Below are 222,223 nucleotides of genomic sequence, written 5' to 3' on the forward strand. Positions count from 1 at the left end.
CCGGGGCAGGGCACGGCGTTCGGCATCGAGGTGCCATGCGCGATCGCACAGGTGCGCATCGCGTTGCCCGAAGCCGACACACGCGTGCGGCTGCCCGGAACCAACGTGCTGATCCTCGACAACGAGCCGGTCGCGCTCGCCGCGCTGCAGCGGCTGCTCGAAGGTTGGGGCTGCCGCGTCACCGCCGCGCGCAGCCGCGCCGATGCGATCGCTGCGCTGTCGGTGTCCCCTGCGGACGTATGGCTGTTCGATTACCACCTCGACAACGACGACACCGGCGTCGAGGTGCATCGCGCGCTCTCCACATCGTTTGGCCCCCGGCCGGCCGTCATCCTCAGCGCCGACCACACCGCGGACGTGCGGCGGACTGTGCATGAGGCAGGATTGCCGCTGCTGATGAAGCCGCTCAAGCCGCTTGCGCTCAAGTCTGTGCTGGACCGCGTGCTTGCGGCGCGGTCGGTGCCCGCGTCGCCGGCTGCTGAAACGGGCGTGGAGCTGGGCGAAGCCTGAGCGGAACGCTGGCGCGGCTGCACTGTGAGTTTCCTGCGCTGTGCTGCCAGCGCCCATCGGAAAAGCGCGTTTTGCACGAAGTGATGCCGCGCCGATTGCAGTCATTCGCGTCCGCGCCCACTCGGCTGCGGTGCAGCCTCAGGTTTCGATCTGTCGCGCGGGATCGCTGAGTTCGAGTTCGCGCAGTACTACGCCGGCCTGTGTGCGATTGCGCACGCCGAGCCGCTCGAAGATCGCGGTCAGATGCGCCTTCACCGTGCGCTCCTGCACGTCGAGCCGGTCGGCGATCTGCTTGTTGAGCAGCCCCTCGGCGACCAGCACGAGCACGCGGAACTGCTGCGGCGACAGGCTCGCGAGACGCGCGGCGAGGTCGGCATCGTGTGCGGATGACTGCGCACGCGAGACCGAGCTGCGCAGGCTCGCCGGCAGCCATTGTTCGCAGGCCAGCACGGTGCGGATCGCCTCGCGCAGCTCATCGAGGCCGGAGCTTTTTGGCAGGTAGCCTGCCGCGCCGTGGTCGAGCGCGCGGCGCACCACCCGCGGATCGTCGTTCGCCGACACCACCACGACCGCAACGCCCGGGTACTGCGCGCGGATCGCAGCCAGCCCGGCAAGCCCGTGGTTGCCGGGCATGTGCAGGTCCAGCAGCACGAGGTCCACGTCGGGCTCCGCGTCCAGCACGCCCAGCACACCATCGAGCGAATCGGCCTCGCGCACCTGCAGATCGGCCACGGCATCGGCCGCTGCGCCGCGCAGTGCAGCCCGGAACAACGGATGGTCGTCGGCGATGAGGAGGGTGGGCATGGCGCGGTCAAATGCGTTGGAAGGAGATGCAAAAGCGGGTCGCGCGTTGTGGGTCTCACGAGCGCGGGTCGATTGGATGGAATCAGCGGGACACGCCGTGAATCCATCCCTGGAGGCTCCTCGCCGGCGTCCATGCCGGCGAGGGTCCCGCTGCTCCCATCCGCCCGACCCGCCTGAGCATGTGCTGCAGCCGGAGTGAAACGTGGCGCTCTGTTTCAGGTCGCGGAAGTGATGGGCGCGCCGGTCGGCATGGCCCGGCAGGACCATCGGCGACATGGATGTCGCCGATGAGCCTCCATGGATGGATTCAAGGCGTGTCCTGCTGGGCCATGCCGACCGGCGCGCTCGCGGAAAGCCACCCGGTCACCATTGAAGGCATTACTGCACCGTCCACCCACCATCAACGTCGATCGTATGCCCGGTGATGTTGCGCGCCGCCGGCGACATCAGAAACGCGGTAATGCCGGCGAGTTCCTCAAACGTGATGAACACGCCCTTCGGCATCGGCTTGAGCATCACCTGGCTGACGACTTCCGATTCCGGAATGCCGCGCGTGCGCGCCTGGTCCGCGATCTGCTTGTCGACGAGCGGGGTCTTCACGTAGGTCGGGCAGATCGTGTTGACCGTGATGTCGGTGTCCGACGTTTCGAGCGCGATCACCTTCGAAAAGCCGAGCAGGCCGTGCTTCGCGGCGACGTACGCGCTCTTGTACGGGCTTGCGACCAGCGAGTGGATCGAGCCGATATTGACGATGCGTCCGAACCCGCGCTCGCGCATGCCCGGCAGCAGCGCACGCGTCAGCCGCGCCACGCCCACCAGCATCACCTGCACGAGGAACTCCCATTTCGCAATCGGAAATTCCTCGAGCGGAGCGACGTGCTGCAGGCCGGCGTTGTTGACCAGTACGTCGACCGGGCGCGACACCGCAGCCAGCGCGGCCGCGACGCTGTCGTCGGACGTGACATCGAGTGCGAGTGCTTCGGCCGAGCCGCCGTCCCTGCGGATCTGCGCAGCGACCGACTCGGCCGCGTCCAACCCGAGGTCGGTGACGACGACGTGGTGCCCGGCGCGGGACAGCTCGGTCGCGATGCCGGCGCCGATGCCGCTGCCGGCACCGGTGATGAGGATGCAGCGTTGGGTCATGTGGGGCCTCCGTGGGCCAAGCCTACCAAGCCCTCATAACGTCGGCGTGGTACGAAAGTACGATGCCGCGCAGTGGCCGCCTTGCTACGGTCGCTGCATGGACTCCCGATCCCTTCCGCGCGCGACCGCCCTGGGCCTGTTCGCGCTGCTCGTCTCCGCCTGCGCCGTGACCGCCACGCGCCCGGGCGCCCCGATGTCTGCAAATGGAGTTGGCGTGTTCGACCCGGTACGCATCACCGAACATCGCAACGGCGACGACCTGCTGACTGGCGGCCTCGGGCTGGACGGCTTGCGTGCGATGACGCCACCCGCATTCGCCGACGCATCCGCGCCGACCCCGGCCGAGCTACGACGTCGCGCGCTCTGGAGCAACTGGCGCGGCATTGCCGACCTGTCGCCCGCAGGCGGATACGGCTCGCTCTACGGCAGCGTCGCAACCGTGCCGGGCCGCGAGTACCAGGCGTTCGCGACGCTCCCCGGCGCGCGGCACCCGCATCGCGTGCTGCTGCAGGCGCCCGATGGGTTCGACGCGAACAGGCGCTGCCTTGTGGTGGCGGCGTCGTCGGGTTCGCGCGGGATCTACGGTGCGATTTCGGTCGCCGGCGCTTGGGGCCTGCCCAAGGGTTGCGCGGTGGCCTACACCGACAAGGCCGCGGGCACCGACTACTTCGACCTCGCTGCGCGCGAGGGCGCGCGGTTGGATGGCACGCGTGGCGGCCCGGGCGAAACGCTTGCGTTCGAGCCCGACACCACGGCCGCTTCCGGTGTCGCGTTCAAGCATGCGCACTCACGTGACAACCCGGAGGCCGACTGGGGCCGCCACGTCAGGCAGGCCGCGGAGTTCGGGCTGCAGGCACTCGCGCAGGCCTATCCGCAGCAGGCGCCCTTCACGTTCGAGAACACCCGGGTCATCGCGGTCGGTATCTCGAATGGCGGCGGCGCTGTCCTGCGCGCGGCCGAGCTCGAAGGCGATTGGTTGGATGCGGTCGTGGCCGGCGAGCCGAACGTCTATGCGAATGCGGGCGGTGCGCGAACGCTGTACGACTTCGGCACCGAAGCCGCGCTGCTGATGCCATGCGCACTGTCGCATCTCGGGCTGCCCGCGTTGCCGGACATCGCGCAGCGCTGCGAGGCGGCTGCAAATGCCGGGCTTATCGAGGGGAATGATCTCCCGTCGTGGCAACGGTCCGCGTACGACAAGCTGCGCGCGCAGGGCTGGACCGATGACGCGTTACGAGGTGGCGCAGCCAGCGTCGGCTTCGGCCTGTGGCGTGCGGTCGCGGCAGCGTATGCCTCGGCCTACGGCCGCTTCGGGGTCGACGAACACCCCTGCGGCTATCGCTACGAAGTTCTCGGCACGGACGGCCCGCGCGCGGCAACACCGGCCGAGCGCGCCGCGTGGTGGAGCGATGGCAGCGGCATCCCGCCGGGCGGCGGGATCGCACTGGCCGAACCGCCCGGCGCGGCTTCGCCGATCGATGGCTTGGTATGCCTGCGTCAGCTGTGGACGGCCGACACGCCTGCCGCAATGCGCGTTCGCGAAGGCGTGGCCGCAACCGAGGCAGGGCTGCCACGCGCGGGCCTGCCGGTCATCGTGGTGCACGGCGTCGACGACGGGCTGATCCCGGCCGCGTTCACCAGCACTCCGTATGTCGCCAAGGCGCAGGCCGCCGGTCGCGACGTGCGCTACTGGCAGGTGCGCAACGCGCAGCACTTCGACGCGTTCCTCGGTCTGCCGCAGTTCGCGGAGCGCTACGTGCCGCTGCTGCCGTACGTTTACCACGCGCTCGACCACGCCTGGGCGGTGATCGAAGGGGAGGTGCTGCCGGCCGATGCGGTGATCGATACGAAGCCGCGTGCGAAAGAAGCAGCGCTCGGGCCGGAGAATCTCGCGCTACCGCGCTGAGGGGTTGTCGAGGCGGCGCGTGGTTCGGGAAGCGGCTCGTAATTCGTCCCGAAGCGGCCCGGTTCGGGCGCCGTACGAGGCCGGACAAAGCGGACGTCGCGCCAGCGGCAATAGCGCCGTATGAAATAGGCCGGCTGTAGCAGCCGCGCTCAGAGCGCAGCGTGCGCCGTAAACGAAAAACCCCGCCGAAGCGGGGTTTTGCTGGAATGGTGTTGGTGGAGCGGAGGGGGATCGAACCCCTGACCTTCGCGATGCGAACGCGACGCTCTCCCAGCTGAGCTACCGCCCCACGCGCGGTCCAAGTCTAGCGGCGTCGGATGATCGACGCTAGCCCTGGCGGTTGAGCAGCGGGCCAAGTACGGGCTCGAGTATGGTACGGCGCCAGCCGGCCAGTGCGTCCGGCCAGACGCCGTCGTCGAGCAGGCTCTCCAGCCAGCGTCGCGACGCGAGCAGCCCGTCAGGCAGGCCGAGTTCGCTGCCGCGTGCGGCAACCGCATCCTGCAGCTTGCGCAGGCGTTGCTTGTCACGTGCGTCCGCGGCTACGAACGGGGCGTCCGCTTCGTCGGCGACGGGAGTGGTGAGCGCCTGCCAGATCGCATCGCCGAGCTTGCGCGGTGCCTTGGGGTGCGATTCAAGCTGCTGCTGCAGGGCGGCGCGATCGGCCGGCGGTGTGCGTGCGAGTGCGACCGCGAGCTCGTTGTCGAGAATCCAGGTGCGCGGGCGGTCGGTCTCGCGAGCGTAGACGTCGCGCCAGCGCAGCAGCCGTGCAAGGCGCACCTGCGCATCGCGGTCGAGGAACTGCGCGCTGCGCATCGACAGGTGCGGCCAGCGCTCCGGTGCCTCGTTGCGCGCGTTGTGCACCGTGCGCGCGGCGTCTTCCTCGAGCCAGCCCCGCCGCCCGAGCTGCGCCAGCATCCCTTCGAGCGCGTCGTGCATTTCGAACAGGTGGCGCACGTCATCCGCCGCGTACTCGAGCTGGGCCGGTGACAGCGGCCTGCGCAGCCAGTCCGACCGCGTCTCGCCTTTCGCGAGCGTCACGCCGGTCAGTTGCTCTACAAGCTTCTGGTAGCCCAGGCCATTGCCGATACCGGCCAGCGCTGCTGCGAGCTGGGTGTCGAACAGCGGCTCGGGCAACACGCCGCAGGCCTGCTTGAACGTCACCAGATCCTCGCTGGGGCTGTGCATCACTTTGAGGATCGCCGTGTCCTCGAGCATCGGCGCGAGCGCTTCGGTCATGCCGGGCACGAGCGGGTCGACGAGCAGGATCGCAACCGTTCCGTCGGGTCGTTCGAACGAGATTTGCACCAGCGCGAGCTGCGGCCAGTAGGTGCGCTCGCGGATGAACTCGGTGTCCAGTCCGATCCGGGCAGGGCGCGCCGCAAGATGGTCCTTCAGCGCGGCGGGGTCGTTGATCCAGATCGGCACGGGCAGGAATGCTTGGGCGATGATGCGGAGGCGGGCGACAATAGCCTACTTTCCGTGCTCCCGCCGACACGGGCCGGCCGTCCAGGAGGATGTTTGCGCGCCATCGTTCTCGCAGTGTTCGCAGTGCTCGGCCTGGTGGCCGGTTGCTCGCGTGGGCCGGACCCGGAAGCGGATCCGAAGTCGCCCGCGCCGGCGACGGCTGCGCCTGCGCCGGCCGCACCCGCCGAGTCCGAAGAGCGTGCACCGTCGCGTCCGTGGGCAGCGCCCGATGTCGAAGTAACCGCGGACAACGCAGGCCAGCTACGCAAGCAGGCGATGGCGGCGCTGGAGGAGGGGCGGCTGTTCGAGGATGCCGGTTCGGCCGTGCCGATTTTCCTTGCGCTGCGCGAGTCCGCCCCTGACGACAAAGCGGTGACAGGCGCGCTGGAAAAGGCGCTTGCGGCGTTGATCGAGCGTGGCGAAGCCGCGCTGGCTGGAATCGACGAAGACCCAGAGTCGCTGGAGCGCGCCCGCGAAATAGCGGCGGTCGCGCGACAAATCGCCCCGGAGGATGCCCGGGTCGTCAAGCTTTCAGAGGGTGTGGCGCGTGCCGAGGCCGCGTTGAAGGCGAACCTCGCCGGCGAGCGCGAACTCGAAGCGGGCCGCATCGGCGAGGACGGGGGCGGCGCGATTGCGGCGTTCCGCGAAGCGCTGGAGGCCCGCGAAGGTGATGCACGCGCACTGCAGGGGCTCGCGGCGGCCGAGAGCGCGCTGATCCGCCGCGCCGAAGCGGCAGCCGATGCGGACGATTACGCGACTGCCGAGCGGTGGCTGGGTCTGGCGGAGAAGGTGCGACCGGATTTCGCGACCGTCGAGGATGCGCGGGCACGGCTGGCGGCGCTGCGTGCCGCGCGGATTCGCGCGCTGCGCGACCAGGGCATCGCCGCGCTCGCCACCGAGGACGGCATCGATGTCGCGCGCAAGCACCTCGCCGCGCTGCTGCGCATCGCGCCGGTTGGCGACGAGGCCACGGCCGAGCTGCGCGACCGGATCAATCTTGCGGTGCACTACGGGTTGTTCCGCCCGGGGCAGGTGTTCACCGATGCGCTGGTCAGCAGCGGCGGCCGTGGTCCGCAGATGGTCGTGGTGCCGCACGGGGCATTTCGCATGGGCTCGCCAGCCGGCGAACCTGGCGGAACCGACGCCGAGCGGCCGGTGCGCCCAGTGCGCTTCGACCGTGGTTTCGCGATGTCGCGTACCGAAGTGACCGTCGGCGAGTTCCGTCGCTTCGTCAACGCGACCGGCCACCAGACGCGTGCCGAGCGGCGCGGCTATTCGATCGCCTACGACGAGCGCGCCGGCAACCTGGTGCGACGCAGCGGCGTCGACTGGCAGTCCGATTACGCGGGCCGGCGTGCGTCCGACGACCTGCCCGTCGTGCACGTCAGCGCAAAGGACGCGACCGCATACGCGGAATGGCTGTCCGCGCAGACCGGGCACGAGTACCGGTTGCCCAGCGAAGCCGAGTTCGAATACGCGCTGCGCGCAGGAAGCACCGGTGTTTTTCCGTGGGGCGACGGTGCGCCGCCGCCGAGGTCCGGCAACTACACCGGCGCGCTCGACGAGTCGCCGAGTGGGCGAGGGTGGCGCAATGCGTTCGCCGGCTATGGGGACGATGCCTGGGGGCCGGCCGCGGTCGGCCGCTACGTCCCGAATCGATATGGCCTTCACGATATGGCCGGCAATGTCGCCGAGTGGGTCGCGGACTGCTGGCATGACAGCTACCGACGCGCGCCGCGCGGTGGCGAGGCCTGGTTCAACCCCGGTTGCCGCATGCGCGTCGTGCGAGGCGGCTCCTGGGCCAGCTCGCCGGCGCAGACGCGCTCGGCCTGGCGGCAGGCCAGCGAGGCCGACACCACGAACGCGCGTATCGGCTTCCGTGTGGTGCGCGAAATCTGACGTCAGGCGGGCGTGATCGATCGAACTCGCCGCAGCTGGAGGAGCGGTGGATGAGGGTTGATCCGATGAGGGGCGCGCGCCGCGCCGGACGCCGCGGCCCGGGGCTGGGCGGCCGGGGGGTTGGCGGGATCCGCTGGTGGGTGCTGTTGCTGTTTGCCGGCTACGCGGCCTGGAACTGGTTTGGCAGTGCCGAGACCGACCCCTACACCGGCGAAACCGCGCACTACGGTGCAAGCCCGACCGAAGAAGTGCAGCTGGGCGCGCAGGCCTACCAGCAGGTGCTCAGCGATGCGAGTGCGCAGGGTGCGTTGCTGCCCGCCGATGCGCAGGTGAGCCGACAGGTGCGGGAGATCGCGGAGCGGCTGATCGCGAAGGTGCCCGAGGTCACCGCCGATCTGGCCGCGATGAACCAGCAGCAGGCGCCGACGACCTACGAGAACTTCGAATGGGACGCGGCGGTGATCCAGTCCGACGACGCGAATGCGTTCGTGCTGCCCGGCGGCAAGATCGCCGTGTACACGGGGCTGCTGCCGGTCGCCGAAAACCAGGACGCGCTGGCCGCGATTCTGGGTCATGAAATCGCCCATGCACTGCTGCGCCACGGGTCGCAGCGGATGGCGCAGCAGAAGCTGGTGCAGATGGGTCAGCTTGCGGCCGGCATGGCGTTTGGTGGGATGGATCCGGGCCAGCAGCAGGCGGTCATGGCTGCGCTCGGCGCTGGCGCGCAGTACGGGTTCATTCTTCCGTACGGGCGCAACCACGAGACCCAGGCGGACCGGATCGGGCTGATGCTGGCCGCGGCCGCCTGCTTCGACCCGCGCGAAGCCGTGCCGCTGTGGGCGCGCATGTCGCAGCTCGGCGGCGGCGAGCGCCCGCCGGAGTTCGCATCGACGCATCCGGACCCTGCGAACCGGCAGGAAACACTGCGTGCGCTGATGCCGCAGGCGATGGAGTTCTACCGCAAGTACTGCCCGGACCGGCCACCGCTCAGCTGAGTGCGTGATGAGGTCGGCGGCCGATGAAGTGATCTGTCGCGGCGGTGCGGCTGCGGCGCGGGCGCTGTTGATCGGGCACTCCGGCGTACGCGCGCGGCTGGGCTGATCATGTGTCCGGTCGACCTGCGCGACCCCGCCGGCGGCACCGCGAGCCGCGGCCCGTCGTTCCTCTACATCGCGCCCTGTGCATACGAGGATCTGCTCAAGCTCGGCTTCTCACGTGATCCGCTCGAGCGCTTGCGCTCGCTGCACCCCAGGTTCCACGAGGTGTTCGACCTCGACCGCACGATGCTGGTCGGCACCGAAACCGTGCGCGACGCCCGCGCGCTGGAGCTCAAGCTGCGCCGCCGCCTGGTCGAATACAACGCGCCGGCGCCGTTGGTGATGCGCGCCGAGGCCGGCGGCGGCACGGAGTGGTATCGCGGTGCTTACGGTGTGCTCGAAGACGCGGTGGCCGGCTTCGCAACCGAGGGCTATCCGGTGCACCGGTCGGCAGGTGCCTGGATGCGCCACGCGCTGGAGCAACGCGCACCGCTGCTGTACTCGTGGACACAGTCAAGGCTTTCGGTGGATGAGCTCGATGGCACGGGCAGCGAGCCCGTCGCGCGTCGCGTCGTGCTCGACACGCTCGACAGCTTTGCCGCGCTGGGAATCGACCTCGAGCCCTGGCTGTCGCCTGATGTGATGGCGTGGTACCGCAGGCTCGGTCGCTAGCGATTTGCGGCGTCACCAGCACCGTTCGGCGCACGGGCTGGCGGTGATCAGCGCTTCTTCGTGCTGGCGGGCTTTTTCGCTGGTGGGCGCGCAGCGGGTTTCGATGCGACCTTTGCTGCGCTTTTCCGTGTGGGCTTGCGAGTCGGCGGCGCTGCAACGCGCTTGGAAGCCGCCTTCCGCATGGCGCCGGTCTTCGACACCGCTGCTGCCCGGCCTGTCTTCTTCGCGGCGACTTTTCTCGCGGCTGATTTGCGCGAGGCGGGAGCGGCCTTGGCGCCTGTGTTCGCGCTTGCCCGTTTTGCGGCGGTTTTCCTCGTGACCGTCTTCTCGGCGGCTGCCTTCCTCACAACCATCTTCTTCACGATCGCCTTCTTTACCACCGTTTTCCTAGCCGCCGTCTTCTTAGTGGCTGCTTTCTTGGTGGCGGTCTTCGTGCCAACAGTCTTCTTTGTGGCTGGCTTGCTGCCCGCGCGGGTAGCCGCCGGCGTGGCTGTCTTCGTCGCCGCAGGCCGTTGTGTTTCCGCAGGCTCGCGGTCGTCCACGGCGCCGCTCCCAGCCGCAGGCCTCAGCCTGACCCAGGTCGGTGCGTGGTCACTCGGGCTCGGCCGGTCACGCACCCACCGGTCCACGTCGGCGTCGATCAGGCGCGACGCCAGCCCGTTGCCCAGCAGCAGGTGATCGATGCGCAGGCCGGCATTTCGTGGCCAGTGGTCGCGGAAATAGTCCCAGAACGTGTAGATGCGCTCGTCCGGATGGGCGGCGCGGAGCGCGTCGATCCAGCCCTGCGCGAGCAATCGCGAATAGCAGTCGCGGCTTTCGGGTTGCAGCAACGCATCCTTGCGCCATGAGCGCGGGTTGTAGATGTCCTCGTCGGTGGGCACGACGTTGAAGTCGCCCGCGAGCACCACCGGCTCGCCACTGGCCAGCAGGTGCGATGCGTGTTCGATCAGTCGCTCGAACCAGGCGAGCTTGTAATCGAACTTCGGGCCCGGCTGCGGATTGCCGTTCGGCAGGTAGAGGCAGCCGACGACGAGCCCGTGCACCTCGGCTTCCAGGTAACGGCTCTGTTCGTCGCCCTCGTCGCCGGGCAGGCCGCGCCGGCGCTCGACGGGCTGCGCGCCGCGCGCGAGGATCGCCACACCGTTCCACGAACGCTGCCCATGCCAGAGCGCGCCATAGCCCGCGTCGTGGATGTCCTCGACGGGGAAGGCCTCGTCGGCGGCTTTGAGTTCCTGTAGACAGGCGACGTCGGGTTGTTCGCGGGCCAGCCATTCGAGCAGGGCCGGCAGGCGCGGCCGGATACCGTTGACGTTGTAGGTGGCAACCTTGAGCGCGGCGGGATCTGGCACGGCAGCGACTCGCGTGAGGTGCGGCCATGCTGTGGCAGCGATTGTCCATGGACGGTGAGCGGTCCCCGCGCGCTCAATCGTGTAGCTCATCCATGGCGAGTAGCGAACGGTTCAGCTAGACGGCCCGGATGGCGACGCAAACGGCGCGGCTGAGCGTGCATCGTTCCATCCTTCGACCCTAGTGCTCACATGCGCTTGACCTTGGGCGACTAGCATCGTGCTCTGATCTGGTTGGTAACGGCGCATGCAACCCACCGCAGGGCCCAGCTCTCGTGAATCCCGGTCGTGGGTGTCGGCATCGCGCGGAACAAGCGAGTTTCTCCGTCTGCGCAACGTCGTGGACGCGCTCGTTCGCACGGCCGAGCACTCCGGAACGACCGCTTCGCTGCTGGATGAAGCACTCAATACCGTAATGGACCTGACCCGTGCCACCGGCGCGGTCGTCCTGCTGAGCGAGGCAGGCAAGGGCCTTGCGGTCGCGTCGGTCAAGGGGCAGATGACGCAGGTCGATCGCTCCGCGTTCAACGCGGGCCAGACGCTTGCGCGTGCATGCCTCGAGTCGCACTCGGTGCTGCACAGCGACGCCACGCATGACGAGCCACGCATCCACGGCCCGGCCTGCCATCGGGCCAAGCTGCGCTCGCTGATCGCCACGCCTTTGCGTTACGGCGACGACGTGCTCGGCGTGCTCGAGGTGTGCTCGAGCGTCACGCACGCGTTCGACACCATCGATGCGCAGGCGGTGTCGCTGCTGGGCAATACGATGGGCGGCGCGCTCGGGCGGCAGATGGCGCTGGACGACAATGCGCGGCTGCTCGCGCGTCTCGAGGAGGCGCTGCACGTCACGCAGGCGACGGCCCGTCGTTACAAGGACGCGGCGCTGTATGACGCGCTGACCGGCCTGCCGAACCGTGCGTTCTTCGAGAGCCAGCTCAAGGAGGCCTGTCGTACGCACGAAGGCCACAGCAATCGCTTTGCAGTGATGTTCATCGACCTTGACGGGTTCAAGCCGATCAACGACACACATGGCCATGCGACCGGCGACGCGGTTCTGCGCGAAGTCGGCAGCGTGCTGCAGGAATGCGTGCGCGATACCGACCTGGTCGGACGACTGGGTGGTGACGAATTCGTACTGCTGCTCTCGCCGTTGCGCGATGCGCAGAACGACGTGCAGCTGATCGCGGCGGCCATCAAGCAGTCACTTGAAAAGCCGCGCGTGATCGACGGCATCACGTTCGAGATCCGCGGCAGTATCGGCTGGGTCGTGCATGACGGCCACGACGCGCAGAGCATGCTGGCTGCGGCCGACGCGGCGATGTACCGCAACAAGAAAGCCGGGCGCAGCTAGCCCGGCGCGTCATTGGGGAAGCTGGCCGGCAACGTCGTGCCGGCTCAGTGACGCTGGGAGCGCTCCTGCGACATTCGGGCGCGCACGTTGCCTTCCACGCTGCGCCCCATCGCCATCGGCGCATGCAGATTGCCGCGCGTGACCGGCGCCGGGGGCGCGTCCTCCATCTGGATACGATGGGTGACCTCGCCCGTGACGGCCTCGGTAAGCCAGGGCGCCAGTTGCTGACCGAGCGACGCCGCCTGCGCGGGCAGGCCGACATTCACCTCGTCGCGTGGCGACTCGATGGTGCGAATGACGGCGCCCACGACCTCCTGCGCGTCGGTGATCGGATACGGCTGCAGCGTGTGCCCGGTGTAGTTCGCGGCGTGCTCGTAGAACGTCGTGTCCGCCGCCATGGGCAGGATCGCGCAGACGTGGATGCCGTCTTCGCGATGCGCGCGAAGCTCCTGCCGCAGCGAGGCACACAGGCCGACGATGCCGTACTTGCTCGCGCAATACGACGAGAAGTAGGGGGCCGGTGTGTGGCCCAGCATCGAAGCCATGTTGATCAGCGTGCCGAAGCGTTGGCTGCGGAAGCGGCCGAGCGCGACATGGCTGCCCGCGAGTGTGCCGGCGAGATTCGTCTGCAGCACCTGCAGATGGTCTTCGAGCGGGATCTCGTCGAAGCGGCCGAGTGCGGCCACGCCCGCGTTGTTGATCCACACGTCGATGCGGTTGAAGCGGGCGACCGCCGCGCGCGCGAGTTTTTCGACGTCGTCGGGGTTGCTGACGTCGGTATGCACCGCCATCGCGTTTCCGCACTGCTCGGCCAGCGCGTCGAGCAGGTCCTCGCGACGCGCCGCGAGCACGAGGTTGGCGCCGCGCCTGGCGAGCTCCAGCGCGATGCCCCGCCCGAAGCCGCTCGAGGCGCCGGTAATGACGACGGTCTGGCCTTTCATTGCGCACTCTCCATCGATGGCAGGCGTGCCCTGCCGGTCGCAGAGCGCGTCGATGCTGTGCCTGCCGCCGTTTGGCGGCGGTGAATCCTCTTGCCATCCGGCCACGACCTCGTGTTCACCCGCACTTGCCTATCAGTGCAGTCTCGCCGCGCGGCCAGACGCCCCGGTTCCACCCTCCAGGAGGTTTTCCGATGAAGACGAAACTGCTCGCGCTTGGCGTGACAGCCTCGCTGCTCATGGCAGCGGGTTGCAACCGCGACGCGGCCGACGCCGAGGTCGCCAGCGCCGGCCCTACCGTGGTCACCACTCCGAACGAGGCGGCCTCGCAGGCGCCTGAGGCGATGCCGCAGACGATGGCGCAGACGCCTGCCAACACGACGGCCGGGACCGGCATGCCCGATGCGCCCGCAACGGGCAACACCCTCGTCATAAGCGCGACGCCGGGGCCGAACGGAGGCACCTACCTCGCCGACAGCGCAGGCCAGGCGGTCTACACCCTCGAAGGAGATCGGGACGGCAGCAAGTGCACTGGCGCCTGCCTGAGCGTGTGGCCGCCGCTGCTGGTCGGCGAAACCCAGCCGACTGCCGGTCCGAACATCGATCCGTCGAAGGTAGCCAGCATCAAACGGCCGGATGGTTCGATGCAGGTGACCTTCAACAACCGTCCGCTCTACCGCTACGCGGCGGACCAGGGGCAGGGGCGCACGTCAGGGCATGACGTCAAGGACCAGACCGGTCACTGGTATCTGCTGACGGCTCAGGGCGAAAAATACAGCGGCGATGCCGCTGCAAAGGCCGGTGCGCCCGCGGCAGGGCAGGGCGGCTGAGTCCGCCCATCGCCCGGGTGTGATTGGTGGTGGCCCGCGCGTCGGGCCGCCGCCTCAGGGGCGGGCGATGGTAACGACCTGACGGCCAGATACCTGTTCCACCGTGCGGCTCGTGAACTGCCGGGTGCGACCGCGCTGTTCCTCTCCCTGTTCGAAGCGAACCGTCTCCGGAATGACGATCCGGAAATCAAGGCTGGCGCTCGCTTGGCGGGGCCCGGTTTCGGCGGCGCTGGTCGTGCTTGCCAGCACGGACGGAGCACTGATCGCGAGCAGCGTTGCAGCCAGCGCAGTCAGGCCTGCGCGGACGCGCCGGGCGTTCCCTGCGGGTGCGGAGGGGCTACCTGAAGCCCGTGCCATGGCAGCCGTGTGGTTCATTCGCCTCGCCTCTGCCGTTGCCGTGATGTACAGACTCCGGATAAAGGCAATATGCATCCGTGCGTAAGCACGCAATTTTGTTTACGTTAATTGGCCGTTTTATTTACGAAATCGGCGATAACGCCGGATTGTCGACTTTGCCTGCTCTCCGTCCCAATGGCCGTCAAAGCGCGGCGTCGGGCCTATGGCGCTGCGCCGGAAAGCAGGCGCTCGGGCGTGGCAGCAGCCTGGCTTGGCGACGGCAGCGCGCGCCGATCCAAGGCGGCAATGCGGACCGCGGACTCAGCCGCCCGCGGCACGGCCCGGCTTCTGGCCGGCGTCGCCTTCTGCCGAGGGGCCCTGCACGACGGTCTCGCCGATCGTCGGCCGCGCCGCATCCCGGCCCACCTCCCTCGCGATCGAGGCAAGCGTGCCTGCGGCAATCAGCGAAAGCGACGCCGCGTGCTCGGCCATCGCAAGGCTGTCACCTGCACGCAGCATCGGCACCTGCGTGCCGGCCACACGTTCGATATGCGCGTCGACCCCAGTGTCGAATGCGGAGTCCACCTCCGGATCCACGTCGCGGATGTAGATCGCCGCGATGCGGTCACCGAAGCGCTGAGCGGCTTCCGCGTAGAGCTCGGCGTCGGCCTGGCCCGAATCGCCAAGCAATACCCAGCGCAACTGCGGGAAGCGCTCGATCAGCTGGCTGGCGCGCTCCAGCTTGTGTCCGTGCCCCGGCGTCTTGATGAACTTGCCGGTGTCCAGACCCAGGTCGCGCAGGAAGATCGGTCCCGCCGGGATCGCGTTGAGCTCCATGAAATCCTCGAGCAGGTCGTAGAGGTTCCATGGCGAACTCGACACGTAGAAGATCGGGGTGCGCGTGGCGCCGTCCGGCCCCGCCTGCAGCGCCTGGTAGAACCGGGCGACGCCCGCCAGCGGCTTGCGGGTGCGCGCGTTGTGCAGGAACGTCAGCTGCGCTGCGGTTTTCCAGTCGGTGACGCCGCTGTGCAGCACGGTGTCGTCGATGTCGGAGATCACTCCGATGCCCGGCCCGTCAGCTACCTGCAGCACCGGCTGCGGTGTCGTCAGCGTGCCGTCGGTAAGCGAGACGACCGCGTTTTCCCACAGCTCGTCACTGGGCGTCGCCCCGGTTTCGAACGTTGCGGTGTAATAACCCTCGCTGTCGCTGCGCACGTCGAGCTGCGCGCCGCGGAACTGCAGGCGCAGTGGCACATCGGGGACCTCGTCGCTCTCGAAGCGCCGGTACGTGTTGAGCAGGTTGTCCCACCACTTGTCGTCATCGCCGGGGCCGCCAAGCGGCTTTTCCGACATCACGCGCCCGAACAGCTCCACACCGCGCGAATCCGCGAAGCCGCGGTAGGCGGCGATGTGCTTCGGCCGGTTGCGGCCCAGGCGGCGGTTGATGCGGCGCCATGCGGAGTCGACGTGGTCGTCGACGTCGATCGCGATGTTCTGAAGGTGGCCTCGCAGTTGCGTGGGCCAGCGGCTTGAGGTCGGCTTGGAGTCCATGCGTCCATCGGCGGTGGCGATGGGCCGATCGTCCCAGTGGGGCCGCGAACATGATGTCGTGATCGGGCTGCTCCGCGCCGCCGGCGGCAAATCCGGGTCCTCGATGCGAGCGCTCCGGTCGCGCTTGGGAGCGCCGGCACGCGCGGTCGGACAGACCAAGCATGGCCCACAATGTCGGCCTCGAACCACGCAACGCCGCATGGCCGCTCCGCGCAAGATCCTGCATGTCGACATGGACGCGTTCTACGCGTCGGTCGAGCAGCGCGACGATCCCTCGTTGCGCGGCCGGCCCGTCGTGGTCGCGTGGCGCGGTGCGCGCTCGGTGGTCTGCGCAGCCAGCTACGAGGCGCGCCGCTACGGCGTGCGCTCGGCCATGCCGGCCGTGCGCGCCGAGCGCCTGTGCCCGGATGCCGTATTCGTGCCGCCCGACTTCGGGCGCTACAAGCAGGTATCCAGGCAGATCCGCGAAATCTTTGCGCGGCATACCGACCTGATCGAACCGCTGTCGCTCGACGAGGCCTACCTGGACGTGACCACGACCAAGACCGGACTGCCGAGTGCGACCGAAACCGCTGCGGCGATCCGTGCCGCCATTCGCGAGGAAACGCAGCTCACCGCGTCGGCCGGTATCGCGCCGAACAAGTTCCTCGCGAAGATCGCCTCGGACTGGCGCAAGCCCGACGGGCAGTACGTTATCCGCCCGGAAAAGGTCGGGGCGTTCCTCGTGCCGCTGCCGGTCGGTCGCCTGCCCGGCGTGGGCAAGGTCACCGAGGCGCGGTTGACCTCGCTCGGCATCGCGACTGTCGGCGAGCTGCGTGAGCGGCCGCTTGGCGAGCTGGAGCACCACTTCGGTCGATGGGGCCGGCGGCTGTATGAGCTTGCGCGCGGCATCGACGAGCATCCGGTCGAACCCGAGCGGCCGTCGCTGCAGGTGTCGGCGGAAGACACGTTCGAGCAGGACCTGCCGCTGGACGAACTGGCGCCGCACATCGAGCGCCTGGCGCAGAAGGTCTGGGCCGGCTACCAGCGCGAAGCCGGGCGGGTTGCACGCACCGTCGTGCTCAAGCTCAAGACATCGGATTTCCGCATTCTCACGCGTAGCCTGACGCCGGCCGTGCATCCGTCTTCGGTCGGGGAGCTGACGCGCATCGCGCTGGCATTGCGTGCGCGTGTCGCACTGCCGGAGTCGACGCGGTACCGACTGGTCGGCGTGGGGCTGGGTGGGCTGATCGATCGCGACCAGTACCAGGCGCAGACAGGACTTTTCGACGATGTGGCCTGACCTCGAACCGCTGCCGGTGCACGTCCCCGACGCGCAATGGCATGCGCTCGCCGACGCGTATGCAACGCCGCCGCGTGCGTATCACAACTTCGACCATGTCCGCGAAGTGCTGCGGCAGTTCCGCGCGGTGGCCGATGGCTCTGGCTGGCGTGATCCGGCTTCGGTGCTGTTCGCCGTGCTCTACCACGATGCGATCTACGAGCCGGGCCGCAGCGACAACGAATCACGCTCGGCCGGGCTTGCGCGCGAGCACCTCGCGTGTTGGCAGCCGCAGGTGGATGCCGACCGTGTCGCGCACCTGATCGAACTTACCGCGCGTCACGGCGGCCTTTCGCCTGCGGACGTCGATCACGACGAGGCGCTGTTCCTCGATTGCGACATGGCGATCCTGGGGGCCGAGCCGACCGCATTCGCCGCGTATGACCGCGGCATTGCCGCCGATTATCGCGGCGTCGTGCCGCCATGGATGTACCGGTTGAACCGGCGCCGCTTCCTCAAGGGGCTGCTCGCTCGCGAGCGGCTCTACCTGAGCGACTTCTTCCACGCGCGCCTCGACGCGCAGGCGCGCATCAACCTGCGACGTGCGGTGACGGAAAAGCGTTGATGCTGCAGGGATGGAGCGGGCCGCGCGTCACGCGGCCCGACTGCGGGCTCAGCCGCGCACGATCACCAGCAGCGAGCCGAGCTGCGAGGTCAGCACCAGCGCGAGTGCCGGGCGTCCCGCATTGACCAGCGTGGTCGCATCGGCGCTGAAGTCCGGCGGCGACGGGCGGTAGGCCATGTCCTCCGGCAGCACGTCCCTGACCACATAACCCATCACCACGTTGACCAGTTCGCCGAGCGCATCCTGGGCCAGTGCCTCGTCGCATTCGGCCGGCGTGATGCCGAGGAAGCCGCACGTGATCTTCGTCATCGTTTCGCGGTCGCAGCCGACCGCAAGCGTCAGCGGGCGCGCGGAAGCGATTTCAACGTGTGCAAGCGCGTCGCAGGCCGGCATCGGCTCGCCTTCGCCAACCAGTGCCGAGAACTGGCACTGGCTCTTGAGCAGGCGCGGGAACAGCTTGCTGCAGGTGCCGATCGTGGCATTGGCCACGTCGCCCAGCGGGTGGCTGGACAGTCCGACTTCGAGCGAGCGCACCGCGTCTTCGCGGTCGGCCTGGTGGGCCCTCAGCGCGGCCTCGAGCTGGTCCCGCGTGAGCATCGCGCGCTCGACGAGGATTTCACCAAACAGCTTGCGCCGCGACTTCTGCTCGTCCAGCAGCTGGCCGAGCTGGCCCGCGTCGAGCAGACCCATTTCCTCGGCGATGTCGCCGAAGCGCTTGTCCTCGGCGCGCTGGCGCTCGTTGATGCGGGCGGCCTGCGAGGCCGTCAGCCAGCCGCGCGCCTGCGCGAGTTCGCCGAGCAGAGGATTGGACGCGCGCTGCACTTCGAGCGCCTCGAGCAGCTGGGCGCTGTCGATCAGGCCGCTTTCGAGCAGGAATTGACCTAAAAATTTAACTGCCATGTCAGGCCACCGTCTCGCGCAGCACGCGCACCATGTCGTCGGCGTCGATGGGCTTTTGCAGGTAGGACTTCGCACCTACGCGCAGGCATTCCTCGATATCGGCCTGGGCGCCGAGCGAGCTCAGGATCACCACGCGGGCCGCGGGGTCGAGCTCGAGGATGCGGCGCAGCGCCTGCTTGCCATCGCGCTCGGGCATGACGAGATCGAGCAATACGACGTCGGGCTTGAGCGCCTGGTACTGCTCGACGGCCTTGATGCCGTTGTCGGCTTCGCCGACGACTTCGAAGCCGCACTCGACGAGCTGGCGGCTGGTCAGCATGCGCAGCGCGCGGGAGTCGTCACAGAGCAGGACGGTGGTTCGGGACGTCATCGGGCTTCCTCGGCAGGCGCGGCAGGCAACGGATCGGGGCCGCGACAGTCCGGTCGCGGTTTCCTCATGTGCCATGCCATCGGCATCAGGCGCAGATTCTTTAGCATGCGGCGCCTGCACGACCGTCGCCGGGCGCCGCAGGTTGCGATACGTGCGCGCGGTCACGTTCCCGGTGCTTCGCCGCCAGGCTGCGCGGCGGGCTACCATCGGCGCCCCTTCATCCCTGGATGCCCCCATGACCCTCTCGATGCACGCCGCGTCCGTCCCCGTGTTCCGCCAGATGCTCGGCAGCCTGGCCGAGTTGCTGCGCAAGGCGCAGGCGCATGCGACGGCGCGCAATATCGAACCGGCGGCATTCCTGCAGGCGCGGCTGTATCCGGACATGTTCCCGCTGCTGCGGCAGGTGCAGATCGCCTGCGACTTCGCGAAGGGCGTGTCGGCGCGGCTGGCGGGCGTGGATGTGCCCTCGTTCGAGGATACCGAGCAGAGCTTCGACGAGTTGCAGGCGCGCATCGCACGTACGCTCGAGTTCATCGAGGGCCTCGACGCAGGCGCGTTCGACGGCAGCGACGCGCGCGAGATCGTGCTGCGCCCGGGCACGCCGAAGGAGCGGCGCCTCGGTGGCCAGGCCTACCTGCTGCAGTACGGCCTGCCGCAGTTCTTTTTCCATGTGACGACGGCCTACGCGCTGCTGCGCCATGGCGGCGTCGAGATCGGCAAGAAGGACTTCATGGGCGCGTACTGACGTGCGCGCGCCGGGGTCAGCCATGCAGGAGACCGTTGTTGTCCGGCGGCTGGGCCTTGCCTCGCTCGCGGGCGTGCTGGCGTTCCTGTTCACCGCGATTGCGGTGCAGGCGCTGCGTGCCGACCTCGACTGGCGGCAGGCGCCGCTGAGCTTCTATCTGCTCGGCGGCCACGGCTATTGGCTGAAGGCGGCGTACTTCGGGCTGGCGGCCTCGCTCGCGGGGCTTGGCGCTGCGGGCTACCTCGGCCTGCAGCGCGGTGCGCGCAGTGCCGCCCCGGCACTGCTGTTCGCGATCGCCGCGCTTGCGCTGTGTACCACGGCGATTACCGACAGCCGCTTGCCCGGGCGCGACGGCACGCTGGAAAGCCTGGTTCATGGGATCGCCGCGCAGACCGCGTTCCTGTGCGTCACCACCGCGATGCTGCTGCAGTCCTGGCGCATCCGGCTGGATGCCGCGTGGCGGCACCGCTTCGCGCCGGCGTTTGCGCTTGCGGCCGCGGCATTCGTCGCTCTGTGGGGTCACGCGTTGTGGAACGGCGCGCCGCGCGGTCTTACGCAGAAGATCGTCGTCCTGCTCGTGCTGGCATGGCTCGGACTGGTCGGCTACTGGCTCAGCCGGCGCCGCGCCGCCTGAGCCATTCGGCAGCGCCGCGGCCGGCTACTACGCCGCTTGCGAAGCACGCCGTCAGCAGGTAGCCGCCGGTCGGCGCCTCCCAGTCGAGCATCTCGCCGGCGGCGAACGTACCCGGGCGGGCCTTGAGCATCAGCGCGTCGTCGAGCGCTTCCAGGCGGATGCCGCCCGCACTGCTGATCGCCTCGGCGATCGGCCGCGGGCTGCGCAGGCGCAGCGGCAGTCGCTTGATCGTCGCCGCGACGCGGTCCGCGTCCGCCATCGCGTCGCGATGGAGTGTTTCGTAGAGCAGTGCCGCCTTGACGCCTTCGATGCCCGCCTGGCGCCGCAGGTGCTCGCTGAGGCTGCGTCCGTTGCGCGGCTTCGCGAGCGCGTCGCGCAGCCGGTCCAGCTCGCGCCCCGGCGCAAGGTCGAGTTCGAGCCGTGCCTCGCCGTCGCGGTCGATCGCCTCGCGCAGCGGAGCCGAAAGCGCATAGACCAGACTGCCCTCGATGCCGGTCGCGGTGACGACGCACTCGCCCTGCAACGAGTCGGGCGCCTGTCCGGGCAGCTGCCAGTGGGCGACGACGGGCTTGAGCGGCGCGCCGGCGAAGCGCGACGCGAAGTGTTCGCTCCAGCCGATGTCGAAGCCGCAGTTCGACGGGCGCAGCGGTGCCAGCTCGATGCCGTGCGACGCGAGCCCCGGCCACCACGCGCCATCGGAGCCGAGTTCGGGCCAGCTGCCGCCGCCCATGGCCAGCACGGTCGCGGCGGCCTCGGCCTGTCGCTCGCCGTCCGGCGTCTCGAACCGCAACGCCCCCGTGTCCGTCCAGCCGGTCCAGCGGTGCTGCACATGGAAGCGCACGCTCGAATCGCGCAGTCGCCTGACCCAGCCGCGCAGCAGCGGGGCGGCTTTGCGGTCCAGCGGAAACACGCGCCCGGAGCTGCCGATGTAGGTCTCGATGCCGAAGCCGCGCGCCCACCCGCGCAGCGCGTCGGCGTCGAATACGTCCAGCCACCGGCCGACCTGCGCCGTGCGTTCGCGGTAGCGGGCGTCGAATGCCGGGCGCGGCTCGCCATGCGTGAGGTTGAGTCCGCCCTTACCGGCAATCAGGAATTTGCGTCCCACCGAGCCTTTCGCATCGAACAGGTCGACCTCGATGCCCGCCGCGCGCGCGACTTCGGCCGCCATCAGGCCGGCAGGGCCGCCGCCGATGATCGCAAGGCCGGGCAGGGTGATCGGGTCGGGCATGGGCGGGCGATGGCGGAACGGGGCGCCATCATAGGCAAGGACGGCGGTTGCGACGGCGCGAGGTGCCGCAGCCGCGGCGGTCGCGGGCGCCATCAGCGCCCGGGCCGTACGCGGTCTCCCGCCCGGGCGCTGCGGTATCGTGGCCACGGTTCCGCCACGCGATCGATGCATGACCCTGCCGTCCCGTCCGATTCGCCCGCTGCTGCTCGCGCTGTTCCTTGCGCTGCCGGCCGCCGCATCCGCCCATCCGCCCGTGCTGGAAGCGCCTGCGTCGCAGGCCGCGCCGCCGTCGCTGGCCGACTTCGATGCTTTCGTCGAGCAGGCCCGGCGCGAGTTCGACGTGCCCGGCATCGCCGTCGCGATCGTCAAGGACGGCGAGATCGTGCTCGAGCGCGGCTACGGCGTCCGCGAGCTGGGCGAGCCCGAGCGGGTCGATGAGCGCACGCTGTTCGCGATCGCATCGAATACCAAGGCGTTCACTGCCGCCTCGCTGTCGATCCTGGCCGACGAAGGCAGGCTCGATCTGGACGACCGCGTCGTCGAGCACCTGCCGTGGTTCCAGATGTCCGACCCGTACGTAACCCGGGAAATGCGCATCCGCGACCTGCTGGCGCATCGCAGCGGCCTGGGCCTGGGCGCGGGTGACCTGCTGTACTGGCCCGGCACGGACTACAGCACCGAGGAAGTCGCGCGCCGGCTGCGCGACGTGCCGCTGACAGGCAGCTTCCGGGGCCAGTACGCGTACGACAACATCCTCTACGGCGTGGCGCAGCTGGTGATCGAGAAGGCCAGCGGGCAGGACTTCGACACGTTCCTGCGCACGCGCATCCTCGATCCGCTGGGCATGCGCGATACGCGCTACAACAGCGATGCGTTGCGCGTGGACGACAACGTCGCCACCGGTTACGCGAAGGCCGACTTCAGGACCACCGTGCCGGCGCCGCGCGTGTCGTGGCACAACGTGTCGGGCGCGGGCGGGCTGTATTCGAACGTGCACGACATGGCGCAGTGGATGCGCATGCAGCTGGCCGGTGGCACGTACACCGATGCCGCCGGCAAGACGCAGCGGCTGTTCAGCGAAAAGCGGCAGAACGCGATGTGGTCGGTGATCACGCCGATGCCAATCGGCAGCCCGTCGGTGCCCGAGCTGCTGCCCGCGAAGCCGAACTTCCTGGGCTACGGCGAAGGCTGGCAACTCTCGGACTACCGCGGCCACAAGCTGGTCTGGCACACCGGCGGCTGGCCGGGCATGGTCTCGCGCGTGACGCTGGTGCCGGAGCACGGGCTGGGCGTGGTCGTGCTGACCAGTGCGGAGCTGTCCGCACCGTTCCACGCGATCACACTGCGCGTGCTCGATACCTACCTCGGCGCGCCGCGCACCGACTGGATCAGCGCATACGCCGCGGCGCTCGCGAAAGCGCGCGACAAGGCTGACACCGACTGGCAGCAGCACGTTGCCGCCCGTGATGCGCGATCGAAGCCGTCGCTGCCGTTGCCGCGATACGCAGGCACCTACCGTGACCCGTGGTACGGCGACGTGGAGGTCGTGCGCGATGGCGGCACGCTGCGGTTGCGCATGAAGCCGAGCAAGGACCTGGTCGGCACGCTCGAGCACTGGCAGCACGACACCTTCATCGTGCGATGGGACGAGCGCTGGCTCAACGCGGATGCGTTCGTGAACTTCGCGCTCGACCACGATGGGCGCGTGCGCGAAGTGCGCATGGAAGCGATCTCGCCGCTCACCGATTTCAGTTTCGACTTCCACGACCTGCGGCTGGTTCCGGTCGAACCGGGTGCCGGGATGCAGGGCGGGGCATGATCGTCTTCAGGCAGAAGTTGACGGCCCATCGTGGCCCGGAGGTGCGCGCATGAGCCTGTGGATTGCGGTAGTGGTCGTTGTGCTCGGTATCTGGCTGGCGCTCAAGGCGGTCGGCGCTCTGGTGCGGCTGGCGCTGGTGATCGTCGTGATCGCCGCCGTGTACTGGCTGATCGCTCCGCACCTAGGGCTGCCGATGCTGTGGGGGTGATCCCGTTTCAGCCGCTGCGCCATCCGGTGGTACAGCTGCGGCCGGCTAAAATCGCCGCATGATTTCGAACATCGCCGCCTACCATTTCGTTTCGATCGACGACCCGGACGCGCTCGCCGAGCTGCTGCGCGAACGCGCGGAAGCCGCCGCGCTGCGCGGCACCGTGCTGGTCGCGCCCGAGGGGCTCAACCTGTTCCTGGCAGGGGGTGAGGACGCGATCGTCGGCTTTATCGATGCGCTGCGCGCCGACGCACGGTTCGAGTCGATCGTCGTCAAGGTCAGCCGCAGCCGCATGCAGCCGTTCGGCCGGCTCAAGGTCAAGGTCAAGCCCGAGATCATCAGCTTCCGGCGCGAGGACGCGATGCCGCTTGGGCGCGAACGCGCACCCGCGGTCGAGCCGGAAACGCTCGCACGCTGGATCGCGCAGGGCCACGACGACGACGGGCGGCGGCTGGTGCTGCTCGACACGCGCAATCGCGAGGAATTCGGCTACGGCACGTTCGAAAACGCGCTGACCTTGCCGATCGACAACTTCACCGAGCTGCCTGACGCGCTCGAACCGCACCGCGACGAACTGGCCGACGCGACGATCGTGAGCTTCTGCACCGGCGGCATCCGCTGCGAGAAAGCCGCGCTACACCTGCGTGCGGACGGTATGGACAACCTCCTGCAGCTCGAGGGCGGCATCCTCAACTACTTCGAGCGCGTCGGTGGATTCGGCTACGACGGCCGCTGCTTCGTGTTCGACGCACGCGTCGCGCTCGATCCCGCCCTGCAGCCGCTGGTCGACGAATCCGCGTAAGCGGCGACACCGGGCCACGCTCGTCGCCCGCGGCCCCGTCCGCGCCCGCCGGCTCAGCGCGATTCGACGCCCAGCAGTTCGACGTCGAACACCAGCGACGCGTTCGGCGGTATCGCATTCCCTGCGCCGCTTCGCCCGTAACCCAGGCCGGTCGGGATCATCAGCGTGCGCTTGCCGCCGACGCGCATGCCGGCCACGCCCTCGTCCCAGCCGCGGATCACACGGCCGGCACCGAGCAGGAACGTCAGCGGTTCACCACGGTCGAGCGAACTGTCGAACTTCGCCCCGCGGCGGTCGGGCTCGCGTTCGTCATAGAGCCAACCGGTGTAGTGCACGGTGACTTCGCTGCCCGGCGTTGCAACCGCGCCGGTGCCTTCGCGCAGATCGATGCGCTCGAGTTCGGCAACGCTGCCGCCAAGAGGCGGGCCGGGGTCGCGACAGCCGCCGAGCGCGACCGCAGCGACGAGGGTGAAGCCACAGGCGAGGGTGCGCAGCGGATGCATCGTCGGTCTCCAGAAAACGCCACAGCATAGGCCGGTTGGGTGTTTCACCTTCTGTTTCCGGGCCGGCTGTTGTGATCGAAGGATCCCCGATTGCCAAGGAGAGCCAGATGAGCCACCACGACCATACCCACGCGGACGATCGCGAAGCCGGCCTCAAAAAACTGCACGACATGATCGACGACGTCGAGGTTGCGATGCTGACCGGCATCTCGGCCGATGGTCGCCTGCTGAGCCGCCCGCTGCACACGATGGATGTCGACGCCGACGGCACGCTGTGGTTCGCGACCGCGTACGACACCGAGAAGGTGCGCGAGATCGAAGCCAATCCGCAGGTCAACGTCTCCTACGAGTCGCGTGGCAAGGGCATCTACGTGTCCGTGTCGGGCCGCGCCTCGATCGTGCGCGACCGCGCGATCATCGACGAGAAGTGGTCGCCGGGCATGAGTGTGTTCTTCAAGGGCGGCAAGGACGATCCGAACCTGTGCCTGATCCGCGTTGACGCGGAAAGCGCCGAGTACTGGGACGGTCCCAGCACGGCGATCGGCAAGGGTCTGTACTTCCTGACCACGGCGGTGACCCGCGACCCGGGCAACCGCATGACCGAAAACGAGCGCATCGACCTGCATTGAGTCGTTCGCATGGCGGCGCGGCAATGCCTAGACGGCGTTGCCCGCCGCGTATCCGGACGCCCAGGCCCACTGGAAGTTGTAACCGCCGAGCCAGCCGGTCACGTCGAGCACTTCGCCGACGAAATACAGCCCCGGCACACGGCGCGATTGCATGGTGCTTGATGACACCTCGTCAGTATCGACGCCCCCGAGCGTGACTTCCGCGGTGCGGTAGCCTTCGGTGCCGCTTGCGACCAGCGGCCATGCCTGCAGCACGTCGGCGATCGCCCGCAGCTGCGCGGGCGTGTACTGCTTCATCGGTTTGCCGGGCTGAACCTGCGGCAGGTAGACCTCGCAAAGCCGTTGCGCGAAGCGCTTCGGAATCGCGTCGCCCAGCACGGTTTTGAGCTCCGCCGACGGGCGCTCGCGCTGCCAGCGCAGCAGCGCATCGAGCGCATCCTGATCCGGCAGCAGGTCGATACCAAGCTCATCGCCGGGCTGCCAGTAGGACGAGATCTGCAGGATCGACGGGCCGCTGACACCGCGGTGCGTGACCAGCATGAAGTTGCTGAAGCTCTGTCCGTTCGCGGTTGCCGTGACCGGCAACGCGACGCCGCTGAGGTCGGCCAGGCGTTCCTGGTGCTTGCCGCTGAGCGTAAGCGGCACCAGCCCTGCGCGCGTTGGCAGCACCGTATGGCCGAACTGCCGCGCGAGCTCATAGCCGAAGCCGCTCGCGCCCATGCTCGGGATCGACAGCCCGCCGCTCGCGACAACCACTGATGGCACTGCGAAGCTGCCACGCGTGGTGTGCACCGCGAAGCCGCCATCGTCGCTGGCCACTACGCGATCGACGCTGCACTGGATCTCGATGCGCACCCCGGCGGCTTCGCACTCGTCCAGCAGCATGCGCACGATCAGCTTCGACGACTCGTCGCAGAACAGCTGGCCGAGCTCCTTCTCGTGATAGGCGATGCCGTGCCGCTCGACCATTTCGATGAAGTGCCACGGCGTGTAGCGCGCGAGTGCCGACTTGCAGAAATGCGGATTGGCCGAAAGGTAGTTGTCGGGCGAGGTGCCGGTATTCGTGAAATTGCACCGCCCGCCGCCGGACATCAGGATCTTCTTGCCGACCTTGTTCGCGTGCTCGATGACGACCACGCGCCGGCCGCGCTGGCCCGCGGTCAGTGCGCAGAACAGGCCCGCTGCGCCGCCGCCGATGACGATGACATCCGCATGCTCCACGGCGGGTTCAGGCCGTGGCGGCGGCCGTCATGCGGTACACCGGGCGCAGCGCGATCGAATCGGCTTCGTTCATCAGCTGCACCTCGGCGTCCTGGATCAGGCAGTTCAGCCGCATGCTGCGCTGGTACAGCGCGACCAACGAGGCGACCGCGTCCGCCGGGATGTCGATTACGGTGAGGTTCTTCAGGCGCGACAGTCCAGCCGCGTTCTTTTCCCACCAGATCTGCGCGCTGTTGCCGCTGTAGGTGACGATAACGACCTGACGCGCACGACCGCTGGCGCGGCGGATGTCGGCTTCGTCCGGCTGGCCCAGGTCGACCCACTGCTCGATCTCGCCGGTGTAGTCGCGGCGCCACAGGTCGGGCTCGCTCTCATCCGAGAGGCCGCGGCCGAATTCCAGCCGCTCGTCCGCAAGCAGTGCGAACGTCAGCAGCCGCACCATCAGCCGTTCCTCGTTTTCGGAGGGGTGCTGGGCCAGCGTGAGGTTGTGCATGCCGTAGTAGTGCCGGTCCATGTCGCTGACCTGCAGTTCGGCTTTGACGACGGTGGATTTCGGCGACATGGCGTGGGGACTCGATGCGGGGCCGCCATTCTAGGCGCGACGGGCCCGCTAAGCTGGCGCGATGAACCGTCCCGGCCCGATCGATGGCGTCGCCCCAAGCCATCTGCAGCTTCCACCCGGCCCGTGGGCGACGGTGTTCGAAGCGCTCTGCGCGCATTTTCCGCAGGTGCCGCCGCACGCCTGGCGCGACCGGTTTGCGCGCGGTCGCGTGCTGGTGGCGGACGGCGCAGTCCTCGCCGCAAATGCGCCACATCGCACCGGGCTGGACGTCTACTACTACCGCGAAGTCGTGCAGGAAGCGCGGTTGCCTGTCGAAGAGGTGATCGTGCACGTCGACGAGCACCTGATCGTCGTCGACAAGCCGCATTTCCTGCCGGTTACCCCGGCCGGTCGCTTCGTATCGGAGACGCTGCTCGCGAGGCTGGTGCGAAGGTTCGACGATGCCCGCATCGCGCCGCTGCACCGCATCGACCGGCTGACGGCGGGGCTCGTCATGTTTTCGCGCAAGCCCGCCGCGCGCGAGCGCTACCAGGCACTGTTCCGCGAGCGTCGTATCCACAAGCGCTACGAGGCGCTGGCGGCGCCGTTGGCGCAGGTCACGTTTCCACTCGTGCGTTCTACCCGTGTCGAGCGGGGCGAGCCGTTCTTCCGCATGCGCGAGGTCGATGGCCCGCCGAACAGCGAAACGCGCATCGACGTAATCGCACAAGGCGACGGCGTGTGGCGTTACTCACTCGAGCCCGTCACCGGGCGCAAGCACCAGCTGCGCGTGCACATGGCGGCGCTCGGTGCACCGATCCTGGGCGACCCGCTGTATCCGGTTCTGGCTGATCAGGATGCCGACGACTTCGCGCGGCCGCTCAGTCTGCTCGCGCGTTCGCTGGCCTTCGTCGACCCGCTCGATGGACGTAGGCGTTGCTTCGAAAGCGGCATGGGACTCGCCGCGGACGCTTGACGCTCCGCCGAGGTGAGCGGCACCGGCAGGTGTGGCGATCAGGCGGCCGACGCACTGCCTCGCGCTGGCGGCGGCGATGCAGGGCGGGTGCAGAGGCGGGCAGGGGGCCGGGCGCATGGCGCCCGTGCGCTACCGGCCCGGCCCCCTGCGGTAGCGGCATTTATCAGTCGAACCAATTGACGCCCGCGTTGAACTCGTTGGGGTCGATCGTGTTGTTGCGGTCACGGTCCCAGGCGGTGAACGCACCGGTGGCCGCCTCATCGTTGCCGATCAGGCCGTCCTCGTCCGAGTCCCAGACGTCGAACAGGCCGTTCGTATCAACGCCACCGGGTGCATCGCCCCATGCGGTGTTGACCGCGCCGAATTCCGCAGTCGACAGCGTGCCGTTGCGGTCACCGTCCCAGTCGCCGTACCAGTCGCCGTCGTTGAAGCGGGTCCGGAACTCGTTGTTGTCGAGCAGGCCGTCAGCATTGCTGTCCCAGGCACCGAAGGTCGGGCGATCAGCCACGCCCGCGTCGCCGATCGCGGCGCCCGGCGCCACAGCCGCGGGATCTGCACCGACGACGGGTTCGACCACCGGATCGGCGGCAACGCCGACTGCCGGCGGGGTTTCCGCCACGGCGGCGTCGGCCACCACGTCGTCCTGCGCGCAGCCGGCGCCAAGGGTGATAAGGGCCGATACGCCGAGCGCTGTAATCGCGTTTCGCATTTTCATGATTTGCTCCTCTGGTATTTAACGGGCGTGGTCGCGATAGAGCGTAGACCACCCGACAATAATGCCGTGTCCCCCATCGTTGCCCGATGAAATGCCTAGAATTCGACCGTATTCACGACGCCGGGGGAATGTTTCAATTATGGCTCATCATTAACGCGGGCGGTGTGGGCTAAGGCCATCGAATGGTCGAGTGCACCTTGCGTCCACCTGGTGCGGTGCAGTATGGAGTCGGCTGCCCCGTAATTGGATGGGAGTAAGGATTCAAAATAGGGAGGTGCGCGATGAGGATTACAAGGCTTGCGACGCTCGGCCTGGCTGTGATTCTGGCGAGTGGCTGCGCGGCCATGCCGTTCGGGCTCGGGGACGCCGACGTCGGCTTCGCCGAGTGGGATATGGACGGTAATGGCCTTATCGGCAACGACGAGTTCCGGATGGGCTTCGACAAACAGGATTGGTTCGACGTCCTGGACAAGGACAACAACAACATGCTGTCGAATGGCGAATTCGCGTCGGCATCGGCGGGGTGGGGCCTGGACAGCAACGCGTTCGTCAATTGGGACGCGAACCGCGACGGCGTGCTCAGCGATGACGAGTTTGGCGAGGGCGCGTTCGGCGTATGGGACAAGAACGACGACGGCCTGCTCGACGACGACGAATTCGGCTTCGGGGTCGACTGGTTCGACTGATCGCAGCCGCGCTAGGTACACCCCATAGCCCGGCCGCCACACCGCGCTTATTGCGTCCGGCGGCCCCAGCAACAACCAATGACAGAGGAGATACAACGATGATCAGCAAGAATCTGTTCGGCCTTGGTGCCGCAATCGCTCTTTGTTTCGCGACCGGAGCGGCCGACGCGCAGGCAAAGCGCCAGATTGAACCGGTCGTGCCGGTGGGCCCGGCAATGTCGATGGGTCCGAACGGGCCGGTCGTGCGGCAGGTCGTCCCGGTCGAGATGCTGGAAGGCGTCGAGACGGTCACCTTGGACACGCCTCGCGGCCCGGTGGTGGTGATTTCCTGGCCGACTGGAGGCAAGGCTCTCAAGGCCGAGAACAACATCGACTTCGGCGTGGTCGACATCAACGATGACGGCTACCTGACCAGCGCCGAACTCGACACCACGGCAACGCGCGGCGCCGCGGTCGGCCGCCTGTCCACCCGGTTCAAGGAATTGGACACGTCCGGTGACGGGAAGCTGAGCGCTGAGGAAGTGATGGGCTTCGTGTATCGCTAACCGGCCCCGCTGTGGAGGCGCCGCGACGGGCTAGGGAGGAGCGTTCGATACCGTTGACATCGCGTCGTCCTGTTATGCCCGCGTAAAAAGGGTGCCTGTCGCGCCGTCCTCCGTCGCAGCGGACCCCTGACGCTCGATACCCAAGCCCCGGCCCAGCCCGGGGCTTGCTTTTATCGCTGCGCCGGAGTGTTGCGGCACGGGGCCGCGGGTGCTGGCGCTTGGTTCCGGCTCCGGGTTGTGCCACTAGTCGGACCGTGTCCTGCGCGCAGACATGCAGGCGGCATCACACCCGCCGAAGGCTCGTTGCGCGCTGCGAACCCCTGATTGCGCCAGACTGTGATCACCCACGAGGACAACCCAGCCGTGCAGTTCGCAGACAGGCCCGAGCATTTCCTGCGCATGGTCGAGGATGCGGTGGTCGGCGTCGTGCAGACCGACGCTGACGGCCGCATGGTGTACGTCAACCCACAGTGGTGCGCCATGCTCGGTTATGGCGCTGACGAGCTGCTTGGCCGGAGCGTCTTCGAGGTCACCGACCCGCCGTATGTTGCGATCACGCGCGAGTCCGTAGAGCAGCTCCGTCGTGGCGCCGCCAGCGTCGTGCTTTCCAAGCGATACCGTCGCCGTGACGGCTCGCTGATTCATGCGCGCAGCAGCGCGTCGGCCATCCGCGACGCGAATGGCGTGATGGCGGGGCTGACTGCGTTCGTCGTCGACGTGTCCGACCGCGTCGAGGCGCTCGAGCGCGCCGAGGCGGCCGAGGAGCGCCTCAACCAGGCGCTGCAGATCGGGCAGATGATCGCGTGGGAGTGGAATCTGGTTTCGGGCGCGGTCGTGTCGTCCACCGACCCGGTCGAGTTCTGGGGCATCCCCGTGGAGCGTGTTGAGGACTTCATCGCGCTGGTCCACCCGGAGGACCGCCCGGCGGTCGAGCAGGCGGCGATGTCGGCGTTCACGGGCGTTGCGCCCTACGATCTCGAATACCGCGTTCGCGGGCCTGACGGAAACCTGCGCTGGATCCAGACCCGCGGCCGTATCGAGCCCGGCCCCGACGGCAGGCCCTGGCGCGTGCTCGGCATCGCGATCGATGTGACCGGCGCCAAGCGCGCCGAACTCACCGCGCGGCTGTTGGCGGAGGCGGGCCAGGTGCTCGGCGCCTCGCTCGATTACGAGACCACGCTGTCCAGCCTGGCGGTCGTGCTGGTGCCGCGTCTGGCGGACTGGTATGCGATCGACCTGCTCACGCCGGCGGGCGAGCTCGAACGCATCGCGCTGCATCACCCGGACCCGGCGAAGATCGAAATCGGCACGCGGATGCACGCCCAGTACCCGCCGCGCCAGGACGTGCCCAACGGCGTCTGGAATGCGTTGCGCACAGGCGAGCCGAGCTGGGTGCCGCAGCTGTCGGACGAGCTGTTGCAGCGTTCGACCCATAACCGTGAGCAGTTCGAGATGCTGCGGGCGCTGGGGCTGCGGTCCTACATCTGCGTGCCGCTGCGCGCCCGTGGCGTTGCGATCGGTGTGCTGACGCTGGTGTTTGCCGAAAGCGGCAGGCACTACGAGCGCGCGGACCTCGACCTTGCAATGGAGGTCGGCAACCGGGCTGCGGTGGCGGTCGACAACGCGCGCCTCTATCACGCGCTGCAGGCCGCCGACCGTCGCAAGGACGAGTTCCTCGCGATGCTCGCGCACGAACTGCGCAACCCGCTCGCGCCGATCAATATGGCGGCCGAGCTGCTGAAGGCCGTGGTGGGCAATAACCCGCAGGCGCGGGAGGCGAGCGAGATCATCGCGCGCCAGGCGAGTCACATGACCGAACTCGTCGACGACCTGCTCGACGTCTCCCGCGTCACGCGTGGGCTCGTGCAGCTGCAGCAGCAGCCGGTCGATCTCAAATCCGTGGCCACGGCTGCGGTCGAACAGGTGCGCTCGCTGGTCCAGGCGCGGCGCCATGAGCTGCGCACCTCACTCAGCGCCGAGCCGCTGATCGTCCGCGGCGACCGCGCCCGTCTGATCCAGGTGATCGTCAACCTGCTCAACAACGCGGCGAAATACACCCCGCCTGGAGGCGAACTCGAGCTGCTCGTCGACGCGCAGCAGGCGCATGTCCGGATACAGGTCAGCGACAGCGGGGTGGGAATCGAGCCCGGGCTGCTGCAGGAAATCTTCGAACTGTTTACGCAGGCCGCGCGCACGCCCGATCGCTCCCAGGGCGGGCTCGGCATCGGCCTTGCGCTGGTGCGCAGCATCGTGCGGCTGCACGGTGGCGAGGTGACCGCCGACAGCGAAGGCACTGGCAAAGGCGCCACGTTCTGCGTGCTGCTACCCCGCATGGACCACGCAGGCCCAGCACTGCCGACGCTGCCCACGCAGACGGATGCGGCGAGCTCGTACAAGCGCGTGCTGGTGGTCGATGACAACGCCGATGCGGCGACGATGGTGGCCGAGGTGCTGCGCCTGCACGGCCATGCAGTGGACGTGGCCGGTAGCGGCGCGGGGGCGCTCGGTCTGGTCGACGATTCGCGGCGCTATGACGCGTTCGTGCTCGACATCGGATTGCCGGACATGACCGGATACGAGCTGGTCCGCAGGCTGAGAGCACTGGATGTCACGGCCGGTGCGCGGTTTTTCGCCTTGACCGGCTACGGCCAGCAGCAGGACCGGCTGGCCGCGCTGTCGGCCGGTTTCGACGAGCACCTCGTCAAGCCGGTCGACCCGGAGCGGCTGGTGCGGCTGCTCGCAGTCTGAGAGGTGTGCCACGACGTCAGATGCGGGGTACACAGATGCCGCGTGTTGATCGGTCACGCGCCGAACCCACACGCGCCGGATCGTCGTCGCCCATCAGGACGATGAACTCGTGGTTGCGATGCGTCAGCGCCCTGCGTTTGTCACGGTCTATTGACCCTGAGGTCGCGAATATCGGTTGCGGCGCTTCAGGGTGGCGCTGGGCGCTTTGCAACGCGATGAGCTGTCATGCAGGCGCCCTAGGCCCCGGATCTCCACCGGGGCCTTTTTATACAGGCCTTTTGGCTGCGGCCCGGGCATTGGCCCTTGCGGATGCTGCGTGGAGGAGTGCTCGAGTAGCGCGGTCATGCGCCGCGGCTTCGATCGGGTCCCCGCGCGCGATTCAGTCGTGCGCGCAATAAAAAAGGGCAGCGTGAGCTGCCCTTTCTCTGCCGGTTCCGCCGCAGCGACTAGATCAGTCAGCCAAAGCGCACTTCACCGGCCAGTCCATCCATGGTTAGCGACGCGAGGAATCGTCGTCGCGCGACTCGCCGAGCTTACGTTCAGCCGAGCCGACGTTCTGCTGCAGTTTGCCCTTCATTTCCTGCGAGCGGTCGTCCGTTACACGACCCGCCACTTCGTTCGCGGTGCCCTTGATTTCGCGATCGGCACCCTTTTCTCGATGATTATTCTTGTCCATGGTGTACTCCTTGTGTCTGGTTCAACGTCCGCCTCATTGCGAACAACTGCATATTATCGGATTGCCCAGTAATTTCGCGTGATTATTATGTTTTGGTGCGGTAATTCAACTCGACTGCGAATATAGCGGATAGAAATCTACCTGTGAGCGACGGGTTGCGGTCGGGGAGTATTTTTGACGCGTAGCGCAGCTGTAATAAGTGCAAGCGTTCCGCTGGTGGATATTCGAGCGGCTCGACAGTAAATGAAGAACCGTTCTCGGCGGTAACGCCTATCAGTTTATTCCGGTTATTTCGAACGTCCGTTCGTGACGGCCCCGTGCCTCGACTCCGCTTGCCGGACGCCCGCTCCTTCGCGCCGCGCCCCTTGAGCCCTCCCGTCGTCAGGCGGGCGCCAATGGGCCTCGGTCCGCCGACGTCGCCTTGGCGGACCGCCTACACACCCGCTGCCATGCTCGGGCGCGTGCCGTCGACGAGCCAGCCATGAGCGAACCCGTGGAAACCCCGCCGCCCCTCGACTATCGGGCGCTGTTCGACGCGACGCCGGCGCCGCACCTGGTCCTCACGCCCGGTCTCGAAATTGCGGAGGTCAACGACGCATATCTGGAAGCCACCGGCACGCAGCGCGACAACCTGCTGGGCCGGCATGTATTCGATGCATTCCCGGACAACCCCGACGACAGCGAGTCACGCGCGGTCGAGAACCTGCACGCGTCGCTGTTGCGTGTCCTGGAGCGGCGCGTGCCCGACCACATGCCGCTGCAGCGCTACGACATCCGTCTGCCCGACAGCGGAGAGTTCGTGCAGCGGTACTGGAGCCCGATCAATACTCCCGTGTTCGATGCGATCGGACGCCTGGACCCACATCCTGCACCGTGTCGTGGACGTGACCGCATTCGTCGAGCAGGCCGCACGTACGACGCAGCTCGAAGCCGAGGTGGCCGCGCAGACGCTGGAGGTCCGCGACGCCAACGAGCGCCTCCGGCAGGCGAAGCTCCGGCTCGACCACCAGATCGACGTCTGTTCGCGCCAGAGCGAGCTGCTCCGCAACGTGCTGTTGGCGGTACCGCTGCCGGTGGCATTGCTGAAAGGGGCAGGGCATCGCATCGAACTGCAGAACATCGCGATGCGGCAGCTTCTCGCAGATGCGGAAGCGATCGACGCCGACCTGGCCTCGTCGGCGCGCGGGCTGCACAAGGTGCTGCCTCTGCTCGACCGCGTGTACCACGACGGCGAGGTGATCAGCGTGCGGCGCCTTGCGATCGTATGGCCGGGCGACGCCTCGGGCGAGACAGGCACGCGGTACTACGACCTGCATGTGCATCCCTACCTCGCGAGCGAAGCGGGCGTCGAAGGTGTGATCCTGGCGGCGGTGGACGTGACCGCACATGTGGAAGGCGAGGCTTCGTTGAAGGCCGCGCTGTCTTCACTGGAGGACGAGCGGGACCTGCGCGACCAGTTCGTTCTTGCGCTGTCGCACGACCTGCGCACGCCGTTGTCGGCAGCCTCGATGGGCTCGCACGTGATCAGCCGCAAGGCGGACGACGCGGGCGAGGTGAGGCGCATCAGCGGGCGCGTGCTCGCCAACCTCGAGCGCATCGACCACATGCTGCGCGACCTTCTGGATGCGAACCGCATCACTGCAGGCGGAAAGCTCACGCTGTCGGTGGTGTCCTGCGATCTGCGCGAGGTCGTCGAGCAGGTGGTGGACGATCTGAGCACGGTGCACGGCGATCGGTTCATCGTGCGTGCCCCCGTTTCACTACCGGGCCGATGGGACTGCGCGACCGTCCGGCGCGCGCTCGAGAACCTGTGCGTCAATGCGATCAGCTATGGCGCGCCGGGGCGACCGGTAACCGTCACGCTCGCGGATTCCGGCGCCGAGACGGTGATCGAAGTGCACAACGAGGGGCGGCCGATCCCGATTGACGAGCAGTCCGCGATCTTCACCGCACACTTCCGCAGGCCAACACACGAGAACAGCGCGCGCCGCGGCTGGGGACTGGGCCTGACGCTCGTGCGCGGGCTCGTCGAGGCGCACGGCGGAACGGTGGAGGTCGAAAGCGCCGAAGGGCAGGGCACGGTGTTCCGGATCCGGTTGCCTCGGCAGTAGAGGGTGTTCCCGCGCACGCGCGTGGTCGCGCAAGGTGACGAACCGGCGTAGCAGCAGCGTCCCGGACGGGTCAGCGCATCCCCGGCGCGCGCTCGATCGATCAGCTCGTCACCTTCTCGGCGGGGCGCATTGCAGCCGCTAGATCCCCCTCGTCGCTGGACCCGTCCCGACGGACGATCGCCATTCCGACATGCCGGCCGCCTCCGCCGGGACGCCGCCGGCACCCGAACAGCGCTTGCGGGTTCTACGGCCCGAGGCGGGAGCGTGACTGCGGGTCGTGGCGAACGGGGCGATGCGCGTTGTCGGCGAGCAACCGGCTGCCCGGCATCGGCATCGGTGCGCGCCCGGGCGGCGGAGCGTCCGGTGCGATCGCGCGGTAGCGCCGGGCCAGGTCGATCAAGGCAGGCATCGAATCGTTCGCGCGAGCGGCACGCTCGACGGCCATTGCACCCAGTTCGGCCCAGGCCTGGAATTCGTCATCGTCACGGTGCTCGGTGAGCCATCGCAACGACGCGGCTCCGTCGGGCAGGTCTACCAGCATCAACCGCGCGACTTCGAGGGCGCAGTTGCGGTCACAACGCTCGGCCGCCGCATGCGCGAGGATGACGCCCCAGAGCAGGCCAAGGGTGCTGCGGCGCTGATTCGCCGGCGTGGGCACTTCAGCAAAGGCGGCCTCCAGGCTCTGCGCCTTCGCGAACGAAAGCATGAACCGGCTGGCCCGCTTTGCGATTCGGTAGTGGGGAGAGGCAGTGGCCATGTAACCCAACATAGGCCCCTACGCGCGAAGAGCAACGCTAATTTCCGGGGGAAATCCACCCAGAAGCGGCCGCTATGTCTGCTGAGTTAATCGCGCATTTACGCCGCCCGACTGGGCGTCGCGTCGGAACGCTATTCGTGTTGCGTGCGATTCGTTCGGGTCGCGCCGTGCATCCTGCGCAGTCGGCCCGCGTCGACAGGCATGCGCCGATGATTCGGATGCAGGGCGGGCCGTATTCCGGGCTGCCCGGATCCAGCCGCGTCGGTTTCTGACGCTTGTTTCGCATCGGCACTGCGTGCGGCCCACTGCGCCAGCCCGGGCCGGCGCGTGGGCCGGCCTGGTTACGCTGCGAGCTTGCTGCAGGCCTCGTGCGCGATCCTGATCAGCGCTTCGATGTCGAACGGCTTGTCCATCGTCCGGCAACCGTAGTCGGCGCGGATGCGTGCCAGTTCGGCCGGGCGCGCGAGCGAGCTTGCAACGACGGTGCGCTTCAATCGCGCTGGCCGGTCGCGGCATGCCTCGAGGAACGCCCACCCGTCCATGACCGGCATCCTCAGGTCGAGGATGATCAAGCCCGGCTCGGCACCGCGCGCAAGCAGTGCGAGTGCAGCCTGGCCGTTCTCGGCGAGCGCAACCTCCAGTCCCTGACGCTGCAGTATCGCCGCGACCGTTTCACGCATATCGCGGCAGTCGTCCACCACCAGAACATCGAGTTTCATGTAGCCCCCTTCGGCAGGCGCCTGGATGAGCCCGCCTCGAAGCAAGTGATGTTCCCGCGACGGCGAAGAACGCGTGAAATCCGGTCTTGACACGCCCCATCGGGCGCACGGACTTTCGATGCTGTGACTGCGCTCACATCGAAGAGGAGGCGACGATCTCTTCCCGCGGTGCCACGAGCCCGTTTCGCGCGCACAACGCCGGCAATCGGCGGCGGGAGAATGCGCCGCCGCTGTGCACCGCGTGGGTTTCCTGACGCCCTCCACAGCAGCCGCTAGCGGAACTCACGGTTGGCTTCCGTCGCGCGTCGAAGGCGACGGGTCAGCGGTCCGCGCCACGCTGACCTCCGTTGCCGGCCAAGCGACGGCAACCAGGCTTGCGGTGCCGGAGCCTGCTACGCAGCTGCAGGCCGCAGCAGCGGGCTTACCGTGGCGTGCGTGGCTTGAAGCCGGGCCGGCCACCGGGGCCGCCCGCGTTCGGGCCGCGTGGGCCACCCGGGCGCGGGGCGCGCGGTACGGCCGGGCGTGGGCCGCGGCTCTGTCCGCCGGCCAGGTCATCGTCACCGGCGCGTGCGAGCTTGAGCTGCTGGCCCGCCACGCGCACGCGCTTGAGGTGCTCCATGACTTCGCGCGGCATGCCCTCGGGCAGGTCGATCAGGCTGTACGAGTCGCGGATGTCGATGCGGCCGATGTAGCGGCTCTCGAGCTCGGCCTCGTTCGCGATCGCGCCAACGATGTTGCCCGGCTTTACGCCGTGCGCGTGGCCGACTTCGATGCGGAACGTCTCCATGCCGACGTCGGGTGCCTGTCGCGGCTCGCGGCGCTCGCGTGGGGCTTCGCTGCCGGCGTCGTCGAAGAACGCTTCACCCGCGTTCGCGGTTGCGTTCTGGGTCGGGCGCGCATCGTGCCGATCGAAACCACCCGTCGCCTGACGCGGTGCACCGTCGTTGCGCTCGTAATGGCTGCGCGGCGAGGAGGCGTCGCGGTCCGGCGCGGTGCGTTCACGCGGTGCGCGCTCGCCACGATCGAACCCGCCCCGCGGCGCGGCGCGGTCGAACCCGCCGCGGTCACCGCGCTGCTCGTCGCGGCGCGGGTTGGGCCCGCGCTCGCGCCCGTCACGCTCCGGCCGCTCGTAGCTCTGCGCGCGCGCCGCGCGCACCTGGTCGTCGGTTGCCTTGAGCAGCAGCGGCATGTCGCCCTGCACGAGCTTGGCAAGTGCCGCGGCGATCTCGACGGCCGGCACGTTGCGTTCGCGCTCGAAGCGTTCGACGAGGTCGCGGTACATCGAGATGTCGCCGCCCTGGAGCGTGTCGGCGATGCGGTCGAGGAACTTGTTGACCCGGCGCTCGTTGACGGTCTCGACTGTCGGCAGCGACATCGGTTCGATCGGCTGACGCGTCGCACGTTCGATCGCGCGCAGCATGCCGCGCTCGCGCGGCGTCACGAACAGGATCGCCTCACCCGCGCGCCCCGCGCGGCCCGTGCGGCCGATGCGGTGCACGTAGCTCTCGGTGTCGTACGGGATGTCGTAATTCAGCACGTGGCTGATGCGTTCGACGTCGAGGCCGCGAGCGGCGACGTCGGTCGCGACCAGCACGTCGATCTTGCCGTCCTTGAGGTTCTGGATGGTCTTCTCGCGCTGCGCCTGCTGCACGTCGCCGTTGATCGCGGCGGCCGAAATTCCGCGGGCCGACAGCTTCTCGGCCAGTTCGTCGGTGCCGAGCTTGGTACGGGCGAAGACGATCATCGCGTCGAACGGCTCGGCCTCGAGGATGCGGGTCAGCGCATCGAGCTTGTGCACGCCGCTGACCGACCAGTAGCGCTGCCGGATATTGGCCGCAGTGGTCGTGGTCGACTTGATCGCGATCTCGACCGGATCCTTGAGATAGGTCTGCGCGATGCGCTTGATCGGCGCCGGCATCGTGGCCGAGAACAGCGCCACCTGGCGCGTCTCCGGCGTCTTCTTGAGCACGGTCTCGACATCGTCGATGAAGCCCATGCGCAGCATCTCGTCGGCTTCGTCCAGCACCAGGCAGCGCAGCTCCGACAGATCCAGCGAGCCCCGCGTGATGTGGTCGATCACGCGGCCCGGGGTGCCGACGACGACCTGCACGCCGCGCTTGAGCGCCTGCAACTGCGGGTAGTAGCTCTGTCCGCCGTAGATCGGCAGCACATGGAAACCGGGCAGGTGATGCGCGTACTTCTGGAACGCCTCGGCGACCTGGATCGCGAGCTCACGCGTCGGCGCAAGCACCAGTGCCTGCGGCTTCGGCTTGGAGGGATCGATCTGGGCAAGGATCGGCAGCGCGAACGCGGCGGTCTTGCCGGTGCCGGTCTGCGCCTGGCCGAGCACGTCGCGGCCCTGCAGCAGCGGCGGAATCGTCGCGGCCTGGATCGGCGAAGGGGATTCGTAACCGACTTCGGTGAGCGCGCGAAGCAGCGTCTCGGGCAGCTCGAGGTCGGTGAATTTGATCGTAGGCGCAGCGTTTTCGGCGCTCATGGCAAGGCTCGTTCAGCGCCGGCGGAGCCGGTCGGAATGGTCGACAGTGTAGCGGCCGCTCCCGCGCGCGGCGTGTGCGCGATGTATGCGCACGGGCGTGATGCCCGGGTCAGCGCGACTGCACAAGCCAGCGATCGAGCTCGTTCGCGAAGGCCTGTCGGTCGCGCGCGTGCAGCGGCGGTGGCCCGCCGGTCTGGATGCCGGCGCCGCGCAGTTCGTCCATGAAATTACGCATGGAAAGCCGCTCGGCCATGTTCGCGCTGGTGTACCGTTCGCCGCGAGGGTTCAGTGCGGCAGCGCCTTTTTCCAGCACCAATGCGGCGAGCGGGATGTCCTGGGTGACGACGAGGTCACCCGGCGCGCAGCGTTCAACGATCGCGCTGTCGGCCACGTCCGGACCGGATTCGACCTGCAGCGCGCGGATGAAGCGGGACGGCGGCGTGCGCAGCCACTGGTTCGCAACCAGCGTGACCTCGACCTGCGCGCGCTCGGCCGCCCGGAACAGGATGTCGCGGATAACGCCGGGGCATGCATCGGCGTCCACCCAGATCCGTCGCCCGCGGGGGTCCGCGGCCACCGGGTTCAGCCCGGGGTGCCGCCGTCGGTCTCGGGCGGGCGGCTGGTGTCGCGCTCGGCCTGCTTTTTCGCAGCCTTTTCGTCCTGCTTCTTCTTCTTCGCAAGCTCGCGCTGGCGCTTCTCGAACGAATAGTTGGGCTTGGCCATGTCTCTTCCACTCGGATAATCCCGCAGTGTAGGCGATCCGCGTCTGCCGGCCCGATGAAACGGAGCCGTGACGGCGCGCACGTCGGGCCGCTTTGGTGGCGACGCTGGCGTCGGGTCGTGCGCCGCCTGCGGTCGCGCATGGTCACCCGGCGCTCGCATATCCGCGGCCACGATGCGCCGGTGTAGGCACTCCTGCGGGGATTTCCGATGCAAACGCTCCGATTCGACAACGCGTTCATCCGCGAGCTGCCCGGCGATGCCGAAAGTGGACCGCGCGTGCGCCAGGTGCATGGTGCGCTGTGGTCGCGCGTGGAGCCCACGCCGGTCGCGCAACCCCGTGTGCTGGCGTATTCGGCCGAGATGGCGCAGCGGCTCGGCTTCAGCGAAGCGGACGTGGCTTCGCCGGAGTTCGCAGCCGTGTTCGGCGGCAATGCGTTGCTGCCGGGCATGGAACCTTATGCGGCGAACTACGGCGGCCACCAGTTCGGCCACTGGGCCGGGCAGCTCGGCGACGGCCGCGCGATCACGCTAGGCGAGACCATCAATGCTGCAGGTGAGCGTTGGGAGCTGCAGCTCAAGGGTGCGGGCATGACGCCGTACTCGCGCAGTGCCGATGGGCGCGCGGTGCTGCGCTCGTCGATCCGCGAGTTCCTCTGCAGCGAAGCAATGCACCACCTCGGCGTACCGACCACGCGCGCGCTGAGCCTGGTCGGGACCGGCGACGAGGTGATCCGCGACATGTTCTACAACGGCAACGCGCGACCCGAGCCGGGCGCGATCGTCTGTCGTGTCGCGCCGTCGTTCATCCGCTTTGGCAATTTCGAACTGCCGGCGGCGCGCGGTGATATCGAACTGCTGCGCAAGCTCGTCGATTTCTGCATTCGACGCGACTATCCGCACCTCGAAGGCGAGGGCGAAGCGCTCTATGCGCAATGGTTCGGTGAGGTGTGCAGCCGCACGGCCGTCATGGTTTCGCACTGGATGCGCGTGGGGTTCGTGCATGGCGTGATGAACACCGACAACATGTCGATCCTCGGCCTGACGATCGATTACGGCCCCTACGGCTGGATCGACAACTTCGACCCGGACTGGACGCCGAACACCACCGACCGCCAGCAGCGCCGCTACCGCTTCGGCCAGCAGCCGCATGTGGCCCACTGGAACCTCGTGCAGCTCGCGAACGCGCTGGTGCCGCTGTTCGAATCGGTCGAGCCGCTGGAGGAAGCGCTGCAAAACTACGTGGACGCCTGGATCGATGCCGACCGGGAGACGATCGCGCGCAAGCTCGGACTTGCGGAATGCCGCGACGAGGACGTCGAGATGATGCAGGCGCTGTATGCGCTGCTCGCGCTCGGCGAGGTCGATATGACGCTGTTCTTCCGCGCGCTGATGGATGCCGATCTACAGGCCCGCTCGCTCGCGCCGTTCGCTGAAGCGTTCTACGACGACGGCAAGCGCGAGGAAGTGTCGCCGGCGCTGCTCGCGTGGCTTGAGCGATACAGCCGCCGCGTGGCCGAGGACCCACTGTCGGCACAAGACCGCCGCGAGCGCATGCGCCTGGGGAATCCGCGCTATGTGCTGCGCAATTACCTGGCTCAGCTTGCGATCGACCGCGCCGAGCAGGGCGACCCATCCGGCATCCAGGAGCTGCTCGAAGTAATGCGAAGACCCTACGACGACCAGCCGGGCATGGAGCGGTTCGCGGAGCGGCGCCCCGACTGGGCTCGCACGAAGGCGGGCTGCTCGATGCTTTCGTGCAGCTCATAGGGACGCAGAGGTCTCGCGCGTCGGGGGTTCGGGGCCGCGCTTTCGGCTGTGCGTGGCAGCGCGACGCGCGACGTGCCATGCACGCCGGGTAAAACGCATCGAACGCCCGTAGTCCGCATGCAGACCCCGCATTCACCTCCTCGGATGGATGCTGGCTACGGTCCCGTTGGAGTCCCGGTCATGCCTGCATCGTTCGGAAATCGCTTTTCGCGGCTGCGCTTTGCTGCGCCGTTGCTTGCGCTCTCGTTGCTGGCCGGTTGTGCAACGCCCTACGGCGGTGGCGCGGGTGCCGGTTATCCGGGCACCGGCTACCCGGGCGATGCATACCCGGGGCAGGGTTATCCGGGCCAGGGCTACCCCGGCCAGGGCTACCCGGGCAGCGGCGACCCCGGGCGTTACGGCTCGCAGCGGGTGCTCGGCACCGTGCAGCAGGTCGACCCGCGCTACGGGCGCGTAGTGATCAGCCCGGATGGCGGCGGATACGGCGGGGGGCGCGCGATCGAGGTGTCCTACGACCGCAACACGCAGCTCGTCTATCAGGGCCGCCAGTACCCGGTTGAAGGGCTGGAGCGTGGCGACCGCATCAGTATCGAAGCCGAAGATGCCGGCGGCCGCCTGCATGCGCGGTTCATCGAGGTCGTGCAGAACGTGCGCGACACGCGTGGTGGCGGCGGTAGCTACTACGGCAACGACCTGCAGGGCGCGATCAGCTATGTCGATCCGCGGCGGCGGGTGATCGAACTCACGCGTGGCGGCTACAGCGGCGCGCGTGAGCAGGTGTTCTACGACGAACGCACCCGGGTCGAGTACCGCGGCCAGCAGCTCCGCCCCGAGCAGCTGGAATCCGGTGACGTCGTCCGCGTGCAGGGCCGTCCCACCGGTCAGGGCCTGCTGGCCGAGCGGATCGATGTCGAGGTCAACGCACGCTCGCGCTAGTCGTGAGCTAGTCGGGCACTGACCGCCGGTTGCGGGTCCCAGCGCGGCGCCCGCAGCGCTCTACCGCGTCTACCGCGCCCGAGCCAGCGGCGTCGTGCCCGTACAATGGCGGCATGCCCCTGATTACCCTGCAGAACGTCGACTACAGCGTCGGCGGCCCCTTGCTGCTCGAACGCGTCGAGCTGTCCATCGAAAAAGGCGAGCGCATCGCGCTGATCGGCCGCAACGGCGCCGGCAAGTCGACGCTGATGCGTCTGCTGTCCGGCGAGTTGCAGCCCGACGACGGCGAAGTGCGTCGCGAAGGCGGCGTGCGCGTCTCACGCCTGGAGCAGGAAGTCCCCGCCGACGCCGGCGGCGCGGTGTGGGATGTCGTCGCGGCCGGCCTGGGCGACCTGGGGCGCTGGCTCGCCGAATACCACCACCTCAGCCATGCCGAGACCGTCGATACCGACGCGCTGGCGGACGTGCAGTCGAAGATCGAGGCCGCCGACGGCTGGGCGCTCGACCAGCGCGTGGTCGAGACGCTGACCAAGCTCGACCTTGATGGCGAGGCCGCGTTCTCCGGTCTGTCCGGCGGCATGAAGCGTCGCGTGCTGCTGGCACGCGCGCTCGTGTCGACGCCCGACGTGCTGCTGCTCGACGAGCCGACCAACCACCTCGATATCGAAGCGATCGACTGGCTCGAAACCTTCCTCAAGGGCTGGTCGGGCGCACTGGTCTTCATCACCCACGACCGCCGCTTCCTGCGCGCGCTTGCCACGCGCATCGTCGAGATCGATCGTGGGCAGGTGACGAGCTGGCCGGGTGACTGGGCCAACTACGAACGTCGGCGCGAGGAACGCCTGAACGCGCAGGCGCAGGAGAACGCGCGCTTCGACAAGCTGCTCGCGCAGGAAGAAGTGTGGATCCGGCAGGGCATCAAGGCCCGCCGCACGCGTGACGAAGGCCGCGTGCGCCGGCTCAAGGCGATGCGCAGCGAGCGCTCACAGCGCCGCGATCAGGTAGGCAACGTGCGCATGGAAGTCGCGAATGCCGAGTCCTCTGGGCGCAAGGTCATCGAAGCGAAGGCGGTCGGGTTCGGCTTCGAGGGCCGCTCGATCGTGCGCGATTTCTCGACGACGGTGTTCCGTGGCGACCGCATCGGGCTGATCGGCCCGAACGGCAGCGGCAAGACCACGCTGCTCAAGCTGCTGCTCGGCGAACTGGCGCCCGACTCTGGCGAGATCCGCCTCGGCACGAACCTGCAGGTCGCGTATTTCGATCAGTACCGCGCGACGCTTCGTGAGGACTGGAACGCGATCGAGAACGTGGCCGAGGGCCGCGAATCGGTCGAGATCAACGGCAAGCCCAAGCACGTGATCGGTTACCTGCAGGACTTCCTGTTCACGCCCGAGCGCGCACGAGCGCCGATCACCCGGCTGTCGGGCGGAGAACGCAACCGCCTGCTGCTCGCGAAACTGTTCGCGCAGCCGTCGAACCTGCTGGTAATGGACGAACCGACCAACGACCTCGACGTCGAAACGCTGGAGTTGCTCGAGGAACTGCTCGGTGATTACGGCGGCACGTTGCTGCTAGTCAGCCATGACCGTGATTTCCTCGATAACGTCGTGACTTCGACGATCGTCATGGAAGGCGATGGGCAGGTGGGCGAATACGTTGGTGGGTACACCGATTGGTTGCGTCAGCGACCGGCGACTGCGGAGCGCCGCGGCGACAAGGCCACGTCGGGCGATGCCGCGAAGCCCACGGCGGCGATTGCAGCGTCTGTCGCGACCGCGGCCGCAGCGCCCAAGCGCAAGCTCAGTTACAAGGAATCGCGCGAGCTCGAACAACTGCCCGTGCGTATCGAGCAGCTCGAATCGAAGATCGCGGGGATGACCGCCGAAATGAACGAGCCGGCGTTCTACCAGCGCGACAGCGCGGGGATCGCGGCGCATGGCGCTGAGCTCGCACGCATGCAGGCGGAACTCGACGCTGCGTACGTGCGCTGGGCCGAACTCGACGCCTGAGGCACGAGGCGAAGGCCACGGTTTCGTGTCGGGACGTAAACAGCGTTCGCGACGCATCGAGGCCGGACTCAACGCCCGAGGCGCGAGGCGAAGTGCTTGGCCGTGCGTCGAATCGCAGGCAGCCCTAACGCGCCGGAGCCCGGTCACCGGCGTGCGCGAGGCTGCGGGCGGCCGACCCGCAACGCTGGCCGGCCGCTTCGGCAAAACTTCAGCCGATGAACCCACCGCCGTTGACGTGGATGAACTGCCCCGTGACGTAGCTGCTGTCGTCGCAGGCGAGGTACACGAACGCCGGCGCGACTTCGCTGGGCTGGCCCGGCCGCTTCATCGGCGTGTTGCGGCCGAATTCGCGCTGGCGCTTCTTGTCGAACGTGGACGTGATCAGCGGCGTCCAGATCGGCCCCGGCGCGACGCCGTTCACCCGGATGCCGCGGTCGACGACGTTCTTCGCGAGCGAATACGTGAAGCTCTCGATCGCGCCTTTCGTCGCCGCGTAGTCGATCAGGTGATCGCTGCCGCGGAACGACGTCACCGAGCCGGTATTGATGATCGCGCTGCCGCGCCCGAGGTGCTCGAGCGCATAGCGGCTCAGGTGGAAGAACGGGAAGACGTTGTTCTCGAACGTGGTGCGCAGCTGCGCCGCGCTGATGTCTTCCAGCCGCATCTGCTCGGTGTGGTCTGCAAGGTTGTTGACCAGCACGTCGAGCCGGCCCAGACCCTTCACGGTCTTCGTGATCGCCGACTTGCAGAAGGCCTGGCTGCGCGCGTCGCCGCGGATCAGCACGCAGCGTCGGCCCTCGGCTTCGATCATCGTGCGGGTGTCCTGCGCGTCCGCATCCTCGTTGAGGTAGAGCACCGCAACGTCCGCGCCTTCGCGGGCGAAGTGCACGGCGACCGCGCGTCCGATGCCGCTGTCGCCACCGGTGATCAGCGCCACCTTGCCTTCGAGCTTGCCGCTGCCACGATAGTCCTTGCGGATGGTTTCGGGGGCGGGCTGCATCGGGCGCTGTCGCCCAGGCGAGACTTTGCGTCGAGTGGCCATCGTGGTCGCAGAGGTGGAAGAGATGCGAGATCTTCGACGCCGACTCGTTTCGCCGTGATGAAAACGCGGCTGTATCGCTCCCCGCTTCGTGCCGATGATGCGCAAATCGGTAATGGGTGACGCCGATGTCGATGGCCCCGCGCACCGCCGGCCTAGACTCGCAACGCAATCGGCATTCGCGGAGGCGGCGATGAACCACAGGTTGTTCTTTGCGTTGTGGCCAGACGATTCCGTGCGCGATCGCATCGACGAGACGGCCGCCGCGGTGGCGCATGATCACGCCCCGGGCGGGCGCCGGTTGCGCCGCGACCGCCTGCACCTGACGCTGCAGTTTCTCGGAGATTTCTCACCCCTTCCGGAAGCGGTCACGAGCGCCGTGCTCGATGCCGCCGCACGCGTCGCATGCGAGCCGTTCACCCTGACGCTCGATCACGCGGGCAGCTTTCGCGGCAGCCGGGTCTGGTGGCTCGGCAGCAGCGAGTGCCCCGCCGCGCTGCAGGTGCTGCACACCGCTCTGGGGGCCGAGCTGGCTGCTGAAGGTGTCGCGGTCAAGGCGCACCCGACGTTCACCCCACACGTCACGATCATGCGCAACGTTCGAAAAGGCCTGCCGGCGACGCCGGTCGACGCGATCGACTGGCGCGTCGATGAGTTCGCGCTGATCGACAGCCAGCCCGATCGCGGCTACGTCGAACTCGGGCGCTGGCCGCTTCGACGTCGCTGATACGCGGCGATCAGTTGCGCAGATTCAGCGCGGCCGAGCTCTCGAGGCGGCCGTCGGCGTGCAGCACGGCATGCGCCTGATCGCGCGAGCCGAGCACGGTCAGCGGAAGCTGCGATGGCCGCTGACGCACGAATCGCAGGCGCCAGCCGTCACGTTCGAGCTGGGAGAGCTGCACCAGCTGGGCGGTGTTGAGGAGGGCGCGGAAGTCCTTGGTGGACAGGGGGCGGCAACGACGACGGTCCTGGATCAGCATCTGGGTGCCTCTGGCTGGCGTGCTGGCTTGCGATGGGTGAGCGTGCCGCCGCAGTTCAAGCGGACTCGGCTGGAATCATGGATCGGTCGTGTTACCGCTGTGTGGAGATGTCGCGTTTCACACGTCGGCGGCAGTGACGGCGGCAGGCTGCGGACATGACCGACGAACGCCATGACGTGCAGGGCCGCCCGCCGATCCGCATCGGCTGCGCGGGCTGGTCCATCGGGTCCGCCCATGCCGAGCTGGTCGGCGAGGGCGAGAGCATGCTGGCGCGTTATGCAACGCGCTTCGATGCCGTCGAGATCAACTCCTCCTTCTACCGCCCGCACCAGCCGAAGACCTACGAGCGCTGGGCGGCATCGGTGCCCGACGACTTCCGCTTCTCGGTGAAGCTGCCGCGGACGATCACGCACGACGCACGGCTGGTCGGCGGCGAGGACCTGCTTGCGCGCTTTCTGGGCGAAACGGCGGGGCTGGGTCAAAAACTGGGCGGCATCCTCGTGCAGTTGCCGCCAAGCCTGGCGTTTGATGCCGCGGTGGTCGACGCGTTCTTCGAGAAGCTCCGCGCTTTGACCGATGTCCCGCTTGCCTGCGAGCCGCGGCATCGCAGCTGGTTCGAGGCATCCGTGTCGGCGCTCTGGGCGCGCTACGACATTGCGCGCGTCGCCGCCGACCCCGCGCGCGTGCCCGACGCCAGACACGTGGCGGGGCAGGGCGCGTGGCATTACTGGCGCTGGCACGGCTCGCCGCGGATCTACTTCAGCGCCTACGAGGACGCCGAACTGCAGCTGCTTGCACAGGAGCTCATCGACCACGCAGCGCCCGGCCGGGAGCCCTGGTGCATCCTCGACAACACCGCGGCGGGCCATGCCGTGACCGACGCGGCGAAGCTGCAGGCACTGTGCGGCGTCGAGCCGCCCGGGCAGTTCGTGCCACAACGGGCCGCGGCGCCGGTGCAGCAGGCGCTGGGCTTCTAAGCGCAGCGTGCGGCGTTCAGCCGCCCGGCGCGCGGTCCACGCGAAGCACCGGATACAGCCCGAAGCGTTCGTCCCACGCGGTGTGCCGCCGGAAGAAGAAGTCCAGCCGTGCACGCGGGTTCGCGGCAAACGCGGGGTCCTCCTTCAAGCGGCGTTCGAACTCGGCCTTCGTTGCCGGGTCGCGCGCGAGCATCTCGCGTGCGACTTCCTCGGCGACGTAGTCCTCCATGTACTCCTTGCGCTCGAACGCGTTGTTGAACGTGCCCCAGGCCGCCAGCGAATCCGGCGCCTGCGGCTCCAGCAGCGCCATCACCAGCCGCGCGCGCGGCTGCGCGATCGGCACGTAGAGCGCGCCCGCGCCCACTTCGAGTTTCTCGGGCTTCCACTCGCCTTCGAGCGTCGTGCGCTGGTGCCCTTCGACCGGCCCGGCTGCGAACTCGGTCCTGTCGGCGCGGAATGCCTTGAGCGGCGCGCCCGTCAGTGGCGCGTCGAGCGTGCGGAATTCGATGCCGTGCTGGCGAAGCTTCGCGCCCACCCAGCCGGCATGCGCGGCGGGCACCACATAACCCGCGCGCGGTGCGTCGACGACGCGACCGGGCTTGATCTCGTCGCGTAGTGGAATATTCCAGACCTGCGGGACCGACTCGTCGTAGCGCGTCATCAGCCCGCCGGACACTTCGGACGGCGTGCGCGAGTAGGCATAGCCGCGGAACGGAATCGTGCGCGCGCGTTCGGTGGTTTTGTAGTCGAGCGCGACCGGCTCACCGCCGAGGGAGCGTGCCCGCCGGTCGGCGGCCGCGACCGCCGCCTGCCAGTCGCCGCCATACCGCGCGACGTGTTCGAGCACCGAGACGATCGTGTTGTAGGTGATGCGGACGCGGTGCGGGTACGGCCGCCAGGAATGCGTTTCGACCAGCATGCCGAGGCGATTGAGCAGCGGCATGTATCCATGCGAGAAGCGCGGTGTCGCCACGCTGTCCTCGAAGCCGGATTGCGGGTTTTCGTGCTCGACGAACGAGGGGTAGAACGGCAGCGGCAACGAGCCCTGTCTGGCGAGGTCGGCAATCACGCCGTCGCGGAACGTGCGCCCGACCTTGCGCAGCGGAGCGTCGCCGGAGTTGATGGGCTCGACCTGGATCGAGATGTCGTGTTCGAACTTTGCTCCGTTCGTGACGTGCAGGTCGATGTAGGCGAGCGGGTCCCACTTCCCGATCAGCGCCAGCATCGCCTGCATTTCGGGCGTATCGGCTTTCACGTAGTCGCGGTTGAGGTTGTAGTTCTGGGCGGTCGTGCGCCAGCCCATCTCGGCGGGACCGCGCTGGTTCGGGCGGTTCCAGGCGCCGAAGCGTTCGTGGCCGTCGACGTTGAACACCGGCACGAACACCAGCACCTGCCGGTCGAGCGCGCCCTTGGCTGCGCGTCCCTCCAGCGCCTCGCGAAGCGCGAGAAACCCCGCGTCCTTGCCATCGATCTCGCCCGCGTGGATGCCGCCCTGCACGAGCGTGACCGGCAGGCCGCGCGCCTTGGCCGCCTCCGCCGTCAACGCGCCCGACGTCGAGGCGATGATCGCCTTCATCGGGCGACCCTCGGGCGAGGTGCCGAACGTCTCGCAGCGCACCGCGTCCGGATAGCGGGCGGCGAACGCGTCGCAGAGCGCGATGACCTCGTCGTAGCGTCCGGTGTGCTCGTAGCCGCTGCGCTCGGCGACGGTGGCCAGCGGTGCCGTATCGGCGGCGGCAGCGAAGCAGGGCGCCGCTGCGAGTGCGACAGCCAGGACGGCGAGGGACGGGATGCGCGTCATGTTCGGTTCCGGACGAGGGGGCGCGGCGATGGTAGCGGAGCCCGCGCATCCGGCGGCCATGCGTGCACGGCTGCGCCGATCGCGCAAAGTGCCGCCACGCGTCGCTGTGCTTAGACTCTGCGGCTTCCGTCCGTGGAGACCGTCATGCAGACCCCCACCGCAACAACGCTCTATTACTCGCCGGGCGCAGCGAGCCTCGTCGTGCACTGGCTGCTGATCGAACTCGGCGAGCCGCACGAGCTGCAACTGGTGGACACCAAGTCGGGCGAGCAGAAGCGCCCGGAATATCTCGCGCTGAATCCGAACGGCGTGGTGCCGACGCTGGTGCTGGACGGGCAGCCGCTGTTCGAGGCCGCCGCGCTGCTGCAGACGCTTGCCGAACGCCATCCCGACGCCGGGCTGCTGCCGCCGGTCGGCGATGCGCGTCGCGCCCTGCACACCCAGTGGATGTTCCACCTCGCAAACGTGGTGCAGCCGCTGTTCCGCATCTGGTGGTACCCGCACGAGGTCGCCGGCGAAGCGCAGGCCGAGGCCGCGCGCGCCCACGTCGCGCCGCGCATCGAGGCGGCCTGGGGGCGGCTGGACGCGCACCTTGCGGTGCATGGTCCTCACCTGCTCGGCGAGCAGCCCAGCGTCGCCGATTTCTATCTGGTGATGCTGATGCGCTGGTCACGCAACATGCCCAAGCCCGCGACGGAATGGCCGCATCTGGCCGCGCTCGCGCAGCGGCTCAAGGCGCGCGAATCGTTCCGCACGCTTTACGAGCGCGAAGGGCTGACGGAGTGGGCGTGACTGGCCCGCGGCGCGTTTCGCGTTTGTGTACGTAACGGCGGATGCGCCGCGCCGACGATCGGCGGCTACCGTCCCGGCCGATCAGTGTCGGCGCCGGGCCGGGCGCGCCGGGTGCGCCGGCCCCGGCGGGTGATCGGTTAGGCTTGAGCCAGGCGTCCGGTCCGCGGGCGCCGTGGCCAGGACGGCGTTCGATGCGGGCAGCATGCCCACAGGTTTCCACTTAGCAATCAGGGGCTGCTGTAGATGAGCGCAAACGCGACCTCGACCCGCCCGGGCGCCATGCCCAGGCAGATTCCGTACATCATCGGCAACGAGGCGTGCGAACGTTTCAGCTTCTACGGGATGCGCAACATCCTGGTGCCGTTCCTTGTCACCAGCATGCTGCTCGCGTATGCCCCGCTTGCCGAGCGCGAGGGGCTGGCGAAGGAGATCTTCCATACCTTCGTGATCGGCGTGTACTTCTTCCCGCTGATCGGCGGCTGGATCTCCGACCGCTTCTTCGGCAAATACAACACGATCTTCTGGCTGTCGGTCGTCTACGTGATCGGCCACGGCTTCCTGGCGGTGTTCGAGGACAACCGCACCGGCTTCTACACGGGCCTGCTGCTGATCGCGATCGGTTCGGGCGGCATCAAACCGCTGGTCTCGGCGTTCGTCGGTGACCAGTTCGACCAGACCAACAAGGCGAAGGCGAAGGTCGTCTACGACGCGTTCTACTGGACGATCAACTTCGGCAGCTTCTTCGCATCGCTGCTGATGCCGGTGTTCTTGAAGAACTACGGGCCGTCGGTTGCGTTCGGCATCCCGGGTCTTTTGATGTTCATTGCGCTGGTGATCTTCTGGGCCGGTCGCAAGAAGTACGTGCGCCTGGCGCCGACGCCGCCGAATCCGGACTCGTTCGGCAACGTCGTGCGCACCGCGCTGACCGCGCCGGGTGGCCGGTCCGGCATGCTGGTCGCGCTGGTGGGCGTGGCGCTCTCGATCGTCAGCTTCGCGTTCATCGGCACGCTCGGCTTCGTGTCCTCGTTCTGTCTCGCGCTGGTTTTCCTGCTCGCGTTCGGCGGCTGGGGCGCGGCGATGAACCTGCAGCTGGCGCGCGGCAGGCACCCGGACGAGGCGGTCAACGGCGTGCGCGCGGTGCTGCGCATCCTGATCGTGTTCGCGCTGGTCACGCCGTTCTGGTCGCTGTTCGATCAGAAGGCCTCGACCTGGGTGCTGCAGGGCCAGGAAATGTCCAAGCCCGAGTGGTTCCAGGCCGCGCAGATGCAGGCGCTCAATCCGCTGCTGGTGATGCTCATCATCCCGTTCAACAACCTCGTGCTGTACCCGGCGCTGCGCCGCATGGGCTTCGAGGTCACCGCGTTGCGGCGGATGGGTTGGGGCATCGCGTTCTCGGGCCTGGCGTGGATCGTCGCGGGCATGCTGCAGCTGGCGCTGGACGGCGGCGACCCCGTCTCGATCGTCTGGCAGGTACTGCCGTATGCGCTGCTGACGTTCGGCGAAGTGCTGGTGTCGGCTACGGGCCTTGAGTTCGCGTACAGCCAGGCGCCGCAGCCGATGAAGGGCACGATCATGAGCTTCTGGCTGCTGTCGGTGACGGTCGGCAACCTCTGGGTGCTTCTGACCAATACTGCGCTGCGCAACGACGTGGTGTCCGCGCAGGTGGCCTCGTGGGGTATCAGCGAGACCGCGTTCCTGATGTTCTTCTTTGCGATATTCGCGCTGGTCGTGGCCGGGATATTCGCGCTGTACGCGCGTCACTATCCGATGCAGGACCACTACCGCACGGCCTGACGGGACTCCCGATGCTGACTTTCCTGCTGATAGGCGTGACCGTCCTGCTGTCGTGGCGCGCGTTCGAGCGGCCACGCCTGCTCGAGAGACTGATCCTCTGGCCGCCGGCAATCGACCGCAAGCACCAGTACGAGCGACTGGTGACGCACGGCTTCATCCATGCGGACTGGCAGCACCTGCTGTTCAACATGATCACGCTGTTCTTTTTCGGACGCGCGATCGAGGGGCTGTTCGCCCAGTACATGGGCCCGCTGGGCTTCGTGCTGTTCTACGTCTCGGCGATCGTCGTCGCGATCCTGCCGACGTACGTGCGGCACCGGCGCGACGCGAACTACCGCAGTCTCGGCGCCTCGGGCGGCGTGTCGGCGGTGCTGTTCGCGTTCATCCTGCTGGATCCGTGGACCCTGATTTTCGTGTTCTTCCTGCCCGTGCCCGCGATCGTCTACGCGGTCGCTTACGTCGGCTACTCGTTCTGGGCCGACAAGCACGGCGGGGACAACGTCAACCACAGCGCGCACCTGTCGGGTGCGGCCTATGGCGTGTTGTTCATGCTGCTGATGGAGCCCCGGGTCGCCGGGGTGTTCCTGCAGGAACTGGCAAACCCGTCCTTTCTGAGCTGAGCGGCGATCAGCCGCGTATGGTTACCGCACGCGGGGTAGCGTCGTCATTGCCGACGGCATAGGTGCGCAGCAGGCGCCCGTAGACCACTTCGTCCAGCCGGCGCAGTTCCGCGCTGCCCGGATCACCCTGCGTCGCCAGATCGAACAGGCGTGCGACCGCGTCGTCATCGCTGAGGTCGGGCATCGGGTCGTTTGCGATCATGGCAGTCAGCGTTTCAGGAAAGAAACCACTCTGCAGTTACGCGCGTGTCGGCGCCGTCTACGCCAGCGCTGCTGCTCGTGCTCCGCGTGAGCCGTCTTCGATCTTGAGCGGCGCGGCATCGGGCGAGGCGCGCGCGTCTCTCACCTGATCTGAATGAATCGCGTGCTACGACGCGTTTGCGCCAGCTGGCGCCACTCTCGATACGGAGAATCCCATGGCGACGAAGACAGGTGGACGTTCCAAGCCGGCCGCCCACGCGGGCAATGGCGACTCGAAATCCGCAGTGAAACGAACCTCTGCACGTGGCTCCGCTGGTAAATCAGAGGACGACGGCGCGTCGCGGAAAACCGCTTCGAAGAAGTCGGCAGCCTCCGACGGCGCCGCGGCAGGCAAGGGCGCAAAAGCGGCCAAGACCGGAAAGTCCGCGGTAACGAGCGGGAAGGCGGGCGCAATTGGGGCGTCGTCGGCGAACGGCAGTGGTCGCGCCGGTAAGTCCGCTTCGTCGGCGACAGCCGCGAACGGTCGCGGAGCCGCGGCCAAATCGGCCGGTAGCAACGGCGCTGACAAGCGCACGGCCGCCGGAGGAACGCAGGCCTCCCGCGGCACGCCGGGGCGCCGCCAGGATTCGGTGACCGCATCGGGCGACGCGAACGCGAAGCGCGGTGCGCCCGCGGCGCGGGGCACGCGCTCGAAGGCGGCCACGAGCGCACCGCGGGACACCGACGACAGCCCGTCGACCCACAAGAGCGCAAGCCGCCGCGTCACGAATGGCGGGCAGGCGACGCGCAGCGCCTCGGCGTCCAGCGGGACATCGACGCGGGCCCGCAAGAGCTCGGCCGAGCAGTCCACGACGCGCAAGTCCGCGTCGACGCAGCCGGTGACCGATGCCACCCCGTCGCCTTACTCGCCGGCGCGGAAGAAAGGCGTGGGCGCCGCGAACCGGCCGGAGCCATCGAGCGCCGGAGTCGGCGCGCAGGGGCCGGGCGGACGGGCACGTCGCGCGCCGTCCGGTGACGACGGCGGCCGCCGCCAAGCCCGCCGGGGTCGCGGCGACGCCGCCGGTGCAGGCGCTGGCCTGGTCGCCCCGGCCGGCATCACGCCGTCGGCTTCTTACCAGGGCGGTGGAGAAAGCCGCGCGTAACACGCGGCCGCCTTCGCGGGCACATCGCACGCGGTCGGCGAATCTGATGCGACACGCATGATTCGCCGACCGTCGGGATCCGGGCGTCGCCCACCTCGCCGCGTCGCGCGCGAGCCTCCCGGACGCCAGTCGGGAGGGAATCCACAGGAGCCCGCATGAATCCGATCGAGCACGACCGTGACGCCAGTTGTTTCCGCACTTCGTTCGAAGGCCAGGAGGCGACGCTCGAATACGAGCGCGTCGATGGTTGGATGGTCATCACGCACACCCGTGTGCCGCAGGAAGTGTCCGGCCGCGGCATCGCCAGCCGGCTGACCCGTACCGCGTTCGAGGCCGCCCGCGAGGAAGGCCTGCAGGTCCGGCCGATGTGCTCGTATGCGGCCGGCTGGGCCGAGCGCCATCCCGAGTACAAGTCGCTGCTCGAGTAAGGCCTGCGCCGGGCGCGCGGTTATGACAGCATGCCGGCCCCTGTAGCCGTGTGGCGAGTGGCATGCGTCTGAACAAGCACATCAGTGATACCGGTTTCTGCTCGCGACGCGAGGCCGACCGGTTGATCGCCGAAGGGCGGGTGACCGTCAACGGAATGCGCGCCCGCGTTGGCGCCGAAGTGGGCGAGGGCGACCAGGTCCTCGTCGACGGGCAGAAGCTGCAGGCGCGCACCGCCGCGAAGGGCCAGCGCAAACATGTCTACATCGCGCTGAACAAGCCCGTCGGCATCACCTGCACCACCGAGAGCACGGTCAAGGACAACATCGTCGATTTCGTCGGCCATGAGCGCCGGATCTTTCCGATTGGCCGCCTGGACAAGGACTCGGAAGGGCTGATCCTGCTCACGAGCAATGGCGACATCGTCAACGAGATCCTTCGCGCCGAGAACAAACTCGAGAAGGAATACCTCGTCGCCGTGAATCATGCGGTGACCGACGAGTTCCTTCGCGGGATGGCGCGCGGCGTGCCGGTGCATGGCGAGACGACGCTGCCCTGCCGCACCGGGCGGCTCAACAAGTTCGGCTTCCGCATCGTGCTGGTGCAGGGGCTCAACCGGCAGATCCGGCTGATGGCCGCGCACTTCGGTTATCGGGTCAAGCAGCTCATGCGCGTGCGCATCGGCAACGTGAAGCTTGCCCATCTCAAGCCTGGGCAGTGGCGCAACCTCACCGATGCCGAACTGCGAGGCCTGCTGCCGTCGCGCACCGAGTGGTAGGCCTCGCCTCGATTCCGGCGTCACGGCGGTGCCGCTAGCCTGCCGCCATCGACAGTTTTCGGGATTGCAGGCGGATGAGGCTTGGAGCGGCGTTGCGGACGACCTGCCTGGCGGCAGCGTGCTGGTGGCTCGTGGCGTGCGAGCGCGAGCAGCCGGCGACCGCTGCGCCGCCCGCAGCAACTGCAGCGCCCGCAGCAACGCAGCCCGAAACGCCGCCGGCGCCTGCGACCAAGACGCCCGCGCTCGAAGACGTGGTCGAGACCACGTCCCAGTATGTGGTGGGCATCAGCTACCCGCCGGTTGCGTCGAAGTACCCCGGGCTTGCCGCCGAGCTGCAACGCTATGCCGACGCCACGCGCGCCGACCTGATGCAGGCCGTCGGCAAGCGCAAGGATGAGCCCGGCGCGCCGCTGTACGACCTCACCCTGGCGTTCACCGAAGTGCTCGATTCACCCGAGCTCGTCGCAATCGCGGCGGACGGCAGTACGTTCACCGGTGGCGAGAACAGTCGTCCGCTGGTGGCGCGCTTCGTCTGGCTGCCGAAGGAAAACCGCCTGCTCACCGCTGGCGAGCTGGTGCCCGACAGTGCGAGCTGGAACCAGATCGCGGCTGATGTCAGGCGCCAGCTGCAGACGGCGCTTGCGCAACGCGCGGAAGCCGATGGGCTTCCGCCGGCCGAGCGCGCCGCGTTGATCGAACGCGCGGCGCGCCGGATCGAACGCGGCACTGCGCCCGACGCGAAGCATTTCTCCATGTTCGAGCCCGTGCTCGCGCCGTCCGGCAAGCTGGCCGGCGTGCGTTTCGTGTTTCCGGCCGAGCAGCTGGACACCGGCCTGCATGGCACCCAGACCGTCGAGGTGCCGGCCCACGTGCTGCTGCCGCATGTGGCGCCGAAGTACCGGTCGCTGTTCGGCACCGCTACGGGCTGAGCCATCGTGGCTGCCCGCAAACCCGCCACGAAGAAGCCTTCGACGCGCGTGACTGCGGGCAGCGATGTGCCGGAAGGCACCGCGCCCGAGCCAGTCGATGACAGCCTCGCCGCGCTGCGTGATGCGGCAATGGCGTGCAAGCGCTGCGACCTGTGGCGCCCGGCAACCCAGACCGTCTTTGGCGAAGGTCCCGAGCGTGCACGGATCATGGTGGTTGGCGAGCAGCCGGGCGATCAGGAAGACCTGGCCGGCCGGCCGTTTGTGGGGCCGTCGGGGCGGCTGTTCGATCAGGCGCTCGAAGAGCTGGGCGTCGACCGCAGCACGGTCTACGTGACCAACGCGGTCAAGCATTTCAAGTTCACGCCGCGCGGCAAGGTGCGGCTGCACCAGAGTCCGAACCCCGCCGAGCAGCGCGCGTGCCGCGTCTGGCTGGATGGCGAGCGCGAGCGCCTGAAGCCACGCGTGGTTGTCTGCCTTGGCGCGATCGCATCGAAGGCGATCTTCGGCAGCAAGTTCGGCCTCATGCGCCAGCGCGGACAATGGCAGGAGCTCGCCGACGGCGCGCAGGGCTTCGCGACCGTGCATCCGTCGTGGGTGCTGCGCCAGCGCGGCTCCGATGAGCGCGAGCGCGCGTATCGCGGATTCGTCGCGGATCTCGCCCTGCTCACCGAACTCGAGAGCGACTGAGCGGGCGTTGCGCTTGGGCGCGCCGCGGACTGGCCGCGTTCAACGTCCGTTCCCATGACACAAAAAAAACCGCCCGGATTGCTCCGGGCGGTTTTCGCTCAACACGCTTCGACGGCAGCGCTTACTTCGTGCCGCCAGCGGCTGGAGCAACCACGTCCGGCGCCTTGCTGTCGTCCGACACACCCGACACGAGTCCGCGACGCTCGAGCAGCGGCTCGATCTTCGGATCCGCGCCCGCGAAGTCGCGGAACAGCACCATCGCGTCCTTGCTGCCGCCCTGTGACAGCAGCTTCTCGCGGAGGCGATCGCCGTTCTCGCGCGTCAGGCCGCCGTTGTTCTTGATGTAGGCGACCGTATTCGCGTCGAGCACTTCCGACCAGATGTACGCGTAGTAGCCCGCCGAGTAGCCGCCCATGATGTGGCTGAAGTACGGCGTGCGGTAACGCGGCGGCACCGCGTAGAAGTCGATGCCATCGGCGGCGAGCGCCTTGGCCTCGAAGTCCATCACGCCGTTCGCGTCAGGCAGCTGGTCCACGGTGGCCTGGTGCCACTTCTGATCGAGCATCGCCGAGGCGAGGTACTCGGTCGTCGCGTGGCCCTGGTTGAACTTGGACGCCGCGACCACCTTGTCGAGCAGTTCTTTCGGCATCGGCTTGCCGGTCTCGTGGTGCTTCGCGTAGTTCGCGAGCACGCTCGGCCAGTCGGCCCACATCTCGTTGACCTGCGACGGGTACTCGACGAAGTCGCGCGGCACGCTCGTGCCCGAGAACATCGGGTACTTCACGTCCGAGAACATGCCGTGCAGCGCATGGCCGAACTCGTGGAACATCGTGGTGACTTCATCCCAGGTCAGCAGCGTCGGCTTGCCTTCGCTCGGCTTCGGGATGTTCTGGTGGTTCGCAACGACCGGCAGCGTGCCCATCAGCTCGCTCTGGTCGACATACGAGTTCATCCAAGCACCGCCACGCTTCGAGGCGCGCGCGTACGGATCGAACAGGAAGATCGACAGCTGCTTGCCGTCCTTGTCGAACACGTCGTAGACGAGCACGTCCGGGTGATACGTCGGCAGGTCGGTGCGCTGCTTGAAGGTCAGTCCGTAGAACTGGTTCGCGGCATGGAACACGCCGTTTTCCAGCACGTTCTTCATTTCAAAGTACGGCTTGAGCTGGCTCTCGTCGAAGCTGTACTTGTCCTGGCGGACCTTCTCGCTGTAGAAGGCCCAGTCCCACGGCTTGAGCTTGAACGTCGGCTTGCCCTTCGCCTTCTGCTCCTTGTCGATCATCGCCTGCAGGTCGGCGGCTTCGCGCTTGGCATTGGCAACCGCGGCGGGCGCCAGCTTGCCGAGCATCGCGTTGACCGCTTCGGGCGTCTTCGCGGTCTCGTCCTCGAGCACATAGGCCGCGTGCGTCGGGTATCCGAGCATCTTCGCGCGTTCGGCGCGCAGCTTGGTCACGCGCGAGACGATGCCGGTGTTGTCGAACTCGTTGCCGCGGCTGCCACGCGCGATCGATGCCTTGTACAGGCGCTCGCGCAGGGCGCGGTTTTCGAGGTCGGTGAGCGGCGGCTGGCCGGTGGTGTTGAGCAGGGCGATGACGTACTTGCCCTCGAGCCCCCGTTTTTTCGCGGCCTCGGCGGCTGCGGCGATCGCTTCGTCGGACATGCCGGCGAGCTCTTCGCGCGAGTCGACGACGATCGCCGAGTCATTGACCTCGGCCAGCACGTTCTGGCTGAACTTCGTGCCCAGCTGTGCGAGCTCGGAATTCATCTTCTTGAGCTTCGCCTTGTCGGCTTCCGACAGGTTCGCGCCGGCGCGGACGAAGTTCGTGTAGTAGCGCTCGATCAGGCGCACGCCTTCGGGGTCGAGGCCGAGCTTGTCGCGGTTGTCGTGCAGCGTCTTGATGCGTGCAAACAGCTTGGAATTGAGGTTGATCGCATCGCTATGCGCGGAGAACTTCGGCGCGTATTCGGCCTGGATCTTCTCGCGCGTCGGGTTCGTGTCGGCGCCAACGAGGTTGAAGAACACCGATGCCGCACGGCTCAGCGTCTGGCCGGACTTCTCCATCGCGACGATGGTGTTGTCGAACGTCGGCTTCTCGCGGTTGTTCGCGATCTGTTCGACTTCCTTCAGCTGTTCGGCCATGCCTCGGTCGAACGCGGGCCCGAAGTCGCTGTCCTTGATCTTGTCGAAGTGCGGGTACTTCAGCGGCAGCGTGCTTTCGGTGAAGAACGGGTTCGCCTGGGACGGATTCGACTTCGACGGACTGGACTGGGGTTGGCTCATTGCGGCCTCGGGTTTGGCGGACTTCTGGGCCAGTGCCGGTGCGCCGGTCGAGGCAAGCGCGACGGCAAGGGCCAGCGCAAGGGGATGCTTCATCGTGACAACCTCTCGGTGGTGAACCCGTGGAGCCTAGCGCAAGCACGGTGTACGGGCGCATGACGAAAGCCATGGCGGGCTCTACGCGACTGGCCCGCTTCACGTTCGCAAAACCGTTTGGCAGGCAGGGTGGACGCTTCCCCCAAGTGGCCGTTTCCGGCAAAGGAGCAACCGATGGATGTGACCAGCGTGATGACCCGAAACCCGGCGACCTGCCGCGCCGAGTCGACCGTGCGCGAAGTGGCGCGCCTGATGCTCGAGCACGACTGTGGTGAGATTCCGGTTGTCGACCAGTCGATGCGTCCGATTGGCGTCGTGACCGACCGCGACATCGTGGTCCGCCTCGTCGCCGAGGGTCGCGATGTCAACGAGTGCAAAGTTCAGGAAGCCATGTCGACCCCGCCGGTGACCGTGAGCACCGATGCGAAGTTGACCGACGTGATCGACGTGATGGAATCGCGCCAGATCCGCCGCGTCCCGGTCGTCGATATGGACGGCAAGATCTGCGGCATCATTGCCCAGGCCGACATCGCCCTCACCGGCAAGGACCGCAAGACCGGCAACGTGGTCGAGGAAGTCTCGAAGCCGGGCAGCCGTCACTGACGGTAGTCGGCCCGCGGCATCCGTCGCGTGCCGGTTGAGCCTTGCAATCGCGCCGCTGCGGTCCCGTCCTCAAGGGCGGGCCGCAGCGGCGTTTTACGTTGTGACGCATCGATGCTGGCAGGTGCGGACTGACGGACGCAGTGGCATCGTTTGTAATGACTTCCAAACCAGCGCGTTGAAGGACTCCAATGACCGAGCTCTACGACTTCTCCGCGACCGATATCGATGGGCAGCCGCGATCGCTCGGCGAATGGCGCGGGCAGGTGTTGTTGATCGTCAATGTGGCGTCGCGGTGCGGGTTTACGTCCCAGTACGCCGGGCTGGAACAGTTGTGGCGTCAGTGCCGGGACCGCGGCTTTGCCGTGCTCGGGTTTCCCTGCGATCAGTTCGGCCATCAGGAGCCCGGTGACGAGCCTGAAATCCGCGAGTTCTGCTCGAAGAACTACGACGTGACGTTTCCGATGTTCGCGAAAATCGACGTCAACGGCCCGGACGCGCACGCGCTGTGGACGTGGCTCAAGCGCGAAAAAGCCGGGCTGCTCGGTACCGAGGTGATCAAGTGGAACTTCACCAAGTTCCTGGTCGCTCGCGACGGGCGCGTGCTGCGTCGCTATGCACCGAACGATGAGCCTGCAGGTATCGCGGGCGATATCGAGGCTGCGCTCAGCGAGGCACGATGAGCTACCGCGTCGAGTTCTCGTATGACGCCGGCATCCTGCGCGCCCACCTCAGCGGCGGCGGTCGGGATCTGGACAGTACGATCGACGCGTGGCGGCGCATCGCTGCCGAGATCCACGAGCGCCGGCCGCCAGCCGTACTGGTCGTGTCGGACGTGCCAGGCGAGCCGTTCACGCCGGCGCAGGTGCAGGCCTTCATCCAGGCCATGATCGGCCTGGGTTTCGAATCACTGCGCATTGCCTACGTCTACTCGCAGGCTGTGCGCTGGCACGAGGGCGAGGTCGCGGAAATCCTCGCCGCCGAGGCCGGATTCGAAGCGCGCGCATTCGCCGAAGAGCGCGCGGCGCGCATGTGGTTGCGTCACGGAGAGCGCGCAGCCGACGTCTAGTCGGTAGCTAACCGGGCCCCATGCAGCCGGGCGTCTGAGGCGCGGTCACTTCTCGACGAACGCGCGCTCGTACACGTAATGGCCGGGCACGCCGATGCGCGGCGCAGCGCTGAAGCCGCGTGCGTCCAGCAGCGCACGGAAGTCGGTAAGCATCTGCGGGCTGCCGCAGATCATCGCGCGATCGTGCTCGGGATCCAGCGGCTCGATGCCCAGCTGCTCCGCCATGCGGCCGGTGTCGAGCATCTGCGTCAGGCGGCCACGCTGGTCGCGGCCTTCGAACATGAATTCCTCCCGGGTGACAGCCGGGTAGTAGCGCAGCTTCGCGCTGATCTGCTCGCCGAGGAACTCATGGCGTGGCAGCTCGTTGACGATGTAGTCGCGGTACGCCAGGTCCTTCTCGCAGCGCACGCCGTGCGTGAGGATCACCTTGTCGAAGCGCTCGTAGGTGTCCGGGTCCTTGATGATCGCCAGCCACGGCGCGAAGCCAGTCCCGGTGCCGAGCAGGTACAGGTTGCGGCCTGGATGCAGGTCGTGGATCAGTAGGGTGCCGGTCGGCTTGCGCCCGACCAGCACCGTGTCGCCCGGCTTGATGTGCTGCAGGCGTGAGGTCAGCGGGCCGTTCGGCACCTTGATGCTGAAGAACTCGAGCTGCTCTTCCCAGTTCGCGCTCGCGATCGAATACGCGCGCAGCAGCGGTCGCGTCGAGCCGTCGGGCTGCTCGACCGGCAGGCCGATCATCACGAACTGGCCGTTGTCGAAACGGAAGCCGTCGTCGCGCGTGGTCGTGAAGCTGAAGTAGTCGTCCGTCCAGTGACGGACATCCAGCACGGTTTCGGTGCCGAAGGCAGAGGACATGGGCAGGGGACTGCAAGGGGGGCGGCGATTTTAGCCGATCGCCGCCAACGGGCCGTCACCGCATCAGCGGATAGGGGTTGACCGGCGTGCCCTCCGACCAGCGCTTTTCCGGCCCGAGGCGGAACACCGCGAAGTGCAGGTGGGGCGCGCTCGGGTCAGCATTGCCGGTGCTACCGACGTAGCCCAGCACCTCGCCGCGCTTCAGCACCTGGCCTTCTGCCAGGCCCGGCGCGTAGCCCTGCAGGTGCGCGTAGTAGTACGCGTAGGTGCCGGTCGGGTCGAACTGGTAGACCGTGAGACCGCCGGCCTTGCTGTCGAACAGCTTGGCCACCGGGCCATCGGCGACAGCCACCACCGGCGTACCGGCTGGCGCCAGGATGTCGAGCGCTTCGTGGATGCGCTCGGTGCCGCGCGGGTCGTCAAACGTGTCTTCGAGTTGGTCGAAGCTCACGCCCTGCACGGGGACCATCAACTGCCCCGACGATGCGGCCGGCACCTCGTCCTCGCGCGGTAACGCAGGAACTTCGGATGGCGTCATCGGAGGGGGCGCGACGGGGCCGGGCACCGTGGTGGCCGGCGTCGGCGCGGGTGCGTCCGTGGCCGGCACAGCCGGCTGCACCTGTGCGACGGGCGGAGCCTCCGCCGCATCACGCGTCATCCAGAAGTAGATCAGGTTGGCCCCGAGTAGCAGGCCGACTACGAACAGCAGCACTCCTTTCATCGCGGACGCTGTCCCGACCCGCTCAGTTCTGCAGGATCGCCGGGGTGCCCGGCGATACGGCCTGAGCAACCGCCATCGCCGACCAGTTGGTCAGGCGAATGCAGCCATGCGACTGGGTCTTGCCGATCAGCGCCGGCGCCGGGGTGCCGTGCAGGCCGTAGTGCTCCTTCGACAGATCGATCCAGACCACGCCGACCGGATTGTTCGGGCCCGGTGCGATCTTGGCCTTCGAATGCGACGGGTCGGAGTCCCAGAACAGCTTCGGGTTGTAGTGGAACACCGGCTCCTTGGCGACGCCGTTGATCTTCCACTCGCCGATCGGCAGCGGGTCATGCGAGCTGCCGGTGGTCGCCGGGAACTGCGCGATCTTCTTGTCCGCAGCGTCGAACAGGCTCACCGTCTTGTCTGAATCGTCCACTACGACACGGGTCGCCTTCGGCAGCGCAGGCAGGTCGAGCACATTCGGCACGACGATCGTGGCTCCCGGCTGCGTGATGTCCTTGCCGGGGTTGAGCTGGGAAAGCAGTTCCGGGTTTGCATGGAACTTCTCGCCCAGCGCCTCCTTCGCCGATTCATAGCCGAGGCGTTCGAGCTTGGCCTGGGCCATCATTCCGGACGGGATATCGGTAAACGGTCCGGAGACATCGGCTTCCGTCACCGTGTACTCGACGAGTGCCGGCGCTCCGGTCGACGTCAGTGCTGCCCAGGTCTTCGCGTCCAGACTGTCGCCGCTCCCCAACCCTTGGCTTTCGCGATAGCCGGCAAGCGCTGTGCGGGTATTCCCGCCGTCCCGGCCGTCGATCTGTCCCGGCGAGAAGCGAGCGCGTTCGAGCATCACCTGCAAGCGCAGCATCGATGCGCGTGCTTTTGCGTCGGTCGTCGCATCGGCCTGGTTGACGGTTTCGATATCGAGCGAGGGCGTCGCGGCCTGCACGGGCGACAACGCGCCCGCGATAAACAGGGCGAGCGGCAGCAGGGCGGTGTGACGGTTCATGAGGCGGCTCCCGTTGCGGATGAGCCAATCCTGCGCAGCGGTATGTAGGGCACGCCGTGAAAACCGCTGAGCACGCGCTGCCGCCGTTCATGTGTGTAGCGGCGGCCGTTCAGCACGGTGGCGAATTTTTTTCGCCACGTTCATCGGTCGCGGCAAAGACTGGCAGCCAGTCTCCACGGAGCAGTGCCATGTCCGACAAACGCGAGCTGATCAGTCCCAACGGTGACAAGCGCTACGTGCGGCGCGATGAGCAGGGCCGGTTCAAGGAATCCGACGATGTCTCCCGCTCGCTTTCGCAGGACGTGAAGCGAAGTGCGAAGACCGAGTCCAAGCCGGGTCAGGGTGACCGCGGCGATCGCAAGCGGTAAGCGGCGATCGCAAAAAGTAGAACCTTGGATCGGGCCGCTCAGCGCGGCCCGATCTGTTCCCGCTTCGGTGCACGGCGGTCGCGCACCAGCGCATTGATCACGACCGCGAGCCCAAGCCCGCTGCCGATCAGGAACATCACCATCGCGATGGTCGGGTAGCCGAACAGCTGCGACTGTGTTTCCACGCGCATCAGCAGGGCGGAGGAGATGATGAGCGCCGCGGTGACGAGCCCGGCAGTGATGCGGTTCGCGATCTTCTGCAGGTTCTCCATCAACCGGGATTCCTCCAGCCCGGTTATGCCGAACTGCATGCGATTCTCGGCCAGCAGGCCCAGCACGTCGGAAATCTTGCGCGGCGCGTCGCGCATCAACGCCTGCATCTCCATCATCTCGCCCGCGAGCTTCGCCGGCGACATCGACTGCCGCATGCGATCGCGCATGACGTTCTGCAGGTGGCCTTCGATGACGTTCTTGATGTCGAGGTCCGGCGCCAGCGAATCGCAGACGACTTCGAGGTTCAGAAGCGTCTTGCCGAGCAGGCTCATCTCCGACGGCGTGCGCAGCCCGCAGGCCGTGCCCAGCCGCGTGAGTTCGAGTACCAGCCGGCCCTCGCTGAGCCCGCGCGAGTGGCTTCGATGGGCCGCGAATTTTGCGACCAGCTGGCTGACTTCGCGCTGGTAGCGCTGCTCATCGAACTCTTCAAGGCGCGTGCCGATCGCGACCGCCTCGCGCACCACGTCTTCGCCACGGCCGTCCACCGCCGCGAACAGCAGCTGGAACAGCCTGTCGCGTTGGCGCGGCGGGATGTGCGCCACCATGCCCAGATCGAACAGCGCCAGCCGTCCGGTCGGCGTCAGCAGCAGGTTGCCCGGATGCGGGTCGGCGTGGATCTGGCCGTGCACGAGCACCTGATCGAGATAGCCCCGCATCAGCGCGGCTGCCAGGTCTTCGAGATTCTGGTGCGTTCGGCGCATGCCCGAGATCTCGGTGACCTTGATGCCGGTTACCAGATCCATCGTCAGCACGCGCTTGCGCGTGTAGTCCCAGACGGGCTGGGGTACGCACAACTCGGGGTAGGGCTCGAAGCGCTCGCCAAAACGTTCGAGGTTCTCGGCTTCGGTGCGGTAATCGAGCTCGGCGATCAACGTCTTGCGGAACTCGTGCACCCAGTCCGCGAAATGCACGCGTCGGCCGATATCGGTGGCGCGATCGAGCCGCGTGGCCACGGAGTTCAACGAGTCCAGGTCCGAATACAGCTGGTCGATGATGCCGGGGCGCTGGACCTTGACCGCCACCGCGCGTCCGTCGCGCAGCGTCGCGCGATGCACCTGCGCGAGCGACGCCCCACCCAGCGGCTCTTCATCGAAGCTCGCGAACGCCTTGCTCAGTCGGACGCCGAGCTCGGACTCGACGACTTCCCGGACCTCGTCGAACGGGACCGGCGCCACGTTGTCCTGCATGCGTTCGAGCGCGGCGATGTATGCCGGCGGCACCATGTCGGGCCGCGTCGACAGCGCCTGTCCGAGTTTGACGAACGTCGGGCCGAGGGCCTCCAGGTCGGATACGAATTCTTCCGGCTTGCCCTCCTTCGGGAGGTCTTCGTCGCGCGGCGCCATCGCATCGGCGTCGAGACCGGTGAACACGCCCGAACTGCGGTACTTCAGCAAAAAGCGCACGATCTGCGCGGTGCGGGCGAGCCCGGTCGGCTTGTCGGTCATGGCGTTCTCCAGTGCAGCGCCAGCGTATCGACCGCAACGTCAACGGCCTTTCACCGAAGTGACCGCAGGATTAAGCGATGCAACAGGCGCTGCGCACGCTCTGGACGGTGGGCCACTCGACCCGGTCGCTCGATGAGCTGGCGGACCTGCTGAGGGCGCGCGGCATCACGACACTGGTCGATGTGCGCAGGTTTGCCGGGTCACGTCGTAACCCGCAATTCTCGGGCGAGTCGCTCGCCCGCGAATTGCCGGCCGAAGGCATCGACTATGTCGCGATGCCGGACCTGGGTGGGCGGCGCGAGCCGCGCGACGAAGCGGCATCTTCAACGTGGCGCAATGCCGCGTTTCGCGGCTACGCGCAGTACATGGCCACGCCGGCCTATGCGCGTGCCCGCGCCCGGCTTGCCGCGCTTGCGTCGGCGCAGCCGGTGGCGGTGATGTGTGCCGAGGGCGCCTGGCGCCAGTGCCACCGCAGTCTGATTTCGGACGACTTCAAGGCCGCGGGCTGGACGGTGCTGCATATCGCCGCGCCCGGGCAGGCGGAAGAGCACCCCTACACGGACGCGGCGCGGATCGAGAACGGCCGGCTGACCTACGCTCCGCCGGCGGACGCTCAGGGCTCGCTGTTCTGAGCCGGTGCCGGGGCCGTCGCGGCGCCCGGCGTTTTTGACACCGGCGGAACCAGCTGAAGGAGGCGGCCCTTGCTCTCGTCAGTGACGACGTAGACGTTGCCATCCGCGCCGACCCGCACGTCACGAATGCGCGCGCCCAGGTCTTCGAGCAGCCGCTCCTCGCCGGTGATGCGGTTGCCGTCCAGGCTCAGACGGATCAGCGCGCCTGCCGACAGCGCGCCGATGAACAGGCTGTCGTTCCAGGCCGAGTCCGGGCGTCCCGTGTAGAACGCCATGCCCGACAGCGCGGGTGAGCGTTTCCAGAAATGGTGCGGCGCAACGGTGTCCGGTGCGTTCTCGCCGATCGCCTCGGGAATCGCCAGCCCCGAGTAATTGATGCCGTGCGTCGCAAGCGGCCAGCCGTAGTTCTTGCCGGGCTCGGGCAGGTTGATCTCATCGCCGCCGCGCGGGCCGTGCTCGGCCTCCCACAGCGTGCCCGTGCGCGGGTCGACTGCGAGCGACTGCGAGTTCCGGTGGCCGTAGCTCCAGATCTCAGGACGCGCATCGGTGCGGCCGACGAACGGATTGTCCGCCGGCACGCTGCCATCGAGGTTCAGGCGCACGAGCTTGCCCTGCAGCATGTCCAGCTTCTGTGCGGCGATGCGCTCGTTGCGCTCACCCTGGCTGATGAAGACGTGCCCCTTTCCATCGAACGCGATGCGCGAGCCGAAATGCATTTCGCCATCGAGCTTGGGCTGTTGCTGGTAGATGCGCTTGACGTCCGACAGCGCGCCATCGCCGAGGATCGCGGTGGCGACCGCGGTGCCGGCGGTGCCGTCCGGTCCGGGCTCGGCATAGCTCAGGTAGATGCGCCGGCTGCTGGCGAAATCCGGCGCCAGAACCACGTCGAGCAGGCCGCCCTGGCCCTCGGCCATCACCTCGGGGACGTTCGCGATCGGCTCGGAGATTTCGCCCGTCGCGCTGATGCGGCGCAGGCGGCCCGGCCGCTCGGTCACCAGGAAGCCGCCGTCGGGCAGTGGTGCGACCGCCCACGGGTGTTCGAGCCCGACCGCCAGCTCGCGCACCTGCATGCGTTCGCCCGGCGTCGGAGCGGTGGAGGCTGCGGCAGTGGTCTTTACTGCCGGAGCGGTGCCGGCGGCGGACTCGGAGGCCGCATCGCAGGCGGCGAGGCTGGAGGCGAGGGCAAGTGCGAGGGCGCAGGCGCGGGCGGTGTGGGGCATGGCGGTTTCCCTGTGGGGCTGGGCCAAGGGTCGCATGAGACCGGCACGCCCGCGTGGCGGCCTTTGGCGGCATGCCGGCCGCGATCAGCGGTAACCGGCCGCCTGCAGTTCGAAGAGCTCCGCGTAGCGGCCGCCCTGCGCCAGCAGCTGCTCGTGCGTGCCGCTGGCTTCGAGCCGGCCGTCGGCCAGCACCAGGATCCGGTCCGCCATGCGCACGCTGGAGAACCGGTGCGAGATCAGCACGGCGGTCCGCCCCGCGGACAGTTCCCTGAAGCGGCTGAAGATTTCGTACTCGGCGCGCGCATCCAGCGCCGCGGTCGGCTCGTCGAGGATCATGACCTGCGCATCGCGCATGTACGCCCGCGCGATCGCGAGCTTCTGCCATTGCCCACCCGACAGATCCACGCCTTGGCGGAAGCGGCGCCCGACGATCTGGTCGTAACCGCCGGGCAGCGCTTCTATCATGCCGTCGGCCATCGCGCGGCGGGCGGCATCACGCACGCGTTCGCGGTCGTGCACTGCCTCGACGCGGCCCACGCCAATGTTTTCCGCCGCCGTAAGGTGGTAGCGCACGAAGTCCTGGAAGATCACGCCGACCTGGCTGCGCAGGTCGCCCAGGTCGTATTCGCGCAGGTCGCGGCCGTCCAGCAGCACGCGGCCCTCGCTCGGGTCGTAGAGCCGCGCGAGCAGTTTCACCAGCGTGGTCTTGCCGGCGCCGTTTTCGCCGACGAGGGCCAGCACTTCGCCGGCGGGCAGCTCGAAGTCGACGCCGCGCAGCGCCCACTGTTCGGCCTCGGGATAGCGGAAGCCCAGGTTCTCGAATGCGAACCCGCGTGTGATCGGCTGCGGCACCGGTACCGCGTTCGCCGGTGAGACGATCCGCGGCTTGATCTCGAAGAACGAGAACAGGTCGTCGAGGTACAGCGCCTGCCCGGCAACCTGCGAAAACCCCACTAGCAGGCCCTCCAGCAGCTGGCGCAGCCTCAGGAAGCTGCCTGCGAGAAACGTCAAATCACCGATGCTGAAATCCCCGCGAACCGTGCGCCAGGCGATGTACGCGAACGCGGCGTAATAGCCGAGCGTGCCCAGCGCCGCCAGCACCATGCCCCATGCGGCCCGGCGGCGGGCCAGCGCGCGGTTCGCGTCGAAGAACCGCTGCGCGAGCGCGCGGTAGCGCTCGATCAGGAAGCGGTGCAGGTTGAAGATCTTCACTTCCTTCGCGGTCTCGACCGTCGCGCCGAGCTGGCGCACGTACTCGAGCTGGCGCCGCTCCGGCGTCCATGCGTAGCTCAGCGAATAACCGACCGCGTTGAAATGCGCCTCGCCGATGAAGGCCGGTACGAGGGCGAGCGCGAGCAGGGCGATCAGCCACGGTGCGTAGACCAGCAGCCCGGCTGCGAACGTGGCGACCGTGATCGCGTCCTGCAGCTGGCCGAACAGCTGGCTCATGAGGTTCATGCGGCCCATCGTCTGGCGCCGCGCGCGATCGAGCCGGTCCTGCAGGTCCGGGTCCTCGAAGTCCTCGAGGTCGAGCGTCGCCGCGTGCTGCATCAACCGCACGCTGGTCGCATTGGTGAACAGCTCCGACAGTAGCGTGTCGGCGTAGCTGATCAGTCGCCCGAGCAGGTCGGCCGCGATTGCCAGACCGAACTCGATGGCCAGAAGGACGAGCAGCCCGTCGAGTTGCCCGCTCGACAATGCGATGGCCGGGTCATCGACCACCGCACCGCCGGCGACCAGCCGCACCACCTCGTCGATGATCAGCTTGCCGACGTACAGCGTCGCGACCGGAAGCACGGCGCGCAGCAGCCGCAGACCCAGCGCCATCAGCGTCAGCGACGGACTGGCGCGCCAGATCTCACGCAGGAACGGACCCAGGTTGCGTAGCGCGCTGAACCGCTCACGCAGGCTCAGGCCGTTCGGGTCGGCCGGGGATCGGGCGGGCGGGACGGCGGGCATCGCGCATTGTCGCCAAAGTCTGTGAACCGGTTATCGCAGCGATGGGGCGCTTTTGAACTGCGCGCACAGATCGCGGCGGCCCGGCCTGCGCAAGATGGGCGCTCAATCCCTGCCTTCGTCGGCACCGCATGGTCGCAGGTGCACGGACCGGCAGGCGCACGGCGCGGAGGCCGTGGCCACACATGCGAGCATCCTCCTCGTTCCAGACCACCCCGCGACCTGCGCATGCCCACCTGCGCGCGATGACGTACTGCTGTGGGGCCACACCCCACGCGTTCTCGGCGGCGACGGCTCACATTGGCGGGCGGGCCGCGCAGTGAGCACACTCGTCATGGTGTTGCTGGCGCTTGCGGCCGTCGTCATCGTGGCGGTCGCGGCAATTGCGGCGCTGAAGCGGCAACGCGACGCCGCGGCTGCGCGTGCGAACGCGACAGCGGAACAGCTCGATCGCCTGGTCGACCGTACGCCTGCAATGATTGCCCGCCTGGGCCGCGATCTGCGCCATCGCAGCGCGAACCGCGCCTACCTCGACTGGCACGGCAAGCTCGCCGATGCGGTGGTCGGCAAGTCGATCCTCGAGGTCTATGGCGAACACGCCGCCGGTGCGATGGGGAGCACCGTCCAGCGTGTGCTCGCCGGGCAGCCGCAGCGGCTGCAGGTGCGCACGACCGGCGGGCGGATGCTGGACGTCGTGTTCGAGCCGGATTTCAGCGCCGACGGAACGGTGGACGGATTCCAGCTGTTCGGGCAGGACGTGACCTGGCGCAGCCAGTCCGAGCGTCGCATGCAGGCGCTGCTGGACGCCGCTTACGAGGCTACCGCCGTGCTCGACGGCGATGGTGCCGTGCTGGGCCTCAACGACCGCATGCGCGACGTGCTCGGCGTGACCCGCGAAGGCGCGGTCGGTCGGCCGTTTGGGCAATGGCTCGAAGCAACCTCGCGCGGCCAGTACGGCGTGCTGCTCGAACTCGCGCACTCGCAGGCCGGTACACACTCGATGGGCGCGGCGTCGCCCACCGAGGCGCAACGCGGAGACGGCACGGCATTCCCGGTCGAACTGATGCTCACCAGCGTGCCCGGGGAGGACCCGCCGCGCCTGGTCGTCACGCTGCGGGACCTTACGCCGATCCGCGAAGCCGAACAGGCGATCGCCGACGCCCGGGCGCAGTCGCGTACCGCGGTAGACGCGATCGGCGAGGCCGTCGTGGTCTGCGATTCGGGGCTGCGCATCACGCTGCTCAACCCCGCCGCCTCGCGGCTGAGCGGCTGGAGCGAACGCGATGCGCTCGGCCGGCCGCTCGACGAGGTGATCCGCCTGGCCGACCCCTCGACCGGCGAGGCGAGACCGCCCGCGCTGCGGGAGGCCGTCGCCACCGGCATCACCGTGCGTTCGAAGGACGAACGCGTCGCGCTGGACCGTGACGGCCGGCAGCGGGCCGTGGAGGACACTGCATCACCAACCCGCGATCGCCACGGCATCGTCAGCGGCGGCGTGATGCTGCTGCACGACGTCAGCCATGCGCGCGCGCTCGTGAGCAGCCTGTCGCACATGGCGCAGCACGACCAGCTGACCAAGCTGCCGAACCGCGTACTGCTGCAGGACCGCCTGTCGCAGGCGGTCGCGATGATCCCGCGCGGCGGCAAGGGCGCGCTGCTGTACCTCGATCTGGATTTCTTCAAGCACATCAACGATTCGCTCGGCCATCCGGCCGGTGACCACGTGCTGCAGGAAGTCTCCCGCCGGCTGGTTGCGGGCGTGCGTGAGGACGACACCGTCAGCCGCCAGGGCGGCGACGAGTTCGTGCTGCTGCTCAACCGCCTGGCGGACCCGCGCGACGCCGCGCGCGTGGCCGAGAAGCTGATCCGCTCGATCGAGGAGCCGATCCAGTACCAGGGCCAGGACCTGCACGTGTCGGCGAGCATCGGCATCGCGCTGTTCCCGCAGGACGGCCGCGACGTACCGACGATCATGAAACAGGCCGACACCGCGCTGTACTGCGCGAAGGAAGCCGGTCGCTGCCGCTACAGCTATTTCACCGACGTGATGAGCGCGCGCGCCGAGCAGCGCATGCGCACCGAGCACGACCTGCGCATTGCGCTGGCGAACGAGGACTTCCGGCTGCATTTCCAGCCTCGCGTCAGTCACTGCGACCGTCGCGTGATCGGCCTGGAGGCACTGCTGCGCTGGCAGCGCTCGGATGGTCGCACCGTCGCACCAGACGAATTCCTCGACGTCGCCGAGCAGACCGGCCTGATCGTGCAGATCGACGAATGGGTGATGCGCGAGGCCTGTCGCCAGAGCCGCGAATGGCAGGCCTCGGGGCTGCCGGTGGTCCCGATCTCGGTCAACGTTTCGCTTGCGCGCTTCGACGCCGAGCGCCTGATCAGCCACGTCAGGGCCGTGCTCGCCGAGACCGGCGCCGCCCCGGAGGCGCTGGAGATCGAGTTCATCGAAAGCCAGATGTTCGCCCAGCAGGAGCGCGGCCAGCAGGTCATCGGCGAACTCAAGCAGCTTGGCGTGCAGGTCGCGGTCGACGACTTCGGGCGTGGCTTCTCGAGCCTGAACTACCTGGTGCAGTACAAGTTCGACACCCTGAAGATCGACCGGTCGTTCGTGCAGGGCATGCCCGATCCGAAGCACCTGGCGATCGTGCAGGCAGTCGTCGCGATGGGACAGGCGCTCGACTACCGCGTCGTCGCCGAGGGCGTGGAGACGCATGAGCAGGCCGATCTGCTGGCCTCGTTCGGCTGCAACGAAATGCAGGGCTTCCTGTTCAGCCGCCCGCTGGCCGCGGAGCAGTTGCCGGCGCTGCTGCGCAACGGACTGCCGGCCGACTTCCGCCGCTCGGCCTGATCGGGCGTCACGAGCCGCAGGCGGGGGCGGAGCCGCGAGCGGCCGTCCGCTGCCGGGGCCATTTACAGCGGCGAACCATGAAGCCCGTCCGCACGCCGGAGCCCGGCCCCGGCGCCTGGCTCGGCGGTACGGGTAAAATCGCCGGTCACCCGCCAGCCTGCCGCCCGCCGTGAACTTCATTCAGCAAGAGCACTTCATCCAGTCCGTCGCCGACGCGCTGCAGTACATCAGCTACTACCACCCGGTCGACTACATCAAGAGCCTCGCCGCCGCGTACGAGCGCGAGGAGTCGGCCGCGGCGAAGGACGCAATCGCCCAGATCCTGATCAACTCGCGCATGTGCGCCGAGGGCCACCGTCCGATCTGCCAGGACACCGGCATCGTCACCGTGTTCCTTGAGATCGGCATGGAAGTGCAGTGGGGCGGGGCGACCATGAGCGTGGAAGACATGGTCAACGAAGGCGTGCGCCGGGCCTACAACCACCCGGACAACAAGCTGCGTGCGAGCGTGCTGGCCGACCCGGCCGGCAAGCGCCAGAACACGAAGGACAACACGCCGGCCGTCGTGAACATGAAGGTCGTGCCGGGCAACAAGCTCGACGTGATCGTCGCGGCGAAGGGTGGCGGCTCGGAGGCGAAGAGCAAGTTCGCGATGCTCAACCCGTCCGACTCGATCGTCGACTGGGTCCTCAAGACCGTGCCGACGATGGGCGCCGGCTGGTGCCCGCCGGGCATGCTGGGCATCGGTATCGGTGGCACTGCCGAGAAGGCGATGCTGCTCGCGAAGGAAGCGCTGATGGAGCCGATCGACATCACCGAGCTGCAGGCGCGCGGGCCGGCCAATCGCGCGGAGGAGTTGCGCCTGGAGCTGTACGAGAAGGTCAACGCGCTCGGCATCGGTGCGCAGGGCCTCGGTGGGCTGACCACCGTGCTCGACGTGAAGATCAAGGACTATCCGACGCACGCCGCGAACCTGCCGGTTGCGCTGATCCCGAATTGCGCTGCGACGCGCCACGCTCACTTCACGCTCGACGGCTCGGGCCCCGTGATGCTGGATCCGCCGTCGCTCGAGGACTGGCCGGAGCTTACCTACGACGCCAGCAAGGGCCGCCGCGTGAACCTCGATACGGTCACGCCGGAAGAGGTCGCAAGCTGGAAGCCCGGCGAAGTACTGCTGCTCAATGGCAACCTGCTGACCGGCCGCGACGCCGCGCACAAGCGCATGGTCGACATGCTCAACAGGGGCGAGCCGCTGCCGGTCGATTTCCGCGGCCGCTTCATCTACTACGTCGGCCCGGTCGATCCGGTGCGCGACGAGGTCGTCGGCCCCGCCGGCCCGACCACCGCGACGCGCATGGACAAGTTTACCGCGCAGGTGCTGGAACAGACCGGCCTGCTCGGCATGGTCGGCAAGGCCGAGCGCGGCCCGACCGCGATCGATGCGATCCGCGAGCACAGGTCGGTCTACCTGATGGCGGTCGGCGGCGCGGCGTATCTGGTATCGAAGGCGATCAAGGAATCGCGCGTGGTCGGCTTTGCGGACCTCGGGATGGAAGCGATCTACGAGTTCACCGTGCAGGACATGCCGGTGACCGTCGCAGTCGACAGCGAGGGCGAGTCGGTGCACCGCACCGGTCCGCGCGAATGGCAGGCGCGGATCGGCAAGATTCCGGTCGTCGTGGAGTAACGCGGCACGCGTCGGTGCCGCGGTGGTCGGCTGTCCCGCGAGGCTGTGCTCGCGGGCTGCCGGCAAGAGGAGAAGCGCTGTCGGGCGGCGATGCGCCCGGCAGACACGCGAGCAGTGGGTTTGCAGATAAGGCGGCCGCGGGCCGATGCCTGTGTCGCGCCAAGCAAGTGCGCGCGCCTACAGCAATGCAACCAAGTGCCTGAGCCGGGCCTTCGTTTCCATGCGATCGAGGTACTCCTTGGCCATGGTCTCGAGCGCGAGGATGTTCGTCGCGCTCGTGTCGTCGAGGTCGTCGAGTCCCACGACGAGTTCTGCCTGCATCCGGACGTAGCTGTCGCCGACGAGCTGGCGCGCGATGTAGTCCACCGAGTCGGCGTTGCCGTCGAACAGCACATCGATGATCGGGATCGCCCATTCGAGCGCACCCCATTCGCGCGCCGATTGCAGGTCGATCGAGCGGTTGCGTTCACCGCTGCCCACCGACAGCACGACCAGGTCATGGCTCGCGTCAACGCGCGCATCCTTGCGCAGCGCTTCAGCGATTGCCGAGGCCGTCGGATTGTTCGCTACCACGCCGCCATCGATCAGCGCACACGCGCGGCCCTCGACGGTCATTCCATGGGCCGGGAAATACGTCGGTGCCGCCGCCGAGGCGCGGCACACCTCCCAGATCTTCAGGTCGGCATGCTCGGGCTTGAAGCTTTTGAACATCACCGGCCGCCGGCGAATCGTGTCGTACGAGGTGACCAGCGTCGGCCGCGGTAGCTCGCCAAGCCGCGCATCGCCGAAGACCTCGCGCAGCACGCGCTCGAGCCCGGTTCCGTCGTAACGGGGCGCGGAAACGCCCTGGCCGAACGCGCGCCCGAGGCGCGACCACAGACGCCGGGCCATCCCCGGGAAAATCGTGTGCCGGTGCTCGCGGTAGAGCGCGGCGAGCTGCGTCGCGTCCAGGCCAATGCCGAGCCCGCAGGCGATGATTGCGCCCGTCGAGCTGCCGGCCACGAGGTCGAAGCTCTCGGGCAGGCCCGGCTTGCCGGCATCGCGAAGTGCGGCCTCCACGCCGTCCAGCCAGATGCACGTGACGAGGCCGCGGATGCCACCGCCGTCGAGGGAGAGGATGCGTCGCGCCTGCATGGAAACCTCCTTGTCTCGCCTGACGACACTGTATAACGCGGCTCGCGACGCCTAGCCGTGTTCCAGGCATGGCGATCGCGCTAGAGCTGGGTCCGGATCGGGACCAGCAGCGTTTCGACCAACCGCCGCCGCAGCGAGCGCTTGTTCCAGTCCTGGTAGAGATACGGCCGCCCATTCCTGAGGTCGGCCTCGAACGTGCGCGTCATTTCGGCGGCAAAGCGCGGGTCGTACATGTTGAGGCTCGCCTCGTCGTTGAGCCGGAACGAGCGGATGTCGAAGTTCGTCGAACCCACCGACACCATCTCCCGGTCCACGATCAACGCTTTGGCATGCAGCATCGTCGGCTGGTACTCGTATACCTCGACGCCCGCCAGCAGCAGCGGACCCCACGAGGCCTTCGATGAGAACTGGACAGTCACCGAGTCGATGTGTGGACCGGGCAGCAGCACGCGAACGCGCACGCCACGGTGGCGGGCCGCGATGAACGCATTGGTGATGAGCTCGTCAGGCACGAAGTACGACGCCGTGAGGTCGATCGTCTCGTTGGCGGCGGCGATTGCGAGCAGATACATCAGGTGCATGCTCTCGCTTCCGCCGGCGGGCGACGCGATGAACAGGTGGGCCGGGGTGTCGCCCACGGGCTGCAGCGGCGGAAAATAATCCACGCCGTTGAGCACCTCGCCGGTCGTCTTCATCCAGTTGTCGTTGAACGCGGCCTGCATCTGTGCCACCACCGGGCCTTCGACGCGGAAATGGATGTCACGCCAGTGGTCCGGATTCTGCGCGTGCCCAAGCCACTGGTCGGCGATGCCGACTCCGCCGGTAAAGCCGAGCCGGCCGTCGATCACCAGAAGCTTGCGATGGGTCCGGTTGTTGAGACGGCCGAGGTTGAACCAGCGCAGCGGCCGGTAGTGGTGAACCTCGACGCCCGCGTCGCGCATGCGCTCCAGCAGCGCGTCATCCATCTTGAGGCTGCCGGCCCAGTCCAACGTCACGTGCACCTTGACCCCGGCACGGGCGCGCTCGGCCAGCGCGTCGGCAAACGCTTCGCCGACCTCGCCCGACCAGTAGATGTAGGTCTCGAACGTGACCGTCCTGCGTGCACTTGCGATCGCTTCGAGCATCGCGCCGAAGATCTCGTTGCCGTTGTTCAGTGGCGTGATGCGGTTGCCCGGCAGTACGGCCGGGCCGAGCAGAACGGACATCTCGCGCCGGTACTGCTCGTCCGAAATCGCATAGCGGTGCTCGACCCTGCGCTCGAGCTTTCTCTCGGGCGTCGCGAAGTTGACTGCGATGGTGACCAGCAGCACGGTGCACAGCGCAGTCACGAGGACGGCTGCGAGCATGCGCAGGCGGCGTCGGCGTGGTGTTGCGGGAGTTCGAGTCGACATTCGTCACTGTGCGCCCGCCGTTGACCTAACGCGCGCGCCGGGTTGGGCGGGGACTGCCGAAGTGTGGTGCGGGTTACGGTTCGGCCGCCTTCGGGATAGCCGGGCTAGCCTGATCAGGCCTGCAGCGTGAGCGGCACCGAGCCTTCCCGCAGCAAATGCGCGAAGAGCCTTCGCCCGATCGCGGTGCACCGGCCCGCAAACGTAACGCCGCGGGATTCGATCGGAAGCACGCCTCCATCCTGCGTGTTACCTCCGCCGCGCCGCGCAGCAGTTGCGCAGCTCAACCGCCGATCAGATCTGCGAGCGGATCGGCGTGATGAACATTTCGATCAACCTGCGCTTCAGCGGGCGCCGCTTCCAAGCCTCGTAGCTGTATGCCACTGCGCGCTCGAGGTCGTGCTCGTAGACCTCGGTCATCGCAGCGGCGAACTCGCCGTCGTAGACATTGAGGCTGGCCTCGTCGTTGAGCCGGAATGAGCGGATGTCGAAGTTCGTCGAGCCCACCGACACCATCTCGCGGTCCACGATCAGCATCTTCAGGTGCAGCATCGTCGGCCGGTATTCGTGGATCTCGATGCCGGCCAGCAGCAGCGGGCCCCAGCACGCCTTCGAGGCGATCTTGACCGTGAACGAGTCGATGTAATGGCCGGGCACCATGATGCGCACGCGCACCCCGCGCTCGCGGGCGGCGATGAGCGCCTGAGAGATCAGTCGGTCGGGCACGAAGTACGACGCGCACAGATCGACCGACTCCTTCGCCGCCGCGATCGCCATCAGGTACATCAGGTGCATGCTCTCGCTGCCGCTGGCGGGCGACGAAATGAACACGTGCGCAGGGCTGTTGCCGATCGGATCCAGCGGCGGGAAATACTCCTCGCCGTTCAGCACTTCGCCGGTGGACTTGATCCAGTTGTCGTTGAACGCGGCCTGCACCTGGGCGACGACGGGCCCTTCGATGCGGAAGTGCATGTCGCGCCAATGGTGTTCGTCTTCGGCGTTGCCCAGCCACTGGTCGGCGATGCCGACGCCGCCCGTGAAGCCGACCACACCGTCAACGACCAGCAGTTTGCGATGCGTGCGGTTGTTGAGCCGGGTCAGGCTGTACCAGTAGAGCGGCCGGTAGTGGTGGACGTTGACCCCGGCCTCTTTCATGCAATCCAGCAGGTCGTCGTCCATCTTCAGGCTGCCGGCCCAGTCGACGGTGACGGTGACCGCCACGCCCGCCCGCGCGCGCTCGGCCAGTGCCTCGGCGAACTCGCGGCCCACCTTGCCCGACCAGTAGATGTAGGTCTCGAACGTGATCGTCGTGCGTGCGCGGCGGATCGCATCGAGCATCGCAGGGAATATCTCGTTGCCGTTCTGCAGCGGAATGATGCGGTTCCCGGGCAGGATCGCCGGTCCCAGCAGCACCGACATCTCTCGCGTGAACTGCTCGTCCGAGATCGAGTGACGATGCTCGATCTTGCGTTCGAGCTTCTTCTCCGGCGTGGCGACGTTGATGGCGATCAGCACCAGCAGCATGGTCACCAGCACGGTCACGACGATCGTCGAAAGCATGCGTTTTCGGCTCCAGCACAACTGCGGACATGCGCCACGGCACGGGACTGTCACTGTGCCGCTGGCTCGACCAAAGCGGCGTGAATTCGGTGTCTAGCCGCATTCAGCGCGTGGGGCGGCGCATGGGCGATCGACGTGCGCCTACCCGATCGCGTCGCGGCGTCCCTGGGCCGTGACCGGGGCGCCGCAACCACGCGTGCGGCGCCAATAGACGCCGATAAAGCCCGCGGTGGAAACCTGAGGCGAAAGCGTGCTCAGTAGATCCACGCGAGTGCGAACAGCCCCAGCATCGCGAACGCCAGCCCGAGTTTCAGCACCACACCCAGCAGGATGCCGAGCCAGGTACCAAAGCCGACCTTCGTCGCCTGCCGCACCTGGCGGCCGTGCAGCAGCTCGCCGATCAGCGCGCCTACGAAGGGCCCGATCAACAGGCCGATGACGCCGAGGAACAGCCCGGCAAACGTGCCGGCCACCGCGCCGATGATCGCCAGGCGACTCGCGCCGACGCGCTTGGCGCCAAGCGCGGTGGCCATCAGGTCGACGCCCAGCGAGATCACGGTCAGCACGCCCAGCACCGCCAGCGTGATGCCGCCGACCTGTTCGAAGCCATCCGCCCACGCCGCGATCGCCATCCCGGCGAACACCAGCGGCAGGCCGGGCAGCGCGGGAAGCACGATGCCCGCCAGCCCGATCAGTGCCAGGACCGCGGCGAGCACATACCAGAGCACCTGCATATCCATTCGAAATCCTCGTCCGGTCGGCCGGTTTGCAATTTGGGTTGGCGCGGGATACGGTGCCGGCGCTGCCGTTGCCAGGGGTCACCGTGGATCGTGGCCCGATGCGGATGATCGTTGATCGCTACATCGTTGCACCGCTTTCTCCTTGCAACCAGCATGCGGCATTCGCCGTGATATCCACCGCAATGTTCCAAGGAGCAATACATGTCGAACCGTGAAACCGGTACCGTCAAGTGGTTCAACGATGCCAAGGGTTTTGGCTTCATCAGCCGTGAGAACGGCGAAGACGTGTTCGTGCACTTCCGCGCCATCGAGTCGCAGGGCTTCAAGAGCCTGCAGGAAGGCCAGAAGGTCACGTTCACCGTGACGCAGGGCCAGAAGGGCCTGCAGGCTGAGTCGGTCCAGCCGCAGTAATTCCCCCGCGGCCGCTTGCGGCCCGAGTGGATTCGAAACCCGGCTCAGGCCGGGTTTCTTTTTTGCGTCATCGTTGTCCGCGGTAGGGGCGGGCAATAAAAAACGACCCGCCGTAGCGGGTCGTCAAGGACATCCGGAGAGAGAGCCGGGTGGATCAGCGCAGCCAGGCGCGTCCGTCAGCCACGCGGACATACGAGCCTTCGCGGATACCGCCAAGGTCGTTCTGCGTAACAACCGTGGTGCGTCCGTCGTTCATGCGAACGTGCACGTTGTATGCAGCCGCGGACATTCCGCGCTGGATCATGTTGCCGGCGACAGCGCCAGCGGCTGCGCCTGCAACGGTTGCCGTGTTGCGACGGCCTTCGCTTCGGTCTTCCGCCACTTCGCGCCCGGCCGCGGCGCCGACGAGGCCGCCGAGGACCGCGCCAGTTGCCGAGGGTGCACGACTACCGCCGACCTGCTCGATGCGCAGCACGGTGCCACAGTCGAAGCAGTTCGCGGTGCTGCCGCCGTAGGACGGAGCGCCCACACCGGCGCCGACGCCCGCCTGGCCATAGGTTGCACAGCCCGAGAGTGCGAGCGATGCGGCAAGGGCAACGCCTGCGAATCGAATACCAGTCTTCATGGGACCTCCTGCATTGAGGGAGCGGGCGACTCGATCCCGCCACGCGCCGTCAACCTAGGCGCCGATCCGTGAATGCGTCATCAACCGGCGCAGAAGCGCGCGGAGTCTGTTCAGCTGCGCGATCCCCGGCGTGGCGGGCGCACGAAGGCCTAACGTCAGCTGCGGAAATCCTGGTGGCAAGCCTGACACGCGTCGCCGATGTTCTTGACCGTCGCCTTGAGGCCTTGGCAGTTGAGCGGCGGCGACCCGAGCGCCGAGTCGACCGCAGCACGCATCGCGCTGGCGTGCTGCACGTAGCGTGCGTCATCGCGCAGATCGGGGAAGGCGGGTTCGAGGTCGTCCGACAGCGCACGCAGCGTCCGAAGGTGCGGCAGCGTGTCCGTCGCCGCGCAGCGGTTCTCTTTGAGATTGTTGCCCAGCTGCGCGAGGTGCCACTGCTGCACGCGCATGACGCTGCCGGGGAAATGGTCGGCGCGCGCTTCGATCGCCCGCACTGCCATCACCGTGCCGATCACGCCGATCACGAGGCCGACCAGGAACAGGAAGAGGTACCGGGATGCCTGCGTCTTGCGGGGCAGGCCGGGGGCGGATTCGCTCATGTCGTGACTCCATGCGGAAACGCCTGAACCTTATCACGCAGCCTGTTGGGCAAAGGCGTAGAGGCACGGAGCGGCAGGCCTGCCACGATTACAATGCGGCCATGAGCGACCTCGCAAACGATCCGGCCTGGCAGCAACGTTTTTCCGGTATCGACCGGCTCTATGGAGCAGGGTCGGTGCTTCGGCTCTCGCAGTGCCGGGTGGCGGTCGTTGGCATGGGCGGCGTCGGCTCGTGGCTGGTCGAGTCGCTCGCGCGTACAGGCGTCGGCAATCTCACGTTGATCGACGCCGATGACATCTGCGTTTCGAATACGAACCGTCAGTTGCCTGCGCTTGCCGGGCAGTACGGACGCGCGAAAGTCGAGGCGATGGCCGAACGCTGCCGGGCGATCAACCCGCAGATGACGGTCGAGACCATCCCGAGCTTCCTGACCGCGGCGAACCTCGAGGCATTGCTCGACCGCGGCTTCGACCTCGTGCTCGATGCCTGCGACAGTTTCCGCACCAAGGTCGAACTGATCGCCTGGTGTCGGCGCCGAAAGGTGCCGATGGTGGTGGTGGGCGCGGCCGGCGGCCGTACGGACCCGACGCTGGTTCGCATCCGTGACCTCTCCCGCACCGAGCACGACGCGATGCTTGCGCTGATCCGCAAGAAGCTGCGCAGCGAGTTCAACTTTCCGAAAAACCGGGATCGCTACTTCGGCGTGCCGGCGGTCTATTCGCTGGAGAACGTGCGCTACCCGCAGCCGGACGGCACTGTCTGCGGCCTTCGGCCCGGCACCGGGCAGGACGCGGCGTTGAAGCTCGACTGCGGAGCAGGCCTCGGCGCTGCCACCCACATCACCGGCGCCTTCGCGTTCGTAGCGGCGGGCAAGGCGATCGAGCTGCTGCTCAAGCCGCGTAACGCGTAAGCGCTCGCTCAGCGCGCGGTGGCTGGTTCTTCACTGCCGCCGATGGCAGGCAGGCCGAACAGGCGCTCGGCATTCCCGGTAGTAACGGCGGCAATTCGCTCGGTCGTTTCGCCGCGCAGCGCTGCAAGCGTTTCGGCCACGTAGGTGATGCGCGCCGGTTCGTTGCGCTCGCCACGGTGTTTGCAGTCCGGCTGGTCGGGCGCGTCGGTTTCGAGCACCAGCCATTCCAGCGGCGCCGTAGCCGCGAGCGTTCGTAGCCGGTTCGCGCGCGGATAGGTGATCGGGCCGCCGAGGCCCAGCAGGAATCCATTGCGATACAGCATCTCGGCCTGCTGCATGCTGCCCGAGAAGCTGTGCGCGACGCCCCGCAGGCCGCCGACGCGGCGAATCGCGGCGATCACCGCATCCACCGCGCGGCGCGAGTGCACGACGACCGGCAAATCGAAGTCACGCGCGATCCGCAGTTGCGCATCGAAAAAGTGCGCCTGCTGCGCGGGGTCGATCCCCTCCACGTAGAAGTCGAGCCCGCACTCGCCGACCGCGACGGGCCGCTCGCGCTCGATCCAGCCGCGCAGTTCGTCCAGATGGCTGTCGTCGTGGCCGCGAAGGAACATCGGATGAAGGCCGTACGCCGCGAACAGGCCGTCGTGCTCCGCGCATACCTTCCTGAGCTGCGGCCAGCCGGTCGCATCGATCGCGGGCACCACATGGCGCAGCACGCCGGCCGCCGCTGCGCGCGCAAGCATTTCGCCGCGGTCGTGGTCGAAGTCCGCGACATCGAGATGGGCGTGCGTATCGACGAACACCGATCAGCCGCTGCGCGTCGTGGCTCGCGTGTCCTTGCGGCTGGCAAGCCATGCAGTAGCCAGGCCGAGTACGACCTCGTCAATCAACGGGATCGGGTCGAACGGCCACAGCACGCTGATTGCGAACGCGGCGGCAGTGAGCTTGAAGAGTGTCGGATGGCGGAGGCGCCGCGCCCACGTGAGGAACGGCAGCAGGAGGAGGCGAGCCATGGCATTCGGCCTGTGGAGACGGGCCCAACGACGCTAGCACGCATCGGTCGGTTCATCCTGACGACAGCTTGACGTTAAAAATTCGGGTGCCCATTCAGGTTCACGGTGCTCGAATTGCCCCATCCCCCAAACGCCACCCCGGGCAGTCGCAGGAGCTTCGAATGGACAAGAACATCATTGCGGTTGCAGTCGCTTCAATGCTCGTCGGCGGCGTCGCCGTTGCCGCGTACGACAGCTTCACGCCCGAGACGAGAGCCCCCCTGGCCCGAGCGGCTGCACTGCCGGCAGCGAAGAACTTCGCGCCCGTCGCAGACGCCGCGCCGCAGGATGCGATCCGGCCCCAGTACGCGTCGCAGTTCGCGCCCGCTGCGCCAACCGGTCCGCGCATCGAGTACGCCGAGGTGGTCGACGTGGACCCGATCAACGAAAAGCGCCCGCTCTACGCGACGGTCATTGCCACGGACCCCGTCCGTGAAACCAGCACCACTTCGGTGCCGCGCGAAGTCTGTGAGGACGTGGTGGTGCAGGACCGCCTGGCCGAGCGCGACGGCAACGTGGGTGGGACGGTCGCCGGCGCGCTGATCGGTGGCCTGGTCGGAAACCAGGTCGGCGGCGGCAACGGCCGCAAGGCCGCGACCGCTGCAGGCGCGGTGGCCGGCGGATTCATCGGCAATCGGGTCGACCGCAACCATGTCGGCGGCCGTGTCGTCACCCGCACCGACCGGCAGTGCCGCACCGTCTATTCCGATTCCAAGTCATCCCGGGTCGTCGGCTACACCGTCACCTACCGCAACCCGGATGGCACCACCGGGACCATGCAGACGGGCAGCCGCCCCGGCAAGCGCGTCCGGCTCGGCACCGACGACCACGTCGTCGGCTACGACGTGAGCTACCGCTACCAGGGGCAGGTCGACACCGTCCGGCTCGACGATCGCCCGGGTACGCGCCTGCCCGTCATCGACGGCCAGGTCGTGACCCAGACGGCGGCAGCGTTCCAGCCCGATCCGCGCGGCTGATAGGCGAAATCCAGGGTGTCTTGCGGGGCCGGGAAACCGGCCCCGTTTCGTTGGCGAAATGCAAAATCGGGGTGTCGCTCACAGGCTCGGCCGGTACAATGGTCCACTTTACTTTTGCCGAGTGCGCCATGGCCCTGCATCCCTACGACCTGTTCGATGTCCGCTCACTGCTCACTGAAGAGGAGCGCGCCGTGCAGGACACGGTGGCCCGGTTCACCGACGAGCGCGTGCTGCCGATCATCGGCGACGCGTTCGACCAGGGGCGCTTTCCGAAAGAACTCGTTGGCGAGATCGCCGAACTCGGCCTGCTGGGTTCCTCGCTGCCGGAACAGTACGGCTGCGCCGGCCTCAATGCGGTCAGCTACGGCCTGATCTGCCAGGAGCTCGAGCGCGGCGACAGCGGCATCCGCAGCTTCGTCTCGGTGCAGAGCTCGCTGTGCATGTACCCGATCTACGCCTACGGCACCGAAGAGCAGCGCATGCGCTGGCTGCCGGACATGGCGGCGGGCAAGGTGATCGGCTGCTTCGGCCTGACCGAGCCGCACGGCGGCTCCGACCCCGCCAACATGAAGACTGTCGCCAAGCGTGACGGCGACGACTGGGTCATCAACGGCTCCAAGATGTGGATCACGAACGGCAACCTCGCTGACATCGCGATCGTCTGGGCGCAGACCGAGGACGGCATCCAGGGCTTCGTGATCGAGAAGGGAATGAAGGGCTTCGCGGCCCAGGAAATCAAGCACAAGATGAGCCTGCGCGCGTCGGTGACGTCGTCGCTGTTCTTCGACAACGTGCGCGTGCCGGAGGCGAACCGCCTGCCGAACGTCAAGGGTCTCAAGGGCCCACTCGGCTGCCTCACGCAGGCGCGTTACGGCATCACCTGGGGCCCGATCGGCGCGGCAATCGCTTGCCTCGACGAGGCGCTCAACTACACGAAGGAGCGCATGCTGTTCGGCCGCCCGGTCGCCGCGACGCAGAGCGCTCAGATCAAGATGGCCGAGATGGCACGCCGCATCACGATGGCGCAGTTGCTCGTCGTGCAGCTCGGTCGCCTCAAGGACGCCGGCAACATGCAGCCGACGCAGGTTTCGCTCGCGAAGTGGAACAACTGCCGCATGGCGATCGACATCGCGCGCGAGTGCCGCGACCTGCTCGGCGGCGCCGGCATCACGACCGAGCACTCGGCGATCCGCCACGCGCTGAACCTCGAGTCGGTCATCACGTACGAAGGCACGGAGACGGTGCACCAGCTCGTGGTCGGTCGAGAGCTGACCGGCATCAACGCGTTCTGATCGAAGCCGGCGTCGGATGCGACGCCGATTCCCGCGGCCGCCGTCCACTGGCGTGCGGCCGCCATCGAAACGGAGTTCGCCGTGCACACGACCGGCCCGCGGCTGGAAACCGAGCGCCTGATCCTGCGTCCGTGGCAGCGCGACGACTTCGAGCGCTACGCGCAGATGTTCGCGGCGCCCGAGACGCGTCACATCGGCGGGCCGCTGCTGCGTGCCGACGCATGGCGTCGCTTTCTGCAGATGCCGGGCGCGTGGGCGATCCAGGGCTTTGCGATGTTCGCGGTCGAGGAAAAGGCGAGCGGGCGCTTCATGGGCCAGGCCGGCCCGTGGCAGCCCGACGGTTGGCCGGGCACGGAAGTCGGTTACGCCCTGCACCCCGAGGCCTGGGGACGCGGGTATGCGACGGAAGCCTGCGCCGCCGCGATTGATTGGGCGTTCGACGCCCTCGGCTGGACCGAAGTCATCCACTCGATCGCGCCGGCCAACACGGCTTCGCAAAACGTGGCCAGACGCCTCGGAGCATGCAACCGCGGACCAGGCGTGTTTCCGCCGCCGCTCGATGCGCAGGTGATCGAGATCTGGGCTCAAACACGTGAGCAATGGCGCGAACGCCGGGACGCCGCCGCATGATCACGGTCCATGGCTTCTCGCCGTCGGGCAACTGCCACAAGGTGCGGCTGCTGCTCGAGCACCTCGGGCGCGAGTACCGCTGGGTCGAGACCGACAGCAGCCGCGGCGAGACGCGAACGCCTGCGTTCCTCGCGAAGAATCCGAACGGCAAAGTGCCGATGGTCGAACTCGAGGACGGCCGCGTGCTGGTCGAGTCGAACGCGATCCTGTGCTGGCTTGCGGACAGCACGCCCTTCCTGCCGGTGGACGCCTGGCAGCGCGCGCAGGCGCTTAGCTGGATGTTTTTCGAGCAGTACAGCCACGAGCCGTACGTTGCGGTGGCGCGCTTCATCTGCGGCTGGACGCCGCATGACTCGCCGCGCCGCACCGAACTGCCGCGCCTGCGCGAGCGTGCGCACGAGGCGCTTGCGGTGATGGAGCGGCATCTGTCGAGCCACGCGTGGTTCACCGGCGAGCACTACGGTGTCGCCGATATCGCGCTTTTCGCGTACACGCACGTAGCTGGGCACGGCGGCATCCCGCTCGATGGGTATCCCGCGATCCGTGACTGGGTCACACGTGTGCAGAGCGCGCCCGGCTTCGTCGCAATGCCAGCGCCCGATCCGGTAGCGCGGGCGCGCATCGACGCTTCGGTCTGACCGGCGACGGTGCACCGCGTTCCGAAACAACCTCATTCAACACGCGTCGCGGCGGTGACTCCGCTGCAGACGCCCAAGTGGAATCCAGTACTGACATGACCGTTTCGAATCCGATTCCCGCGCGCATGAAAGGCCTCAACCGGGCCGAGATCTGCGACGTCAACTTCAGCGAGTTCGTAAAAGCCTGGGACGGTCGAATCGATGCGAGGCCCGCGCCCGACGAGGCAATCCTCGACGGCAGTACGCTCGATGCGCGCGGCTTCCGCGAGCTGTTCGAGTCGCAGCTGATCAGCAGGCATCTCGACCTGATGGCACGCGTGTTGCGCGTACAGAACAAGGTCTTCTACACGATCGGCAGCTCGGGGCACGAGGGCAACGCGATGGTCGCGCGCCTGACGCGGCACACCGACCCGGCGTTTCTGCACTACCGCAGCGGCGGCTTCATGGCCGAACGCTTCCGCAAGCTGCCGGGCATGGATCCGATCATGGATTCGGCGCTGAGTTTTGCGGCCAGCAAGGACGACCCGGCCTCGGGCGGGCGGCACAAGGTCTGGGGCAGCAAGCCGTTGTGGGTGCTGCCGCAGACCTCGACGATCGCCTCGCACCTGCCGAAGGCGCTCGGCACGGCGATTGCGATCGAGGCTGGCCGCCGCATCGGCCACGCGTTGCCGATCCCTGAGGACAGCATCGCGATCTGCTCGTTCGGCGACGCGTCCGCAAACCACGCGACCGCCCAGACCGCGTTCAACGCTGCGGCGTGGACCGCGTACCAGAAGCTGCCGGCGCCTGTGCTGTTCGTCTGCGAAGACAACGGCATCGGCATTTCGGTCAAAACGCCGAGCGGCTGGATCGGCAACCGTTTCCGGCAGATGGATGGCCTCGATTACTTCTTCGCCGACGGGCTCGATCTCGCCAACGGCTATGCCGATGTGCAGCGCGCGGTCGAGCACTGCCGCCGCACGCGCAGGCCGACGTTCCTGCACCTGCGCACGACCCGGATCATGGGTCATGCAGGCACGGACTTCGAGATCGAATGGCGCTCGATCGAAGAGCTCGTCGCCGTCGAGGCCACCGACCCGCTGCTGCGTTCGGCCGCCATCGCGCTCGAATCGGGCCTGATGTCGAAGGACGAGGTCCTCTCGCTCTACGAAGAGACGCGGCGCAAGTGTTTTGCCGCGGCCGATGAGGCCGATCGCCGTCCGAAGCTCGACAGGCTTGACGACGTGATCGCGCCGCTCGCGCCGTATACGCCGGACAAGGTGGCCGCGGAGGCCGCGCGCAGCGACTACGGCGACCGACGCCTCGCCGTGTTTGGAAGCGAGGAGAAGCTGCCGGAAAACCAGCCGCCGCGTCACCTCGCGATCCAGATCAACAACGCGCTGCATGACCTGTTCGCGAAGTACCCCGAGACGCTGCTGTTCGGCGAAGACGTCGCGCAGAAGGGCGGCGTCTATACCGTGACGAAGGGCCTGCACAAGGCGTTCGGCCCGCGGCGCGTGTTCAACACGCTGCTCGACGAGACGATGATCCTGGGTATGGCGCAGGGCTTCGCGAACGTCGGCCTGCTGCCGGTGCCGGAGATCCAGTACCTCGCATACCTGCACAACGCGGCCGACCAGATCCGTGGCGAGGCGGCCAGCCTGCAGTTCTTCAGCAACGACCAGTACTGCAATCCGATGGTCGTGCGCATCGCGGGGCTTGGCTACCAGCGTGGCTTCGGCGGCCATTTCCACAACGACAACTCGATCACGGCGCTGCGCGACATCCCCGGCATCGTGGTCGGTTGCCCCTCGCGCGGCGACGACGCGGCAACGATGCTGCGGACGCTGATGGCGCTGGCCAAGGTCGACGGACGCGTGTGCGTCTTTCTCGAGCCGATCGCGCTCTACATGACCAAGGACCTCTTTGAGGCTGGCGACGGCGCCTGGCTCACGCCATATCCGCAACCGGGCGACGCGATGACGCTGGGCGAGGGCAGGGTCTACGGTGACGGCGACGACGTGGTCATCATCACCTACGGCAACGGTGTGCCGATGAGCCTGCGTGCTGCGCGTGCGATCGAAGCGCAGCACGGCTGGAAGGCGAAGGTCGTCGATCTGCGCTGGCTGGTCCCGCTGAACGACGCATACATCGTCGAGGAGGCCCGTGGGGCGAAGCGCGTGATCGTGGTCGACGAGGGTCGCCGCAGTGCCAGTGTGGGCGAGGGCGTGATCACCGCGCTGGTCGAAGGCGGGCTAGGCGACGTACCACTGCAGCGCGTGGTCGGAGTGGATACCTACACGCCGCTCGCGGGCGCCGCGTTCCTCGTCATCCCGGGCGAGGACGACATCGTGGCTGCCGCCGGGCGCCTCGCGGGCTGATCCACAATCAGGCGGCTGCGGCTGCGGCTGCGGCTGCGGCGTCGGCGTCGGCGTCGGCGTCGGGTCCGGTCCGTTCCAATCCGGTCGGGTCGGGTCGGTCGGGTCGGGTTGGGCTGGGTCGAGTTGGGTCGAGTTGGTGGCCGCGGTCCGCGAACATCGGTACTGCGACGGCTCTCGCTGCCGGGAGACCCGGCCGTCTTGCCGGTAGCGCCAGGTCGGCGGTGCAGCCGCTACCGGCGGTTCAGCGTTGCAGGCCGTCGAGCAGTGGCGCCTCGCGCACGTCGATGCCATCGACCTGCGCCGCGGGCTGCTGCCGGTCCAGCGGCACTACCGCCAGCGCGAGGCCGCGCGACGGCGTAGCAGCGCTGGCGACAACCGAGCCCAGCGCATCGGTGCCGTTGGTCACCTGCGCTCCGACGGGCAGTGCGGCGGCGGATTCCAGAAGCACCAAGCCCCGCTTCGCCTTACCAAGAAAATGCGTGCGCGCCACGATCTCCTGGCCGGGGTAGCAGCCCTTGCGCACGCTGAACGCGTCCAGGCGCTCGAGCGAAAGCTGTTGCGGGGTCCATTGCTCGGCCTGCGACGATGGCAGGCGGGGCAGGCCGTGCTCGAGATCTGCCGCAGCCCATGCGGCTTCCAATTCGGCGTCGACCGGGCCGTGGTCCGATTGACTGGATAGCCGCAGCGCGCGCGGCCGGCTCGGCGTCCCGGCGTCGAGCTCGACCGTGCCGCCATCCAGCACCGCCAGGGTCGCGCCGCTGGCCTGAACAGGCTTCGCGAAGGATGCGGTCGCCACGAGGCCGGGTCGCGGCCGGATTGCGACCTTCGACCGGAACACGAACCGTCGCAACGCGTCCGAAAGCGGCCCGATGTCGGCATCCGGCACGAGCATCCAGAGCGTGCCCGGCGCAATCCGGAGTAGCGCAAACAGCGCAATTACCCGGCCCTTCGGAGTCAGCCAGCCGTTCCACTGCCACCCGCCGGGCTCGAGCGCGGCGACGTCGTTCATGAATTGCGCCTGCGCGAACGCGGTGGCGTCGGCGCCGTCGAGCTCGATCACCCGGTGGCCCGAGAGTCGGAACGGTCGGTCGGGCAGATCCTGCGGGTTGTCATGCATGGGGTGCGGACTTAAGATTTAACGTTGTGATGATAGGCGAAACCCCCGAAGACGCAGCCGACCCCGACGACGCCGGCAAGCGCGTCCCGGAACCTCAGCCCGCGCCGGCGCAGGATGCACCTCCCAAGGAAATCGGCGGACGCGACGGCCCCGAGCCGACGCGCTATGGCGACTGGGAAAAGAACGGACGCTGCATCGACTTCTAGTCATCACCTGTATCTGCTCGACACGATCTGCTCGACACCGTTCCCTTCCGCCACGCGGCCCTGCCGCCCAGCCGAGACAGCCAACGCATGGCGAACCGTCCACGCCCCTTGTCGCCTCACCTGCAGGTCTACCGCTGGCAGGTCCAGATGGTCGTCTCGATCATCAATCGAGTGACCGGCTTCGTCATCGGCCTCGGCAGCCTGCTGATCGCCTACGGCCTGGTCGCGCTCGCATACGGGCCCGAGCGGTGGGATGACTTCATGTCGGTCGTCGGCTCGCCGGTCGGCTTCATCATCCTGTTCGGGTCGACCTGGGCGCTCGCGTTCCACCTGCTGGGCGGGCTGCGTCACCTCGCGCAGGACACCGGCTACGGCATGGAAAAGATTTCGATCATCCGCGGCAGCTGGGCCACGATCATCGGCAGCCTGCTGCTGACCGCGCTCGTGTGGATCGTCGCAATGCTTCAGGAAGGTGGCGCATGAGCCAGGACCCGAACGGCCAGGCCAGCCTGCGCCATCCGCTCAAGCAGGCGCGTGGCCTGGGCTCCGCGAAAGGCGGCACCGACCATTTCGTCATCCAGCGCATCACCTCGGTCGCGCTGGTCTTCCTGTCGATCTATTTCGTCGGCTTCGTGCTGTCGCTGGTCGGCGCGGAGTACGTCGAGATCCGCGCCGCGGTCGCAAACCCGTGGCACGCCACGCTGCTGGTCGCATTCGTGATCGCGACGTTCTGGCACACCAAGCTCGGCTTCCAGGTGATCATCGAAGATTACGTGCATACCGCGCTCGGGGGCTTCGCGCTACAGCTGCTCAACACCTTCGTCTGCGTACTCGCGGCCATCGCCAGCGTGCTCGCCATCATCCGCATCGCGCTGGGAGCCTGAACGCAATGCCCGCTGCCTACAAGATCCAGGAACACAAGTTCGACATGGTCGTCGTTGGCGCCGGTGGCGCCGGCCTGCGCGCCACGTTCGGGCTCGCGCAGAAGGGCCTGAAAACCGCCTGCATCACCAAGGTGTTCCCGACGCGTTCGCACACGGTCGCGGCGCAGGGCGGCATTTCCGCCGCGCTCGCGAACATGGGCGAAGACGACTGGCGCTACCACTTCTACGACACCGTCAAGGGCTCGGACTGGCTGGGTGACCAGGACGCGATCGAGTACATGTGCCGCGAGGCGATCCCGGCCATCATCGAGCTCGAGCACCAAGGCGTGCCGTTCTCGCGTACGCCGGAAGGGAAGATTTACCAGCGCCCGTTCGGTGGCATGACCACGCGCTACGGCGAAGGTCCGCCGGCGCAGCGTACCTGTGCCGCCGCCGACCGCACCGGCCACGCGATCCTGCACACGCTCTATCAGCAGTCGCTCGCGCACGACGCGCAGTTCTTCGTCGAATACTTTGCGCTCGACCTGATCATGGATGCCGACGGCGCCTGCCGCGGCGTGCTCGCGCTCGACATGTCGGAAGGCACGCTGCACCTGTTCCGCGGGCAGGGCACGGTGCTCGCGACCGGCGGATACGGCCGCGCGTATTTCTCGGCAACGTCCGCACACACCTCGACCGGTGACGGTGGCGGCATGGCGCTGCGTGCGGGTCTTGGCATGCAGGACATGGAGTTCGTCCAGTTCCATCCGACCGGCATCTACGGCGCCGGCTGCCTGATCACCGAGGGCGTGCGAGGCGAGGGCGGAATCCTGCGCAACGCCGACGGCGAGCGCTTCATGGAACGCTATGCGCCGAGCGTGAAGGATCTCGCGCCACGCGACATGGTCAGCCGCGCGATGACGCTGGAAGTTCGCGAAGGCCGCGGCGTGGGTCAGCACAAGGACCACATCCTGCTCGACCTCACGCACCTCGGCCCCGAGGTCATCCACGAGAAGCTGCCTGGCATTGCTGAATCCGCACGCATCTTCGCGAACGTCGACGTCGAAAAGCAGCCGATCCCGGTGATTCCGACCGTCCACTACAACATGGGCGGCATTCCGACGAATTTCCACGGTGAAGTCGTGCAGCTGCGCAATGGCGACCCGGACGCGGTCGTGCCGGGCCTGTACGCAATCGGCGAGGCCGCCTGCGTGTCGGTGCACGGCGCCAACCGGCTGGGCTCGAATTCGCTCCTCGACCTCGTCGTGTTCGGTCGCGCGGTCGCGAACCGCTGCGCCGAGACGATCAAGCCGGGCGCGAACCACGGCACGCTCGCATCCGACGCCTGCGACGCAGCGCTCGCGCGCCTGGACCGCCTGCGCAATGCGAACGGCGGCACGCCGACGTCGGTGATCCGCGACAAGATGCAGCGCACGATGCAGGCCGACGCCGCGGTCTTCCGCGACGGCGAGACGCTGTCGGACGGCGTTCGCAAGATGCGCGAGATCCGCGCATCGTTCGAGGACGTGCGGGTCGGCGACCGCTCGCTGATCTGGAACTCGGACCTGCTCGAGACCTACGAACTGGCGAACCTGCTCGACCAGGCGCTCGCGACGATCGTTTCGGCGGAGAACCGCACCGAGTCGCGCGGCGCGCATGCGCGTGAGGACTTCCCCGAGCGCGACGACGCGAACTGGCACAAGCACACGCTCTGCTGGGTCGACGAAACCGGCAACACGCACATCGATTACCGGCCGGTGCACATGTACACGCTGACCAACGACGTCGAAGTCGTCCCGCCGAAGAAGCGCGTTTACTGAGGGGCAGGGTTCCGGCGAGCGGCATGCGCGAAAATACCGGTCGCGCGCCCTTTCCGGTTCCCGGTCTCCACCTTCCTATCCGGATCTCAAGCCAATGGCCGAATTCACCCTTCCGAAGAACTCGAAGATCCTCAAGGGGCGGCATTGGCCCGCGGCCGGCGCAAAGCAGCCGCGCGTGTTCAAGGTCTACCGCTGGAACCCCGAGGACGGCATGAACCCGCGCGTAGACACCTTCGAGGTGGACACGGCGGCGTGCGGGCCGATGGTTCTCGACGCGCTGATCAAGATCAAGAACGAGATCGACCCGACGCTGACGTTCCGTCGCTCCTGCCGCGAGGGCATCTGTGGTTCGTGCGCGATGAACATCGACGGCACGAATACGCTGGCCTGCACGAAGGCCATCGACGACTGTGGGAAAGGCGAGGTGCCGATCTACCCGCTGCCGCACATGCCGGTAGTGAAGGACCTCGTCCCTGACCTGACGCACTTCTACGCGCAGTACGCGTCGATCAAGCCGTGGCTGCGTACGCAGAGCGCGACCCCGTCCGATCGCGAGCGCCTGCAGTCGCCGGAAGACCGCAAGAAGCTGGACGGCCTGTACGAGTGCATCCTCTGCGCATGCTGCTCGACCAGTTGCCCGAGCTACTGGTGGAACGGCAGCCGCTACCTCGGTCCCGCGATCCTGCTGCAGGCCTATCGCTGGATCGTCGACTCGCGCGATGAAGACACCGGCGCACGTCTCGACGACCTCGAGGACCCGTTCAAGCTCTACCGCTGCCACACGATCCTGAACTGCGCGCGCACCTGCCCGAAGGGGCTCAACCCGGCGCAGGCAATCGGTGAGATCAAGAAACTGATGATCGCGCGGCGCGCCTGATCGTCGTCGCCGGTGCGTGTCGGCCTTTCGGCCAGCGCACCGACGGCTTGCGTCCGCGCTGGGCTGCCTGGGAGGCGCCCGTTGATGCGCGGCTGCCGGGTTCATAATCGACTGGCCCGACCCGGGCGCATGTCACCAGGACGGCCATGAGCGATCTCAGCATCTTCCATCCGGCCATCGCGATGGCGGCCCTGACGTTCGCAGTGTCGATCCGGCTTCTGTTCAGCCGCGTCGGCACGATGCGCAGCGAGCGCATCCACCCGCAGTCTGTGGCGACATCGGCCGCGATGGCCGCGCGCATGAGCGACAGCCGTGCGGCCGACAATTTCCGCAATTTGTTCGAATTGCCGGTGCTGTTCTACATGGCGCTGGTTGTCGCGGCTGTATCCGGGCTGGTCACACCTGCCGTGCTGCTGCTGGCGTGGGCGTTTGTGGCGCTGCGCGTCGTGCACAGCGCGATCCACTGCACATACAACAAGGTCATGCATCGCTTCTACGCCTATATCGCCGGCTGGGCGGTGCTGGTTGCGCTGTGGGGCACCATCGCCATCGGGGTGCTCGCGCGGTGAGCCAAAGCGAGGAAATCGAGCTGCGCCGGCTCCGCTGGCGGTGCAGGCGCGGGATGCGCGAACTTGATCAGCTGATGGAACGCTACCTCGATCAAGCGTGGCGGGAGGCGACTGCGGACGAACGCGGCGTTTTCCTACGTTTGCTGGATTCCGAGGACGATAAGCTCTGGCGCTGGTTCCTGGGCTATGACGCGCCACCCGATGCCGAACTCGCACGCATGGTCGAACGGATCCGCACCCTGCCGCGTTGAGTTGCGCGGATCGCGCTGGCTGGCGGCTGCATGCGTGTTGCTGAGCGCGGCAGGGGCGCTATCCCTTCTGGCCAGTGCCGCGCCCTGGTGGATTGCAGCGCCCGGTGGCGTGCTGTCAGTCGGGTACGGCGCCATCCTCGGCTGGCGCGAACTTCACACCGCTCCGAGCGGTCTGATAGTCCTGAGCGATGGCGCGGCGAGCGTGGACGGTGCGACGGTCAGCGCGCTGCGCGTAGTCTGGCGCGGGCCGTTCGCGTTCCTGCGCTGGCAGGGGAGCGAAGGGCGCGTAAGCACCCGTGTCCTGCTGCCGGACCGGTTGCCGGCTCCGGCACGGCGCGGGTTGCGGCTGGCGTGTCCGGACAGCATCACTGCGCGCCGCCGCCCATCGATGGCACCATAGCCGACCCCTGAGGCGCCCGGATCGAATGTTTAAACCCCTACCTGTCGCGATAGGCCTGCGCTACCTGCGGGCGAAGCGACGCAATGGCTTCATCTCGTTCATCTCGCTCGCGTCGATGCTCGGCATCGCGCTTGGCGTCGCTGCGCTGATCACGACGCTGGCGGTCATGAGCGGTTTCCAGCGTGAAATCCGCGATCGCATGCTGCAGATGGTCGCGCACGCGACGGTGAGCGGCTACGGCGAGCCCATACATGACTGGCCGTCTGCCGTTTCGTTGGCAGCGGCGGATCCGCGCGTCGCGGGCGCGGCGCCGTATGTCGAAACCGAGACCCTGCTCTCGGCCTCGCGAAAGCAGCCCGCGATCGTACGGGGCGTGCTGCCAGGTGAGGAAGAAAAGGTGTCGGTGCTCGGCGAGAAAATGGTGCGCGGCGAGCTCGATTCGCTGCAGCCGGGCAGCTTCAACATCGTGCTCGGCAAGGAGCTGGCGCAGTGGATCGGCGCCGAGGTCGGCGACAACGTCGTGATGATGACGTCCGAGGCGCGCAGCACACCGATGGGCGCGCTGCCGCAACTCAAACGCTTCACGGTGAGCGGCATCTTCGAGGCGGGTTACAACGAGTTCGATCGCGGCATGGCGTTCGTCAACATGCGCGACCTGCAGCGGCTGCAGCGCATCGGTGATGGCGTTACCGGCGTGCGTCTGCGTCTGCACGACATGGATCAATCCTGGGACGTTGCGCAGGATCTTGCCGCCCGCATCGGTGGGCCGTACCGCGTCAGCGACTGGACGAGCGAGAACGCGAACATGTTCCGCGCGCTCAAGATGGAGAAGGCCATCATGGCGGTGCTGCTGTCGCTGATCATCGCGATGGGCGCATTCAACCTGGTGTCGTCCCAGGTGATGCTCGTCACGGACAAGCAGGCCGACATCGCGATCATGCGCACGCTCGGCCTGACGCCACGCGCGGTCATGCAGGTCTTCATGGTGCAGGGCACGTTGATTGGCGTCGTTGGCACGATTGCGGGCGTGATCGGCGGCATCGTGCTGACGCTGAATCTCGAAGTGATCCTGCTCGGCGTCGAGAAACTGTTCGGCGTCGTGCTGCTGCCGGAGGACGTCTACTACATCACCGGGTTGCCGACCGAGCTGCAGGCGACCGACGTGGTGACCATCGCGTTGGTCGCGCTGGCGATGGCGTTTCTTGCCACCCTGTACCCAGCCTGGCGCGCCGCGCGCACGCCGCCAGCCGAGGCGCTTCGCTATGAGTAACGGCCAGGATGGAAGGCATGGAGTTTCCGGCTCGATGAACGAGGTCGTGATCCACTGCGAGCGTCTCGGCAAAACCTACGCCGAAGGCAAGATGCAAACGCCGGTGTTCGACGGGCTGGACCTGTCGGTTCCGGCCGGCGAGACCGTCGCGATCCTGGGCGCGTCCGGCGCCGGCAAAAGCACACTACTGCACCTGCTCGGCGGGCTGGACACCCCGACCTCCGGTGAGGTGTTCGTCGCGGGGCAGAAGATGAGTGCGCTGTCCGACGCTGCGCGCGGGGCGCTGCGCAACCGCGCGCTCGGCTTCGTCTACCAGTTCCACCATCTGCTGCCGGAGTTCACTGCGGTCGAGAACGTGATGCTGCCTGTGCTGCTGAGCGGCACGGACGTGAATGAATCCAAGCAGCGGGCACAGGCGCTGCTGGAGTCTGTCGGGCTTGGCCATCGTCTGCATCACAAGCCCGGCGAGCTGTCGGGCGGCGAGCGTCAGCGCGCGGCGGTTGCGCGCGCGCTGGTCAACCGGCCTGCCTGCGTGCTCGGTGACGAACCGACCGGCAACCTCGACGAGAAGACAGCGGCGACCGTGTTCGAACTGATGCTGGCCCTCAACCGTGAGCATCGCACCAGCCTCGTGCTGGTCACGCACGACCGCTCGCTCGCGCGCCGGCTGGACCGCGTGCTTGAGTTGCATGAAGGCAGACTGAGACAACTGCAGCCGCACGAGGTGTAGCGGATGAGCGACGCGGCAGGGACGCCGCTGTTTGGAGTCGGAGCCGCCGCCGGTCTGGTCGGCGGCGCGACCGCGTGCCTTCTATTGCCGTGGCTGCTGCCATGGCCCGTCGCGCTGATCGGCCTGGTGGCCGGTCTGCTGGCCTGGGTGCGAATGCCGCGCTGGCGCTGGGCCGGCGCGCTGCTTGCCGGCTTCATGCTGGCCGGTTTGCATGCCGCCCATGGGTTGGCCCTGCAGCTTCCGGGTGGGCTCGATCGTGCCGATCTGCTAGTCAGGGGTACGGTCGTGGACCTGCCGGTCCATGAGCCGCGGCGCACGGGTTTCCTTTTCGAAGTCGATGACTCGGCGGAATCCGCGCCGGCGCTGCGAGGACGCACGGTGCGCTTGTCGTGGTACCTGCACGGGCGCAGTGCAGCCCGACCCGAGCTGCGGGCCGGAGAGCGCTGGTCCTTGCGCATTCGGGCGCGCGCGCCGCGAGGGCTTCGCAATCCGGGCGGGTCCGATGCCGAGAAGCATGCGCTCGCGCAGCGGATTGCCGCGACCGGCTACGTACATGCGCCGGCAACCGCACGGCGTCTCGCCCCGGCTGCCGGGCTGGAAGCGTGGCGGGAAGGCATGGCTGATCGTATCGCCGCGAGCGCGCCGACGACGACGTCGCGCTTCGTGCGCGCACTCGCGCTCGGCGATACGCGGGGCCTCGACGACACTGACTGGAATGTGCTGCGGGCGAATGGGCTGACCCACCTGATCGCGATCTCGGGTTTTCATGTCGGCCTCGTTGCCGGCTTCTTCGCGCTGCTCGCGCGCGCATTCGGCTGGTTGGTGCCCGCGCTCGCACGCCGATGCCCGATGCCGGCACTGGCGGCAGGCTCGGCGTTCGCAGGGGCGCTGCTGTATGCGGCGGCGGCGGGCTTCTCTCTTCCGACCGTCCGCACGGTACTGATGATCGCCGCGGTCGCGGGCGCACGCGTCTGGCGCCGCCCGGCGACGGCCACGCAGGCGCTGGCGCTTGCGGCGGTCGCCGTCGTACTCGTCGATCCGCTTGCACTGCTGCAGGCGGGCTTCTGGCTCAGCTTTGCCGGCGTCGCATGGCTGCTGTGGTGTCTGCCGGGCACGGGCGAGCGGGGCTTACCGGCGCTGGCGCGGAGCTTCGTCTCCGCACAGGGTGTCGCCACGGTCGGGCTGTTGCCGGTCGGCGTAGTGCTATTCGGGCAGGCATCACTTGCCGGGCCCGTCGCCAACCTCGTGGCTGTGCCCTGGTGGAGCCTGGTCGTCGTGCCGCTCTCGCTGGTCGGGTTGGCCGCGGAATCGCTGATAGAAGGGCTGGGGGCGTGGCCATGGCGACTGGCGGCGTGGTGCTTCGACCTGAGCTGGCCGATGTTCGACTGGCTCGCGAGTGCGCCACTCGCGCTGTGGTGGCTGCCGGAAGCCCGCTGGTTCGCGCTTCCGCTCGCGATCATCGGTGCGTTCTGGCTGCTGATGCCGCGTGGGCTCCCGGGACGCCCGCTGGCGCTGCTGCTGTGGCTGCCACTGCTATGGCCCGATCGCCGACTTCCGGCCCATGGTGAGGTCGAGCTGCAGGTGCTCGACGTCGGCCAAGGCCTCGCGGTTGTGGTGCGCACGGCGAATCACAGCCTGCTGTACGACATGGGGCCTGCCGTGCCCGACGGCTTCGACGCCGGCGAACGCGCCGTGGTGCCGGCGTTGCATGCGCTCGGTATCGGGCGGCTCGACCTGGCCATCGTCAGCCATGGCGACAGCGACCACGCCGGTGGGCTGGCGGCGGTCCGGCGCGCGGTCCAGTCGGACTCGACGCTTGCGCCTGAAGGCTCGGGCGTCGAGGCCAGCCGGCCCTGCGTTGCGGGGCAGACCTGGCAGTGGGATGGCGTGACGTTCCGCGTGCTGCACCCGACGCCGCACTTTCCCTATCTCGGGAACGAAGCGGGATGCGTAGTGCGGGTCGAGTCGCGGCACGGTGCCGTACTGCTGACCGGCGACATCGGTGAAGTCATCGAGCGCGAACTCGTGCGTCGGGAGCCGGACGGAGTGAAGGCCGACGTCGTCATGGTCGCCCACCACGGCAGCGGTGGTTCGTCGGACCCCATGTTCATCCGTGCCACGGGCGCGCAGCATGCGCTGGTCTCGTCCGGACACGGCAATCGGTTCGGCCACCCGAAGCCCGCGGTCGTAGCGCGCTGGCACGAGTCCGGGGCTGCGGTACACGACACGGCGATCGGCGGTGCGCTGCGCGTGTCGATCGCCGCTAACGGTATCTCCATCGAAACGCGACGCAAGGCACAGCCGCGTCTCTGGGATGCGGTCGCGCGGTCGGGCCCGATGGACGCTGGGCTATCCTATCGGCCTTGATGGAACGGCCGCTGGCCGAGGTCGCACCCGTGCTGGAACTGGTAATGGCCGGCGGTTGGCCGATGATTCCGCTGCTTCTGCTGTCCGCACTCGCGCTTGCGCTGATCGTCGAACGCGCCTGGACGCTGCGCCGCAGTGCGGTGCTGCCACCCGGCCTGGGGATGGAAGTCCGCGCTTGGGCCAGCCGCGGCAAGCTCGATCCCACCCACATCGAATCGCTACGTGCGACCGCGCCGCTCGGCGCGCTGCTGGCGGCTGCGCTCGACGTGCGGCATCGGCCGCGTGACCAGATCCGGGAACGCATCGAGGACGTCGGGCGCCACCTCGTGCATCGCATGGAGCGCTACCTCAACACGCTTGGCACGATCGCCGCGGCCGGTCCGCTGCTCGGGCTGTTCGGCACCGTAGTCGGCATGATCGAGATGTTCCTCGGCATCCTCGATCACGGCATTGGCGATGTGAATCAGCTTGCCGGCGGCATCGGCAAGGCGCTGATCTGCACCGCGACTGGCATGATCGTCGCGATCCCGGCACTCGCTGCACACCGCTGGTTCCGTGGCCGCGTCGGCGATTACATCGTCGAGATGGAACACGAAGCGATCGCGCTGCTCGATGTCATCGAACCGAAGGCCGCCGCACCGCGCAGTGGGAACGGCAACGGGCACGGCGCCGCGACGACCGCGCCTTCGCCGGCCGCAGCGGGCTGATCCATGCGCATCCGCGACAATCGCGCGTCGGACGAGCCGGAGATCAACCTCGTCCCGCTGATCGACGTCATCCTCGTGCTGATCATTTTCTTTGTGATCACGGCGACTTTCGACGCGCGCTCGGGGCTCAAGCTCGAGCTGCCCCGCGCAGCCGGCGCGCCCGGAGAAACGACCGGCCAGCTGAGCGTGCTGGTGAACGCCGAAGGCCGGTATTTCGTCGATGACCGTGAAGTACTGCGCACCGACGTGGAGTCGCTGAAAGCCACCCTCGCTGAGGTTGCTGGCGGTGATCGCGACCGCCAGGTCTTGCTGCGCGCCGACGCCCGCACGCCGCACCAGGCAGTCGTCACCGCGTACGAGGCACTCGGCCAGCTGGGCTTCCGCCGCGTCACGATCGCGACCGCGCCACCGGCGCCGGCGGGCGGGCCGGCTCCGTGACGCCAGCTGTCTCGCCGTGGCAGACCTATCGTCGTCTGCTCGGCTTCGCCCACCGCTACCGCGTCCTTCTCGGGTTTGCTGCGATCGGCATGCTCATCGAGGCTGCGGCCGGCGCGGCGTTCACCTGGATGATGCAGCCGGTCATCGACGACACGTTCGACGAGGCCGATGCCGGCGTCGACCTGTGGCTGCCCGCGGCGATCGTCGGGCTGTTCGTCGTGCGTGGCATTGCGGGCTTCGTTGCCGACACGCGCATGGCAAAGGCCGGCCGCAGCATCGCGCGTGACATGCGAGTCGGCGTGCTGGAGAAGTACCTGCGATTGCCCGGGCCGCGTTTCGATTCCGAGCCGGTGTCGTCGATGCTGATCCGCCTGGGCTCGGACAGCGACCAGGTGTCGCAGGCCGCGATTGACGCATTGCGCGTGATGGTTCAGCAGTCGCTCCAGGTGATCGGCTCGCTCGCGGTGATGCTGTATTACAGCTGGCGCGTGACGCTTGCGATCTTCCTGCTGGGGCCGCCGCTGGCCTGGGTCATGGACAAGGTCGGCCGTCGCTACCGCGCCATCAGCCACCGCATCCAGGAAAGCGGCGGCCATTTGCTGCATGCAGCCGACCAGGCGCTGTCGAACCAGCACGACGTCAAGGTGTATGGCGCTCAGGGCGCCGAACTCGGACGCTACACGGAACTCGCGAACACCAACCTTCGCCTGAGCATGAAGGTCGAGGCCACGCGCAGCGTGTCGTCCGCGCTCGTGCAGCTCATGGGCGCGATCGGCCTCGCGCTGTTGTTGTTTTTTGCCGGTCGCGAAGCGATCGCGGGGCGGCTTACGGCGGGCGGCTTCGTGTCCTTGATGGTCGCGATGATGGCGATCATCCCGGCGCTCAAACAGCTGACCAATGTGCAGGGAATGCTCCAGCGCGGCGTGGCATCGGCCGAGCGGCTTTTCTCCGTTCTCGACGCCGACGACGAGCCCGATTCGGGCTCGGTGCCGCTGAGCCGCGCGCAGGGATTGCTCGAGTTCCGCGGCGTCACTGCTCGCTACCCGGGCCAGCCGGCGCCCGCACTGTGCGACGTGAGCTTCGTTGCGCGGCCCGGCACCGTCACCGCGATCGTCGGCCGATCGGGCAGCGGCAAGTCCACCCTGATCAAGCTGATTCCGCGGTTCTACGATCTGGAAGCGGGTGAGATCCTGCTCGACGGCCAGCCGTTGCGGGACTACCCGCTTGCCGACCTGCGTCGCCAGATCGCACTGGTCGGCCAGCAGGTGATGCTGTTCGACGGCACGGTGGCCGATAACGTTGCCTATGGCGAGCTGCAGCATTCCGACCGGACGCAGCTGGAGCGCGCGGTGCAGGGCGCGAACGCGATGGAATTCGTCGAAAAGCTGCCCAGCGGCCTCGACACGGGCATCGGCAGCAAGGGCGGGCGACTCTCGGGCGGGCAGCGCCAGCGCCTGGCGATTGCACGCGCAATGCTCAAGGACGCGCCGATCCTGATCCTCGACGAAGCCACCGCCGCGCTCGATACCGAATCCGAACGGCTGGTCCAGGACGCGCTGAACCGGCTGATGCCCGACCGCACGACGCTGGTCATCGCGCATCGGCTGTCGACGATCGAGCACGCCGACCAGGTGCTGGTGCTCGACCAGGGCCGCATCGTGGAGCAGGGCACGCACGCCGAGCTGCTCGATCGCGCCGGACTGTACGCACACCTGCACCGTATGCAGTTCCACGAGACAACATGAGCCGGCACGACGCGCCTCCACGCTACTGGTATGGCGACGCGGTGGTACCGCGCTTCGCGCGCGCGCTGGCCGGTGTCTACGGCGCAGTCGCCGCCACCCGGCGCGGCATGTTCGCCCGACACTGGCTGCGCGCGGCCCATCCGGGCGTACCCGTGATCGTGGTGGGCAACATCACCGCCGGCGGCGCCGGCAAGACGCCGCTGACGGTCGCACTCGTCGAGCGGCTGCGAGCGGAAGGCTGGAAGCCCGGCGTCGCCAGTCGCGGCTACGGTCGCAGCGACATGAAGCGCGCCCACTGGGTCGAGGCCGGCAGCGATGCCGCGGTCGTCGGTGACGAGCCCCTGCTGATCGCCCGGCAGACCCGCGTGCCGGTCCGGGTCGACGCCAACCGTGCCGCCGCCGCGTCCGCGCTCGTGCAGGCCGGCTGCAACCTCGTCGTCTGCGATGACGGCCTGCAGCACTACCGCCTTGCGCGCGATATCGAAATCGAGGTCATCGACGGGCGACGGCGCTACGGCAACGGCCTGCTGCTGCCAGCGGGGCCGCTGCGCGAGCCGCCGGAGCGCGGGCAACGCTGCGATTTCCGCGTGCTCAACCTGCCACCGCAGGCGGTAGGCACCGAGTGCGGCTTCGGCGAATGGCCGATGCGGTTGCATGCCGAGCAGATCGTCCCGCTTGGCGGTGGTCGGCCCCAGGCGCTGGAATCGCTCGCCGGCCGCCGCGTGCATGCCGTGGCCGGTATCGGCGATCCGGAGCGGTTTTTCTCGATGCTGCGCGGGTTCGGCATCGGCGTGGTGCCACACGCGTTTGCTGACCACCACGCCTACGAGCCGCAGGATTTCGCGTTCGGTAGCCCGTTGCCGGTGCTGATGACCGAGAAGGACGCGGTGAAGATTCCCGCGTCGCGCAGCTCGGGCTTTCCGATCGAGCGCTGCTTCAGCGTGCCGGTCCGCGCGGCGCTGCCCGAGGGATTCTGGATCTCGCTGACCGAACGCCTGCGCCAGCTGCCGCTGCGCCCCACCGGGACAACCGCATGACAGAGCCAGTTGATTTCGTCGTTGCGATTCCCGCGCGATACGCCGCGACGCGCCTGCCCGGCAAGCCGCTGCGCCTGCTAGCCGGCGAGCCCCTGGTCCGCCATGTCGCGCGTCGCGCGTTGGCAGCCGGGGCGCGTGAGGTCTGGGTTGCCGCCGACGATTCGCGTATCGCCGAGGCGCTCGAGGGCAGCGGCGTACGCGTCGCGATGACCTCCAGCGCGCACGCATCCGGCACCGACCGCCTGGCCGAATGCGCGCGGGTCGCCGGCTGGAGCGCCGACACGATCGTCGTCAATCTGCAGGGCGACGAGCCGTTCGCCCCGGCCGAAGGGATCCGCGCGGTCGCGTCGCTGCTCGCCGGCTCGGGCGCTGAGATGGCGACGCTCGCTGCGCCGATCGAAGACGCCGAAATGCTGTTCGATCCGAACGCGGTCAAGCTCGTGCGTAACGCGCACGGCGACGCCCTCTATTTCAGCCGCGCGCCGATCCCTTGGCCGCGTGACGCGTTTGCCGGCGATCGCACGCAGCTGCCGGCGCATGAGGCCGGCACCTGGCTGCGCCACATCGGCATATACGCGTACCGGGCCGGGTTCCTGCAGCGTTTCGCGTCAATGCCACCCGGCCTGCTCGAGTCGATCGAATCGCTCGAGCAGTTGCGCGTGCTCGAAGCAGGCTTCCGCATCGCCGTTGCGCCGACGCCCGCGCCGTTTCCGCCCGGGGTCGACACCCCTGAGGACCTCGCGCGCGCCGAAGCCAGGATCTCCGCAGGCTGAAACGCCGAGCGTCAGGCAGCGCTCACAGGCTGAAGCTTGCACTGGCCCATAATCGGCCCAATCCCACGCGCCGATGCCCGTGTCCGCCCTGCCGCTCGCCCGCTCCACCGCCCAAGCCATCCCGTGCGACGACATGCGCGTCGGCGCGATCGCAGGATTGCGTCGATGAGCGCGGCGCCCGAGTTCGACGGCAAGGCGTTCGTCCGCACGCTCAGCACCGCGCCGGGCGTGTACCGGATGTTCGCCGCCGACGACAGCGTGCTCTACGTCGGGAAGGCCGGCGCGCTCAAGAACCGGGTCTCGAGCTACTTCAACGCCTCGCCGAAGTCTGCGCGGATCACCTCGATGGTGTCGCAGATCGCGCGCATGGAGGTCACCGTCACGCGCACCGAGGCCGAGGCGCTGATCCTCGAGAACGAGCTCATCAAGTCGCTCAAGCCGCGCTACAACGTGCTGCTTCGGGATGACAAGAGCTACCCGTACGTCCTGATGACCAACGAGCCTTGGCCGCGCATCGGCACCCACCGCGGTCCGCGCACGACGCCGGCACGTTACTTCGGTCCGTATGCGAGCGTTGGCGCTGTGCGCGAGACGCTCAACCTCATGCACAAGCTGTTCAAGCTGCGCAGCTGCGAGGAGAGCGTATTCCGCAATCGCTCGCGACCGTGCCTGCAGCACCAGATCGGGCGTTGCAGTGCGCCGTGCGTCGGCCTGGTGCCCGCGCGCGAGTACGCCGAGAGTGTGCGGCGCGCGACGCTGCTGCTCGAAGGTCGCAGCGACGAGTTGACCAACGAGCTCGGGCGTTCGATGGAAGCCGCGAGCGAGCGTCTCGACTTCGAAGAAGCCGCGCGGCTGCGCGACCTGGTCTCGTCGATCCGGACCCTGCAGGCGCGCCAGTACGTCGATGGACGTGCGGCGGATCTCGATGTGCTTGCGGTGGCGATGCAGGGTTCCGCGGCCTGCGTGCTGCTGCTCGCGTTCCGCGACGGGCGCAACCTCGGCACGCGCGCGTTTTTTCCGAAGACGAACGGCAGCGACAACCCTGCCGAGGTGCTCGCCGCGTTCGTCTCGCAGTTCTACATCGACCAGAACCCGCCGAAGGAAATCGTGCTGGATCGCGATATCCCTGATCGCGAGATGATCGAAGAGGCACTGAGCCGCTCAAGCGACCGCAAGGTGCAGATACGCCACAACGTGCGCGCAGAGCGGTCCGGATACCTCGACATCGCGCGTCGCACCGCCGAACTCGCGCTCGCCGGCGAGCTCACCAGTCATTCCGCCCAGAAAGCGCGCGTCGAAGCGCTGCGCGATCTGCTCGGCCTTGCCGACGTGCCCGGCCGGACCGAATGTTTCGACATCAGCCACACGATGGGTGAGGCAACGGTTGCTTCGTGCGTGGTGTTCAACGCCGAAGGCGCCGTGCGCGGACAGTACCGTCGCTACAACATTACCGGCATCAAGCCCGGTGACGACTACGCCGCAATGCACCAGGCGATCCACCGCCGGTTCAAGCGCGCGGTCGATGAGAACGGGGTCGTGCCCGACGTGCTGCTGATCGACGGCGGAGCGGGACAGGTGGCGCAGGCGAGGGCGGTGCTCGACGAGCTCGGCGTGACCGGGGTGTCGTTGGTCGGCGTGGCGAAGGGCCCCGCGCGACGACCGGGCGACGAGGAACTGCTGCTGCCTGACGGCCGGGCGGTGCGCCCGGGCGCGGACTCGCCGGCACTCCAGCTGATCCAGCAGGTGCGCGACGAAGCCCACCGGTTTGCGATCACCGGCCATCGCGGTAAGCGCCAGAAGGCGCGCACGACGAGCCGGCTCGAGGACATCGCAGGTATCGGTCCGCGCCGGCGCGCGGCGCTTCTCAAGCACTTCGGCGGCCTCGGGGGTCTTAAGGGCGCCGGTGTGGAGGAAATCTCGCGGGTGGAGGGCATCAACCAGGCGTTGGCCGAGCGGATCTATGCGACCCTTCACGGCCTGGAGACCGGCGTGCCTGCCCGTCCGCCGGGCGCCCAGCGGAGCACTGAATGAAGTTGACTGTACCCACGATGCTGACCCTGCTGAGGATCGTGCTGATCCCGGTGCTCGTGGTCGTTTTCTACCTGCCTTTCAAGTGGACGAACTTCGCCGCTGCGTTCGTCTTCGCCCTCGCGTCGCTGACCGACTGGCTCGATGGCTGGATCGCGCGCCGCTTCAACCAGTTTTCCGCATTTGGCGCGTTCCTTGATCCGGTCGCCGACAAACTCATGGTCGCGATCGCCCTGCTGCTGATCGTGCAGAAGCATCCGACGATCTGGATGACCGTATGGGCAGCCGTGATCGTCGGGCGCGAGATCGCGGTGTCCGCATTGCGCGAATGGATGGCCGAGATCGGCCAGCGCGCACGCGTAAAGGTGGCTGCGGTTGGCAAGATCAAGACCATCGTGCAGATGGTCGCGCTGATCGGGCTGCTCTATCAGACCCCGCTGCTGGGCCTTGATGTGTTCGTTGTCGGCGAGTGGCTGCTGGCTGCGGCCGCGCTGCTGACGCTGTGGTCGGGCTTCGCTTACCTGCGCGCAGCGTGGCCGGCCTTGCGTAATGAAGCTGAGCCGCTAAAATAGCGCGGCGCCGGACGCGATCGTTGATCGCCCGGTGTGATGTTCGGGGAATGGATCACAGGCAGCGCAGTGATCCGGTGAATTCAAAAAGTGTTGACACTTTCGAGTTCACCCCTAAAATGTCGCTTCTTCTGCGGGAATAGCTCAGTTGGTAGAGCACGACCTTGCCAAGGTCGGGGTCGCGAGTTCGAGTCTCGTTTCCCGCTCCAGATTCAAGGGGTCTCCCCTAGGACAAAACCCCGCGAGTCGGGGTTTTGTTTTTTCAGGCGATGGCAATCGCCTCCGCACGGATTATCCTTGCGGGACAGTCACCGGCCGGGTGGCAGAGTGGTTATGCAGCGGACTGCAAATCCGCGTACGCCGGTTCAATTCCGACCTCGGCCTCCAGTTGTCAGCGCCCCGCTCAGCGGGGCGTTTTTTTTGTCTACTTACGGCGAAATCCGTCGCCCTGATCGCTGCAGCGGAGTTGCTCTGACCGCAGATTGCGGAGCTGCCAATCGCGCGCCACAACTGAGCGTTAGCGACCGGCCATGGACGCCCTTACGACGCGCGTGCGCCGCCCTTCGACGTGGCACCGCGTGCGGGCGGGCGCGCGTGTTCTTGCGACGCTTTCGCCTGCGGCACTGCAGTTAGTTCAATGCCTGATGGCCTGGCGTAAGCTATGGCGTGCCGATCGGCCCGGATGGCGGAATCGGTAGACGCAGCGGACTTAAAATCCGCCCGCCGCAAGGCGATGCCGGTTCGACTCCGGCTCCGGGCACCACGCGTCGCAGGCTGCAGTTCCAAGGCGGCGGCCTGCGGCGGTTCCAAGGCGCCTAGCGCGCCGCACAATCAGTCCAGCAGATCGAGCACCCGCTCCGCGGGGCGACCGATAACCGCCCGCTCCCCATGCACGAATATTGGGCGCTGAATCAGCCGCGGATTCGCGCTCATCGCGTCGATCAGCTCGTCATCGCCGAGGCCGTCACGATCGAGCGCCAGCGACGAATATTCCGGCTCGTCCGTCCGCAACAGCGACCTCGGCCCGACGCCCAGAGCCGTGAGTATTTCGCGCAGCCCAGCGGCAGTGGGCGGAGCTTCCAGGTACTCGACCACATCGGGTTCGACGCCGCGCGCCTTGAGTAGATCAAGTGCGGTGCGACACTTCGAACAGCGGGGGTTGTAATAGAGACGGCTGGTCGACATGGGAGCCCTGCATTCGGTCGGGAGCCCATGATGCAGCCGGCCGAACGCTCAGTCGAACCCCGAGAGTGTTCCGGTGCTCCGCCGTTCGGCTCGTAGCGGATAGCCGTGTGGCGCGAGGCGCTGCCGTCTGCGCAAGTCGGGCCGGCCGCGGGGCGCCTGCGTTGCACATGCACTGAGTCTCCGCTGGCCGTCGCAAAGAGATGGCTGTCACGCCCATCTGCCCGGAGCGCAGCCGCGTAGCGCATGCGCCATGTGACTGGTGTCGGACAGCGCGCCGGTCGGTCCGGCACGCGGATTCGAGCGCAATGGCTGGCACCCGTCGCGCACTCGGCAAGACGCCAATACCCGGGCCGGAACGCTTGCTCCGGGATGAGCACGCCGCCGCGAAGCTTCGATTCGGCCCCTTGAACGCAAACAGGCCGGAAAGTCCGGCCTGTGCGAGATCTGGTGGGCGGTGCAGGGTTCGAACCTGCGACCCTTGCCGTGTGAAGGCAATGCTCTACCGCTGAGCTAACCGCCCGAATGGGGCGCGAAGTATAGCGCATGCGTCGAGGTGCCATGCAAGCACGTCGCCCAAGAATCGAGCGCCGCGGTAGGGTGGAAATGCCTGTGGCGCGCTTATCCGGTGCGCCCCGCACACCACGGGGAGCCGAGACCCCGCGCACTGACGGGACGCTCTCATGAGGTGAGCGTCTTGCCGCTGCCTTCGCCGCTTTCGACTGCCGGCTCGAGTGCCGCGACCCGCATCTGCAGCCAGTGCCGTGGCAGGCCGGAGCGTGGGTTGAAGCGGTATGCCGCGCCCAGTGCATCCGCACGATCGCGAATGCTCTGCAGCCCGTGCCCCAAGCGTTCGGCTGGTACTTCCAGCTCGCCCGCATGATCGGTGATGCGTAACGCGAGTTCTCCGCCCCCGTCGTTGGGCTCGAGGATGATCTCGATCTGCAGGAATCCGCCGCAACCGTGCCTGACTGCGTTCGTCGCTGCTTCCTGGCTGATGCGGTAAAGCATCGTGGCGATGTCCGTCGGCAACTGAGCAACCGGCCCTTCGATCAGGCATTGGTAACGCACGCCTGCGCTTCGCGCCATCTCGGCGACAGGGCCCAAGGTCAGCGCGCGAACGAGACCGAACCGGGTGAGGCTGACTGGATGCAGGTGGTTGATCGCATCACGCAGATGGGCGTGCGCGGTGCTAACGAGCGCGCGGAGATCTTCGAGCTCGCCGTCCAGGCCGCTGCCGGCTGCGCGTCGCTGGAGCAGGCGCAGGCGCGTCGCAATCGCGGTCATGTCCTGGCCGAGCGCGTCATGGAGCTCCGCGCCGAGGTGGCGGCGTTCGTGCTCCTGCTGCGATGCCAGTCGCGTTGCGGCCGCCCGGAGTTCCTGCGCCTGAGCCCATAGGCGCTGGTTCAACGTCCGCACCGCGGCGCCTTGGATCCGCACCGCATCCGCGTTGGATGCCAGCAGCAGCGACGCGGCACCGAGCAGTCCAGCCAACAGCTCGATCTGCCCGGCTCGGTAGTCGAGTTGTAACGGTACGTGGAGTACGTGGCCCAGTCCGACCCCGACGGCAATCAGCCCGAGCGCGATCGCGGCAGGTCTCCAGCCGTGGTGATGTGCGATCCAGAGCATCGGAATCGCAGCGAGCAGCATCGGATAGTGCGTGCCGAGGCTGGCTGACAGTGCGAGTGCACCGAGCAGCACCGCGATTGGAATCAGCACCAGACCGTGCGCAAGCGAGAGGCCCCAGTCGCGCGAGCGGTCAAGCCAATGCTCCCTGAGTACGAAGACCAGCGGCCCGACCATCACGATGCCAACGAAGTCTCCGATCGCATAGCCGAGAATCCGTTCTGGCCCGTACTGCGGATCCAAGCCGTTGAGCATCACCACCGCGGTCAGCGCGAGACCGTTGCAGAGCGCGGCCATGGCGCCGACCGCAAGTTGCCGCCCCATCCACAAGGGGGTCATCACCGTCGAGGTGCGTCTGCCGCAGACACGCACGAAGGCTGCGTAGATCAGCCACGGCGTTACGAGCGCACACACGTACGCCAGCGGGGATGTGAGGTTCCATCGGGACTCGACCATGATCGCCGCAGCGATCCACTCCACGACGGCCATGCGCCACCAGAGGTGGCGGGGTAGAACGATCAGCGTGGCGAGGCGCAGGCCTGCTGGCAGGAACCAGAACGGTGTTGAGATGGCGTGCAGGGCCAACCACACCAGCCCATTCAACGCAAGCCAGATATTTTCTGATCGACCGGGGTGGGTGAGCCGGGGTGTACTCTCCGGCAGCTGAGTTGCTTGCATGGAGTCCATGCCGCCTTTACGAATCGTTCTGGTCGACGATCACCCCATTGTACGCACGGGGTTTCGTCAGCTGCTGGACATGGAGTCCGATCTGGAAGTCGCGGCAGAGGCCGGCACTGCGAAGGAACTCGCGGCGCTGATGCTGACCACGTCCTTCGACCTGCTCATCCTCGACCTTTCACTGCCCGATGGAGACGGGTTGGTGATGATCCGGCACCTGCTTGCGCAGCGGCCCGGGTTGCCGATTGTCGTGCTCAGCATGCACAGCGGTCCGCTCTACATGCACGAGGCGCGGTCGGCGGGGGCGCGTGCATTTGTCAGCAAGAGCTCCCATCCCGAAGAGATTCTCCTCGCCATCCAGGCCGTGCGCCGCGGCGAGTCGTACTTTGGATCCGACGATAATTCCCGGGACAGTGCGCCGCAAAGCGACTCCCTCCTGGCGGAGGTGCCGCAGCTCACCCAGCGCGAGGCACAGGTGCTGTTGCTGCTTGCCCGCGGGCATTCGGTCGCGCGCGTAGCATCGACGATCGGCATCAACCCGAAAACCGCATACGCGCACCGCGCGAGCATCTACAACAAGCTTGGTTTCAGTTCGGACCTGGCGCTGAGGAAGTTCGCGATCCAGCGTGGCCTGATCGAGCCCGACTGAGGCTGCTTTGCGCGGCATTGCCAGCCGGCAGTCATCACGCGGGGGGCTGCACCGACGCCCCTGCCGAACACAACTCGGTCAGTTGCTCAGTAGAGCCTGCATTGGGCAAACCGCACGGCGGCGGAGCTGCCCGAGGGCGGCTGGAACTGGATCCGTGATGCACGCAACGCTTCGTAGCGTTCGAGTATCGAACAGATGCCAGGCCGCGGATTGCTGGTTTCCGATTCGAGGATCACAAGCAGTGTCGACCGGCTTGACCAGACGGCGCGGTTGACGCCGGCGACCGTATTGACGGCCTCGAGCACCTGCAGCCGGGTCGCTTCGTCATCGCCGCCGGGTGCGGAGGCTGGCGGAGCAGCCGCGGAGTCGGGCGCGGCCGGGGACGGAGCGGTGGTCACGGCCTGCGGGGGCGCGGTACCGGGCGCCGCGGGCGCAGCCTGCTCCACAGCCGCTTCGGGTGCCGTGGCTGCTTCGGGTGTGGTGCGAAGCAGCCCTACGGCCAGGGCGACCAGGATCCCGAGCCCGAGTGCCGAGACCCAGGCGATCGCAAGCGTCCTGCGCTCCCGGCTCTGAGCCTGTTCGGTCAGGTGCTCATGCAGCCCGGGCGGCAGCAGGGGGGCGATCAGATCCCACAGGCCGCGGCCATCGATCAGCTCGATGCGCTCGGGCGCACGTGGGACCGAGCGATCGACGCGCCCCAGTGTCGCGATGACGCCGCCGGACGCACCGCGCCTCCGAACGGCCTGGGACATCTCCTCGACCTGCTTGGCGGCTACGCGGTATTCGGGCGATTGCCTGCACGTCAGCAGCCACGACCGGTTGTCACGGGTCAGCAGGAGGTCCGAAGGGTCCCGGGACGAGCCCCCGTCCTTGAGCGGCGCAGCTTCGAAACCCTGGGCCTGCAATGCGGTGATAACGAACTGCGAGAACTCGCGCCAGCGCATCGCCGCCAGCGCGCGGATGCCTGCTGCCGCCATGTAGCGGCGCCGATAGACGAGGCGCACCAGCAACGATGCGACCGTGCCGACGATCAGTGTGACGATGACGGCCGTCAGGACGGGACTGATTTCAGGCATTCCGTTCGCGCATCCGTGGGCAGGGCGGGACTATAGCGCCTGCAGAACGCGGCGCGTCCTCCGGCTCAGTGGAACCGCTCGGACAGTACGCGGCGGATTTCGCTCTCGATCGAGCCCTTCATCATCGACAGCATGAAGCCGAGCTGCGCGCGAACATGCAATTCCTGCGGCAGCAGCGCGATGTGACCGTCGATGCCCGCGCGATTGAAGTTCAGCACGTCGCCGTCCCAGCCGTACTCGACGCCAAAACGCTGCGCCAGCATCTCCGCAACTTCCTGCACTGCGTGGCGTGCCTGCGGCGGCGGCATCGAGTGGGCGTGACGGATGTCGATGTGCGACATGGAACCTCCGGGAGAAATGCTGAGTGCCTGCGACGGCTGGGCACGCGGGACCTGGTGCATATCATGCTAGATTGCGGCCGCGTGAATGCCCTGAGACTGCGATTTCCAGACAGCGAGCCGGCCGACCTCGTCCTCGATGCGGGCGTGCATCCGGTCGGCCGCGCGGTCGACGGTCGCCCGGGGCCGGTGGCGCGCGCTGATGCCAGCCTGCAGTTCTGCGTTGACAGGCGAGGCGCGTGGTTGCAGGTGCGCGAAGGTGTGCGCGGCGTACATGTCAACGGCCGGCCTGTTCGGAAGATGGCGATGCTGCGGGCGGGTGACGGGGTGTTCGTCGATGGTGTCGAGTTGCTGCTGGTCGCCGATCGCCCGAGCGGCCTGTCACCCACGGGCGAAGCCGACGGCAACGCGGACTCCCGGATCGTCCTGCGTGGGGTCGGTGGACTCAACCATGGTCGATGCTTTGCGCTCGATCGTCCGCTGATGATTGGCCGCGCGCGCGACTGTGCCGTGCGGATCGACGGGCCCGCCATCGCCGATCACCACGCGAGGTTGGAGCCCGCTGGTGACGGCATCGCCCTGCATGGCCTCGGCTCGACGACTGGCAGCCTCGTCAATGGGCACGCGGTGCGCAGTGCGATGCTGCGTGCAGCGGATCAGCTCGTCATCGGCAGCCACCGTTTCGTTCTGGAGTCCGCCAGCCCCGCCGGCGACCGGCGGCGGCCCGAGGCCGAGGAAGTCGTCGACCCGGAGCCCGAGTCGACGCCTCTACCGTCGAGGTCGCGCGTCTGGCGCATCCCCTGGCTGCTGCTCGCGGCGCTGATGCTGTCGGCCGCGCTTGCGCTCCTGCTGCTGTACGGAGCGCGCTGAACCGCTGCCGCGGGCTCCCGAAACGATGCGCGAACGGCGTCCATCGCGCACGCGGGTAGCTTCGAACGCCATGTGCGACGTGCTAGCAGCCCGCCCGACCGCGTGCGGTGCCCGGCTCATGACAACGCGCCAGCCACGTGGCGCAGCGCGGTGCCGAGTGAGGCTTCTGCCGGGGCCGTTTACTGCGGCGCTCAAGCGTTCTCTCCCGTCGCCACGGCGCCGTCAGATGCGTCCGGCTAGCCCACAAACATCGGGCAACCTCATGCATAAGTGCAGAACGCTTCGGCCTTAGGGCGCAGTCACCGACAGCAGCTACACCTGCTGCGCTGCGGCATACTCGTGCGTCCATCACGGGAGCCTTCGATGCCGCGGGTATTCAACTTCAGTGCGGGCCCTGCAACCCTGCCCGAACCGGTGCTGCAGCAGGCGCGCGACGAGCTGCTCGACTGGAACGGCATGGGCGCGTCGATCATCGAGATCAGCCACCGCGGCCCCGAGTTCATGCGCGTTGCGGCGCAAGCCGAAGCGGACCTGCGCGAGCTGATCTCGATTCCGGACGACTACGCAGTGCTGTTTCTCGCCGGCGGTGCAACGACCGCACAGGCGCTGATCGCACTGAACTTCGCCGACCCGGGCCAGGCGGTGGATTACGTGCTGAGCGGGCATTGGAGCAAGACCGCCCTCAAGCAGGTGCGCCCGTATGTCGACCCGCGGATCGCGGCGACCAGCGAGGAGTCCGGCTTTCGCGACGTCCCACCGCCGTCCAGCTGGACTCTGTCGCCTGACGCGGCATACGTGCATTACACGGCGAACGAGACGATCCATGGCGTCGAGTTCCATGACGTGCCCGACGTGGACGGCGCGGCACTGATCGGTGATTTCAGCTCGTCGATCGCGTCAGCCCCGCTCGACGTGTCGCGCTTCGGTGTGCTCTACGCGGGCGCGCAGAAGAACCTGGGCCCGGTTGGCGTGAGCGTGCTGATCATCCGTCGCGACCTGCTCGAACGCAGCGGCCAGCCGCGCGCGGAGATCCTCGACTACCGCGCGCATGTGCGGGGCGAATCGATGCTCAATACGCCACCGACCTGGAACTGGTACCTCGCCGGCCTTGTATTCCGCTGGATGCTCGACGAGGGCGGCGTGGAGGAGTTCGCACGGCGCAATGCGCGAAAGGCTGCGCTGCTCTACCAGGCGATCGACGGATCAGGCGGTTTCTATCGCAACGAAGTCGCCTTCGGGGCGCGTTCGCGCATGAACGTTCCGTTTTTCCTGCACGACGACGTGCTGAATGCCGCGTTTCTGTCGGAGTCCAAGGCAGCCGGCCTGCTCGCATTGAAGGGCCATCGCGTGCTCGGTGGCATGCGTGCGTCGATCTACAACGCCATGCCGGAGGCGGGCGTACAGGCACTCGTCGACTTCATGGGCGATTTCGCACGGAGGCACGGCTGAAATGGCTGACAAGATCGTGCCTGCGCTGATCCCCGAAGCGGGCGATGGCGACTCATCCGCGGTCGATCTGTCGGAGCTCCGTGAGCGCATCGATGGAATCGACCGGCACATCCAGCAGTTGATCGCCGAACGTGCCCGTTTCGCCGGGCAGGTCGGCCGTGCGAAGGGCAAGCTCGCCGCCGCAGTCGATTACTACCGGCCCGAACGCGAGGCGCAGGTACTGCGCCGAGTGGTCGACCGCAACGAAGGGCCGCTCAGCGACGAAGTGCTCGTGCGGCTGTTCCGCGAGATCATGTCCGCCTGCCTGGCACAGCAGGAGCCGTTGAAGATCGGCTTCCTCGGGCCCGAGGGGACGCATTCGCAGCAGGCGGTATTCAAACACTTCGGTCACTCGATCCATGGCCTGCCGCTGTCGAGCATCGAAGAGGTGTTCCAGGAGGTCGAGAGCGGAAGTGCGGACTTCGGCATTGTGCCGGTCGAGAACTCGACGCAGGGCACGATCCAGTCGACGCTCGACATGTTCCTGACCTCGTCGCTGAAAATCTGCGGCGAGGTGGAGTTGAGGATTCACCAGCATCTGCTCTCGCGTGGCGGGCGCATCGAGGACATCGAGCGCGTGTACTCGCATCCGCAGTCGTTCGCACAGTGCAAGGCCTGGCTGCGCCAGTACTTGCCGAAGGCGGAGACCATCCCGGTGGCCAGCAACGCCGAGGCCGCTCGCCGCGCACGCAGCGCGGACGACGCCGCCGCAATCGCGGGCGCCAGCGCGGCGAACGTCTACGGGCTGAAGATCGTGGCGGGGCCGATCGAGGACCGGCCCGACAACACGACGCGCTTCCTGGTGCTCGGACGCGAGCTGTTTCCGACGTCGGGTAACGACCGTACGTCCCTGCTGGTCTTCATCAACGATCAGCCGGGTGCGCTGCACCACGTGCTTGCACCGTTCGCGCGCCACGGCCTCAGCATGAATCGCATCGAGTCCAGGCCCGGCCACACCGGCCGTTGGCAGTACGCGTTCTTCATCGATGTGAGCGGCCACGTGGACGAGGACGCGATGCGTGCCGCGATCGACGAGCTCGCCGCGTTTGCACGCGAAGTGAAAGTGCTCGGTTCCTATCCGGTGGCGATCGCATGAGCGCAGTCGGGCGGGGCGGCGCAACCGGCTCCGATGCGCAGCAGGTCGGGTTCGACGAAGCGTGGTTCGCCGAGCGCGCGCAGCCGGCGATTCGTCATCTGCGCGCCTACGACCCCGGACACGACCTGGTCGCGTTGCGCCAGCGCTTCGGTGAGGCCGCGCTGGTGGAGCTGGGCTCGAACGAAAACCCTTACGGACCGTCGCCTGCTGCACGCGATGCGATCGTTAGCGAGTTGAGCTCGCTGCATCGGTATCCGGACCCGCGTGGTGGCGCGCTGAAGCGTGCGCTGGCCGGGCGGCACGGGATCGGTGTCGACAACATTCTGCTCGGCAATGGCTCGCACGAGCTGCTGATGCAGCTTGCACAGGTGTTCGCCGGGCCCGGCGATGAGGTGGTGTTTTCGCAGTACGGATTCGCCGTTTTCGCAATTGCGACGCAGGCGGCCGGCGCCACCTCTCGCGTCGTCCCGGCGCTTCCGCTCGACGCCGGGATGCCCTTGGGCCATGACCTCGATGCGATAGCGCAGACGATTACGCCCGCGACGCGGCTGGTGTACCTGGCCAACCCGAACAATCCCACCGGCACCTGGTTCGCGCGCGAGCGCTTTGCAACGTTTCTGCAGGGCGTGCCTGCGCACGTGATCGTCGTGATGGACGAGGCCTACGCGGAGATGGCCGATACCGGAGCCGCGACCGACGCACGTCCGCTGCTGGCCAGACACCCGAACCTTGTCATCACCCGCACTTTCAGCAAGGGCTACGGACTGGCAGGGCTTCGCGTTGGGTACCTGCTTGCAGCGCCTGGCCTGGTCGCGGTCATGGAGCGCGTGCGCGAGAGCTTTAACGTCAGCGGGCCGGCACTCGCCGCTTGCGAAGCGGCACTTGCCGACGAGGCGCACCTCCAAGGGACATGCGCGCGCAACGCGGAGCAACGCGCGCAGCTGGCTGAAGCGCTGGCCTCGCGTGGGCTGCGGGTGCTTCCGTCGCAGACGAACTTTCTGCTGGTGGAGTTCGGCGACGACACGGCCCGCATCGAATCCGCGCTGCTCGAGCGCGGCGTCGTGCTGCGGCCGATGCGCGGCTATGGGCTCCACCGTTACTCGCGCATCAGCGTGGGTAACAGCGAGGACAACCGGCGCCTGCTGGCGGCGCTGGACGAGGTGCTGGCATGAGTCGTGACTGGATCGCGCGGCCCGGTTCGCCGCTGCAAGGGCGCGTGCGCGTGCCGGGTGACAAGTCGATCTCGCACCGTGCCGTCATGCTCGGCGCGCTCGCCGAGGGCACCACGCACGTGCGTGGCTTCCTCGAAGGCGAAGACACACGTGCGACTGCGAAGGTGTTCGAGCAGCTCGGCGTGTCCGTCGAGGCGCCCAGCGAAAGCGAACGCGTCATCCGGGGTGTGGGCCTGCAAGGGCTGCGCGGCGCGACCGGCCCGCTCGACTGCGGTAATGCCGGCACTGGCATGCGGCTGCTCGCCGGCGTGCTCGCTGGGCAGGCGTTCGGCAGCACGCTGACCGGTGATGCTTCGCTGTCCAAGCGGCCGATGAAACGAGTGATCGAGCCGCTGGAGCGGATGGGGGCATCGGTCACTTCGCAGGAGGGGCTGCCTCCGCTGCACATTGCCGGCGGGCAGGCGCTGCGCGGCATCGATTACGTGCTTCCGGTCGCAAGCGCGCAGGTTAAGTCCGCGGTTCTGCTGGCGGGGCTGTATGCCGATGGCGTCACCCGCGTGACCGAGCCGCATCCCACCCGCGACTACACCGAGCGCATGCTGGCAGCGTTCGGCTGGCCGATCGAGTTCCGTCCCGGTTTCGCCGAGCTTTCCGGTGGCCACCGGCTGACCGGTACCGAAGTCGACGTGCCCGCGGACTTTTCGTCGGCGGCGTTCTTCCTCGTGGCTGCCAGCGTCATTCCCGGCTCTGAGCTGTGCATCGAGGCGGTCGGCATGAATCCCCGCCGCACCGGTTTGCTAGCCGCGTTGCGCGCGATGGGCGCGGACATCACCGAGCGTGCGGCTCGCGAGCAGGGCGGCGAGCCCGTCGCCGATCTGCTCGTCCGGTATGCGCCGCTTCACGGCATTGAAGTGCCGGTCGAGCTCGTGCCCGACATGATCGACGAGTTTCCCGCGTTGTTCGTCGCCGCGGCCTGCGCAAGCGGCCGGACGGTCGTGCGCGGCGCAGCCGAACTGCGCGTCAAGGAATCCGATCGCATCGCGACGATGGCGACGGGGCTGCGCGCACTCGGCGTCTCGATCGAAGAGACGCCTGACGGGGCCGTGATCGAGGGCGGCGTGATCCGGGGCGGGCGGGTTGATAGCCACGGTGACCATCGCATCGCGATGAGCCTGGCCATTGCCGCGCAGCGCGCTTCACAGGAAGTGCGGATCGGCGATGTGGCGAATGTCGCGACCTCGTTCCCGGGCTTCGTGGGCTTGGCGCAGCGGTGCGGGTTCGCGCTGGATCATGTCGAGGGCTGATGCAGCGCGCGGCGGTACTGTCAGAACTTACGGTTAGCGTCTGACGTCGCCCGGTCCGCGTTTGGATCGCGCGCGCCTGTGTGTCCTTCTCAGCTGATGCCCGACGGGCGCCACGTCTGCCAATAGTTGCGCATCCGGCGCTCAAATGCGGCCGGTTTCTCGCAGTAGAGCCTGCTTGCAAGGCGTATGGCGTCGCGCTCCAGCTCCCGCGACCGCGCTTCCATGATCGGCATCAGCTGGGCGGAAGCCAGCGTGATGCTCGCCCCGGGCGCGTGGTCGCGCAGGGCGCTCGCGAGCATCGCGTAGTCGTGGTGCTCGCCCAGGATGTCGCCGAGGCAGCGCGCCTCACGCGCCCAGGCCGCGAGCGGGCCTGGCCATGCACCGCGTAGCAGTTCGAGCTGAAACCGGTGGTATTTCACATGCTTGCGGAGCTCATGAAGGCGGCCGGGGGTGGGGCGCGCGCGAGCCCGCTTGAGTGCGTCCCGGCCCGTGCGGAACGTACGTAGTAGCCCGGGCGCGATCGCATCGAACCGGTCCGATTGCAACGTCCAGTCCGGCACCCGCTCCAGCTGCTGTTGCAGCGCACCGACAACTTGGGCCACCGCGCGCTGCTGCTCCGCAGGCCCGCCTGCCGCGGCTCGGCTGCTGTCCAGCCACGCGCGAATCTCCTTGATGTCGGTGGGGCTGCCGCGCGCCTCATCCAGCGCAACGAGGCGATCGAGCGCTTCGATACATGCATCCGCGTCGCGCATGGGTGCTACGAGCCGCGCGGCGTCGCGCAGCGCCCGCTGTTCCTCGTGGTAGGCGCCGAACGAGCCGCGCACCAGCCTCAGTAGCCCGCGCATGCGCTTGCATCGCTTCCGGAGCGCGTGGGGTGTTTTCGTGGCGGCGTCGTGGCCCGCACCAGATTGGATCGCCGCGGCCAGCTGCTCGGCGGCGATGCGGCGAAGGCCCTCCTCGAGGCCCTCGGACTCGAGCAGCCGAAAGCTCATCACGGGTGCCCCGCGCGGCCTGACCGTGGGACGCGCGCATCGGCGCCCAGCGCCTCGCAACGCTGCCGCGGAGCAAGCGCCTTCATTCGCGCGTGAACTCGATCGGCACGACGATTGTCCCCACCGTCGGGCGGCCGTTCTCGTGTGCGGGGCGGAAACGCCAACGGCGCACGGCGTCCAGCGCAGCGCGGTCCAGGTCGCGCGAGCCACTGCCGCCGACGAGGCTGACGGAGGTCGGCACGCCATCGGGCCCGATCTCCGCACGCACATTCACCACGCCCTGTTCGCCACGGCGCAACGCGCGTACCGGATACCGGGGCGCTGGTGACTGCTCCGGAATGCGCTCCGGTTCGACAACGCTGCGCGCCGTCGCCCTGGGTGCAGCCGGGCGGGGCACGGCTGGCGGAGGGGGCGGGGCGGTTTCGACCAGGCGCGAACCGTCGCCCTCCAGCGGCGCATCGGCGGGCGGGCGCGACAGGCCGACGCTGTCGCTGCCTCCGGGAAGCGGCGTCGGCAGCGGCGCGTACTCCGGCGTTTCCGCCTCCGGCGCGCTTTGTCCGGCGCGGAAGAAATCGTCGTCGTCCTTGCGCATGAGCATCACGAGAAACAGCACGATGCCGAGCGCGAACGCTGCTGCGGCCCAGAGCAGCGGGCGGCGTAGGCGCCTCGCGGCGGGCTCGCGAGAAGCGGGTGGGGGAGGCGCATCGCCGGTTCGGGATTGCATGTCGGGCTCCTTCATATGCGCCTGCATCCTGCCGCGTCCGTTGTATACGCGTCGAAAACCGCCCCGGAACGCACGAGGCTGCGATAATCGCCCGCTCCCCACGTCGGCCCGACCCATGCTCGATCCTTCCGTGCTGCGCCAGAACCCCGCCGAAATCGCCGAGCGCCTGCAGGCCACCCGCGGGTATTCGCTCGATGCCGCCGCACTCGAATCGCTGGAGTCCGAACGCAAGCAGATCCAGGTGCGCACGCAGGAGCTGCAGAACCTGCGCAATACACGCAGCAAGGCGATCGGTCAGGCGAAGGCGAAAGGTGAGGACGTCTCGGCGTTGCTCGCGGAAGTCGCGGGCTTCGGCGACGAGCTGAAGGCGAGCGAGGCCCGCCTCGATTCCATCCGCAATGAAATCGAATCGATCGTGCTCGGCATCCCGAACCTGCCGCATGAATCGGTGCCGCTGGGTCAGGACGAGAGCGACAACGTCGAGCAGCACCGCTGGGGCACGCCGCGCGAGTTCGATTTCGAAGTGCGCGACCACGTCGAGCTCGGTGCACGCAACGGCTGGCTTGACGGTGACACGGCCGCCAAGCTGTCGGGGGCGCGCTTTACTGTGCTGCGTGGTGGACTGGCGCGGCTGCATCGCGCACTGGCGCAGTTCATGCTCGACCTGCACAGCGGCGAACACGGATATCTGGAAACGAACGTCCCGCTGATCGTCAATGCCGACAGCATGCGCGGCACCGGACAGCTGCCGAAGTTCGAGGACGATCTTTTCACGACGGAGGTCGGCGAAACGCGCCGCTATCTGATTCCGACATCTGAAGTGCCTCTGACGAACACGGTTCGCGACACCATCGTCGAAGCGGGTGCGTTGCCGCTGCGGATGACCGCGCATTCGATGTGCTTCCGCGCCGAAGCCGGTGCGCATGGGCGCGACACGCGCGGCATGATCCGCCAGCACCAGTTCGAGAAGGTCGAGCTGGTGACGATCGCCGCACCCGAGCACAGCGACGACGAGCACGAACGCATGACGCGCTGCGCCGAGGTCGTGCTCGAGCGCCTGGGCCTGCCGTACCGCCGCATGCTGCTGTGCACCGGCGACATGGGGTTCGCCGCCGCGAAGACGTTCGATCTGGAAGTCTGGTTGCCGTCCCAGCAGACCTACCGCGAGATTTCTTCGTGCTCGAACTGCGAAGCATTCCAGGCGCGCCGGATGCAGGCCCGCTGGCGCAATCCGGAAACCGGCAAGCCAGAACTCGTGCACACGCTCAACGGCTCGGGCGTCGCGGTCGGCCGCGCGCTGATCGCGGTGATGGAGAACTACCAGAACGCCGACGGCTCGATCAGCGTGCCCGACGTGCTGAAGCCGTACATGGGCGGAATCGAAACGCTGAGCTGACGCGTGGCCGGTCCGGCGGCCGGTTCAGGACCGTCGGACGCTGGATCCGCGTCAGGCCGCGATGCGCAGTACGCCGCGGGCCGCTTCGATCGCGGCGGCGATTGCATCGTCGCGGTGCCGGGTGAGAACGCCACCCCTTCGGCACGGACGAACTCGACGTCCTGGACGCCCAGAAAGCTGAATGCCTGCGACAGGTAAGGCTCGACGAAATCGGTCGGGGCGCCGGCGTGGGTTCCACCGCTCGCGCTGGCCACGATGACGCGCTTTCCGCCAACCAGGCCCTGCGGACCGTCTGCGGTGTAGCGGAAGGTGCGCCCGGCGACCGCGATCCGGTCGATCCATGCCTTGAGGGTCGAAGGAACGCCGAAGTTGTACATCGGCGCCCCAAGCACAATCACATCGGCCTCAAGGAACTGCCTAAGCACGTGCTCGGCTGACGCTGCGGCTTCGGGGTCCGCCATCGACACAGACGACAGCTGCGGAATCGGGGCCCGGTCGAGGTCGCGGTACTCGACCGACGCTTTGGGATAGGCCGCGCGCAGCTGGTCGACAACGTGCGCTGTCAGCAGGCGGGAGACGGAGTTCTGGCCCAGTACGCTGGAGTCGATGTGCAGGAGCTTCATGAAGGTTCCATCGGGGTTCGAAGATGAAACCAACGTAGGGCGTTGCACAGGTGAGATAAACCTGCTGAAATGCCACGGATCGTTGCGGTGTGGAAACAGTGATGTATGACCTGAATGACCTCTATTACTTCGCGGTGGTTGTCGACCATTCCGGGTTCGCGGCCGCCGAGCGCGCCCTTGGGATCCCGAAATCACGCCTGAGCCGCCGGATCAGCCAGCTCGAGACCGACCTCGGGGTGCGGCTGCTGCAGCGTTCGACGCGCAGGTTCGCGGTCACCGAAGTCGGCAACAGCGTCTACCGCCACGCGCAGTCCATGCTTGCCGAGGCCCAGGCGGCGCGGGAAGTCGTGGACCGCCTGAGTGCCGAACCTCGTGGGGTGGTGCGCGTCAGCGTGCCTGTCAGCATTGCCCAGCAGCAGATGGCGCGGCTGCTTCCCGAGTTCCTGGCGCTGTATCCGCAGGTCCGCGTGCAGTTGACTGTGAGCAATCGCCGCGTCGACATCATCAATGAAGGCGTGGACGTCGCACTGCGGGTACGCACGAAGCTCGATGATGACGGCAGCCTGGTGATGCGAAGCTTCGGCCAGGTCCAGCAGTTGCTGGTCGCGAGCCCCGCATACCTGAAACGCGCGGGTCATCCGCAGTCGCCCGAGGACTTGACCTCGCACGTAACGCTCAGCATCAGCGAGGAAGACGCCCGCCAGCGTTGGGAGCTTCATGGTCCCGACGGCGAAGTACGCAGAATCGACCTCACGCCCCGCGTGATGGGCTTCGATTTCCCGATGCTGATGTCGCTCGCCGAGCAGGGCATTGGCATCACGCTGCTGCCTGAAACCGTCTGCGCCGAGGCGGTGCGGAAGGGCGAGCTGGTGGTTGTGCTGCCGCAGTGGCGTCTGCCGCAGGGCATTTTCCACGCCGTGTTCGCTTCGCGTCGCGGGCTGCTGCCGGCGGTGCGCGTATTCATCGACTTCCTAGCTGAGAAGGCGCCAGCGCTGGTCGAAGACGCCCGGCTGAGCTGCTCGGAGATCCACGGGCGCCCGTGCACCGAACTGGAGCTGGCGCGCGCATAGCTGCCAGCCCCGACGGCATGCGAGAATGCCCGCCGCTTCGGAGAGATGGCCGAGTGGTTTAAGGCAGCGGTCTTGAAAACCGCCGTGGTAGCGATACCACCGTGGGTTCGAATCCCACTCTCTCCGCCACCCCCGAAGATTTCTCGCCTGACTTGGCCGCCCGCTGATTGCGGCCGTGCTAGCCGGGGCGTAGCCTGCGGTCGGGGAAACTCACCAGGGAAGGTGGACGATGACGATCCGCGTATTCATCGTGGACGACCACGCGCTCGTGCGCGCCGGTATGCGGATGATTCTTTCCGCCGAGGTCGATATCGAAGTGGTCGGGGAGGCCGACAGTGGCGAGGCCGCGCTGCCCGCCATACGACGCCTGCAGCCCGACATCGTGCTGTGCGACCTGCACTTGCCAGGGGTGAGCGGGCTCGAGGTCACGGAGCGAATCGTGCGCGGACAGGCAGGGACGCGCGTCATCGCCGTATCTGTGCTCGAGGACGGGCCGCTGCCACGGCGGTTGCTTGAAGCCGGAGCATCGGGCTATGTCGGCAAGGGCGGTGACCCGGCCGAACTCGTGCGTGCGGTGCGGGACGTCGCCCGCGGTAAGCGCTACCTCGCCAGCGGCATCGCGCAGCATCTCGCGCTGGCCGGGATCGGCGGCGAGACATCGCCTTTCGATGAGCTGTCACCGCGGGAGCTGGAAATTGCCCTGCTGCTCGTGCAGGGCCGGCGCCAGGAGGAAATCGCGCGTCGCCTGAGCCTCAGCGCCAAGACCGTCAATACGCACAAGAGCCGTCTGTTCGAGAAGCTCGGCATTGTCGACACAATCGCGCTCGCACGTATGGTGCGGCAGTACGGCCTAGCGGATCCCGCCTGCGCGCTCTAGGTCGAGGTCGCCGCTCCGGTCAGCAATTCCAACAAAAAGGCCGCGATCGCTCGCGGCCTTTTCGTATCAACCTATCGGTCAGCGCCTCAAGGCGTCCTGACCTTCAGTTGCCGCTTCGACCGGCGAGGGGGTTGATCCGGCGTCCACGGGCGCGGCCGTCAGGGCACCTGTCGGAGCTGGCGTGCCCTCGGGGCCTGCGACTTCTGCCGCTGCCATCCCGTCGTTGGCCGCGTCCAGCGTGGCGGCGTCTACAAAGGAGGGATCAACCGCTGCGGCAACGTCTGTGTCGGTAGCCGCCACTGGCGCGGGGCTCGCCACCGGCGTCGTTTCGACCGCTGACGCATTGCCGGCTGTCGAAGGAGCAGTCTCCTCCACTGCCGGCTGCGGCGCGGAGGCCATGGCGGCGCTCGCACTGCTCTCGACAGTCGAGGATTCGCCCGCGGCCTGGCCTGCTTCACCGACCGCATCCGCAGCCACTTCGGCGGGCGACATCGGTAGTGCGTCGCTAGACGCCGGAGCTTCGGCGGTCGCCTCTGGACGAACCGGTTCCGCTGCGGCGTGCGCCGCGGCGGCCGACTCTGCTGCCACGGCGGCAGGTTGAGCAGGCGCGGCCGGGCGGGCCTTGATCGACGGCAGTTCCTCGAAATCGAACTCCGGCTGCGACTGGTGCCCGTGAGCCGCGACTGCATCGCTGTCGTTGTCGGCTTCGTCGTGTTCGCCTGCGAGCAGGTCGTCGTTGTCGGCGTCCTCGACCGCAGCACCATCGGCCATCGCACCCTCACCATTGCCGCGACGACGGCGGCGACCACCACGGCGGCCACGGCGTCGCCGTCCACCGGCTTCACCGGACTCGGCCGACGCGTCCTGGCTGGCTCCCGCTTCGGTCGTCGCGGCGCGCGTCGCCTCGTCCCCAAGCGTCGCGGCTGCGGCAGCTGCCTCGCTTGCGTCAACGACGGGAGCAGGTGCCGTGTCAACGGCGGAAGGCTTCATGACCTCCGCAGCTTCGACGGCCGGCTTGGTGCTGGGCTGCGGGGCGAGGTCGCTGCGAGGCGCTTCAGTCTTCTGCGGCTCAGTCTTCTGTGCCTCGGGCTTCGACGCCGATTGCCTCGGCTCGCGCGGGGGCTTCGGCTGCTGTGCCTGCTGCTGTTGTGGCTGCGTCTGGCGCTCTTCCGCCGCGGGTTTCGGCGCACGCGGCTGCTGCGGGCCGCCCTGCTTGCCGTTCGCCGGCTTCGCCGCTGGCTGCGATTGCTGACGAACCTGCTGGCCATTCGTGCTGGGCTTGGCGGGTGCGTCACGGTGCGCTTCGTCGCGACGGCCCTGCTTGGCCGGGCGCCCGTCACGGCGCTGCTGCCCGTTCCGGTCGCCACGGTCGCGCCCGTTCCGGTCGCCACGGTCGCGCCCGTCGCGGGCGGTCGAGGGCGCAGCCGCGGGTGCCGCCGGCTGACTGCCGCGGAAGTAGCGCAGGATCCGCTCGACCAGACCCACCGAATGCGTCGGCGTTGCGACCGGAGCCGGCGCGGGCGCTGCGGCGACCGGCATGACCTCACGTGGCTCGCGCAGTGGCGCCGGCTGGGTCGGCTTGACGTTCGTGACGGCAGGCGGCGGCGGAACGTTGAGGTTCGCCTTGGTCAGCGCATGCGTCGGCAGCTTGCGCGGCGTCCCGCGCTGGTAGCTCGGCTTACTGGTTTCTTCGCCGAGCTCGTTTTCGCGGATGCGCGTGACTTCGAAGTGCGGTGTGTGCAGCTGCTCGTCACCGACGATCACGATCGGCGCGTCATGGCGCTTCTCGATCTCACTCAGCGCACGGCGCTTTTCGTTCAAGAGGTAGTTCGCGATCTCGACCGGTGCCTGGACCAGCACCTGACCGGTGTTGTCCTTCATCGCATGCTCTTCGGCCAGCCGCAGGATCGATAGCGAAAGCGACTCGACCGAGCGCATGCGGCCGTGGCCGTCGCAACGCGGGCAGACCAGCTGGCTCGACTCGCCGAGGCTCGGGCGTAGGCGCTGGCGGCTCATTTCGAGCAGACCGAAGCGCGAGATGCGACCGAGCTGCACGCGTGCCCGGTCGGACTTCAGCGCGTTCTGCAGACGGTTCTCGACCTCGCGCTGGTGCTTGCTCGAGTTCATGTCGATGAAGTCGATCACGACCAGACCGCCGAGGTCGCGCAGGCGCATCTGGCGAGCGACTTCTTCAGCCGCTTCCAGGTTCGTGTTGAACGCGGTTTCCTCGATGTCGCCGCCCTTGGTGGCGCGCGCCGAGTTCACATCGACCGCGGTCAGCGCTTCGGTCTGGTCGATGACCAATGCGCCGCCGGACGGCAGACGGACCGTGCGCTCGTAGGCGTTCTCGATCTGCGACTCGATCTGGAAGCGATTGAACAGCGGGGTGTCGTCGGTGTAGTGCTTGAGCTTGCGCAGGTTGTGCGGCATTACCTGCTCAACGAATTCCTTCGCCTCTTCATACATCTCGGGCGTATCGACGAGGATCTCGCCGATGTCCGGGCGCATGTAATCGCGCAGTGCGCGGATGATCAGGCGCGATTCCTGGTAGACGAGGAACGGTACCTTGCGCTCCTTGTCGAGCGCGGCTTCGGCGATCGCACGCCACACGCTGACGAGGTAGTCCAGGTCCCACTGGAGTTCTTCCGCGTCGCGGCCGACGCCGGCGGTGCGGATGATCACGCCCATCTCCGGCGGGATGTTGAGGCTGTCCATCGCCTTCTTGAGCTCGGCGCGGTCATCACCTTCGATGCGGCGCGAAACACCGCCGGCGGTCGGCGAGTTCGGCATCAGCACCATGTAGCGGCCGGCGAGCGAGATGAACGTCGTCAGCGCCGCGCCCTTGTTACCGCGCTCTTCCTTGTCGACCTGGACGACGACTTCCTGGCCTTCTCGCAGCAGCTCCTTCAGGCCGGCCTTGTTAGGGTCGACGCCGGGCTGGAAGTAATCGCGGGAGATTTCCTTGAGCGGAAGGAAGCCGTGCCGCTCGCCACCGTATTCGACGAACGCCGCTTCGAGCGAGGGTTCGAGGCGGGTAATGCGGCCCTTGTAGATGTTGGACTTCTTCTGTTCCTTCGACGGCTGTTCGATGTCGATGTCGTACAGGTTCTGCCCATCGACGATCGCGACGCGTAGCTCTTCGGCCTGCGTCGCATTGATCAGCATGCGCTTCATTGTTGCGTTCCTCGCGCGCTCTACCGCGCGGAACGCCGGGGCGTTTCGCTTCTGGAAACTAAAGGGTCCATCGACGCGACACGGGGCGAGTTCGCCGCATCGCGTGCGCCGTCGGAACCTCCACTACCAGCGCTTCAACACCACGGCATGCCGCGGGAGCGCTTGTTCATTGTGATCCGTGTTTACGGGCCGGCGGCAGCCACAGCGAAAGCTGGAGCGCCGCGCGGGGCGTGTTCATCTCGGTGGTTTGACCCGCCGGGCCAGAACCGGTTCCGCCAGGCCGTCGCTGCTAACATGGCTGCCCCGCGGGCAGTGGTCAGGCGCGGACCGGAATCGCAGGAATGGCTTTCGGCCGACAACTTCCTGCGAAATCAAAACCTTATCTCGCGTCGCGAGTGTAACAGAAACCCCAGGTAATGACCCATTCAGCTCCCCCCGGTTCCGGTGGCGGCGCGCGCACCGTGCGCGTGCCCGACGACCGCGATGGCCAACGGCTCGACAACTTCCTGCTGGGCCAGCTGAAGGGGGCGCCGCGCTCGCTCGTCTACAAGCTGGTTCGCTCCGGCCAGGTGCGCGTCAACGGCGGTCGCGCCAAGGCCGAACGCAAGCTCGCGGGGGGCGATGAGGTGCGGATTCCGCCGGTCCGGCTGGCGGAGGAGGGCGCGAAGACGGCTCCGCCAGCCGGCTTCATGGCGGCGCTGGACGCCGCAATCGTCTTTGAGGACGCCCGTCTGCTGGCACTCAACAAGCCGTCGGGCGTAGCCAGCCACGGCGGCAGCGGGATCAGCTTCGGTGCTATCGAGACGCTGCGGGCGCTGCGTCCCAACCAGACGCTCGAGCTCGTACACCGGCTCGACCGGGACACGTCGGGGCTGCTAGTAGTCGCCAAGAAGCGTTCGGCGCTGACCGAGCTGCAGGCGCTGATGCGCGAGGACGGTGGGATCGCGAAGCGCTACCTCGCGTTGTTGACGGGTCGGATGCCCGATGGCGTGATGACCGTCGATGCGCCTTTGCACATCGGCCTGAGGCAGGGCGGCGAGCGACACGTCCAGGTCAACCCCGGCGGCAAGGCATCCGTGAGTCATTTCCGCGCGCTCGAGCGGCGCGGTGGGCAGTCGTACTGCGAGATCCGTATCGAAACCGGGCGCACCCACCAGATTCGCGTGCACGCGCAGCACATCGGCCATCCGGTCGCCGGGGACGACAAGTACGGCGACCCGGAAGCGAACCGGCGCCTGCGGGAACAGGCCGGGCTCAAGCGGATGTTCCTGCATGCCTCGACGCTGGAGTTCGCGCTGAACGGCGGGCAGGCGCCTTACCTGCTCAATGCGCCGCTGGCGCCGGAGCTCGTGGACGCACTCGACCGGCTCGCCTGAGCTCAAGTTATGGCGTCGCCGGCCGATCTGGGCTGCATCCCTCCCATGGCGCACGTCAATCAGGCATGGCCGAGCTCAAGCTCGCTGAACTCATCGGCTCACTGAGCCACGCGCTGGACCTCACCGAGGGACAGCCGGAGGGGCACTGCGTGCGCTGCTGCTGGATCGGCATGCACGTCGGCCGCCAGCTCGGGCTGGATGACCGGGCGCTGTGGTCCCTCTACTACACGCTGCTGCTGAAGGATCTGGGCTGCAGCAGCAACGCCGCGCGCATCTGCGAGCTGTACCTGGCGGACGATCGTGCGTTCAAGCACGACTTCAAGCTCGTCGGCACCCGGTCGTCCGACGTGCTCGCGTTCGTTGCGACGCGCACGGGCGCCCACGCGGGGTGGCGCCAGCGCCTGTCGGCGCTTGCCCACATCATGCGCAACGGCGATGCGATCGCCCAGGAGCTTATCCAGACGCGCTGCAGCCGCGGCGCGGACATCGCGCGGCGACTGCGGTTCCCCGAAGACGTCGCGCAGGGCATCCACGCGCTCGACGAGCACCATGACGGCAGCGGCCGCCCCGACGGCCTTCGCGGCGAGGCAATTCCACTCGCGGCGCGGATTGCGCTGCTCGCCCAGGTCGTGGACGTGTTCCAGTTCTCGGGTGGTCCGGACGCCGCGGTCGCGGAAGTGCGGGCGAGGTCGGGGCGCTGGTTCGACCCGGCGGTGGTCGCCGCGTTCGAGGCGGTCGCGCGCAATCAGGAGTTCTGGCGCGTGCTCGCCGAAGGGCGCGCCGAGCAGGCGATCCTCGCGCTCGAGCCCGCAGGGCACAGCGTGCCGCTGGACGACGACTACCTTGACGCGATTGCCGAGGCGTTTGGCGCCGTGGTGGATGCGAAGAGCCCGTACACCGCCGGCCACAGCGAACGGGTCGGCCACTACACCGACGTGCTGGCGCAGCGCCTTGGTCTGGCGGATGAGCGACGGCGGTGGCTGCGCCGCGCCGCGGTGCTGCACGACGTCGGCAAGCTCGGCGTCAGCAATACCGTGCTCGACAAGCCGGGCAAGCTCGATGCCGATGAGTGGGTTGCAGTGCAGCAGCACGCAGCGTTCACCGAGCAGATCCTCGGGCGCATCTCCCATTTCGCCGAGCTCGCTCGCGTCTCCGCGGCGCATCACGAAAAGCTCGACGGCACCGGCTACCCGCGCGGGCTGCGCGGCGCCGAAATCGCGCTCGAGACGCGGATCATCACGACGGCCGACATCTTCGACGCGATCACTGCTGAGCGCCCATATCGCAAGGCGACGCCGATCGACGAAGCGCTCGCGATCATGCGGGCGCACGTCGGAACCGCGATCGACCCCGACTGTTTCGCGGCACTCGAAGCCGTCGCGCGGGGTTAGGCGTCAGCCCTGTTCGCCGCGGGCGCGCTTCTCGTCGAGCACGAAACAGCGGTCGGGCCTGACAGTCGGTGGCGTAAACGTGATCGGCACCTGGATTGGCGTCGAAACCGGGCGGCCGCCCAACGTCGCTGGCGTGAACTGCCACCCACGAACGGCCTCGACCGCCGCCGCGTCGAGCGCTTCCTGCCCGCTGCCGCTCTGGACGCGAATGCTGGTCGGTTTGCCCTCGACGCCGACGTCAATCAGCAGAATCGTCTTTCCGCCGACGCTATCGCAGGCCAGGGATTCGGGATACGCCGGCGGTGGCGTGACACGCGCCAGCGGCTGTGTGCGGGGAATCGGCGCACGCGGTGGCGGAGCTTCGCCGCAACCCGCAAGGACGAGCAGGGCGACTGACGCTCCGGTCCAGAAGGCTCCGGCGGGCTTCGCGCTCATGGGCTTACTCTCCGACCAGGCGCTCGGCTTTCGCGGCGCAGATGAAATCGTTCTCGCTCAGCCCGTCCACGTCATGCGTCGAATAGCGCACGACGCAGCGGTTGTAGTGCACGCCGAGATCAGGATGGTGGTCTTCGCGGTGAGCCATATAGGCCAGAGCGTTAACGAATGCCATCGTCCGATAGTAGTCGGGGAACGTGAACGTCTTGACCAGCGCACGCCCCTGTTCGGCGAGTTCCCAGCCGGCCACGTCGGGCAACAGCTCGCGGATCCGCGCTTCACTCAGGCGGTGCTCGCTGCCGCGCCGGGCGATGCAGTGGGCATCGGCAAGGGGAATGAGGTCGTTCATGGCGAATCCTTTGCAGGCGGGGGATCGACTGAACCATCCGCATCGAGGCCGGCCGATCAGGATGCAGGCGCGGTCGTGCGATGGCGTCGCCGCTAGAATAGCCGGATGATCAATATTTCCGAATCCGCGCAGGCGCACTTCCGTCGCCTGATCGAACGCGAAGCGCTGCCCGGCCTGGGCGTCAGGCTTTCAGCAGTGAACGCCGGAACGTCCAAGGCCGACGTGCGCCTTGAGTTTGCCGAGCCCGCCGACCTGGTCGGCGACGAGTGGGCGATCGACTGCGAAGGCTTCACGCTCTGGCTCGACGCGGCGAGCGTGCGTTACCTCGACGGCGCCGAAATCGATTTCGAAACCCGCGCCACCGGCGGCCAGTTGCAGATCCGTGCGCCGAAGATCAAGGGCGAAACGCCCTCAGCGTCCGCCTCGCTGGTCGAACGCGTGCAGTGGGTCGTCGAACACGAGGTCAATCCGCAACTGGCTCAGCATCGCGGGCATGTATCCGTGCAGGAAGTGACCGCCGAGGGTGTCGTCGTGTTGCGCTTCGGCGGCGGCTGCCACGGATGTGGCATGGCCGACGTTACGCTCAAGCAGGGCATCGAGAAGACGCTTCTCGAAAAGGTGCCAGGCGTGACCGCAGTGCGTGACGCGACGGACCACGACACCGGCGCCGCGCCTTACATGCGCCGCGATTCGGTGGCCTGAGCACGCCGCGGCGTTGTCGATGCGCTCGGCCGCCGATTTCATCCAGATCCTGCAGCGGCGCGCGCAGCTGCAGGCACATCGACTACCGCCTCCGGGCGAGTTTCCGAGTGGCTGGAGTCAGTGGTTTGCCGCAATGGAGCTCAGGCCGGGGCAGGTCACCGGCGCGCCCGCTGATGACATCGTCGAACATCTTGCGGCGCGCGCTCCGGCTGCACCGCCGCCGCGCGCGGCGGCGGTGAACCGGTGGCAGGCCTTCGCTTCGCTGTGGCGCCAGCAATGGCAGCCGGCCGATGTGGAAGATCGTCGGGTTCGCATGTTCGCCGCGACGTCGAGCCTGCTGTGGCACGTGCTCGTCGGCGCCACGCTGCTGTGGCTGATGTACGCGCAATTCCTTGTTCCGGCGCCGTCGCAGGGCGAGACCGTCGTGCAAGTCGAATACATAGGTGTGGGAGCGCCCGAGGAAACGGGTGGTGGCGAGCCTTCACCCACCCCGGACCCAGGCGCTGCAGCGGAGCCGGCGGCGGCCGTCGAGCCCGCAGCCGTCGTGCCGCCCGCGATCGCGGTCCAGCCCCCTGACGTGTCGCCACGGGGACTCGAGGCGACGCTGCCGGACGTGCCGCAACGGGATGTTCCCGAGCCGGTCACCCCGTCGGTTGCGGTCGAGCAGCCGGTCGCCGTGAGCGAGCCGACGCCAACCAGCGAGCCCGATGCATTCGTGCTGCCGCCCCCACGGCCACGCGTGGCCGAGGTGCAGCTCGCGACGCCCGAGCTACAGGCGCCGGTGCGTGAGTTGCAGGCAGTGGAGGTGCCCGAGCCGGTGCAGCCGATCCAGCGTTCGCTTCCGCAGGTTAATGTCGCGCCCCGGCCCGTCGAGGCACGAATGCCCGAGGTCACTGTTCGCGAGGTGCCGACGCCGCTGCAGCCACCGCCCGTGCGGGAGGTGCCGACACCAGCGCTGGCCGTGCCGCGCCTGCCTGAAGTCCGGGCAGCGGTGCGCGAGCGATCCGTCGCCGCGCCGAAGCCCGCGGCTGCCGTGGCGTCCGCCGCACCAGGCCGGCCCGCGGATGCGCGCCCTGCAGTCGCCGCCAGCGCGCCTGCAGCGATCGACGCTGCAAGCCCGGCGCAGCGGACGCCAACCGCGGCGTCGCCCGGTGCCGGTCCGAACGCCGCGCCAGCGCCCGGTGCTTGGCCGTCGCCGCGCAGGTCCGACGACTGGGGTGACTCCGCCCGCAACCTTCCGGGCGCTCAGGCCGGGCAAGGGCCCGGTCTGTTCGACAGCGACGGGTCGGTGCGTGTTGTCGAAGCGCCCGGGTCGGCATCGCCTGGTCAGCCGCCGGGTACCGTCACTCAGGAAATCGCGAGCCTCGACCGCGCCGGAACCTGGCTCAAGCGCAAGCCCACCGATTTCGAAGCGAGCACGTTCGATCGCTACTGGCGGCCGCACGAAACGCTGCTGCAGGAGTGGGTGCGCAAGAGCATCAAGCGGGTGCTGATCCCGATCCCGGGGTCGACCAAGAGCCTCGTTTGCGACGTGTCGCTGCTCGCACTTGGTGGCGGCTGCGGGATCAGCGATCCGAACCTCAACGAACAGCCGGCAACCGCGCGGCCGCCGCCGGATATCCCTTTCAAGCCGCATCTGCAGGAAGACAACGGCAGTGTAAAACCGGCCGGCTGAGTTCGGTTGCAGCTACGCCGCAGTTCCTGGAACAGAAAAGGCCCGCAATCGCGGGCCTTTTCTTGTGTAGCTGGCGACGGCTTACTCGGAGTCGACGTTCGTGAAGTTGCCGTCGGTATTGACGAGCATCCCCAGGTCGCTCTCGCGCGAGCCGAAGTACGCGGACAGATCGGCAATCTGCCGGTCGGTCAGCGTTTCGGCCTGGCCCTTCATCAGCGCGTTGTCGCGGCGGCCGATGCGGTAGCTCTGCAGTGCGTGCGCCAGGTAGTCCGAGTGCTGTCCGCCAAGCTTCGGGTACGAGCCGTCGATCGGGGCGTTGCCTTCCGCGCCATGGCAGTCGACGCAGGACTGGCCGGTCCCTTCGCGCTTGAGGTTGGCGAGCTTCTCGCCGGCCTCGATGCTGCCCTTGGGCAGTCCGGCGGACGATTCACTCATGCCCGCAACGCGGTTGTGCGTCTCGGTGTGGCCTTCGGCCTCGGCTTCCTGGTTGTTGCAGCCGGTGGCGAGCAGGGTGAGCAGGGCGATGGCGAGGATGGAGCGGTTCGTCATGGTCGTGCTCACTTCTCGTTCGACAGGTAGGCAGCGATGTCGGCGATGTCCTGCTGCGAGAAGCTCAGGGCCTGCGCCTGCATCGTCGGGTGCTTGCGCGCACCGTTCTTGTAGTCGGTGAGGGCGTTGATCAGGTACAGCTTCGACTGACCGACGATCATCGGCACCCGGTAGTTAGGGTACGCATTGCGATAGCCAACCACGCCGTGACAGCCGTGGCAGGTATAGGTGAGCTCGAGGCCACGCTTGGCATTGCCGGGTACGGACCCAGGAGATGCGGCGGCGGGCGCAGCGGCGGGAGCGGCCCGGGCCGGCGCAGCAGCAGGAGTGGCCGGCGTCTGGGCATCCTGCGCGGCGGTCGCGAAGGCGGCCGAGGCGAGGGCAAGGCAGGCGGCGATCGTCAGCGGTCGCATCATGTCGTTGTCCGCAATCTCGAAAAGTCTGGCAATGGCAATGCTGGGAGCCGACCGTGTCGGCACAAGCAGGCAAGTATAGCCTGCGCTTGCGGTACAGGGCAGCACGGTGATTGCCCGTCAGTGTGCACTGCAGCCGGCGTCGTCGTCCCGGATGTCGCGCGACCCCGTGCTCCATGTCAGTCAGACGCGACCTGTCGAATTCGCCTGCATCTTGCCGCAGCGGGCCCTGTCGCGCGCTGTTGTCGAGCGGGTCGAGCGTTGCCGGATCGACATCTGGCGCAGGTCACCATGACCTTCGGGAGATGGTCGGCGTTCACATGGGTGATATACCTAGATACAACACCGGTATACAACCTTAATCACCTCCAATCGGGGCCACCAAGATGCGTCCGTCTTCCCTCATTCGCCGCCGTGGTCCGATGCTGTCGGCCGTCGCGCTTTCCTGCCTGATCGTTATTTCGGGCTGCAAGGGAGGGGAGGGCGAAGCGCAGGCGAAATCTGCCGAGGAAAAGGCTGCCGAAGCGATTCCGGTCGAAGTCGCGCCGGCCTCGCACCGCGCGATCGCCGCCAGTTACACGGGCACCGCGCCACTGGAAGCGCGCGGAGAATCGCAGGTGGTCGCCAAGACGTCGGGCGTGGCGCTGGACGTGCTGGTCGAGGAAGGCCAGTTCGTGCGGGCCGGTCAGACGCTGGTGCGCCTCGACGCGGCCCGGGCGACCCTGCAGGCCGCGCAGACCTCGGCGCAGATGCGCAAGCTGGAAAACAGCTTCGCGCGTGCGCAGCAGCTTGCCGCCGAACAGCTCGTGAGCGCGAGCGACCACGACCAGATCAAGTTCGATCTCGAGAACGCGCGCGCTGCCAACCGTCTTGCGAACCTCGAACTGTCCTATGCGAACGTCAAGGCGCCGATTTCGGGCGTAGTCGCGTCGCGCTCGATCAAGCCCGGCAACTTCGTGCAGATCAACACCCCGATTTTCCGCATCGTCGACACCTCGAAGCTCGAGGCCGTGCTGAACGTGCCCGAGCGCGAACTCGCAACGCTGAAGGCCGGTCTGCCCGTGGCGCTCACGGTTGATGCGCTGCCGGCGCAGACGTTCCAGGGTGAAATCGACCGCGTCGCGCCGGTCGTCGACTCCGGCAGCGGCACGTTCCGCGTCGTTGCCGCGTTCGATGGCGGTGGCCTGCTGCAGCCGGGCATGTTCGGCCGCATCCGTATTGATTACGACAACCGCGCCAACGCGCTCGTCGTGCCGCGCGTGGCGCTGCTCGAGGACGAAGGCGACCCCGCCGTCTACGTGGTGCGCGACGGCAAGGCCGTGCGGGTGCCGGTGCAGCTCGGCTACAGCGACGGCGCGTGGGCCGAGGTGCGTTCCGGCCTACGAGCAGGCGAACAGGTCGTGGTGGCTGGCAAGGCGGCGCTGCGCGACGGCACCAAGGTGCAGCTGATCGGGCAGGGCAACACCGCGCAGGCCGCGGCGAAGCCTGCGACATCCAAGCAGTAATCGCGGAGACCGCGCGTGAGCCATTCCCCGGACGCACCCCGTTCGCCGCCGACTGGTGGCGGACTGGTGGAATTTTCCACCCGTCGCCGCGTCACGGTGGCGATGGTGACCATCACCTTCCTGCTGTTCGGCCTGATCGCGCTGAGCGATCTGAAGGTCAACCTGCTGCCCGATCTCAGCTATCCAACGCTGACCGTTCGCACCGAGTACACCGGCGCCGCACCAACCGAAATCGAAACGCTGATCTCCGAACCAGTTGAAGAAGCGGTCGGCGTGGTCAAGAACCTGCGCAAGCTCCGGTCGGTATCGCGTACCGGCCAGAGCGACGTGGTGCTGGAGTTCGCCTGGGGCACCGACATGGACCAGGCCAGCCTCGAAGTACGCGACAAGATGGAGGTGCTGCAGCTGCCGCTCGAGGCGAAGGCGCCGGTATTGCTGCGCTTCAACCCGTCGACCGAGGCAATCATGCGTCTCGCGCTGTCGACGAAGGGCGAGGGCAGCGGCGCAGATGCGCAGCGGCGCCTTACGGAGTTGCGCCGCTTCGCGGACGAGGACCTCAAGAAGAAGCTCGAGCCCGTCGACGGTGTGGCAGCGGTGAAGGTCGGTGGCGGTCTCGAAGACGAGATCCACGTCGATATCGACCAGCAGAAGCTCGCGCAGCTGGGCCTGCCAATCGAGACGGTGATCAATCGGCTCAAGCAGGAAAACATCAATATCTCCGGCGGGCGTCTCGAAGAAGGCTCGCAGCGGTACCTCGTGCGCACGGTCAACCAGTTCGCGACCGTCGACGAAATGCGCGAGATGCTGGTCACCACACAGTCGGGTGGAGGCGGCGCCGCGCAGAGTGCCGCCGAGCAGATGGCGCGCGTGGCAGCCGCGACTGGCGATGCAAGCGCGATGGCCGCGGCCGCCTCGGTACAGAGTGCATCGTCAGGCAGCCAGTCGGCTGCGGCCGGCGGCATGCCGATCCGGCTCAAGGACATTGCCGAGGTACGCCAGGGCTTCAAGGAACGCGAGGCGATCATTCGTCTCGCCGGGCGCGAAGCGGTGGAGCTGGCCATCTACAAGGAGGGCGATGCGAACACGGTGTCGACCGCGGACGCGGTGCAGGCGCGGCTCGAGCAGATCCGCAAGCAGATGCCGGCCGACATCGAGCTGACCGTCATCGACGACCAATCCCAGTTCATCCGCAACGCGATCAACGACGTCAAGTTCGATGCGGTGATCGGCGGCCTGCTCGCGGTGCTGGTGATCTTCCTGTTCCTGCGCGACGGCTGGAGCACGTTCGTGATCGCGCTGTCGCTGCCGGTCTCGATCATCACCACCTTCTTCTTCATGGGCCAGCTGGGGCTGAGCCTCAACGTGATGTCGCTCGGCGGTCTCGCCCTGGCGACCGGCCTCGTCGTGGACGACTCGATCGTCGTGCTCGAAAGCATTGCCAAGGCGCGCGAACGGGGGCTCGGGGTGCTCGAAGCCGCGATCGCAGGCACGCGTGAGGTCAGCATGGCGGTCGTCGCGTCCACGCTGACGACCATCGCGGTGTTCCTGCCGCTGATCTTCGTGGAGGGCATCGCGGGCCAGCTGTTCCGGGACCAGGCATTGACGGTGGCGATCGCGATTGCGATCTCGCTCGCCGTGTCGATGACGCTGATTCCAATGCTGAGCGCGCTCAAGGGCCGCGCGGGCGAGCAGTTCCCGCAGGAGCCTTCGCATCCGCGTTGGGAGCCGGCTTCGCGCTGGCAGAAGCCGCTGGCGATGAGCGGGCGCGGCTTCAAGGCGGCGGTGCGTTTCGCGTTCTTCGCGGCCGCCTGGTCCGTCGTGCGCGCATGGCGGGCAGTCAGCGCCGTGATCGCGCCGGTCATGCGCAAGGCCAGCGACGTCGCGATGGCGCCGTATGGCCGCGCGGAGCGGGGGTATCTGAAACTGCTGCCGGGTGCGCTACAGCGCCCCGGGCTGGTGCTCGGTGCGGCAGGCCTCGCCTTCGTGGGGGCGCTGGCCGCCCTGCCGATGCTCGGCGCCGACCTGATCCCGCAGCTCGCGCAGGACCGCTTCGAGATGACGGTGAAGCTGCCGCCGGGTACGCCGCTTCGCGATACGGACGCGCTGGTCCGCCGCATCCAGGAAAAGCATTCGGAGGACGAGGGCATCCGCGCGATCTTCGGCGTCAGCGGCAGCGGCACGCGGCTCGATGCGAACCCGACCGAGAGCGGTGAGAACATCGGCAAGCTCTCGATCGTGATGGCCGACGGCGGTAGCAAGGAACTGGAGGCAGCCGAAACCGACCGCCTGCGCGAGACGATGCAGGCGCATCCGAACGCCCAGGTCGACTTCAGCCGCCCGGAGCTTTTCAGTTTCTCGACGCCGCTCGAAATCGAACTGCGCGGGCAGGACCTCGAAAGCATCCGCCTCGCCGGTCAGCGCATGGCGCAGCTGCTGCGCGCGAACCCGCACTACGTCGACGTGAAGTCGACGGTCGAGGAGGGGTTCCCGGAAATCCAGATCCGGTTCGACCAGGAGCGTGCCGCCGCGCTCGGCCTGACGACGCGGCAGATCGCCGACATCGTGGTCAAGAAGGTCCGCGGCGACGTTGCCACGCGCTACAGCTTCCGCGACCGTAAGATCGATGTGCTGGTGCGTGCGCAGGAGAGCGACCGCGAGTCGGTCGAGAGCATCCGCCGCCTGATCGTGAACCCCGGCAGCGCACGGCCGGTCACGCTCGACGCGGTGGCCGACGTGATTTCAACCACCGGCCCGAGCGAGATCCACCGCGCCGACCAGGTGCGCGTGGCGATCGTCTCCGCAAACCTGCGCGACATCGACCTCGGCACTGCGGTGGAAGAAGTGCGCGACATGGTCGAAGCAAATCCGCTAGGCGCCGGCGTCGGCATGCACATCGGCGGCCAGGGCGAAGAGCTGGCCGAATCGGTGAGTTCGCTGCTGTTCGCGTTCGCGCTGGCGGTGTTTCTGGTCTATCTGGTGATGGCGTCGCAGTTCGAGTCGCTGCTGCACCCGTTCGTCATCCTGTTCACGATTCCACTGGCGCTGGTCGGCGCGGTGCTTGCGCTGCTGCTCACGGGCTCGCCAATCTCGGTCGTCGTGTTCATCGGCCTGATCCTGCTTGTCGGCCTGGTGACCAAGAACGCGATCATCCTGATCGACAAGGTCAACCAGCTACGCGAGGAAGGCGTGGCCAAGCGCGAGGCGCTGGTCGAAGGCGCGCGCTCACGACTGCGGCCGATCATCATGACCACGCTGTGCACGCTGTTCGGCTTCCTGCCGCTCGCGCTCGCGTTCGGTGAAGGCGCCGAGGTGCGTTCGCCGATGGCGGTTACCGTGATCGGCGGCCTGCTGGTGTCGACGCTGCTCACGCTGGTCGTGATTCCGGTCGTATACGACCTGCTTGACCGCCGCGCGGACGAGTACTACCGCGAGCGCGGCCGCCTTGCGCGCAACCAGTCGGCCGAGACCGCTGCCGCGATCCACGCCGACGCGGGAGCCGCCGGATGAGCGTTGCCGAGCTCAGCATCAAGCGACCGGTCACGACGGTCATGTTCTTCGTGACGCTGGTCGTGATCGGCTTGATCGCGGCGTTCCGGCTGCCGCTCGAAGCGATGCCGTCCGTGTCGTTCCCGGTCGTGTTCGTGCAGATGCCGTACGCGGGCTCGACACCCGAGGAAGTCGAACGCACCGTGCTGCGCCCGACCGAGGAGGCGCTCGCCACGCTGTCCGGCGTCAAGAGCATGCAGGGCACCGCCCGGGCCGACGGCGCCACGGTGATGGTGTTGTTCAGCGACTGGGAGCGCGACGTACAGATCGCAGCATCGGAAGCTCGCGAGCGGATCGACGCGATCCGCGACGAGCTTCCCGAGGAGCTGCAGCGGGTCTTCATTGGCAATTTCAGCACCGATGATGAGCCGGTGCTTGCGATCCGGCTGGCCAGCGAATCGATCAACCTCGCAAATTCGTACGAGCTGATCGATCGCGAGCTCAAGCGCCGCCTCGAACGCGTGCCCGGCATCGCCCAGGTGCGCGTTTCGGGCGCGACGCCGAACGAGGTCGAGATCGCCGTGCTGCCCGACCGGCTGGTCGCACACGACATCAGCCTCAATGACCTGACGCGCCGCCTGCAGAGCCTGAACTTCTCGATTTCCGCGGGGCAGATCACCGATGGCGGGCAGCGGTTGCGCGTGCAGCCGGTCGGCGAGCTCACCGATCTGGACGAGCTGCGCGACCTCGTGATCGCCAACGGCGTGCGGCTGGGCGATATCGCCGTGGTGCGGCTCAAGCCGGCGCGCATGGACATGGGCCGGCGCCTTGACGGGCGACCGGCGGTCGGCTTGGATATCTTCAAGGAGCGCAGCGCGAATCTCGTCGAGGTCGCGAGGCTGACGCTGGAAGAGGTCGAGCGCATCCGGGCGGAGCCGGCAACCCGCGGCATCCAGATCAAGGTGATCGAGAACCAGGGCGAAAGCGTTACGAGTTCGCTGGCCGAGCTTGCCGAAGCCGGCGCGATCGGCCTGCTGCTTTCGATCGCGGTGCTGTTCTTCTTCCTGCGTCACTGGCCGTCGACGCTGATGGTCACGCTCGCGATCCCGATCTGCTTCGTGATGACGCTGGGCTTCATGTACTTCGCAGGCATCACGCTCAACATCCTGTCGATGATGGGGCTGCTGCTCGCAGTCGGCATGCTGGTCGACAACGCGGTCGTGGTGGTCGAAAGCATCTACCAGGAGCGCGAGCGCAACCCCGGTAATCCCCGCCTTGCTTCGATTCTCGGCACGCGTCATGTCGCGATTGCGCTGTCGGCAGGCACCCTCTGCCACTGCATCGTGTTCGTGCCGAACCTGTTCGGCGAGCGCAACGTGCTGGCGATCTACCTGTCGCAGATTGCCATCACGATTTCCGTGTCGCTGCTGGCGTCCTGGCTGGTTGCGGTGAGCCTGATTCCAATGTTGTCGGCACGCATGAAGACGCCGCCGGCCGTCAACCGGCAGGCTGGGTTCATTCACAACCTGCAGGAGCGGTACTCGAGCCTGCTGCGCTGGACCCTCGCGCATCGCGGAAAGAGCGTGCTCGGTATCGCTCTGATCGTCGCCGTGAGCATCGCTCCGATCGCGATGACGAAATACAACATGTTCGGCGGCGACGAGGGCAACGAGACCGAAGTGCGCTACCAGTGGAACGGCAGTTACACGCTGGACCAGGTCTCCGACGAGGTGGCCCGGGTCGAGGCGTTCCTCGATGCGAACCGCGAACGCTTCCACATCACGCAGATCTATTCGTATTTCAGCGAGGAAGGCTGGGCCGGCACGCGCGTCACGTTCGACCCCGAGTTCGACGGCACGACGAAGTCACTTGCGGACGCGATCAGCGAAGCATTGCCGAAGTCCGCGCGGGCGAAGCTCGTGGTCGGTCAGCAGCAGGGCGGCGGTGGCGGCGGTGCTCCGAAGACGGTCCAGCTCCAGCTGGTCGGTGACTCCACCCAGACGCTTCACGAGCTGGGCCGCGACATCGTGCCGATCCTCGCCGCGCGCAAGGAGCTGCGCGACGTGCGCATCGACACGGGCGACCGCAACAGTGAGCTCCAGGTGCGGGTCGATCGCGAGCGCGCCGCCGCGTTTAGTTTCAGCTCGGAGGAGGTCGCTTCGTTCGTCGGCCTCGCGCTGCGTGGCGCGAAGCTGAAGGATTTCCGCCGCGGCGACACTGAAGTGCCGGTCTGGGTGCGCTTCGACGGTGCGGAGCAGTTCGACGCGCGCGACCTGTCCACGTTCAACGTGCGCGCGCCGGATGGCCGCAGCGTGCCGCTGCTGTCGATGGTCGATGTGTCGATCCGCCCGGCGTCGACACAGATCGAGCGGACCAACCGCCAGACCACGCTCACGATCGAAGCCGCGCCGATGGGCGAAACAACGCTGCCCGACGCCCGCAAGGCGGTGGAGCAGGCGCTCGAATCGATCGCGTTCCCGCCCGGCTACAGCTTCACGTTCGACACGATCCAGTTCTTCGACGAAAGCGCGATGGTCCAGCAGATGATCTTCAACCTGCTGATCGCGCTGGTGATGATCTACGTGGTGATGGCGGCGGTGTTCGAGTCGCTGCTGTTCCCCTCCGCGATCATGTCGGGTGTGGTGTTCTCGGTGTTCGGAGTGTTCTGGCTGTTCTGGCTGACTGGGACCGAGTTCAACATCATGGCGTTCATCGGCATCCTGGTGCTGATGGGCGTGGTGGTGAACAACGGCATCGTGATGATCGAGCACATCAACAACCTGCGACGCCGGGGCATGTCGCGTACCGACGCGCTGGTTGAAGGCAGCCGCGAACGCCTGCGGCCGATCCTGATGACGATGGGCACGGCAATCCTCGCGATGATTCCGATCGCGATGTCCACCGGTGGCAGCGGCGACGAGATCTCGTACTTCCCGATGGCGCGCGCAATCGCCGGGGGACTGGCGTTCTCGACGATCGTCAGCCTGCTGTTCCTGCCGACGATCTACGCGATCCTGGACGACCTGCGGACCTCGACCTCGCGCACGATCGCGCGGGCGCGAGGACGCTCGGTGCCGACGCTCGGTGCGTCGGTGGCCGCGTCGGCGGCGCCCTGACTGGTGCTGTAAAGCCGCACCGTGTCATCCACGGTGCGGGCCGCTTGGTCAGCCGACCAGCTTGCCCAGCATGCGCAGGCCGCCGGTCCACACGCCGATCGCGGTGCCCAGGCTGGTGAGGAAGAAGTTCAGCAGCACGCGCGCAACGCGGTTGCGCCACCAGCCGCGCACGCTCTGCACGTCGTCGCGCAACGCCATGAAGTCGGCATAGGTCGGCTTGCGAACCCACGCTTCGGTCAGAGCGCTGAGCGTGCCCGATGCGAGCGCCGGGTGTAGTGGAGTGATGGGGGAGGCGAGAAACGCGACCGCGATACTGAGCGGGTGTCCGCCCGCGATCGCACAGCCGAGCGCGCCGAGGATGCCGGTGGCCAGCACCCACTGCAGCAGCAGGTCGGAGCCGACATCCAGACCGCCCTGCCAGAACCCCCAGAAAAAGCCGCCCACAACAAACAGCGCGAGCACGATCGTGAACCACGGAATGTCGCTCTTGTGCGGCAGCGACTCGAGCTGCCCGCAGACCACGGCGGGCGGCGCAGTGTCCTCGCGCAGATAGCGCTCCATCCCCTTCAGGTGGCCCGCGCCGACGACAGCGAGCACATGCGACGGGCGCTCGGGGTCGTGCGACATCGCGCGCAGCTTCGCCGCCATGTACCGGTCGCGCTCGCCGATGATCGTTTCGAACAGCAGGGGGCTGTCATCGGCGAATTCGCCGAAGCTCGCCTCCAGCATGTCGCCCTGCTTGAGCTTTTCGATCTCGTCCGAACCAACTGTTTCGTCGGCGAACAGCGAAGCCAGCATTCCGGCGGCTAGCTTGGAGCGGCCCCAGAAGCCGAGCTTCGACGAGGCGCGTTTGAACGTCAGCCCGACGTCGCGGTCGATCAGGTGAACCGGCAGCCCGCGTTCGCGCCCGAGCAGCGCCGCGCGCTTCAGCTCCGCACCGGGCTCGATGCCGAGCTGCTCCGCGAGCCGCCGCTGATAGGTCGACAGCGCAAGATTCGCGGCGAACATCGCAGTCCGGCCGGTACGGATCACCTGGACGAGGTCGAGCCGTGCGAGCGCATCGGGGTCGGTGAGCGCCTGCAGTCTCGGCGCATCCAGCTCGACGGCAACGGCGTCGTAATCGCCGCTGCCGATCGCGGCTTCGACTGCATCGACACTGGCGCGCGAGACATGCGCGGTGCCGAGCAGGGTGTAGCGCACGCCGTCGCGCTCGACGACTGCGATCGGCTGGTCGCCAAGGGCCGTTGCCTGGTCGTTGGATGCATTCATGGCGAGACGGCCGAGGCGACCGCAGGGCGCGCGGTCGTGGAAACGAAGGACATGCAGAATCTCGCAGTGGGCCGGCGCAAGGCGTGCAGGCGCGGCAGGGGAAAGGTCCGGAGCTTAGATAGTCGCCGCGGATCGATCAAACCCACGTCGCGACTTAGACTCTCGCCGAGAGGAGGTCAGGCGCGGTCCGGCGGAGCGCCGCGGCCTGCGCCGAGCGGCAGCAGCATCTGGACATTGTCCAGCCAGCGTCCGTGCTTCCAGCCCATTCCGGGGAACACCCCCGCTGCCAGGAAGCCGAGGCGCTCGTGTAGCGCGATCGAGCCTGTGCTCGTGCCGTCACCGATCACCGCGATCATCTGCCGGTAACCGAGGCGCGTGCACACGTCGATGAGGCTGCGCAGCAGTGCGATGCCCACACCACGGCCGCGAGCGGCGGGCAGCACATACACGGTGTCCTCGACCGTCCACCGGTAGCCCTCGCGCGCCCGATAGCTGCTCGCGTAGGCGTATCCCGCGAATTGCCCGTCGAGCTCGGCGACGAGGTAAGGGAAACCCTGCTGCACCGATGCCTGCCATCGCTTCGCCATCTCGGCTTCCGACGGGGCCAGACATTCGTACGCGGACACGCCCGTGTCTGCCTCGTGGGCGTGCAGCGCAGTAATCGAGGGAACGTCGAGCGTGGTCGCGTCGCGAACCGCCAGGCCCGGTGATGCCATGGCCTGACGGGCCGTCAGTCGCGATACCGGCGGAGCAGGTCGCCGTAGGCATCAATGCGGCGGTCACGCAGGAACGGCCAGATCCGGCGCACATCCTCGCTCCGGCGAAGGTCGACTTCAGCCATCAGGATTTCCGGATTCTCCGTACCGGCCTCGGCGAGGACCTCGCCCTGCGGCCCCAGTACGTGGCTGGAGCCCCAGAAGTCGATGCCGGAGCGCCCGATCGGGGACGACTCATGCCCGACGCGGTTGCAGCTCAGCACTGGAATGCCGTTCGCGACCGCGTGGCCGCGGTGGCTGAGGATCCATGCGTTGCGCTGCCGGTCCTTCTCGTCCTGGGCATCCTCCGGGTCCCAGCCGATCGCGGTCGGGTAGAGCAGCAGGTCCGCGCCCGCCAGCGCCATGAGGCGCGCGCCTTCGGGATACCACTGGTCCCAGCACACGAGCACGCCAAGACGACCGACCGAGGTGTCGATCGGCTGGAAGCCCAGGTCGCCCGGCGTGAAGTAGAACTTCTCGTTGAAGCCCGGATCGTCCGGGATGTGCATCTTTCGGTACTTGCCGGCGATCGAGCCGTCCTTTTCCAGCACCACCGCGGTGTTGTGATAAAGGCCCGCGCCCCGGCGCTCGAAGAGCGAGCTGACGATCACGACCCCGTGCTTGCGCGCGAGCTCGCCCATGCGTTGCGTGCTGGGGCCCGGGATGGACTCGGCAAGCTCGAACTGGGTCACGCACTGCTGCTGGCAGAAGTACGCGCCGTTGTGCAGCTCCTGCAGCAGCACGAGCCGCGCGCCCTGGCCGGCGGCCTCGGCGACGCGTGCTTCGATGATCACAAGGTTCGCCTCGGCGTCCCCCTGGTTGCGCTCCTGGATGAGTGCGACGGGCAGGATCTTCTTCATCAGTTCTTCCGTTGGTTCCGTGACGCAGCTGAAGGCGATATCGGGGCGGTCGTCAGCCGACCAAGCCCGCAGGCAGCTGCATCGTGATGCAGTGCAGGCTACCGTTCTGCCAGATCAATGGCCGGCAGGGCACGGCAACGATCTCGCGATCGGGAAACGCCTGCGCCAAAACGGCCTGCGCGGCGGAGTCTGCTTCGTCACCGTAGGCAGGCATCAGCACCGCACCGTTGACGATCAGGAAATTCGCATAGCTCGCAGCGAGGCGCCGGCCATCGTCCAGGATCGGGCGCGCCCACGGGAGCTCGAACAACCGGTAGGGCTGGCCCTCGCGCGTGCGCAATGCGGCGAGTTCCTGCGCCATGTTGCGCAGTTCTTCGTAGTGCGAGTCCCCAGGGTCGTCGCAGCCCTGGTAGACGATCGAGTCGGCCGACGCGAAACGCGCCAGCGTATCGACGTGGGCATCGGTGTCATCGCCCTCGAGATAGCCATGGTCCAGCCACAGCACGCGTTCCTGGCGCAGCCAGTTCGCGAGTTTGGTTGACAGCGTGTCGCGGTCGATGCCCGGATGCCGCTCTTGCAGGCACTTCCACGTGGTCAGCAGCGTGCCGTCGCCATCGGTGTCGATCGCGCCGCCTTCCAGCGCGAAATCGATCGGTTGCCGCTCGCTCGAGTCGAACAGCCGCGCCTGCTCCAGTCCCTCGACCAGCTGATCGTCGAGACTGGCTTCGAATTTCCCGCCCCATCCGGTAAACCGGAAGTCGAGCAGCCGGAACCGCTCGCCATCGCGCAGCGTGATCGGGCCGGAGTCCCGAAGCCACGTGTCATCGTACGGCACGGTTATGAAACGGACGCGGTCCATGTCGATGCGGGCGGACGCGAGGCGAGCACGTGCGTAGGCCTGGATGTCGTCGTCGGCGACGCAGACCACGGCCGGTTCGAACCGGGTAATCGCGGCGACCAGCGCGATGTAGGTTTCCTCGACATCACCGAGCCGCTCTGCCCAGTCCGTTTCGGCGTGCGGCCAGGCGATCAGGACCGCGGACTGGGGCTCCCACTCTGCGGGGAAACGCAACAGGGCTTCGGACATCGTCCTCTCAACAAGCTCTTCGGGTGGGCGGGCCGCGCCGCAGTGCAGCGGTCAGCAGCCCGATGGGTAAACAGGTGGGCCAACAGGCTCAGCGGATTGCCGGCTTCGGCCCGATCTCGTTGGCATCGGCACGGTTGAGCACGGCATCGATCACCTTGCTCTTCTCGAAGTAGACCGTGAACGCCGGGTAGACCCAGCGGTGGATCGCCGGCCACTGCTGCCGCTGACCGCCACGCGGCTCAAGCCGTTCGGCGGGTGCGCCAAACCGCTTTTCCACTTGCGCCATCGTCAGCCCGCGCTCGGGGAGTGCCACGCGCGCCTCTTCGGCAACCCGCTGGACCAGCAACGTCTCCGCTCCGGCCGGGAAAGCAGCGCCGGCGATGGCAAGGCAAATGGCTAGCGCGCAAAAAGGCTTCATGGGTCGATCCCGGTCGGAGAGGGGCGATTGTAAACATCGGCCCAACGGCGGCGATGATCTACCGCGACAGTCGCACGCGCCCGAAACGCAGAAGGCCGCCTCGCGGCGGCCTTCCGGTCGGTCAACGCGTCGAAGGACGCGGAGCCGCTTGAACGACTCAGCGCTGGCGCGCCTTGAAACGCGGGTTCGACTTGCAAATCACGAAGACCTTGCCACGACGGCGGACGACCTTGCAGTCGCGGTGGCGGGCCTTCGCCGACTTCAGGGAGGACAGGACCTTCATGACGACCTCGAAATAGGGGCGGAAAAAACAAGTCGGCGATTCTAGCCGGTCCTTTGGCAGTCAGGCAAGCCCGGGCGCTGCCGAAGTTCAGGCGCGTGGGGCGGGTAGAGCCGGCGCTATGCAGCGCCCCGGCCGGCCATAATGGGCGGATGGATACAACGACTCCTGTTCTGACGATCGACGGGCCGTCCGGCTCCGGCAAAGGCACGATCAGCCGCCTGGTGGCGCAGCAGCTGGGCTGGCACTACCTGGACTCCGGCGCCCTCTACCGCGCCGTCGGGGTGGCGGCCGGCTGGGCCGACATCGACCTGGCCGACCCGGCGGCGTTGGTACGGTGCGCGTTCGACACCGACATCCGCTTCCGCGAGGCGGAGGACGGCGAACTCCGGGTGCTTGTCAACGGCCTCGATGCGACCGACGAGCTGCGCACCGAAACGGCCGGGGCCGCAGCCTCGGCGATTGCGGCGATCCCCGAGGTCAGGGCCGCGCTCAAGGACCGGCAGCGGCAGTTCTGCCAGCCTCCTGGCCTGGTCGCGGACGGGCGCGACATGGGAACGGTCATCTTTCCCGGCGCATCCGTGAAGGTGTTCCTGACCGCCAGTGCGGAGGAACGTGCCGAGAGGCGCTATAAGCAGTTGAGTGACAAAGGAGTTTCGGTTACCTTGAGCGGTCTCCTTCGGGAGATCCTCGCCCGCGATGCGCGCGATGCCCAACGGGCAGTGGCGCCGTTGCGGCCGGCCGATGACGCCGTTCGCATCGATACCACCGGTCTGGGGATCGAGGACGTCGTCGGGCAGGTGCTGGCGCTGGTCAAGCGCTAGGCGTGTACCACGCGGGCTTTTTCTGCCTCAGCGCAGAAGGTCTTCCGAGGGGAAGTTGCAACAAAGGCCCCGCTGCGGCGGGTTATCGAACGATGCGCATGCATCACACATGGGTGGGCCCGGTTCGCCAACGCGACAGGCCCGAGTGTTCAACCGAGTAACTTTTCAATGACCGAATCATTTGCCGAACTGTTCGAACAAAGCCAGCAGAACCTGGCGAAGCTGAAGCCGGGCTCGATCGTCACCGGTATCGTCGTGGATGTCCGCGGCGACGTGGTGGTGATCAACGCCGGGCTGAAGTCTGAAGGCATCGTGCCGATCGAGCAGTTCCGGAACGACGCCGGTGAAATCGATGTAGGCATCGGCGACGAAGTCAAGGTCGCGCTCGACTCGCTCGAGAACGGCTTCGGCGAAACCGTCCTGTCGCGCGAGAAGGCCAAGCGCGCGATGGTGTGGGACGAACTCGAGCAGGCGCTCGAGAAGAACGAGACCATCACCGGTCGTATCAGCGGCAAGGTCAAGGGCGGCTTCACCGTCGACATCAAGGACGTGCGCGGCTTCCTGCCGGGCTCGCTGGTCGACGTGCGTCCGGTCCGTGACTCCGCGTACCTCGAGGGCAAGGAACTCGAGTTCAAGCTCATCAAGCTTGACCGCAAGCGCAACAACATCGTCGTCTCCCGCCGTGCGGTGGTCGAGAGCGAGTACAGCGCAGAGCGCGAGCAGCTGATGGAGAAGCTGCAGGAAGGCGCGATCCTCAAGGGCGTCGTCAAGAACCTCACCGATTACGGTGCGTTCGTCGACCTCGGCGGCATCGATGGCCTGCTGCACATCACCGACATGGCGTGGAAGCGCGTGCGTCACCCGTCGGAAGTCGTGGAAGTCGGCCAGGAGCTCGACGTCCGCGTGCTCAAGTACGACCGTGAGCGCAACCGCGTCAGCCTCGGCCTCAAGCAGCTGGGCGAGGATCCGTGGGACAACATCTCGCGCCGCTACCCGTCCAACACCCGCGTGTTCGGCAAGGTCAGCAACGTCACCGATTACGGCGCGTTCGTCGAGATCGAGCCGGGTGTCGAAGGCCTGGTGCACGTGTCCGAGATGGACTGGACCAACAAGAACGTCAACCCGTCGAAGATCGTGCAGGTCGGTGACGAGGTTCAGGTCATGGTGCTCGACGTCGATGAAGAGCGTCGTCGCATCTCCCTCGGCATGAAGCAGGTCACGAACAATCCGTGGGAAACCTTCTCTGTACTGCACAAGAAGGGTGACAAGGTCGAGGGTCAGATCAAATCGATCACGGACTTCGGCATCTTCATCGGCCTGGACGGCGGTATCGACGGCCTGGTGCATCTGTCCGACATCAGCTGGAACACCACTGGCGAGGACGTGGTCCGCAACTTCAAGAAGGGCGACACGGTTGAAGCCGTCGTCCTGGCGGTCGATCCGGAGCGCGAGCGCATCTCGCTAGGCATCAAGCAGCTCGAGCAGGACCCGATGGGCCAGTACGTGGCGTCGAACTCGAAGGGTTCGATCGTCAGGGGCACCGTCAAGGAAGTCGACGCACGTGGCGCGACGGTCGAGCTGGAAGGCGGGATCGAAGGCTACATTGCCGCGCGCGACATCGCCCGCGAGCGCATCGACGACGCCTCGAAGCACTTGAAGGTCGGCCAGGAGATCGAAGCCCGCATCGTCGGCAATGATCGCAAGGGCCGCACCATGCAGCTGTCGATCAAGGCCAAGGACGAGGCCGAGCAGCAGGAAGCCTATGCGGATTACAACCGCTCGGCTGCTGACGCTTCGAGCGGTACGACGAAGCTCGGCGCGCTGCTCCGCGAGCAGCTCGGTAACAAGGGCGAGTAATCGTCCATCGCCCGCGAGGGCACTGGGACGGCCCGGCTTCGGCCGGGTCGTCCTGTGTCCGGGGTCCGGAATTTCTGTCTTTTCCCGATCGGATAGCCGCGTTCGTCATGACCAAGTCCGAGCTGATCGAGATCCTTGTCCAGCGTCAGTCGCACCTCAAGAGTGACGACGTGGACCTTGCGGTCAAATCGCTGCTTGAAATGATGAGCAGTGCACTGTCGGGCGGTGAGCGCATTGAAATCCGCGGCTTTGGCAGTTTTTCACTTCACTATCGTCCGCCGCGCCTCGGGCGCAATCCGAAAACTGGCGAATCGGTTGCCCTTCCAGGGAAGCACGTTCCGCACTTCAAGCCCGGTAAGGAGCTGAGAGAGCGCGTCAGTGACGTCTCCCCTCTTGATGAGGTCGAGCAAGAGCTGCCTAAGCAGTAGCTATGGTCGCGCCCATCAGGCGACGCAATAAATCCGCGTAACCGAGTGTGGCGGATGCGAAAGACGTAGATCGGCTGCCCGAATGCGCAGCAAACGGTCGGGCACGCCCCGAAATAGGCAGGCACGCCGCCTAGCGCTTGCAGCCTTACATCCGCGCCGTAGCATTGTGGCCGTCGTGGGGGCAAGCCGGTGACCGGCGCACGTGAACCCTCGGGCAGGCCGAGCGTGTCGTACGGCAGGCTGCCCGCGTACCCTGAAACTCAGCGGGATGACGGATGTGGCGGGGCCGACGTCGCAGTTCCGCTGCCAGCACAGCGGCATGTCAAAACCGGCGGGAGCTTCGAATCATGGATTTCATAACCGAGTGGTTCTGGTTTTTCCTGCTGCTTCCAATTGCGGCGGCCAGCGGCTGGATCATCGGACGCCGCGGCGGTGAAAGGCACAGCGATACGCAGGTCAGCCGCCTGTCCACTACGTATTTCCGCGGCCTGAACTATCTGCTCAACGAGCAGTCAGACAAGGCGATCGAGCTGTTCCTGCAGATCGCGGAACTCGACAAGGAAACCTTCGAAACTCAGGTCGCGCTCGGGCACCTGTTCCGCCGCCGCGGCGAGGTCGATCGCGCGATCCGACTGCACCAGGCCCTTGCCCAACGGCCGGGGCTGAGCGACGCCCAGAAGGTGCAAGCTCTACTGGCGCTTGGCGAGGACTACATGAAGTCCGGTCTGCTCGACCGTGCCGAAACGGTCTTTTCCGAGCTGGTTGCGCTGGACCTCTCGCCGCTCGCGCTCAAGCACCTGATCGGTATCTACCAGGCCGAGCGGGACTGGGCGAAAGCGATCGAGAACGCCCGCAGGTTTGAAGGTGCTACCGGTGAGCCGATGGGCAAGCTGATCGCACAGTACGAATGCGAGCTCGCGGACCGTCACCGCGCCTCGGGCGATGTCGCGTCTGCGCGCGCTGCCGTTGCCCGCGCGTATGCAGCCGACGCGAACTCGGTGCGGGCCGGCATGCTCGAGGGTCGGATCGAAGTTGAAGCTGGTAACACGACCAGTGCGATCCGCGCGTTCGAGCGCGTCGCCCGTAACGATCCCGATTACCTGCCGGAGATTCTTCCGGCGCTGCTCACCTGCTATGACGCGGCCGGCGACTCCACGGGTGCCCGGACGTTTCTTGCACAGATGTGCGAACACTACCGTGGCATCGCGCCCGTACTTGCGCTGACGCGGATGATAGAAACGCAGGAAGGGGTCGCTGCCGCGCGTGCCTACCTCGCACAGCAACTGAAGGACCGGCCGTCGGTCAGAGGAGAGGCGGCACTGATCGACCTCACGCTCGCCGAGCAGGGCGACCCCCTCGCAACGCTCCACGATCTCAAGCACATCACCGATCAGCTGCTCGTCCGCAACCCCAGTTACCGCTGCACGCGGTGCGGATTCGGTGCGCGAAGCCACCACTGGCAGTGCCCGAGCTGCAAGGAGTGGGGCAGCGTTAAACCACTCCTCAATTACGCTGTGGTGTGAGCCGTGCTTGGATGGTTTGCAACATTCGCACTGCTCGGCGCGATCGGCACGTGGATGGCCCGTCGGTATGCGCTCGCCCACTCGCTGGTCGACCAGCCGGGCGAGCGGAGGAGCCATGCCGTTCCGACACCGCGGGGTGGCGGCGTAGCGATAGTCGCCGTGGTGCTTGTCGCAGTTGCGATCGGTGCCGCACGTTCCGTGGTCGCGATGGATCTTGCGCTCGCGTTCGGCATCGGCATGTTGGCAATCGCGGCGGTCGGGCTCGTCGATGACCATAGGCCCCTGTCGCCGTGGCTTCGCCTCGCGGTCCACGCACTCGCTGCTGTTGGGGTCGCCATTGCATGGTCGCTCGAAGGCGGCAGCCTCGCGATGGCCGTCGTGATCTTCGCCGGCTGTGTCGGCCTGACGAATGCCTGGAATTTCATGGACGGCATCAACGGCATCGCTGCGACCCAGGCAGCATTGGTAGCGCTGGTGATTGTATTTACAGTGGGAATCCAAGGCTGGGGCATGGTTGCACTCGCGCTTGCAGCGGCGTGCCTCGGGTTTCTACCGTTCAATTTCCCGAATGCGCGGATTTTCCTAGGCGACGTAGGCAGCGGCGCAATTGGTTTCGCGATTGCAGCGCTTGCTGTATTGGCGCTGGGCGACGAGCCCCGTACGTTCTGGCTTCTAGTGCCGATGCTGCTGTCGGCGTTCGTGCTCGACGCGGGTCTTACGTTGCTTCGTCGCGTGATCCGTGGCGAGCGTTGGTGGACGCCTCATACGCAACATGCTTATCAGTCATGTGCGAGGAAATGGGGGCATGCACGTGTGACGATTTCCTATTGCGTCTGGACCGCCGCATCCGCTCTCATTTCGCTCCGTGCGGCCGTGCTCGCGCCACAGTTGATGTGGATTGTCATCGGCGCGTGGTATACCGCCGGTGCCTTGCTGTGGCTGATGCTTCAGCGTGCGACGCACGGGCATATGCGGATGGATCCGGTTTGAATTTGCAGGATGAGGCTGGAATGAGCAGTTGGCGCGACCGTTTGGGCTGGCGAGGCAATGCGCCGCGGCTGGCAATTGCACTGCACGACATGGGCATGGTCTGGCTCGTTTGGCAGGGCTTGCACCGGCTGCGCTTCGGCGTCATGCCCGATCCGCCGGAACTGCCGCTTTGGTCCGCCACGCTGGCCGTCGTCCTTGCGGCGCAGGGACTGGTGTTCTGGCAGGTTGGCCTCTACCGGGGGCTGTGGCGCTTCGCCAGCGTGCCGGACCTCGGCAACATCTTCCGAGCGTGTGCCCTGGGGCTGGTGGCCATCGTGGTTGCGCTTTCCCTCTACAACCGCATGGAGGGGGTGTCGCGAATCGCGCTGGCGCTCTATCCGATCGCGCTGATGGGCCTGCTCGGCGCGCCGCGCCTGCTTTATCGGAGCTGGAAAGACAGCCGTACCGAGCAGTCGGCGACATCAGTCCGCACCCTGATTCTCGGCGCTGGCGGCGCAGGGGAAGCGCTGGTACGCGATCTGCGTCGCGTCGGAACCCACCAGCCGGTCGGTTTCCTCGACGACGCACCGAAGCTGCGCGGCAGCAAGGTGCAGGGCATCCCGGTCATCGGCCGTGTACAGGACGTTGCCGAGATCGCCCGCGAAACGGCCGCGCAGCTGCTGGTCATCGCGATGCCTTCGGTCGACGCGCAATCTTTACGGGCGGTGGTCTCGGCGTGCGAGCGAAGCGGCCTGCCTTTTCGCATGGTGCCCCGCTTGCAGGACGTGCTTGAAGGCCGGTCGCTTCCGGGCGAGCTCAAGGAGGTCGCGATCGAGGACCTGCTCGGTCGCAAGCCGGTGCTGCCTGACTGGAAGGCGATCCGCAGCTGGCTGGGCGGGCGCTCGGTGCTGGTCACCGGCGCTGGTGGCTCCATCGGCTCGGAACTGTGCCGCCAATGCGCGCATCACGGCGCGCGTCGTATTGCCCTGGTCGAGATTGACGAGCTCGCACTGACGACCACCGAGTCAGCACTGCGGCGGGACTTCCCCGATCTCGAATTCGTCAGCGTGCTCGGCGACTGCGGCGACCCTGCCGTGATCGCGCATGCGTTGCGCCTGGCGTCCCCTGACGCGGTCTTCCACGCCGCCGCGTACAAGCAGGTGCCGCTGCTGGAAGCGCAGCTGCGCGAAGCTGTGCGCAACAACGCCCTGTCGACGCATACGGTCGCTTCGGCGTGTCGCGAAGCGCGTGTCGGCACCTTCGTCCTCATCTCGACCGACAAGGCAGTCGATCCGGTCAACGTGCTCGGCGCAAGCAAGCGTCTTGCAGAGATGGTCTGTCAGGCGCAGGCCTGCCACCGCAGCACGCGGTTCGTGACCGTTCGTTTCGGCAACGTGCTCGATTCCGCGGGCAGCGTCGTGCCGCTGTTCCGCGAGCAGATCCGTCGCGGTGGACCGGTGACGGTAACTGATCCGGAGGTCACGCGATTCTTCATGACGATCCCCGAGGCCTGTCAGCTGATCCTGCAGGCGTCTGCGATCGGTACGCATGAGGCGGTCTACACGCTCGACATGGGCGAACCTGTGCCGATCCGCGTGCTCGCCGAGCAGATGATCCGCCTTGCTGGCAAGCAGCCGGGACGTGATATCGCGGTCGTGTACACCGGGCTGCGGCCCGGCGAAAAGCTGCACGAGACGCTGTTCCATGCAGACGAGCGCTACCGTCCGACGCTGCATCCCAAGATTCTCCAGGCCGAGCCACGCCCGGTGGCGGCCGACGAGATCGAGGGCTCAATTACACAGCTTCGTGACGCGACCGCCCGTTACGATTGCGCGGCGCTCGCGGTACTGCTCCAGGCAGCAGTGCCCGAGTTCCAGCCACAGGGGCGGAAGCCGGCTTCGACAGACTCCGCCACCGTGGTTGCGTTTCCCGCCCGCCACGCCAGGAAGGTTTGATGTCCGTCCAATTCCGCTCGCGCCGCCGTATCCGCAAGGCCGTGTTTCCCGTTGCCGGCCTCGGTACCCGCTTTCTCCCTGCGACGAAGACCGTGCCGAAGGAGATGCTGCCGATCGTCGACAAGCCGCTGATCCAGTACGCGGTCGACGAGGCGATCGACGCCGGCTGCGACACGCTGATCTTCGTCACCAACCGCTACAAGCATTCGGTTGCCGATTACTTCGACAAGGCCTACGAGCTCGAGCAGAAGCTCGAACGTGCGGGCAAGATCGAGCAGCTCGAGCTGATCCGCAACGTCGTTCCGCCGGGCATCCAGACGATTTTCGTTACGCAGACCGAAGCGCTCGGCCTGGGGCACGCAGTGCTGTGTGCACGCCCGGTCATCCGCGACGAGCCGTTCGCGGTGCTGCTGCCGGACGACCTGATCTGGAACCGTGGCCCCGGCGCACTGCGCCAGATGGCGGATGCGGCCGAGTTCAGTGGCGCCAGTGTGATCGCCGTGCAGGACGTGCCGCGCGACAAGACCAGCAGCTACGGCATCGTGGCAACCGACACGTTCTCCAACCGCCAGGGTCGCGTCAGCGCGATCGTAGAGAAGCCCAAGCCCGAGAATGCGCCCAGCACGCTCGCGGTCGTCGGACGCTACATCCTCAATCCCGCGATCTTCGACCTGCTCGAAGCGACCCAGGCGGGCGCCGGCAACGAGATCCAGCTTACGGACGGCATCGCGTCGCTTCTGAAGTACGAAGCCGTCGATGCGTTCCGCTTCCAGGGCGCACGTTTCGACTGCGGTACGCACCTCGGCTTGATCGAAGCGACGATTCGCTACGCACTCGATCACGAAACCCTCAGTGACGCTGCGCGCGAACTGATGTGCAACGCGCTTGCCGAGATGGGCTTCGCCGAAGTGGCGTAAGCACCGGGCGGGTATCCTTCGGCCGTAGAGGTCGGGGGATACCTGTCGATGATTGAAGCCAACTACTACCGTTCGACTGCCGCACCGCGTGCTTTCGCCCCGCTTGAGGGCCGCGCGGAAGCGGCCGTGTGCGTCGTTGGCGGCGGGTTCGCCGGACTCAACACTGCGCTTGGACTCGCCGAGCGCGGCGTAACCGATGTGGTACTGGTCGAGGCCGAACAGATCGCATTCGGCGCTTCGGGTCGTAACGGCGGATTCGTTTTTGGCGGATTCTCGAAGGGAGAGGACGCGCTGCTGCGTGAATTGGGACCGCAGCGGGCGAGGGCGCTATACCGCGGCACGCTCGAATCGATCGAACTGATCCGCAACCGGATCTCGCGATATGGGATCGACTGTGGCCTGCGCGAGGCCGGCGTCATCTGGGCCAACTGGTTTCGCGACGCCGAGGTGCTCAGGCAGCGACGGCAATTGCTGGCAGACCGCTTCGACGCGCATTGGCAGTGGCTGGATCGGGACGCACTGCGAGAGCGCATCCACAGCGAGCGCTATCACGGCGGGCTATTCGAGGCGCAGGCATTTCACTTCCACCCGTTGCAGTACGCGCTAGGGCTTGCCACCGCGGCGGAGGAAAGCGGCGTCCGTGTATTCGAGCGCTCCCCGGTCTCGGATGTTGTGCGCGACGGGCGCGGTTGGCGCGTTCGAACACGCACAGGCGAGATCCGCACTCGTGAGGTCGTGCTCGCCTGTGGTGGCTATCTGGCCCGGCTACGGCGGCAGGTCGACGCTTCGGTACTTCCGATCGCGACCTACGTCATGGTCACCGAGCCGCTCGGCGCGCGCATGGGCGAGATCCTTTCGACCGATGCGGCGGTCTACGACACCCGGTTCGCATTCGACTACTACCGGCCGCTTCCCGACAGCCGCCTACTGTGGGGAGGGCGGATTTCCGTCTTGGACAGGCGGCCTGCCGCGATCGAAAAACTGCTCTACCGCGACATGCTCAAGGTGTTTCCCCAGCTGGAAGGGGTGCGGATCGAGTACGCCTGGTCCGGTCTGATGAGTTATGCGCGGCACCAGATGCCGCAGATCGGGCAGATCGAGCCGGGCCTGTGGCTGGCGCAGGCGTTCGGGGGACACGGGGTTGCGCCGACGACGCTCGCGGGCGAGACCATTGCGGCCGCGATGGCCGAAGGCGACGGGCGCTGGCGCGATTTTGGTCGTTACGGACTCACGTCCGCGATGAAGCCCGCAGGCTTTGCCGCCGCCCAGCTCAGCTACTGGTGGGCCGAGATGAAAGACGCGCTGAAGGCCGCATCCGACGGGCGGCCGGCATGAGCGATCAGGCGACCATCGAATGGAGCGACTTCGAGCGCGTTCTGATCTGCGCCGGCACGGTGATCCGCGTCGAGCCCTTCCCCGAGGCGCGTAAGCCTTCCTGGAAAGTGTGGGCCGACTTCGGGCCCCATGGCGTTTGCAAGACCAGCGCGCAGATCACATTGCTCTATTCCGCGGACGACCTAGTCGGACGCCAGATCGTCGGCGTGCTGAACTTCCCGCCAAAACAGGTGGGCCCGTTTCGATCGGAGTTCCTGCTGACGGGCTTCCATACCGACGAGGGTGTGGTGATCACCACCGTCGAGCGAGCCGTGCCGAACGGCACGAGACTCGCCTGATCTGCAGAGGTGGGGCAGAGTGCCCCACGGTTGACCGTCAAAGCGCTTCGAAGACGCCCGCCGCGCCCATGCCGGTGCCGATGCACATCGTCACCAGGCCGTACTTCTGCTGCCGGCGACGCAGGCCGTGCACAACGGTCGCCGTACGGATCGCGCCGGTCGCGCCGAGTGGGTGGCCGAGTGCGATCGCGCCGCCGAGCGGGTTGACCTTCGACATGTCGAGCTCCGAGTCGCGAATGACCGCAAGCGCCTGTGCAGCGAACGCTTCGTTGAGTTCGATCCAGTCCAGCTGCTCGCGAGTGACGCCGGCCTGCTTGAGTGCTTTCGGAATGGCCGCGTTCGGACCGATGCCCATGACCTCAGGCCGCACGCCCGCAACCGAGAAGCTTGCGAAGCGTGCGAGCGGAGTCAGGTTGTAGTCCTTGATCGCCTGCTCCGAGGCGAGCAGGATCGCCGCCGCGCCGTCGCTCATCTGCGACGCATTGCCTGCGGTCACGCTGCCGCCGAACTGGCCGTTACGGAAGACCGGCTTCAGGCGTGCCAGGCTCTCCATGGACGTATCCGGGCGCGGGCCCTCGTCGGTGTCGGCCACGCGGGTTTTGGTCTTGACCGTGCCATTGGCCGCATCTGGAATGCGCGACACGATCTCGTAAGGGGTGATCTCGTCCTTGAACTCGCCGTTCTGGATCGCCGCAAGCGCTTTGCGGTGTGATTCGAGCGCGAACGCGTCCTGATCCTCGCGCGAGACGTTCCATTCTTTCGCGACGTTCTCAGCCGTGATGCCCATGCCGTAGGCGATCGCGATGTGCTCGTTGTCGTTCGCGAACACGCTCGGGCTGAGCGCGACCTTATTGCCCATCATCGGCACCATCGACATCGATTCGGTGCCGCCAGCCAGCATCAGATCCGCATTGCCGAGGCGGATCTGGTCGGCCGCCATCGCGACCGCCTGCAGGCCCGACGAACAGAACCGGTTGATCGTCTGCGCCGCTACGGTGTTCGGCAGGCCGGCGAGCAGCATGCCGATGCGTGCGACGTTCATGCCTTGCTCGGCCTCGGGCATAGCGCACCCGATGATGACGTCCTCGATGCGGTTGACGTCGATGCCGGGCGCTTGTGCCACGACGCTGCGCAGCACGTGCGCGAGCATGTCGTCAGGCCGGGTGTTTCGGAACATGCCCCGCGCCTTGCCGACCGGGGTGCGGGTGGCGGCGACGATATAGGCGTCTTGAACTTGCTTGGTCATGGGGTGCCTCGGTATTCGGGAGTGGAGATTCGGGATTCGTCGTCGGGCCCGGCTCAATCGATGAGCCGGGCCATCACAGCCGAATCTCAGTTCCTCAACGGCTTGCCGGTCTTGAGCATGTGCGCGATGCGCTCCTGCGTTTTCGGCATCTGGGCGAGCGCAACGAAGTGCTCGCGCTCCAGGCGCAGCAGCCACTCCTCGTCGACCAGCGAACCACGGTCCACGTCGCCGCCGCAGATGACGGTCGCGATGCGCGTGGCGATCTCGTAGTCGTGCTCGGAGATGAAGCGGCCTTCGAGCATGTTCACGAGCATCATCTTGAATGTCGCGATGCCGACGTCGCCGGCGACCTGCACGCGGCGGCCGGGCATCGGCGGACGGTATCCGCCCTCGGCCAGTGCGCGCGCGTGAGCCTTCGCAACGTGCAGCAGCTCATGGGTGTTGAAGACGATGCTGTCGCTTTCGCGTGCGAGCTTGAGTGACCGCGCCTCGAACGCCGAGGTCGACACCTTGGCCATCGCCACGCTTTCGAACGCCGTCTTCAGCTGCGCGAACACATCGCCGCCCGGGCCGGCCGCATCGGAGGCGCGCACGGCGAACTCCTTGAGGCCGCCGCCCGCCGGCAGCAGGCCAACGCCTGCCTCGACGAGTCCGATGTAGCTCTCGAGCGCGAACACGGACTTCGCCGCGTGCATCTGGAATTCGCAGCCACCGCCAAGTGCCAGGCCGCGCACCGCTGCGACGACCGGAACCAGGGCGTACTTGATGCGCTGGCTGGTCGCCTGGAAGTTCGCGACCATTGCTTCGAAGCCCTTCACGTCCCCGGCCTGCAGCAGGCCGAGCGCGCCGGCAAGATCGGCGCCTGCCGAGAACGGCTCCTTCGGCTGCCAGATCACCAGGCCGCGGAAGTCGCGCTCGGCAATGCCGATCGCTTCCTGCAGGCCGTCGAGCACCTTGTCCGATACGGTGTGCATCTTCGTCTTGAAGCTGACAACGGCGATCTCATCGCCCTCGTCGGCCCACATGCGCACGCCTTCATTCTCATAGACGGTGCGGCCGGGCTCGAACTTTTCGCCGAGCAGGGGATCCGGAAAGCGCTGGCGGGCGTAGACCGGGTTCGTCGAGCGCGGGATCTGCGCATCACGTGCCGGGCTGTAGCTGCCGTCCGGGCCATGCACGCCACTACGGCCGTCGAACACCCAGTTCGGCAGAGATGCAGTACTCATCGCCTTGCCGGACACGATGTCTTCGGCGATCCAGTCCGCCACCTGCTTCCAGCCCGCGGCCTGCCAGGTTTCGAATGGGCCGATCGACCAGCCATAGCCCCAGCGCATTGCGAAATCGACGTCGCGCGCGGTTTCGGCGATGTCGGCCAGGTGGTAGGCGCTGTAGTGGAACGTGTCGCGGAAGCACGCCCAGAGGAACTGGGCCTGCGGGTGCGCGCTGGCGCGAAGGGCCGCGAACTTCTTCGCGGGGTCCTTCTCCTTCAGCATCGCCGCGACTTCCGCGTCGAGTTCGCCGGCCGATGCGCGGTAATCCTGCGCTTTGCGGTCGAGCACGAGGATGTCCTTGCCGCGCTTGGTATAGAACCCAGCGCCGGTCTTCTGCCCGAGCGCGCCCTTCTCGACAAGGCCAGCCAGCCAGGCCGGAGCCTTGAAATGTGCGTGCCACGGATCGGCCGGCAGCGTGTCCGCCATCGTGCGGATGACGTGGACCATCGTGTCCAGACCGACCACGTCCGCCGTGCGATAGGTTGCCGACTTCGGCCGGCCGATCGCCGGGCCCGTCAGCGCGTCGACGGTATCGAAGCCGAGGTCGAACTGCTCGGTGTGGTGCATCGCCGCCAGCATCGAAAACACGCCGATGCGGTTGCCGATGAAGTTCGGCGTGTCCTTCGCGATCACGACGCCCTTGCCGAGCGTGGTGGTCAGGAACGCCTCCAGTGACTCGAGCACTTCGGGCCGCGTACCGCGCGCCGGGATCAGCTCGGCCAGGTGCATGTAGCGCGGCGGATTGAAAAAGTGCACGCCGAGAAAGCGTGGGCGCAGCTGCTCCGGCAGCACGTCGGCCAGCGCATTGATGCCGAGGCCCGAGGTGTTGCTGGCCAGCACTGCGTGATCGGCGACGAACGGCGCGATCCTGCGGTAGAGGTCCTGCTTCCAGTCCATGCGTTCGGCGATCGCTTCGATGACCAGGTCGCAGCCGCGCAGCAGCTCGAGTCCCGTGTCGTAATTCGCCGGCACGATGCGCTCGGCAAGCGACTTTTCCGCGAGCGGGGCAGGGCTGAGCTTGGTCAGGTTCGCAATCGCCTTGATGACGACGCTGTCGGGGTCGCCCTCGCGTGCGGGAAGATCGAACAGGACAGTGTCGACACCGGCGTTCGTCAGGTGCGCAGCGATCTGCGCGCCCATGACGCCAGCGCCGAGCACGGCGGCGCGACGTACCAGAAGTGTGTTGGCCATGGAGTGGTCCTTGCTCATCGAAATGGGGTGGTCACCGGCGCCTAGGCGCCGGGCTCAGCTTTTGAATCCGGCAGCCGCAAAGCGGATCAGCTCGCGCGCCGCGCGTTCACGGTGGGCGGCCTCGCCCGTGCCGGCCGGCCGCTTGATCAGACCGAAATCGGCCATCGCGTAGGTCAGCGCGCCGGCAAGGAAGTCGAGCCGCCAGTAGAGCTCTTCCTTGCTGAGGTTCGGCACGACGGCCGCGATCGCCCTGGCGAACTCGCGCAGCACATGGCCGTAGTGGTCGGACAGGAACTTGCGTAGCCGATCGTTCTTTTCCGCATAAGCGCGGGCTACGACGCGGACGAACGCGCCGCCGCCGTGCCGGTCCTGGGCCATCGCGAGCGCCGGTTCCACGAACGCGGCGAGGATCGGCTCGAGTTCCCCGGGATGCTGCTCCACCGCGGCCTTGAGCGCGGCCATGCGCTGCTCGCTCATCTCGTCCATGCGTCGCCGGAAGACCTCGTTGACGAGGTTCTCCTTGCTGCCGAAGTGGTAATTGACGGCCGCGATGTTGACGTCTGCGCGGCTCGTGACCTGGCGCAGCGACGTTCCGGCAAAGCCGAACTGGGCGAACAGCTCTTCGGCTGCGCCGAGGATGCGGTCCTTGGTGGAGAAGTGGGCTGAGCTGGACATCGTTTCGGCCTGAATCAAACGCTTGTTTGATATTAGGCCCGCCTTTCGCGCGGCGTCAACTGGAAGCCCGAGGTCCGCAAACAGCGATTGCGAGCGTCGTGATGCCGTTCCCGTTTGATGCACTGATGCCGGCCCGCCATCGTTTTGCGAACGCCGGCGCAAACCGCGTAGAATCCGCGCAGCCATACCGGCTAAACCCGCGTCCCTACGCGGGTTTTCTGTTAGCTTCGGGCGCAGTGGTCGAACGTGCCGCTGCCGCCCGCCCATCCGGAGACCCTCCCATGGCGCTCGAGCGCACCCTTTCCATCATCAAGCCCGACGCGGTCGCGAAGAACGTCATCGGCGAGATCTACACCCGCTTCGAGAAGGCCGGCCTTCAGGTCGTTGCTGCGAAAATGAAGCATCTGTCCCGTCAGGAAGCGGAAGGCTTCTACGCAGTTCATCGCGAGCGTCCGTTCTTCAACGCGCTCGTCGAGTTCATGATCTCCGGCCCCGTGATGATCCAGGTGCTGCAGGGCGAGGGCGCCATGCTCAAGAACCGCGAGCTCATGGGTGCGACCAACCCGAAGGACGCCGCGCCGGGCACCATCCGCGCCGACTTCGCCGACAGCATCGACGCGAACGCCGTCCACGGCTCGGACAGCCTCGAGAACGCCGCGATCGAAATCGCGTACTTCTTCCCCGCGACCGACGTCTATCCGCGCTGATCGCTATCTGATTCAACCGCACCGACTATGACTTCCCGCGACGCCACCATTGAACTCAAGCTCACCGAGGCCGACGCGGCCGCGGTGCGCGTCGATGCGCGCCGCGCAGGAAGTGGTTCGGTGCAGCCGGGGTCGGGCAGGACCAACTTGTTCGACCTCTCGCGCATCGAGCTCGAGGATTTTTTCGAGCAGACGCTGGGCGAGAAGCGCTACCGCGCGCACCAGGTGATGAAGTGGATTCATCATCGCCACGTGACCGACTTCAACGGCATGACCGACCTCGGCAAGGCGCTTCGCGCCAAGCTCGAGCAGCACGCGCATGTGCATGCGCCGCTGGTGGTGTTCGACAAGGCGTCGACCGACGGCACGCATAAGTGGCTGCTGGGCATGGACCCGAAGAACGCGATCGAGGCCGTCTACATCCCGGACAAGGGTCGCGGCACGCTCTGCGTGTCGTCGCAGGTCGGGTGTGCGCTCAACTGCCAGTTCTGTTCGACCGCCACGCAGGGCTTCAACCGCAACCTTTCGACCGCCGAGATCATCGGGCAGGTCTGGGTCGCCGCACGCCACCTGGGCAATGTGCCGCACCAGCAGCGCAAACTCACGAACGTCGTGATGATGGGCATGGGCGAGCCGCTGGCGAATTTCGACAACGTCGTGCGCGCGATGAGCATCATGCGCGACGACCTCGGTTATGGCCTGGCGAACAAGCGCGTGACGCTCTCGACCGCCGGCATGGTGCCGATGATCGACAAGCTCGGCGAACTCAGCGATGTGTCGCTTGCGGTCTCGTTGCACGCGCCGACCGATGAGCTGCGCAGCGAGCTTGTCCCGCTCAACAAGAAGTACCCGATCGAAGTGCTGATGGATGCCTGCGTGCGGTACGCGCTGCGCAAGCCGGGCACGTCGGTCACGTTCGAGTACACGCTCATGAAGGGCGTGAATGACCAGCCGCAGCACGCGCGCGAACTCGTGCAGCTGATGCGCGCTTTCGACCGCGCCGTGCAGATGAAAGGCGCGGCCAAGATCAATCTGATTCCGTTCAACCCATTCCCGGGCACTCGGTTCGAGCGGCCGACCGATGTCGCGATCCGCACGTTCCAGAAACTCCTCAACGAGGCGGGCATGATCGCACCGGTCCGGCGGACCCGCGGCGACGATATCGATGCCGCGTGCGGCCAGCTGAAGGGGCAGGTGATGGATCGGACGCGTCGGCAGGCCGAGTTCCGCAAGCGGCTCGGCGGGCAGGGAGTCGATGATGCCGCGTAAGCGGCAGGATCTTTCCCACGCGGTCGCGCCCGCTGCCCGGCGTGCCAGTGCCGTACTCGGCGTTCTTTTGCTCTGTGCCAGCATCCTCGCGGGGTGCACCCGACTTTCGTTCGTCAAGCCCGACGTGTCTCGCGGCGGCTACGAACGCGTGGCGCCGGAAATCGATGTCAAGCCGACCCGTCGCGACAACGGCGCAGCGTCGCTGGTGAACCTGGCTCGTGTCCGCCTGCAGTCCGGCGCCAACGAAGAAGCGCTCAAGCTTGCCCGCCAGGCGGTGAAACGCGATCCCAAATCGGTGGACGCGCACATGCTGCTGGCTTTGGCGCTGGACCGGTCCGGCGCGGCAGGCAAGGCTGGCGTACATCACCAGCGCGCCGCAGAGCTGGGCCCCACGCGCGGCGAGGCGCAGAACAATTACGGAGTCTGGTTGTGCGGGCAGGGGCGCGCGGCCGAATCACTGCGATGGTTCGAAGCTGCGCTCGCTGTCCCGGGCTACCCGACGCCGTCGGCGGCGCTCGCGAACATCGGGACCTGCGCGCTCGAGGCGGGGCAGGCGGCGCTCGCCGAGCGCGCGCTGCGGCAGGCGATCGAAGTCGACCCCGAGAATCCCGTTGCCCTCGCGGCGCTTGCCAAGCTTGCATTCGCCAAGGGGCGGTGGCTTGAAGCCCGCGCGTTTTCCCAGCGCCGGCTCGCGGCAGCGCCCCCTGACGTCACTTCATTGCAGCTTGCGTCACAAATCGAGCAGCAACTCGGCGACACTGCCGCAGCGCGGCGATATGGTGAACAAATGCGAAAGGAGTTTCCGGCGGCGCGGAACTCCCGCTCAGGGGAAGTGGAAGGTCGATGACGTACCAGACGGATGGCGGACCTGAGAACGGCACGGGTTTCGGCTCGCGTCTGAAGCGTTCCCGCGAGAATGCAGGGTTGACGATCGATGAGGTCTCGCAAAGGCTCAAGACGCCCGCGCGGATCATCACGGCTCTTGAAGCCGACGACTGGTCGATACTCGGCGCTCCGATCTTTATCCGGGGGCAGCTGCGAAGCTACGCCCGGCTGCTCGGCGAGCCGATGCCCGAGGCAGTCGAAGAAGCCGTGGCGCCCCAGTCCGAGGCCGTCAAGCTCGTCAGCCATACGCACACACCGCGGTACCGCCGCCTCGCCGAGCAGGCGGGCAGGCGCGCGATCTACATCGTGCTGACGGTGACGCTCGTCGCCCCGGTGTGGATGGCAACGCGCAGCCACCTCTCCGGTTCGCTGGCGCCAGCGCAGTCGCTCGACCTCCCCCTACAAGCGGTCGACGCGGACGGAACCACGCCTGCGCCGAGCTCGCCATCGGCCGCAGAGCGTCAGCCGCTCGTTGCTTCGATGGCGGCCCTGCCGGAGCGTCGCGAGACTGCTACGGCCGCGCTGACGCTGCGTCTGCACGGCGACACCTGGGTTGAGGTGTTCGCTCGCGACGGAAGCCTCATCGAAAAAGGCCTCCTGATTTCAGGCCAGGTACGCAGCTACGACGCACAGCGCGTCGGGCGTGTGCTGCTGGGCAATTCGTCGGCGGTGGAAGTCCAGAACGCCGGCAAGCACGTCGACCTCGCGCCATTCAGCCAAGCGAACGTGGCCCGCTTTACGCTATCCTCTGACGGTTCCCTCGCACCGGTCGCCCACTGACCCGCGCGCGGGTCTGCCCAATCCTGCCGGCCCTGTTGAGCCGGTTTCTTCCTATTGGGTCTCTGCTTCGCGGCAGGGGCGATACATCAGGGCTGCCACTGCATGGCGTTAGACGATGTTCTTGACGAGCACGAGCAGAGCGAGCGCGTACTCGCCTGGCTGAGACGAAACGGCGCGGGACTCGTCGGGGGAATTCTCCTCGGCCTTGCGGCGATTTATGGTTGGAAGTGGTGGCAGGCTCGGGAAGCCAGCGAGCAGGCCGCAACTGCGACGCGTTACCAGGCGGCGGTCGATGCAATTGCGGCTGGCAATCTGGCCGAGCAGTCGAAGATCCAGGCGCTGGAGCCGGGCCTGTACCGCACGCTGGGCAGTCTCGCCGTTGCCCGCGCGCAGGTCGAGCAGAACCAGCGCGACGCCGCGATCGAAACCCTCCGTTCGATCCGTGCCGAGGATCCCGCGCTTGCCGCGATCGTCAATGAGCGCCTCGCACGCCTGCTGATCGACGGGCAGAAGGCGCAGGACGCACTGAAGCTGCTCGAGTCGTCTGAAACCGCAGGCGCACTTGAAGTGCGCGGCGACGCCTACTTCGCGCTGGGTCAGCCTGAGCGCGCTCGCGAAAGTTATACCCGCGCACTGACGCTGCTCGAAGTCGACGCGCCTCAGCGCCGCCTCGTCGAACTGAAGCTGACCCAGGTCGGCGGTACCCCCTCCAAGCCCGAGGCCAGGACTTGATGAAGTCACGATTCCCCCAACGCTCCGCCGCGCGCAGCGCGCCGGCCCTCGTCGCGCGAATGGCCGTCGTCATGGCTTGCGGTGTTGCCCTCAGTGGCTGCTCCACCGTGCGTGGCTGGTTCTCCAGTGACAAGGAAAAGCCGAGCGAGCCGGTCGAACTCACGGACATCACGCCGTCGGTGTCGGTGGCGCGCCTGTGGTCGGTCGACATCGGTGATGGCGAAGGCCGTCTCGGTTCCCGCCAGACTCCGGCGGTCGCGGATGGTCGCGTTTACGCGGCAGCGGTCGAAGGCGGCGTCCGCGCAATTGATCTGCAGTCCGGCAAGGTTCTCTGGCACTTCGAGAGCGATCTGGACCTTTCGGGCGGACCCGGCGTCGGCGACGGACTCGTCGTGGCCGGTGGCCTCGACGGTAACGTCGTCGCGCTCGACGCGGCATCCGGCGCGGAAAAATGGCGCGCAAAGGTGACCGGTGAGGTCATCGCCGCGCCCGCAATCGGACTCGGCATGGTGTACGTGCGTTCGAACGACGGCCGCGTGACCACGTTCGACGCCGCAACGGGCGAGCGGCGCTGGTTCTGGAACCGCGAAGTGCCCACGTTGTCGGTGCGCGGCAACAACGCCCCCGCGCTCGGTCCCGGCTTCGTGTTCGTCGGCAACGACGACGGAACCGTGGTCGCGCTGTCGGCGACCGACGGGAAGCCGCTCTGGGAGCAGGCGATCGCGCAGCAGGAAGGTCGTACCGAACTCGACCGCATGGCCGACGTCGACGGCACTCCGGTGCTCGACGGGTCGGTGCTCTACGCGAGCAGCTTCGGCAATCGCACCGCCGCGATCGATGCCCCGACTGGCCGCCCGTTGTGGTCCAGCGAGAATGGCGGGCCCGGCCGCGTTGCGGTTTCTTCCGACCGTGCGGTCGTCACGGCACCGAACGGCGTCGTCTACGGTCTGGACAAGAACGGCGGCAGCGCCCTGTGGCAGCAGCCCGGCCTGACGCGCCGCGGCGTCACTGCACCGGCAATTCACGGCGAGTACGCACTGGTCGGTGACTATGATGGCTACCTGCACTGGCTGAAGCTTGAAAATGGCGAGTTCGCGGGCCGCGCACGCGCCGGGCGCAAGGCGTTCCGCGGGGCTCCGGTGGTCGTGGACGGCATTGCGCTGGTCCAGAACGTCAACGGCGAGCTAACGGCGTTCCGGCTCGGCCAATAGCCGCTGCTGGCGGCGGCCGGCCGGTTTGCTGCTCACTAGCGCCGCCCGCCCGGGCGGCGCTGTTGTCTTAAGACCCTGTCCGACTCTCGAATCCCGACGGTAGACCCATGCTTCCCCTCGTCGCACTCGTCGGCCGGCCCAACGTCGGCAAATCCACCCTCTTCAACGCGCTCACGCGAAGCCGCGACGCGTTGGTCCACGATCAGCCCGGCGTCACGCGTGACCGCCACTACGGCGTGTGTCGCCCCGAGGGACGCCGTGCGTTCGCGGTGGTCGATACCGGCGGTATTGCAGGCCAGGAGGAAGGCCTTGCGGGCGCGACGGCGCGGCAGGCGCGCGCGGCCGCGGAAGAGGCCGACCTGGTTCTGTTTGTTGTCGACGGACGCGAAGGTGCATCCGCACTCGACGACGAGATCCTTGCCTGGCTGCGCAAGGCGGCGCGTCCGACCTTGCTGGTGGTCAACAAGACCGACGGCATCGACGTGCAGGCAGCGCTGAACGAATTCGCGCGATACGGAATCGGCGAAGCGGTCGCTGTCTCCTCCGCCCACCGGCAGGGCATCGACGATCTGATCGACGAAACACTGGGGCGCGTGCCGGACGAAGGTGCGACGGCCGAGCTCGATGCCGATCCGGACCGAATCCGCGTGGCTTTCATCGGTCGGCCGAACGTCGGCAAGTCGACGCTGGTCAACCGGCTCCTCGGCGAGGAGCGCATGATCGCATCGGAGGTCCCCGGCACGACGCGGGACTCCGTCGCAATCGACATGGAACGCGATGATCGGCTTTACCGCCTGATCGACACGGCCGGTCTGCGACGCAAGTCGAAGGTCGACGAAGCGGTCGAGAAGTTCTCGATCGTCAAAACGCTGCAGGCGATCGAGCAGTGCCAGGTCGCGGTGATCCTGATCGACGCCACCGAAGGCGTGACCGACCAGGACGCGAGTGTGCTCGGGTACGCGCTCGACGCGGGCCGCGCGCTCGTGGTGGCCGTCAACAAGTGGGACGGCCTGACCGAGTACCAGCGGCAGCAGGCCGAAGCGCTGCTGGCGCGCAAGCTCGGCTTCGTCGAGTGGGCGGAGGCCGTGCGGATCAGCGCGAAGCACGGGTCGGGGCTGCGCGAGCTGTTCCGCGCGATCCACCGTGCGCATGCATCGGCGACGACCGAGCTCGGCACGAGCGAAGTCACGAAAGCGCTTGAAATTGCATACGAAACGAATCCCCCGCCGGTTGTACGCGGACATGTCGCGAAGCTGCGCTTCGCGCATCCATCGGGCACGAACCCGCCGACGTTTGTCGTCCATGGCACGCGCCTGCGCACGCTGAGCGATTCGTACAAGCGTTACCTGGAGAATTTCTTCCGTAAGCGATTCAAGCTGGTCGGCACGCCGATCCGGTTCGTGTTCAAGGAAGGCACGAACCCGTACGAGGGCCGCAAGAATCCGCTCACGGATCGGCAGGTCGCGAAGAAGCGGCGGCTGTTGCGTCACGTCAAGCGCGGCAAGTAACTGCGGCTGCGTCGGCCCGAGCTTGTGCGACGTGCGGCACCGCAATGTGTTCTCAATGCGCTCGCGCGCTGTCCGCGCGAGTCGGCCGGTCCGTCCCGCGAGTACGCCGGCGCGCCACGCCTGATCGCCTGTGGCGTCTGATCACAGCGCACCCCTGCCTGGACCGGCGGACACGACCCTCGGCATCCTGGCCGGTGGCCGCGGCGTCCGCCTTGGTGGCGTGGAAAAAGCCTGGATGCAGCGCGACGGGATTCCTCAGGTGCTGCGCTGCCACGCCGCGTTCCGCGAAGTGACCTGCACCGCGCTCGTCAGTGCGAACCGTGATCTGCCGCGCTACCGCGCGCATGGACTGCTGGCAGTGGCCGACTCCGCGCCGGCGGGCCGGGGCCCTGTCGCAGGGCTTGCTGCTCTCGTGGCCCAGTGCCGGACCGAGTGGCTCCTCACAGTGCCGGTAGATCTGGTCGACTTCGACCCGTCGGTTGCTCTGTGCCTGTTCGAAGCGTCCGACGCGGACGGCGCGGTGGCGCTCGACGAGGACGGCGTGCAGCCGCTGGTTGCGCTGTGGCGCACCGCGGCGCTACGTGACTGCGTCCGGGCGCTGCCGGGGCTCGATGTGGCGGTGCGGACTCTGCAGGCGCGGCTGAAGATGAGCGAGGTGGCTCTCGCCGGGCAGCGGTTCGGAAACCTCAATACCGGAGGCGACCTGCGCGCTGCCGGCGTTCGTATCGACAGAACCGAGCAAGGCAATGAAGCTTGAAGACGCCCTTCAGGAAGTGCATCAGATCGCGCGCCGACAGCTGCCCGACGTCGAGCGGCTCGCGCTCGGGCGTTCGCACGGTCGCGTGCTCGCACGGCCGCCGCCGGCGCAAGCTGAAGACGCCCTTTCCCCGTCGCTGGCTGCTGGCATGGTGCTGACGCCGCTGCGCGTCGGTGGTCTTGCCGCGGCGGGCCACGCAACAGTCGAAGTGATACGCCGCCCGACAGTCGCGGTATTCACGGTCGGAGACTGGGGGGCGCCGGGCACACCCGGGGCTGCCGGCGCAGGATCCGACCACGCCCGTGACCTGCTGGTCGGGCTGCTGCGTGCGGACGGGTACGAGCCGACCTCGTGGCCGCAGTTGCCGGCGGATCCACGCCAGGTCGAGATCGCGCTGCGCGATGCAGGCTGCGCGTTCGACACCATCCTGGTCAGTGGCGGTGAGGGGGCACTCGTACAGGTCGGCCAGGTAATGGCCGAATTCGGCAAAGCGCATTTCTCGACGGTCGAGTGCGGCCCGGGGCGCTTTGACGCGGTAGGCGGCGTGCTCGATGAGGCCGGTCTGCTCGGCCTGCCGTCCGACGCGGTCGCGCTCGCCGGGCTGTACCTGACGCTCGGGCGTGCGCTGCTGGACGGGCTGCAGGGAAGGAAGGGTCCAAGGCCGACCTGCCGGGGCTTGCTGGCCGAAGCGCCAGCCTCGGCCGGGTTCCAGTTCGCCCGCGTCGAGTGCTCGCCCGCCGGTGAGCTGCGGCTGCGGCCCGTCGCCGGCGAGCTCGTCGCGCTGCCGGCGGATGCGAACGCAGTGCTCGTGCATCCGGCCGTCGAGAGCGGCTTCCAGACTGGCGGCGCCGCCGAAGCGATCCTGCTGCCCGGCGCCTGAGCCGGCGATAATCCGGCCATGGGTATCGAACGGATCACGCCATCACAGGCGCAGGAACGGCAGCGGCGGGGCATCAGGCTGATCGACGTGCGCGAGCCGCATGAGAGGGCAGGCGGCGCAGCAGCGGACTCGCTCGGTGTCCCGAAAGCCGAGCTGGAAGCCGACCCGGGCGCGATTGCGCAGAATCGCGGTGAGCCGCTCATGCTGATCTGCGAGCGGGGCGGCAGGTCGTTGCAAGCTGCGGAACGTCTGCATGCGCTCGGCTATTCGTCGATCGCGTCGGTCGACGGCGGCACCTCGCGCTGGATAGGCGACGGACTGCCCGTCGTGCGCGACGAGACCCAAGGCGACACCAATTTCCACGAACGCTACTCACGTCACCTGCGCCTGCCCGAGGTCGGCATCGCCGGGCAGCGCAGGCTGGAGGCGGCCGATGTCGCGATGATCGGCGCAGGCGGGCTCGGTTCGCCGATCGCGTTCTACCTCGCTGCAGCCGGCGTCGGCAGGCTGACGATTGCCGACGACGACGTGGTCGACCGCAGCAACCTGCAGCGCCAGATCCTGCACACCGATGACGCAGTGGGCACGCGGAAGGTGGACTCGGCACGCGCGCGCGTCGCCGCGTTGAACCCCGATGTGGATGTCCGCCGCTTCGCCGAGCGGGTGACCGCGGCGAACGTGGAACGGCTGATCGGCGATGCGGACGTCGTCATCGACGGTGCCGATAACTTTCCGGCGCGCTACCTCGTAAACGACGCCTGCGTGAAGCTCGGCAAGCCGCTGGTGTACGGCGCCGTGCACCGGTTCGAGGGGCAGGCCAGTGTGTTCGACGCCGGGCGTCGACGGGGCCAGGCGCCATGCTACCGCTGCCTGTTTCCCGAGCCGCCACCGCCCGAGGCCGCGCCGAACTGCGCCGAAGCCGGGGTGCTTGGGGTCCTGCCGGGCGTGATCGGCCTGGTGCAGGCGACCGAGGCGATCAAGCTGATCCTGGGCATCGGCGATTCGCTCGCGGGCAGGCTGCTGCACTTCGATGCGCTCGCGATGCGGTTCCGCGAAACGCGACTGACGCCGGACCCGGACTGCGTCGTCTGCGCGCCCGGGCGCTCATTTCCGGGCTACGTCGATTACGCGACGTTTTGCGCAGGGGGCTGAGCGTGGTTAGTGCGAGCGCGCCGGCTCTGGGGCCGATCGCGCTTGACCGCCAACTCGAGCCGAGCCCGCGATCGCGAGTCCTGTAACTACGACCACCGCGGTGCCGCACGGACGGACACGCCGCCCGACGGTGCGCCAGCACCCGCCAGGGCCGCGGGCCATGAAAAATCGACCAAGCGTCGTGCCAGCGGCTCAGTAGCCACATCGTGTCACCGCACGAACTGCCGCAGCGCCTCCCCGAACCGCTCGTCGAGATCGATCGTGTTGTGACCGGCTCCACGAAGCTCGACCACCCTCGGCGCCACCGGCAGGGCGTCGACGAGCGCCTGTGTGCTCGCGGCCGGAACCACCTCGTCCCGGACCGCGCGGATGATCAGCGTGGGTCCACGGTAGTTCGCGAGGTCGCGTGCCGCGTCGAACCGCTCCCGAAGCAGCCACCCGACCGGCAGCCAGCGCATGTGGAACTGGGCGACCGTTGCGAGGCTGTCGAACGGCGTAACGAGCACCAGCGCGTCAACAGGGCGGGCCGACGCGACGTGACTCGCGACGCCGCTTCCGAGGCTGCGTCCGATCAGCGTGATCTTGCCCGCCGGATGGGCCGCACGTACCACGTCGTTCAGCGCGACCGCGTCCGAGGTCAGCGCCGCTTCGCTCGGTCGCCCGTCGCTTGCGCCGTAGCCCCGGTACGCGAGCAGGTAGACCGTGTGCCCCGGAAACCAGGCGGCCAGCCGGGGCGCCATCAACTGGATCGCTTCGGCGTTGCCGCCGAAGTAAATGATCGCGTCCCGCTGTCCCGGGTTCATGCGCCAGCCGCGCAGTCGTACATCGCCGCGATCGAGCGCGAAGTCCGTCTGGACCGGCGCCACGCGCGTCAGGTGCGGGTGGTAGATGAACTCGCGCTGCCGCACCGCGAGGCCTGCCGCCATCAGCACATAGCAAAGCGCGAGCAGCCCAACGGCGATCGCAATCGTCTTCATCCCGGTTCCTTTGCCGCCTATCACGCGTTGAACCTTGGGTTCCGGGGCTCGTCACGCAATGGCCCGCATATACGATGCGCAGCGTCCGTGCCGGGTGCGCGCGCGATTGGGTGATAATTGCGGCCCGAAAACCGACCAGGCCCTGCGTTTCGCATGACGGCAGCTTCCGACGCGACCACCGCCCGCATCCTCGACGGCAAACGCATCGCCGAGGATCTGCTCGACAACCTGAAGGCACAGGTCGATGCGCGTATCGCCGCTGGCCTGAGGCCGCCGGGACTTGCGGTCGTGCTGGTGGGCGATGATCCGGCATCCAGCGTGTACGTGCGCAACAAGCGCCGCGCCGCGCAGAAGGTCGGTATCCGTGCGATTGATTACGACCTGCCGGCGGACACCTCCGACGCCGACCTGCTGGCGCTGATCGACCGGCTCAACGCCGACCCCGAGGTGCACGGGATTCTGGTCCAGCTGCCGTTGCCCGATCGCCGCGACGCAACCGCGTTGATCAATCGCATCGATCCGCGCAAGGACGTCGACGGCTTCCACCCGCAGAACGTCGGTCACCTCGCGCTGCGCCAATTCGGCCTACGGCCCTGCACGCCGCGCGGAATCACCACGCTGCTGGCGTACACGGACCGCGCGGTGCGCGGTCAGAGCGCGACGATCATCGGCGTGTCCAACCACGTCGGCCGTCCGATGGCACTCGAGCTGCTGATCGCGGGCTGCACGGTCACGTGCTGCCACAAGTTCACGCCGCCGGACGTGCTGGAAGCGGCCGTGCGTGGCGCCGACATCCTCGTCGTTGCCGTAGGCCGGCCGGGGCTGATCCCGGGAGAGTGGGTGAAGCCGGGGGCGGTCGTGATCGACGTGGGCATCAACCGTCTCGATGACGGCCGTCTGGTCGGCGATGTCGGCTTCGCCGAGGCCGCCCGCCGGGCCAGCTGGATCACGCCGGTGCCGGGCGGGGTCGGCCCGATGACGGTCGCGACGCTGATGCAGAACACGCTCGAGGCCGCCGAAGCAGCCGACCGCTGAGACCGGCTGCGCCAAATCCGAACGGCGGCACACGGCGCTGCCGCGCGGCCCGCCCGGACCGCTGCGGCAGCGGTTAGAATGGCGTGCTTCATCCATCCGGGCCCGCCCATGCTGCGCATCCAGGCTGAAGCGCTGACTTTCGACGACGTTTCACTCGTCCCCGCGCATTCCACCGTCCTGCCGAAGGACGTCTCGCTCGCCACCCGGCTGACCCGCGACCTCACGATCCGACTGCCGATCCTGTCGGCGGCGATGGACACCGTCAGCGAAGCCCGTCTCGCGATCTCGATGGCGCAGCTCGGCGGCATCAGCATCATCCACAAGAACATGAGCCTGGTGGCGCAGGCCGCTCAGGTCGCGCAGGTCAAGAAGTTCGAGGCCGGTGTGATCAAGGAGCCGTTCACCGTCGGCCCTGACACGACGATTGCCGAAGTCCTCAAGCTGACGCGCGCACGCAACATCTCCGGCGTGCCGGTGGTCGACGCAAACGGTCAGCTCGTCGGCATCGTCACGAGCCGCGACATGCGCTTCGAGACCAAGCTCGACGATCCGATCCGCAACATCATGACCAAGAAGGACCGGCTCGTGACGGTGGGCGAGGGCGCGCCGGACGACGAAGTGCTGTCGCTGCTGCACAAGCACCGCATCGAGAAGGTGCTCGTGGTCAACGGCGACTTCGCGCTGCGTGGTCTGATCACGGTCAAGGACATCCAGAAGAAGCGCGACAATCCGAACGCGGCGTACGACGCGAGCGAGCGGCTGCTCGTGGGCGCCGCAGTTGGCGTCGGCGGCGATACCGAGGCGCGCGTCGAAGCACTGGTCGCGGCCGGTGTCGACGTCATCGTCGTGGATACCGCGCACGGCCATTCGCAGGGCGTGCTCGACCGCGTGAAGTGGGTCAAGCAGCGCTTCCCGCAGGTGCAGGTGATCGGCGGCAACATCGTGACCGGAGATGCAGCGCTCGCGCTGATGGACCACGGCGCCGATGCGGTAAAGGTCGGCGTCGGCCCGGGTTCGATCTGCACCACGCGCATCGTCGCGGGCGTGGGCGTGCCGCAGATCACCGCGGTGTCGATGGTCGCCGAGGCGCTGCAGGACCGCATTCCGCTGATCGCGGACGGCGGTATCCGCTACTCGGGCGACATCGGCAAGGCGATCGTCGCAGGCGCTTCCAGCGTGATGGTCGGCGGCCTGTTCGCCGGCACTGAGGAATCGCCCGGCGAAACAGAGCTGTTCCAGGGCCGCAGCTACAAGAGCTACCGCGGCATGGGCTCGCTCGGCGCGATGGAGCAGGGCTCGAAGGACCGCTACTTCCAGGACGCGTCGGACGCCGACAAGCTCGTACCGGAAGGCATCGAAGGGCGCGTTCCGTACCGCGGTCCGCTGCGCAACGTCGTGCACCAGCTCGCTGGCGGCCTGCGCGCGACGATGGGCTATGTCGGTTGCGCGACGATCGAGGAGATGCGCAAGAAGCCCAGCTTCGTGCGGGTCACCAGCGCCGGCACGCGCGAGAGCCACGTGCACGACGTGCAGATCACGAAAGAACCGCCGAATTACCGCGCCGGGTGAGCGAGCGCGCTGAGCCGATGCCAGGCATCGTCCGCGGTCGCGAACGCGAACGCGAACGCCACGCTCTGTGCGGCTTGGCCGGATGACCGCGTAGACCGGCCGGCCACCGATGGCGGACCGGACGATCCGAAGTCTCTAACCTGCGCCACGGACGGCGACGTAACTCCGCCGAAACCAGACCGCCGAACCCGAACCCAACGGCCACCATGACCGACATCCACAGCGACAAGATCCTGATCCTCGATTTCGGCGCGCAGTACACGCAGCTGATCGCCCGTCGAATCCGCGAGATCGGCGTCTACTGCGAGGTCTGGGCCTGGGACCACGACCCGTCGGAGATCGCGCAGTTCGGTGCGAAGGGCATCATCCTTTCGGGCGGCCCTGAATCGACCACGGTCGAAGGCGCGCCTCGTGCTCCGCAGGAAGTGTTCGACTCGGGCCTGCCGATCTTCGGCATCTGCTACGGCATGCAGACGCTTGCCGCGCAGCTGGGCGGCGCGACCGAGGCTGCGGACGCGCGCGAGTTCGGCCATGCGCAGGTCGAGCTGATCGCGCAGGATTCACTGCTCGACGGCCTCAAGGACCATCCGGGCTCGCCGCCGAAGCTCGATGTCTGGATGAGCCACGGCGACCACGTCGCGAAGGCGCCGCCGGGCTTCACCGTCACCGCGCGCACCGACCGCATTCCGGTCGCGGCGATGGCGAACGAAGCCAAGCGCTGGTACGGCGTGCAGTTCCACCCCGAGGTCACGCATACCAAGTCCGGCCAGGCGATGCTGCGCCGCTTCGTCGTCGACATCTGCGGCTGCCAGACGCTGTGGACCGCCGCGAACATCATCGAGGACCAGATCGCACGCGTCCGCGAGCAGGTCGGCACCGATGAGGTGATCCTCGGCCTGTCCGGCGGCGTCGATTCGTCGGTCGTTGCCGCGCTGCTGCACAAGGCGATCGGCGACCAGCTGACCTGCGTGTTCGTCGATACGGGCCTGCTGCGCTGGAAGGAAGGCGATCAGGTCATGGCGACGTTCGCCGAGCACCTCGGCGTCAAGGTCGTGCGTGTCAACGCGGCTGAACGCTATTTCAGCAAGCTCGAAGGCGTCACCGACCCCGAGGCCAAGCGCAAGATCATCGGCAACCTGTTCGTCGACATCTTCGACGACGAGTCGTCGAAGCTTGCGAACGCGAAGTGGCTGGCGCAGGGCACGATCTACCCCGACGTCATCGAGTCAGCTGGCAGTCGCACCGGCAAGGCCCACGTCATCAAGAGCCATCACAACGTCGGTGGGCTGCCGGAAAACATGAAGCTCGGCCTCGTCGAGCCGCTGCGCGAACTGTTCAAGGACGAGGTACGCCGCTTGGGTGTCGAGCTCGGCCTGCCGCGCGAGATGGTCTACCGCCATCCGTTCCCGGGCCCGGGCCTCGGCGTGCGCATCCTCGGCGAGGTCAAGCCCGAGTACGCCCGCCTGCTCGCGATGGCCGACCAGATCTTCATCGACGAGCTGCGCCGTGCTGGTCTGTACGACAAGGTCAGCCAGGCGTTCGCGGTGTTCCTGCCGGTCAAGTCGGTCGGCGTGGTCGGTGATGCGCGTGCGTACGAATGGGTGATCGCGCTGCGCGCCGTCGAGACGATCGACTTCATGACCGCGCACTGGGCCCACCTGCCGTATGACTTCCTAGGACACGTGTCGACGCGGATCATCAACGAACTGCGCGGCGTGTCGCGGGTGGTCTACGACATCAGCGGGAAGCCGCCGGCGACGATCGAATGGGAGTAAGCGGGGACCGCTTACTCGCGTCAGCAGCCGGCGGCCCGCTGACGGTCGAGGTCGTCAGCGGGCCTGGCACTACCCGTCGGCTCATCAGTGAGACTCGGTGCCTCTGCGAGATGCTCTGCGACGGCGCCGCACCGCTGCCAGCCCCGATGCACTCGAAGCCCCCGGTCTATGCACCTCGCGGAAACTGACCCATCCGCGCTCGACGTAGCGTGGATGCGGCACGCGCTGGCACTGGCCGAACGCGCCGAGCGTGAGGACAACGAAATTCCGGTCGGCGCCGTGGTCGTGGGCGCCGACGGCGAAGTGTTGGGCGAAGGTTCGAACCGCAACATCAGCGATTGCGATCCGTCGGCGCATGCCGAGATCGTCGCGTTGCGTGAAGCCGGCAGGCGCGTTGGCAATCACCGGCTGCTCGGCACGACGCTCTACGTAACGCTTGAGCCCTGCGCGATGTGCGCAATGGCGATCGTGCACGCGCGCGTTGGTCGCGTCGTGTTCGGTGCGTTCGATCCGAAAACGGGCGCGGCCGGCAGCGTGTTCGACCTGCTCGCAGACCCCCGGCACAACCATCGGGTGCAGGTGCTCGGTGGCGTGCTGGCCGGGGAGGCCGGTACGCGGCTTACGAACTACTTCCGTCGCAAGCGCGGCAAGGCGCCGATCTGATCCCGCCCGAGCCGGCCTCAGGTCCGGCGCCGCGAAAGCTCGTGATCAAGTTCCTCGTCGAAGCTGCTCACCGACAGGCGGACTTCGGTGCCGAGCGCGAAGCTCGCGAGCAATAGGAAACTCACACCGAGCACCGCCAGTGCAGTCGGCAACACACCCAGCCTGAAACCGATAAACGCGTCGATCGCCAGCGCCAAGCTGGTGCCCACGAACGCTCCCAGCCCGGCGTACAGAAACTGGCACGCTCGCAACACCAGCTGCGCGCGGCGGCGGTGGCGCGTGATCTGGATGTCGCGGACTTCGCGGTCGGGCGCGTCCTGCTCCCATGCCACGATCAGCGCGCGCAGCCGGTCCACCACGCGTGCAAGGCGCGCATTCGCCGAGACCAGCAGCGACGCCGTTGCTGCCATGAGCAGGGCGGGCGCCAGCATCGAGGTCAGGATCGCGTAATGGCCAAGCGCGGGATTGTCGAACATCGTCGATTGGGCGGGGAGGGGCTGCGATATCATGCGGCGTCCCGAACCACACTGCGAGCGCATGGCTGCCAATCCGAACAAGGACCACCGGCTGATCTGGATAGACCTCGAAATGACGGGTCTGGATACCGACAACGACTCGATCCTCGAGATCGCAACGGTCGTTACCGACGCCGACCTGCAGATCCTCGCCGAAGGGCCCGAGCTGGCCATTTCGCACCCGGTCGCCCGCCTCGAGGCGATGGACGAGTGGAACCGCAACCAGCACGGCAAGTCCGGCCTGTGGCAGCGCGTGGTGGAGCAGGGCGTGTCGATGCAGGAGGCCGAAGAAAGAACGCTCGCGTTTCTCGAGCACTGGGTCGCCGCAGGCACGTCACCGATGTGCGGCAACTCGATCTGCCAGGATCGCCGGTTCCTGCACCGCGAGATGCCGCGGCTCCAGAAGTACTTCCACTATCGCAACCTCGACGTCAGCACCATCAAGGAGCTGGCGCGTCGCTGGGCCCCCGACGTGCTCGCTGGCATCGGTAAGGACGCCAAGCACACGGCGCTGAGCGACGTGCACGACTCGATCGCCGAACTGCGGCATTACCGCGCGCACATGGGGCGGCTTGGCGGCATGGGCGTATCGCGCGGCTGAGACGGGTTGGCCCGGCGGCGTTGGCTCCTGCGAGCAGCGGCAGCCCAACTTCAGCAGCACACGAAAAGCCCGGCAGTTGCCGGGCTTTTTGCTGTCGCGACTCTAATGTCCCGCGGATGCGAGACCGGCCGGGATCGCCTCAGGGCTCGGTCGGCGGACGCGCCGATCCCAGTTGCCGCGGGTCGATGACGCTGCCGTCGCGCGGTGAGTGGTGGTAGACGTGCACGTCGCGCTGCGGGAACGGGATCCCGACGCCTGCGGCATCGAACGCCTTCTTGATGCGTTCGGTAAGCTCGCACTTGGTCGAGAAAAAATCGGCGTTGGACGCATGGCATCGGATGCCGAGGTTGACGCTGTTGTCGGCCAGCGCGTACACGAGCACGTCGGGGGCGGGCTCGGCCAGCACGCGCGGGTCGGCATGCATGACTTCCAGCGCCCGGGCCCGCGCGACGTCGATGTCGGCGTTGTACGCGATACCGATGATCAGTTCGATGCGCCGCACCGTGTCCGGCGTCAGGTTGATAATCGAATCATTCGTGACGAGGCTGTTCGGCAGCACGATGGTCTGGTTGTCCGCGCCACGCAGGCGTGTCTGGAAGATGCTGATTTCTTCCACCTTGCCGGTCGCGTTGTTGATCGTGACGATGTCACCGACGCGGAACGGTTTGAGCGTCACCAGCATCACGCCCGAGGCGATGTTCGACAGCGAATCCTTCAGCGCCAGGCCGATCGCGAGGCCGGCCGCTCCGAGCACCGCAAACGCCGAGGTCATCGGCACCTCGAAGACGCTGAGCACGGTCAGCGCGAGCAGCACCAGCAGCGCGACGTAGGCGACCTTGCGCAGGAACTGCACCGCGGTCGGCTCGACCTGCGCCCGCGTCAACCCGCGCTCGGCGATCTCGGTGGCCCAGCGCGCAAGCCTGAGGCCGATCGCGAGGATGACGAGCGCCGCAAGGAGCTTCAGGCCCCAGTTGACGAAGAAGGTCTTCCAGTCGATGCCATCGAGCGAATCGAACCACTGCATGCGTCTTTCTCCCGCTGAAACGAGACGCCCCGCTTGGGCGCGGGGCGTCTTGAGGTCCGGGCGCCGACGGCGGGGCCGTCAGCCTCCGGTATCGGCTGGCCTCAGCCGGCGGCCGCCTTGACCTTCGCCAGCCTCAACCACGTGTCGACGACCGTGTCGGGGTTCAAGGATACCGACTCGATCCCCTGTTCCATCAGCCATTCGGCAAGGTCCGGATGGTCACTCGGGCCCTGGCCGCAGATGCCGACGTACTTGCCCTTCGCGCGCGCGGCCGAGATCGCCATCGACAGCATCTTCTTGACTGCCGGGTCGCGCTCGTCGAACAGGTTCGCCACGATGCCCGAGTCACGATCCAGCCCGAGCGTCAGCTGGGTCAAATCGTTCGAGCCGATCGAGAAGCCGTCGAAGATCTCGAGGAACTCGTCGGCCAGCAGCGCGTTCGACGGCACCTCGCACATCATGATGATCTTCAGGCCGTCCTTGCCCTGCTCGAGACCGTTACCGCGCAGCACTTCGACGACCTTGCGGCCTTCGTCCAGCGTGCGGACGAACGGGATCATGACCCAGCAGTTGGTCAGACCCATCTGCTCGCGCACCTTGAGCACCGCACGGCACTCGAGCGCGAACGCCTCCGCGAAGCTCGCGTCGACGTAGCGGCTCGCACCACGGAAGCCGATCATCGGGTTCTCTTCGTGCGGCTCGTAACGCGCGCCGCCGATCAGGTTCGCGTACTCGTTCGACTTGAAGTCCGACAGGCGCACGATGACGGGGTGCGGCGCGAACGCCGCGGTGATCGTGGCAATGCCTTCGGCGAGACGATCGACGTAGAAGTCCACCGGGCTCGCATAACCGGCGATGCGCTCGTCGATCTTCTTCTTCGTGTCCGCGTCCTGGCGGTCGTACTCGAGCAGCGCCTTCGGGTGCACGCCGATGTGGCTGGCAATGATCATCTCGAGACGTGCGAGGCCAACGCCCGCGTGCGGCAGCATCGCGAAATCGAATGCGCGCTCGGGGTTCGCGACGTTCATCATGACCTTGAGCGGTGCCGGCGGCATGTGCTCGAGGTCGGCGACGTTGCGTTCGAAGGGCAGGGAGCCGGAATAGATAAAGCCGGTATCACCTTCGCAGCAGCTGATCGTCACTTCCTGCCCGTCCTCGATCACGTCGAGCGCGTTGCCGGTGCCGACGACGGCCGGGACGCCCAGCTCGCGCGCGATGATGGCGGCGTGGCAGGTGCGACCGCCGCGGTTGGTCACGATCGCGGCCGAGCGCTTCATCACCGGTTCCCAGTCGGGGTCGGTCATGTCGGCGACCAGCACGTCGCCGGGCTGCACGCGGTTCATGTCCTCGAGCGAGCGCACGACGCGTGCGATGCCGCTGCCGATCTTCTGTCCGATCGCGCGGCCCTCGCAGATCACCGGGCCTCGTTGCATCAGCTGGTAACGCTCGATCTGCGTCGCCTTGCCGCGCGACTTCACGGTTTCGGGGCGCGCCTGCACGATGAACAGCTTGCCGCTGACGCCGTCTTTGGCCCACTCGATATCCATCGGGCGGCCGTAATGCTTTTCGATCGTCAGCGCCTGGCGTGCGAGTTCATGCACGTCCTCGTCGTTGATGGAGAAGCGGTTGCGCAGTTCCGCCGGAGTGTCCTCGATGCGCACGCGCTCGCCGGGCGTGTCGGAATAGACCATCCGCACCTGCTTGGCACCGATCGAGCGACGCAGGATCGCCGGCTTGCCCTGCTGCACGGTGGGCTTGTAGACGTAGAACTCGTCGGGATTCACGGCGCCCTGCACGACCATCTCGCCGAGGCCGTAGCTCGAAGTGATGAACACCACGTCGCGGAAGCCCGACTCGGTATCGAGGGTGAAGAGCACGCCCGATGCGCCGACATTCGAGCGCACCATCAGCTGCACACCGGCGGAGAGGAACACGTCTTCGTGCTTGAAGCCGTGGTGTACGCGGTACGCGATCGCGCGGTCGTTGTAGAGGCTTGCGAAGACTTCCTTGACCTTGCGGACGACGTCGTCCTCGCCGGTCACGTTGAGGAAGGTCTCCTGCTGGCCTGCGAACGATGCGTCCGGCAGGTCCTCGGCGGTTGCCGACGAGCGCACGGCGACCGCCACGTCACCACCGCCATTCTCGCTGCACAGCTGGCGATAAGCGGTGCGGATGTCGGCATCGAGCTCGGGTTGCAGCGGCGCATCGATCACCCAGCCGCGGATTTCCGTGCCGGCTGCGGTGAGTGCGCGCACGTCCTCGACGTCGAGCGATGCGAGGCGGTCGAAAATACGCTGGTGCAGGTCGTTATGGGCGATGAACGCCTTGAACGCTTCGGCCGTAGTGGCGAAACCGCCGGGCACCGAAACGCCGAGGTTCGCGAGGTTGCCGATCATCTCGCCGAGCGACGAGTTTTTACCGCCCACGCGGGCAAGGTCGGTGAGCCGCAGTGCATGCAGCCACAGGATGTTCTCGTTCAAGCAACAGTCTCCAAAAACGGGCGTGCGCGTGCCACTGCGCGATAGCCGGATATGATCGCCGCTGCGTCGGACCCATACAAGCTTGATCCGACGGACTTTTTTCTCTTTAACTGGTCATCAAGGGGTGTGCGATGCTGGCGATCCGGCCTGTGTTCTACGTGTCCGACGGCACCGGCATCACTGCCGAAACCATCGGGCACAGCCTGCTCACGCAGTTCACGGACACCCACTTCATCAGTGAACGTTATCCGTTCGTAGATACGGTCGAGCGCGCGCACGAAGTCGCCGCCCGGATCCGTGCCGTGGGCGAGCAGCACGGTGCCAGACCCATCGTGATCAACTCGTGCGTAAACAGCGACGTCTGCGCCGCGGTCTGCGAAAGCGGGGCTCTGGTGCTCGACGTGTTCGCGCCGTTTATCGACCCGCTGGAGCGGGAGCTGGGCCAGATGCGACAGCGGCACATGGGGCGCGCGCACGCGATCGTCGACTTCGATACCTACCATCGGCGCATCAATGCGATGAACTTCGCCCTGACCCACGACGACGGGCAGAGCATCGATTACTCCGAGGCCGACGTGATCCTCGTTGCCGTCTCGCGTGCGGGCAAGACGCCGACCTGCGTGTATCTGGCGCTGCATTACGGTGTGCGGGCGGCCAACTACCCGCTGGTCGACGAGGACCTGGATCACGACCGCCTGCCGCCACGGCTGCGTGCGCACCGACACAAGCTGTTCGGCCTGACAATCGATCCGCAGCGACTGCACCAGATCCGGCAGGAGCGACGGCCGAACTCGCGTTATGCGCAGCTCGAGACCTGCAGGCGCGAGGTCGCGGCCGCTGAGACGATGTTCCGCGCCGAGCGGGTCCCGACCCTGAGCACGACCCACACCTCAATCGAGGAGATCGCGAGCAAGGTGCTGACCACGCTCAACATCCGGCGCGAAATGTTCTAAGCCGGCGCGCCGTCGCAGATTCCGGAACGAGGCTGAAACGGTTCATTCGCGGGCACAGACCCGTGCACGGTCGCCGTGTAGGATCGTCCCATGAACTCGATGGTGACCCGATCCCGCCTCGTTCCGAAGCTCAATCGCCTCGGATGGCTGATGGCGCTGTACACGGAAAACGAGGCGCGCCTGGTGCGGCTTTTCGCACCGCGCGAGTTGCCGGTTGGGCGCTACGTGTCCGATATCGGGGACGGCCTGCCGGTGCATATCGACGTGATCGAACAACACCGGTACACGACCGAGCTGCGACTGACGTACGGAATCTTCGACCCCGTCACCGGCGAGCCGGATCCGTCCGCGTATCTGCGGCTCTACCACGACACGCGGCAGCTCGAGGCGACGCATTGCTACGTCGGGCGTCGCTGGCAGGACGTCATCGGCATGTTTCCGCCGCCTGCGCGACTGATCGGGCACCGTTTGCGGATGAACACGTTTCTCGGCAAATGGCTCGAGTATCTGGGTGAGCGTGGGCACAGCGCCGCGACTCTTCGGCCTGCGGAAGAAATTTCGTCCGTCGCGCAAAAAACGGCTTGACGACCTCTGGGTCGCTCCTTAAAGTAGCGGACTTTCCAGCCCGTGGGGCCATAGCTCAGCTGGGAGAGCGCCTGCATGGCATGCAGGAGGTCGGCGGTTCGATCCCGCCTGGCTCCACCACTGGTAGAAAAAAGAAGATATCGGGCTCAGGCCGGTTGTATTGTCCGATTTCGGTTTTACTGCGTCCCCATCGTCTAGAGGCCTAGGACATTACCCTTTCACGGTAGCGACCGGGGTTCGAATCCCCGTGGGGACGCCACTATTCCGACACCGGGGGCTGCCGAAAGGCGGCCCCTGGTGTTTTGTGCGTTTGTTTTTTGCGGTGGGCACGATTGCGATTGCGATTGCGATTGCGATTGCGATGCGGTCGGTGGGCGCGCCGCGGTCTACAAGCGTTGACGTACTAAAGGCTCGGGAGAACGGTAGCGCGGGCATGTCTCGATGCCGGCGTGTTTCATCGCGTGCTCATGCCGGGCCTCGCTATGCTCGACGGGCCATCGGAGACGAATCGCCATGAGCCGCCCACCCGACGATGTCGCCAGCCTTCTGTACGAGCTTGAATCGCGCCTGTCGACGATGCTCGCCGCTTCGCCTTCGCGCGAGGATTTCTGGCGCGATTTCGAACCGCACGCTCAGTCGGTGCGCGAAGCTGCCGGGCCGGAGCGGCAGGCGTATGCGCAGACCGAGATCGAACGGATGCTCAGCAGCCAGGGGCTTATCCCGAACCCGTTCGACTATCCGATTGATCCGATCGATGGTGTGACGCGCGATCAGTAGAACGCTGCACGGCGCGAGCGGCGCGTTACGAGTGGCGCCATGCGCCGCGCACGCGCGGAATCGGAATCAACGTCCTTCGATTGCAGCGCCCTACGATTGCAGCTCACGCAGCGTGACCGACGGCGGCGCGTCGAGCACGCGGCGCGTTGCCCAAAGACCGGCAAGCAACGACGCGAGCATTCCCGACACGCCGCCGATTGCCGCGAGTTTCCAATCGGCCTCCCACGGTAGATCGAACACGCGCACGGCAACGACACCGGCCAGCACGGAAGCGGCGATCGCTGCGGTGACCCCTGAAATCAGGCCGATCGCGGCGAACTCCGAAGCCTGGGCGAGCCGCAACTGGCGACGGTTCGCACCAAGCACGCGCATGACGCCGCCTTCGAGCAGGCGCTCGTCCTGACTGGCGCTGACGGCCGCCATCAACACGAGAACGCCTGCGGCCAGCGCGAACCAGAACACGACCTGCACGACTGTCGCGACCTGATCGCCGGTGCTGCGCACCTGATCTAGCACGGCGTCGATATCGATCACCGAGAGATTCGGAAACAGACCGACCAGATCGGCAGTAAAGCGCGAATCCGAGGGGGGCACACTAACGGCGGTGATGTAGCTCGCCGGGTAATCATCAAGCGAGCCCGGCGACGCGATCACGAAGAAGTTCGGCCGAAAGCTCTCCCACTCGACTGCGCGCAGGCTGGTGATCGTCGCCTCGAACGGCTGGCCTGCAATGTCGAACCGCACCCGATCGCCCACTTTCCAACCGAGGTCCTCGGCGAACTTTTCCTCGACCGACAGTTCCGGTGTCGCCGGCACCGTTCGGCCCCAGAAACGGCCGGCGGTAACGTCGTTGTCTTCGCGCAGTGCACTTGCGACCGACAGGTTGAATTCGCGCTCGGCGCGCCGGCGTGCCTGTTGGTCGTCCTCGTAGCTGGCGCCGCTGACAGGCCGGCCGTTATGAGCGGCGAGGCGTGCGCGGATCATCGGGTAGAGCTCGGGCTTGCCGAGCCCGCGATCGGCCATGAAGCGCCGGACATCCGCGAGCTGGTCCTGCTGTGCGTTGATGATGAAGCGGTTCGGGGCCTCGTCGGCCAGCGTCAGCTGCCACCGGTCGAGCAGGTCGGTCCGCACGAACGTCAGCAGCAGAAGCACCATCAGGCCAAGCCCGAGTGCGGCGATCTGAGCGACGCTGGTGCCCGCTCGCCGGCTCACGTTTGCCAGGCCGTAGCGCAGGCTGCCGCGCAGTCTGGAACGCGCGCGCCGCAGCAGGGCGACCAGCGCCCAGCCGAGCAGCCCAAGTACCGCCAGCGTGGCGACTACGCCTCCGAGCATGGCGAGCGCAAGCGTCGGCGAGCCCGCCTTCCACCACAGCAACGCGGCGAGGCCACCGAGGCCGAGCACGCCGACCAGCCATGCGCTGGGTTCGGTCGGGTCCAGGTCGCGCCGCAGCACGCGCAGCGCGGGCACGCGGCGAAGTGCGAGCACCGGCGGCGCGCCGAATGCGAGCAGCACGGTCAGACCGACACCGAGTCCCTCGAGCGCCGGGCCCCATTCCGCACCGGGGATCGACATCCCCATCGACTGCTCCAGCCAGTTGCCGACGAGCCACTGCAGTGCGAACGCGAGTCCGATGCCGGCGCCGCTGGCGAGCAGCCCCAGCAGCATGAGTTCGCCGATGTGCACGATCGCGAGCGTGGCCTGGCTGGCACCGATGCATCGCATCACCGCTGCGCCTGCACGGTGGCGCTCGCTGTGGCGTCGGGCCGCCATCGCCACGGCAACCGCGGCAAGAATGACGGACACCAGCGCAGCGAGACCGAGGAACCGGCCTGCGCGGTCCAGCGCCGAACGCAATTCCGGGCGGGCTTCGCCAATCGTTTCCAGGCGCTGGCCACGGCCGAGCGCGGGTTTTGCCCGGTCGACGAAGCGCTCGACTGCGGCAGGCGGGCCTGCGATCGCAAGCCGGTAGCGGATCCGGCTGCCTTCCTGCACCAGGCCGGTGCCGGGCAGGTCGTCGAGATTGATGAAGACCTTCGGTGCAACGTCGAAGTAGTCGAGCGCGGCGTCGGGCTCCTGCGTGACCAGGCCGGTCAGCCGGAACGTCGCGTCGCCGACGGCGATCGAGTCGCCGATGCGGGCATCGAGCGCGTCGGCGCCCGCGCGGCTCAGCCATGCGGTTCCGGCTGCCGGGACGCTGCCGGCGTCGCGCTCGGTTCCAGCCGCGTCGATGAGGCGGACGCTGCCGCGCAGCGGATAGCCCTCGCCGAGCGCGCGCAGATCGCCGAGCTGCAGGCGGGCGTCGTCGGCATCGCCGACCCGCACCATCGTCTGAAGCTCCTGCGTGCGGGCTTGTCGCAGGCCGGCGTCGGCCGCCGCGGCCGCGACCGCGCCCTCGATCGGCGCATCGGCACGCACCACCGCATCGCCGCCGAGCAGGCGGTTCGCTTCGATCGCGAGGCCGCGCTCGGCACGGTCGGTAATGAAGCCCACCGCGGTCACGGCCAGGACGGCGAGCACGAGCGCGGCGAGCAGAATGCGGATCTCGCCCGCCCGCAGATCGCGCCGGAACTGCCTCCAGGCGAGGCGCAGTGCATTCATCGCGGCTGCTGCTCCCCGGCGACAAGCCGCCCGGCATCCAGCCGCAACCTACGCGAGCAGCGGCGCGCGAGCATCTCGTCGTGCGTGACCAGCACCAGCGTCGTGCCGCGTTCGGCGTTCATCGAGAACAGCAGCTCGATGATCGTCTCGCCCGTGTGCGTATCGAGGTTGCCTGTGGGCTCGTCGGCGAACAGCAACGCCGGGCCGGTGACGAACGAGCGTGCGAGCGCGACCCGTTGCTGCTCGCCGCCCGACAGCTGCCGTGGGTAATGCGCAAGCCGCTCGCCGAGCCCGACCTTCGCGAGCATCGCGCGTGCCGGCGCTTCGACGTCGCGATCGCCGCGCAGTTCGAGCGGCAGCATCACGTTTTCCAGCGCGGTCAGCGAAGGCAGCAGCTGGAAGTTCTGGAACACGAAACCGACCTTGTCCGCGCGGACCCGTGCACGGCCGTCTTCGTCGAGCGTCGAAAGCGGGCGGCCATCGAGACGTACTTCGCCGCGGCTCGGCGTATCGAGGCCCGCCATCAGCGACAGTAGGGTGCTCTTGCCCGAGCCCGACGCGCCGACGATTGCGACGGTGTCGCCGGGTGCGATCGAAAAATCGATGCCGTCGAGGATCACGAGTTCGCCGGATGCGAGCTGTACGCGCTTGCCGAGCCCTTCGACCTCGAGTGCCGCTTTCGCGCGCATGGTCGCTTCAGCGTGGGGCGGGGTGTCCTCGGCCATGATCTTCACGGTTGTGTCTCTAAGGTGAGTCGTTGCGCCAACCGGCGATGCAGCGACGGGAGAAATGCATGAAAGCAGGATATGCGGCTTGGCGGACCTGGGTTCAATGGATGGCGCTGGCACTGCTGTTGGCGACATTTGCAACTGCCCAGGCGACGAAGCCTGAAGAGTCGAACCGCGCCGGTACGGTTCTGGTGTTGGGCGATTCACTGTCGGCCGCGTACCGCCTGCCGACGAAGCAGGGCTGGGTCGCGCTGACCGAGGACCGCATCCAGAAGCAGAAGCCCGGCTGGCGCGTCGTCAATGCGAGCGTCAGCGGCGAAACGACTGCAGGCGGTCGCGCCCGAATCGACCGCGAGCTGAAACGGGCCAAGCCCGATGTGGTCGTGATCGAACTGGGTGCGAACGACGGGCTGCGTGGGCTGCCGCTCGCGCAGAGCCGGGCGAACCTCGACGCGATGGTGTCCGCGTCGAAGGCGGCGGGTGCGAAGGTGCTGCTGATCGGGATGCGACTGCCTCCGAACTTCGGCGGCGCTTATACCAAGGGGTTCGAAGAGAACTTCCGCACGGTCGCGAAGAAGCACAACGTTGCGTTCCTGCCGTTCCTGCTTGAGCCGATCAAATCCGACCGCAGCGCGTTCCAGCGCGACCACCTGCATCCGACCGCGGCCGCGCAGCCGAAGCTGCGCGATCACGTGTGGCCGGCGTTGGTGCCGCTGCTGAAGTAATCGCGCCCGGAATTAGGAAGGCGTGCGCGACCGCGAAAATCGGCCGCGCGCCGTACCGTGGTTCGAAGCCGCGTACAGCCGCCTGATCCCGCGCTCGGCTTAGCCGACGGCCGCCGAGCGCAGAGTTGGGCGGCGCCGACCTCGTGCACGCCGCTGCGTGCGGCTAGTCGGCGAAGCGGCATCTTCGGCGTGGCTTACGGGTGATCTAAGCCGCGGCGGCAGACTTGTGACCGCCGGCAGCCCGACGGCGCCGGTTCGCATCTGTCAACGGCTTACGCCGCGGCGGCGGCGTTGCCACAATCGGTGGCTTCCCGGCACCGTGCCGGCGTCATCGGTTGGACCATGCAAGACCCGAACACCTCGCTCGCCCAGAAAATCGCCTCCGCCATCGCCGTCGAGATCGACGCCCAGCCTGCACAGGCGCGCGCCGCAATCGCACTGCTCGACGAAGGCGCGACCGTGCCGTTCATCGCGCGCTACCGCAAGGAAGTCACCGGCGGGCTCGACGATACCCAGCTGCGCAACCTCGAAGTCCGCCTGACGTACCTGCGCGAACTCGAAGACCGCCGTGCGGCCGTGCTCGCGAGCATCAACGAGCAGGGCAAGCTGACCGACGAGCTGCGCGCCGACGTCGAAGCGGCCGACACCAAGGCGCGGCTCGAAGATCTCTACCTGCCGTACAAGACCAAGCGCCGCACGAAGGCGCAGATCGCGCGCGAAGCCGGGCTGGAGCCGCTCGCCGATGGGCTGCTTGCCGACCCGACGCAGGTGCCCGAGCAGTTCGCGGCTACTTTTGTCGACGCCGAGAAAGGCGTGGCCGATGCGAAGGCCGCGCTCGATGGCGCGCGCGCGATCCTCATGGAACGCTGGGGCGAGGACGCGGCGCTGGTCGGCGACCTGCGGCAGTGGCTCTCGGAGGTCGGCGTCATCCGCGCGCGCGTGGCCGAAGGCAAGGAAAACGAGGGGGCGAAGTACCGCGATTACTTCGACCATGCCGAGCCGCTCGCGAGGATTCCGTCGCACCGCCTGCTGGCGCTGTTCCGCGCGCGTCGCGAAGAGATCGTGTTCCTCGATCTGGATCCCGGCACCGATGCGGAGGCCGGTCACCTGCAGGCCGAAGGTCGCGTCGCGCACCATGCGGGCGTGAAGCCGCAGGGGCGCCCGGCGGACAAGTGGCTGCTCGACGCGTGCCGGCTGACCTGGAAGGCGAAGCTGCACCTGCACCTGATGCTGGACCTGTTTTCGCAGGCACGCGAGAAGGCCGAGGCCGAGGCGATCGACGTGTTCGGCAACAACCTCAAGGACCTGCTGCTTGCCGCGCCGGCCGGGCCGCGCGCCGTGCTCGGGCTCGATCCGGGGCTGCGTACCGGCGTCAAGGTCGCGGTGGTTGATCGCACCGGCAAGGTGGTGGCGACCGACACGATCTACCCGCATGAGCCGCGCCGGCAGTGGGACCAGTCGCTACACGCGCTGCGCGCGCTATGCGTGAAGCACCAGGTCGAACTGATCGCGATCGGCAACGGCACGGCGTCGCGTGAGACCGACAAGCTCGCCGGCGACCTCATCAAGCTCGCGCCCGAGCTGAAGCTCACGAAGATCGTGGTCAGCGAGGCGGGGGCATCGGTCTATTCGGCGTCCGAGCTGGCCGCGCGCGAGTTCCCTGACCTCGATGTGTCGATCCGCGGCGCGGTGTCAATCGCGCGGCGTCTGCAGGATCCGCTCGCCGAGCTGGTCAAGATCGAACCGAAGTCGATCGGCGTCGGGCAGTACCAGCACGATGTCGACCAGTACCGGCTTGCGCGCGCGTTGGACGCGAAGGTCGAGGACTGCGTGAACGCGGTCGGCGTTGACGTCAACACGGCATCGGCCGCGTTGCTGACGCGCGTGTCGGGCCTGTCGACCACGGTTGCGGACAACATCGTCCGGCACCGCGACCAGCACGGCGCGTTCCGCACGCGCAAGGCGTTGCTCGAAGTGCCGCGCCTGGGCGAGAAGACATTCGAGCAGTGCGCGGGGTTTCTGCGTATCGCCGGTGGGGATCAACCGCTGGACGCGTCGTCGGTGCACCCGGAGGCGTATCCGGTGGTCGAGCGCATCGTGAAGTCGGGCGGCCGCGACGTGAAGCAGCTGATCGGCGACATCACGTTCCTGCGCAACCTGCGGCCCGAACAGTTCACCGACGAGAAGTTCGGCGTGCCGACGGTGCGCGACATCCTCAAGGAACTGGAAAAGCCCGGCCGCGACCCGCGTCCGGAGTTCAAGGCCGCGCGTTTTGCCGATGGCGTCGAGGACCTCAAGGACCTCAAGCCCGGGATGATCCTCGAAGGCGTGGTCACGAATGTCGCCGCGTTCGGCGCGTTCGTGGACATCGGCGTCCACCAGGATGGGCTGGTGCACATCTCGGCGCTATCGGACAAGTACGTCAAGGACCCGCGCGAGGCCGTCAAAGCGGGCGATATCGTCAAGGTGCGCGTGCTGGAGGTCGATGTCGCGCGCAAGCGCATCGCACTGACGCGCCGGTTGGACGACAGCGTGCCGGCGCCGCGCCCGCCGCGCAGCGAATCGCGTGATGCACCGCGCGGGGCCCCCGCGGGCCGTCGTGACGAGCGGGGACGCGGCGCGCCAGCGCCGCCGCGGAGCGCGCCCGCGCCGGCGAACAACGCGCTTGCAGAGGCGTTTGCGAAGGCCAAGCGCGGGGCGTGATCAGAACGCACGGGACGCAGCGAACGCGCTGCCTCCCGCTGCTCCAGGGCGCGAGCGTGCTCCAACAGCAAACGGGGCGCAGGGGAACGCCTGCACCCGTGGGTGGCACGTCAGATCACTGTGGAATGTCGCAGCGGCTGGCGGGCGAACCCGCCGGCTGGAACTCAGGCTACGGACTGAAGCGCCGGTGTGCCCCATTCGACCAGCTTCATCAGCCCGGCGGCGCCTGCGATCACCAGCGCGACCAGCTTCGGGCTCTTCATCGGGCTGATGCCCGCCGCTGCGGTCAGCGAGCCGATGAACAGCGGAACGAAAATGTTCGCCGCTTCCCACGGATCGCGGCCGGTGGACTGGAAGGCCATCGCGAGCCCGGCGGTAAACGCCAGGCTGAACAGGCCCATCATCAGGCCTTCCTTGAAACCGATCTTGCGCAACTCGGCGCCCATCAATTGCATTGCTGACTCCTCCGGTGCAGCCCGGCTCATCGAACGTTCGGCCGCGACGCCCGGTCGCAGCGGTGGGGCCGTGCAGCGTGGTGCGGCGGCCGAGGGCGTGCATGATCGGTGCCGCGCAGCCTGCCGTGCAGCGATCGCCGTCACAGACCCAAGGCAACCGGCACACGGTTCAGCGGGGGTTTGTGGCGTCGGTCAAGCTGTGTAGCGCGACGGTGCATCGATGCGCGCTCGCGGTGCACGGACCGCGTACCTCGACTTATCGTCCGTTTCCGTCCTCGGGACGCAGCGCAATCTCGATGCGCTTGCGCAGCTCGTGGTCGGCGAACAGGTCACGCAGCAGCCGCAGCTTGTGTTCCAGTGCCACGCTGTCGGCCAGGCGCATGCGTTCGATCCACTGCTGGCTGGGCGTGTAGTTGGCGAGGTCGATCCCGGTCGCCTCGCGAATCTCGTCGAGCTTGTTCAGTCCGATGCGCAGGCGTTCGAGCTCGCGTCGCGTCGCCGCGTCGGGCCCCGACGCCGCGTCCTTCTCGCGAAGGCGCTGTTCTTTCTCCCACTCGTGCCGCTGGCGTGCGTGCAAGGCGGCCAGGTCCTCGGCGTCCAGCCGGGCGCGGGACCGCATCAGCGACGCAAGAAAGGCGCGCGGCATCGGCTCGGGCTCACGCGTAATGGACGGCACCTTGCGGCGGATCTGGCGGGTAGCGGTCAGCTCCCATAGCCCCCAGCCGACGGGCAGCTCGCCTTCCTTGACCACGCCCGGGGCCGCGAACAGGCACCAGCGATCGCAGTAGCGCGCGATGCGGTCGGCTTTGGCGGGGTTCTTGAGCTCGCCCAGCCAGTCGCTGCGACTGACCTTGAACTCGAAACCGGTCATCTCGAAGCCGCGCGACGGCCACAACGACAGCACGATGGCATCGGCGCGCGAACCATGCGCACTGCCGACGCTTTCGCGCACCTCGAACATCGTGACGTACTCGTCCGACGGATGCTCGAGCTTGAGTGCCGCGCACAGGTCGTGGCTGGTGACTTTCGCGGTGTCGTCCACTCGGAAATCGGGTGTGTCAGCGGTGCAGGGTAAGCCGGGTCATGCAGGCGGCCGTCCGGAATTCGGGGCTCAGCCCGCGCGAAAGGCCCGTCCGCGGTGCGAACGGGCCCTGCTCAGAAAGCCCTGGTTCGGGGCGAGGCCCGAAGCGTCGGCCGATCAGTGGCGGGTCTGGCGGCTTTCGTCGCGCTGCTCGCCCCATTCGCGCTGCAGCTCACCGACGTTCTTCTGCAGCTTGCCCTTCATCTCTTGCGAACGATCATCGGTGAGATCGCCGACGACTTCGTTGATCGTGCCCTTGAGCTCGCGCTTGGCGCCCTTTTCGCGATTCTTGTCCATGACTGGACCTCCGAATTCCGCAGGATTGCGGTGTAACCGAGGTATAGGCAGCGCCATGTAACTCGAACGTGAGAGGCGTGTCGCGGGCGCCGTAACGGTTCAGCCAATGCCCGGATCGGCTTGGACGCCACCGGCGCAGGTCATCATCGCGGCGTCCGGTGGTTCACGCGTGCTCGATGTCGTAATGCTCGCGCTGCAGCGGCTGGACCTGATCGCCGGGGAGCGTGACATCAGCGCAGGAAATACAGCGCACCTGCGCCGCACACGTACAGCAGGACGACCGACCAGCTGTCGGTGCCCAGGCGCATCCTGGCGTCGTCGCGCCGCTCGATCAGCCCGACCACGTACATCAACGTGAGGACGATGCCGAGCAGGGCGGCGAACGCCGCAAAGCGCCCCTGCGTGGCCAGCACCGGCGGACCGCGATGCACGGCGTCGATGAGGAAGATCAGCATGATGTCGAACATGTTGGTGCCGAAGATGTCGGCAAACGCCATCGTGTAGCGCCGCAGCCGCGCGGCCGCGATCACGGTGCTGATCTCGGGAAGCGACGTGGCCAGCCCGACCAGGATCGCGCCGACAAAGCCGGTGCCAAGGCCGGTCTGGTGCGCAATCGCTTCACCGGTGCGTGCCAGCACGTAGCCAGCCACCAGTACCACGACCCCGGTGGTGGCCGCACCGAAGATGGCGGTGCGAAGGCCGTCGCTCCCGGAGTTCGAGTCCGCATCGCCCGCATCGGCGTCGGCCGCGCGGGTCGGCGCCCAGCCATCGCGGCCGGCCGTGCGCGCAACGCGCCAGAACATCGCGATACCGGCGGCGAGGACTGCGATGCTCCACACGCCGACCCCGGCCACTCCGACGTCGCCCACCACGATCGCTCCTAGCACCAGCGTCAGCAGCAGGCACGAGAACGCGGCCTGGAGCATCACGATCGGCTTGCGCACCAGCGATGTAATCGCATGGTCTTTCAGCACGGCATCGCCGATCGCGATGATCGCCACCTGCAGCGCCACGCCCCCGAGAATGTTGTTGACCGCGAGCGTCGGGTCGGCGGCGAGCCCCGCCGTCACGGAGACGGCGATCTCCGGCAGTGACGTGATGCCACCAAGAAGCATCATGCCGATGACCGCCTGTCCAAGCCCGGTGGCACGCGCGATTACATCGGCATGGGCGGCCAGCCGCGTACCTGCAGTCCACACAGCGGCCGCGGCGACGGCGAATACCGCAAGGTTGGTTGCAATCGAGAGCGACGGGAAGTCGGGCATCACCGTCCTCACGGCGGGTGGGCGGGGCGCGGTGCCGGGCGCTGGTTCCATGCGGCAGCCCGTCGCGCAGGAAAAGCCGGGCGGCAGCAGGGGGGCGCGGTCCCGCAGCGCGCAAGCGATGCCGGGTTACAGGTCTCCGCCTTGGTTCTCCGGCACCAGCACCCTACCCCCGGCTGCGTGGCTGTCCCGTGCAAACAGCGCAGGCGCTGGGCTACCGCCCGACGGGCCGCTGAAGGCGTTCTGGCGGAATCTGCGCGCGGTTCGCGTCTAGTACCGTGATGCGAACGAACAACGACGAGGACGTGCCGGCTTGATCGTAAATCTGGTGGACTGGGCGCTATCGCCATTGAACTGGTTGCTGATCGCGATGCTGCTGGCAATTGCCGGGATGCGGTTGCGGGCGCGTCGGTGGCTGGTGGGGCTCGCGATCGGTCTTGCGGTGACGGCGTTCGCAGTGGCGACGCCGGTGGTGTCGAACACGCTCGCACGGCGCCTGGAGCGGGCGATCGTCGCGCCTGCGTGGTGCCAGACCTCACCGCCCGACGTCGTCGTGGTACTCGCGGCAGGTGTCGACCGGCTGCCGCGGTGGGAGCACTCGTTCCAGGTGTTGAGCGCGACATCACGCCGGCGGATCGATCGCGGCATCGAGTACTGGCGCCAGCAGCCGGGGCGCAGCATCGTCATGGCGGGCGGGCCCACGGCGTCCGGATGGATCCCGCATGCGGCCCTGATGTCGAACTACGCGCAGCAGTTCGGTGTGCCCGCCGACGTGATCACGCTCGAGGCCAAGTCGCTCAACACCTGGCAGAACGCGCATAACGTCGCTGCGCTGGAGCCGGCGCTGCCACGCCGCATCGCACTGGCCACGTCGGCGATGCACATGCGCCGCTCCGTACTGGCATTCCGGGCGGCGGGCTTCGAGGTGTGTCCGCTGCCGACCGACAGGCGCTCGATTCGCGCAAGCCTGCCGGCGGGCCTCGTGCCCGACATCACGGGGCTTCAAAAGGCCGACGCTGCGTTGCACGAAATGGTCGGCAACCTGCACTACGAATGGCTGAGGTGGCGGTCGCGGTCAGCTGGTTGATCCGACTTCGAAAGGCGCCGCAGTGGCTGCCGGCGCGGCTCGTCGCCCGGGGCGCTGCGATATGGGCGGCGTCGCGCTATTGCTGCTTCCACCGCGTGATTACGGCCCTGCATGCACTGTGTTCTGACCGCGAATTCGTGCAGCGGTCCAGGCGCGCGGAACGCGCCAGCCGCCCGGTAGCAGAAGAGAACGCCGCCGCCGCGGCCCGACATCCGGCAATGCCGTTGTGCCGCCTATGAACCGCCGAGCGGGGTGCGACCGCCAGTTTTTCAGCAGCAATTCCAGGAGGATCTAATGAAGAGTACGTTCGCCGCAGTTGCGGCTGCATGCATGCTGTATTTCGCTGCGGGCCCGGCCGAATCCGCGTCCAGGGCCGAGTTGTCCAGCTTCGATGCCACGGTGTTGACCGGGGAGAAGGTCACCGAGGCGCAGCTCCTCGGCCAGCCGATGGTGTTGATCGTGACGCCGAGTCGCGACGCCGCCGAGCAGACGCGGCAGTGGGCCAACGCGCTCATGGGCCGCATCGACCCTGAGCAGATCAAGGTGCGCGACGTCATCGCCGTCGACCTGCCGTTCTTCATGTCCGAGAGCGATGCACTGGGCCGCGCGAAGGAAAAGATTCCGCAGCGCTTCCACGACATGACCTGGCTGACCGCCGAGTCGACGATCGAGCGCGCTTTCAACGTGCCCGATTCGAGCGAGCAGGCGTTCGTGTTCGTGCTCGGTTCGAACGGCGAGGTCATGGCTCGGGTCAGCGGATCGCCCACGTCTTCGCGCGTGAGCGAGATCGTCAGCACCGCCCAGAAGCTCACCAACAACTGATTGCACGCGCAGCAAAAGGGCCGGCTTCTGGCCGGCCCTTCGCTTTGTTGCGTCGCAGGAAGCGCTCGGATCTTGCCCGAGCGCTTCGGTCCGTCAGTGACGGGTGTCGCGGCGCGACGTGTCCGCACCGGTGCGGTCGACGTCCAGACGCTCGCGGCGCAGATCGGCCTCGATGGTCTTCTCGTCCTCGACAACCTTCTTGCGGATCACGACTTCCTCGCGTGCAACGGCCTGCTTGTCGACCACGACTTCCTCGGCCATCAGCGGGATGCGCACTTCGCCGTCGGTGATCTCGCCCTGAGCCGGCGTGCCTGGCTGCAGCGGGCGGGTCTCGATGACCAGCTCTTCGTGCTTCAGCGGCACCTTCTCGGAGACGTGGCGGGTTTCGACCGTCTTGTGCACGTGCGCCTCGCCGGCCGCCCTCGTGCGCTTGCCGACGCGCAGCTCTTCTTCCGACAGGGTCAGGCGCTCGACGCGGCCGCTGCCTTCTCGGTTGCCGTAGAACTTCTTCGCATCGACGTCGTGGTCGCGCGTGTCATGGTTCAGCGCCACCGGCTGGCCGTGACGGTACGGCGGCATTGCGAGCAGCTCGGCACCGGTGATGCCGGTCAACAGCACGTCGTCCTTGTCGTCGTCGAGACGGGCGCCACCGATCGGCACGAGAACGTGGCGGTCTTCCTTCAGATCCAGAGCCTTGCGGTCCAGATCGATGTCGAGGTAACGGACCTGCATCGCAGTGGTGTCGACGATCAGGCTGTCGACTTCACCGATCTTGCGGCCGTCGGACGTGCGCACGGACCAGCCGCGGATGTCCGGATCGCCGTCTGCGACCTTGAAGTCGTCCAGATCGTCGAGGCGCTGCAGCGTACCGGCGCCAAGGCCAGCCTGCGTGCGGTTGTAGTCGTTACCAGTGTTGGTGATATTCCTGTTATCCATGGTGATCTCCCGGGAGCTAATGCTCCAGTTATTCCCGGAGGGGAAGGGGACGAATTCTCCGGGCGTGCCCGCGCGTTTCGCTTTTAGAAAGGATGCGCTCGGCAACTTTGGTGGTGATGGATTAAAAGGCCGCGTTCCCCACGGCCTGAAAACGACCGGCCGTTAGAAATCAACGGCTCACGATCGTGATGTCACGCGGTTCAACGAGCAGGAAGGCCGGCTGATTGCCGATCAGCTGCTGCGTCTGCGCATCAAGCGAGCCTGCAATCTGCGCGGCCGAGGCCTGGTCGTGAACGACCGCACCCGCCAGCTCGATGCGCTGACCCGCATTGATGTTGACTGCCTGCTCCATGCCCGGCTCCTCCGCGATCAGGGCGAGCATGCGCTGGCCATCCTGCTCGATCCAGAAACCGCGGTCGGTCGGCACGTCAGTCACGACGGCCGCGCCCGAGATCTCCTGACCGGCGAACCCGGCCGGACCGGCGAGGATCGTGGCGACCGGCAGCAGGGCTGCGGTCGACGTTGCGTCGCCCGTCGTCACACCGACGTCCGTCGGCGCGGCGGCTACAGGCTCGGCGACAGGGGCCACCTGCGTGGTCGCCGCAGGCGCCACGACCGCTTCCTCTTCGTCACGGTCGAGCATTTCAATCAGGGCCCAGATTACCAATAACGCAATAAGCGCCCCGATAATCCAGCCCCAGTGGGACTTCTTTTTCCTTTCGACATTAATCTCTGCCATGACATTCTTCCTCGGGTTCGCAGTGCGTGTATTGCTACCGTATGGGTTGGCGCATTGCGTGCCGGTGAAGAACGGTTAATGGAATGAATAACAAATTGCCGCGCTCGCTCGGTTCCGGGCGGTTGACTCACAATTGAAACGCGCGCGGATGCGAGTCTTTACATTTATTTTTAAAATGATGGCGTGAATATGTGCGCTTTCGAGTCTACGATTGCTAGAGCTTGGCGATCAGTCCATGTGCTTCTGCGGCCAAACCAGCCATCGCTGCAGGAGTAAACCCGCTGCGCTTGAGCTTTACTTTGCAGTCGTGCTCTCTGCTCAGGCATCACGCGGCTGTGGCTAACGTCGCCCTATCGGCGCTTGTTCGCGCCAGATTCGAGGAGGACAAATGCAAACGATTCCACGTGGTGCATGGGTTGTGGTCGCAGACGGCGGTCGCGCCCGCCTATTACAGAACGTCGCGGACTCCGGTTCGGTGCAGCTCATCCAGCAGAAGGTGATCGAGCCGCAGAACCTCGACGACGAAGGCCCATCCGGCGTCCAACCCCCCGAGGTCGAGGTCGACGAAGCCACGTTCGCCAAGCAGCTCGCACGCAGGCTCAACGACGGCGCACTGAAGAACGAGTACGCCCATCTGGTGCTGATCGCCGATCCGCAGACGCTGGGGCAGATGCGCCCGCTGCTGCACAAGGAGGCGCTGGATCGTCTGGTGGGAGAGGTCGCGAAGACGCTGACGAACTCGCCGCTGGACGAGATTGAGCGCGTTCTGCACTGACGCGATGTTGCAACGCGTAGCGCGCAACCCCGGGTCGCACGGCCCGGGTTGCGTTGCATTGGCTGACGCGAAGAGCCCGGCGTCCGACGGTCGAGACCTACCACGCCTATTTCGAGGATTACGTCGGGCACTGCCTGCCGTGGATTCCCGCGGCACTGGGCCGTGCGCTGGCCAAGCACCTCTCACGCCAGCTGTGCAGCGAGGTGGATCACCTCATCGTGCCCAGCGAGCAGATGGTCGATGTGCTGCGCCGCTACGGCGTCACGACGCTGCCGATTGGGATCGATCTGGAAGAGGTTGCGGGGGGCGACGGGCCGCGCTTCCGCGCCGAGCACGGCATCGACGTATCACGGCCGGTGATCGTCACCGTCAGCCGGTTGGCGGTCGAGAAGAACATCGGGTTTCTCCTGCAGATGGCACGCGCACTGCTGCCGCGCTTCCCCGACCTGCTGTTCGTGATCGCCGGCGAGGGCCCGGACGCGCCGCGCCTCAAGCGACTGGCGCAAGACCTCGTTGCGTCGGGCGACGTACGGTTCTTCGGCAACCTCGACAGACGCCGTGCGTTGCTCGATGCATGCCGGGCAGGGGAAGCATCGGTATCCGCTTCGCCGGTGGAAACGCACGGGCTGGTGCTCATCGAGGCGATGGCCCTCGGCGTGCCGATCGTGTCGACGGCGGTGGTAGGCACGAAAATGGCGCTCGAGCATGCGCGCGGCGCCGTCATCAGCGAAGAGGATGTTGGCGCGTTGGCCGCCCGCGTCACCGCCGTATTGGTGGACCCGGCGCGGCGGGCGGCCTTGGCCGCGCGTGCACGTGTAGACGCTGAGGCGTGATCGAACGAAGTGCTGATGGGGCGCGCAGTCGAGCTGTATTCGCGGCTCGCCGATGGCGAGCGTCCTTGGATGCGAGCCGGTGAGGCATTCCAGGCGCATCGCGTACGCGACCGGCTGTCGCATGCAGGGGCATCCGGCGGCGCCGACCGCGCGGAGGCCTAGCGCGGGCGCTGGCTGCCAGGCGAGGAGCGCCACGGTTGCATCGCTCTGCGCCGATGGTTTGGGCTCCGCTCAAGTCGCTTGATACCGCGCGGAAGCTGGACGTGCACGCATGACTAGACGGGGCTGCGACGCTGGCCGGGATGGATCCGTGCGCTCCGGTGGCGCACGGATGCGGCCGCATCGGCTTCACCGGGGGGTCTTTACCATCGACGTGACGAAAGGCCGCGGGAGATGACGATGGCGACCGGATGGGCAGGCGATGGCGCCGTGCAGGACCAGATCGATGCGACGGTCGGCGATGCGATTCGCCGGGTGCGCAGCCGGCTGCCGAGCGGGCCCGGCAGCACACACTGCGAAGACTGCGACAACGAGATCCCGGAAGCCCGACGCAAGGCGATGCCAGGCGCGCGTCTGTGCGTCGCATGCCAGGAAGCCAGCGATGCCGAAGAGGCCGGTTTTGCGGGCTATAACCGACGGGGCAGCAAGGATAGCCAGCTGCGCTGACTGCGATCTTCGTCCTCGCAGTGCTGCAGCTGCGGGCCGAAGGGAAGGGCGGCCGGTCGCGCAGTCGCGGCCGTAGTCCCAGGCCGCGCGCTCGCGCCTGCAGTTTCATGCGGAAGCCCGCCAATTGCTCCGAGGCCGCAGGCCGTCGGATCGCCAAGCTGTCGCCCCGGCTCGCCTTCGCGTCGCGTCGTTTGCGCCCATCAAACCAGCTCGGCCGTAGGTCGAACTGTAAACAGCCCTTCTCCCTTCATTGACGACAGGGGTGGACACTGCAGGCGGAGTCACGTTGCACCAATCCCGCCGCAGCCAGGAGACACCATGAAAGCGCTCAATTTACTGACGCTCGCCCTTGTGATCATCGGAGGTATCAACTGGGGTCTTATAGGCGTTGCCCAGTTCGACCTCGTCGCCGCGATCTTCGGTGGCCAGGAGGCGTTGCTCTCGCGTCTGGTCTACACGCTCGTCGGCCTGTCGGCCCTGTGGCAGATCGTGCCGCTGCTGCGCGCCAGCCACACCAACGAGGTCCACGCCGAAGCGCACCACCACACGACGCGCCGCTGATCGTTGCGCGCAGGCCTGACGCCTGCGTCGGCTTAATGCAGAACGCCGCACCCGGACGTGCTCCGCGGTGCGGCGTTCTGTTTTTTGCCGGTCTGCACGCTGCTTCGGGTTTGAAGTGCGAGCGTGCTGTGCCGTGGAAGCCGGTCGCCCGGGCCGAGCAAGGGGCCGCGTCAGGACATCGGATTCGGAGGTGGCGGCGGATCGGGCGGCAGCGGGATGAACTCGTCGTTGTCCAGATCCGGCAGCTTCATCCGGCCAGCGCGCCAGTCGGCTTTCGCCTGCTCGATGCGCTCTTTTGACGAGGACACGAAGTTCCATTCGATGTGCCGCGGGCCGACCGAATCACCGCCGAGCAACATCAACACGGACGCCTCGACCGCGGCGACTTCAGCCGGACGACCGGTGGCAAACACGAGCATCCGGCCGGCCTCGTAGCGCCGGCCATCGACCTCGACCGAGCCATTGGCAACGTAGACGGCCCGGTCGTCATACCCGTCAGGAAGCTCGAGCCGCGTGCCGGCGTCGAGCACGGCATGCACGTAGAACAGCGGCGAATGCACTGGCACCGGCGCGGCAGCGCCGTACGCGCGCCCGGCAAGCACCCGCAAGCGAACGCCACGGTCATCGATCAGTGGCAGGCGGTCTTCGGCGAAGTGCTCGAAGGCCGGCTCGGTTTCCTCGTGCTCCTCCGGCAGTGCGACCCAGGCCTGCAGGCCGTTCAACACGCCACCCTGCGCGCGTGCCTTTTCGAAGCGCTCGGAATGCGTAATGCCGCGGCCGGCCGTCATCCAGTTGACTTCGCCCGGGCGGATCGCCTGCTCGGACCCCACGCTGTCGCGATGCATGATCTCGCCGTCGACGAGGTAGGTGACGGTCGACAGCCCGATATGCGGATGCGGCCGCACATCGACTTCGCGCGGCAGTCCCGGTGCGAAATCGGCAGGGCCCATGTGGTCGAAAAAGATGAAGGGGCCGACCATGCGACGCTGCGCGAACGGCAGCACACGCCCCACCTCGAAGCCGCCCAGGTCGCGGCGGCGTTGTTCGATCACCCGCTCCAGCATGGCGCGTCCTCCTACGACAGTGCAGGCAGGGTAGGTCAGGTGGTTTGAAACCGGCGACTACGCGCCGGGACGGAGTGTTCCGCCGTAAGTCGACCCTGCTGCGGGTGATTCGCGGAGAGCGGAGCGGGCCAGGCGTGCGGCGCGCAGACGCGGCCGCACGCGCGGATCAGTCGGCCGCGGCTTCGGCCGGGTCGATGGCCGGCACGGGATGAGGCTGCTCCGGGTTCTCGAGCGATGCCGCAAGCGTCACGCGATTGCGCCCGCCGCGCTTGGAGACGTACATCGCCTCGTCGCTTGCGCGCAGCAGCGAAGGTGCGTCTTCGCCGTGCAGGCCGAACAGCGCGACGCCAATCGAAACCGTCACCCGAAGCACTTGGCCGGGCACCACGCCGTCGAATTCCTGGCTCTCGATCGCGCTGCGCAGCCGCTCGGCGAACACCATCGCGCCAGCCGGCTCGGTCTCGGCCACGACCGCGAGGAACTCCTCGCCGCCCAGTCGCACGGGCAGGTCGCTGCTGCGGCTCGCCTGGCGGATCTGCGCGGCCACGCCCGCCAGCACGCGATCGCCGGCCTCGTGACCGTAGGTGTCGTTGACGCGCTTGAAGTGGTCGATGTCGATCGCGAGGAACGCGAGGCCACCGCCGCGGCGGCGCGCGACCGGAATCTGCACGCGCAGGTATTCGTCCAGGAAGCGTCGGTTGTAGAGCTTGGTGAGCTCGTCGGTGATCACCAGCTGCTGCAGTTCCTGCTGTTCCACCCGCGCGCGCTGCTGGATCTTGCTGTTCTCGATCGCCATCGCAAGCAGTTTCACCGCTGCGAGCAGCGTGCGCTCCTGCATCTCGCTGGGTTTGCGCTTGCGCGGCGACAGGGCGACCAGGAAGCCCTGCGTACCCGAAGGTGCAAGCAGCGGGTGCATCGCGAGCAGCGTCAGGCCCTGTTTCGCGATGCGCGCTTCGATCTGCAGGTGGTGCGCTTCGCCCAGTGTCCCTCCGACCGACATCGGCTCCCCGAGGTCGAGCACGCCGCTCAGGGTCGGATCCGCGGTCGACGTCGCGAGCTGGCGCAGGTAACCGCGCTCATCGAACACCTGCACCATTGCTGCTTCGATGATGCCGTAGGCGGTCAGGATCTCGCAGGCGTGGCGAGCGAGCTGCTCTTCGCTGAGGTCCGGCGCGGAGATCGCGTTCGACAGCGTGGTCAGCGTTGCGAGTTCGCGCTGGCGGGCCTTGTTGCGGTTCTGGATCAGCTGGAAAACCAGCAGCGCCAGGCCGATCAGTGCGGTCGCGGCCACGAGGCCCCAGATCACCCAACGCTGCCAGGCCGGGGCCGGGGCGGCGAGCACTTGCAGGTCGGCGGGGCTGGTTACGACAACCTGGAAGCCTTCGTCGTACGGCCATTTGGGCTTGTAGATCGACAGCACGCCGGTGGCGGCTACCCGCGTGCCCGGCGGATAGCGCCTCCAGTCGAACGATTCGACGACAGGCGCGGGGATGAAGATCGATGCGGCGGCGCCATCGTCGCCCTTGATACGGATCAGGCCGAACGAGTCCAGCGACAGCTCGCCGGCAACGCCTTCGATGCGCACGCGCTTGCCGATGTGGGTCCAGCCGTTGACCTGGCCGACCGACAGTTCGCGCGGAGCCGGTACATTGGCGCGGCCCACGCGCCGGATGTCCGCATCGCGCAGCTGGACCGCACCACGGAACTGGCTCACCCGGCCCGTCGCCTCGACCAGGTCGCCGACCGCGATCTCCGCAGTCTCGTTCTCCTTGAACAGGGTGATGCCGCCGGTCTCGTCCTGCACAACGACCTGCAGGTCGCGAGTGCGCAGGACACCCGACGCGATCGTCACCACGCCGCGCACGCGCGTGGGCTGGTTCTTGGCGTCCGGCACGGTGTCGCGGTCGCGGTCGGCAAGCAGCGTCGCGATGTCCACCGGCTTTGCCGGCGGCTCGGCCGACGCCGACTCGCGCGCGGTGACGCCCGCCGACGGCGCCGCGTCCGCAACCGGCCAGACCAACGCGGCGGCCATGAGCAGAGCAAGCGATATGCGGGGCAGCGACATTCAGGGCCTTCCGGTAGCAGCGGTGCGGTTGAGCAGGGTGCGGGCGCCGGGTCCGAGGCGCCTGGGCACGACGTAGGCAACGGAGCCCATCTGTGTTGAGGACATCGGCCGCGCGCAGGACTTCTGAAGGGCGTGCGGGCGCCCGGTCACGTGGTCGATTGTCCAACTACCGCTGCTGACCCGGTTGCGGCGCGCGCCCGGAGCAAAGCCCGCGCCCATGTGCCGATCCGCCAGGCCCGCAAGCGGCTGCACATGCTGCATCCTGCGTTGACGCGTGGGGTGCGACGTTGGTCGCAGCTTTGACCGGTGCCTCCCATGTCCGATACGCCGCTCCAGCTTCCCTGCATGAGTTGCGCTGCGCTCAACCGCGTGCCGCGCGCGCGCCTCGGCGAACGGCCGAACTGCGGTCGATGCCACCAGCCGCTGTTCACGGGGTCGCCGCGCTCGCTGAGCACGTCCGATTTCGACGACCGCGCGCTGCGGGGCGACGTGCCGGTGCTGGTCGACTTCTGGGCCCCGTGGTGCGGACCTTGCCGGCTAATGGCGCCCCAGTTCGAGGCGGCCGCGCCGATGCTCGAGCCCCAGGTCAGGCTTGCGAAGGTCGATACCCAGGCCGAGCAGGCGCTCGGCGCGCGATTCGGCGTGCGCAGTATTCCGACGCTCGCGCTGTTCAAATCCGGCCGCGAGGTCGCCCGGCAGTCGGGCGCGATGAACGCCACGCAGATCGTGGCGTGGACGCGTTCGAAGCTACCTCGTTGACCCACCCGCCCTTGGGCGGGTCGCCGGCAGGAAACGCAGGGCCTGAGCTGCCCGGCGCGTTCAGGCTAGTGCGGCAGCGGACCCGGCCTGCCGAAGTGGAAGCCCTGGCCGTAGCGCACGCCGATTTCGCGAAGCATGCCGGCCTCGGCCGCGTTCTCGACGCCCTCGGCAATGATGTCCACGCCGGCTTTCGCCGCAAACCCGACCGTTGCCGACGCGAGCGCCTGCTTCGCACCGTCGCGGTCGATGTCGCGCGTGAGCTGCATGTCGAGCTTGAGCACGTTCGGGCTGATGCGCAGCACGTGGCTCAGGCCGGAGTAGCCTGCGCCGAAATCGTCCACCGCGATGCGCACGCCGCAGGCGCGGCAGGACGCCAGCGCCTGCATGAGCGGCCCGTATTCGTTGACGGCCGCATGTTCGGTCACCTCGAGCAGCACCGGCCCGCCGCGCACCGCGTACAGCTCATCCAGAAGCGCCTGCGACTGCAGCACGATCGGCGACGCGTTGATCGCCATGTACAGGTCTGATGAGAGCCGGCCGCGCTGGGACAGAGCGGCGCGCACGGCGGCGAGTTCGAGTTGAGCTCCCAGCCCGACCGACCACGCGTCAGCAAACCACTGATCAGGCGAACGCGGCGGATCGGTGTCGAAGCGGGCCAGCGCTTCCATGCCGACCAGTGCGCCACCGTCCAGTTCGACGACCGGCTGGTAAACCACGCGCAGGCTCCCGGTAAGCCGGCCGATGCGGTCGAGCTTGCTGCGGTGCTCCTGGTCGGCAGCACGCTGTTCGGCAAGCTCGTTACCGATCAGCGCGCCCAGCACGCGCATGAACTTCACGTCGCGCTCGTGGATGCTCCGGTCCACCTCGTGGCTGATGCAGCACAGCGTGCCGTAGAGGCTGCCGTCGGGCAGGTTGACCGGCACGCCGATGTACGTGCCGATGTCCAGCTCACGCGTGATCGGCAGATCGCGCACTCTCGGATCGTTGCGGCCGTCGTGTACGACCGACGGCAGCTCGCCACTGGTCAACCGCCGGCAGTAGGTCTCGTCGAGCGGGAACGAGGTGCCGACCCCAACCTCCTGCCCGTGCACGGTGCCGTCCACCTTGCGCACGACCTTCGCACTGCCGTCGAACTCGCACAGGAACCCGATATCGGCATCGAGGTGTTCGCGCGCGGCGGCCACCAGCCGTGAAAGAAACAGGGGGGAGCCGGGTTGCGGATTGCTCAGTGCGGCGCCGAGCGCGGGCAACGCGCCGCCGAGGTATTGGTCCACCAATCACCTGTCCCGTAGACAACCAGTCCGAAGGATCGCATGCGCCCGTGTTTCAAAAATGACTGGTTGTGGCACGCGCGCGCTGTCCGCGTTCAGACGAGTGGACAGCAAGCTCGGCATTTTCTGCCCTTCATGCGGTCAACCCCTTACGTCGCTTCGCCTGCGACCACCCAAGCTCATGCACACGCCATGGCCCGCCGCGGACGCGCAATCCGTCTAGATGGGGAGTGCAATGGAAAAATGGACGATGGCGAGCAACGACAGCCGGCTTCACTACCTCGACGCGATGCGCAGCGTGCTGATGCTGCTGGGCCTGGTGCTGCATTCCGCGCGGCCCTACGACACCGGGGGCTGGCGCGTGAAGGACGTCGAACACCTGCCGTGGCTGGACGGGCTGGTCTCGTCGCTGCACCTGTTCCGCATGCCGGCGTTCTTCGTGATCGCCGGCTTCTTCGCGATGTTCCTCGTGCGTCGTCGGACAACGGGCGTGTTCCTGCGCGAGCGCATGCGGCGCGTGCTGGTGCCACTGGTCGTCGTGCTGTTCACGATCAACGTGCTGCAGGCCTGGTTCGTCTCGCGGTTTGTGGAAGGCCAGCAGGGGCCGTTCGTGTCCGAGGTGCTGATCCCGGCGTTCTGGAGCGGCAACCTGGTCTCACACCTGTGGTTCCTCGGGTGCCTGGCCGTGTACTTCGCGCTGACAGCGCTCGTCGCGCCGTTGCTGAGGTCGGTCGACTCGACGCTGGCGGCGCGTGCGGCGCGCATCCAGACGCCGATTCTCGTCGCGCTGATCGCGGCGGCCGCGGTCGCGCCCGTTGCAGCTGCAGTGGTCGGCAAGCTCGCCTCGGGCGCGCTGCACCAGTACGTGCTGGGCGTCGTCAAGCCGATGACCGTGCTCAACTACCTGCCGTTCTATGCCGTCGGCATCGTGCTGTGCATGCTGCCCGATGTGCTGGCGCGGTTCTCGCGCGTCACGCTGTGGAGCGTCGCGTTCGCACTGCTCGGCGCGGCCGGCATGTACGTCGCCGGCGACAGCGAAAGCCTGGCGATGCGCGCGCTCGGGCTGACGGCGCAGGCGTTGCTGGCGTGGATGGCGATCCGCGCCGTGTTCGCGCTGTTCCGGCGCTATACCGATCATCCGTCGCGGACCTTCCGTTACCTGTCCGACGCGAGCTACTCGATCTACCTGTTCCACCACCTGATCGTGATCGTCGTGGCCACTGCGCTGCTGTCCGTGCCGATCGGCCCGGGCCTGAAGTTCCCGATCGTGCTGGCGTGCGCGTCGATCCTCTCGCTGGCGATCTACCACCTGCTGATCCGCCGCTCCGCGGTGCTGGGTTACCTGTTCAATGGCGCGGTCCCGCCGGCCGCCCGGGCGGCGGTGTCGAAGCCGGCAGCCTCACATGCGGTCTCGACCGCCGGCGTCGTCGAGACCACGGCGGCGCCGGCCGGCCACGGCACGATGCCGGGCACCGGACGGGCGTAGGCGACCGACGTCGGCGGGCGGGCGAGGGCGCGGCAGGCATTGCCGCGCAATGCAGCCTAATGGGTGGTGTCGGGATTGGGCGGCTGCTGTTTCTTCTGCAGGTGCTCGATGCGCTCGGCTTCCAGCGCGGCGAGGTACGACTCCAGCGTCTGGCCGCTTTCGGCCGCCTCGGCCACGGCTGCATCGCGGAGCACGTCGTTGCAACGCGTCCGCAGCGGTGACCCCGGCGCCCCGCGCGCTATCGCTGCACGCTCCAGCACGGCAATCGCCATCGCGGGGCTGTCGGTCGTGGTGATGACCTGACCGCCCAGCACGAGCGCCCAGTCGCTTCCGCTGCGCGCAATCCCGCCGACGACTCGGCCCTCGGCGTCGAGCAGGTGTGCGTGGGCGGGCATCGGAGCGGGGCGGGCTGTCACGGTCTTCGTCTGCTGTTTGCGGCGGGCGTCGCGGCGCGCCTTGGAATTGATCGACATGAAACCTCCGTCAGGGGCACAGCTTACCTGCCTGTTCCTGGCTGGCCAGTCCGAGCACTACACGGCGGTGGCGACCGAACGCAGTTCTGCGCGTCGCCTGCCGCGCCACCGGGGTCATTCCTGTGGCGCGTCCGGATCGAGCAGGTCCGACCTTCCGCGCTTGCTCTCTTCGTGTTCGAGTTGTGGCACAAGGTCGCGGGTCGAGCGGGTGTCGATCGCGGGTGCGGGCGGCCGTGGTGTGGGAGATGCGGACTTGCCGCTTTCCTGCGGCGCGGCCGAGGTTTCCATGTTCACCCGGTAGATCGGTTCGGGCATCTCGACACCGGCCCGGCCGAGCGCTTCCTTCACGCGCCGTGTCGCCTCGCTCTTGACCAGCAGGAACTCATGCGAACGCTGATCCACCCAGCCGAAATACCGCACCTGCACGTTCCAGTCGCCTAGCGCGATCACTGACGCCCGCGGCGGTGGCTTGGCGATTACGCCGGGCACCCGTGCCAGTGCTTCGGTGCCGACGTGCTGCGCATGGGCCAGGTCTTCATTGACACCCACGCCGACGTCGACCTCGAACCGGCGGCTCGGGTTGCGCGTGTAGTTGAGTGCCACGCTGCGAAATACAACCGCATTCGGAATACGCACGTGATTGCCGTCGAGCGTCATCAGGATGGTCGCGCGCGAGGTCAGCGCGACGATGATGCCTTCGTCGCCGTCGATGACCACGTGGTCGCGCGGCGCGAACGGCTGGCGCAGGCTCATCAGAACACCCGCGAGATAGTTCTCGAGAATGTCCTTGAATGCAAAGCCGAGCGCGACTCCGAGCACACCGGCGGTGCCGAGGATTGCGCCGACCATCGCCGTCGCGTTGAGGATTTCGAGCGCCACAACTGCGCCGAGCAGGGTTATCAGCCAACGGACACTGGTGCGGACCAGATCGCGCAGGAAGGGGTTTCGACGGGCGACGTGGTCGAGCGCGTTGCGATGCGACAGCCAGCCACCGACGAACCACGCCAGCAGCACCACCACCAGTGCGACGGCGAACAGGGGTACCCCAGCGAGCCAGCGCTCGGCGTCTTCGGCAAGGCGTCGGGCGACGGCCTCGAGATTGAACATCGCGGATGAACCCGCCATCGGCACGTCCGGTCGCAGTGGTGCAGCCAACCTACCGGCAGTGCCGTCAACGGTCGTTGAGCGCCGATGGCGGCTTCATCGCACGATCGATAAGCAGATGGGCGCGACCGCCGACGTGCCGCCGTCTGCAAGGCGAATGGATGCACCGCGCTCCGCGTCAGGCGTACTGCATCTTTCGTGTCATTCCGCCGTCGATGATGAAGTTCTGGCCGGTGACGAACGCCGATTGCGGCGAGATCAGATAGACGGCCAGATGCCCCACGTCCTCGGGCGTGCCGACGCGCCCCGCTGGGTGCTGTACGTGGTCCTCGTGCGAGAGCTTCGGCGGATGGCGCTCTGCCGGCTTCTGCCAGGCTTCGGTCGTGATCCAGCCGGGGCTGATCGCGTTGACGCGCACCTCCGGCCCGGCGCTGATTGCGAGCGCGTGCGTCATCGCCACCAGACCGCCCTTCGTCGCCGCATATGGCTCGGTGTGGGCCTCGGACTGCAGAGCGCGGGTGGAGGCGATGTTGACGATCGAGCCTTCGTGTTCCCGGAGGGACGGCAGCGCGTGCTTGCAGCACAGGAAGGCGCTGGTGAGGTTGCTCGCGAGGTAGCGATTCCACTCGGCCAGTTCCAGCGCTTCGAGCGGGCCGACATGAGGCTCGGCGATCGCAGCGTTGTTGACCAGGCCGTCGATCCGTCCGAATGCATCGCGGGCGTGCTGCACGAAGTGTTGCACCGACGTCTCGCAGCTGACGTCGAGCTCTACGAGCTGCGCCTTGTCGCCGACGTCCCACTCAGCGAGGCAGGCCCGGCCGGCTTCGACGTCGAGATCGCCGATCAACACGGACCCGCCCGCACGCAGCACGGACTCGGCAACGCCGCGGCCGATGCCTTGCGCGCCTCCTGTCACCAGTACGACACGGTGCCGGAGAGGCAGGGTCGGGGTCGGGGCAGGTGGGGTCGAGGTCGGCATCATGGGCTCATCGTCCGAGTTGGTAATTCGCTAGAGGGGTGGTTCCCTACGCACGGCACGCGGCCGCGCCGCGCCACCGTGGTCGTTATTTGCGCCTCGCACTCAGGCCACACCTTGCAGCGCATGCGCGGGCTCCCCTGCACGCAAAAAAACCCGGCCGTTAAGGCCGGGTCGCGTGAGGTGAGGACGGATACGACCGGACGCGACCACCGACGTGCGATGGCATCCGTCCCCGTAACTGCCTCAGTGCGGACGCTGTGGCGTCGACGCGGTCGTGGTCGACACCGTCGTGGTCGAAGTGATCGAACCCGACAGCTGGTCGCTGCTGCTGTCGTTGGAGTCGCTCTTCGATGCCGACGTGACCTCGCGGGTAGCCTCGGCGAGCGATTCACGCCCGGTGCGTGCCGCTTCCTTGGCCTTTTCCTTGGCTTCCATGGCCTTCTCCTTGGCCTTGTCGGTCAGGCGGTCGCTGGTCGGCCCCATGAGCTCGTTTTCTTTGCGAGTCGTGGGAATGATGGCGCCGAGCATCGCACCAGCGGCGATCGCGAGCGCGCCAACGGCCATCGGGTTCTCTTCCAGCATGCGATGCAGCCCTTCGTTCGCACGCTGGGCGCCGCTGCGGACCGAACCGGCCGCGCCGCGTGCCTTCTCACCGACCGTGCTGGCCGCATTGCGCGTCGTTTCGCTGACCGAATGCGCCGCATTGCGGGTCGACTCGCTGACGCGATGGCCGGCTGAGCTGACCTTCTCCTTCGCCGAATCGAGCTTGTCGCGAGCCGCATCCAGCTTGCCGCCGCTGTTGCTGTTGCTGTCGATCGAGCCGGTTGCGTACATCGAGGAGGTCGATGTGCCGGACAGCCCCGAAGTCGAAGTAGAGCTCGAGCGGTAGGTCGAGGTGCTCGAGTTCGGCGACTTGTTGCGGCCCGAATACAGCCACACGAGGCCGGTCGCCGTCAGCAGCGCGGGGACCGGGTTGGCCTTGATCGTGTCAGCCAGGTTGCTGGCGAACTGGCCGCCGTTGCCCTTGCCCATGCTCAGCATGCGGTCGAAGATCTCGCCGGGCGAAAGCTTGCTTTCGAGTGCCGAGACGATGTCCTCGATGTGACCACGCTTCTGGTCGATTTCACGCTCGAGCTGTGCCGGGTCCTTATGCGACTCGGCGCGGATGGTGTCCTGTGTATTCATTGCGTCCCTCCTCGAATGGCGTTCTTGTCCTTGCGGAGCGAATCGACGGTGCGCTCAGGCTTCAGCGACTCGCTGTCGAACTTCTTCTTGCCGGCCGACACCATTGCGTAGCCGATCAGCAGCGCGCCTGCACCCACCAGCAGTGCTGCCAGCCACGGTGCCATGACGTTGCTCAGCGCGTAGACCACTGCCATCAGCAGCACGACGAGGCCAGCGAGAGCCACCGCGCCACCCGTGGCGACTGCGGCCACGCCTTCCTTCGTCTCGCGAAGGTTTTCGCGCATTTCGCTCTTGGCGAGCGCGACTTCCTTCGTCAGAAGCGCAGGCACTTCGTGTGCAAGCTCGCGAAGCAGCGTGCCGATCGATGCGTCCTGGCTGCTGGTCGAACCGGCGGTCACACCGATCTCGCGGTTGTCGTCGAAGGCGAAGTTGTTGCCGTTCCCGTTGCCGTTTCGCGGCGTTTCATTGGGTCGGTAATCAGATCGCATGTTCATGAGTTGGTTCCTCCACGTTTGTCGTTCGAGGAGCGATCGAGGTCATTCGTGCCGGACGAACCCAGACCGCCGATCGAATCGGTGGACGAGCCCTTGCCCGAGGCGAGATTGCTCCCCGGTGAATAGTTGTTGAGGCCGGTCGTGCCGCTGCCGGCCGTGCTGGTTCCGGTCGAGCCCGTGCTGCCGGAGTTCGCGCCGATGCCGCTGGAAGCACCGCCGATACCGCTGCCGCCGAGGGTGGAAGCGCTGCTGCTGCCCGAATTGATCGAACCGGTCGAGCCGCTCAGGCCGCTGCCGCTGCCGCTCAGGCCGCTGCTGCTGCCGGTCGAGCCGAGGCTGCTGGAGCCGGTGGAGCTTCCCGTCGAACCGATGCTGCTGCCCGTCGAGCCCAGGCTGCTGGAGCCGCCGCTGAATTCGGCGCTGCCGCCGATGCCCGCGCTGGTGCCGGTGGAGCCGGAAAGGCCACCCGTCGCGCCGAGGCTGCTGCTGCCGTATGCGGAGCTACCGCTCGTGCTGGAACCGAGGTCCTGGCTGTACTCGTTGGTCGATTCGGTACCCGGGGTCTTGGCGCGTGCAAAGCGGGCGAGGCCAAAGCCGATGACCAGGCTGCCGGTGACGAACAGCGTCGGGTTCTCGCGGGCCATGCGGGTGATCTCGGACGCAATGTCCTCTCCGCTCTTCTCGCGCATGCGGGAAGCGAAGTTGTTCAGGCCGTCGGCGAAGTTGGTCAGATACTGCGACAGGTTGCCGATGTCGTCCTGCTTAAGTTCGGACGCGGCTGCCTTCACGCTACGGCCAAGCTTCTCGACGCTTTCGGCAGTGGTCTGTCGAGCGGTCTCGACATGCTTCTTGCCTTCGCTCTTGGCCTGGTCGGCCAGCTGGCTCGCGGTTTCCTTGAGGTCGACGCCGTTCTGGCCGCCTCGCGACGTGGCGTTGGACGCCTGGGTACCGCTCGGGTTCTGTGATGGTGTGGTCATGGATGCCTCCTGCGGAGTGGGTTGACGCGCCGTCGCATTGCGACGGCCTGACATCGGACCGGATAGGACCGATAGGGATCAGGCAACGCGTGGATCTCTTGGAGAAGTCAGCGTGCGGCCGCGGGGGTCGTATGCGATCGCTTCCTGCGAACGCGCGTCCGATGGGGCAGGACGTCGACATGGCCAAGGCGCGTTGTCTTCGTGCAGCGGGTCTGATCCCGGACTCCACCATCCGCTACAGCTGGTGACAGGGTTGTAAAAAAAACAAGGCCGAACTCGCGTTCGGCCGTGCTTTTCGAAGGTTTTTACGCGCCGATCGCAGCGTCTTAACGGCAACGCTAGAGCTAGGCCTCTGCAGAGCGCATCACGCTTTGCCAATCGCGCTCATAAGAACGCCGGTCGGGCTGCTCATCCGCCAGTATCGGCAGTGGCTTCTTGGAGCGTTGGATAGTCCGTATAGCCTGCCGCGCCACCGCGGTAGAACGTGGCGCGGTCGGCTTCATTGAGCGGCGCGTCTTCGCGAAGGCGGCGAACCAGGTCGGGGTTCGCAATGAAGGGCACGCCAAAGGCGACGGCATCCGCACGACCGGAGGCCAGCGCCTTGATTGCATCCGCACGGTCATAACCGTTGTTGACGATCCACGCGCCCGGGAACTTTGCACGCAGCGCGTCGTAATCAAATGGAGCGTAGTCACGTGGGCCGCCAGTCGACCCTTCGATAACGTGCACGTAGGACAGTCCCAGCGGCGCGATGCGTTCGAGTGCACGCTCGAACAGCGGTTGTGGGTTGGAGTCCGCACAGTCATTAGCGGGAGTCACCGGCGAGATACGAACACCCACACGCCCGGCACCGATCTCGGCCACAACAGCCTCGATGACCTCGTAGAAAAACCGCGTGCGGTTTTCAATGCTTCCGCCGTACGCGTCGCTGCGCTTGTTGGTGCCGTCCCGCAGGAACTGATCGATCAGGTAACCGTTCGCGGCATGCACTTCCACGCCGTCGAAACCGGCGGCGATCGCCTTGCGCGCCGCATGCCGGAAATCGTCGATGACGCCGGCGATCTCCTCGAGTGCGAGCTCCCTGGGCTCGGAAACATCCACGAAGCCGTCGGCAGTGAACGTCTTCGTTTCGGCGCGGATCGCCGACGGAGCGACCGGCACTTCCCCTTCCGGCAACAGGCTGACGTGCGAGACGCGACCGACATGCCACAGCTGCACGACGATGCGGCCGCCCCTGCGGTGCACTTCGTCGGTGACCGAACGCCAACCCGCGACCTGATCGTCACTGTGTATCCCCGGGGTGTCGAGATAGCCCTGGCCCAGCGGACTGATCTGCGTGGCTTCGCTGATCAGCAACCCGGCCGAGGCCCGCTGGCCGTAGTACTCGGGGGCAAGCGGCGAGGGCACCTGCCCGGCGATGGCGCGGTTGCGCGTAAGCGGGGCCATCACGACGCGGTTGGCGAGCGTGATGTCACCGAAACGTGCGGGGTCGAACAGGGATGGGGTGTTTGCGTGCTTCGTCATCGGGATCCTCCGGGGAACGGTCTGGCGCCGGCAGTGGCGCCGGCCATTGCTCCGAAGTTGGGGCTGGCGCGCGGAACAAACGGGCGGGTCGCGCAACGCTGTGTCCGCGGCATGAGCCTCGATGAGCGCACCCGCGGGCCCGGAGGGTCACTTGGGCTCGATGTACGCGCTGGCAATGCGCTCGACGTCGGCTGCGGCACTGCGCACGCGCTGCCGGTCAGCCTCGATCGCCAGCGCGTGCTCGGCACGTTCCAGCGCGAGTCTGGAGCATGCGAGGGCCGCGACCGCATACCTGCGGTCGCCCAGCCCCGCCAGCACCTGCAGTGTTTTCTGCAAGCGGATGCCGATCTCGACCATCGAAGCGCCATCACGCCCGATCGGTGTAAACAGGTCATCGAACAGCTCGCCGACGGTGGTTTCCGGCACGTGCACGAACGGGAACTTCGGGCCTTCTCCGGCACGCTCGCGCGGCTCGGTCCAGATCGACATCAGGCGCGCCGCGCGGCCCAGCACGTCGATCGCCGTGCCCGGGTCGTTGACCGCAGGCGACAGCGCACGCGATGCGATCTCCGCGAGCACGGCCGTGCCGAACCTCGGGTCCTGGTCGAACGAGCGCGTGTCGCCCACGTTGAACGCGGCACGGGCGCGGTCGATGTCACCTTCGACCATGAAGCCGTGCAGCAACGCGAGCGGCCGCCCCGGATGCACGTAGGCGCCGGGCGCGGAACGCACGAAAACCTTCACGGCGCCGCTGCGGGTCAGGTCATGCAGCGCGCTCATGTCCACGTGCTGCACGTAGCCCATGCGGTCGGCATACACGGGCGTCGTGTCGCTCGGCATCTGGTCTTCGGCAGGGTACGGATAGCCGCCGAGGAACGGATACTCGTGGCGGTCCCGCATTGCACGCGCCGCGGTTTCCTCGACGCGGTCCGCCGTTTCGCCTACACGGCCGAGGCGCAGCACATGGTCGATCCATCGCAACAGCGTGACGACGATCAGCACGATGACCGCCAGCGTTGCGACATAGATCACGACGAGGCCGCCATTGCTGTACAGCCCGGATTGCAGGGCAATCAGCCCGACCAGGCTGAAGAGGAATGCGCCGACGAACGTCGATAGCGCGTTCTGCGCCGTATGGTCCTGGCTCAGTAGCCGGGTTGCGCGCGGCGTCGCATGGTTCGTCGCCGATGCATGCGCGGCCACGAGCGTGCTCAACGAGAAGATCGTCACCGACAGCATGCTCGTAGCGAGGATGCTCAGCAAAGCGTCCACCGCCTCGGCGCCGATCTTGCCGGGGATGTCGGCCGGGATGTACCGCCGTGCCACGCCCGCGAACAGTGCGGTTGCAACGCCCAGCACCGAGAACGCTGTGGCGCGGAACCACAACCGCCGCGCGATCTGCAGCAGCACCCAGCGCAAGCGCGTATTCATCGCACGCGGCCCATCGTTTCCAGGCCTCTCCACGGCGGATTGCGGCGAACCGCATCGCTATCCGCTGCGAAGCGCAAACCGGGCGATCGCCTGCCAGCGGCAAACACCATGCGGTCGCGTGCATGGCACAGGTTGGAATGCACCGCTGTTTGATCTCCTGCCTCGATTCGAGCGTGATCTTCGCCGCGCTCCGGAACACCTGTCGATCCGGCGTTTCACGCGCCTTTGCGCCACGAGTCGCAGTCGTCGCGGTCGCCGCTGCAATAGCCCGGCCCGGCGACACCTCGCGCCGTCGGACTGCTGCGGCACTGGAATACCGCGGCGACGGTGATTGGCCGGCGAAGGGCGCAACCGGACGCAAGCACGCGATATGTCCGGTCCGGCCGGTGCTGAACTACGTTCGCCGAGATGTCGCAAAAATGCATCAGCCCCGCGTCCAAAGTGATAGCGTTTCGGTAACGAATCGTATTCCGGCCTGATGAACCCTTCGACCGAGCTGGTGACCCCGCTGGATCAGTTGGCCGCCGTGTGCGAGAACGCGACGGTCGCGCTGTTCGTGATGGACGATCGCCAGCACTGCATCTATATGAACCGGGCGGCCGAGGCGATGACCGGCTACAAGCTGGAAGACGTCAAGGGTGCGCCGCTGCACGATTACGTGCACCACACGCATCCGGATGGTCGGGCGTTCCCGATCGATGACTGCCCGATCGATCGGGCCGCACCGCAGAACAACCAGGAGCAGGGCGAAGCGGTCTTCGTCCACAAGGACGGGCATTTCTACCCGGTCGCGTTCACGGCCAGCCCGATCCGGCGCGAAGGCCGGGTCATCGGTACCGTGATCGAGGTCCGTGAAGTTGCCGAGGAGAAGCAGCGCGAGGCGGCCGAGCTCGCCATGCGCGAACTCGCCGAGTTCCTGCTTCGTGAAGTCCGGCTGGAGCGGATCGTGCAGGGGGTCACCGACACGGCGACGCGGCTCACAGGCGCGCAGTTCGGCGCGTTCTTCTACAACGTGACCGACCCCGAGCGCGGTGCGCTGACGCTGTACACGTTGTCCGGCGTCGAGCGCGAGAAGTTCGCGCGCTTCCCGATGCCGCGTGCGACGCCGCTGTTCGGGCCCACGTTCGCGGGCGGGGGAACGGTTTGCATCGGCGACGTCCTCACCGATCCCCGTTACGGGCAGTGGGGACCGCATCGCGGAATGCCGCCCGGACACCTGCCGGTGCGCAGCTACCTGGCCGTGCCGGTCATGTCCGACCGCGGCGAAGTGCTCGGTGCACTGTTCTTCGGCCACGAGCGGCCCGACGTGTTCGGCCCTAGCCAGGCACGGTTTGCCGAGTCCTGCGCGGCGCAGGCGGCGATCGGTGTCAGCCGCGCGCACCTGTTCCAGGATGCGCAGACCGCACGCGAGCGGGCCGAATCCGAAGCGCGTGAGAACGAGCGCCTGTACCAGGAGGCCGCACGCGCGAACCAGATGAAGGACCTGTTCCTCGCGACGGTGTCGCACGAGCTTCGAACACCACTGACCGCGATCCTTGGCTGGAGCGACATGCTCGCGTCGAAGAGCCTCGCACCGCAGATGGTCGACAACGCGGTGGCCAGCATCGCGCGCAGCGCGCGTGCGCAGGCGCAGATCGTCGAAGACCTGCTCGACATCTCGCGCATCGTCAACGGCAAGCTGCAGCTCCAGCTGCGACCGGTCCAGCCGGCGTCGGTGGTCGCTGAAGCGGTCGATGCCGTGCGGCCCGCGGCGCTGGCCAAGGGCATCCGGCTGGAGTTCGAACAGGGCGGGCACAGCGGCGAGATCAGCGGTGACCCCGATCGGCTGCAACAGGTGGTCTGGAACCTGCTGACGAACGCGGTCAAGTTCACCGAGGCGGGCGGGCGCGTGCGCGCCTGGCTCGAGCAGAGTAACGACGAGATCGAGATACACGTCAGCGATACGGGACGCGGCATCGAGACCGAGTTCCTGCCGCGCCTCTTTGAGAGCTTCAGTCAGGTTGATTCGTCCTCTACGCGCGAACACGGCGGCCTCGGCCTCGGGCTTGCGATCGTGCGTCACGTCGTCGAGCTGCACGGCGGCACGGTGTCGGCCTTCAGTGCAGGGCCGGGCCGCGGCTCGCGTTTCACCGTCCGCTTGCCGGTGGCCGGGCAACCCCGTCAGCTGCCGTCGGTAGACGCACCGCTGCCGCGGGACCCGGCGCTCGACGCCGTGCTGGAAATGCCGCAGGAACTCGCAGACCTGCACGGCACGCGCGTGCTGCTGCTGGAGGACGACACGGACTCCAGGCAGGTGCTGACGCTGATGCTCGAAAGCCGCGGTGCGCTCGTGAAAGCATGCGCGTCCGCGTCCGAAGGACTGTCGGCAGTCGGGGCGTTCGAGCCCGCCGTCATCATCAGTGACATCGGCATGCCGGTCATGGATGGCTACGAGTTCATCCGTGCATTGCGCGAGCAGGAAGCGACTGAAGGCCGCTCACCTGCTCCGGCAGTTGCGCTGACTGCGTATGCACAGGCGTCCGACCGCGTGCGTGCGCTCTCGAGCGGATTCCAGATGCACGTCGCCAAACCCGTGCACCCGGCGGAACTGCTTGCGGTGGTTGATTCGCTGCGCAGCCGGCCCGGCATGGCTGCGGCGCAGCAGGTGCCTGTCGATCCTTGATTTGGCGTCGCGCCGCGCGTCGTTCACGGACGCGCGCGGGTGGCTTCACCTGGGCCTTAGACGGTGCAGACCGGGCTGCGCTCCGATTCAGCGGTACGCGTGTCGTCCGTCGACCCGCCGGGCCAGCCATTGCGCGGCCCCGCATGCATAAAGGTGCACTGCTGGCTCAGTACGCCAGCCCCAGCCCTTCCGCGACGCGCCGGCCGTAATCCGCATCGCACTGGCGGAAGTGCTCGACCATGCGCCGCTGGATCTCGCGTTCGCACTCGCTCAACGCGCCGACCAGGTTGCGGATGAGCTCGTCGCGCTCCCAGTCCTGGAAGGTTCGATAGCGCTCGCCCGCCTGGGCGTAGTTGTTCTCGCGACTCAACAGCGGATGCACCACGCTGCCATGTGCGAACGCCGCATGCGGCTCGCCTGGCATCTGCGCGAGCTTCAGCCCATCGCGTGGGCTGGACTCGTAATTGCCGTGCGGGTCTTCGTCCGCGTTGACGCCGCCGACGTGATCGCTCATCGGGCTTTCGCACGCCTCGGCCGCCACGTGTGTACTCGGCCGGTTGACCGGCAGTTGCAAGTCGCTCGAGCCGACGCCGTAATGCTGCGTGCCCGCGTACGGCAACGTGCGGCCGCACAGCGGCGGGTCGTCGCACAAATCCATACCGTCGACCAGCACGCCCGTGCCGAAGGCGATCTGTTCGACTTCGGCGAAGTAGTTCTGCGGGTTGCGATCGAGCACCACGCGCCCGACCGGTAGCAGCGGATACTGCTCGGGCGGCCAGATCTTCGTGGGGTCGAGCGGGTCGAAGTCGAGCTCGGGGTGCTCGCCGTCTTCCATGATCTGCACGGCCATCTCCCATTCCGGGAAGTCGCCGCGCTCGATCGCGTCGTAGAGATCCTGCGTCGCGTGGTTGAAGTTCGTCGCCTGGATCCGGTTCGCCTGCTCCTGCGTGAGGTTGCGTTCGCCACCCTTCGGCAGGAAGTGGTACTTCACCAGAACGGCCTGGCCGTCATCGTTGACCCACTTCTGGGCACGCGCGCCCGAACCGCGCATTTCGCGATAGTTCGCCGGGATGCCCCACGGGCTGAAGAGCCACGTGATCATGTGCATCGCTGACGGCGTATCGCTGACGAAATCGAAGATGCGGCGCGGGTCCTGCCGGTTGGTCACAGGATCGGGCTTGAATGCATGCACCACCTTCGGGAACTGCATTTCGTCGCGGACGAAAGACACCGGCAAGTTGTTGCCGACCAGATCCCACAGGCCGTCGTCGCTATAGAACTTGATCGCGAAGCCGCGCGGATCGCGCAGCGTCTCGGGGCTGTGGCCGCCGTGGATCACGGTGGAAAAGCGGATGAACAGCGGCGTGCGCTTGGCTCGTTCCTGGAACAGCATCGCGCGCGTGTACTTGCTGACCGGTTCGCCGCCGACCGCGCCGTATGCCTCGAAATATCCGTGGGCGCCGGCATTGCGCGCGTGTACCACGCGTTCGGGAATGCGCTCGCGATCGAGTCGCGGCGTCTTGTCGAGGAAGTGATAGTTCTCAAGCAGCGTCAGGCCGCGATCTCGCACGGCGCCGCTGTCGTTGCTGTCGTAGGACGTGTCGCCCTGGCGGGCAGTGAGGACGGGCGACCCGCACTCGCCGCCGCTTCTTTCCTGATCGTCGTTCACGTCGGCTCCATGGCGGGTTTTGCGCGGTGAGGTGGCGCCGCGCTCCGCCTGCCGGAGCTGCGACCGGCGAGGAAAATAAGCGCCGGCTCATCAATTCCGCGTGGACAGCGACTGCCGTCGCCTGCGCCGTGTGCCGCCCGCTCACACCATCCAGAGCACCACGCAAAGCGCGAGCGCAGCCGCGACCAGCGACAGGCTGAGCCAGCTCATGCGCGAAATCGGCAGCGACGTCACCTCGTGTGACTGCAGCCGCTGCGCGATTCGGGACGCGCGACGATACGCAAACCAGATCACCGCCGCGCCGATGAGTACGAATGCTGTCGCGACCGACTTCGCAAGCCATTCCGGCTGGAAATCGCGGAGCAGCGCCCGGAAGCCGAGCGCGACCGCGATCGACGCCATGCCGGTTCGCATCCAGCTGGCGTACGTGCGCTCATTCGCGAGCAGCGTGCGATCTTCCGCAAGGTCGGTGCGGTCGCTCGCAAGCTCTTGGCTGCTCTCGTCCTTTGAGGCCATGCCGGACGTGGTCCGCGATCAGGCCTTAGTTGAGCTTGCCGAGGCTGCTGTCGAGCACGCGCTGAAGCTTACGTGCCGCGCCGCTGACTGCCGAGGCGATGGTCGCTGCATCGTCGGACGCGACGACCGGCGGGCGGCCTTCCAGACGCGCTTCGAGCAGGCAATGCTTGTCGTTGTCACCGGTCTTGCCCGCATTTGCGTCATTGAGGTGCACCTCGACGCGTGTGATCTGCTTGGAGAACCGCCCCAGTGCGGATTCCAGCGTCTGTTCGACGTGTCGGGCGACCGAGGGGTCGTGCTGGATGTTGTGGTCGGTGTTGATCTGGATATGCATGCGTGAGTCCTCAAAGTGGTTGTGGTGGTGGCGGGCGCGCGGTCCGCGGATCATTCGACGACTTAGGTCGGCGTAACGGTTTGTGTCAGTCGCGTAGCCGACAGGTCATCCCGTTGTAGCGCGCTGAGTCGCACGGCCGCCCGCTACTCGCGAAGGCGGGCAGGGCCGCCGCAGGCGCGGTCACCGTTGTCGCGAGCGATCCGCCGGGCTGCCCTGGTTCTCGTCGAGGCCGTTGTGTCCAACGCCAGCAATGCCGCGCTGATCCAGACTCGGTGGGTCTTCCGCGTTGCGCGCAGCTTCGCGCCGCTGGTCGTCGCCGGTACCTGCCAGATCCTGCCCGCTGTTTTTCTGCAGGGCCCCGGCGCCGTTGTTGTGCGGTTGAACGCTCATGGATCGCCTCCTGTGCGAGGAAGCCACCGGTCCCGCGGTCTGCGCGTTCGCGTGTCGGCCTCCAGGAAACTCAGGCTGCCGCTTGGCCGGTAAACATCGCGTGACCCGCGCGCGTCGCCGCAGGGCTCACCGGTGTCCCGGCGCCTTTTCGCCCTCCGTGGCGGCCGTGGCTGACGCCGCGCTCAGCACGTCGTACGCCGCGGGCGACCAGACGCGCCACGTGTGCCCGCCGTCATACACACGCACCTGCCTGTCGGGCAGTGCGTCCGCGAGCAGCGGCATGGCCTTGCGAAAACGGTCATCGGCGCCATAGGCCAGCCAGACGCGCGACGCTTCGCCTGGGCGCTGCGAGAGCTGCTGGATATGGCGCCATAGTTCACGCTGCCACGTCCGCTCGTCGACCGGTTGCTTCGGGCCCGGCGTCCATCGCGCGACGCCTCCGGCGCGGCGGATCTCATCGAGGATCGCGCGCTGACCCAGAAACGGTGCGAGCAGGACGATGCCGTCGACTGCCCCGGGATGCTCCCGGTCGTAAAGCAGACTGCCCATCCCGCCGAGCGAGGCGCCGACCAGCCATACCGATCGGTATCCGCGCCTACGCGCCGGCTCGATCACTTCTTCATGCAGTCGCGAGGTGGCCCTGCCGGCCATGTAGTAGTCGAGCGTGAGCTCGGCCAGCACCACGTCGGCATCCGGCCAGGCTCGCTGTGCGGCGGGCACGATGCCGCTGGCACGGAGATCCCCCAGGTCGTCTGCGCGTCCGGGCAGCACGACCACCAGGCGCGTTCCGGGCGGCGAGGGCGCAGGGAAGAGCGCGGTGGGGATCGGCGTCCGCGGGTCGCCATGCGCCCGGCAAGCAACGAGCAGGGCCGCCAGTGCGATTGCCGCGCACCCTCGGATCAACCGGGCGATTGTCGGATAGGACTGCACCAGTGCGTCTCCTCGGCGTCGAACACTTCGTTCCGATCAAGCTTTGCGCCTGCCAGCCGTTAGGCGATAGAACAAATCGGGTAGACACCTCGTGACAGGCGCGCAGAATGTCGAGCGCGCAGTCGTCCGCCCTGGCCCGCGCGCGTGCTCTGACCGCAACCTGTCGCAAGCGCCCGGTGGCCGGGCGACGCGTAGCCGAGCGGGACGGTATTGCCCCCGACCTGTCTTCACCCTGGATGCCCACCGATGTCCGTCAGCGCGCAGGAGTTCCGGATCAGCGTCGTCGGCCTCGAGCGCGGCATGTTCGTCGCACGGCTCGACCGCCCCTGGATTGGCACCGGTTTCCCACTAGAAGGCCTTCGCATTGCGGACGACGACGAGATTGAACGCCTGCGTCGCATGTGCAGCCACGTCTATGTCGACCCGTCGCGGGGCAGGTCTCCGGACGTTCGGCACATCCTTCTCGAGGACGACCGCGTAGTCCGCCGGGTCCGCGGGGAGGACGAAATCGACAACCTGCGCAGGACCCGCTGGAACGTCGTCGCCGACTTCGGCGAGGAGCTGGGCAATGCGCAGAAGGCGCACGCCGAGCTCGAGACGCGGGTCGGCGAGGTGATCCGCGACCTCCAGCGCGGCGGAAAGCTGGATCTGCAGAAGCTCGCGGACGGCGTCGACACGATGATCGAGTCGATCACGCGTAACCCGGCCGCGTTCCCGTGGGTCATGGAGCTGCGCCGCACCTGCGACTACAGCTACCAGCACGCGCTCGGTTGCTCGGTCTGGGCCGCGACGTTCGGCCGGCACCTCGGACTCGAACGCGACGAGCTGCGCGAGT

Annotated in this window: 207 protein-coding genes, 8 tRNA genes and 4 pseudogenes (2 of these 219 only partly in view); 126 read left to right on the forward strand and 93 right to left on the reverse strand. The window is 67.3% G+C overall.

Annotated elements, in window-relative coordinates:
* Positions 1 to 510, forward strand: partial view of a hybrid sensor histidine kinase/response regulator gene (locus ACFFGH_RS07135; RefSeq protein WP_386666360.1) — the final stretch only. Its footprint begins 2,886 nt before the window's first position; the window shows 510 of its 3,396 coding nt (coding positions 2,887-3,396); its start codon lies off the left edge, out of view; the stop codon is at positions 508 to 510.
* A 138-nt stretch (positions 511 to 648) separates the two neighbouring features.
* On the opposite strand, the gene ACFFGH_RS07140 is transcribed toward ACFFGH_RS07135, so the two are convergent.
* Positions 649 to 1,314: a response regulator transcription factor gene (locus ACFFGH_RS07140; RefSeq protein WP_386666362.1), complete on the reverse strand. Its 666-nt coding sequence runs from the start codon at positions 1,312 to 1,314 to the stop codon at positions 649 to 651.
* A 378-nt stretch (positions 1,315 to 1,692) separates the two neighbouring features.
* Positions 1,693 to 2,457: a 3-hydroxybutyrate dehydrogenase gene (locus ACFFGH_RS07145; protein ID WP_386666365.1), complete on the reverse strand. Its 765-nt coding sequence runs from the start codon at positions 2,455 to 2,457 to the stop codon at positions 1,693 to 1,695.
* A gap of 97 nt (positions 2,458 to 2,554) precedes the next feature.
* Here ACFFGH_RS07145 and ACFFGH_RS07150 point away from each other — a divergent pair, with 97 nt between their 5' ends.
* Positions 2,555 to 4,363, forward strand: a complete 1,809-nt coding sequence (locus ACFFGH_RS07150) for a 3-hydroxybutyrate oligomer hydrolase family protein (RefSeq protein ID WP_386666367.1) — start codon at positions 2,555 to 2,557, stop codon at positions 4,361 to 4,363.
* 213 nt (positions 4,364 to 4,576) lie between these two features.
* On the opposite strand, the gene ACFFGH_RS07155 is transcribed toward ACFFGH_RS07150, so the two are convergent.
* Together ACFFGH_RS07155 and rnd are read right to left on the reverse strand one after the other, a co-directional pair.
* Positions 4,577 to 4,652: transfer RNA gene (locus ACFFGH_RS07155), tRNA-Ala, on the reverse strand.
* 38 nt (positions 4,653 to 4,690) lie between these two features.
* Positions 4,691 to 5,788 carry a ribonuclease D gene (rnd, locus tag ACFFGH_RS07160; RefSeq protein ID WP_386666370.1) on the reverse strand — a complete coding sequence of 366 codons (1,098 nt, stop codon included), beginning with the start codon at positions 5,786 to 5,788 and terminating at the stop codon, positions 4,691 to 4,693.
* 93 nt (positions 5,789 to 5,881) lie between these two features.
* On the opposite strand from rnd, the gene ACFFGH_RS07165 reads away from it, so the two are divergent.
* From ACFFGH_RS07165 to ACFFGH_RS07175, 3 genes are all read left to right on the forward strand, one after another.
* Entirely contained in the window at positions 5,882 to 7,726 is a 1,845-nt protein-coding gene (locus tag ACFFGH_RS07165; RefSeq protein ID WP_386666372.1) for a formylglycine-generating enzyme family protein, read from the forward strand.
* Between the two features lie 50 nt (positions 7,727 to 7,776).
* On the forward strand, positions 7,777 to 8,721 hold the full coding sequence (locus ACFFGH_RS07170; RefSeq protein WP_386666375.1) for a M48 family metallopeptidase: 945 nt from the start codon (positions 7,777 to 7,779) through the stop codon (positions 8,719 to 8,721).
* Positions 8,722 to 8,829: 108 nt separating this feature from the next.
* A complete protein-coding gene (locus ACFFGH_RS07175; protein WP_386666377.1) occupies positions 8,830 to 9,435 on the forward strand; it encodes a GIY-YIG nuclease family protein in 606 nt (201 codons plus the stop codon).
* Positions 9,436 to 9,791: 356 nt separating this feature from the next.
* Here the strand turns inward: ACFFGH_RS07175 and xth are convergent.
* Positions 9,792 to 10,784, reverse strand: a pseudogene (gene xth, locus ACFFGH_RS07180) (exodeoxyribonuclease III); the annotation flags it as partial.
* A 337-nt stretch (positions 10,785 to 11,121) separates the two neighbouring features.
* Here xth and ACFFGH_RS07185 point away from each other — a divergent pair.
* Entirely contained in the window at positions 11,122 to 12,132 is a 1,011-nt protein-coding gene (locus ACFFGH_RS07185) for a diguanylate cyclase domain-containing protein (protein WP_386666382.1), read from the forward strand.
* A gap of 44 nt (positions 12,133 to 12,176) precedes the next feature.
* Here the strand turns inward: ACFFGH_RS07185 and ACFFGH_RS07190 are convergent, their stop codons facing one another.
* Complete coding sequence (locus tag ACFFGH_RS07190; protein WP_386666384.1) at positions 12,177 to 13,073, reverse strand: SDR family NAD(P)-dependent oxidoreductase; 897 nt, start codon at positions 13,071 to 13,073, stop codon at positions 12,177 to 12,179.
* 191 nt (positions 13,074 to 13,264) lie between these two features.
* Here ACFFGH_RS07190 and ACFFGH_RS07195 point away from each other — a divergent pair, with 191 nt between their 5' ends.
* On the forward strand, positions 13,265 to 13,900 hold the full coding sequence (locus ACFFGH_RS07195; protein WP_386666386.1) for a COG4315 family predicted lipoprotein: 636 nt from the start codon (positions 13,265 to 13,267) through the stop codon (positions 13,898 to 13,900).
* Between the two features lie 54 nt (positions 13,901 to 13,954).
* On the opposite strand, the gene ACFFGH_RS07200 is transcribed toward ACFFGH_RS07195, so the two are convergent.
* Both ACFFGH_RS07200 and ACFFGH_RS07205 read right to left on the reverse strand, forming a co-directional pair.
* Positions 13,955 to 14,275, reverse strand: coding sequence for a hypothetical protein (locus tag ACFFGH_RS07200; RefSeq protein ID WP_386666388.1), 321 nt, complete (start codon positions 14,273 to 14,275; stop codon positions 13,955 to 13,957).
* A 282-nt stretch (positions 14,276 to 14,557) separates the two neighbouring features.
* Positions 14,558 to 15,787, reverse strand: a complete 1,230-nt coding sequence (locus ACFFGH_RS07205) for an App1 family protein phosphatidate phosphatase (protein WP_386666391.1) — start codon at positions 15,785 to 15,787, stop codon at positions 14,558 to 14,560.
* A gap of 199 nt (positions 15,788 to 15,986) precedes the next feature.
* On the opposite strand from ACFFGH_RS07205, the gene dinB reads away from it, so the two are divergent.
* Together dinB and ACFFGH_RS07215 are read left to right on the forward strand one after the other, a co-directional pair.
* Positions 15,987 to 17,069: a DNA polymerase IV gene (gene dinB / locus ACFFGH_RS07210; protein WP_386666393.1), complete on the forward strand. Its 1,083-nt coding sequence runs from the start codon at positions 15,987 to 15,989 to the stop codon at positions 17,067 to 17,069.
* Positions 17,059 to 17,673, forward strand: coding sequence for an HD domain-containing protein (locus ACFFGH_RS07215; RefSeq protein WP_386666396.1), 615 nt, complete (start codon positions 17,059 to 17,061; stop codon positions 17,671 to 17,673). The genes dinB and ACFFGH_RS07215 overlap by 11 nt, the downstream gene beginning before the upstream one ends.
* 48 nt (positions 17,674 to 17,721) lie before the next feature.
* On the opposite strand, the gene ACFFGH_RS07220 is transcribed toward ACFFGH_RS07215, so the two are convergent.
* Together ACFFGH_RS07220 and ACFFGH_RS07225 are read right to left on the reverse strand one after the other, a co-directional pair.
* Positions 17,722 to 18,573 (reverse strand): cyclic di-GMP-binding domain-containing protein, MshE-related, encoded by an 852-nt coding sequence (locus ACFFGH_RS07220; protein ID WP_386666398.1) that lies wholly within the window; start codon positions 18,571 to 18,573, stop codon positions 17,722 to 17,724.
* A 1-nt stretch (position 18,574) separates the two neighbouring features.
* Positions 18,575 to 18,943 carry a response regulator gene (locus ACFFGH_RS07225; RefSeq protein ID WP_386666401.1) on the reverse strand — a complete coding sequence of 123 codons (369 nt, stop codon included), beginning with the start codon at positions 18,941 to 18,943 and terminating at the stop codon, positions 18,575 to 18,577.
* A gap of 235 nt (positions 18,944 to 19,178) precedes the next feature.
* On the opposite strand from ACFFGH_RS07225, the gene ACFFGH_RS07230 reads away from it, so the two are divergent.
* Both ACFFGH_RS07230 and ACFFGH_RS07235 read left to right on the forward strand, forming a co-directional pair.
* Positions 19,179 to 19,688: a DUF1993 domain-containing protein gene (locus tag ACFFGH_RS07230; protein WP_386666404.1), complete on the forward strand. Its 510-nt coding sequence runs from the start codon at positions 19,179 to 19,181 to the stop codon at positions 19,686 to 19,688.
* Between the two features lie 22 nt (positions 19,689 to 19,710).
* On the forward strand, positions 19,711 to 20,322 hold the full coding sequence (locus ACFFGH_RS07235) for a DUF998 domain-containing protein (protein WP_386666407.1): 612 nt from the start codon (positions 19,711 to 19,713) through the stop codon (positions 20,320 to 20,322).
* Here the strand turns inward: ACFFGH_RS07235 and ACFFGH_RS07240 are convergent.
* The gene (locus tag ACFFGH_RS07240) at positions 20,300 to 21,550 is read right to left on the reverse strand and encodes a TIGR03862 family flavoprotein (protein WP_386666410.1); all 1,251 of its coding nucleotides are present in this window, start codon (positions 21,548 to 21,550) and stop codon (positions 20,300 to 20,302) included. The genes ACFFGH_RS07235 and ACFFGH_RS07240 overlap by 23 nt on opposite strands.
* 169 nt (positions 21,551 to 21,719) lie before the next feature.
* On the opposite strand from ACFFGH_RS07240, the gene ACFFGH_RS07245 reads away from it, so the two are divergent.
* Genes ACFFGH_RS07245 through ACFFGH_RS07255 form a run of 3 tightly spaced genes read left to right on the forward strand, consistent with a single transcriptional unit; the run spans position 21,720 to position 24,379 of the window.
* On the forward strand, positions 21,720 to 23,369 hold the full coding sequence (locus ACFFGH_RS07245) for a serine hydrolase (RefSeq protein ID WP_386666413.1): 1,650 nt from the start codon (positions 21,720 to 21,722) through the stop codon (positions 23,367 to 23,369).
* 49 nt (positions 23,370 to 23,418) lie between these two features.
* Positions 23,419 to 23,577 (forward strand): hypothetical protein, encoded by a 159-nt coding sequence (locus ACFFGH_RS07250; protein WP_386666415.1) that lies wholly within the window; start codon positions 23,419 to 23,421, stop codon positions 23,575 to 23,577.
* 58 nt (positions 23,578 to 23,635) lie between these two features.
* On the forward strand, positions 23,636 to 24,379 hold the full coding sequence (locus ACFFGH_RS07255) for a sulfurtransferase (RefSeq protein ID WP_386666418.1): 744 nt from the start codon (positions 23,636 to 23,638) through the stop codon (positions 24,377 to 24,379).
* A gap of 53 nt (positions 24,380 to 24,432) precedes the next feature.
* Here the strand turns inward: ACFFGH_RS07255 and ACFFGH_RS07260 are convergent, their stop codons facing one another.
* A complete protein-coding gene (locus ACFFGH_RS07260) occupies positions 24,433 to 24,882 on the reverse strand; it encodes an FKBP-type peptidyl-prolyl cis-trans isomerase (protein WP_386666420.1) in 450 nt (149 codons plus the stop codon).
* Positions 24,883 to 24,989: 107 nt separating this feature from the next.
* On the opposite strand from ACFFGH_RS07260, the gene ACFFGH_RS07265 reads away from it, so the two are divergent.
* Positions 24,990 to 25,511, forward strand: a complete 522-nt coding sequence (locus ACFFGH_RS07265; protein ID WP_386666422.1) for a pyridoxamine 5'-phosphate oxidase family protein — start codon at positions 24,990 to 24,992, stop codon at positions 25,509 to 25,511.
* A 27-nt stretch (positions 25,512 to 25,538) separates the two neighbouring features.
* Here ACFFGH_RS07265 and ACFFGH_RS07270 read toward each other — a convergent pair whose 3' ends face one another.
* Together ACFFGH_RS07270 and ACFFGH_RS07275 are read right to left on the reverse strand one after the other, a co-directional pair.
* Entirely contained in the window at positions 25,539 to 26,732 is a 1,194-nt protein-coding gene (locus tag ACFFGH_RS07270) for a BaiN/RdsA family NAD(P)/FAD-dependent oxidoreductase (protein ID WP_386666423.1), read from the reverse strand.
* A gap of 7 nt (positions 26,733 to 26,739) precedes the next feature.
* Positions 26,740 to 27,294, reverse strand: coding sequence for a YaeQ family protein (locus ACFFGH_RS07275; protein ID WP_386666425.1), 555 nt, complete (start codon positions 27,292 to 27,294; stop codon positions 26,740 to 26,742).
* A 61-nt stretch (positions 27,295 to 27,355) separates the two neighbouring features.
* On the opposite strand from ACFFGH_RS07275, the gene ACFFGH_RS07280 reads away from it, so the two are divergent.
* On the forward strand, positions 27,356 to 28,249 hold the full coding sequence (locus ACFFGH_RS07280; RefSeq protein WP_386666428.1) for a pseudouridine synthase: 894 nt from the start codon (positions 27,356 to 27,358) through the stop codon (positions 28,247 to 28,249).
* Positions 28,250 to 28,412: 163 nt separating this feature from the next.
* On the opposite strand, the gene ACFFGH_RS07285 is transcribed toward ACFFGH_RS07280, so the two are convergent.
* Positions 28,413 to 28,964 carry an EF-hand domain-containing protein gene (locus ACFFGH_RS07285; protein WP_386666431.1) on the reverse strand — a complete coding sequence of 184 codons (552 nt, stop codon included), beginning with the start codon at positions 28,962 to 28,964 and terminating at the stop codon, positions 28,413 to 28,415.
* Positions 28,965 to 29,245: 281 nt separating this feature from the next.
* Here ACFFGH_RS07285 and ACFFGH_RS07290 point away from each other — a divergent pair, with 281 nt between their 5' ends.
* The 3 genes from ACFFGH_RS07290 to ACFFGH_RS07300 all read left to right on the forward strand — a co-directional run bounded on the left by ACFFGH_RS07290 (position 29,246) and on the right by ACFFGH_RS07300 (position 32,943).
* On the forward strand, positions 29,246 to 29,650 hold the full coding sequence (locus ACFFGH_RS07290) for an EF-hand domain-containing protein (protein WP_386666433.1): 405 nt from the start codon (positions 29,246 to 29,248) through the stop codon (positions 29,648 to 29,650).
* A gap of 98 nt (positions 29,651 to 29,748) precedes the next feature.
* On the forward strand, positions 29,749 to 30,195 hold the full coding sequence (locus ACFFGH_RS07295; RefSeq protein ID WP_386666436.1) for an EF-hand domain-containing protein: 447 nt from the start codon (positions 29,749 to 29,751) through the stop codon (positions 30,193 to 30,195).
* A gap of 363 nt (positions 30,196 to 30,558) precedes the next feature.
* Positions 30,559 to 32,943, forward strand: a complete 2,385-nt coding sequence (locus ACFFGH_RS07300) for a hybrid sensor histidine kinase/response regulator (protein ID WP_386666439.1) — start codon at positions 30,559 to 30,561, stop codon at positions 32,941 to 32,943.
* A 493-nt stretch (positions 32,944 to 33,436) separates the two neighbouring features.
* Here ACFFGH_RS07300 and ACFFGH_RS07305 read toward each other — a convergent pair whose 3' ends face one another.
* Positions 33,437 to 33,619 (reverse strand): CsbD family protein, encoded by a 183-nt coding sequence (locus ACFFGH_RS07305; protein ID WP_386666440.1) that lies wholly within the window; start codon positions 33,617 to 33,619, stop codon positions 33,437 to 33,439.
* Positions 33,620 to 34,052: 433 nt separating this feature from the next.
* A complete protein-coding gene (locus ACFFGH_RS07310; protein WP_386666442.1) occupies positions 34,053 to 34,265 on the reverse strand; it encodes a hypothetical protein in 213 nt (70 codons plus the stop codon).
* Here ACFFGH_RS07310 and ACFFGH_RS07315 point away from each other — a divergent pair.
* A pseudogene (locus tag ACFFGH_RS07315) lies at positions 34,173 to 34,382 on the forward strand (PAS domain-containing protein); the annotation flags it as partial. The gene ACFFGH_RS07310 and the pseudogene ACFFGH_RS07315 overlap by 93 nt on opposite strands.
* 76 nt (positions 34,383 to 34,458) lie before the next feature.
* Positions 34,459 to 35,730, forward strand: coding sequence for a sensor histidine kinase (locus tag ACFFGH_RS07320; protein WP_386666444.1), 1,272 nt, complete (start codon positions 34,459 to 34,461; stop codon positions 35,728 to 35,730).
* Positions 35,731 to 35,974: 244 nt separating this feature from the next.
* On the opposite strand, the gene ACFFGH_RS07325 is transcribed toward ACFFGH_RS07320, so the two are convergent.
* From ACFFGH_RS07325 to ACFFGH_RS07345, 5 genes are all read right to left on the reverse strand, one after another.
* Positions 35,975 to 36,487 (reverse strand): hypothetical protein, encoded by a 513-nt coding sequence (locus tag ACFFGH_RS07325; RefSeq protein WP_386666447.1) that lies wholly within the window; start codon positions 36,485 to 36,487, stop codon positions 35,975 to 35,977.
* Between the two features lie 341 nt (positions 36,488 to 36,828).
* Positions 36,829 to 37,206 carry a response regulator gene (locus ACFFGH_RS07330; RefSeq protein WP_386666450.1) on the reverse strand — a complete coding sequence of 126 codons (378 nt, stop codon included), beginning with the start codon at positions 37,204 to 37,206 and terminating at the stop codon, positions 36,829 to 36,831.
* 421 nt (positions 37,207 to 37,627) lie between these two features.
* Positions 37,628 to 39,703 (reverse strand): DEAD/DEAH box helicase, encoded by a 2,076-nt coding sequence (locus tag ACFFGH_RS07335; protein WP_386666453.1) that lies wholly within the window; start codon positions 39,701 to 39,703, stop codon positions 37,628 to 37,630.
* A 109-nt stretch (positions 39,704 to 39,812) separates the two neighbouring features.
* Positions 39,813 to 40,247: a YaiI/YqxD family protein gene (locus ACFFGH_RS07340; protein ID WP_386667426.1), complete on the reverse strand. Its 435-nt coding sequence runs from the start codon at positions 40,245 to 40,247 to the stop codon at positions 39,813 to 39,815.
* A 38-nt stretch (positions 40,248 to 40,285) separates the two neighbouring features.
* A complete protein-coding gene (locus ACFFGH_RS07345) occupies positions 40,286 to 40,426 on the reverse strand; it encodes a hypothetical protein (protein WP_386666455.1) in 141 nt (46 codons plus the stop codon).
* A 207-nt stretch (positions 40,427 to 40,633) separates the two neighbouring features.
* Between ACFFGH_RS07345 and ACFFGH_RS07350 the strand changes: the two genes are divergently transcribed.
* The 3 genes from ACFFGH_RS07350 to ACFFGH_RS07360 all read left to right on the forward strand — a co-directional run bounded on the left by ACFFGH_RS07350 (position 40,634) and on the right by ACFFGH_RS07360 (position 45,138).
* A complete protein-coding gene (locus ACFFGH_RS07350; RefSeq protein WP_386666457.1) occupies positions 40,634 to 42,193 on the forward strand; it encodes a protein adenylyltransferase SelO in 1,560 nt (519 codons plus the stop codon).
* Positions 42,194 to 42,373: 180 nt separating this feature from the next.
* Entirely contained in the window at positions 42,374 to 43,129 is a 756-nt protein-coding gene (locus tag ACFFGH_RS07355) for a DUF5666 domain-containing protein (RefSeq protein WP_386666460.1), read from the forward strand.
* A 113-nt stretch (positions 43,130 to 43,242) separates the two neighbouring features.
* Entirely contained in the window at positions 43,243 to 45,138 is a 1,896-nt protein-coding gene (locus tag ACFFGH_RS07360; RefSeq protein ID WP_386666463.1) for an ATP-binding cassette domain-containing protein, read from the forward strand.
* Positions 45,139 to 45,346: 208 nt separating this feature from the next.
* Here ACFFGH_RS07360 and ACFFGH_RS07365 read toward each other — a convergent pair whose 3' ends face one another.
* Positions 45,347 to 46,138 carry an SDR family oxidoreductase gene (locus ACFFGH_RS07365; RefSeq protein WP_386666466.1) on the reverse strand — a complete coding sequence of 264 codons (792 nt, stop codon included), beginning with the start codon at positions 46,136 to 46,138 and terminating at the stop codon, positions 45,347 to 45,349.
* A 154-nt stretch (positions 46,139 to 46,292) separates the two neighbouring features.
* Here ACFFGH_RS07365 and thpR point away from each other — a divergent pair, with 154 nt between their 5' ends.
* On the forward strand, positions 46,293 to 46,904 hold the full coding sequence (thpR, locus tag ACFFGH_RS07370; protein ID WP_386666469.1) for an RNA 2',3'-cyclic phosphodiesterase: 612 nt from the start codon (positions 46,293 to 46,295) through the stop codon (positions 46,902 to 46,904).
* 10 nt (positions 46,905 to 46,914) lie between these two features.
* On the opposite strand, the gene ACFFGH_RS07375 is transcribed toward thpR, so the two are convergent.
* Positions 46,915 to 47,157 carry a hypothetical protein gene (locus ACFFGH_RS07375; RefSeq protein WP_386666472.1) on the reverse strand — a complete coding sequence of 81 codons (243 nt, stop codon included), beginning with the start codon at positions 47,155 to 47,157 and terminating at the stop codon, positions 46,915 to 46,917.
* 155 nt (positions 47,158 to 47,312) lie between these two features.
* On the opposite strand from ACFFGH_RS07375, the gene ACFFGH_RS07380 reads away from it, so the two are divergent.
* Positions 47,313 to 48,134, forward strand: coding sequence for a DUF72 domain-containing protein (locus tag ACFFGH_RS07380; RefSeq protein ID WP_386666475.1), 822 nt, complete (start codon positions 47,313 to 47,315; stop codon positions 48,132 to 48,134).
* Between the two features lie 16 nt (positions 48,135 to 48,150).
* On the opposite strand, the gene ACFFGH_RS07385 is transcribed toward ACFFGH_RS07380, so the two are convergent.
* The gene (locus tag ACFFGH_RS07385) at positions 48,151 to 49,935 is read right to left on the reverse strand and encodes a M14 family metallopeptidase (protein ID WP_386667428.1); all 1,785 of its coding nucleotides are present in this window, start codon (positions 49,933 to 49,935) and stop codon (positions 48,151 to 48,153) included.
* A gap of 144 nt (positions 49,936 to 50,079) precedes the next feature.
* Here ACFFGH_RS07385 and ACFFGH_RS07390 point away from each other — a divergent pair, with 144 nt between their 5' ends.
* The 3 genes from ACFFGH_RS07390 to ACFFGH_RS07400 all read left to right on the forward strand — a co-directional run bounded on the left by ACFFGH_RS07390 (position 50,080) and on the right by ACFFGH_RS07400 (position 53,141).
* Positions 50,080 to 50,727 carry a glutathione S-transferase family protein gene (locus tag ACFFGH_RS07390; protein WP_386666478.1) on the forward strand — a complete coding sequence of 216 codons (648 nt, stop codon included), beginning with the start codon at positions 50,080 to 50,082 and terminating at the stop codon, positions 50,725 to 50,727.
* Between the two features lie 243 nt (positions 50,728 to 50,970).
* Positions 50,971 to 52,521, forward strand: coding sequence for a POT-type proton-dependent oligopeptide transporter (locus tag ACFFGH_RS07395; protein WP_386666481.1), 1,551 nt, complete (start codon positions 50,971 to 50,973; stop codon positions 52,519 to 52,521).
* An 11-nt stretch (positions 52,522 to 52,532) separates the two neighbouring features.
* On the forward strand, positions 52,533 to 53,141 hold the full coding sequence (locus ACFFGH_RS07400; protein WP_386666483.1) for a rhomboid family intramembrane serine protease: 609 nt from the start codon (positions 52,533 to 52,535) through the stop codon (positions 53,139 to 53,141).
* Between the two features lie 7 nt (positions 53,142 to 53,148).
* Here ACFFGH_RS07400 and ACFFGH_RS07405 read toward each other — a convergent pair whose 3' ends face one another.
* Positions 53,149 to 53,343: a hypothetical protein gene (locus ACFFGH_RS07405; protein WP_386666486.1), complete on the reverse strand. Its 195-nt coding sequence runs from the start codon at positions 53,341 to 53,343 to the stop codon at positions 53,149 to 53,151.
* A gap of 165 nt (positions 53,344 to 53,508) precedes the next feature.
* Complete coding sequence (locus ACFFGH_RS07410; RefSeq protein ID WP_386666490.1) at positions 53,509 to 54,234, reverse strand: hypothetical protein; 726 nt, start codon at positions 54,232 to 54,234, stop codon at positions 53,509 to 53,511.
* 405 nt (positions 54,235 to 54,639) lie between these two features.
* Between ACFFGH_RS07410 and ACFFGH_RS07415 the strand changes: the two genes are divergently transcribed.
* From ACFFGH_RS07415 to ACFFGH_RS07430, 4 genes and pseudogenes are all read left to right on the forward strand, one after another.
* Positions 54,640 to 54,912, forward strand: coding sequence for a GNAT family N-acetyltransferase (locus ACFFGH_RS07415; protein ID WP_386666492.1), 273 nt, complete (start codon positions 54,640 to 54,642; stop codon positions 54,910 to 54,912).
* A gap of 62 nt (positions 54,913 to 54,974) precedes the next feature.
* Entirely contained in the window at positions 54,975 to 55,688 is a 714-nt protein-coding gene (locus ACFFGH_RS07420) for a pseudouridine synthase (RefSeq protein ID WP_386666495.1), read from the forward strand.
* Between the two features lie 92 nt (positions 55,689 to 55,780).
* Complete coding sequence (locus ACFFGH_RS07425; RefSeq protein ID WP_386666498.1) at positions 55,781 to 56,617, forward strand: hypothetical protein; 837 nt, start codon at positions 55,781 to 55,783, stop codon at positions 56,615 to 56,617.
* A 66-nt stretch (positions 56,618 to 56,683) separates the two neighbouring features.
* Positions 56,684 to 57,304 (forward strand): annotated as a pseudogene (locus ACFFGH_RS07430) (UdgX family uracil-DNA binding protein); the annotation flags it as partial.
* A 121-nt stretch (positions 57,305 to 57,425) separates the two neighbouring features.
* Here ACFFGH_RS07430 and ACFFGH_RS07435 read toward each other — a convergent pair.
* Positions 57,426 to 59,678: a M3 family metallopeptidase gene (locus ACFFGH_RS07435; RefSeq protein WP_386666501.1), complete on the reverse strand. Its 2,253-nt coding sequence runs from the start codon at positions 59,676 to 59,678 to the stop codon at positions 57,426 to 57,428.
* Between the two features lie 174 nt (positions 59,679 to 59,852).
* On the opposite strand from ACFFGH_RS07435, the gene ACFFGH_RS07440 reads away from it, so the two are divergent.
* From ACFFGH_RS07440 to ACFFGH_RS07450, 3 genes are all read left to right on the forward strand, one after another.
* Positions 59,853 to 60,281: a CBS domain-containing protein gene (locus ACFFGH_RS07440; protein WP_386666504.1), complete on the forward strand. Its 429-nt coding sequence runs from the start codon at positions 59,853 to 59,855 to the stop codon at positions 60,279 to 60,281.
* Between the two features lie 188 nt (positions 60,282 to 60,469).
* Positions 60,470 to 60,961, forward strand: coding sequence for a glutathione peroxidase (locus ACFFGH_RS07445; RefSeq protein ID WP_386666506.1), 492 nt, complete (start codon positions 60,470 to 60,472; stop codon positions 60,959 to 60,961).
* Entirely contained in the window at positions 60,958 to 61,347 is a 390-nt protein-coding gene (locus tag ACFFGH_RS07450) for a hypothetical protein (RefSeq protein WP_386666509.1), read from the forward strand. The genes ACFFGH_RS07445 and ACFFGH_RS07450 overlap by 4 nt, the downstream gene beginning before the upstream one ends.
* A 45-nt stretch (positions 61,348 to 61,392) precedes the next feature.
* Here the strand turns inward: ACFFGH_RS07450 and ACFFGH_RS07455 are convergent, their stop codons facing one another.
* Genes ACFFGH_RS07455 through ACFFGH_RS07465 form a run of 3 tightly spaced genes read right to left on the reverse strand, consistent with a single transcriptional unit; the run spans position 61,393 to position 63,917 of the window.
* On the reverse strand, positions 61,393 to 62,202 hold the full coding sequence (locus ACFFGH_RS07455) for a ferredoxin--NADP reductase (RefSeq protein ID WP_386666511.1): 810 nt from the start codon (positions 62,200 to 62,202) through the stop codon (positions 61,393 to 61,395).
* Between the two features lie 55 nt (positions 62,203 to 62,257).
* Positions 62,258 to 62,923 (reverse strand): M23 family metallopeptidase, encoded by a 666-nt coding sequence (locus ACFFGH_RS07460; RefSeq protein WP_386666513.1) that lies wholly within the window; start codon positions 62,921 to 62,923, stop codon positions 62,258 to 62,260.
* Positions 62,924 to 62,945: 22 nt separating this feature from the next.
* Positions 62,946 to 63,917 (reverse strand): L,D-transpeptidase family protein, encoded by a 972-nt coding sequence (locus ACFFGH_RS07465; RefSeq protein ID WP_386666516.1) that lies wholly within the window; start codon positions 63,915 to 63,917, stop codon positions 62,946 to 62,948.
* Between the two features lie 188 nt (positions 63,918 to 64,105).
* On the opposite strand from ACFFGH_RS07465, the gene ACFFGH_RS07470 reads away from it, so the two are divergent.
* On the forward strand, positions 64,106 to 64,285 hold the full coding sequence (locus ACFFGH_RS07470) for a hypothetical protein (RefSeq protein ID WP_386666518.1): 180 nt from the start codon (positions 64,106 to 64,108) through the stop codon (positions 64,283 to 64,285).
* Between the two features lie 38 nt (positions 64,286 to 64,323).
* Here ACFFGH_RS07470 and ACFFGH_RS07475 read toward each other — a convergent pair whose 3' ends face one another.
* Positions 64,324 to 66,003: an ABC1 kinase family protein gene (locus ACFFGH_RS07475; RefSeq protein WP_386666520.1), complete on the reverse strand. Its 1,680-nt coding sequence runs from the start codon at positions 66,001 to 66,003 to the stop codon at positions 64,324 to 64,326.
* 77 nt (positions 66,004 to 66,080) lie between these two features.
* Between ACFFGH_RS07475 and ACFFGH_RS07480 the strand changes: the two genes are divergently transcribed.
* Positions 66,081 to 66,635, forward strand: a complete 555-nt coding sequence (locus tag ACFFGH_RS07480) for a DUF488 domain-containing protein (RefSeq protein WP_386666522.1) — start codon at positions 66,081 to 66,083, stop codon at positions 66,633 to 66,635.
* Here the strand turns inward: ACFFGH_RS07480 and ACFFGH_RS07485 are convergent.
* Positions 66,617 to 67,855 (reverse strand): PQQ-dependent sugar dehydrogenase, encoded by a 1,239-nt coding sequence (locus tag ACFFGH_RS07485; RefSeq protein ID WP_386666525.1) that lies wholly within the window; start codon positions 67,853 to 67,855, stop codon positions 66,617 to 66,619. The two genes, ACFFGH_RS07480 and ACFFGH_RS07485, sit on opposite strands and share 19 nt — an antisense overlap.
* 84 nt (positions 67,856 to 67,939) lie before the next feature.
* Positions 67,940 to 69,814, reverse strand: a complete 1,875-nt coding sequence (locus tag ACFFGH_RS07490) for an ABC transporter ATP-binding protein (protein WP_386666527.1) — start codon at positions 69,812 to 69,814, stop codon at positions 67,940 to 67,942.
* Positions 69,815 to 70,130: 316 nt separating this feature from the next.
* On the opposite strand from ACFFGH_RS07490, the gene ACFFGH_RS07495 reads away from it, so the two are divergent.
* Positions 70,131 to 72,668, forward strand: coding sequence for a sensor domain-containing protein (locus ACFFGH_RS07495; protein WP_386666529.1), 2,538 nt, complete (start codon positions 70,131 to 70,133; stop codon positions 72,666 to 72,668).
* Between the two features lie 169 nt (positions 72,669 to 72,837).
* Positions 72,838 to 74,355 carry a fumarate hydratase gene (locus ACFFGH_RS07500; RefSeq protein WP_386666532.1) on the forward strand — a complete coding sequence of 506 codons (1,518 nt, stop codon included), beginning with the start codon at positions 72,838 to 72,840 and terminating at the stop codon, positions 74,353 to 74,355.
* Positions 74,356 to 74,532: 177 nt separating this feature from the next.
* Here ACFFGH_RS07500 and ACFFGH_RS07505 read toward each other — a convergent pair whose 3' ends face one another.
* From ACFFGH_RS07505 to ACFFGH_RS07520, 4 genes are all read right to left on the reverse strand, one after another.
* Complete coding sequence (locus tag ACFFGH_RS07505; RefSeq protein WP_386666534.1) at positions 74,533 to 75,489, reverse strand: patatin-like phospholipase family protein; 957 nt, start codon at positions 75,487 to 75,489, stop codon at positions 74,533 to 74,535.
* An 80-nt stretch (positions 75,490 to 75,569) separates the two neighbouring features.
* Complete coding sequence (locus tag ACFFGH_RS07510; RefSeq protein WP_386666537.1) at positions 75,570 to 76,835, reverse strand: phospholipase D-like domain-containing protein; 1,266 nt, start codon at positions 76,833 to 76,835, stop codon at positions 75,570 to 75,572.
* A 336-nt stretch (positions 76,836 to 77,171) separates the two neighbouring features.
* Positions 77,172 to 78,437, reverse strand: a complete 1,266-nt coding sequence (locus tag ACFFGH_RS07515) for a phospholipase D-like domain-containing protein (RefSeq protein WP_386666540.1) — start codon at positions 78,435 to 78,437, stop codon at positions 77,172 to 77,174.
* A gap of 254 nt (positions 78,438 to 78,691) precedes the next feature.
* Complete coding sequence (locus ACFFGH_RS07520) at positions 78,692 to 79,177, reverse strand: DUF456 domain-containing protein (protein ID WP_386666543.1); 486 nt, start codon at positions 79,175 to 79,177, stop codon at positions 78,692 to 78,694.
* Between the two features lie 201 nt (positions 79,178 to 79,378).
* On the opposite strand from ACFFGH_RS07520, the gene ACFFGH_RS07525 reads away from it, so the two are divergent.
* Complete coding sequence (locus ACFFGH_RS07525) at positions 79,379 to 79,588, forward strand: cold-shock protein (RefSeq protein ID WP_386666545.1); 210 nt, start codon at positions 79,379 to 79,381, stop codon at positions 79,586 to 79,588.
* 154 nt (positions 79,589 to 79,742) lie between these two features.
* Here ACFFGH_RS07525 and ACFFGH_RS07530 read toward each other — a convergent pair whose 3' ends face one another.
* Complete coding sequence (locus tag ACFFGH_RS07530; RefSeq protein WP_386666548.1) at positions 79,743 to 80,213, reverse strand: peptidoglycan-associated outer membrane lipoprotein precursor; 471 nt, start codon at positions 80,211 to 80,213, stop codon at positions 79,743 to 79,745.
* Between the two features lie 155 nt (positions 80,214 to 80,368).
* Positions 80,369 to 80,812, reverse strand: coding sequence for a hypothetical protein (locus ACFFGH_RS07535; protein ID WP_386666550.1), 444 nt, complete (start codon positions 80,810 to 80,812; stop codon positions 80,369 to 80,371).
* Positions 80,813 to 80,913: 101 nt separating this feature from the next.
* Here ACFFGH_RS07535 and ACFFGH_RS07540 point away from each other — a divergent pair, with 101 nt between their 5' ends.
* Entirely contained in the window at positions 80,914 to 81,723 is an 810-nt protein-coding gene (locus ACFFGH_RS07540; protein ID WP_386666553.1) for a tRNA threonylcarbamoyladenosine dehydratase, read from the forward strand.
* Positions 81,724 to 81,731: 8 nt separating this feature from the next.
* Here ACFFGH_RS07540 and ACFFGH_RS07545 read toward each other — a convergent pair whose 3' ends face one another.
* Both ACFFGH_RS07545 and ACFFGH_RS07550 read right to left on the reverse strand, forming a co-directional pair.
* A complete protein-coding gene (locus tag ACFFGH_RS07545; RefSeq protein ID WP_386666555.1) occupies positions 81,732 to 82,529 on the reverse strand; it encodes a TatD family hydrolase in 798 nt (265 codons plus the stop codon).
* Positions 82,530 to 82,532: 3 nt separating this feature from the next.
* Positions 82,533 to 82,739, reverse strand: coding sequence for a DUF6116 family protein (locus tag ACFFGH_RS07550; protein ID WP_386666557.1), 207 nt, complete (start codon positions 82,737 to 82,739; stop codon positions 82,533 to 82,535).
* A gap of 161 nt (positions 82,740 to 82,900) precedes the next feature.
* Here ACFFGH_RS07550 and ACFFGH_RS07555 point away from each other — a divergent pair, with 161 nt between their 5' ends.
* From ACFFGH_RS07555 to ACFFGH_RS07575, 5 genes are all read left to right on the forward strand, one after another.
* Positions 82,901 to 83,755, forward strand: a complete 855-nt coding sequence (locus tag ACFFGH_RS07555; protein WP_386666560.1) for a glycine zipper 2TM domain-containing protein — start codon at positions 82,901 to 82,903, stop codon at positions 83,753 to 83,755.
* A gap of 128 nt (positions 83,756 to 83,883) precedes the next feature.
* The gene (locus tag ACFFGH_RS07560) at positions 83,884 to 85,047 is read left to right on the forward strand and encodes an acyl-CoA dehydrogenase family protein (RefSeq protein WP_386666563.1); all 1,164 of its coding nucleotides are present in this window, start codon (positions 83,884 to 83,886) and stop codon (positions 85,045 to 85,047) included.
* Positions 85,048 to 85,128: 81 nt separating this feature from the next.
* Positions 85,129 to 85,677: a GNAT family N-acetyltransferase gene (locus ACFFGH_RS07565; protein WP_386666565.1), complete on the forward strand. Its 549-nt coding sequence runs from the start codon at positions 85,129 to 85,131 to the stop codon at positions 85,675 to 85,677.
* Positions 85,647 to 86,315 carry a glutathione S-transferase family protein gene (locus ACFFGH_RS07570; protein WP_386666567.1) on the forward strand — a complete coding sequence of 223 codons (669 nt, stop codon included), beginning with the start codon at positions 85,647 to 85,649 and terminating at the stop codon, positions 86,313 to 86,315. The genes ACFFGH_RS07565 and ACFFGH_RS07570 overlap by 31 nt, the downstream gene beginning before the upstream one ends.
* A 95-nt stretch (positions 86,316 to 86,410) precedes the next feature.
* Positions 86,411 to 88,675, forward strand: coding sequence for a thiamine pyrophosphate-dependent enzyme (locus ACFFGH_RS07575; RefSeq protein ID WP_386666570.1), 2,265 nt, complete (start codon positions 86,411 to 86,413; stop codon positions 88,673 to 88,675).
* A 241-nt stretch (positions 88,676 to 88,916) separates the two neighbouring features.
* On the opposite strand, the gene ygfZ is transcribed toward ACFFGH_RS07575, so the two are convergent.
* Positions 88,917 to 89,735 carry a CAF17-like 4Fe-4S cluster assembly/insertion protein YgfZ gene (ygfZ, locus tag ACFFGH_RS07580; protein ID WP_386666573.1) on the reverse strand — a complete coding sequence of 273 codons (819 nt, stop codon included), beginning with the start codon at positions 89,733 to 89,735 and terminating at the stop codon, positions 88,917 to 88,919.
* Positions 89,736 to 89,821: 86 nt separating this feature from the next.
* Between ygfZ and ACFFGH_RS07585 the strand changes: the two genes are divergently transcribed.
* The 20 genes from ACFFGH_RS07585 (at position 89,822) to ACFFGH_RS07680 (ending at position 107,205) form a co-directional block, all read left to right on the forward strand.
* On the forward strand, positions 89,822 to 89,998 hold the full coding sequence (locus tag ACFFGH_RS07585; RefSeq protein ID WP_386666575.1) for a DUF1674 domain-containing protein: 177 nt from the start codon (positions 89,822 to 89,824) through the stop codon (positions 89,996 to 89,998).
* 87 nt (positions 89,999 to 90,085) lie between these two features.
* Positions 90,086 to 90,481 (forward strand): succinate dehydrogenase, cytochrome b556 subunit, encoded by a 396-nt coding sequence (sdhC, locus tag ACFFGH_RS07590; protein WP_386666578.1) that lies wholly within the window; start codon positions 90,086 to 90,088, stop codon positions 90,479 to 90,481.
* Positions 90,478 to 90,882, forward strand: coding sequence for a succinate dehydrogenase, hydrophobic membrane anchor protein (sdhD, locus tag ACFFGH_RS07595; protein WP_386666581.1), 405 nt, complete (start codon positions 90,478 to 90,480; stop codon positions 90,880 to 90,882). The genes sdhC and sdhD overlap by 4 nt, the downstream gene beginning before the upstream one ends.
* A gap of 5 nt (positions 90,883 to 90,887) precedes the next feature.
* Entirely contained in the window at positions 90,888 to 92,681 is a 1,794-nt protein-coding gene (gene sdhA / locus ACFFGH_RS07600; RefSeq protein WP_386666583.1) for a succinate dehydrogenase flavoprotein subunit, read from the forward strand.
* 94 nt (positions 92,682 to 92,775) lie between these two features.
* Positions 92,776 to 93,558 (forward strand): succinate dehydrogenase iron-sulfur subunit, encoded by a 783-nt coding sequence (locus ACFFGH_RS07605; RefSeq protein WP_386666585.1) that lies wholly within the window; start codon positions 92,776 to 92,778, stop codon positions 93,556 to 93,558.
* A gap of 146 nt (positions 93,559 to 93,704) precedes the next feature.
* Positions 93,705 to 94,127 (forward strand): MAPEG family protein, encoded by a 423-nt coding sequence (locus ACFFGH_RS07610; RefSeq protein ID WP_386666588.1) that lies wholly within the window; start codon positions 93,705 to 93,707, stop codon positions 94,125 to 94,127.
* Between the two features lie 53 nt (positions 94,128 to 94,180).
* Positions 94,181 to 94,378 (forward strand): FAD assembly factor SdhE, encoded by a 198-nt coding sequence (locus ACFFGH_RS07615; RefSeq protein ID WP_386667429.1) that lies wholly within the window; start codon positions 94,181 to 94,183, stop codon positions 94,376 to 94,378.
* Between the two features lie 425 nt (positions 94,379 to 94,803).
* Positions 94,804 to 96,048, forward strand: a complete 1,245-nt coding sequence (locus tag ACFFGH_RS07620) for a lipoprotein-releasing ABC transporter permease subunit (RefSeq protein WP_386666590.1) — start codon at positions 94,804 to 94,806, stop codon at positions 96,046 to 96,048.
* A gap of 34 nt (positions 96,049 to 96,082) precedes the next feature.
* Positions 96,083 to 96,778 (forward strand): lipoprotein-releasing ABC transporter ATP-binding protein LolD, encoded by a 696-nt coding sequence (gene lolD, locus ACFFGH_RS07625; RefSeq protein ID WP_386666592.1) that lies wholly within the window; start codon positions 96,083 to 96,085, stop codon positions 96,776 to 96,778.
* Positions 96,779 to 96,781: 3 nt separating this feature from the next.
* A complete protein-coding gene (locus ACFFGH_RS07630; protein WP_386666594.1) occupies positions 96,782 to 99,145 on the forward strand; it encodes a DNA internalization-related competence protein ComEC/Rec2 in 2,364 nt (787 codons plus the stop codon).
* Positions 99,146 to 99,174: 29 nt separating this feature from the next.
* Positions 99,175 to 99,852, forward strand: a complete 678-nt coding sequence (locus ACFFGH_RS07635; RefSeq protein ID WP_386667431.1) for a MotA/TolQ/ExbB proton channel family protein — start codon at positions 99,175 to 99,177, stop codon at positions 99,850 to 99,852.
* 3 nt (positions 99,853 to 99,855) lie between these two features.
* The gene (locus ACFFGH_RS07640; protein ID WP_386666596.1) at positions 99,856 to 100,290 is read left to right on the forward strand and encodes an ExbD/TolR family protein; all 435 of its coding nucleotides are present in this window, start codon (positions 99,856 to 99,858) and stop codon (positions 100,288 to 100,290) included.
* Entirely contained in the window at positions 100,287 to 102,035 is a 1,749-nt protein-coding gene (gene msbA / locus ACFFGH_RS07645) for a lipid A export permease/ATP-binding protein MsbA (protein WP_386666599.1), read from the forward strand. Before ACFFGH_RS07640 ends, msbA begins: the two co-directional genes overlap by 4 nt.
* Positions 102,032 to 103,072, forward strand: a complete 1,041-nt coding sequence (lpxK, locus tag ACFFGH_RS07650) for a tetraacyldisaccharide 4'-kinase (RefSeq protein WP_386666601.1) — start codon at positions 102,032 to 102,034, stop codon at positions 103,070 to 103,072. Before msbA ends, lpxK begins: the two co-directional genes overlap by 4 nt.
* Complete coding sequence (gene kdsB / locus ACFFGH_RS07655) at positions 103,069 to 103,845, forward strand: 3-deoxy-manno-octulosonate cytidylyltransferase (protein ID WP_386666604.1); 777 nt, start codon at positions 103,069 to 103,071, stop codon at positions 103,843 to 103,845. Before lpxK ends, kdsB begins: the two co-directional genes overlap by 4 nt.
* 165 nt (positions 103,846 to 104,010) lie before the next feature.
* A complete protein-coding gene (uvrC, locus tag ACFFGH_RS07660; protein WP_386666606.1) occupies positions 104,011 to 105,876 on the forward strand; it encodes an excinuclease ABC subunit UvrC in 1,866 nt (621 codons plus the stop codon).
* Positions 105,873 to 106,445 carry a CDP-diacylglycerol--glycerol-3-phosphate 3-phosphatidyltransferase gene (gene pgsA, locus ACFFGH_RS07665; protein WP_386666609.1) on the forward strand — a complete coding sequence of 191 codons (573 nt, stop codon included), beginning with the start codon at positions 105,873 to 105,875 and terminating at the stop codon, positions 106,443 to 106,445. The genes uvrC and pgsA overlap by 4 nt, the downstream gene beginning before the upstream one ends.
* 130 nt (positions 106,446 to 106,575) lie before the next feature.
* Positions 106,576 to 106,651 (forward strand) — tRNA-Gly (locus ACFFGH_RS07670).
* Between the two features lie 104 nt (positions 106,652 to 106,755).
* Positions 106,756 to 106,829: transfer RNA gene (locus ACFFGH_RS07675), tRNA-Cys, on the forward strand.
* 289 nt (positions 106,830 to 107,118) lie between these two features.
* Positions 107,119 to 107,205 (forward strand) — tRNA-Leu (locus ACFFGH_RS07680).
* 68 nt (positions 107,206 to 107,273) lie between these two features.
* Here the strand turns inward: ACFFGH_RS07680 and arsC are convergent.
* From arsC to ACFFGH_RS07695, 3 genes are all read right to left on the reverse strand, one after another.
* Positions 107,274 to 107,627 (reverse strand): arsenate reductase (glutaredoxin), encoded by a 354-nt coding sequence (gene arsC, locus ACFFGH_RS07685; protein ID WP_386666612.1) that lies wholly within the window; start codon positions 107,625 to 107,627, stop codon positions 107,274 to 107,276.
* Between the two features lie 445 nt (positions 107,628 to 108,072).
* Positions 108,073 to 108,147, reverse strand: a tRNA-Val gene (locus ACFFGH_RS07690).
* A 158-nt stretch (positions 108,148 to 108,305) separates the two neighbouring features.
* Positions 108,306 to 109,841 (reverse strand): MASE1 domain-containing protein, encoded by a 1,536-nt coding sequence (locus ACFFGH_RS07695; protein ID WP_386666615.1) that lies wholly within the window; start codon positions 109,839 to 109,841, stop codon positions 108,306 to 108,308.
* 85 nt (positions 109,842 to 109,926) lie between these two features.
* Here ACFFGH_RS07695 and ACFFGH_RS07700 point away from each other — a divergent pair, with 85 nt between their 5' ends.
* On the forward strand, positions 109,927 to 110,577 hold the full coding sequence (locus tag ACFFGH_RS07700) for a response regulator (RefSeq protein WP_386666618.1): 651 nt from the start codon (positions 109,927 to 109,929) through the stop codon (positions 110,575 to 110,577).
* Positions 110,578 to 110,663: 86 nt separating this feature from the next.
* On the opposite strand, the gene ACFFGH_RS07705 is transcribed toward ACFFGH_RS07700, so the two are convergent.
* Together ACFFGH_RS07705 and ACFFGH_RS07710 are read right to left on the reverse strand one after the other, a co-directional pair.
* Entirely contained in the window at positions 110,664 to 111,653 is a 990-nt protein-coding gene (locus tag ACFFGH_RS07705; RefSeq protein WP_386666621.1) for a restriction endonuclease, read from the reverse strand.
* Positions 111,654 to 111,718: 65 nt separating this feature from the next.
* The gene (locus ACFFGH_RS07710; protein ID WP_386666623.1) at positions 111,719 to 111,961 is read right to left on the reverse strand and encodes a polyhydroxyalkanoic acid system family protein; all 243 of its coding nucleotides are present in this window, start codon (positions 111,959 to 111,961) and stop codon (positions 111,719 to 111,721) included.
* A gap of 9 nt (positions 111,962 to 111,970) precedes the next feature.
* On the opposite strand from ACFFGH_RS07710, the gene ACFFGH_RS07715 reads away from it, so the two are divergent.
* From ACFFGH_RS07715 to aroA, 5 genes are all read left to right on the forward strand, one after another.
* The gene (locus ACFFGH_RS07715) at positions 111,971 to 112,861 is read left to right on the forward strand and encodes an FHA domain-containing protein (protein ID WP_386666625.1); all 891 of its coding nucleotides are present in this window, start codon (positions 111,971 to 111,973) and stop codon (positions 112,859 to 112,861) included.
* A gap of 363 nt (positions 112,862 to 113,224) precedes the next feature.
* Positions 113,225 to 114,310, forward strand: a complete 1,086-nt coding sequence (gene serC / locus ACFFGH_RS07720; protein ID WP_386666628.1) for a 3-phosphoserine/phosphohydroxythreonine transaminase — start codon at positions 113,225 to 113,227, stop codon at positions 114,308 to 114,310.
* Between the two features lies 1 nt (position 114,311).
* Positions 114,312 to 115,445 carry a prephenate dehydratase gene (pheA, locus tag ACFFGH_RS07725; protein WP_386666631.1) on the forward strand — a complete coding sequence of 378 codons (1,134 nt, stop codon included), beginning with the start codon at positions 114,312 to 114,314 and terminating at the stop codon, positions 115,443 to 115,445.
* Complete coding sequence (gene hisC / locus ACFFGH_RS07730; RefSeq protein ID WP_386666634.1) at positions 115,442 to 116,617, forward strand: histidinol-phosphate transaminase; 1,176 nt, start codon at positions 115,442 to 115,444, stop codon at positions 116,615 to 116,617. The genes pheA and hisC overlap by 4 nt, the downstream gene beginning before the upstream one ends.
* The gene (gene aroA, locus ACFFGH_RS07735) at positions 116,614 to 117,921 is read left to right on the forward strand and encodes a 3-phosphoshikimate 1-carboxyvinyltransferase (RefSeq protein WP_386666636.1); all 1,308 of its coding nucleotides are present in this window, start codon (positions 116,614 to 116,616) and stop codon (positions 117,919 to 117,921) included. Before hisC ends, aroA begins: the two co-directional genes overlap by 4 nt.
* 89 nt (positions 117,922 to 118,010) lie before the next feature.
* On the opposite strand, the gene ACFFGH_RS07740 is transcribed toward aroA, so the two are convergent.
* Positions 118,011 to 118,913 carry a CHAD domain-containing protein gene (locus ACFFGH_RS07740; RefSeq protein WP_386666639.1) on the reverse strand — a complete coding sequence of 301 codons (903 nt, stop codon included), beginning with the start codon at positions 118,911 to 118,913 and terminating at the stop codon, positions 118,011 to 118,013.
* An 82-nt stretch (positions 118,914 to 118,995) separates the two neighbouring features.
* Positions 118,996 to 119,637: an energy transducer TonB gene (locus ACFFGH_RS07745; protein ID WP_386666642.1), complete on the reverse strand. Its 642-nt coding sequence runs from the start codon at positions 119,635 to 119,637 to the stop codon at positions 118,996 to 118,998.
* A 115-nt stretch (positions 119,638 to 119,752) separates the two neighbouring features.
* On the opposite strand from ACFFGH_RS07745, the gene serS reads away from it, so the two are divergent.
* Positions 119,753 to 121,033, forward strand: a complete 1,281-nt coding sequence (gene serS, locus ACFFGH_RS07750) for a serine--tRNA ligase (protein ID WP_386666645.1) — start codon at positions 119,753 to 119,755, stop codon at positions 121,031 to 121,033.
* Positions 121,034 to 121,084: 51 nt separating this feature from the next.
* Here serS and ACFFGH_RS07755 read toward each other — a convergent pair.
* A pseudogene (locus ACFFGH_RS07755) lies at positions 121,085 to 121,656 on the reverse strand (FMN-dependent NADH-azoreductase).
* Positions 121,657 to 121,757: 101 nt separating this feature from the next.
* Between ACFFGH_RS07755 and ACFFGH_RS07760 the strand changes: the two are divergent.
* From ACFFGH_RS07760 to ACFFGH_RS07770, 3 genes are all read left to right on the forward strand, one after another.
* Positions 121,758 to 122,726 carry a LysR family transcriptional regulator gene (locus ACFFGH_RS07760; protein WP_386666647.1) on the forward strand — a complete coding sequence of 323 codons (969 nt, stop codon included), beginning with the start codon at positions 121,758 to 121,760 and terminating at the stop codon, positions 122,724 to 122,726.
* A gap of 39 nt (positions 122,727 to 122,765) precedes the next feature.
* A tRNA-Ser gene (locus ACFFGH_RS07765) sits at positions 122,766 to 122,855 on the forward strand.
* Positions 122,856 to 122,955: 100 nt separating this feature from the next.
* Positions 122,956 to 123,603: a response regulator gene (locus ACFFGH_RS07770; RefSeq protein WP_386666650.1), complete on the forward strand. Its 648-nt coding sequence runs from the start codon at positions 122,956 to 122,958 to the stop codon at positions 123,601 to 123,603.
* 78 nt (positions 123,604 to 123,681) lie between these two features.
* On the opposite strand, the gene ACFFGH_RS07775 is transcribed toward ACFFGH_RS07770, so the two are convergent.
* Positions 123,682 to 126,777 carry a ribonuclease E/G gene (locus tag ACFFGH_RS07775; RefSeq protein ID WP_386666652.1) on the reverse strand — a complete coding sequence of 1,032 codons (3,096 nt, stop codon included), beginning with the start codon at positions 126,775 to 126,777 and terminating at the stop codon, positions 123,682 to 123,684.
* A 416-nt stretch (positions 126,778 to 127,193) separates the two neighbouring features.
* On the opposite strand from ACFFGH_RS07775, the gene ACFFGH_RS07780 reads away from it, so the two are divergent.
* Together ACFFGH_RS07780 and ACFFGH_RS07785 are read left to right on the forward strand one after the other, a co-directional pair.
* Positions 127,194 to 128,153 carry an RluA family pseudouridine synthase gene (locus tag ACFFGH_RS07780; RefSeq protein WP_386666655.1) on the forward strand — a complete coding sequence of 320 codons (960 nt, stop codon included), beginning with the start codon at positions 127,194 to 127,196 and terminating at the stop codon, positions 128,151 to 128,153.
* Positions 128,154 to 128,218: 65 nt separating this feature from the next.
* Positions 128,219 to 129,544, forward strand: a complete 1,326-nt coding sequence (locus ACFFGH_RS07785) for an HD-GYP domain-containing protein (protein WP_386666656.1) — start codon at positions 128,219 to 128,221, stop codon at positions 129,542 to 129,544.
* 3 nt (positions 129,545 to 129,547) lie between these two features.
* Here ACFFGH_RS07785 and ACFFGH_RS07790 read toward each other — a convergent pair whose 3' ends face one another.
* Complete coding sequence (locus ACFFGH_RS07790; protein WP_386666659.1) at positions 129,548 to 129,979, reverse strand: energy transducer TonB; 432 nt, start codon at positions 129,977 to 129,979, stop codon at positions 129,548 to 129,550.
* Positions 129,980 to 129,983: 4 nt separating this feature from the next.
* The gene (locus ACFFGH_RS07795) at positions 129,984 to 130,328 is read right to left on the reverse strand and encodes a 4a-hydroxytetrahydrobiopterin dehydratase (RefSeq protein WP_386666661.1); all 345 of its coding nucleotides are present in this window, start codon (positions 130,326 to 130,328) and stop codon (positions 129,984 to 129,986) included.
* A 105-nt stretch (positions 130,329 to 130,433) separates the two neighbouring features.
* Here ACFFGH_RS07795 and ACFFGH_RS07800 point away from each other — a divergent pair, with 105 nt between their 5' ends.
* Both ACFFGH_RS07800 and ACFFGH_RS07805 read left to right on the forward strand, forming a co-directional pair.
* A complete protein-coding gene (locus tag ACFFGH_RS07800; RefSeq protein ID WP_386666663.1) occupies positions 130,434 to 131,030 on the forward strand; it encodes an NfuA family Fe-S biogenesis protein in 597 nt (198 codons plus the stop codon).
* A gap of 19 nt (positions 131,031 to 131,049) precedes the next feature.
* Positions 131,050 to 132,705 carry a hypothetical protein gene (locus tag ACFFGH_RS07805; RefSeq protein ID WP_386666666.1) on the forward strand — a complete coding sequence of 552 codons (1,656 nt, stop codon included), beginning with the start codon at positions 131,050 to 131,052 and terminating at the stop codon, positions 132,703 to 132,705.
* Positions 132,706 to 132,786: 81 nt separating this feature from the next.
* Here ACFFGH_RS07805 and ACFFGH_RS07810 read toward each other — a convergent pair whose 3' ends face one another.
* Entirely contained in the window at positions 132,787 to 133,254 is a 468-nt protein-coding gene (locus ACFFGH_RS07810) for a c-type cytochrome (protein WP_386666668.1), read from the reverse strand.
* Between the two features lie 8 nt (positions 133,255 to 133,262).
* A complete protein-coding gene (locus tag ACFFGH_RS07815; RefSeq protein ID WP_386667432.1) occupies positions 133,263 to 133,667 on the reverse strand; it encodes a c-type cytochrome in 405 nt (134 codons plus the stop codon).
* A 386-nt stretch (positions 133,668 to 134,053) separates the two neighbouring features.
* On the opposite strand from ACFFGH_RS07815, the gene ACFFGH_RS07820 reads away from it, so the two are divergent.
* From ACFFGH_RS07820 to ACFFGH_RS07830, 3 genes are read left to right on the forward strand one after another with little or no spacing between them, the layout of a single operon-like run.
* Positions 134,054 to 135,172 carry an efflux RND transporter periplasmic adaptor subunit gene (locus ACFFGH_RS07820; RefSeq protein ID WP_386666671.1) on the forward strand — a complete coding sequence of 373 codons (1,119 nt, stop codon included), beginning with the start codon at positions 134,054 to 134,056 and terminating at the stop codon, positions 135,170 to 135,172.
* A 15-nt stretch (positions 135,173 to 135,187) separates the two neighbouring features.
* Complete coding sequence (locus ACFFGH_RS07825; RefSeq protein WP_386666673.1) at positions 135,188 to 138,679, forward strand: efflux RND transporter permease subunit; 3,492 nt, start codon at positions 135,188 to 135,190, stop codon at positions 138,677 to 138,679.
* On the forward strand, positions 138,676 to 141,774 hold the full coding sequence (locus ACFFGH_RS07830; RefSeq protein ID WP_386666676.1) for an efflux RND transporter permease subunit: 3,099 nt from the start codon (positions 138,676 to 138,678) through the stop codon (positions 141,772 to 141,774). Before ACFFGH_RS07825 ends, ACFFGH_RS07830 begins: the two co-directional genes overlap by 4 nt.
* A gap of 48 nt (positions 141,775 to 141,822) precedes the next feature.
* Here the strand turns inward: ACFFGH_RS07830 and ACFFGH_RS07835 are convergent, their stop codons facing one another.
* The 6 genes from ACFFGH_RS07835 to ykgO form a co-directional block, all read right to left on the reverse strand.
* A complete protein-coding gene (locus ACFFGH_RS07835) occupies positions 141,823 to 143,043 on the reverse strand; it encodes a TraB/GumN family protein (RefSeq protein ID WP_386666678.1) in 1,221 nt (406 codons plus the stop codon).
* 176 nt (positions 143,044 to 143,219) lie between these two features.
* Positions 143,220 to 143,759, reverse strand: a complete 540-nt coding sequence (locus ACFFGH_RS07840; RefSeq protein ID WP_386666681.1) for a GNAT family N-acetyltransferase — start codon at positions 143,757 to 143,759, stop codon at positions 143,220 to 143,222.
* A gap of 14 nt (positions 143,760 to 143,773) precedes the next feature.
* Positions 143,774 to 144,658: a carbon-nitrogen hydrolase gene (locus ACFFGH_RS07845; protein WP_386666683.1), complete on the reverse strand. Its 885-nt coding sequence runs from the start codon at positions 144,656 to 144,658 to the stop codon at positions 143,774 to 143,776.
* 52 nt (positions 144,659 to 144,710) lie between these two features.
* Positions 144,711 to 145,745 carry an agmatine deiminase family protein gene (locus ACFFGH_RS07850; protein WP_386666686.1) on the reverse strand — a complete coding sequence of 345 codons (1,035 nt, stop codon included), beginning with the start codon at positions 145,743 to 145,745 and terminating at the stop codon, positions 144,711 to 144,713.
* Between the two features lie 88 nt (positions 145,746 to 145,833).
* Positions 145,834 to 146,163 (reverse strand): hypothetical protein, encoded by a 330-nt coding sequence (locus tag ACFFGH_RS07855; RefSeq protein WP_386666688.1) that lies wholly within the window; start codon positions 146,161 to 146,163, stop codon positions 145,834 to 145,836.
* Positions 146,164 to 146,320: 157 nt separating this feature from the next.
* Positions 146,321 to 146,446: a type B 50S ribosomal protein L36 gene (gene ykgO / locus ACFFGH_RS07860; protein ID WP_010342887.1), complete on the reverse strand. Its 126-nt coding sequence runs from the start codon at positions 146,444 to 146,446 to the stop codon at positions 146,321 to 146,323.
* Positions 146,447 to 146,595: 149 nt separating this feature from the next.
* On the opposite strand from ykgO, the gene cmk reads away from it, so the two are divergent.
* From cmk to ACFFGH_RS07905, 9 genes are all read left to right on the forward strand, one after another.
* Positions 146,596 to 147,267 carry a (d)CMP kinase gene (gene cmk, locus ACFFGH_RS07865; RefSeq protein ID WP_386667434.1) on the forward strand — a complete coding sequence of 224 codons (672 nt, stop codon included), beginning with the start codon at positions 146,596 to 146,598 and terminating at the stop codon, positions 147,265 to 147,267.
* A 168-nt stretch (positions 147,268 to 147,435) separates the two neighbouring features.
* A complete protein-coding gene (rpsA, locus tag ACFFGH_RS07870; protein WP_386666691.1) occupies positions 147,436 to 149,124 on the forward strand; it encodes a 30S ribosomal protein S1 in 1,689 nt (562 codons plus the stop codon).
* A gap of 107 nt (positions 149,125 to 149,231) precedes the next feature.
* Positions 149,232 to 149,552 carry an integration host factor subunit beta gene (locus ACFFGH_RS07875; RefSeq protein WP_386666693.1) on the forward strand — a complete coding sequence of 107 codons (321 nt, stop codon included), beginning with the start codon at positions 149,232 to 149,234 and terminating at the stop codon, positions 149,550 to 149,552.
* Between the two features lie 347 nt (positions 149,553 to 149,899).
* Positions 149,900 to 151,075: a lipopolysaccharide assembly protein LapB gene (lapB, locus tag ACFFGH_RS07880; RefSeq protein ID WP_386667435.1), complete on the forward strand. Its 1,176-nt coding sequence runs from the start codon at positions 149,900 to 149,902 to the stop codon at positions 151,073 to 151,075.
* A gap of 3 nt (positions 151,076 to 151,078) precedes the next feature.
* Positions 151,079 to 152,065 (forward strand): MraY family glycosyltransferase, encoded by a 987-nt coding sequence (locus tag ACFFGH_RS07885; protein WP_386666696.1) that lies wholly within the window; start codon positions 151,079 to 151,081, stop codon positions 152,063 to 152,065.
* 20 nt (positions 152,066 to 152,085) lie between these two features.
* A complete protein-coding gene (locus tag ACFFGH_RS07890; protein ID WP_386667437.1) occupies positions 152,086 to 153,999 on the forward strand; it encodes a polysaccharide biosynthesis protein in 1,914 nt (637 codons plus the stop codon).
* Positions 153,999 to 154,916: a UTP--glucose-1-phosphate uridylyltransferase GalU gene (gene galU / locus ACFFGH_RS07895; protein ID WP_386666698.1), complete on the forward strand. Its 918-nt coding sequence runs from the start codon at positions 153,999 to 154,001 to the stop codon at positions 154,914 to 154,916. The genes ACFFGH_RS07890 and galU overlap by 1 nt, the downstream gene beginning before the upstream one ends.
* Positions 154,917 to 154,964: 48 nt before the next feature.
* Positions 154,965 to 156,251 carry an NAD(P)/FAD-dependent oxidoreductase gene (locus ACFFGH_RS07900; RefSeq protein ID WP_386666701.1) on the forward strand — a complete coding sequence of 429 codons (1,287 nt, stop codon included), beginning with the start codon at positions 154,965 to 154,967 and terminating at the stop codon, positions 156,249 to 156,251.
* Positions 156,248 to 156,589 carry a tRNA-binding protein gene (locus tag ACFFGH_RS07905; protein WP_386666703.1) on the forward strand — a complete coding sequence of 114 codons (342 nt, stop codon included), beginning with the start codon at positions 156,248 to 156,250 and terminating at the stop codon, positions 156,587 to 156,589. The genes ACFFGH_RS07900 and ACFFGH_RS07905 overlap by 4 nt, the downstream gene beginning before the upstream one ends.
* Positions 156,590 to 156,626: 37 nt before the next feature.
* Here the strand turns inward: ACFFGH_RS07905 and ACFFGH_RS07910 are convergent, their stop codons facing one another.
* From ACFFGH_RS07910 to ACFFGH_RS07920, 3 genes are all read right to left on the reverse strand, one after another.
* Positions 156,627 to 157,835: an acetyl-CoA C-acyltransferase gene (locus ACFFGH_RS07910; protein ID WP_386666705.1), complete on the reverse strand. Its 1,209-nt coding sequence runs from the start codon at positions 157,833 to 157,835 to the stop codon at positions 156,627 to 156,629.
* Positions 157,836 to 157,921: 86 nt separating this feature from the next.
* Complete coding sequence (locus tag ACFFGH_RS07915) at positions 157,922 to 160,297, reverse strand: 3-hydroxyacyl-CoA dehydrogenase/enoyl-CoA hydratase family protein (protein WP_386666708.1); 2,376 nt, start codon at positions 160,295 to 160,297, stop codon at positions 157,922 to 157,924.
* Between the two features lie 54 nt (positions 160,298 to 160,351).
* Positions 160,352 to 160,972 (reverse strand): TetR/AcrR family transcriptional regulator, encoded by a 621-nt coding sequence (locus ACFFGH_RS07920; protein ID WP_386667439.1) that lies wholly within the window; start codon positions 160,970 to 160,972, stop codon positions 160,352 to 160,354.
* A 281-nt stretch (positions 160,973 to 161,253) separates the two neighbouring features.
* On the opposite strand from ACFFGH_RS07920, the gene ndk reads away from it, so the two are divergent.
* From ndk to moeB, 10 genes are all read left to right on the forward strand, one after another.
* Positions 161,254 to 161,679: a nucleoside-diphosphate kinase gene (ndk, locus tag ACFFGH_RS07925; RefSeq protein ID WP_386666711.1), complete on the forward strand. Its 426-nt coding sequence runs from the start codon at positions 161,254 to 161,256 to the stop codon at positions 161,677 to 161,679.
* Between the two features lie 27 nt (positions 161,680 to 161,706).
* A complete protein-coding gene (gene rlmN, locus ACFFGH_RS07930; RefSeq protein WP_386666713.1) occupies positions 161,707 to 162,948 on the forward strand; it encodes a dual-specificity RNA methyltransferase RlmN in 1,242 nt (413 codons plus the stop codon).
* Positions 162,938 to 163,795 (forward strand): type IV pilus biogenesis/stability protein PilW, encoded by an 858-nt coding sequence (gene pilW / locus ACFFGH_RS07935; RefSeq protein ID WP_386666717.1) that lies wholly within the window; start codon positions 162,938 to 162,940, stop codon positions 163,793 to 163,795. The genes rlmN and pilW overlap by 11 nt, the downstream gene beginning before the upstream one ends.
* Complete coding sequence (locus ACFFGH_RS07940; RefSeq protein WP_386666720.1) at positions 163,792 to 164,613, forward strand: RodZ domain-containing protein; 822 nt, start codon at positions 163,792 to 163,794, stop codon at positions 164,611 to 164,613. Before pilW ends, ACFFGH_RS07940 begins: the two co-directional genes overlap by 4 nt.
* A 102-nt stretch (positions 164,614 to 164,715) precedes the next feature.
* The gene (locus ACFFGH_RS07945; RefSeq protein ID WP_386666722.1) at positions 164,716 to 165,345 is read left to right on the forward strand and encodes a YfgM family protein; all 630 of its coding nucleotides are present in this window, start codon (positions 164,716 to 164,718) and stop codon (positions 165,343 to 165,345) included.
* On the forward strand, positions 165,345 to 166,556 hold the full coding sequence (gene bamB / locus ACFFGH_RS07950; protein WP_386666724.1) for an outer membrane protein assembly factor BamB: 1,212 nt from the start codon (positions 165,345 to 165,347) through the stop codon (positions 166,554 to 166,556). The genes ACFFGH_RS07945 and bamB overlap by 1 nt, the downstream gene beginning before the upstream one ends.
* A gap of 107 nt (positions 166,557 to 166,663) precedes the next feature.
* Positions 166,664 to 168,064 (forward strand): ribosome biogenesis GTPase Der, encoded by a 1,401-nt coding sequence (gene der, locus ACFFGH_RS07955; RefSeq protein ID WP_386666727.1) that lies wholly within the window; start codon positions 166,664 to 166,666, stop codon positions 168,062 to 168,064.
* A 130-nt stretch (positions 168,065 to 168,194) separates the two neighbouring features.
* On the forward strand, positions 168,195 to 168,821 hold the full coding sequence (gene mobA, locus ACFFGH_RS07960; RefSeq protein ID WP_386666729.1) for a molybdenum cofactor guanylyltransferase: 627 nt from the start codon (positions 168,195 to 168,197) through the stop codon (positions 168,819 to 168,821).
* Positions 168,811 to 169,701 carry a MoeA family protein gene (locus tag ACFFGH_RS07965; RefSeq protein WP_386666731.1) on the forward strand — a complete coding sequence of 297 codons (891 nt, stop codon included), beginning with the start codon at positions 168,811 to 168,813 and terminating at the stop codon, positions 169,699 to 169,701. The genes mobA and ACFFGH_RS07965 overlap by 11 nt, the downstream gene beginning before the upstream one ends.
* 18 nt (positions 169,702 to 169,719) lie before the next feature.
* Positions 169,720 to 170,853, forward strand: coding sequence for a molybdopterin-synthase adenylyltransferase MoeB (gene moeB / locus ACFFGH_RS07970; RefSeq protein WP_386666734.1), 1,134 nt, complete (start codon positions 169,720 to 169,722; stop codon positions 170,851 to 170,853).
* Between the two features lie 209 nt (positions 170,854 to 171,062).
* Here the strand turns inward: moeB and ACFFGH_RS07975 are convergent, their stop codons facing one another.
* Complete coding sequence (locus ACFFGH_RS07975) at positions 171,063 to 171,830, reverse strand: alpha/beta hydrolase (RefSeq protein ID WP_386666737.1); 768 nt, start codon at positions 171,828 to 171,830, stop codon at positions 171,063 to 171,065.
* Positions 171,831 to 171,983: 153 nt separating this feature from the next.
* Here ACFFGH_RS07975 and folD point away from each other — a divergent pair, with 153 nt between their 5' ends.
* The 4 genes from folD (at position 171,984) to tadA (ending at position 176,872) form a co-directional block, all read left to right on the forward strand.
* Positions 171,984 to 172,865 (forward strand): bifunctional methylenetetrahydrofolate dehydrogenase/methenyltetrahydrofolate cyclohydrolase FolD, encoded by an 882-nt coding sequence (folD, locus tag ACFFGH_RS07980; RefSeq protein ID WP_386666739.1) that lies wholly within the window; start codon positions 171,984 to 171,986, stop codon positions 172,863 to 172,865.
* A 108-nt stretch (positions 172,866 to 172,973) separates the two neighbouring features.
* The gene (guaB, locus tag ACFFGH_RS07985) at positions 172,974 to 174,434 is read left to right on the forward strand and encodes an IMP dehydrogenase (protein WP_386666741.1); all 1,461 of its coding nucleotides are present in this window, start codon (positions 172,974 to 172,976) and stop codon (positions 174,432 to 174,434) included.
* Between the two features lie 206 nt (positions 174,435 to 174,640).
* Positions 174,641 to 176,209 (forward strand): glutamine-hydrolyzing GMP synthase, encoded by a 1,569-nt coding sequence (gene guaA / locus ACFFGH_RS07990; protein WP_386666744.1) that lies wholly within the window; start codon positions 174,641 to 174,643, stop codon positions 176,207 to 176,209.
* 168 nt (positions 176,210 to 176,377) lie between these two features.
* Positions 176,378 to 176,872 carry a tRNA adenosine(34) deaminase TadA gene (gene tadA, locus ACFFGH_RS07995; protein ID WP_386666747.1) on the forward strand — a complete coding sequence of 165 codons (495 nt, stop codon included), beginning with the start codon at positions 176,378 to 176,380 and terminating at the stop codon, positions 176,870 to 176,872.
* Positions 176,873 to 176,889: 17 nt separating this feature from the next.
* Here the strand turns inward: tadA and ACFFGH_RS08000 are convergent, their stop codons facing one another.
* Positions 176,890 to 177,429 (reverse strand): DUF2721 domain-containing protein, encoded by a 540-nt coding sequence (locus tag ACFFGH_RS08000; RefSeq protein ID WP_386666749.1) that lies wholly within the window; start codon positions 177,427 to 177,429, stop codon positions 176,890 to 176,892.
* Here ACFFGH_RS08000 and orn point away from each other — a divergent pair.
* Entirely contained in the window at positions 177,410 to 177,988 is a 579-nt protein-coding gene (orn, locus tag ACFFGH_RS08005) for an oligoribonuclease (RefSeq protein ID WP_386666752.1), read from the forward strand. The two genes, ACFFGH_RS08000 and orn, sit on opposite strands and share 20 nt — an antisense overlap.
* A gap of 139 nt (positions 177,989 to 178,127) precedes the next feature.
* Here orn and ACFFGH_RS08010 read toward each other — a convergent pair whose 3' ends face one another.
* Both ACFFGH_RS08010 and ppsA read right to left on the reverse strand, forming a co-directional pair.
* Positions 178,128 to 179,012 (reverse strand): mechanosensitive ion channel family protein, encoded by an 885-nt coding sequence (locus ACFFGH_RS08010; protein WP_386666754.1) that lies wholly within the window; start codon positions 179,010 to 179,012, stop codon positions 178,128 to 178,130.
* Between the two features lie 101 nt (positions 179,013 to 179,113).
* A complete protein-coding gene (gene ppsA / locus ACFFGH_RS08015) occupies positions 179,114 to 181,492 on the reverse strand; it encodes a phosphoenolpyruvate synthase (protein WP_386666757.1) in 2,379 nt (792 codons plus the stop codon).
* A 131-nt stretch (positions 181,493 to 181,623) separates the two neighbouring features.
* On the opposite strand from ppsA, the gene ppsR reads away from it, so the two are divergent.
* From ppsR to ACFFGH_RS08040, 5 genes are all read left to right on the forward strand, one after another.
* A complete protein-coding gene (ppsR, locus tag ACFFGH_RS08020; RefSeq protein ID WP_386666760.1) occupies positions 181,624 to 182,445 on the forward strand; it encodes a posphoenolpyruvate synthetase regulatory kinase/phosphorylase PpsR in 822 nt (273 codons plus the stop codon).
* Positions 182,446 to 182,535: 90 nt separating this feature from the next.
* Positions 182,536 to 183,030, forward strand: a complete 495-nt coding sequence (locus tag ACFFGH_RS08025) for a DUF1249 domain-containing protein (protein WP_386666763.1) — start codon at positions 182,536 to 182,538, stop codon at positions 183,028 to 183,030.
* 44 nt (positions 183,031 to 183,074) lie between these two features.
* A tRNA-Ala gene (locus tag ACFFGH_RS08030) sits at positions 183,075 to 183,150 on the forward strand.
* 63 nt (positions 183,151 to 183,213) lie between these two features.
* Positions 183,214 to 183,289 (forward strand) — tRNA-Glu (locus tag ACFFGH_RS08035).
* 254 nt (positions 183,290 to 183,543) lie between these two features.
* On the forward strand, positions 183,544 to 183,807 hold the full coding sequence (locus tag ACFFGH_RS08040) for a hypothetical protein (RefSeq protein ID WP_386666765.1): 264 nt from the start codon (positions 183,544 to 183,546) through the stop codon (positions 183,805 to 183,807).
* 90 nt (positions 183,808 to 183,897) lie between these two features.
* Here ACFFGH_RS08040 and ACFFGH_RS08045 read toward each other — a convergent pair whose 3' ends face one another.
* On the reverse strand, positions 183,898 to 186,405 hold the full coding sequence (locus ACFFGH_RS08045; protein ID WP_386666768.1) for an ABC transporter permease: 2,508 nt from the start codon (positions 186,403 to 186,405) through the stop codon (positions 183,898 to 183,900).
* Entirely contained in the window at positions 186,402 to 187,130 is a 729-nt protein-coding gene (locus ACFFGH_RS08050) for an ABC transporter ATP-binding protein (protein ID WP_446686149.1), read from the reverse strand. Before ACFFGH_RS08050 ends, ACFFGH_RS08045 begins: the two co-directional genes overlap by 4 nt.
* Positions 187,131 to 187,324: 194 nt before the next feature.
* Here ACFFGH_RS08050 and ACFFGH_RS08055 point away from each other — a divergent pair, with 194 nt between their 5' ends.
* Entirely contained in the window at positions 187,325 to 187,858 is a 534-nt protein-coding gene (locus tag ACFFGH_RS08055; RefSeq protein WP_386667443.1) for an arylesterase, read from the forward strand.
* Positions 187,859 to 188,200: 342 nt separating this feature from the next.
* Positions 188,201 to 190,561 (forward strand): Tex family protein, encoded by a 2,361-nt coding sequence (locus tag ACFFGH_RS08060; protein WP_386666770.1) that lies wholly within the window; start codon positions 188,201 to 188,203, stop codon positions 190,559 to 190,561.
* A gap of 164 nt (positions 190,562 to 190,725) precedes the next feature.
* Here ACFFGH_RS08060 and ACFFGH_RS08065 read toward each other — a convergent pair whose 3' ends face one another.
* From ACFFGH_RS08065 to ACFFGH_RS08080, 4 genes are all read right to left on the reverse strand, one after another.
* Positions 190,726 to 191,160 (reverse strand): hypothetical protein, encoded by a 435-nt coding sequence (locus ACFFGH_RS08065; protein WP_386666772.1) that lies wholly within the window; start codon positions 191,158 to 191,160, stop codon positions 190,726 to 190,728.
* A gap of 112 nt (positions 191,161 to 191,272) precedes the next feature.
* Positions 191,273 to 192,058 (reverse strand): hypothetical protein, encoded by a 786-nt coding sequence (locus ACFFGH_RS08070; RefSeq protein WP_386666775.1) that lies wholly within the window; start codon positions 192,056 to 192,058, stop codon positions 191,273 to 191,275.
* Positions 192,059 to 192,214: 156 nt separating this feature from the next.
* Positions 192,215 to 192,394 (reverse strand): CsbD family protein, encoded by a 180-nt coding sequence (locus ACFFGH_RS08075; protein ID WP_386666777.1) that lies wholly within the window; start codon positions 192,392 to 192,394, stop codon positions 192,215 to 192,217.
* A 230-nt stretch (positions 192,395 to 192,624) separates the two neighbouring features.
* Positions 192,625 to 193,659 carry a sodium:calcium antiporter gene (locus ACFFGH_RS08080; protein WP_386666780.1) on the reverse strand — a complete coding sequence of 345 codons (1,035 nt, stop codon included), beginning with the start codon at positions 193,657 to 193,659 and terminating at the stop codon, positions 192,625 to 192,627.
* Between the two features lie 310 nt (positions 193,660 to 193,969).
* Here ACFFGH_RS08080 and ACFFGH_RS08085 point away from each other — a divergent pair, with 310 nt between their 5' ends.
* Both ACFFGH_RS08085 and ACFFGH_RS08090 read left to right on the forward strand, forming a co-directional pair.
* Positions 193,970 to 194,743, forward strand: coding sequence for a YdcF family protein (locus ACFFGH_RS08085; RefSeq protein WP_386666783.1), 774 nt, complete (start codon positions 193,970 to 193,972; stop codon positions 194,741 to 194,743).
* 294 nt (positions 194,744 to 195,037) lie between these two features.
* Complete coding sequence (locus tag ACFFGH_RS08090; protein WP_386666785.1) at positions 195,038 to 195,565, forward strand: hypothetical protein; 528 nt, start codon at positions 195,038 to 195,040, stop codon at positions 195,563 to 195,565.
* Positions 195,566 to 195,658: 93 nt separating this feature from the next.
* Here the strand turns inward: ACFFGH_RS08090 and ACFFGH_RS08095 are convergent, their stop codons facing one another.
* Together ACFFGH_RS08095 and ACFFGH_RS08100 are read right to left on the reverse strand one after the other, a co-directional pair.
* Positions 195,659 to 196,501, reverse strand: a complete 843-nt coding sequence (locus ACFFGH_RS08095; protein ID WP_386666788.1) for a DUF2382 domain-containing protein — start codon at positions 196,499 to 196,501, stop codon at positions 195,659 to 195,661.
* 169 nt (positions 196,502 to 196,670) lie between these two features.
* Positions 196,671 to 197,240 carry a hypothetical protein gene (locus tag ACFFGH_RS08100; RefSeq protein WP_386666791.1) on the reverse strand — a complete coding sequence of 190 codons (570 nt, stop codon included), beginning with the start codon at positions 197,238 to 197,240 and terminating at the stop codon, positions 196,671 to 196,673.
* Between the two features lie 388 nt (positions 197,241 to 197,628).
* Between ACFFGH_RS08100 and ACFFGH_RS08105 the strand changes: the two genes are divergently transcribed.
* The 5 genes from ACFFGH_RS08105 to ACFFGH_RS08125 all read left to right on the forward strand — a co-directional run bounded on the left by ACFFGH_RS08105 (position 197,629) and on the right by ACFFGH_RS08125 (position 200,075).
* On the forward strand, positions 197,629 to 198,015 hold the full coding sequence (locus ACFFGH_RS08105) for a host attachment family protein (protein ID WP_386666793.1): 387 nt from the start codon (positions 197,629 to 197,631) through the stop codon (positions 198,013 to 198,015).
* A 53-nt stretch (positions 198,016 to 198,068) separates the two neighbouring features.
* Positions 198,069 to 198,848: a glycosyltransferase gene (locus ACFFGH_RS08110; RefSeq protein ID WP_386666796.1), complete on the forward strand. Its 780-nt coding sequence runs from the start codon at positions 198,069 to 198,071 to the stop codon at positions 198,846 to 198,848.
* 15 nt (positions 198,849 to 198,863) lie between these two features.
* Positions 198,864 to 199,010, forward strand: coding sequence for a hypothetical protein (locus ACFFGH_RS08115; RefSeq protein WP_386666798.1), 147 nt, complete (start codon positions 198,864 to 198,866; stop codon positions 199,008 to 199,010).
* A 237-nt stretch (positions 199,011 to 199,247) separates the two neighbouring features.
* On the forward strand, positions 199,248 to 199,514 hold the full coding sequence (locus tag ACFFGH_RS08120) for a DksA/TraR family C4-type zinc finger protein (protein WP_386667444.1): 267 nt from the start codon (positions 199,248 to 199,250) through the stop codon (positions 199,512 to 199,514).
* Between the two features lie 318 nt (positions 199,515 to 199,832).
* Entirely contained in the window at positions 199,833 to 200,075 is a 243-nt protein-coding gene (locus ACFFGH_RS08125; protein WP_386666800.1) for a DUF378 domain-containing protein, read from the forward strand.
* Positions 200,076 to 200,245: 170 nt separating this feature from the next.
* On the opposite strand, the gene ACFFGH_RS08130 is transcribed toward ACFFGH_RS08125, so the two are convergent.
* Both ACFFGH_RS08130 and ACFFGH_RS08135 read right to left on the reverse strand, forming a co-directional pair.
* The gene (locus ACFFGH_RS08130; RefSeq protein WP_386667446.1) at positions 200,246 to 201,136 is read right to left on the reverse strand and encodes a pirin family protein; all 891 of its coding nucleotides are present in this window, start codon (positions 201,134 to 201,136) and stop codon (positions 200,246 to 200,248) included.
* A 169-nt stretch (positions 201,137 to 201,305) separates the two neighbouring features.
* The gene (locus tag ACFFGH_RS08135; RefSeq protein ID WP_386666803.1) at positions 201,306 to 203,204 is read right to left on the reverse strand and encodes a diguanylate cyclase; all 1,899 of its coding nucleotides are present in this window, start codon (positions 203,202 to 203,204) and stop codon (positions 201,306 to 201,308) included.
* Positions 203,205 to 203,519: 315 nt separating this feature from the next.
* Between ACFFGH_RS08135 and trxC the strand changes: the two genes are divergently transcribed.
* Positions 203,520 to 203,963, forward strand: coding sequence for a thioredoxin TrxC (trxC, locus tag ACFFGH_RS08140; protein WP_386666805.1), 444 nt, complete (start codon positions 203,520 to 203,522; stop codon positions 203,961 to 203,963).
* A 65-nt stretch (positions 203,964 to 204,028) separates the two neighbouring features.
* On the opposite strand, the gene ACFFGH_RS08145 is transcribed toward trxC, so the two are convergent.
* On the reverse strand, positions 204,029 to 205,237 hold the full coding sequence (locus ACFFGH_RS08145; RefSeq protein WP_386666808.1) for a sensor domain-containing phosphodiesterase: 1,209 nt from the start codon (positions 205,235 to 205,237) through the stop codon (positions 204,029 to 204,031).
* A 232-nt stretch (positions 205,238 to 205,469) separates the two neighbouring features.
* On the opposite strand from ACFFGH_RS08145, the gene ACFFGH_RS08150 reads away from it, so the two are divergent.
* Entirely contained in the window at positions 205,470 to 206,720 is a 1,251-nt protein-coding gene (locus ACFFGH_RS08150) for an acyltransferase family protein (protein ID WP_386666811.1), read from the forward strand.
* 56 nt (positions 206,721 to 206,776) lie between these two features.
* Here the strand turns inward: ACFFGH_RS08150 and ACFFGH_RS08155 are convergent, their stop codons facing one another.
* The 8 genes from ACFFGH_RS08155 to ACFFGH_RS08190 all read right to left on the reverse strand — a co-directional run bounded on the left by ACFFGH_RS08155 (position 206,777) and on the right by ACFFGH_RS08190 (position 214,887).
* The gene (locus tag ACFFGH_RS08155) at positions 206,777 to 207,193 is read right to left on the reverse strand and encodes a hypothetical protein (protein WP_386666814.1); all 417 of its coding nucleotides are present in this window, start codon (positions 207,191 to 207,193) and stop codon (positions 206,777 to 206,779) included.
* Positions 207,194 to 207,307: 114 nt separating this feature from the next.
* On the reverse strand, positions 207,308 to 208,318 hold the full coding sequence (locus ACFFGH_RS08160; protein WP_386666817.1) for a mechanosensitive ion channel family protein: 1,011 nt from the start codon (positions 208,316 to 208,318) through the stop codon (positions 207,308 to 207,310).
* A 157-nt stretch (positions 208,319 to 208,475) separates the two neighbouring features.
* Positions 208,476 to 209,276, reverse strand: coding sequence for an SDR family oxidoreductase (locus ACFFGH_RS08165; RefSeq protein WP_386667448.1), 801 nt, complete (start codon positions 209,274 to 209,276; stop codon positions 208,476 to 208,478).
* 243 nt (positions 209,277 to 209,519) lie between these two features.
* Positions 209,520 to 210,461 carry a DUF3618 domain-containing protein gene (locus tag ACFFGH_RS08170; protein ID WP_386666820.1) on the reverse strand — a complete coding sequence of 314 codons (942 nt, stop codon included), beginning with the start codon at positions 210,459 to 210,461 and terminating at the stop codon, positions 209,520 to 209,522.
* On the reverse strand, positions 210,458 to 210,955 hold the full coding sequence (locus tag ACFFGH_RS08175; protein WP_386666822.1) for a phage holin family protein: 498 nt from the start codon (positions 210,953 to 210,955) through the stop codon (positions 210,458 to 210,460). The genes ACFFGH_RS08170 and ACFFGH_RS08175 overlap by 4 nt, the downstream gene beginning before the upstream one ends.
* Positions 210,952 to 211,986 (reverse strand): hypothetical protein, encoded by a 1,035-nt coding sequence (locus ACFFGH_RS08180; RefSeq protein WP_386666825.1) that lies wholly within the window; start codon positions 211,984 to 211,986, stop codon positions 210,952 to 210,954. Before ACFFGH_RS08180 ends, ACFFGH_RS08175 begins: the two co-directional genes overlap by 4 nt.
* A gap of 354 nt (positions 211,987 to 212,340) precedes the next feature.
* Positions 212,341 to 213,456, reverse strand: coding sequence for an alkene reductase (locus tag ACFFGH_RS08185; RefSeq protein ID WP_386666828.1), 1,116 nt, complete (start codon positions 213,454 to 213,456; stop codon positions 212,341 to 212,343).
* 147 nt (positions 213,457 to 213,603) lie between these two features.
* Positions 213,604 to 214,887, reverse strand: a complete 1,284-nt coding sequence (locus ACFFGH_RS08190) for a DUF2254 domain-containing protein (protein WP_386666830.1) — start codon at positions 214,885 to 214,887, stop codon at positions 213,604 to 213,606.
* Between the two features lie 478 nt (positions 214,888 to 215,365).
* Here ACFFGH_RS08190 and ACFFGH_RS08195 point away from each other — a divergent pair, with 478 nt between their 5' ends.
* The gene (locus tag ACFFGH_RS08195) at positions 215,366 to 217,549 is read left to right on the forward strand and encodes a hybrid sensor histidine kinase/response regulator (protein WP_386666833.1); all 2,184 of its coding nucleotides are present in this window, start codon (positions 215,366 to 215,368) and stop codon (positions 217,547 to 217,549) included.
* Between the two features lie 166 nt (positions 217,550 to 217,715).
* On the opposite strand, the gene ACFFGH_RS08200 is transcribed toward ACFFGH_RS08195, so the two are convergent.
* The 5 genes from ACFFGH_RS08200 to ACFFGH_RS08220 all read right to left on the reverse strand — a co-directional run bounded on the left by ACFFGH_RS08200 (position 217,716) and on the right by ACFFGH_RS08220 (position 221,388).
* Positions 217,716 to 219,218 carry a catalase gene (locus ACFFGH_RS08200; protein WP_386666835.1) on the reverse strand — a complete coding sequence of 501 codons (1,503 nt, stop codon included), beginning with the start codon at positions 219,216 to 219,218 and terminating at the stop codon, positions 217,716 to 217,718.
* Between the two features lie 141 nt (positions 219,219 to 219,359).
* The gene (locus ACFFGH_RS08205; RefSeq protein ID WP_386666837.1) at positions 219,360 to 219,734 is read right to left on the reverse strand and encodes a YidH family protein; all 375 of its coding nucleotides are present in this window, start codon (positions 219,732 to 219,734) and stop codon (positions 219,360 to 219,362) included.
* 25 nt (positions 219,735 to 219,759) lie between these two features.
* Positions 219,760 to 220,068, reverse strand: coding sequence for an HPF/RaiA family ribosome-associated protein (locus ACFFGH_RS08210; protein ID WP_386666839.1), 309 nt, complete (start codon positions 220,066 to 220,068; stop codon positions 219,760 to 219,762).
* Positions 220,069 to 220,248: 180 nt separating this feature from the next.
* The gene (locus tag ACFFGH_RS08215) at positions 220,249 to 220,458 is read right to left on the reverse strand and encodes a hypothetical protein (RefSeq protein ID WP_386666842.1); all 210 of its coding nucleotides are present in this window, start codon (positions 220,456 to 220,458) and stop codon (positions 220,249 to 220,251) included.
* 126 nt (positions 220,459 to 220,584) lie between these two features.
* Positions 220,585 to 221,388 (reverse strand): alpha/beta hydrolase-fold protein, encoded by an 804-nt coding sequence (locus tag ACFFGH_RS08220; protein ID WP_386666844.1) that lies wholly within the window; start codon positions 221,386 to 221,388, stop codon positions 220,585 to 220,587.
* Positions 221,389 to 221,634: 246 nt separating this feature from the next.
* Here ACFFGH_RS08220 and ACFFGH_RS08225 point away from each other — a divergent pair, with 246 nt between their 5' ends.
* Positions 221,635 to 222,223, forward strand: partial view of an HD-GYP domain-containing protein gene (locus ACFFGH_RS08225; RefSeq protein WP_386666847.1) — the 5' portion only. The gene runs 659 nt beyond the window's last position; the window shows 589 of its 1,248 coding nt (coding positions 1-589); the start codon lies at positions 221,635 to 221,637; its stop codon lies off the right edge, out of view.

This window comes from Lysobacter korlensis (assembly GCF_042434515.1).

Excerpts from the sequence above, each read along its gene's own strand:
- ACFFGH_RS07140 (WP_386666362.1), bottom strand. The coding sequence starts at position 1,314 with ATGCCCACCCTCCTCATCGCCGACGACCATCCGTTGTTCCGGGCTGCA.
- ACFFGH_RS07145 (WP_386666365.1), bottom strand. The coding sequence starts at position 2,457 with ATGACCCAACGCTGCATCCTCATCACCGGTGCCGGCAGCGGCATCGGC.
- ACFFGH_RS07150 (WP_386666367.1), top strand. The coding sequence starts at position 2,555 with ATGGACTCCCGATCCCTTCCGCGCGCGACCGCCCTGGGCCTGTTCGCG.
- ACFFGH_RS07170 (WP_386666375.1), top strand. The coding sequence starts at position 7,777 with ATGAGGGTTGATCCGATGAGGGGCGCGCGCCGCGCCGGACGCCGCGGC.
- ACFFGH_RS07175 (WP_386666377.1), top strand. The coding sequence starts at position 8,830 with ATGTGTCCGGTCGACCTGCGCGACCCCGCCGGCGGCACCGCGAGCCGC.
- ACFFGH_RS07190 (WP_386666384.1), bottom strand. The coding sequence starts at position 13,073 with ATGAAAGGCCAGACCGTCGTCATTACCGGCGCCTCGAGCGGCTTCGGG.
- ACFFGH_RS07195 (WP_386666386.1), top strand. The coding sequence starts at position 13,265 with ATGAAGACGAAACTGCTCGCGCTTGGCGTGACAGCCTCGCTGCTCATG.
- ACFFGH_RS07200 (WP_386666388.1), bottom strand. The coding sequence starts at position 14,275 with ATGAACCACACGGCTGCCATGGCACGGGCTTCAGGTAGCCCCTCCGCA.
- ACFFGH_RS07205 (WP_386666391.1), bottom strand. The coding sequence starts at position 15,787 with ATGGACTCCAAGCCGACCTCAAGCCGCTGGCCCACGCAACTGCGAGGC.
- dinB (WP_386666393.1), top strand. The coding sequence starts at position 15,987 with ATGGCCGCTCCGCGCAAGATCCTGCATGTCGACATGGACGCGTTCTAC.
- ACFFGH_RS07215 (WP_386666396.1), top strand. The coding sequence starts at position 17,059 with ATGTGGCCTGACCTCGAACCGCTGCCGGTGCACGTCCCCGACGCGCAA.
- ACFFGH_RS07220 (WP_386666398.1), bottom strand. The coding sequence starts at position 18,573 with ATGGCAGTTAAATTTTTAGGTCAATTCCTGCTCGAAAGCGGCCTGATC.
- ACFFGH_RS07225 (WP_386666401.1), bottom strand. The coding sequence starts at position 18,943 with ATGACGTCCCGAACCACCGTCCTGCTCTGTGACGACTCCCGCGCGCTG.
- ACFFGH_RS07230 (WP_386666404.1), top strand. The coding sequence starts at position 19,179 with ATGACCCTCTCGATGCACGCCGCGTCCGTCCCCGTGTTCCGCCAGATG.
- ACFFGH_RS07235 (WP_386666407.1), top strand. The coding sequence starts at position 19,711 with ATGCAGGAGACCGTTGTTGTCCGGCGGCTGGGCCTTGCCTCGCTCGCG.
- ACFFGH_RS07240 (WP_386666410.1), bottom strand. The coding sequence starts at position 21,550 with ATGCCCGACCCGATCACCCTGCCCGGCCTTGCGATCATCGGCGGCGGC.
- ACFFGH_RS07245 (WP_386666413.1), top strand. The coding sequence starts at position 21,720 with ATGACCCTGCCGTCCCGTCCGATTCGCCCGCTGCTGCTCGCGCTGTTC.
- ACFFGH_RS07250 (WP_386666415.1), top strand. The coding sequence starts at position 23,419 with ATGAGCCTGTGGATTGCGGTAGTGGTCGTTGTGCTCGGTATCTGGCTG.
- ACFFGH_RS07255 (WP_386666418.1), top strand. The coding sequence starts at position 23,636 with ATGATTTCGAACATCGCCGCCTACCATTTCGTTTCGATCGACGACCCG.
- ACFFGH_RS07260 (WP_386666420.1), bottom strand. The coding sequence starts at position 24,882 with ATGCATCCGCTGCGCACCCTCGCCTGTGGCTTCACCCTCGTCGCTGCG.
- ACFFGH_RS07265 (WP_386666422.1), top strand. The coding sequence starts at position 24,990 with ATGAGCCACCACGACCATACCCACGCGGACGATCGCGAAGCCGGCCTC.
- ACFFGH_RS07275 (WP_386666425.1), bottom strand. The coding sequence starts at position 27,294 with ATGTCGCCGAAATCCACCGTCGTCAAAGCCGAACTGCAGGTCAGCGAC.
- ACFFGH_RS07280 (WP_386666428.1), top strand. The coding sequence starts at position 27,356 with ATGAACCGTCCCGGCCCGATCGATGGCGTCGCCCCAAGCCATCTGCAG.
- ACFFGH_RS07285 (WP_386666431.1), bottom strand. The coding sequence starts at position 28,964 with ATGAAAATGCGAAACGCGATTACAGCGCTCGGCGTATCGGCCCTTATC.
- ACFFGH_RS07290 (WP_386666433.1), top strand. The coding sequence starts at position 29,246 with ATGAGGATTACAAGGCTTGCGACGCTCGGCCTGGCTGTGATTCTGGCG.
- ACFFGH_RS07295 (WP_386666436.1), top strand. The coding sequence starts at position 29,749 with ATGATCAGCAAGAATCTGTTCGGCCTTGGTGCCGCAATCGCTCTTTGT.
- ACFFGH_RS07305 (WP_386666440.1), bottom strand. The coding sequence starts at position 33,619 with ATGGACAAGAATAATCATCGAGAAAAGGGTGCCGATCGCGAAATCAAG.
- ACFFGH_RS07310 (WP_386666442.1), bottom strand. The coding sequence starts at position 34,265 with ATGCCGGCCCAGCAGGTTGTCGCGCTGCGTGCCGGTGGCTTCCAGATA.
- ACFFGH_RS07320 (WP_386666444.1), top strand. The coding sequence starts at position 34,459 with ATGCGATCGGACGCCTGGACCCACATCCTGCACCGTGTCGTGGACGTG.
- ACFFGH_RS07325 (WP_386666447.1), bottom strand. The coding sequence starts at position 36,487 with ATGGCCACTGCCTCTCCCCACTACCGAATCGCAAAGCGGGCCAGCCGG.
- ACFFGH_RS07330 (WP_386666450.1), bottom strand. The coding sequence starts at position 37,206 with ATGAAACTCGATGTTCTGGTGGTGGACGACTGCCGCGATATGCGTGAA.
- ACFFGH_RS07335 (WP_386666453.1), bottom strand. The coding sequence starts at position 39,703 with ATGAGCGCCGAAAACGCTGCGCCTACGATCAAATTCACCGACCTCGAG.
- ACFFGH_RS07345 (WP_386666455.1), bottom strand. The coding sequence starts at position 40,426 with ATGGCCAAGCCCAACTATTCGTTCGAGAAGCGCCAGCGCGAGCTTGCG.
- ACFFGH_RS07350 (WP_386666457.1), top strand. The coding sequence starts at position 40,634 with ATGCAAACGCTCCGATTCGACAACGCGTTCATCCGCGAGCTGCCCGGC.
- ACFFGH_RS07355 (WP_386666460.1), top strand. The coding sequence starts at position 42,374 with ATGCCTGCATCGTTCGGAAATCGCTTTTCGCGGCTGCGCTTTGCTGCG.
- ACFFGH_RS07360 (WP_386666463.1), top strand. The coding sequence starts at position 43,243 with ATGCCCCTGATTACCCTGCAGAACGTCGACTACAGCGTCGGCGGCCCC.
- ACFFGH_RS07365 (WP_386666466.1), bottom strand. The coding sequence starts at position 46,138 with ATGCAGCCCGCCCCCGAAACCATCCGCAAGGACTATCGTGGCAGCGGC.
- thpR (WP_386666469.1), top strand. The coding sequence starts at position 46,293 with ATGGGTGACGCCGATGTCGATGGCCCCGCGCACCGCCGGCCTAGACTC.
- ACFFGH_RS07375 (WP_386666472.1), bottom strand. The coding sequence starts at position 47,157 with ATGCTGATCCAGGACCGTCGTCGTTGCCGCCCCCTGTCCACCAAGGAC.
- ACFFGH_RS07380 (WP_386666475.1), top strand. The coding sequence starts at position 47,313 with ATGACCGACGAACGCCATGACGTGCAGGGCCGCCCGCCGATCCGCATC.
- ACFFGH_RS07385 (WP_386667428.1), bottom strand. The coding sequence starts at position 49,935 with ATGACGCGCATCCCGTCCCTCGCCGTCCTGGCTGTCGCACTCGCAGCG.
- ACFFGH_RS07390 (WP_386666478.1), top strand. The coding sequence starts at position 50,080 with ATGCAGACCCCCACCGCAACAACGCTCTATTACTCGCCGGGCGCAGCG.
- ACFFGH_RS07395 (WP_386666481.1), top strand. The coding sequence starts at position 50,971 with ATGAGCGCAAACGCGACCTCGACCCGCCCGGGCGCCATGCCCAGGCAG.
- ACFFGH_RS07400 (WP_386666483.1), top strand. The coding sequence starts at position 52,533 with ATGCTGACTTTCCTGCTGATAGGCGTGACCGTCCTGCTGTCGTGGCGC.
- ACFFGH_RS07405 (WP_386666486.1), bottom strand. The coding sequence starts at position 53,343 with ATGATCGCAAACGACCCGATGCCCGACCTCAGCGATGACGACGCGGTC.
- ACFFGH_RS07415 (WP_386666492.1), top strand. The coding sequence starts at position 54,640 with ATGAATCCGATCGAGCACGACCGTGACGCCAGTTGTTTCCGCACTTCG.
- ACFFGH_RS07420 (WP_386666495.1), top strand. The coding sequence starts at position 54,975 with ATGCGTCTGAACAAGCACATCAGTGATACCGGTTTCTGCTCGCGACGC.
- ACFFGH_RS07435 (WP_386666501.1), bottom strand. The coding sequence starts at position 59,678 with ATGAAGCATCCCCTTGCGCTGGCCCTTGCCGTCGCGCTTGCCTCGACC.
- ACFFGH_RS07440 (WP_386666504.1), top strand. The coding sequence starts at position 59,853 with ATGGATGTGACCAGCGTGATGACCCGAAACCCGGCGACCTGCCGCGCC.
- ACFFGH_RS07445 (WP_386666506.1), top strand. The coding sequence starts at position 60,470 with ATGACCGAGCTCTACGACTTCTCCGCGACCGATATCGATGGGCAGCCG.
- ACFFGH_RS07450 (WP_386666509.1), top strand. The coding sequence starts at position 60,958 with ATGAGCTACCGCGTCGAGTTCTCGTATGACGCCGGCATCCTGCGCGCC.
- ACFFGH_RS07455 (WP_386666511.1), bottom strand. The coding sequence starts at position 62,202 with ATGTCCTCTGCCTTCGGCACCGAAACCGTGCTGGATGTCCGTCACTGG.
- ACFFGH_RS07460 (WP_386666513.1), bottom strand. The coding sequence starts at position 62,923 with ATGAAAGGAGTGCTGCTGTTCGTAGTCGGCCTGCTACTCGGGGCCAAC.
- ACFFGH_RS07465 (WP_386666516.1), bottom strand. The coding sequence starts at position 63,917 with ATGAACCGTCACACCGCCCTGCTGCCGCTCGCCCTGTTTATCGCGGGC.
- ACFFGH_RS07470 (WP_386666518.1), top strand. The coding sequence starts at position 64,106 with ATGTCCGACAAACGCGAGCTGATCAGTCCCAACGGTGACAAGCGCTAC.
- ACFFGH_RS07475 (WP_386666520.1), bottom strand. The coding sequence starts at position 66,003 with ATGACCGACAAGCCGACCGGGCTCGCCCGCACCGCGCAGATCGTGCGC.
- ACFFGH_RS07480 (WP_386666522.1), top strand. The coding sequence starts at position 66,081 with ATGCAACAGGCGCTGCGCACGCTCTGGACGGTGGGCCACTCGACCCGG.
- ACFFGH_RS07485 (WP_386666525.1), bottom strand. The coding sequence starts at position 67,855 with ATGCCCCACACCGCCCGCGCCTGCGCCCTCGCACTTGCCCTCGCCTCC.
- ACFFGH_RS07490 (WP_386666527.1), bottom strand. The coding sequence starts at position 69,814 with ATGCCCGCCGTCCCGCCCGCCCGATCCCCGGCCGACCCGAACGGCCTG.
- ACFFGH_RS07505 (WP_386666534.1), bottom strand. The coding sequence starts at position 75,489 with ATGCAGGCGCGACGCATCCTCTCCCTCGACGGCGGTGGCATCCGCGGC.
- ACFFGH_RS07510 (WP_386666537.1), bottom strand. The coding sequence starts at position 76,835 with ATGCTCGCAGCCGTCCTCGTGACTGCGCTGTGCACCGTGCTGCTGGTC.
- ACFFGH_RS07515 (WP_386666540.1), bottom strand. The coding sequence starts at position 78,437 with ATGCTTTCGACGATCGTCGTGACCGTGCTGGTGACCATGCTGCTGGTG.
- ACFFGH_RS07520 (WP_386666543.1), bottom strand. The coding sequence starts at position 79,177 with ATGGATATGCAGGTGCTCTGGTATGTGCTCGCCGCGGTCCTGGCACTG.
- ACFFGH_RS07525 (WP_386666545.1), top strand. The coding sequence starts at position 79,379 with ATGTCGAACCGTGAAACCGGTACCGTCAAGTGGTTCAACGATGCCAAG.
- ACFFGH_RS07530 (WP_386666548.1), bottom strand. The coding sequence starts at position 80,213 with ATGAAGACTGGTATTCGATTCGCAGGCGTTGCCCTTGCCGCATCGCTC.
- ACFFGH_RS07535 (WP_386666550.1), bottom strand. The coding sequence starts at position 80,812 with ATGAGCGAATCCGCCCCCGGCCTGCCCCGCAAGACGCAGGCATCCCGG.
- ACFFGH_RS07540 (WP_386666553.1), top strand. The coding sequence starts at position 80,914 with ATGAGCGACCTCGCAAACGATCCGGCCTGGCAGCAACGTTTTTCCGGT.
- ACFFGH_RS07550 (WP_386666557.1), bottom strand. The coding sequence starts at position 82,739 with ATGGCTCGCCTCCTCCTGCTGCCGTTCCTCACGTGGGCGCGGCGCCTC.
- ACFFGH_RS07555 (WP_386666560.1), top strand. The coding sequence starts at position 82,901 with ATGGACAAGAACATCATTGCGGTTGCAGTCGCTTCAATGCTCGTCGGC.
- ACFFGH_RS07560 (WP_386666563.1), top strand. The coding sequence starts at position 83,884 with ATGGCCCTGCATCCCTACGACCTGTTCGATGTCCGCTCACTGCTCACT.
- ACFFGH_RS07570 (WP_386666567.1), top strand. The coding sequence starts at position 85,647 with ATGGCGCGAACGCCGGGACGCCGCCGCATGATCACGGTCCATGGCTTC.
- ACFFGH_RS07575 (WP_386666570.1), top strand. The coding sequence starts at position 86,411 with ATGACCGTTTCGAATCCGATTCCCGCGCGCATGAAAGGCCTCAACCGG.
- ACFFGH_RS07585 (WP_386666575.1), top strand. The coding sequence starts at position 89,822 with ATGATAGGCGAAACCCCCGAAGACGCAGCCGACCCCGACGACGCCGGC.
- sdhC (WP_386666578.1), top strand. The coding sequence starts at position 90,086 with ATGGCGAACCGTCCACGCCCCTTGTCGCCTCACCTGCAGGTCTACCGC.
- sdhD (WP_386666581.1), top strand. The coding sequence starts at position 90,478 with ATGAGCCAGGACCCGAACGGCCAGGCCAGCCTGCGCCATCCGCTCAAG.
- sdhA (WP_386666583.1), top strand. The coding sequence starts at position 90,888 with ATGCCCGCTGCCTACAAGATCCAGGAACACAAGTTCGACATGGTCGTC.
- ACFFGH_RS07605 (WP_386666585.1), top strand. The coding sequence starts at position 92,776 with ATGGCCGAATTCACCCTTCCGAAGAACTCGAAGATCCTCAAGGGGCGG.
- ACFFGH_RS07610 (WP_386666588.1), top strand. The coding sequence starts at position 93,705 with ATGAGCGATCTCAGCATCTTCCATCCGGCCATCGCGATGGCGGCCCTG.
- ACFFGH_RS07615 (WP_386667429.1), top strand. The coding sequence starts at position 94,181 with ATGCGCGAACTTGATCAGCTGATGGAACGCTACCTCGATCAAGCGTGG.
- ACFFGH_RS07620 (WP_386666590.1), top strand. The coding sequence starts at position 94,804 with ATGTTTAAACCCCTACCTGTCGCGATAGGCCTGCGCTACCTGCGGGCG.
- lolD (WP_386666592.1), top strand. The coding sequence starts at position 96,083 with ATGAACGAGGTCGTGATCCACTGCGAGCGTCTCGGCAAAACCTACGCC.
- ACFFGH_RS07630 (WP_386666594.1), top strand. The coding sequence starts at position 96,782 with ATGAGCGACGCGGCAGGGACGCCGCTGTTTGGAGTCGGAGCCGCCGCC.
- ACFFGH_RS07640 (WP_386666596.1), top strand. The coding sequence starts at position 99,856 with ATGCGCATCCGCGACAATCGCGCGTCGGACGAGCCGGAGATCAACCTC.
- lpxK (WP_386666601.1), top strand. The coding sequence starts at position 102,032 with ATGAGCCGGCACGACGCGCCTCCACGCTACTGGTATGGCGACGCGGTG.
- kdsB (WP_386666604.1), top strand. The coding sequence starts at position 103,069 with ATGACAGAGCCAGTTGATTTCGTCGTTGCGATTCCCGCGCGATACGCC.
- uvrC (WP_386666606.1), top strand. The coding sequence starts at position 104,011 with ATGAGCGCGGCGCCCGAGTTCGACGGCAAGGCGTTCGTCCGCACGCTC.
- pgsA (WP_386666609.1), top strand. The coding sequence starts at position 105,873 with ATGAAGTTGACTGTACCCACGATGCTGACCCTGCTGAGGATCGTGCTG.
- arsC (WP_386666612.1), bottom strand. The coding sequence starts at position 107,627 with ATGTCGACCAGCCGTCTCTATTACAACCCCCGCTGTTCGAAGTGTCGC.
- ACFFGH_RS07700 (WP_386666618.1), top strand. The coding sequence starts at position 109,927 with ATGGAGTCCATGCCGCCTTTACGAATCGTTCTGGTCGACGATCACCCC.
- ACFFGH_RS07705 (WP_386666621.1), bottom strand. The coding sequence starts at position 111,653 with ATGCCTGAAATCAGTCCCGTCCTGACGGCCGTCATCGTCACACTGATC.
- ACFFGH_RS07710 (WP_386666623.1), bottom strand. The coding sequence starts at position 111,961 with ATGCCGCCGCCGCAGGCACGCCACGCAGTGCAGGAAGTTGCGGAGATG.
- serC (WP_386666628.1), top strand. The coding sequence starts at position 113,225 with ATGCCGCGGGTATTCAACTTCAGTGCGGGCCCTGCAACCCTGCCCGAA.
- pheA (WP_386666631.1), top strand. The coding sequence starts at position 114,312 with ATGGCTGACAAGATCGTGCCTGCGCTGATCCCCGAAGCGGGCGATGGC.
- hisC (WP_386666634.1), top strand. The coding sequence starts at position 115,442 with ATGAGCGCAGTCGGGCGGGGCGGCGCAACCGGCTCCGATGCGCAGCAG.
- aroA (WP_386666636.1), top strand. The coding sequence starts at position 116,614 with ATGAGTCGTGACTGGATCGCGCGGCCCGGTTCGCCGCTGCAAGGGCGC.
- ACFFGH_RS07740 (WP_386666639.1), bottom strand. The coding sequence starts at position 118,913 with ATGAGCTTTCGGCTGCTCGAGTCCGAGGGCCTCGAGGAGGGCCTTCGC.
- ACFFGH_RS07745 (WP_386666642.1), bottom strand. The coding sequence starts at position 119,637 with ATGCAATCCCGAACCGGCGATGCGCCTCCCCCACCCGCTTCTCGCGAG.
- serS (WP_386666645.1), top strand. The coding sequence starts at position 119,753 with ATGCTCGATCCTTCCGTGCTGCGCCAGAACCCCGCCGAAATCGCCGAG.
- ACFFGH_RS07760 (WP_386666647.1), top strand. The coding sequence starts at position 121,758 with ATGTATGACCTGAATGACCTCTATTACTTCGCGGTGGTTGTCGACCAT.
- ACFFGH_RS07770 (WP_386666650.1), top strand. The coding sequence starts at position 122,956 with ATGACGATCCGCGTATTCATCGTGGACGACCACGCGCTCGTGCGCGCC.
- ACFFGH_RS07775 (WP_386666652.1), bottom strand. The coding sequence starts at position 126,777 with ATGAAGCGCATGCTGATCAATGCGACGCAGGCCGAAGAGCTACGCGTC.
- ACFFGH_RS07780 (WP_386666655.1), top strand. The coding sequence starts at position 127,194 with ATGACCCATTCAGCTCCCCCCGGTTCCGGTGGCGGCGCGCGCACCGTG.
- ACFFGH_RS07785 (WP_386666656.1), top strand. The coding sequence starts at position 128,219 with ATGGCCGAGCTCAAGCTCGCTGAACTCATCGGCTCACTGAGCCACGCG.
- ACFFGH_RS07790 (WP_386666659.1), bottom strand. The coding sequence starts at position 129,979 with ATGAGCGCGAAGCCCGCCGGAGCCTTCTGGACCGGAGCGTCAGTCGCC.
- ACFFGH_RS07795 (WP_386666661.1), bottom strand. The coding sequence starts at position 130,328 with ATGAACGACCTCATTCCCCTTGCCGATGCCCACTGCATCGCCCGGCGC.
- ACFFGH_RS07800 (WP_386666663.1), top strand. The coding sequence starts at position 130,434 with ATGATCAATATTTCCGAATCCGCGCAGGCGCACTTCCGTCGCCTGATC.
- ACFFGH_RS07805 (WP_386666666.1), top strand. The coding sequence starts at position 131,050 with ATGCGCTCGGCCGCCGATTTCATCCAGATCCTGCAGCGGCGCGCGCAG.
- ACFFGH_RS07810 (WP_386666668.1), bottom strand. The coding sequence starts at position 133,254 with ATGACGAACCGCTCCATCCTCGCCATCGCCCTGCTCACCCTGCTCGCC.
- ACFFGH_RS07815 (WP_386667432.1), bottom strand. The coding sequence starts at position 133,667 with ATGCGACCGCTGACGATCGCCGCCTGCCTTGCCCTCGCCTCGGCCGCC.
- ACFFGH_RS07820 (WP_386666671.1), top strand. The coding sequence starts at position 134,054 with ATGCGTCCGTCTTCCCTCATTCGCCGCCGTGGTCCGATGCTGTCGGCC.
- ACFFGH_RS07830 (WP_386666676.1), top strand. The coding sequence starts at position 138,676 with ATGAGCGTTGCCGAGCTCAGCATCAAGCGACCGGTCACGACGGTCATG.
- ACFFGH_RS07835 (WP_386666678.1), bottom strand. The coding sequence starts at position 143,043 with ATGAATGCATCCAACGACCAGGCAACGGCCCTTGGCGACCAGCCGATC.
- ACFFGH_RS07840 (WP_386666681.1), bottom strand. The coding sequence starts at position 143,759 with ATGGCATCACCGGGCCTGGCGGTTCGCGACGCGACCACGCTCGACGTT.
- ACFFGH_RS07845 (WP_386666683.1), bottom strand. The coding sequence starts at position 144,658 with ATGAAGAAGATCCTGCCCGTCGCACTCATCCAGGAGCGCAACCAGGGG.
- ACFFGH_RS07850 (WP_386666686.1), bottom strand. The coding sequence starts at position 145,745 with ATGTCCGAAGCCCTGTTGCGTTTCCCCGCAGAGTGGGAGCCCCAGTCC.
- ACFFGH_RS07855 (WP_386666688.1), bottom strand. The coding sequence starts at position 146,163 with ATGAAGCCTTTTTGCGCGCTAGCCATTTGCCTTGCCATCGCCGGCGCT.
- ykgO (WP_010342887.1), bottom strand. The coding sequence starts at position 146,446 with ATGAAGGTCCTGTCCTCCCTGAAGTCGGCGAAGGCCCGCCACCGCGAC.
- cmk (WP_386667434.1), top strand. The coding sequence starts at position 146,596 with ATGGATACAACGACTCCTGTTCTGACGATCGACGGGCCGTCCGGCTCC.
- rpsA (WP_386666691.1), top strand. The coding sequence starts at position 147,436 with ATGACCGAATCATTTGCCGAACTGTTCGAACAAAGCCAGCAGAACCTG.
- ACFFGH_RS07875 (WP_386666693.1), top strand. The coding sequence starts at position 149,232 with ATGACCAAGTCCGAGCTGATCGAGATCCTTGTCCAGCGTCAGTCGCAC.
- lapB (WP_386667435.1), top strand. The coding sequence starts at position 149,900 with ATGGATTTCATAACCGAGTGGTTCTGGTTTTTCCTGCTGCTTCCAATT.
- ACFFGH_RS07890 (WP_386667437.1), top strand. The coding sequence starts at position 152,086 with ATGAGCAGTTGGCGCGACCGTTTGGGCTGGCGAGGCAATGCGCCGCGG.
- galU (WP_386666698.1), top strand. The coding sequence starts at position 153,999 with ATGTCCGTCCAATTCCGCTCGCGCCGCCGTATCCGCAAGGCCGTGTTT.
- ACFFGH_RS07900 (WP_386666701.1), top strand. The coding sequence starts at position 154,965 with ATGATTGAAGCCAACTACTACCGTTCGACTGCCGCACCGCGTGCTTTC.
- ACFFGH_RS07905 (WP_386666703.1), top strand. The coding sequence starts at position 156,248 with ATGAGCGATCAGGCGACCATCGAATGGAGCGACTTCGAGCGCGTTCTG.
- ACFFGH_RS07910 (WP_386666705.1), bottom strand. The coding sequence starts at position 157,835 with ATGACCAAGCAAGTTCAAGACGCCTATATCGTCGCCGCCACCCGCACC.
- ACFFGH_RS07915 (WP_386666708.1), bottom strand. The coding sequence starts at position 160,297 with ATGGCCAACACACTTCTGGTACGTCGCGCCGCCGTGCTCGGCGCTGGC.
- ACFFGH_RS07920 (WP_386667439.1), bottom strand. The coding sequence starts at position 160,972 with ATGTCCAGCTCAGCCCACTTCTCCACCAAGGACCGCATCCTCGGCGCA.
- ndk (WP_386666711.1), top strand. The coding sequence starts at position 161,254 with ATGGCGCTCGAGCGCACCCTTTCCATCATCAAGCCCGACGCGGTCGCG.
- rlmN (WP_386666713.1), top strand. The coding sequence starts at position 161,707 with ATGACTTCCCGCGACGCCACCATTGAACTCAAGCTCACCGAGGCCGAC.
- pilW (WP_386666717.1), top strand. The coding sequence starts at position 162,938 with ATGCCGCGTAAGCGGCAGGATCTTTCCCACGCGGTCGCGCCCGCTGCC.
- ACFFGH_RS07940 (WP_386666720.1), top strand. The coding sequence starts at position 163,792 with ATGACGTACCAGACGGATGGCGGACCTGAGAACGGCACGGGTTTCGGC.
- ACFFGH_RS07945 (WP_386666722.1), top strand. The coding sequence starts at position 164,716 with ATGGCGTTAGACGATGTTCTTGACGAGCACGAGCAGAGCGAGCGCGTA.
- bamB (WP_386666724.1), top strand. The coding sequence starts at position 165,345 with ATGAAGTCACGATTCCCCCAACGCTCCGCCGCGCGCAGCGCGCCGGCC.
- der (WP_386666727.1), top strand. The coding sequence starts at position 166,664 with ATGCTTCCCCTCGTCGCACTCGTCGGCCGGCCCAACGTCGGCAAATCC.
- ACFFGH_RS07965 (WP_386666731.1), top strand. The coding sequence starts at position 168,811 with ATGAAGCTTGAAGACGCCCTTCAGGAAGTGCATCAGATCGCGCGCCGA.
- moeB (WP_386666734.1), top strand. The coding sequence starts at position 169,720 with ATGGGTATCGAACGGATCACGCCATCACAGGCGCAGGAACGGCAGCGG.
- ACFFGH_RS07975 (WP_386666737.1), bottom strand. The coding sequence starts at position 171,830 with ATGAAGACGATTGCGATCGCCGTTGGGCTGCTCGCGCTTTGCTATGTG.
- folD (WP_386666739.1), top strand. The coding sequence starts at position 171,984 with ATGACGGCAGCTTCCGACGCGACCACCGCCCGCATCCTCGACGGCAAA.
- guaB (WP_386666741.1), top strand. The coding sequence starts at position 172,974 with ATGCTGCGCATCCAGGCTGAAGCGCTGACTTTCGACGACGTTTCACTC.
- guaA (WP_386666744.1), top strand. The coding sequence starts at position 174,641 with ATGACCGACATCCACAGCGACAAGATCCTGATCCTCGATTTCGGCGCG.
- tadA (WP_386666747.1), top strand. The coding sequence starts at position 176,378 with ATGCACCTCGCGGAAACTGACCCATCCGCGCTCGACGTAGCGTGGATG.
- orn (WP_386666752.1), top strand. The coding sequence starts at position 177,410 with ATGGCTGCCAATCCGAACAAGGACCACCGGCTGATCTGGATAGACCTC.
- ACFFGH_RS08010 (WP_386666754.1), bottom strand. The coding sequence starts at position 179,012 with ATGCAGTGGTTCGATTCGCTCGATGGCATCGACTGGAAGACCTTCTTC.
- ppsR (WP_386666760.1), top strand. The coding sequence starts at position 181,624 with ATGCTGGCGATCCGGCCTGTGTTCTACGTGTCCGACGGCACCGGCATC.
- ACFFGH_RS08025 (WP_386666763.1), top strand. The coding sequence starts at position 182,536 with ATGAACTCGATGGTGACCCGATCCCGCCTCGTTCCGAAGCTCAATCGC.
- ACFFGH_RS08040 (WP_386666765.1), top strand. The coding sequence starts at position 183,544 with ATGAGCCGCCCACCCGACGATGTCGCCAGCCTTCTGTACGAGCTTGAA.
- ACFFGH_RS08045 (WP_386666768.1), bottom strand. The coding sequence starts at position 186,405 with ATGAATGCACTGCGCCTCGCCTGGAGGCAGTTCCGGCGCGATCTGCGG.
- ACFFGH_RS08050 (WP_446686149.1), bottom strand. The coding sequence starts at position 187,130 with ATGGCCGAGGACACCCCGCCCCACGCTGAAGCGACCATGCGCGCGAAA.
- ACFFGH_RS08060 (WP_386666770.1), top strand. The coding sequence starts at position 188,201 with ATGCAAGACCCGAACACCTCGCTCGCCCAGAAAATCGCCTCCGCCATC.
- ACFFGH_RS08075 (WP_386666777.1), bottom strand. The coding sequence starts at position 192,394 with ATGGACAAGAATCGCGAAAAGGGCGCCAAGCGCGAGCTCAAGGGCACG.
- ACFFGH_RS08080 (WP_386666780.1), bottom strand. The coding sequence starts at position 193,659 with ATGCCCGACTTCCCGTCGCTCTCGATTGCAACCAACCTTGCGGTATTC.
- ACFFGH_RS08090 (WP_386666785.1), top strand. The coding sequence starts at position 195,038 with ATGAAGAGTACGTTCGCCGCAGTTGCGGCTGCATGCATGCTGTATTTC.
- ACFFGH_RS08095 (WP_386666788.1), bottom strand. The coding sequence starts at position 196,501 with ATGGATAACAGGAATATCACCAACACTGGTAACGACTACAACCGCACG.
- ACFFGH_RS08100 (WP_386666791.1), bottom strand. The coding sequence starts at position 197,240 with ATGGCAGAGATTAATGTCGAAAGGAAAAAGAAGTCCCACTGGGGCTGG.
- ACFFGH_RS08105 (WP_386666793.1), top strand. The coding sequence starts at position 197,629 with ATGCAAACGATTCCACGTGGTGCATGGGTTGTGGTCGCAGACGGCGGT.
- ACFFGH_RS08115 (WP_386666798.1), top strand. The coding sequence starts at position 198,864 with ATGGGGCGCGCAGTCGAGCTGTATTCGCGGCTCGCCGATGGCGAGCGT.
- ACFFGH_RS08120 (WP_386667444.1), top strand. The coding sequence starts at position 199,248 with ATGGCGACCGGATGGGCAGGCGATGGCGCCGTGCAGGACCAGATCGAT.
- ACFFGH_RS08125 (WP_386666800.1), top strand. The coding sequence starts at position 199,833 with ATGAAAGCGCTCAATTTACTGACGCTCGCCCTTGTGATCATCGGAGGT.
- ACFFGH_RS08135 (WP_386666803.1), bottom strand. The coding sequence starts at position 203,204 with ATGTCGCTGCCCCGCATATCGCTTGCTCTGCTCATGGCCGCCGCGTTG.
- trxC (WP_386666805.1), top strand. The coding sequence starts at position 203,520 with ATGTCCGATACGCCGCTCCAGCTTCCCTGCATGAGTTGCGCTGCGCTC.
- ACFFGH_RS08150 (WP_386666811.1), top strand. The coding sequence starts at position 205,470 with ATGGAAAAATGGACGATGGCGAGCAACGACAGCCGGCTTCACTACCTC.
- ACFFGH_RS08155 (WP_386666814.1), bottom strand. The coding sequence starts at position 207,193 with ATGTCGATCAATTCCAAGGCGCGCCGCGACGCCCGCCGCAAACAGCAG.
- ACFFGH_RS08160 (WP_386666817.1), bottom strand. The coding sequence starts at position 208,318 with ATGGCGGGTTCATCCGCGATGTTCAATCTCGAGGCCGTCGCCCGACGC.
- ACFFGH_RS08165 (WP_386667448.1), bottom strand. The coding sequence starts at position 209,276 with ATGCCGACCTCGACCCCACCTGCCCCGACCCCGACCCTGCCTCTCCGG.
- ACFFGH_RS08170 (WP_386666820.1), bottom strand. The coding sequence starts at position 210,461 with ATGAATACACAGGACACCATCCGCGCCGAGTCGCATAAGGACCCGGCA.
- ACFFGH_RS08175 (WP_386666822.1), bottom strand. The coding sequence starts at position 210,955 with ATGAACATGCGATCTGATTACCGACCCAATGAAACGCCGCGAAACGGC.
- ACFFGH_RS08180 (WP_386666825.1), bottom strand. The coding sequence starts at position 211,986 with ATGTCAGGCCGTCGCAATGCGACGGCGCGTCAACCCACTCCGCAGGAG.
- ACFFGH_RS08185 (WP_386666828.1), bottom strand. The coding sequence starts at position 213,456 with ATGACGAAGCACGCAAACACCCCATCCCTGTTCGACCCCGCACGTTTC.
- ACFFGH_RS08190 (WP_386666830.1), bottom strand. The coding sequence starts at position 214,887 with ATGAATACGCGCTTGCGCTGGGTGCTGCTGCAGATCGCGCGGCGGTTG.
- ACFFGH_RS08195 (WP_386666833.1), top strand. The coding sequence starts at position 215,366 with ATGAACCCTTCGACCGAGCTGGTGACCCCGCTGGATCAGTTGGCCGCC.
- ACFFGH_RS08205 (WP_386666837.1), bottom strand. The coding sequence starts at position 219,734 with ATGGCCTCAAAGGACGAGAGCAGCCAAGAGCTTGCGAGCGACCGCACC.
- ACFFGH_RS08210 (WP_386666839.1), bottom strand. The coding sequence starts at position 220,068 with ATGCATATCCAGATCAACACCGACCACAACATCCAGCACGACCCCTCG.
- ACFFGH_RS08215 (WP_386666842.1), bottom strand. The coding sequence starts at position 220,458 with ATGAGCGTTCAACCGCACAACAACGGCGCCGGGGCCCTGCAGAAAAAC.